General features: G+C 36.8%; 246 protein-coding genes, 8 pseudogenes, 1 riboswitch and 7 other annotated features (1 of these 262 cut by a window edge). Of the genes and pseudogenes, 79 read left to right on the plus strand and 175 right to left on the minus strand.

Annotation, left to right across the window (positions count from 1 at the left end):
- Positions 1–350 (minus strand): annotated as a pseudogene (locus DN393_RS15070) (collagen-like protein); the annotation flags it as partial.
- Positions 351–798: 448 nt separating this feature from the next.
- Between DN393_RS15070 and DN393_RS15075 the strand changes: the two are divergent.
- The 4 genes from DN393_RS15075 (at position 799) to DN393_RS15090 (ending at position 4,901) form a co-directional block, all read left to right on the plus strand.
- Complete coding sequence (locus DN393_RS15075) at positions 799–1,773, plus strand: ABC transporter substrate-binding protein (protein WP_149173661.1); 975 nt, start codon at positions 799–801, stop codon at positions 1,771–1,773.
- 7 nt (positions 1,774–1,780) lie between these two features.
- On the plus strand, positions 1,781–3,817 hold the full coding sequence (gene fhuB / locus DN393_RS15080; RefSeq protein WP_064474649.1) for a Fe(3+)-hydroxamate ABC transporter permease FhuB: 2,037 nt from the start codon (positions 1,781–1,783) through the stop codon (positions 3,815–3,817).
- A 113-nt stretch (positions 3,818–3,930) separates the two neighbouring features.
- Positions 3,931–4,434 carry a DinB family protein gene (locus tag DN393_RS15085; RefSeq protein ID WP_064474648.1) on the plus strand — a complete coding sequence of 168 codons (504 nt, stop codon included), beginning with the start codon at positions 3,931–3,933 and terminating at the stop codon, positions 4,432–4,434.
- A 134-nt stretch (positions 4,435–4,568) separates the two neighbouring features.
- On the plus strand, positions 4,569–4,901 hold the full coding sequence (locus DN393_RS15090; protein ID WP_088048042.1) for a YfjL-like protein: 333 nt from the start codon (positions 4,569–4,571) through the stop codon (positions 4,899–4,901).
- 62 nt (positions 4,902–4,963) lie between these two features.
- Here DN393_RS15090 and DN393_RS15095 read toward each other — a convergent pair whose 3' ends face one another.
- The 7 genes from DN393_RS15095 to DN393_RS15120 all read right to left on the minus strand — a co-directional run bounded on the left by DN393_RS15095 (position 4,964) and on the right by DN393_RS15120 (position 10,168).
- Positions 4,964–5,665, minus strand: coding sequence for an ABC transporter permease (locus DN393_RS15095; RefSeq protein WP_149173662.1), 702 nt, complete (start codon positions 5,663–5,665; stop codon positions 4,964–4,966).
- Positions 5,666–5,689: 24 nt separating this feature from the next.
- Positions 5,690–6,562 (minus strand): DUF4097 family beta strand repeat-containing protein, encoded by an 873-nt coding sequence (locus DN393_RS15100; protein ID WP_142289402.1) that lies wholly within the window; start codon positions 6,560–6,562, stop codon positions 5,690–5,692.
- Between the two features lie 34 nt (positions 6,563–6,596).
- Complete coding sequence (locus tag DN393_RS15105) at positions 6,597–7,301, minus strand: ABC transporter permease (RefSeq protein WP_000475540.1); 705 nt, start codon at positions 7,299–7,301, stop codon at positions 6,597–6,599.
- A gap of 34 nt (positions 7,302–7,335) precedes the next feature.
- Positions 7,336–7,497 carry a hypothetical protein gene (locus tag DN393_RS31580; protein ID WP_176713060.1) on the minus strand — a complete coding sequence of 54 codons (162 nt, stop codon included), beginning with the start codon at positions 7,495–7,497 and terminating at the stop codon, positions 7,336–7,338.
- Complete coding sequence (locus tag DN393_RS15110; protein WP_064474644.1) at positions 7,490–8,413, minus strand: ABC transporter ATP-binding protein; 924 nt, start codon at positions 8,411–8,413, stop codon at positions 7,490–7,492. The genes DN393_RS31580 and DN393_RS15110 overlap by 8 nt, the downstream gene beginning before the upstream one ends.
- Before the next feature lie 125 nt (positions 8,414–8,538).
- Positions 8,539–9,474, minus strand: coding sequence for a HAMP domain-containing histidine kinase (locus DN393_RS15115; RefSeq protein WP_064474643.1), 936 nt, complete (start codon positions 9,472–9,474; stop codon positions 8,539–8,541).
- A gap of 1 nt (position 9,475) precedes the next feature.
- Complete coding sequence (locus DN393_RS15120; RefSeq protein ID WP_064474642.1) at positions 9,476–10,168, minus strand: response regulator transcription factor; 693 nt, start codon at positions 10,166–10,168, stop codon at positions 9,476–9,478.
- 170 nt (positions 10,169–10,338) lie between these two features.
- On the opposite strand from DN393_RS15120, the gene DN393_RS31585 reads away from it, so the two are divergent.
- The gene (locus tag DN393_RS31585; RefSeq protein ID WP_001293584.1) at positions 10,339–10,512 is read left to right on the plus strand and encodes a hypothetical protein; all 174 of its coding nucleotides are present in this window, start codon (positions 10,339–10,341) and stop codon (positions 10,510–10,512) included.
- Positions 10,513–10,707 (plus strand): YwbE family protein, encoded by a 195-nt coding sequence (locus DN393_RS15125; RefSeq protein ID WP_001014310.1) that lies wholly within the window; start codon positions 10,513–10,515, stop codon positions 10,705–10,707.
- Between the two features lie 39 nt (positions 10,708–10,746).
- Here the strand turns inward: DN393_RS15125 and DN393_RS15130 are convergent, their stop codons facing one another.
- Positions 10,747–11,946, minus strand: coding sequence for a class I SAM-dependent rRNA methyltransferase (locus DN393_RS15130; protein WP_098102912.1), 1,200 nt, complete (start codon positions 11,944–11,946; stop codon positions 10,747–10,749).
- A 295-nt stretch (positions 11,947–12,241) separates the two neighbouring features.
- Here DN393_RS15130 and isdG point away from each other — a divergent pair, with 295 nt between their 5' ends.
- Positions 12,242–12,565 carry a heme oxygenase gene (gene isdG / locus DN393_RS15135; RefSeq protein WP_000587825.1) on the plus strand — a complete coding sequence of 108 codons (324 nt, stop codon included), beginning with the start codon at positions 12,242–12,244 and terminating at the stop codon, positions 12,563–12,565.
- A gap of 65 nt (positions 12,566–12,630) precedes the next feature.
- On the opposite strand, the gene srtB is transcribed toward isdG, so the two are convergent.
- The 13 genes from srtB to zapA all read right to left on the minus strand — a co-directional run bounded on the left by srtB (position 12,631) and on the right by zapA (position 28,524).
- The gene (gene srtB / locus DN393_RS15140; protein ID WP_087982261.1) at positions 12,631–13,395 is read right to left on the minus strand and encodes a class B sortase; all 765 of its coding nucleotides are present in this window, start codon (positions 13,393–13,395) and stop codon (positions 12,631–12,633) included.
- 31 nt (positions 13,396–13,426) lie between these two features.
- A complete protein-coding gene (locus tag DN393_RS15145; RefSeq protein WP_098102913.1) occupies positions 13,427–14,197 on the minus strand; it encodes an ABC transporter ATP-binding protein in 771 nt (256 codons plus the stop codon).
- The gene (locus tag DN393_RS15150) at positions 14,187–15,170 is read right to left on the minus strand and encodes a FecCD family ABC transporter permease (protein ID WP_064474638.1); all 984 of its coding nucleotides are present in this window, start codon (positions 15,168–15,170) and stop codon (positions 14,187–14,189) included. The genes DN393_RS15145 and DN393_RS15150 overlap by 11 nt, the downstream gene beginning before the upstream one ends.
- Positions 15,171–15,197: 27 nt before the next feature.
- Entirely contained in the window at positions 15,198–16,079 is an 882-nt protein-coding gene (gene isdE, locus DN393_RS15155) for a heme ABC transporter substrate-binding protein IsdE (RefSeq protein ID WP_149173663.1), read from the minus strand.
- 68 nt (positions 16,080–16,147) lie between these two features.
- The gene (locus DN393_RS15160; RefSeq protein ID WP_149173664.1) at positions 16,148–19,144 is read right to left on the minus strand and encodes an NEAT domain-containing protein; all 2,997 of its coding nucleotides are present in this window, start codon (positions 19,142–19,144) and stop codon (positions 16,148–16,150) included.
- Between the two features lie 32 nt (positions 19,145–19,176).
- Positions 19,177–19,635: an NEAT domain-containing protein gene (locus tag DN393_RS15165; RefSeq protein WP_064474635.1), complete on the minus strand. Its 459-nt coding sequence runs from the start codon at positions 19,633–19,635 to the stop codon at positions 19,177–19,179.
- A gap of 23 nt (positions 19,636–19,658) precedes the next feature.
- The gene (isdC, locus tag DN393_RS15170; RefSeq protein ID WP_149173665.1) at positions 19,659–20,369 is read right to left on the minus strand and encodes a heme uptake protein IsdC; all 711 of its coding nucleotides are present in this window, start codon (positions 20,367–20,369) and stop codon (positions 19,659–19,661) included.
- 507 nt (positions 20,370–20,876) lie between these two features.
- Positions 20,877–22,202 (minus strand): branched-chain amino acid transport system II carrier protein BrnQ6, encoded by a 1,326-nt coding sequence (gene brnQ6 / locus DN393_RS15175; protein WP_064474633.1) that lies wholly within the window; start codon positions 22,200–22,202, stop codon positions 20,877–20,879.
- Between the two features lie 114 nt (positions 22,203–22,316).
- Positions 22,317–22,567 (minus strand) — a binding site (T-box leader).
- A gap of 108 nt (positions 22,568–22,675) precedes the next feature.
- Positions 22,676–23,365, minus strand: a complete 690-nt coding sequence (locus tag DN393_RS15180; protein ID WP_149173666.1) for a 23S rRNA pseudouridine(2604) synthase RluF — start codon at positions 23,363–23,365, stop codon at positions 22,676–22,678.
- A 194-nt stretch (positions 23,366–23,559) separates the two neighbouring features.
- The gene (locus tag DN393_RS15185; RefSeq protein WP_149173667.1) at positions 23,560–25,920 is read right to left on the minus strand and encodes an endonuclease MutS2; all 2,361 of its coding nucleotides are present in this window, start codon (positions 25,918–25,920) and stop codon (positions 23,560–23,562) included.
- A gap of 19 nt (positions 25,921–25,939) precedes the next feature.
- A complete protein-coding gene (gene polX / locus DN393_RS15190) occupies positions 25,940–27,658 on the minus strand; it encodes a DNA polymerase/3'-5' exonuclease PolX (protein WP_064474630.1) in 1,719 nt (572 codons plus the stop codon).
- 55 nt (positions 27,659–27,713) lie between these two features.
- Positions 27,714–28,253: a CvpA family protein gene (locus tag DN393_RS15195; RefSeq protein ID WP_000565411.1), complete on the minus strand. Its 540-nt coding sequence runs from the start codon at positions 28,251–28,253 to the stop codon at positions 27,714–27,716.
- A gap of 1 nt (position 28,254) precedes the next feature.
- A complete protein-coding gene (gene zapA / locus DN393_RS15200) occupies positions 28,255–28,524 on the minus strand; it encodes a cell division protein ZapA (RefSeq protein WP_000082701.1) in 270 nt (89 codons plus the stop codon).
- A gap of 123 nt (positions 28,525–28,647) precedes the next feature.
- On the opposite strand from zapA, the gene rnhC reads away from it, so the two are divergent.
- The 3 genes from rnhC (at position 28,648) to DN393_RS15215 (ending at position 30,234) form a co-directional block, all read left to right on the plus strand.
- Entirely contained in the window at positions 28,648–29,583 is a 936-nt protein-coding gene (gene rnhC / locus DN393_RS15205; RefSeq protein WP_064474629.1) for a ribonuclease HIII, read from the plus strand.
- A gap of 116 nt (positions 29,584–29,699) precedes the next feature.
- Positions 29,700–29,969 (plus strand): hypothetical protein, encoded by a 270-nt coding sequence (locus tag DN393_RS15210; RefSeq protein ID WP_149173668.1) that lies wholly within the window; start codon positions 29,700–29,702, stop codon positions 29,967–29,969.
- Positions 29,970–29,982: 13 nt separating this feature from the next.
- On the plus strand, positions 29,983–30,234 hold the full coding sequence (locus DN393_RS15215) for a hypothetical protein (protein WP_088048034.1): 252 nt from the start codon (positions 29,983–29,985) through the stop codon (positions 30,232–30,234).
- A gap of 44 nt (positions 30,235–30,278) precedes the next feature.
- Here the strand turns inward: DN393_RS15215 and DN393_RS15220 are convergent, their stop codons facing one another.
- From DN393_RS15220 to DN393_RS15240, 5 genes are all read right to left on the minus strand, one after another.
- Positions 30,279–30,413 (minus strand): YuzL family protein, encoded by a 135-nt coding sequence (locus DN393_RS15220; RefSeq protein ID WP_000039594.1) that lies wholly within the window; start codon positions 30,411–30,413, stop codon positions 30,279–30,281.
- 91 nt (positions 30,414–30,504) lie between these two features.
- Complete coding sequence (asnS, locus tag DN393_RS15225; protein WP_149173669.1) at positions 30,505–31,896, minus strand: asparagine--tRNA ligase; 1,392 nt, start codon at positions 31,894–31,896, stop codon at positions 30,505–30,507.
- 52 nt (positions 31,897–31,948) lie between these two features.
- Positions 31,949–32,200, minus strand: a binding site (T-box leader).
- Positions 32,201–32,342: 142 nt separating this feature from the next.
- Positions 32,343–34,763 (minus strand): phenylalanine--tRNA ligase subunit beta, encoded by a 2,421-nt coding sequence (gene pheT / locus DN393_RS15230; RefSeq protein WP_088048033.1) that lies wholly within the window; start codon positions 34,761–34,763, stop codon positions 32,343–32,345.
- Positions 34,764–34,781: 18 nt separating this feature from the next.
- A complete protein-coding gene (pheS, locus tag DN393_RS15235; protein ID WP_000388220.1) occupies positions 34,782–35,816 on the minus strand; it encodes a phenylalanine--tRNA ligase subunit alpha in 1,035 nt (344 codons plus the stop codon).
- A 43-nt stretch (positions 35,817–35,859) separates the two neighbouring features.
- Positions 35,860–36,088, minus strand: a binding site (T-box leader).
- 48 nt (positions 36,089–36,136) lie between these two features.
- Complete coding sequence (locus DN393_RS15240; RefSeq protein WP_002096285.1) at positions 36,137–36,934, minus strand: TrmH family RNA methyltransferase; 798 nt, start codon at positions 36,932–36,934, stop codon at positions 36,137–36,139.
- Positions 36,935–37,016: 82 nt separating this feature from the next.
- Between DN393_RS15240 and sspI the strand changes: the two genes are divergently transcribed.
- From sspI to DN393_RS15260, 4 genes are all read left to right on the plus strand, one after another.
- A complete protein-coding gene (sspI, locus tag DN393_RS15245) occupies positions 37,017–37,226 on the plus strand; it encodes a small acid-soluble spore protein SspI (RefSeq protein WP_000009511.1) in 210 nt (69 codons plus the stop codon).
- Between the two features lie 179 nt (positions 37,227–37,405).
- A complete protein-coding gene (locus tag DN393_RS15250) occupies positions 37,406–37,963 on the plus strand; it encodes an HD domain-containing protein (protein ID WP_064474624.1) in 558 nt (185 codons plus the stop codon).
- Between the two features lie 139 nt (positions 37,964–38,102).
- Positions 38,103–38,816, plus strand: coding sequence for a CPBP family intramembrane glutamic endopeptidase (locus DN393_RS15255; RefSeq protein ID WP_064474623.1), 714 nt, complete (start codon positions 38,103–38,105; stop codon positions 38,814–38,816).
- Between the two features lie 247 nt (positions 38,817–39,063).
- A complete protein-coding gene (locus tag DN393_RS15260; RefSeq protein ID WP_064474622.1) occupies positions 39,064–39,738 on the plus strand; it encodes a CPBP family intramembrane glutamic endopeptidase in 675 nt (224 codons plus the stop codon).
- 27 nt (positions 39,739–39,765) lie between these two features.
- Here the strand turns inward: DN393_RS15260 and DN393_RS32415 are convergent.
- Positions 39,766–39,888: pseudogene (locus DN393_RS32415) on the minus strand (DUF4179 domain-containing protein); the annotation flags it as partial.
- Positions 39,868–40,285, minus strand: a pseudogene (locus tag DN393_RS15265) (sigma-70 family RNA polymerase sigma factor); the annotation flags it as partial. The pseudogenes DN393_RS32415 and DN393_RS15265, both read right to left, overlap by 21 nt.
- A gap of 132 nt (positions 40,286–40,417) precedes the next feature.
- Here DN393_RS15265 and DN393_RS15275 point away from each other — a divergent pair.
- Positions 40,418–40,789 carry a DNA-binding protein gene (locus DN393_RS15275; protein WP_098111473.1) on the plus strand — a complete coding sequence of 124 codons (372 nt, stop codon included), beginning with the start codon at positions 40,418–40,420 and terminating at the stop codon, positions 40,787–40,789.
- Positions 40,790–40,827: 38 nt separating this feature from the next.
- Complete coding sequence (locus DN393_RS15280) at positions 40,828–41,184, plus strand: hypothetical protein (protein ID WP_064474619.1); 357 nt, start codon at positions 40,828–40,830, stop codon at positions 41,182–41,184.
- 20 nt (positions 41,185–41,204) lie between these two features.
- On the opposite strand, the gene DN393_RS15285 is transcribed toward DN393_RS15280, so the two are convergent.
- Both DN393_RS15285 and DN393_RS15290 read right to left on the minus strand, forming a co-directional pair.
- Positions 41,205–43,004 (minus strand): DHA2 family efflux MFS transporter permease subunit, encoded by a 1,800-nt coding sequence (locus DN393_RS15285; RefSeq protein ID WP_000094767.1) that lies wholly within the window; start codon positions 43,002–43,004, stop codon positions 41,205–41,207.
- Positions 43,005–43,016: 12 nt separating this feature from the next.
- Positions 43,017–43,670: an HlyD family secretion protein gene (locus tag DN393_RS15290; RefSeq protein ID WP_001071413.1), complete on the minus strand. Its 654-nt coding sequence runs from the start codon at positions 43,668–43,670 to the stop codon at positions 43,017–43,019.
- Positions 43,671–43,967: 297 nt separating this feature from the next.
- On the opposite strand from DN393_RS15290, the gene DN393_RS15295 reads away from it, so the two are divergent.
- Complete coding sequence (locus DN393_RS15295; protein WP_000023655.1) at positions 43,968–44,585, plus strand: TetR/AcrR family transcriptional regulator; 618 nt, start codon at positions 43,968–43,970, stop codon at positions 44,583–44,585.
- A 40-nt stretch (positions 44,586–44,625) separates the two neighbouring features.
- Here DN393_RS15295 and DN393_RS15300 read toward each other — a convergent pair whose 3' ends face one another.
- From DN393_RS15300 to DN393_RS15395, 19 genes are all read right to left on the minus strand, one after another.
- Complete coding sequence (locus DN393_RS15300; RefSeq protein ID WP_064474618.1) at positions 44,626–45,711, minus strand: M42 family metallopeptidase; 1,086 nt, start codon at positions 45,709–45,711, stop codon at positions 44,626–44,628.
- Between the two features lie 69 nt (positions 45,712–45,780).
- Positions 45,781–46,272, minus strand: coding sequence for a dUTP diphosphatase (locus tag DN393_RS15305; RefSeq protein WP_000365057.1), 492 nt, complete (start codon positions 46,270–46,272; stop codon positions 45,781–45,783).
- 470 nt (positions 46,273–46,742) lie between these two features.
- On the minus strand, positions 46,743–47,099 hold the full coding sequence (gene rplT, locus DN393_RS15310; protein ID WP_001138364.1) for a 50S ribosomal protein L20: 357 nt from the start codon (positions 47,097–47,099) through the stop codon (positions 46,743–46,745).
- Between the two features lie 37 nt (positions 47,100–47,136).
- Complete coding sequence (rpmI, locus tag DN393_RS15315; RefSeq protein WP_001125946.1) at positions 47,137–47,337, minus strand: 50S ribosomal protein L35; 201 nt, start codon at positions 47,335–47,337, stop codon at positions 47,137–47,139.
- Between the two features lie 21 nt (positions 47,338–47,358).
- Positions 47,359–47,862, minus strand: coding sequence for a translation initiation factor IF-3 (infC, locus tag DN393_RS15320; RefSeq protein ID WP_000973214.1), 504 nt, complete (start codon positions 47,860–47,862; stop codon positions 47,359–47,361).
- Between the two features lie 62 nt (positions 47,863–47,924).
- Positions 47,925–48,045 (minus strand) — a sequence feature (ribosomal protein L20 leader region).
- 210 nt (positions 48,046–48,255) lie between these two features.
- Entirely contained in the window at positions 48,256–50,193 is a 1,938-nt protein-coding gene (thrS, locus tag DN393_RS15325) for a threonine--tRNA ligase (protein WP_000786074.1), read from the minus strand.
- A 47-nt stretch (positions 50,194–50,240) separates the two neighbouring features.
- Positions 50,241–50,470, minus strand: a binding site (T-box leader).
- Between the two features lie 31 nt (positions 50,471–50,501).
- Complete coding sequence (gene ytxC / locus DN393_RS15330; RefSeq protein WP_048562147.1) at positions 50,502–51,383, minus strand: putative sporulation protein YtxC; 882 nt, start codon at positions 51,381–51,383, stop codon at positions 50,502–50,504.
- 276 nt (positions 51,384–51,659) lie between these two features.
- Positions 51,660–52,598, minus strand: coding sequence for a primosomal protein DnaI (dnaI, locus tag DN393_RS15335; RefSeq protein ID WP_000400114.1), 939 nt, complete (start codon positions 52,596–52,598; stop codon positions 51,660–51,662).
- Positions 52,599–52,631: 33 nt separating this feature from the next.
- Positions 52,632–54,038, minus strand: coding sequence for a replication initiation and membrane attachment family protein (locus DN393_RS15340; protein WP_064474615.1), 1,407 nt, complete (start codon positions 54,036–54,038; stop codon positions 52,632–52,634).
- Positions 54,039–54,190: 152 nt separating this feature from the next.
- Positions 54,191–54,652 carry a transcriptional regulator NrdR gene (gene nrdR, locus DN393_RS15345; protein WP_001203687.1) on the minus strand — a complete coding sequence of 154 codons (462 nt, stop codon included), beginning with the start codon at positions 54,650–54,652 and terminating at the stop codon, positions 54,191–54,193.
- Between the two features lie 285 nt (positions 54,653–54,937).
- The gene (gene speD, locus DN393_RS15350; protein WP_002003660.1) at positions 54,938–55,321 is read right to left on the minus strand and encodes an adenosylmethionine decarboxylase; all 384 of its coding nucleotides are present in this window, start codon (positions 55,319–55,321) and stop codon (positions 54,938–54,940) included.
- A 387-nt stretch (positions 55,322–55,708) separates the two neighbouring features.
- Positions 55,709–56,737, minus strand: a complete 1,029-nt coding sequence (locus DN393_RS15360; RefSeq protein ID WP_000198978.1) for a glyceraldehyde-3-phosphate dehydrogenase — start codon at positions 56,735–56,737, stop codon at positions 55,709–55,711.
- A 109-nt stretch (positions 56,738–56,846) separates the two neighbouring features.
- Positions 56,847–57,449 (minus strand): dephospho-CoA kinase, encoded by a 603-nt coding sequence (gene coaE / locus DN393_RS15365; protein WP_064474613.1) that lies wholly within the window; start codon positions 57,447–57,449, stop codon positions 56,847–56,849.
- 53 nt (positions 57,450–57,502) lie between these two features.
- Complete coding sequence (gene ytaF / locus DN393_RS15370; protein ID WP_000281739.1) at positions 57,503–58,135, minus strand: sporulation membrane protein YtaF; 633 nt, start codon at positions 58,133–58,135, stop codon at positions 57,503–57,505.
- A 72-nt stretch (positions 58,136–58,207) separates the two neighbouring features.
- Positions 58,208–59,038 (minus strand): DNA-formamidopyrimidine glycosylase, encoded by an 831-nt coding sequence (gene mutM, locus DN393_RS15375; protein WP_149173671.1) that lies wholly within the window; start codon positions 59,036–59,038, stop codon positions 58,208–58,210.
- Between the two features lie 12 nt (positions 59,039–59,050).
- Positions 59,051–61,684 (minus strand): DNA polymerase I, encoded by a 2,634-nt coding sequence (polA, locus tag DN393_RS15380; protein WP_142289400.1) that lies wholly within the window; start codon positions 61,682–61,684, stop codon positions 59,051–59,053.
- 283 nt (positions 61,685–61,967) lie between these two features.
- Positions 61,968–63,731 carry a sensory box histidine kinase PhoR gene (phoR, locus tag DN393_RS15385; RefSeq protein WP_001032126.1) on the minus strand — a complete coding sequence of 588 codons (1,764 nt, stop codon included), beginning with the start codon at positions 63,729–63,731 and terminating at the stop codon, positions 61,968–61,970.
- The gene (gene phoP / locus DN393_RS15390; protein ID WP_001065222.1) at positions 63,724–64,443 is read right to left on the minus strand and encodes a two-component system response regulator PhoP; all 720 of its coding nucleotides are present in this window, start codon (positions 64,441–64,443) and stop codon (positions 63,724–63,726) included. Before phoP ends, phoR begins: the two co-directional genes overlap by 8 nt.
- A 159-nt stretch (positions 64,444–64,602) precedes the next feature.
- Positions 64,603–64,839: a hypothetical protein gene (locus DN393_RS15395; RefSeq protein WP_064474610.1), complete on the minus strand. Its 237-nt coding sequence runs from the start codon at positions 64,837–64,839 to the stop codon at positions 64,603–64,605.
- An 89-nt stretch (positions 64,840–64,928) separates the two neighbouring features.
- On the opposite strand from DN393_RS15395, the gene DN393_RS31995 reads away from it, so the two are divergent.
- Positions 64,929–65,060: a hypothetical protein gene (locus DN393_RS31995; RefSeq protein WP_001265022.1), complete on the plus strand. Its 132-nt coding sequence runs from the start codon at positions 64,929–64,931 to the stop codon at positions 65,058–65,060.
- A 56-nt stretch (positions 65,061–65,116) separates the two neighbouring features.
- Here DN393_RS31995 and DN393_RS15400 read toward each other — a convergent pair whose 3' ends face one another.
- From DN393_RS15400 to DN393_RS15425, 5 genes are all read right to left on the minus strand, one after another.
- Positions 65,117–65,590 (minus strand): MaoC family dehydratase, encoded by a 474-nt coding sequence (locus DN393_RS15400; RefSeq protein WP_000914190.1) that lies wholly within the window; start codon positions 65,588–65,590, stop codon positions 65,117–65,119.
- A 216-nt stretch (positions 65,591–65,806) separates the two neighbouring features.
- A complete protein-coding gene (gene mdh / locus DN393_RS15405) occupies positions 65,807–66,745 on the minus strand; it encodes a malate dehydrogenase (protein WP_064474609.1) in 939 nt (312 codons plus the stop codon).
- 19 nt (positions 66,746–66,764) lie between these two features.
- Positions 66,765–68,057, minus strand: coding sequence for an NADP-dependent isocitrate dehydrogenase (gene icd, locus DN393_RS15410; RefSeq protein ID WP_064474608.1), 1,293 nt, complete (start codon positions 68,055–68,057; stop codon positions 66,765–66,767).
- 160 nt (positions 68,058–68,217) lie between these two features.
- Complete coding sequence (gene citZ / locus DN393_RS15415; RefSeq protein ID WP_002073260.1) at positions 68,218–69,366, minus strand: citrate synthase; 1,149 nt, start codon at positions 69,364–69,366, stop codon at positions 68,218–68,220.
- Positions 69,367–69,752: 386 nt separating this feature from the next.
- Positions 69,753–70,214, minus strand: a complete 462-nt coding sequence (locus DN393_RS15425; RefSeq protein ID WP_000625511.1) for a DUF441 domain-containing protein — start codon at positions 70,212–70,214, stop codon at positions 69,753–69,755.
- A gap of 420 nt (positions 70,215–70,634) precedes the next feature.
- On the opposite strand from DN393_RS15425, the gene ytvI reads away from it, so the two are divergent.
- Positions 70,635–71,753: a sporulation integral membrane protein YtvI gene (gene ytvI, locus DN393_RS15430; RefSeq protein ID WP_088048028.1), complete on the plus strand. Its 1,119-nt coding sequence runs from the start codon at positions 70,635–70,637 to the stop codon at positions 71,751–71,753.
- Between the two features lie 524 nt (positions 71,754–72,277).
- Here ytvI and DN393_RS15435 read toward each other — a convergent pair.
- The 8 genes from DN393_RS15435 to dnaE all read right to left on the minus strand — a co-directional run bounded on the left by DN393_RS15435 (position 72,278) and on the right by dnaE (position 83,106).
- A complete protein-coding gene (locus DN393_RS15435) occupies positions 72,278–72,667 on the minus strand; it encodes an FxsA family protein (protein WP_064474606.1) in 390 nt (129 codons plus the stop codon).
- A 195-nt stretch (positions 72,668–72,862) separates the two neighbouring features.
- Positions 72,863–74,620 (minus strand): pyruvate kinase, encoded by a 1,758-nt coding sequence (gene pyk, locus DN393_RS15440; protein WP_001232679.1) that lies wholly within the window; start codon positions 74,618–74,620, stop codon positions 72,863–72,865.
- Between the two features lie 53 nt (positions 74,621–74,673).
- Positions 74,674–75,633 carry a 6-phosphofructokinase gene (gene pfkA / locus DN393_RS15445; protein WP_000821162.1) on the minus strand — a complete coding sequence of 320 codons (960 nt, stop codon included), beginning with the start codon at positions 75,631–75,633 and terminating at the stop codon, positions 74,674–74,676.
- Between the two features lie 128 nt (positions 75,634–75,761).
- Positions 75,762–76,736, minus strand: a complete 975-nt coding sequence (gene accA / locus DN393_RS15450; RefSeq protein WP_064474605.1) for an acetyl-CoA carboxylase carboxyl transferase subunit alpha — start codon at positions 76,734–76,736, stop codon at positions 75,762–75,764.
- A complete protein-coding gene (accD, locus tag DN393_RS15455) occupies positions 76,724–77,593 on the minus strand; it encodes an acetyl-CoA carboxylase, carboxyltransferase subunit beta (protein ID WP_000942866.1) in 870 nt (289 codons plus the stop codon). Before accD ends, accA begins: the two co-directional genes overlap by 13 nt.
- A 185-nt stretch (positions 77,594–77,778) precedes the next feature.
- The gene (locus DN393_RS15460; protein WP_000204434.1) at positions 77,779–78,423 is read right to left on the minus strand and encodes a FadR/GntR family transcriptional regulator; all 645 of its coding nucleotides are present in this window, start codon (positions 78,421–78,423) and stop codon (positions 77,779–77,781) included.
- A 14-nt stretch (positions 78,424–78,437) separates the two neighbouring features.
- Positions 78,438–79,646, minus strand: a complete 1,209-nt coding sequence (gene ystJ, locus DN393_RS15465; RefSeq protein WP_161796084.1) for an NADP-dependent malic enzyme — start codon at positions 79,644–79,646, stop codon at positions 78,438–78,440.
- A gap of 133 nt (positions 79,647–79,779) precedes the next feature.
- A complete protein-coding gene (dnaE, locus tag DN393_RS15470; protein ID WP_064474604.1) occupies positions 79,780–83,106 on the minus strand; it encodes a DNA polymerase III subunit alpha in 3,327 nt (1,108 codons plus the stop codon).
- Positions 83,107–83,148: 42 nt separating this feature from the next.
- Between dnaE and DN393_RS15475 the strand changes: the two genes are divergently transcribed.
- Positions 83,149–83,562, plus strand: a complete 414-nt coding sequence (locus DN393_RS15475; RefSeq protein ID WP_002008713.1) for a YtrH family sporulation protein — start codon at positions 83,149–83,151, stop codon at positions 83,560–83,562.
- Entirely contained in the window at positions 83,559–84,062 is a 504-nt protein-coding gene (ytrI, locus tag DN393_RS15480; protein ID WP_064474603.1) for a sporulation membrane protein YtrI, read from the plus strand. The genes DN393_RS15475 and ytrI overlap by 4 nt, the downstream gene beginning before the upstream one ends.
- 234 nt (positions 84,063–84,296) lie before the next feature.
- Here ytrI and DN393_RS15485 read toward each other — a convergent pair whose 3' ends face one another.
- Positions 84,297–85,229 (minus strand): DHH family phosphoesterase, encoded by a 933-nt coding sequence (locus tag DN393_RS15485; protein WP_048562137.1) that lies wholly within the window; start codon positions 85,227–85,229, stop codon positions 84,297–84,299.
- Between the two features lie 238 nt (positions 85,230–85,467).
- Here DN393_RS15485 and DN393_RS15495 point away from each other — a divergent pair, with 238 nt between their 5' ends.
- Positions 85,468–85,764 carry a YtpI family protein gene (locus tag DN393_RS15495; protein ID WP_001144772.1) on the plus strand — a complete coding sequence of 99 codons (297 nt, stop codon included), beginning with the start codon at positions 85,468–85,470 and terminating at the stop codon, positions 85,762–85,764.
- A 17-nt stretch (positions 85,765–85,781) separates the two neighbouring features.
- On the opposite strand, the gene DN393_RS15500 is transcribed toward DN393_RS15495, so the two are convergent.
- The 4 genes from DN393_RS15500 to DN393_RS15515 all read right to left on the minus strand — a co-directional run bounded on the left by DN393_RS15500 (position 85,782) and on the right by DN393_RS15515 (position 88,936).
- Complete coding sequence (locus DN393_RS15500; RefSeq protein WP_048544372.1) at positions 85,782–86,045, minus strand: DUF3949 domain-containing protein; 264 nt, start codon at positions 86,043–86,045, stop codon at positions 85,782–85,784.
- 87 nt (positions 86,046–86,132) lie between these two features.
- The gene (locus DN393_RS15505; protein WP_088048026.1) at positions 86,133–87,074 is read right to left on the minus strand and encodes a phosphotransferase enzyme family protein; all 942 of its coding nucleotides are present in this window, start codon (positions 87,072–87,074) and stop codon (positions 86,133–86,135) included.
- A 76-nt stretch (positions 87,075–87,150) separates the two neighbouring features.
- Positions 87,151–87,474 (minus strand): hypothetical protein, encoded by a 324-nt coding sequence (locus DN393_RS15510; RefSeq protein WP_064474600.1) that lies wholly within the window; start codon positions 87,472–87,474, stop codon positions 87,151–87,153.
- 148 nt (positions 87,475–87,622) lie between these two features.
- Positions 87,623–88,936, minus strand: coding sequence for a CBS domain-containing protein (locus tag DN393_RS15515; RefSeq protein WP_000201565.1), 1,314 nt, complete (start codon positions 88,934–88,936; stop codon positions 87,623–87,625).
- A 247-nt stretch (positions 88,937–89,183) separates the two neighbouring features.
- Between DN393_RS15515 and DN393_RS31590 the strand changes: the two genes are divergently transcribed.
- Entirely contained in the window at positions 89,184–89,342 is a 159-nt protein-coding gene (locus DN393_RS31590) for a hypothetical protein (RefSeq protein WP_176542836.1), read from the plus strand.
- A 40-nt stretch (positions 89,343–89,382) separates the two neighbouring features.
- Here DN393_RS31590 and DN393_RS15520 read toward each other — a convergent pair whose 3' ends face one another.
- Positions 89,383–90,066, minus strand: a complete 684-nt coding sequence (locus DN393_RS15520; RefSeq protein WP_088048024.1) for a metal-dependent hydrolase — start codon at positions 90,064–90,066, stop codon at positions 89,383–89,385.
- A gap of 149 nt (positions 90,067–90,215) precedes the next feature.
- Here DN393_RS15520 and pepQ point away from each other — a divergent pair, with 149 nt between their 5' ends.
- Positions 90,216–91,313, plus strand: coding sequence for a Xaa-Pro dipeptidase (pepQ, locus tag DN393_RS15525; protein ID WP_088048023.1), 1,098 nt, complete (start codon positions 90,216–90,218; stop codon positions 91,311–91,313).
- Between the two features lie 40 nt (positions 91,314–91,353).
- Here pepQ and DN393_RS15530 read toward each other — a convergent pair.
- Positions 91,354–91,728, minus strand: a pseudogene (locus DN393_RS15530) (hypothetical protein).
- Positions 91,729–91,822: 94 nt separating this feature from the next.
- Between DN393_RS15530 and DN393_RS15535 the strand changes: the two are divergent.
- The gene (locus DN393_RS15535) at positions 91,823–92,650 is read left to right on the plus strand and encodes a DUF2785 domain-containing protein (protein ID WP_088048022.1); all 828 of its coding nucleotides are present in this window, start codon (positions 91,823–91,825) and stop codon (positions 92,648–92,650) included.
- 13 nt (positions 92,651–92,663) lie between these two features.
- Here DN393_RS15535 and DN393_RS15540 read toward each other — a convergent pair whose 3' ends face one another.
- The 6 genes and pseudogenes from DN393_RS15540 to DN393_RS15565 form a co-directional block, all read right to left on the minus strand.
- Entirely contained in the window at positions 92,664–92,870 is a 207-nt protein-coding gene (locus tag DN393_RS15540) for a hypothetical protein (protein ID WP_001248905.1), read from the minus strand.
- A 63-nt stretch (positions 92,871–92,933) separates the two neighbouring features.
- A pseudogene (locus DN393_RS32420) lies at positions 92,934–93,115 on the minus strand (anti sigma factor C-terminal domain-containing protein); the annotation flags it as partial.
- A 92-nt stretch (positions 93,116–93,207) separates the two neighbouring features.
- Complete coding sequence (locus DN393_RS15550; protein WP_088048021.1) at positions 93,208–93,552, minus strand: DUF6176 family protein; 345 nt, start codon at positions 93,550–93,552, stop codon at positions 93,208–93,210.
- Positions 93,553–93,554: 2 nt separating this feature from the next.
- Positions 93,555–94,343 carry a GNAT family N-acetyltransferase gene (locus DN393_RS15555; protein ID WP_064474595.1) on the minus strand — a complete coding sequence of 263 codons (789 nt, stop codon included), beginning with the start codon at positions 94,341–94,343 and terminating at the stop codon, positions 93,555–93,557.
- Complete coding sequence (locus DN393_RS15560) at positions 94,340–94,672, minus strand: cupin domain-containing protein (RefSeq protein WP_064474594.1); 333 nt, start codon at positions 94,670–94,672, stop codon at positions 94,340–94,342. Before DN393_RS15560 ends, DN393_RS15555 begins: the two co-directional genes overlap by 4 nt.
- A gap of 43 nt (positions 94,673–94,715) precedes the next feature.
- Positions 94,716–95,144 carry a hypothetical protein gene (locus DN393_RS15565; RefSeq protein WP_064474593.1) on the minus strand — a complete coding sequence of 143 codons (429 nt, stop codon included), beginning with the start codon at positions 95,142–95,144 and terminating at the stop codon, positions 94,716–94,718.
- A 131-nt stretch (positions 95,145–95,275) separates the two neighbouring features.
- Between DN393_RS15565 and DN393_RS15570 the strand changes: the two genes are divergently transcribed.
- On the plus strand, positions 95,276–95,539 hold the full coding sequence (locus DN393_RS15570; RefSeq protein ID WP_141554606.1) for a helix-turn-helix transcriptional regulator: 264 nt from the start codon (positions 95,276–95,278) through the stop codon (positions 95,537–95,539).
- Positions 95,536–95,961 carry a hypothetical protein gene (locus DN393_RS15575; protein WP_098101972.1) on the plus strand — a complete coding sequence of 142 codons (426 nt, stop codon included), beginning with the start codon at positions 95,536–95,538 and terminating at the stop codon, positions 95,959–95,961. The genes DN393_RS15570 and DN393_RS15575 overlap by 4 nt, the downstream gene beginning before the upstream one ends.
- Positions 95,962–96,012: 51 nt before the next feature.
- Here the strand turns inward: DN393_RS15575 and ald are convergent, their stop codons facing one another.
- Together ald and DN393_RS15585 are read right to left on the minus strand one after the other, a co-directional pair.
- Positions 96,013–97,146, minus strand: coding sequence for an alanine dehydrogenase (gene ald / locus DN393_RS15580; RefSeq protein WP_001219390.1), 1,134 nt, complete (start codon positions 97,144–97,146; stop codon positions 96,013–96,015).
- Positions 97,147–97,359: 213 nt separating this feature from the next.
- Positions 97,360–98,151 carry an SDR family oxidoreductase gene (locus DN393_RS15585; protein ID WP_088048143.1) on the minus strand — a complete coding sequence of 264 codons (792 nt, stop codon included), beginning with the start codon at positions 98,149–98,151 and terminating at the stop codon, positions 97,360–97,362.
- 147 nt (positions 98,152–98,298) lie between these two features.
- Here DN393_RS15585 and DN393_RS15590 point away from each other — a divergent pair, with 147 nt between their 5' ends.
- Entirely contained in the window at positions 98,299–98,757 is a 459-nt protein-coding gene (locus tag DN393_RS15590) for a universal stress protein (RefSeq protein WP_001066680.1), read from the plus strand.
- Positions 98,758–99,023: 266 nt separating this feature from the next.
- Here DN393_RS15590 and DN393_RS15595 read toward each other — a convergent pair whose 3' ends face one another.
- A complete protein-coding gene (locus DN393_RS15595) occupies positions 99,024–99,446 on the minus strand; it encodes a VOC family protein (RefSeq protein ID WP_088048018.1) in 423 nt (140 codons plus the stop codon).
- Between the two features lie 83 nt (positions 99,447–99,529).
- Positions 99,530–100,225 (minus strand): hypothetical protein, encoded by a 696-nt coding sequence (locus DN393_RS15600; protein WP_088048017.1) that lies wholly within the window; start codon positions 100,223–100,225, stop codon positions 99,530–99,532.
- A gap of 94 nt (positions 100,226–100,319) precedes the next feature.
- On the opposite strand from DN393_RS15600, the gene DN393_RS15605 reads away from it, so the two are divergent.
- Positions 100,320–100,499: a hypothetical protein gene (locus DN393_RS15605; RefSeq protein WP_064474588.1), complete on the plus strand. Its 180-nt coding sequence runs from the start codon at positions 100,320–100,322 to the stop codon at positions 100,497–100,499.
- A gap of 76 nt (positions 100,500–100,575) precedes the next feature.
- Here the strand turns inward: DN393_RS15605 and argH are convergent, their stop codons facing one another.
- Complete coding sequence (gene argH / locus DN393_RS15610; protein ID WP_088048016.1) at positions 100,576–101,964, minus strand: argininosuccinate lyase; 1,389 nt, start codon at positions 101,962–101,964, stop codon at positions 100,576–100,578.
- Complete coding sequence (locus tag DN393_RS15615) at positions 101,961–103,166, minus strand: argininosuccinate synthase (RefSeq protein WP_088048015.1); 1,206 nt, start codon at positions 103,164–103,166, stop codon at positions 101,961–101,963. Before DN393_RS15615 ends, argH begins: the two co-directional genes overlap by 4 nt.
- A 166-nt stretch (positions 103,167–103,332) precedes the next feature.
- On the opposite strand from DN393_RS15615, the gene DN393_RS15620 reads away from it, so the two are divergent.
- Positions 103,333–103,650, plus strand: a complete 318-nt coding sequence (locus DN393_RS15620) for a hypothetical protein (protein ID WP_000417223.1) — start codon at positions 103,333–103,335, stop codon at positions 103,648–103,650.
- A gap of 29 nt (positions 103,651–103,679) precedes the next feature.
- On the opposite strand, the gene DN393_RS15625 is transcribed toward DN393_RS15620, so the two are convergent.
- Complete coding sequence (locus DN393_RS15625; protein WP_000910293.1) at positions 103,680–103,874, minus strand: hypothetical protein; 195 nt, start codon at positions 103,872–103,874, stop codon at positions 103,680–103,682.
- 855 nt (positions 103,875–104,729) lie between these two features.
- On the opposite strand from DN393_RS15625, the gene DN393_RS15635 reads away from it, so the two are divergent.
- Positions 104,730–105,392 (plus strand): YitT family protein, encoded by a 663-nt coding sequence (locus DN393_RS15635; protein ID WP_048544413.1) that lies wholly within the window; start codon positions 104,730–104,732, stop codon positions 105,390–105,392.
- Positions 105,393–105,424: 32 nt separating this feature from the next.
- On the opposite strand, the gene DN393_RS15640 is transcribed toward DN393_RS15635, so the two are convergent.
- Positions 105,425–106,258: an EcsC family protein gene (locus DN393_RS15640; RefSeq protein WP_001256871.1), complete on the minus strand. Its 834-nt coding sequence runs from the start codon at positions 106,256–106,258 to the stop codon at positions 105,425–105,427.
- A 137-nt stretch (positions 106,259–106,395) separates the two neighbouring features.
- Between DN393_RS15640 and DN393_RS15645 the strand changes: the two genes are divergently transcribed.
- Entirely contained in the window at positions 106,396–107,031 is a 636-nt protein-coding gene (locus DN393_RS15645) for a DUF1796 family putative cysteine peptidase (RefSeq protein ID WP_088048013.1), read from the plus strand.
- Between the two features lie 69 nt (positions 107,032–107,100).
- The gene (locus DN393_RS15650) at positions 107,101–107,535 is read left to right on the plus strand and encodes an NUDIX hydrolase (protein WP_088048012.1); all 435 of its coding nucleotides are present in this window, start codon (positions 107,101–107,103) and stop codon (positions 107,533–107,535) included.
- Between the two features lie 26 nt (positions 107,536–107,561).
- Here the strand turns inward: DN393_RS15650 and ackA are convergent, their stop codons facing one another.
- The 5 genes from ackA to DN393_RS15675 form a co-directional block, all read right to left on the minus strand.
- Entirely contained in the window at positions 107,562–108,755 is a 1,194-nt protein-coding gene (gene ackA / locus DN393_RS15655; protein WP_064474582.1) for an acetate kinase, read from the minus strand.
- Between the two features lie 299 nt (positions 108,756–109,054).
- Entirely contained in the window at positions 109,055–110,041 is a 987-nt protein-coding gene (locus DN393_RS15660) for a class I SAM-dependent methyltransferase (protein WP_149173672.1), read from the minus strand.
- Between the two features lie 199 nt (positions 110,042–110,240).
- Positions 110,241–110,741 (minus strand): thiol peroxidase, encoded by a 501-nt coding sequence (gene tpx, locus DN393_RS15665; protein ID WP_000024522.1) that lies wholly within the window; start codon positions 110,739–110,741, stop codon positions 110,241–110,243.
- A 133-nt stretch (positions 110,742–110,874) separates the two neighbouring features.
- The gene (gene ytfJ, locus DN393_RS15670; protein WP_000350003.1) at positions 110,875–111,270 is read right to left on the minus strand and encodes a GerW family sporulation protein; all 396 of its coding nucleotides are present in this window, start codon (positions 111,268–111,270) and stop codon (positions 110,875–110,877) included.
- A 12-nt stretch (positions 111,271–111,282) separates the two neighbouring features.
- Positions 111,283–111,921: a DUF2953 domain-containing protein gene (locus DN393_RS15675; protein ID WP_064474581.1), complete on the minus strand. Its 639-nt coding sequence runs from the start codon at positions 111,919–111,921 to the stop codon at positions 111,283–111,285.
- A 204-nt stretch (positions 111,922–112,125) separates the two neighbouring features.
- Here DN393_RS15675 and DN393_RS15680 point away from each other — a divergent pair, with 204 nt between their 5' ends.
- Entirely contained in the window at positions 112,126–112,929 is an 804-nt protein-coding gene (locus DN393_RS15680; RefSeq protein ID WP_064474580.1) for an NAD kinase, read from the plus strand.
- Between the two features lie 107 nt (positions 112,930–113,036).
- Here DN393_RS15680 and DN393_RS15685 read toward each other — a convergent pair whose 3' ends face one another.
- From DN393_RS15685 to DN393_RS15720, 8 genes are all read right to left on the minus strand, one after another.
- Entirely contained in the window at positions 113,037–114,605 is a 1,569-nt protein-coding gene (locus tag DN393_RS15685; RefSeq protein ID WP_064474579.1) for an amidohydrolase, read from the minus strand.
- A gap of 70 nt (positions 114,606–114,675) precedes the next feature.
- Positions 114,676–115,107: a VOC family protein gene (locus DN393_RS15690; RefSeq protein WP_088048009.1), complete on the minus strand. Its 432-nt coding sequence runs from the start codon at positions 115,105–115,107 to the stop codon at positions 114,676–114,678.
- A gap of 102 nt (positions 115,108–115,209) precedes the next feature.
- Entirely contained in the window at positions 115,210–116,796 is a 1,587-nt protein-coding gene (gene mbcS / locus DN393_RS15695) for an acyl-CoA synthetase MbcS (protein ID WP_149173673.1), read from the minus strand.
- Positions 116,797–116,972: 176 nt separating this feature from the next.
- Positions 116,973–117,167, minus strand: a complete 195-nt coding sequence (locus DN393_RS15700) for an alpha/beta-type small acid-soluble spore protein (RefSeq protein WP_000168890.1) — start codon at positions 117,165–117,167, stop codon at positions 116,973–116,975.
- A gap of 80 nt (positions 117,168–117,247) precedes the next feature.
- Positions 117,248–118,462, minus strand: coding sequence for a tRNA uracil 4-sulfurtransferase ThiI (thiI, locus tag DN393_RS15705; RefSeq protein ID WP_000989277.1), 1,215 nt, complete (start codon positions 118,460–118,462; stop codon positions 117,248–117,250).
- Between the two features lie 6 nt (positions 118,463–118,468).
- Complete coding sequence (locus DN393_RS15710) at positions 118,469–119,611, minus strand: cysteine desulfurase family protein (protein ID WP_098101983.1); 1,143 nt, start codon at positions 119,609–119,611, stop codon at positions 118,469–118,471.
- Positions 119,612–119,839: 228 nt separating this feature from the next.
- Entirely contained in the window at positions 119,840–121,552 is a 1,713-nt protein-coding gene (ezrA, locus tag DN393_RS15715) for a septation ring formation regulator EzrA (RefSeq protein ID WP_064474575.1), read from the minus strand.
- Positions 121,553–121,759: 207 nt separating this feature from the next.
- Positions 121,760–122,602, minus strand: a complete 843-nt coding sequence (locus tag DN393_RS15720; RefSeq protein WP_064474574.1) for a LysR family transcriptional regulator — start codon at positions 122,600–122,602, stop codon at positions 121,760–121,762.
- A gap of 124 nt (positions 122,603–122,726) precedes the next feature.
- On the opposite strand from DN393_RS15720, the gene DN393_RS15725 reads away from it, so the two are divergent.
- Complete coding sequence (locus tag DN393_RS15725; protein WP_149173674.1) at positions 122,727–123,671, plus strand: DMT family transporter; 945 nt, start codon at positions 122,727–122,729, stop codon at positions 123,669–123,671.
- An 11-nt stretch (positions 123,672–123,682) separates the two neighbouring features.
- Here DN393_RS15725 and refZ read toward each other — a convergent pair whose 3' ends face one another.
- Positions 123,683–124,321 carry a forespore capture DNA-binding protein RefZ gene (gene refZ, locus DN393_RS15730; protein ID WP_149173675.1) on the minus strand — a complete coding sequence of 213 codons (639 nt, stop codon included), beginning with the start codon at positions 124,319–124,321 and terminating at the stop codon, positions 123,683–123,685.
- 147 nt (positions 124,322–124,468) lie between these two features.
- Between refZ and DN393_RS15735 the strand changes: the two genes are divergently transcribed.
- On the plus strand, positions 124,469–124,948 hold the full coding sequence (locus tag DN393_RS15735) for a GAF domain-containing protein (RefSeq protein ID WP_098101984.1): 480 nt from the start codon (positions 124,469–124,471) through the stop codon (positions 124,946–124,948).
- 62 nt (positions 124,949–125,010) lie between these two features.
- Here DN393_RS15735 and megL read toward each other — a convergent pair whose 3' ends face one another.
- Complete coding sequence (gene megL / locus DN393_RS15740) at positions 125,011–126,189, minus strand: methionine gamma-lyase (protein WP_000726585.1); 1,179 nt, start codon at positions 126,187–126,189, stop codon at positions 125,011–125,013.
- Between the two features lie 400 nt (positions 126,190–126,589).
- Here megL and rpsD point away from each other — a divergent pair, with 400 nt between their 5' ends.
- Positions 126,590–127,192, plus strand: a complete 603-nt coding sequence (rpsD, locus tag DN393_RS15745; RefSeq protein ID WP_000135322.1) for a 30S ribosomal protein S4 — start codon at positions 126,590–126,592, stop codon at positions 127,190–127,192.
- Between the two features lie 54 nt (positions 127,193–127,246).
- Here rpsD and DN393_RS15750 read toward each other — a convergent pair whose 3' ends face one another.
- On the minus strand, positions 127,247–127,375 hold the full coding sequence (locus tag DN393_RS15750) for a hypothetical protein (protein WP_000050944.1): 129 nt from the start codon (positions 127,373–127,375) through the stop codon (positions 127,247–127,249).
- Positions 127,376–127,525: 150 nt separating this feature from the next.
- Here DN393_RS15750 and DN393_RS15755 point away from each other — a divergent pair, with 150 nt between their 5' ends.
- Positions 127,526–127,828 carry a YjdJ family protein gene (locus DN393_RS15755; protein WP_088048002.1) on the plus strand — a complete coding sequence of 101 codons (303 nt, stop codon included), beginning with the start codon at positions 127,526–127,528 and terminating at the stop codon, positions 127,826–127,828.
- Positions 127,829–127,907: 79 nt separating this feature from the next.
- Here the strand turns inward: DN393_RS15755 and tyrS are convergent, their stop codons facing one another.
- From tyrS to acsA, 6 genes are all read right to left on the minus strand, one after another.
- Complete coding sequence (gene tyrS / locus DN393_RS15760) at positions 127,908–129,164, minus strand: tyrosine--tRNA ligase (protein WP_000512075.1); 1,257 nt, start codon at positions 129,162–129,164, stop codon at positions 127,908–127,910.
- A 71-nt stretch (positions 129,165–129,235) separates the two neighbouring features.
- Positions 129,236–129,465: a binding site (T-box leader), on the minus strand.
- A 77-nt stretch (positions 129,466–129,542) separates the two neighbouring features.
- Positions 129,543–129,788 carry a hypothetical protein gene (locus DN393_RS15765; RefSeq protein ID WP_088048001.1) on the minus strand — a complete coding sequence of 82 codons (246 nt, stop codon included), beginning with the start codon at positions 129,786–129,788 and terminating at the stop codon, positions 129,543–129,545.
- Entirely contained in the window at positions 129,769–130,314 is a 546-nt protein-coding gene (locus tag DN393_RS15770) for an RNA polymerase sigma factor (RefSeq protein ID WP_098101986.1), read from the minus strand. The genes DN393_RS15765 and DN393_RS15770 overlap by 20 nt, the downstream gene beginning before the upstream one ends.
- The gene (locus tag DN393_RS15775; protein ID WP_064474569.1) at positions 130,295–130,750 is read right to left on the minus strand and encodes a hypothetical protein; all 456 of its coding nucleotides are present in this window, start codon (positions 130,748–130,750) and stop codon (positions 130,295–130,297) included. Before DN393_RS15775 ends, DN393_RS15770 begins: the two co-directional genes overlap by 20 nt.
- Before the next feature lie 66 nt (positions 130,751–130,816).
- Positions 130,817–131,374, minus strand: a complete 558-nt coding sequence (locus DN393_RS15780) for a maltose acetyltransferase domain-containing protein (protein WP_088047999.1) — start codon at positions 131,372–131,374, stop codon at positions 130,817–130,819.
- 85 nt (positions 131,375–131,459) lie between these two features.
- Positions 131,460–133,178, minus strand: a complete 1,719-nt coding sequence (acsA, locus tag DN393_RS15785) for an acetate--CoA ligase (protein WP_064474567.1) — start codon at positions 133,176–133,178, stop codon at positions 131,460–131,462.
- A gap of 176 nt (positions 133,179–133,354) precedes the next feature.
- Between acsA and acuA the strand changes: the two genes are divergently transcribed.
- From acuA to DN393_RS15805, 4 genes and pseudogenes are all read left to right on the plus strand, one after another.
- Positions 133,355–133,987: an acetoin utilization protein acetyltransferase AcuA gene (gene acuA / locus DN393_RS15790; protein WP_063222474.1), complete on the plus strand. Its 633-nt coding sequence runs from the start codon at positions 133,355–133,357 to the stop codon at positions 133,985–133,987.
- A 17-nt stretch (positions 133,988–134,004) separates the two neighbouring features.
- Complete coding sequence (locus tag DN393_RS15795) at positions 134,005–134,649, plus strand: acetoin utilization AcuB family protein (protein ID WP_000634568.1); 645 nt, start codon at positions 134,005–134,007, stop codon at positions 134,647–134,649.
- A complete protein-coding gene (gene acuC, locus DN393_RS15800; RefSeq protein ID WP_081257162.1) occupies positions 134,646–135,812 on the plus strand; it encodes an acetoin utilization protein AcuC in 1,167 nt (388 codons plus the stop codon). The genes DN393_RS15795 and acuC overlap by 4 nt, the downstream gene beginning before the upstream one ends.
- A 121-nt stretch (positions 135,813–135,933) precedes the next feature.
- Positions 135,934–136,742 (plus strand): annotated as a pseudogene (locus tag DN393_RS15805) (alpha/beta fold hydrolase).
- Positions 136,743–136,859: 117 nt separating this feature from the next.
- Here DN393_RS15805 and DN393_RS15810 read toward each other — a convergent pair.
- The 3 genes from DN393_RS15810 to DN393_RS15820 form a co-directional block, all read right to left on the minus strand.
- Positions 136,860–137,129: a hypothetical protein gene (locus tag DN393_RS15810; protein WP_088047995.1), complete on the minus strand. Its 270-nt coding sequence runs from the start codon at positions 137,127–137,129 to the stop codon at positions 136,860–136,862.
- 124 nt (positions 137,130–137,253) lie between these two features.
- Complete coding sequence (locus DN393_RS15815; RefSeq protein WP_064474563.1) at positions 137,254–137,943, minus strand: response regulator transcription factor; 690 nt, start codon at positions 137,941–137,943, stop codon at positions 137,254–137,256.
- A gap of 1 nt (position 137,944) precedes the next feature.
- A complete protein-coding gene (locus tag DN393_RS15820) occupies positions 137,945–139,399 on the minus strand; it encodes a sensor histidine kinase (RefSeq protein WP_064474562.1) in 1,455 nt (484 codons plus the stop codon).
- A gap of 315 nt (positions 139,400–139,714) precedes the next feature.
- Here DN393_RS15820 and DN393_RS15825 point away from each other — a divergent pair, with 315 nt between their 5' ends.
- The 3 genes from DN393_RS15825 (at position 139,715) to mscL (ending at position 141,889) form a co-directional block, all read left to right on the plus strand.
- Positions 139,715–140,296 carry an ankyrin repeat domain-containing protein gene (locus DN393_RS15825; RefSeq protein ID WP_149173676.1) on the plus strand — a complete coding sequence of 194 codons (582 nt, stop codon included), beginning with the start codon at positions 139,715–139,717 and terminating at the stop codon, positions 140,294–140,296.
- A gap of 136 nt (positions 140,297–140,432) precedes the next feature.
- Positions 140,433–141,359: a Gfo/Idh/MocA family protein gene (locus DN393_RS15830; RefSeq protein WP_088047992.1), complete on the plus strand. Its 927-nt coding sequence runs from the start codon at positions 140,433–140,435 to the stop codon at positions 141,357–141,359.
- Positions 141,360–141,487: 128 nt separating this feature from the next.
- Entirely contained in the window at positions 141,488–141,889 is a 402-nt protein-coding gene (mscL, locus tag DN393_RS15835; RefSeq protein WP_064474560.1) for a large-conductance mechanosensitive channel protein MscL, read from the plus strand.
- A 48-nt stretch (positions 141,890–141,937) separates the two neighbouring features.
- Here mscL and DN393_RS15840 read toward each other — a convergent pair whose 3' ends face one another.
- On the minus strand, positions 141,938–142,210 hold the full coding sequence (locus tag DN393_RS15840; protein WP_000636592.1) for a DUF3917 domain-containing protein: 273 nt from the start codon (positions 142,208–142,210) through the stop codon (positions 141,938–141,940).
- Positions 142,211–142,411: 201 nt separating this feature from the next.
- Positions 142,412–143,524: an RNA-guided endonuclease TnpB family protein gene (locus tag DN393_RS15845; RefSeq protein WP_149173677.1), complete on the minus strand. Its 1,113-nt coding sequence runs from the start codon at positions 143,522–143,524 to the stop codon at positions 142,412–142,414.
- A 340-nt stretch (positions 143,525–143,864) separates the two neighbouring features.
- Between DN393_RS15845 and dhp61 the strand changes: the two genes are divergently transcribed.
- From dhp61 to DN393_RS15860, 3 genes are all read left to right on the plus strand, one after another.
- Positions 143,865–144,161 carry a protein Dhp61 gene (gene dhp61, locus DN393_RS15850; RefSeq protein ID WP_088047647.1) on the plus strand — a complete coding sequence of 99 codons (297 nt, stop codon included), beginning with the start codon at positions 143,865–143,867 and terminating at the stop codon, positions 144,159–144,161.
- An 81-nt stretch (positions 144,162–144,242) separates the two neighbouring features.
- On the plus strand, positions 144,243–144,479 hold the full coding sequence (locus tag DN393_RS15855; RefSeq protein WP_088047648.1) for a DUF3949 domain-containing protein: 237 nt from the start codon (positions 144,243–144,245) through the stop codon (positions 144,477–144,479).
- 1 nt (position 144,480) lies between these two features.
- On the plus strand, positions 144,481–144,843 hold the full coding sequence (locus DN393_RS15860) for a DUF4288 domain-containing protein (RefSeq protein ID WP_116443042.1): 363 nt from the start codon (positions 144,481–144,483) through the stop codon (positions 144,841–144,843).
- 34 nt (positions 144,844–144,877) lie between these two features.
- Here the strand turns inward: DN393_RS15860 and ccpA are convergent, their stop codons facing one another.
- The 6 genes and pseudogenes from ccpA to DN393_RS15900 all read right to left on the minus strand — a co-directional run bounded on the left by ccpA (position 144,878) and on the right by DN393_RS15900 (position 149,186).
- Positions 144,878–145,876 carry a catabolite control protein A gene (ccpA, locus tag DN393_RS15865; RefSeq protein WP_001103309.1) on the minus strand — a complete coding sequence of 333 codons (999 nt, stop codon included), beginning with the start codon at positions 145,874–145,876 and terminating at the stop codon, positions 144,878–144,880.
- 382 nt (positions 145,877–146,258) lie between these two features.
- A pseudogene (locus DN393_RS32425) lies at positions 146,259–146,380 on the minus strand (bifunctional 3-deoxy-7-phosphoheptulonate synthase/chorismate mutase); the annotation flags it as partial.
- A gap of 256 nt (positions 146,381–146,636) precedes the next feature.
- Positions 146,637–147,119: a DUF2247 family protein gene (locus DN393_RS15885; protein ID WP_070169156.1), complete on the minus strand. Its 483-nt coding sequence runs from the start codon at positions 147,117–147,119 to the stop codon at positions 146,637–146,639.
- A gap of 94 nt (positions 147,120–147,213) precedes the next feature.
- Positions 147,214–148,230 carry a CamS family sex pheromone protein gene (locus tag DN393_RS15890; protein WP_064474557.1) on the minus strand — a complete coding sequence of 339 codons (1,017 nt, stop codon included), beginning with the start codon at positions 148,228–148,230 and terminating at the stop codon, positions 147,214–147,216.
- Between the two features lie 117 nt (positions 148,231–148,347).
- Positions 148,348–148,674, minus strand: coding sequence for a bacillithiol system redox-active protein YtxJ (gene ytxJ, locus DN393_RS15895; protein ID WP_046956174.1), 327 nt, complete (start codon positions 148,672–148,674; stop codon positions 148,348–148,350).
- The gene (locus tag DN393_RS15900; RefSeq protein ID WP_081257212.1) at positions 148,674–149,186 is read right to left on the minus strand and encodes a DUF948 domain-containing protein; all 513 of its coding nucleotides are present in this window, start codon (positions 149,184–149,186) and stop codon (positions 148,674–148,676) included. The genes ytxJ and DN393_RS15900 overlap by 1 nt, the downstream gene beginning before the upstream one ends.
- A gap of 187 nt (positions 149,187–149,373) precedes the next feature.
- Between DN393_RS15900 and DN393_RS15905 the strand changes: the two genes are divergently transcribed.
- Complete coding sequence (locus tag DN393_RS15905) at positions 149,374–150,489, plus strand: aminopeptidase (protein ID WP_000654739.1); 1,116 nt, start codon at positions 149,374–149,376, stop codon at positions 150,487–150,489.
- Between the two features lie 39 nt (positions 150,490–150,528).
- On the opposite strand, the gene DN393_RS15910 is transcribed toward DN393_RS15905, so the two are convergent.
- The 4 genes from DN393_RS15910 to DN393_RS15925 form a co-directional block, all read right to left on the minus strand.
- The gene (locus DN393_RS15910) at positions 150,529–150,963 is read right to left on the minus strand and encodes a hypothetical protein (protein ID WP_088047651.1); all 435 of its coding nucleotides are present in this window, start codon (positions 150,961–150,963) and stop codon (positions 150,529–150,531) included.
- 182 nt (positions 150,964–151,145) lie between these two features.
- Positions 151,146–151,550 carry a PH domain-containing protein gene (locus DN393_RS15915; protein ID WP_064474554.1) on the minus strand — a complete coding sequence of 135 codons (405 nt, stop codon included), beginning with the start codon at positions 151,548–151,550 and terminating at the stop codon, positions 151,146–151,148.
- Positions 151,551–151,626: 76 nt separating this feature from the next.
- Positions 151,627–152,118, minus strand: coding sequence for a GNAT family N-acetyltransferase (locus DN393_RS15920; protein ID WP_088047652.1), 492 nt, complete (start codon positions 152,116–152,118; stop codon positions 151,627–151,629).
- The gene (locus DN393_RS15925) at positions 152,115–152,663 is read right to left on the minus strand and encodes a GNAT family N-acetyltransferase (protein WP_064474552.1); all 549 of its coding nucleotides are present in this window, start codon (positions 152,661–152,663) and stop codon (positions 152,115–152,117) included. Before DN393_RS15925 ends, DN393_RS15920 begins: the two co-directional genes overlap by 4 nt.
- Positions 152,664–152,805: 142 nt before the next feature.
- Here DN393_RS15925 and DN393_RS15930 point away from each other — a divergent pair, with 142 nt between their 5' ends.
- Together DN393_RS15930 and DN393_RS15935 are read left to right on the plus strand one after the other, a co-directional pair.
- Complete coding sequence (locus DN393_RS15930) at positions 152,806–153,150, plus strand: PadR family transcriptional regulator (RefSeq protein WP_064474551.1); 345 nt, start codon at positions 152,806–152,808, stop codon at positions 153,148–153,150.
- Positions 153,147–153,809 (plus strand): hypothetical protein, encoded by a 663-nt coding sequence (locus DN393_RS15935; protein ID WP_088047653.1) that lies wholly within the window; start codon positions 153,147–153,149, stop codon positions 153,807–153,809. Before DN393_RS15930 ends, DN393_RS15935 begins: the two co-directional genes overlap by 4 nt.
- Positions 153,810–153,863: 54 nt before the next feature.
- Here the strand turns inward: DN393_RS15935 and murC are convergent, their stop codons facing one another.
- The 10 genes and pseudogenes from murC to DN393_RS15985 form a co-directional block, all read right to left on the minus strand.
- Positions 153,864–155,174, minus strand: coding sequence for a UDP-N-acetylmuramate--L-alanine ligase (murC, locus tag DN393_RS15940; RefSeq protein WP_000219461.1), 1,311 nt, complete (start codon positions 155,172–155,174; stop codon positions 153,864–153,866).
- 252 nt (positions 155,175–155,426) lie between these two features.
- Positions 155,427–156,545 (minus strand): nicotinate phosphoribosyltransferase, encoded by a 1,119-nt coding sequence (locus DN393_RS15945; RefSeq protein WP_064474549.1) that lies wholly within the window; start codon positions 156,543–156,545, stop codon positions 155,427–155,429.
- Positions 156,546–156,606: 61 nt separating this feature from the next.
- A pseudogene (locus DN393_RS32290) lies at positions 156,607–160,211 on the minus strand (DNA translocase FtsK).
- Positions 160,212–160,366: 155 nt separating this feature from the next.
- On the minus strand, positions 160,367–161,323 hold the full coding sequence (locus tag DN393_RS15955) for an N-acetylmuramoyl-L-alanine amidase (protein WP_149173678.1): 957 nt from the start codon (positions 161,321–161,323) through the stop codon (positions 160,367–160,369).
- 40 nt (positions 161,324–161,363) lie between these two features.
- Positions 161,364–161,708 (minus strand): hypothetical protein, encoded by a 345-nt coding sequence (locus DN393_RS15960; protein WP_064474546.1) that lies wholly within the window; start codon positions 161,706–161,708, stop codon positions 161,364–161,366.
- Between the two features lie 194 nt (positions 161,709–161,902).
- Positions 161,903–162,517: a YtpR family tRNA-binding protein gene (gene ytpR, locus DN393_RS15965; RefSeq protein WP_001006767.1), complete on the minus strand. Its 615-nt coding sequence runs from the start codon at positions 162,515–162,517 to the stop codon at positions 161,903–161,905.
- Positions 162,514–163,326, minus strand: a complete 813-nt coding sequence (locus DN393_RS15970; RefSeq protein WP_000784602.1) for a DUF1444 domain-containing protein — start codon at positions 163,324–163,326, stop codon at positions 162,514–162,516. Before DN393_RS15970 ends, ytpR begins: the two co-directional genes overlap by 4 nt.
- Before the next feature lie 78 nt (positions 163,327–163,404).
- Positions 163,405–163,719, minus strand: coding sequence for a thioredoxin family protein (locus DN393_RS15975; RefSeq protein WP_000838193.1), 315 nt, complete (start codon positions 163,717–163,719; stop codon positions 163,405–163,407).
- An 83-nt stretch (positions 163,720–163,802) separates the two neighbouring features.
- Positions 163,803–164,312, minus strand: a complete 510-nt coding sequence (locus tag DN393_RS15980) for a DUF84 family protein (RefSeq protein WP_088047656.1) — start codon at positions 164,310–164,312, stop codon at positions 163,803–163,805.
- Between the two features lie 115 nt (positions 164,313–164,427).
- Positions 164,428–165,501, minus strand: coding sequence for a M42 family metallopeptidase (locus tag DN393_RS15985; protein WP_064475080.1), 1,074 nt, complete (start codon positions 165,499–165,501; stop codon positions 164,428–164,430).
- A 148-nt stretch (positions 165,502–165,649) separates the two neighbouring features.
- Between DN393_RS15985 and DN393_RS15990 the strand changes: the two genes are divergently transcribed.
- Complete coding sequence (locus DN393_RS15990; RefSeq protein WP_000118541.1) at positions 165,650–165,961, plus strand: PepSY domain-containing protein; 312 nt, start codon at positions 165,650–165,652, stop codon at positions 165,959–165,961.
- 149 nt (positions 165,962–166,110) lie between these two features.
- On the opposite strand, the gene DN393_RS15995 is transcribed toward DN393_RS15990, so the two are convergent.
- Together DN393_RS15995 and trmB are read right to left on the minus strand one after the other, a co-directional pair.
- Positions 166,111–166,965, minus strand: coding sequence for a YtnP family quorum-quenching lactonase (locus DN393_RS15995; RefSeq protein WP_064474542.1), 855 nt, complete (start codon positions 166,963–166,965; stop codon positions 166,111–166,113).
- Between the two features lie 69 nt (positions 166,966–167,034).
- Positions 167,035–167,688 (minus strand): tRNA (guanosine(46)-N7)-methyltransferase TrmB, encoded by a 654-nt coding sequence (trmB, locus tag DN393_RS16000; RefSeq protein WP_063262108.1) that lies wholly within the window; start codon positions 167,686–167,688, stop codon positions 167,035–167,037.
- 228 nt (positions 167,689–167,916) lie between these two features.
- Here trmB and DN393_RS16005 point away from each other — a divergent pair, with 228 nt between their 5' ends.
- Positions 167,917–168,195, plus strand: a complete 279-nt coding sequence (locus DN393_RS16005; protein ID WP_001122236.1) for a YtzH-like family protein — start codon at positions 167,917–167,919, stop codon at positions 168,193–168,195.
- Positions 168,196–168,198: 3 nt separating this feature from the next.
- Here the strand turns inward: DN393_RS16005 and DN393_RS16010 are convergent, their stop codons facing one another.
- The 4 genes from DN393_RS16010 to pepV form a co-directional block, all read right to left on the minus strand.
- On the minus strand, positions 168,199–168,996 hold the full coding sequence (locus DN393_RS16010; protein WP_002008769.1) for a phosphotransferase family protein: 798 nt from the start codon (positions 168,994–168,996) through the stop codon (positions 168,199–168,201).
- A gap of 227 nt (positions 168,997–169,223) precedes the next feature.
- The gene (gene pulA, locus DN393_RS16015) at positions 169,224–171,365 is read right to left on the minus strand and encodes a type I pullulanase (protein WP_064474541.1); all 2,142 of its coding nucleotides are present in this window, start codon (positions 171,363–171,365) and stop codon (positions 169,224–169,226) included.
- Positions 171,366–171,502: 137 nt separating this feature from the next.
- Positions 171,503–172,048 carry an RNA 2',3'-cyclic phosphodiesterase gene (gene thpR / locus DN393_RS16020; RefSeq protein WP_064474540.1) on the minus strand — a complete coding sequence of 182 codons (546 nt, stop codon included), beginning with the start codon at positions 172,046–172,048 and terminating at the stop codon, positions 171,503–171,505.
- 219 nt (positions 172,049–172,267) lie between these two features.
- The gene (gene pepV, locus DN393_RS16025; protein WP_149173679.1) at positions 172,268–173,674 is read right to left on the minus strand and encodes a dipeptidase PepV; all 1,407 of its coding nucleotides are present in this window, start codon (positions 173,672–173,674) and stop codon (positions 172,268–172,270) included.
- Positions 173,675–174,031: 357 nt separating this feature from the next.
- Here pepV and DN393_RS16030 point away from each other — a divergent pair, with 357 nt between their 5' ends.
- Positions 174,032–174,253: a DeoR family transcriptional regulator gene (locus DN393_RS16030; protein ID WP_000805512.1), complete on the plus strand. Its 222-nt coding sequence runs from the start codon at positions 174,032–174,034 to the stop codon at positions 174,251–174,253.
- An 81-nt stretch (positions 174,254–174,334) separates the two neighbouring features.
- Here DN393_RS16030 and DN393_RS16035 read toward each other — a convergent pair whose 3' ends face one another.
- Both DN393_RS16035 and DN393_RS16040 read right to left on the minus strand, forming a co-directional pair.
- Complete coding sequence (locus DN393_RS16035; RefSeq protein WP_001234944.1) at positions 174,335–175,063, minus strand: pseudouridine synthase; 729 nt, start codon at positions 175,061–175,063, stop codon at positions 174,335–174,337.
- A 41-nt stretch (positions 175,064–175,104) separates the two neighbouring features.
- Positions 175,105–176,757, minus strand: a complete 1,653-nt coding sequence (locus tag DN393_RS16040; protein ID WP_088047658.1) for a putative polysaccharide biosynthesis protein — start codon at positions 176,755–176,757, stop codon at positions 175,105–175,107.
- A 265-nt stretch (positions 176,758–177,022) separates the two neighbouring features.
- Between DN393_RS16040 and DN393_RS16045 the strand changes: the two genes are divergently transcribed.
- Positions 177,023–178,294: a BaiN/RdsA family NAD(P)/FAD-dependent oxidoreductase gene (locus DN393_RS16045; RefSeq protein ID WP_000558876.1), complete on the plus strand. Its 1,272-nt coding sequence runs from the start codon at positions 177,023–177,025 to the stop codon at positions 178,292–178,294.
- A gap of 242 nt (positions 178,295–178,536) precedes the next feature.
- Complete coding sequence (locus tag DN393_RS16050) at positions 178,537–179,973, plus strand: MDR family MFS transporter (protein WP_149173680.1); 1,437 nt, start codon at positions 178,537–178,539, stop codon at positions 179,971–179,973.
- Positions 179,974–180,005: 32 nt separating this feature from the next.
- Here the strand turns inward: DN393_RS16050 and DN393_RS16055 are convergent, their stop codons facing one another.
- Both DN393_RS16055 and DN393_RS16060 read right to left on the minus strand, forming a co-directional pair.
- A complete protein-coding gene (locus tag DN393_RS16055) occupies positions 180,006–180,329 on the minus strand; it encodes an ArsR/SmtB family transcription factor (protein WP_000098837.1) in 324 nt (107 codons plus the stop codon).
- The gene (locus tag DN393_RS16060; protein WP_000437776.1) at positions 180,330–180,761 is read right to left on the minus strand and encodes an SRPBCC family protein; all 432 of its coding nucleotides are present in this window, start codon (positions 180,759–180,761) and stop codon (positions 180,330–180,332) included.
- A gap of 424 nt (positions 180,762–181,185) precedes the next feature.
- Here DN393_RS16060 and DN393_RS16070 point away from each other — a divergent pair, with 424 nt between their 5' ends.
- Positions 181,186–181,413 carry a DUF3973 domain-containing protein gene (locus DN393_RS16070; protein WP_033659785.1) on the plus strand — a complete coding sequence of 76 codons (228 nt, stop codon included), beginning with the start codon at positions 181,186–181,188 and terminating at the stop codon, positions 181,411–181,413.
- Between the two features lie 34 nt (positions 181,414–181,447).
- On the opposite strand, the gene DN393_RS16075 is transcribed toward DN393_RS16070, so the two are convergent.
- The gene (locus tag DN393_RS16075; RefSeq protein ID WP_149173681.1) at positions 181,448–181,630 is read right to left on the minus strand and encodes a sporulation protein Cse60; all 183 of its coding nucleotides are present in this window, start codon (positions 181,628–181,630) and stop codon (positions 181,448–181,450) included.
- Between the two features lies 1 nt (position 181,631).
- The gene (locus DN393_RS16080) at positions 181,632–181,868 is read right to left on the minus strand and encodes a DUF2553 family protein (protein WP_000533808.1); all 237 of its coding nucleotides are present in this window, start codon (positions 181,866–181,868) and stop codon (positions 181,632–181,634) included.
- A gap of 255 nt (positions 181,869–182,123) precedes the next feature.
- Here DN393_RS16080 and DN393_RS16085 point away from each other — a divergent pair, with 255 nt between their 5' ends.
- Complete coding sequence (locus DN393_RS16085; RefSeq protein WP_000451449.1) at positions 182,124–182,618, plus strand: CarD family transcriptional regulator; 495 nt, start codon at positions 182,124–182,126, stop codon at positions 182,616–182,618.
- A 198-nt stretch (positions 182,619–182,816) separates the two neighbouring features.
- Here DN393_RS16085 and DN393_RS16090 read toward each other — a convergent pair whose 3' ends face one another.
- From DN393_RS16090 to DN393_RS16120, 7 genes are all read right to left on the minus strand, one after another.
- A complete protein-coding gene (locus DN393_RS16090; protein ID WP_064474535.1) occupies positions 182,817–183,602 on the minus strand; it encodes a glucose 1-dehydrogenase in 786 nt (261 codons plus the stop codon).
- A 13-nt stretch (positions 183,603–183,615) separates the two neighbouring features.
- Complete coding sequence (gene glcU / locus DN393_RS16095; RefSeq protein WP_064474534.1) at positions 183,616–184,473, minus strand: glucose uptake protein GlcU; 858 nt, start codon at positions 184,471–184,473, stop codon at positions 183,616–183,618.
- Between the two features lie 36 nt (positions 184,474–184,509).
- Positions 184,510–184,929 carry a DUF3888 domain-containing protein gene (locus DN393_RS16100; protein WP_149173682.1) on the minus strand — a complete coding sequence of 140 codons (420 nt, stop codon included), beginning with the start codon at positions 184,927–184,929 and terminating at the stop codon, positions 184,510–184,512.
- 92 nt (positions 184,930–185,021) lie between these two features.
- Entirely contained in the window at positions 185,022–185,255 is a 234-nt protein-coding gene (moaD, locus tag DN393_RS16105; protein ID WP_064474532.1) for a molybdopterin converting factor subunit 1, read from the minus strand.
- Between the two features lie 2 nt (positions 185,256–185,257).
- On the minus strand, positions 185,258–185,722 hold the full coding sequence (moaE, locus tag DN393_RS16110) for a molybdopterin synthase catalytic subunit MoaE (RefSeq protein WP_000185929.1): 465 nt from the start codon (positions 185,720–185,722) through the stop codon (positions 185,258–185,260).
- On the minus strand, positions 185,719–186,234 hold the full coding sequence (gene mobB, locus DN393_RS16115; RefSeq protein WP_064474531.1) for a molybdopterin-guanine dinucleotide biosynthesis protein B: 516 nt from the start codon (positions 186,232–186,234) through the stop codon (positions 185,719–185,721). The genes moaE and mobB overlap by 4 nt, the downstream gene beginning before the upstream one ends.
- A complete protein-coding gene (locus DN393_RS16120) occupies positions 186,204–187,493 on the minus strand; it encodes a molybdopterin molybdotransferase MoeA (RefSeq protein WP_064474530.1) in 1,290 nt (429 codons plus the stop codon). The genes mobB and DN393_RS16120 overlap by 31 nt, the downstream gene beginning before the upstream one ends.
- A gap of 83 nt (positions 187,494–187,576) precedes the next feature.
- On the opposite strand from DN393_RS16120, the gene moaC reads away from it, so the two are divergent.
- Complete coding sequence (moaC, locus tag DN393_RS16125) at positions 187,577–188,062, plus strand: cyclic pyranopterin monophosphate synthase MoaC (protein ID WP_000094144.1); 486 nt, start codon at positions 187,577–187,579, stop codon at positions 188,060–188,062.
- 37 nt (positions 188,063–188,099) lie between these two features.
- On the opposite strand, the gene DN393_RS16130 is transcribed toward moaC, so the two are convergent.
- From DN393_RS16130 to DN393_RS16155, 6 genes are all read right to left on the minus strand, one after another.
- Positions 188,100–189,113 carry a molybdopterin-synthase adenylyltransferase MoeB gene (locus DN393_RS16130; RefSeq protein WP_064474529.1) on the minus strand — a complete coding sequence of 338 codons (1,014 nt, stop codon included), beginning with the start codon at positions 189,111–189,113 and terminating at the stop codon, positions 188,100–188,102.
- 16 nt (positions 189,114–189,129) lie between these two features.
- The gene (gene moaA / locus DN393_RS16135; RefSeq protein WP_064474528.1) at positions 189,130–190,143 is read right to left on the minus strand and encodes a GTP 3',8-cyclase MoaA; all 1,014 of its coding nucleotides are present in this window, start codon (positions 190,141–190,143) and stop codon (positions 189,130–189,132) included.
- 232 nt (positions 190,144–190,375) lie between these two features.
- Positions 190,376–193,258, minus strand: a complete 2,883-nt coding sequence (locus tag DN393_RS16140; RefSeq protein ID WP_149173683.1) for a BclA-related collagen-like exosporium protein — start codon at positions 193,256–193,258, stop codon at positions 190,376–190,378.
- A gap of 118 nt (positions 193,259–193,376) precedes the next feature.
- Positions 193,377–193,700 carry a hypothetical protein gene (locus tag DN393_RS16145; protein WP_064474526.1) on the minus strand — a complete coding sequence of 108 codons (324 nt, stop codon included), beginning with the start codon at positions 193,698–193,700 and terminating at the stop codon, positions 193,377–193,379.
- A gap of 20 nt (positions 193,701–193,720) precedes the next feature.
- On the minus strand, positions 193,721–193,945 hold the full coding sequence (locus DN393_RS16150) for a spore germination protein (protein WP_064474525.1): 225 nt from the start codon (positions 193,943–193,945) through the stop codon (positions 193,721–193,723).
- Positions 193,946–194,021: 76 nt separating this feature from the next.
- Positions 194,022–194,327 carry a rhodanese-like domain-containing protein gene (locus DN393_RS16155; protein WP_064474524.1) on the minus strand — a complete coding sequence of 102 codons (306 nt, stop codon included), beginning with the start codon at positions 194,325–194,327 and terminating at the stop codon, positions 194,022–194,024.
- A gap of 199 nt (positions 194,328–194,526) precedes the next feature.
- Here DN393_RS16155 and DN393_RS16160 point away from each other — a divergent pair, with 199 nt between their 5' ends.
- Positions 194,527–194,709, plus strand: coding sequence for a hypothetical protein (locus DN393_RS16160; RefSeq protein WP_000171896.1), 183 nt, complete (start codon positions 194,527–194,529; stop codon positions 194,707–194,709).
- 49 nt (positions 194,710–194,758) lie between these two features.
- On the opposite strand, the gene DN393_RS16165 is transcribed toward DN393_RS16160, so the two are convergent.
- On the minus strand, positions 194,759–195,883 hold the full coding sequence (locus DN393_RS16165; RefSeq protein WP_064474523.1) for a homoserine O-acetyltransferase family protein: 1,125 nt from the start codon (positions 195,881–195,883) through the stop codon (positions 194,759–194,761).
- Positions 195,884–196,035: 152 nt separating this feature from the next.
- On the opposite strand from DN393_RS16165, the gene DN393_RS16170 reads away from it, so the two are divergent.
- The 5 genes from DN393_RS16170 to DN393_RS16190 all read left to right on the plus strand — a co-directional run bounded on the left by DN393_RS16170 (position 196,036) and on the right by DN393_RS16190 (position 201,316).
- Positions 196,036–198,264, plus strand: coding sequence for a spore germination protein (locus DN393_RS16170; RefSeq protein WP_098101737.1), 2,229 nt, complete (start codon positions 196,036–196,038; stop codon positions 198,262–198,264).
- A 16-nt stretch (positions 198,265–198,280) separates the two neighbouring features.
- On the plus strand, positions 198,281–199,375 hold the full coding sequence (locus DN393_RS16175) for a spore germination protein (RefSeq protein ID WP_064474522.1): 1,095 nt from the start codon (positions 198,281–198,283) through the stop codon (positions 199,373–199,375).
- Positions 199,351–200,430: a Ger(x)C family spore germination protein gene (locus DN393_RS16180; RefSeq protein WP_088047661.1), complete on the plus strand. Its 1,080-nt coding sequence runs from the start codon at positions 199,351–199,353 to the stop codon at positions 200,428–200,430. The genes DN393_RS16175 and DN393_RS16180 overlap by 25 nt, the downstream gene beginning before the upstream one ends.
- 90 nt (positions 200,431–200,520) lie before the next feature.
- Entirely contained in the window at positions 200,521–200,706 is a 186-nt protein-coding gene (locus DN393_RS16185; protein ID WP_000038782.1) for a hypothetical protein, read from the plus strand.
- Between the two features lie 187 nt (positions 200,707–200,893).
- Complete coding sequence (locus DN393_RS16190; RefSeq protein ID WP_048562049.1) at positions 200,894–201,316, plus strand: pyrophosphohydrolase domain-containing protein; 423 nt, start codon at positions 200,894–200,896, stop codon at positions 201,314–201,316.
- A 44-nt stretch (positions 201,317–201,360) separates the two neighbouring features.
- Here DN393_RS16190 and DN393_RS16195 read toward each other — a convergent pair whose 3' ends face one another.
- Positions 201,361–202,272, minus strand: coding sequence for a hypothetical protein (locus DN393_RS16195; protein WP_149173684.1), 912 nt, complete (start codon positions 202,270–202,272; stop codon positions 201,361–201,363).
- Between the two features lie 149 nt (positions 202,273–202,421).
- On the opposite strand from DN393_RS16195, the gene DN393_RS16200 reads away from it, so the two are divergent.
- Positions 202,422–202,850: a GNAT family N-acetyltransferase gene (locus tag DN393_RS16200; protein ID WP_064474519.1), complete on the plus strand. Its 429-nt coding sequence runs from the start codon at positions 202,422–202,424 to the stop codon at positions 202,848–202,850.
- 26 nt (positions 202,851–202,876) lie between these two features.
- Here the strand turns inward: DN393_RS16200 and leuS are convergent, their stop codons facing one another.
- The 10 genes from leuS to DN393_RS16255 all read right to left on the minus strand — a co-directional run bounded on the left by leuS (position 202,877) and on the right by DN393_RS16255 (position 214,366).
- Positions 202,877–205,285 (minus strand): leucine--tRNA ligase, encoded by a 2,409-nt coding sequence (gene leuS / locus DN393_RS16205; RefSeq protein WP_064474518.1) that lies wholly within the window; start codon positions 205,283–205,285, stop codon positions 202,877–202,879.
- A gap of 65 nt (positions 205,286–205,350) precedes the next feature.
- Positions 205,351–205,570 (minus strand) — a binding site (T-box leader).
- Positions 205,571–205,758: 188 nt separating this feature from the next.
- Positions 205,759–206,952, minus strand: coding sequence for an MDR family MFS transporter (locus DN393_RS16210; RefSeq protein WP_064474517.1), 1,194 nt, complete (start codon positions 206,950–206,952; stop codon positions 205,759–205,761).
- A gap of 256 nt (positions 206,953–207,208) precedes the next feature.
- Positions 207,209–208,432: a cation:proton antiporter gene (locus DN393_RS16215; protein WP_048540797.1), complete on the minus strand. Its 1,224-nt coding sequence runs from the start codon at positions 208,430–208,432 to the stop codon at positions 207,209–207,211.
- A gap of 3 nt (positions 208,433–208,435) precedes the next feature.
- The gene (locus tag DN393_RS16220) at positions 208,436–208,933 is read right to left on the minus strand and encodes a cation:proton antiporter regulatory subunit (protein WP_048540799.1); all 498 of its coding nucleotides are present in this window, start codon (positions 208,931–208,933) and stop codon (positions 208,436–208,438) included.
- A 34-nt stretch (positions 208,934–208,967) separates the two neighbouring features.
- A complete protein-coding gene (locus DN393_RS16225) occupies positions 208,968–209,534 on the minus strand; it encodes a tyrosine-type recombinase/integrase (RefSeq protein WP_064474516.1) in 567 nt (188 codons plus the stop codon).
- Between the two features lie 343 nt (positions 209,535–209,877).
- The gene (locus DN393_RS16235; RefSeq protein ID WP_064474515.1) at positions 209,878–211,737 is read right to left on the minus strand and encodes an FtsX-like permease family protein; all 1,860 of its coding nucleotides are present in this window, start codon (positions 211,735–211,737) and stop codon (positions 209,878–209,880) included.
- A 16-nt stretch (positions 211,738–211,753) separates the two neighbouring features.
- On the minus strand, positions 211,754–212,515 hold the full coding sequence (locus DN393_RS16240) for an ABC transporter ATP-binding protein (protein WP_048540804.1): 762 nt from the start codon (positions 212,513–212,515) through the stop codon (positions 211,754–211,756).
- Between the two features lie 231 nt (positions 212,516–212,746).
- On the minus strand, positions 212,747–213,769 hold the full coding sequence (locus DN393_RS16245) for a DUF418 domain-containing protein (protein WP_064474513.1): 1,023 nt from the start codon (positions 213,767–213,769) through the stop codon (positions 212,747–212,749).
- 168 nt (positions 213,770–213,937) lie between these two features.
- Complete coding sequence (locus DN393_RS16250; protein WP_001129345.1) at positions 213,938–214,087, minus strand: hypothetical protein; 150 nt, start codon at positions 214,085–214,087, stop codon at positions 213,938–213,940.
- A 15-nt stretch (positions 214,088–214,102) separates the two neighbouring features.
- On the minus strand, positions 214,103–214,366 hold the full coding sequence (locus DN393_RS16255) for a YtzC family protein (protein ID WP_000840869.1): 264 nt from the start codon (positions 214,364–214,366) through the stop codon (positions 214,103–214,105).
- A 111-nt stretch (positions 214,367–214,477) separates the two neighbouring features.
- On the opposite strand from DN393_RS16255, the gene mnmL reads away from it, so the two are divergent.
- From mnmL to DN393_RS16295, 6 genes are all read left to right on the plus strand, one after another.
- Entirely contained in the window at positions 214,478–215,437 is a 960-nt protein-coding gene (gene mnmL, locus DN393_RS16260) for a tRNA modification radical SAM protein MnmL/YtqA (RefSeq protein ID WP_048540809.1), read from the plus strand.
- Positions 215,434–216,006 carry a tRNA 5-(aminomethyl)-2-thiouridylate-methyltransferase MnmM gene (gene mnmM / locus DN393_RS16265; RefSeq protein WP_048540811.1) on the plus strand — a complete coding sequence of 191 codons (573 nt, stop codon included), beginning with the start codon at positions 215,434–215,436 and terminating at the stop codon, positions 216,004–216,006. The genes mnmL and mnmM overlap by 4 nt, the downstream gene beginning before the upstream one ends.
- A gap of 136 nt (positions 216,007–216,142) precedes the next feature.
- The gene (locus DN393_RS16275) at positions 216,143–216,976 is read left to right on the plus strand and encodes an ABC transporter ATP-binding protein (RefSeq protein ID WP_064474512.1); all 834 of its coding nucleotides are present in this window, start codon (positions 216,143–216,145) and stop codon (positions 216,974–216,976) included.
- Between the two features lie 18 nt (positions 216,977–216,994).
- Entirely contained in the window at positions 216,995–217,675 is a 681-nt protein-coding gene (locus DN393_RS16280) for a hypothetical protein (RefSeq protein WP_064474511.1), read from the plus strand.
- Positions 217,676–217,699: 24 nt separating this feature from the next.
- Positions 217,700–218,374: an aspartate/glutamate racemase family protein gene (locus DN393_RS16285; protein WP_064474510.1), complete on the plus strand. Its 675-nt coding sequence runs from the start codon at positions 217,700–217,702 to the stop codon at positions 218,372–218,374.
- 155 nt (positions 218,375–218,529) lie between these two features.
- A complete protein-coding gene (locus DN393_RS16295) occupies positions 218,530–219,831 on the plus strand; it encodes a PepSY-associated TM helix domain-containing protein (RefSeq protein WP_064474509.1) in 1,302 nt (433 codons plus the stop codon).
- A gap of 37 nt (positions 219,832–219,868) precedes the next feature.
- On the opposite strand, the gene DN393_RS16300 is transcribed toward DN393_RS16295, so the two are convergent.
- From DN393_RS16300 to DN393_RS16310, 3 genes are all read right to left on the minus strand, one after another.
- Positions 219,869–220,081, minus strand: coding sequence for a hypothetical protein (locus tag DN393_RS16300; RefSeq protein WP_064475078.1), 213 nt, complete (start codon positions 220,079–220,081; stop codon positions 219,869–219,871).
- A gap of 62 nt (positions 220,082–220,143) precedes the next feature.
- Complete coding sequence (locus tag DN393_RS16305; RefSeq protein WP_001102481.1) at positions 220,144–221,208, minus strand: tetraprenyl-beta-curcumene synthase family protein; 1,065 nt, start codon at positions 221,206–221,208, stop codon at positions 220,144–220,146.
- 37 nt (positions 221,209–221,245) lie between these two features.
- Entirely contained in the window at positions 221,246–222,049 is an 804-nt protein-coding gene (locus DN393_RS16310) for an alpha/beta hydrolase (protein ID WP_064474508.1), read from the minus strand.
- Positions 222,050–222,123: 74 nt separating this feature from the next.
- Between DN393_RS16310 and DN393_RS16315 the strand changes: the two genes are divergently transcribed.
- The 3 genes from DN393_RS16315 to DN393_RS16325 all read left to right on the plus strand — a co-directional run bounded on the left by DN393_RS16315 (position 222,124) and on the right by DN393_RS16325 (position 224,468).
- Positions 222,124–222,636 carry a gamma carbonic anhydrase gene (locus DN393_RS16315; protein WP_000640203.1) on the plus strand — a complete coding sequence of 171 codons (513 nt, stop codon included), beginning with the start codon at positions 222,124–222,126 and terminating at the stop codon, positions 222,634–222,636.
- Positions 222,637–222,779: 143 nt separating this feature from the next.
- A complete protein-coding gene (locus tag DN393_RS16320) occupies positions 222,780–223,313 on the plus strand; it encodes a phosphatase PAP2 family protein (RefSeq protein WP_064474507.1) in 534 nt (177 codons plus the stop codon).
- 12 nt (positions 223,314–223,325) lie between these two features.
- Entirely contained in the window at positions 223,326–224,468 is a 1,143-nt protein-coding gene (locus tag DN393_RS16325) for a glycosyltransferase family 4 protein (RefSeq protein WP_064474506.1), read from the plus strand.
- A 282-nt stretch (positions 224,469–224,750) separates the two neighbouring features.
- On the opposite strand, the gene DN393_RS16330 is transcribed toward DN393_RS16325, so the two are convergent.
- Positions 224,751–225,353, minus strand: coding sequence for a molybdenum cofactor guanylyltransferase (locus DN393_RS16330; RefSeq protein WP_064474505.1), 603 nt, complete (start codon positions 225,351–225,353; stop codon positions 224,751–224,753).
- Positions 225,350–225,859, minus strand: a complete 510-nt coding sequence (locus DN393_RS16335) for a MogA/MoaB family molybdenum cofactor biosynthesis protein (RefSeq protein WP_064474504.1) — start codon at positions 225,857–225,859, stop codon at positions 225,350–225,352. Before DN393_RS16335 ends, DN393_RS16330 begins: the two co-directional genes overlap by 4 nt.
- 331 nt (positions 225,860–226,190) lie before the next feature.
- Here DN393_RS16335 and DN393_RS16345 point away from each other — a divergent pair, with 331 nt between their 5' ends.
- Together DN393_RS16345 and DN393_RS16350 are read left to right on the plus strand one after the other, a co-directional pair.
- Positions 226,191–226,370, plus strand: coding sequence for a hypothetical protein (locus tag DN393_RS16345; protein WP_000424805.1), 180 nt, complete (start codon positions 226,191–226,193; stop codon positions 226,368–226,370).
- A gap of 6 nt (positions 226,371–226,376) precedes the next feature.
- Positions 226,377–226,556 (plus strand): hypothetical protein, encoded by a 180-nt coding sequence (locus DN393_RS16350; protein ID WP_064474503.1) that lies wholly within the window; start codon positions 226,377–226,379, stop codon positions 226,554–226,556.
- Positions 226,557–226,596: 40 nt separating this feature from the next.
- Here DN393_RS16350 and metK read toward each other — a convergent pair whose 3' ends face one another.
- Positions 226,597–227,796: a methionine adenosyltransferase gene (gene metK, locus DN393_RS16355; protein ID WP_000163111.1), complete on the minus strand. Its 1,200-nt coding sequence runs from the start codon at positions 227,794–227,796 to the stop codon at positions 226,597–226,599.
- A gap of 169 nt (positions 227,797–227,965) precedes the next feature.
- Positions 227,966–228,087: riboswitch (SAM riboswitch) on the minus strand.
- A gap of 228 nt (positions 228,088–228,315) precedes the next feature.
- Here metK and pckA point away from each other — a divergent pair.
- Positions 228,316–229,902: a phosphoenolpyruvate carboxykinase (ATP) gene (gene pckA / locus DN393_RS16360; protein ID WP_048540837.1), complete on the plus strand. Its 1,587-nt coding sequence runs from the start codon at positions 228,316–228,318 to the stop codon at positions 229,900–229,902.
- 315 nt (positions 229,903–230,217) lie between these two features.
- Positions 230,218–230,415, plus strand: a complete 198-nt coding sequence (locus DN393_RS16365) for a hypothetical protein (protein WP_064474502.1) — start codon at positions 230,218–230,220, stop codon at positions 230,413–230,415.
- Between the two features lie 115 nt (positions 230,416–230,530).
- Here DN393_RS16365 and DN393_RS16370 read toward each other — a convergent pair whose 3' ends face one another.
- Positions 230,531–230,686, minus strand: partial view of an ATP synthase subunit I gene (locus tag DN393_RS16370; RefSeq protein WP_000624934.1) — the end only. The gene runs 228 nt beyond the window's last position; 156 of the gene's 384 nt are visible here — the last part of the coding sequence; its start codon lies beyond the right edge, outside the window; its stop codon occupies positions 230,531–230,533.

A 230,686-nucleotide genomic window follows, 5' to 3' on the forward strand; every position in this document is an offset into this window, starting at 1 on the left:
GTTGCCCCTGTTATTCCTGTTATTCCTGTTATTCCTGTTGCTCCCGTCGGACCCGTTGAACCTGTTATTCCCGTCGCTCCTGTTGGACCTGTTGCTCCCGTTATTCCTGTCGCTCCTGTTGGACCTGTTGCTCCCGTTATTCCCGTCGCTCCTGTTGGACCTGTGTCACCTGTTGGACCCGTTGCTCCCGTTGGGCCTGTGTCACCTGTTGGGCCCGTTGCTCCCGTCGGACCTGTTGGGCCAAGCTTAGGAACTGTTCCATCACAACTAAAACAGCATGAATCAACATGTACACCATTTTGATTATTACATCCACAATATCCATTTATATTATTGCCCCATGAAGACATGTTGATCACTTCCTTTACATTCGATCTTTTAAGTACAATCACCGAATTAGAAAACACCTATCTAAATAACAAAGAAATACTTTACCTAGTAGATACACACAGATTTATTCCATACATTCTAGTAAGTATTACATGCGATTCGCTCTCCTTTTGCTTGTACTTTCGCCCCATCTCCACAGATTATTAACCATACACATTACACTTTCGTACACAGCCAAGTCCCCATTTAAACTCCCCCATATTCACCAATTTTTTTAGTAAAGAGGCTTATTCTTCATAAATAGCGACTATAGTATATAAAAATCCGTATAATTTGTTGTTTTTCGTCAAAATTTTAAAAAAATATTGACACTTAAAATATCCTCATAGTATGATTTGGGTGTTGTAATTGATAACCATTTTCACTTATGGCGCTAATTACAAAAAACACTTAATTTGGGGGCAGAAGATGAAGAAAATTCTCAGTATTTTCATAGTAGTTCTTCTATTCGCTGTTGGATGCGGACAGCAAAAAGAGGAGAAAAAAGAAACAAAGACAGACGATAAAAAGCAAGCTATAACAATTAAGCACGCTGAAGGGGAAACAAAGTTAGATAAACCAGCGAAAAAAGTTGTTGTACTTGAGTGGGTATATTCAGAAGACTTATTAGCACTTGGTGTTCAGCCAGTAGGGATGGCAGACATTAAGAATTATAATAAATGGGTAAATACAGCAACAAAACCAGGTAAAGATGTTGTAGACGTAGGGACACGTCAACAACCAAACTTAGAAGAAATTAGCCGTCTAAAACCAGATTTAATTATCACAGCTTCATTCCGTAGTAAAGCTATTAAAAACGAATTAGAGCAAATTGCACCAACAGTTATGTTTGATCCATCAACAAGTAATAACGATCACTTTGCTGAAATGACAGAAACATTTAAACAAATCGCAAAAGCAGTTGGAAGAGAAGAAGAAGGTAAAAAAGTATTAGCTGATATGGATAAAGTATTCGCTGATGCAAAAGCAAAAATTGAAAAAGCAGACTTAAAAGATAAAAACATCGCAATGGTACAAGCATTTACAGCTAAAAACGTACCAACATTCCGTATATTGACTGACAATTCTACAGCTTTACAAGTTACAAAAAAATTAGGTTTAACAAACACTTTTGAAGCTGGGAAATCAGAGGCAGATGGTTTCAAACAAACAACTGTAGAATCATTACAAAGTGTACAAGATTCAAACTTCATTTACATTGTGGCGGATGATGATAACATTTTTGACACGCAACTAAAAGGGAATCCTGCTTGGGAAGGGTTAAATTTCAAAAAAGAAGACAAAATGTATAAATTAAAAGGCGACACTTGGATTTTCGGTGGTCCTGAATCTGCAAAATCTTTAGCAACACAAGTAGCAGATGTAATGACAGCGAAGAAGTGATTCAGCGATGAATAGCTTCCAACATACACTTCGAGCAAGTCTTGTATTCGGAGGAGGAGCAGCTCTCTTGCTCCTCCTTTTCTTTATTCATATCGGACAAGGTCAAGCAAACATTTCCTATAGTATGATTATTGATGCTCTTATCTCACCGAACCAATCACTAGAGCATCAAACTTTAATTATGCTTCGATTACCTAGGGCCGTAATTGCCATTTTAGCTGGAGGTGCTCTTGCTGCATCTGGGGTCATTTTACAAACATTAACGAAAAATCCACTTGCTGAATCCAGTACAATGGGTATTCACTCTGGCGCATATTTCTTTCTAGTAGCGGCTACAATTTTCTTACCAAAAGGTCTGCAAATTAATTCACTTCTTTTCACATTTATCGGCGGTGCTATTACTGCTTTATTTGTATACCGTATTTCTGGTGGAAAAAAGGGAACCCCACTTAGAATGGCACTAGCTGGTATGGTCGTTACATTAATGCTTTCTGCCTTTACCGGAACGATGCAGCTTTTCTATGAAAATGAAACAGCTGGTTTATTTTTATGGGGAGCTGGATCTCTTATTCAAAATAACTGGGATGGCGTTCAATTTGCTTTTCCATTTATCATTATTTCTTTCCTAGTTTTACTATTTATGTCTCGTAAACTCAACATTCTCTTACTTGGTGATGATGTCGCTGTTTCTCTTGGTGAAAAAACAGCAGTAACACGTCTTATCGCCTTCATTGCTGCGATCTTTTTAACAGCAGTAATTGTAACTGTTGTTGGACCAATTGGATTTGTCGGCTTAGTTGCACCACATTTAATGCGTCTTATTGGCTACCGTCAACACTTTACTCTCCTTCTCTCTTCTTTCTTATGGGGAGCTGTACTATTACTTGGAGCTGATGTCGTTGGTAGACTAATAGATCCAACTGGGGCTGAACTTCCTGTCGGAGCAGTCACGGCAATGATTGGATCACCTTGGCTTATTTATTTAGTGTATCGAATGATGAAATCGAAACAATATATGAATGATAACGGAGCGAATGCAGCTGGAGCTAGTTCTCGCTATTACTCTTATAAAAAGGTAATCATTATCTCTATCACACTTTGCATTGTGACAATTGCTCTTGGTGTTACAATCGGTAGTAACGCTTATATCGAAAGTATTACAAATGTTATATCAGGACAATTAACACAATTTGATAAAAATATGATGATGAACCTTCGTTTACCAAGAATGCTCGTTGCTGCTATTGCTGGCGCATGCCTTGCAATAAGTGGGCTTGTTTTCCAAGGTATATTACGAAACCCACTCGCCGATCCTTCTATTATTGGTATTTCATCGGGAGCTGGTGTTGGTGCTTTAACTATTATGTATGTCTTTCCCGCACTTCCTGGTTTCTTCCTACCAATTGGTGCATTTATCGGCGGACTACTTGCAGTTGGAATTGTCCTCTTCTTCTCGTGGAAATCAGGATTTAGCCCAACAGCCCTTGCTTTAATAGGAATTGGTATTTCAGCTCTCGGTTCAGCGATTATTCAAATCTTTATCGTTAGAGCAAATTTGAACGTTGCTGCTGCTTTAACATGGCTATCAGGTAGCACGTATGCAAGAGGATGGAATCACTTAGAAAATATCATTCTATATCCATCGCTAATTCTTGTATTCATTATCTTTTTCTTAATAAAACAACTTGATGTTCTCGTACTTGGAGACGATTTAGCAACGGGACTCGGGCAACCAGTAAATAAAACGCGCCTTGCCCTCATTGTGTTAGCAACACTACTTGCATCTGTAAATATCGCAGCTGTCGGTACGATTGCCTTTCTAGGTCTTGTTGCGCCACACTTAGCACGAATCGTCGTTGGTATGAATCATCAAAGATTATTCGTTTGCTCCGCACTATTTGGAGCAATCCTTCTTTCCATTGCTGATTTACTCGGACGAACAATTGCATACCCGAAAGAAATCCCTTCTGGTCTTGTCGTTGCTGTACTTGGAGCACCTTATTTCTTATGGTTGATGAGGAAAAATGGGAAGAAGGTTGGTTAAAAAAAGAGGCTTCTTAATATGAGAAGCCTCTTTTTTATTTGTTCTGATAGGTTAAAAGGAAACTATCTTTTTTTCACGAATGTAACCTATGAACATAACTAGGAGGGATAAATATGTACCAAACTATTGAAGGCTTTCTACAATCATGGACATACGAGGCTGAGTCTACTCAAAAGATGCTCGATGCATTAACAGATGAATCTTTGTCACAAGAAATTGCACCTGAGCACTGGACATTAGGCAGAGTTGCTTGGCATATCGTGACGGCAATTCCTGTTATACTATCTGGCACAGGGCTTAAGTTTGAAGGAGAAACGAAAGATTATCCTGTTCCACCTTCTGCAACAACAATTGCTGATCAATATCGTAAAGTGAATGCAGCTTTTGTTGAAACGCTTCAAAGTGAATGGACTGATAAAGACTTAGCTACTATTAATGACTTCTTTGGTCGCCCTATGCCGAATTCTATATTTTTAATGACACTCATTAATCATCAAAATCACCACCGCGGGCAGCTGACTGTTTTAATGCGTCAAGCTGGCTTAAAAGTCCCTGGCGTATATGGTCCTGCAAAAGAAGAATGGGCTGCTACTGGAATGGAAGCTCCCCAAATGTAACGACAGAAAAAGACAAGGTGTTTATGCACCTTGTCTTTTTCTGTAACTTGTTTCATGTGAAACTATTTTCTACTAAATGGTATTTTATGAGAAAATACGTTAAGATAAATTCATATTAATTGGAGGGAACTAAATTGAATACAAAAAACAAAAAAATAACAATAAGAACTCTCTTACTAACTTCGATCATTGGAGTTATCGGTGTATCTCTTTATTTCACAAGTTATGGTACCCCTTGGGGAAAACAAACAGCTATTACGGAATCAAAAGAATATATTACAAAATACTTTGATCTAGATGCGGAAGTCAAAAATACTTCTTACGATGCTAAAATGAATAGCTATGCAATCTCCTTTGAGACAAGTAGAGACGGAGAGTTTACTATCGAATATAAAAGCCCTAATAACTTTAACATTTCTTCAGGAGTTCAAGAATATTTGAGCAAACACTCCAAATTTACAGAGTAGTAACGAAGCATACATATACAAAAAAAAGTTGGTGTAACGCCAACTCTTTTTTCTTATTCTTGTCATACAGTTACATCTTCCCTCTCTATATTTTTAATTCCGTAATATGCAATCGCAACTCCAATTGCTGCCAACGCTAGCTGAAGGGGAAGAAAAGTTGCTGTAGAAAACATTGGGGTGTTATTAATTGCAATTGATACAACGATAAGAGATGAAACAATTGTAGTTGGCACTGAACGTTTACGCATTCCGAAATATAGAGGGATTAAACTTATTCCAGCAGTGGAAATGGCTAAAGGAACAAGGTTTATCCCTTCTTGCGTCAATTGATCTACTGTGAATGAATTAGGAAGAATTGAAAAATAGTTATCTATCCCAAAGAAAACTCCTACTACTAAAATGTTAGATAAAATAACTGTTATAAATGTTACTATCGCTGTAATAGCCAACTTACTAGCCATCATTTTCTTTCGGTTAATTGGATAAGAAAACATGAGTAGTATTGTTTTAGTTTTAGTTTTATATTCACTAATTATTAACCTTGCGATTAACACACTACCAAAAATAATAAATGTTGCCCTTACTACTGTACTGGCCATCAACAAAATTGTCTGTGGATCCCTCATTTCCAGATCACCTTCTACTTGAGCAACGATGCTCGTAAAGATCATTAATGCCAGTATAGCGATATTTGCAATAATCGCTCCCCTCACATACCATCCAAGCTTAAACTTTTTCAATTCTAGCTTCATAAGACGTAGCATAATAGTCCTCCTTTCATTTACATTTTAATCGATATAAATCGCTCCTGTTTTACTTAAAATCTTCACTTCGTTTTTTGCATCACCAATGGTTCCCGCTTTTATTTTTTCTGTATTTTTATCTTTCTTAAGTCCATTTACATTCACCATTACGTCAGACGAATTACTTTTAGCCGTAAGTTTCAAAGAAGTCGGAACACCTTTATACCGTACGCCGATATCTCCTGATTTTGTTTCTACAAATAATGATTTTCCTTCTTTCATATCTTTCAGTAATACTTCCCCAGATGTTGAAGTGATGTTTATATTTGAGTTACTTACACTTGTTATATAGTTATCACCAGTCGTAGACTTTATATTTAATTCTTGTACTGAACTATCTTTTACAGCTAACTCTCCACTTTGCGATATGAATTCACCTTTCTCGGCTGATAGTCCTACAACCATTTCATCTCCAGACTCACTTTCTGTCACGATATTTTTCACTTCTATATCGCTTATTTTCACATCACCCGATTTATTATTTAATACAATTTTATCTATTTCTTTCTTCGGAATAGCTATACATATACTATTTTTCTTCCGAAACGTAAAACCATTAAAGAATCTGGTCACCTTTTGTTTTTGCTTAACTATAACTTTATTCCCTGCTTGTTCTATTTCGATGGGGTCTATCTCTTTATCTACTCGTTTACCTTGGGCGGAAATTACTATTTTGTTAGCGTCTGTACTTTTAAATTCAATATCCCAGTTTTCATTGTCCACTTCTATTTCTTTTATATGATTTATCTCAAAAGACTTTTCTTTCTTAAAATCTTTCCTCTGAAATGTCTTAAAACCAAAAATCACACTAGCAATTGTCAGAAATAAAATTGCAATTACTATTATTTTTTTCAACATTCATACTCCAGTTCGTTGTTGTTTTAACCTTGCTTCACGCCACATCGATCTTGTCGATTTTACGATATGATAGATAACTGATGAAAATTCCTAATAAACAGAACACTATTGGGATAGCTATAAAATCAAACATACTTACTTGACCGTTTCCAGAACCAACGTTACTGTTCATCATCATCCCAATTATTACTGCAGAAGTAATTGTTGTCGGTGTTGATTTCTTTCTCATCCCAAAAAATAAAGGAATTAAACTTATACCAGATATCATAAATGCATTTATAAAGGTAGCTGGAACGGTAGCTATTATTTCCCCCATTGTAACAGGCGTTTCAAGTAGTCCCATTATTGGATTCATACAGAATATGAGCAAACTAATAATGAATGTTGCGATTATCGTGCTCACAAAGCAAAAACTAAAAACAATTGCTAATTTCGCTCTCATTAGCATTTTCCTTTGCAGTGGGTACATAAATAGTAGCTGTATTGTTTTGTTCTTGTATTCATCAATCACTAAACGTGATAAAATAACCGATGCAAAAATAATAAATGTAATTCTAATAAAAATATTTGCTAAAGACATGTATTCCATATAGCTAGAGAACATCAAACCATCCTCTACTTTAGTTCCCCATACCATAAGACTTACCGCAGCAAAAATTGCTATAATACAAATCGCTACTCCTTTAAAATAACTAGATAATTTATGTTTTTTCCATTCGAGCTTCATTAATTTAAACATATAAACCACGCCTCCATTCTTTATATAACTGTCTCTACACTGCTAACATTCTAATTCCAGCAGTAATTACGCTTAACATTCCTATCACTAGTAAAATTAACAACCATTTCCGCTCTGGTTTCCTATAATAGAAAATCCCACTTATGAACATTACGATCAATCCACTTACTAGATTCATTAACAATCCATTAAGCATGAATGCCTTCTCCATCCATTACATTTAAGAAATATTCTTCTAAGGAACTATGTTTCTTATTAATACTTTCAATTTCTACATCGTTCATAATAAGCGCTTTTGAAATAGCTTGCTGTGTCGCTGCCAATTCATACACACGAATCATATTTCCACTCATTATTTTGTAATTTTTTATACCGAGTTTATCTTCTAAAATATAAGCTGCACGCTTCACATCAGGAACAGTAATTTCGATGTACTCTGTTTGTTTTCCGTTAATACTCTTCATTGAAACTTCTTTTATTAGTTTTCCATTTTGAATTACACCAATTGTATCCGCCATTTGTTCCATCTCGCCTAAAATATGACTAGAAACTAATAACGTAATACCATATTCTTTGCAGAGCATTTTAAATAAGTCTCGTAATTCTTTAATACCAATTGGATCTAAACCGTTAATCGGTTCATCTAAAATGAGTAATTCTGGCTTTGTCATGATCGCCCTTGCAATACCCAGTCGTTGCTTCATACCTAATGAAAAATCTTTTACTTTTTTATCATCTATACCGTGCAGTTTCACTAAATGTAAAGCATGATCAATTGCGCTCTTGTCGTAATACCCCATATATTCACAATGTAATTCTAGGTTTTCCTTCGCCGTTAATTTATCATAAAAGATTGGATATTCGATAATTGTCCCCATGCGCTTTAACAATTCATAAGATGTATCCGTTAACTTCTCACCAAAAATTTCAATATCACCGCTCGTCGGTTTTATTAAATTTGTGATCATTTTCATAATCGTTGTTTTACCTGCACCATTCGGTCCTAAGAAACCGTATATCTCTCCTTTTTTCACATGCATGTTAACGCTAGAAATAACTTCTTTCCCTTTAAACACTTTCGTTAGCTGATTCGTTTTTAATATATATGTCATGTCATTTTCTCCTTTCGCACTACTTTATATTTCTATAATAGACAACGGAAATCTCTTTTTTCTTACCCGTTCCTTACAAATTCCTTACGCTGAAAAAAAGCTTGTAGAATTTACTTCTCTACAAGCTAAAACAGCATCTTTTTTAATACAACTGTAAAAATTGTTTTTTCATACGGCTTACTAGAAAGATGTATTTCTCCGTCCATCGCTTCCACAAGCCTTTTCGTAATCGTTAATCCTAGACCGCTTCCTTGATACAATCTATTTCTTGAATCTTCAAGTGTGTACATACGCTCAAACACTTTATCAATATGAGATTCATCAATTCCTTTTCCTGTATCCCATACATCTATATAAACACTCGTTTCATCATCTCTTAGTGTCATCCCAAGTGTCTTTCCATCGTCTCCATATGTAATTGCATTTGATATTAAATTATTTAATACTCTACCTAATACTTCTACATTTCCAAGTGCATATATATTTCTTTCTGGTATATCAATATGAACTTGAAATCCTTTCGTCGTCACCAAATCATAAAAAGATAAAATCTTCTCGCGACAAACTTCATTCATATTTATTTTTGTCATCTCAATTGCCTTGTCACCAGATTCTAATTTTGCTAAATCAAAAAACTTATGAATCAGTTCCATTACTTCTAGTGTTTTTACATGCACCTTTTCAAGTAATATTTGCTGCTCTTCTTTATTTATCGTTTTATCCTTATTTAACATTTCTGTATATCCAAGAATAACTGTTAATGGCGTCTTTAAATCATGTGAAATATTGGAAAGCATTTTTCTCATCGAAATTTCTACTTTCGCATGATCTGCATTCGTTTTCTGTTTTGCAGCTAATAATTGATTAATTGCCACTAATAATTTTTGCAATTCTAGATCATCTGTCATAACGAGTAACTTCTCGCCTGTTTGTTCATTTACAATACTTTCTAACTTTTTGTATGTGTATCGTAAATTTTTGCTACTGTTTTCCCTCATTTTATACTGTATGTAAATGACACATAACAATATAAAAATAATACCTATTAACAAATTGACCATATTACATCACTTCCAACTTATAGCCGATGCCCCATAACGTTTTAATATACTCTGGATTAGATGGATCACTTTCAATTTTCTCGCGCAATCTTCTCATATGAACATTTATAACATTATCATCACCGTAATACTCTTCGTTCCAAACTAACGTATATATTTGCGCTTTTGTAAATACACGATTTTGATTCTTTACGAATAGCTTTAAAATCTCAAATTCTTTTAAAGTCAGTTTGAGGGGCTTTCCGTTTTTTTCAACCGTAAAATTAATTGGATCAATTGCTAAATCACCAATTTGAATCATCTTTTCTGTTGTTTCTGTAGCCGAATATTTCGTAGACCTCCGAATACCCGCTTTTACACGTGCAGCCAATTCAATCATAGAAAATGGCTTACAAATGTAATCATCTGCTCCCAGTCCTAATCCAACAGCTTTATCAACATCTGTATCTTTTGCCGACATCATTAAAATCGGAACGGCACTCTTCTCACGAATAATACGTACAACCTCTAAGCCATCTAACTTTGGCATCATTATATCAAGGATAACTAAATCAAAGGATGATTTAAAAAATGCTTGCACCCCTTCTTCTCCGTCAGACGCAATTGTAACTTGAAAATCTTCTTTTATTAAATACTTTTCCACCATCTCTTGAATTGAAATATCATCTTCAACTAATAAAATATGATGTGACATATGTCTATCCCCTTTTTTTACAAACATTAGCATTTCAATTGTATCGTAACGAATGAATACTGGAAAGAATTATATGAATTTTCAAACCAACTTCCCTTCCTTCCTTAACAATGATATGATAAAATTCACTACTATTGTTCATAATTAACTTTATATAAAGGAGACTTATCATGTCAGAAAACAAAAAAGTAAGCTTAGCTGATTTAATGCGTGAACAACTTGCAAAGAAAAAGCAAGGAAATGGAAATGGTTCAAATAATACAAATCAAAGCCAAGCAACGAAAAAATTACAAAACCAACAAACGAAGAAAACAAACAACCAACGTAGACGTACAGGTGTATAAATGAACGGACAAAAACGTTCTAATATCGCACCCGGTCTTGAAGTTGATATTGTATTAAAACAAGATCAACGCACCGGTAAATTAACACGTGGAATTGTAAAAGATATTTTAACAAACTCCCCTTCTCATCCGCATGGCATTAAAGTACGATTGCAGGACGGGCAAGTCGGTAGAGTACAAAATATCGTTCAATAAGAAAAGGAGCTCAAGTAAACTCGAGCTCCTTTTTCTTTATTATCCTTTAATTTTCTCAATGAAAACTACTTTTAAATAGTCTCCCTCTTTAAATTGATCAATGGTACGAAAATCTTCTGGTAAAGAATGTTCTTCTAATATTTTGTATTTACCATTCATTTCTTTAAAGGCTGTATCAATAAATCCTTTAAATTTTTTCATATCGAATGCGCTACAATTTGTAGAGGCAACGATAATCCCGTTATTTTCTGTAATCGCAATTGTTTCTTTTAATAAGTTTTTATAATCTTTCGCTGCACTAAATGTATATTTTTTTGAGCGTGCAAAGCTTGGAGGATCAAGTACAACCATATCAAATTTCATCTTTTTCTTCGCTGCATATTTGAAGTAAAGAAAGACATCTTCTACAATAATATCTTGCGCTTCATAATCAACTTCATTTACACTAAACTGCTCAATCGTTTTACTTAAACTACGATTTGCAAGGTCGACACTCGTCGTTTTGCTCGCTCCGCCAAGCGCTGCAAATACAGAGAAAGCACCTGTATAAGAGAACATATTCAACACTGTTCTCCCTGTCGCATATTTATCACGAATTTGTTTTCGAACGTTACGCTGATCTAAAAATACACCAACCATCGCTCCGTCATTTAAATAAACAGCAAAGTTCACACCATTTTCTTTTACGATAAGCGGGAACTCGCCGCGCTCTCCTGCTACGAAATCATCGCCTTCAATGTATTTCCCTTTCGTATCAAAACGCTTTTTCTCATAAATACCTTTAAAGTTTGCTACTTTTTGAAGAGCTGCTATAATCTCATCTCTGAAAGTATAAATCCCTTCACTATACCAACTGACTACATAATAGCCGTCATAATAATCGATAATTAAGCCTCCAAGACCATCACCTTCACCATTTAGGGCACGGAATGCTGTCGTATCACCTGATTTGTAAAATTGCTTTCGTTTATGTAAGGCAGATTTTATTTTACTTTCAAAGAAAGATTGATTAATTTGTTCACTCTCTTTTCTCGTTAAAATCCAGCCGTATCCTTTATTTTGTTTTCCATAATAACCTTTTCCGACAAAATTGTTCTTCTCATCTACTACTTTAATGATTGTTCCTTCTTCCTGAACATCATTTAAATTTTGAATCGCATCTTTTAAAATAAGCGGATATCCGCTTTTAATTTCTTTTATAAATTTCGGTTTTATTTTTACAGTTACTTCTGATCGCATATAATAACTTCCTTTCCATTTGCATGCTTTCTCTATAGGAAGCATTTAAAAAACGAGCCTGAAAAAACAGCCTCGTTTCACTATACCATATTATTGCTTTGCTAGTACAACTCACTCATTCTCTCACTTAACCGCCACATATTTACTACATTTTGAAATGGAAATCTTACTGTCCAAAATAATAAAAAAACTTATTTATTTCACATTTACCATTGACAATGATAATGATTTTCATTATCATTTAATGTATATGAGTTCTCGAAAATAAAGGCTACATTTATAGGAGGAATAAAACATGATTATTGTTACAAATACAGCTAAAATTACAAAGGGAAATGGGCATAAATTAATTGAGCGTTTTAATAAAGTAGGTCAAGTCGAAACAATGCCAGGCTTTTTAGGATTAGAAGTTCTTTTAACGCAAAATACAGTTGATTATGATGAAGTAACAATTAGCACACGCTGGAATGCAAAAGAAGATTTCCAAGGTTGGACGAAGAGCTCAGCATTTAAAGATGCTCACTCACATCAAGGCGGGATGCCAGAATATATTCTTGATAATAAAATCACTTACTACAATGTTGAAGTTGTACGTATGCCAATGGCTGCAGCACAGTAAACATATTTCTTTTTTAAAGTATAGAATATGAGAAGCGTTACCACTTCTCATATTCTATACTTTTTTTACTGTCTCTTTACTAGTTTCGCATGCACGACTAACCTTCCTGCTTCCGGATCCAGTGCATAGTCACACGTCGAAAGTGTTACGATTTGATCACTTGCTGTCAATTTTGTATCCGTTTTGTACAGCGATTTTTCTTGAATTTTCTCCAAAAATGATGTGTATTCCGTATCATTGCTAAAATCCGTTTCAATGTAATAAAAATCAGTTGTTGTTGTATACACCGAGAACACTTCAAGATCATATCCTTCAAATAATGTATCGTAATATAATTTACGATGCGACATGAAGAACTCTTCATCTAACATTTTCTTTAAACTTCCAAACATAGAACCATCTTTCATACGGTGACCATATAAAATAGTATTTCGATTTTGAGATTTCACATCATTACGATAGTCCATAAAAATGCTGCCTGCTCTCATATCTTCACCTTTATAATTACGAAATAAATAGTAATCATTGTCTTTCGCCTGAACGATTGGATAATTAATTTGTGTATCGTCCATCGTAATCCATCCAACTATTTCTTGATTAATTTGCTGCAGAGCTTTGAACTGTTTACGTACTTCTCCGTCTTGTGATTGCTCTTCCATCGGACTCTTTTCATAAATGTTTTGTGCTTCGGCCATTACTTTACGATTTTCATAGTAATCCATGAAAATATCACCTAATTCATATACTGAATAGAAAAAGGTACCTAAAAAAACAACTGTAAGTATTCGTTGAAAAAAAGAATTCTTCTTCCGTTCTTTTTTACTACTCAAATCATCACCTCAAAACGGATTGTTCGCATATTTAAATACCCATTGGGACCATATACAACCCTGTATCTTCATCTTGCTTTACAACGACATCTACACCGTATATCGTCTTTATCATACTTTCTGTCACAACATCATTTGGCTTACCTTTCGTAACAATCTCGCCGTCTTTCATAACGATGATATGATCACTATAGCGAATCGCCTGATTGATATCATGTAATACCATAACGATTGTCAATCCATGTACTTCATTTAACTCTTTTACGAGCTCTAATATTTCAAGTTGATAATAAATATCTAAATATGTTGTCGGTTCATCTAAAAAGAGCATTGGTGTTTTCTGAGCTAGCGTCATGGCAATCCAAACCCGTTGTCTTTCTCCACCAGATAAAGCGTGAATCTCTTTATCACGTTTACTTAGCAAATTCGTACATGCTAAAGCCCTTTCGATTGCGTCTCTATCTTCATCAGTTTGCGAGGAAAAAATATTTTTATGAGGCATACGACCATAACTTGTTAATTTCTCTACCGTCATGTCTGCCGGTGCTTCATTTTGTTGATGGACAATGGCTAACTTTCTAGCAAACTCTTTCGGTTTATATTGACTAATCGCCTTCCCATCGAGTATTATCTCACCGCTACGAGGGTCGTGATTTCTTGACATCACACCAAGTAATGTCGATTTCCCGCAACCGTTTGGACCAATAATTGTTGTAATTTTACCAATTTCTATTTCACTACTAACCGACTTTAATCGATCCGTTACATTATCATACGAAAAGGTTACATTTTTAATTTCCATGAACTTTATCACTCTTTCTAAGCAAGAATATTAAGAATGGGCCACCAATCACTGCCATAATCGTCGCTGCTGGAATTTCGTTAGGTGGCACAATTAACCTTCCAATCGTATCCGCCGTCAAAATTAACAACGCTCCTGCAAGAGCAGAAAATGGAATTAATACTTTATGGTCCGAACCGACTAGTTGTCTTGAAATGTGCGGAACGAGTAATCCTACGAAAGCAATAACACCTGCAATCGCTGTTGATACTGCTGCTAAAAGTACTGCAATAGCAGAAATAATAAGACGAACTCTCGTCACGTGCAAACCTAAGTTTTTCGCAGTCTTATCTTGTAGCGATAATAAGTTACACCAAGCTCCTACAAACAGAGCAAGAATAAGACCTATTGTTCCATATGTAACCATTATTTCTACATCGCCCCACGTCTTCATCGTTATGTTAGAAGTCGTCGTTTGCTTAATACTCTTAATGAAGTATCCGCAAATTGTAATGAACGATTCATTTAATCCAGTGAACATTGCATTAATAGCTATACCAACTAAAATAATGCGAAGCGGACTTAACCCTGACTTCCATGAAAATGCATAAACGAGATAACATGCAAACGCACCACCTAAAAAGGCGAATACGGGTGTCCAGAAAAAAAATTGCGGAAATAACGTAATAATAACAAGTGTCATAAAACTTGCTCCAGAAGATATCCCGATTACCCCAGCATCAGCAAGTGGATTTTTCATAACAGCTTGAAAAAGCACACCTGAAACGGCCAGAGCTGCTCCAGTAAATAGTGCAATAATAATACGTGGGAAACGTAAATCTTTAATTACTTCCACATCTTCATTGGCCCCTGTAAATATCCCTTGTACAAGGTCCACTATCCCTATTTCTAAACTTCCTTTCGTCGCTGACAATGACGTCATAACAATAAGCAATGCAGTAACAATGAGGAAACTCCAAGTTTTTTTATTCATTCCACTCTTCCTTTATATTAAAATGCATCACGGATACATCATTTTTTTCAATTCATCTAACGCTTCAATTGCTGCTAAATTACCTGTCGTCCCAAATAAGCGCTCTTCTAAATCGTAAACACGGTTATTTTTAACTGCAGCGAAATGTTTCCAAATATCATTTGTTTTAAATTCTTTATCAAACATTTTCACAACTTCATCAGGCATACCATGAGCTGCTCGTAAAATAATATCTGGATCAGCTTTTTTTAAATACTCTGTATTAGAAGCTAAATACTCTACTTTCTCACCTTGTACAATGTTTTTACCACCTAATTGTTTCACTAAATCTCCAATATAAGAATGCTCTGTTGCTACTAAATAACTCCCCGGCACACCTAATAAAATAAGCACTGTCGGTTCTTTCTTTCCCTTTACTGCTTTTTGAATCGCTGTAACTTTGTTATCTAACTTCGTTACAACTGCTTCCGCCTGCTTTTCACGTCCATATTGCTTACCTAAATTACTAATGGTATTTTGCATGTTTTTTAAACTAGTTAAGTCTACAAAGTTTGCTTTCATGCCCACACCATCAAAAACTGGCTTTAATTCATATTCAAGTGTTGTCACGGATAATACTTCTGACGGCTTTAATGATTTTACCTTTTCCATATCAGGACTCATCGGATTCCCAACTTCAGGTAAACCTTTATATCTCTTTGGTAAATCTTTCGTACTTGTTGGAACACCAACTAAATCTACTTCTAACGCATCCATAATTTCAGTAACAGCGACTGTCGTGGAAACTACTCTCTCTTTACTCTCACTCTTTACCTGTTTTGCTGCTTCTTTTTTGGGCGTCGAGCATCCAGCTATACTCACTAATAGAATGATAGCCATTAGTACACTAGCAATTTTCTTCACTTTCAATCACCACTCCTTTCCAAACAATATGAAACAAGTCTTGATGCATGCGAACATGCATCAAGACTCCAAAATTACAATCTTCCTGCTCTATATTTACGAACTAATAAAGCAAGTGACCCAAGCAATAGCACCATGTATAAGCCTAGTTGTGCTGTATCTGCCGTTTTTGAGTTTTTCTCTTTTTTCGGATCATTTTTTTGGCCTTCTTTTTTCTTCTTATCATCTGCATTTCGGTTAAAATCAGGATTATCTACTTTTTTTATATTATCTACTTTCGGTGTAATCACTGGATTGTTCGGATCATTTTTCAGATCTTTTTTTGGATCCTCTTTAATCGTTCCTAACGCACCAATATTATTTGTATCAAATTGAATTTGGACATCGTAGAAATGATGGTAGTTCATTTCGTTGATATCAACTTTTACTTTTGCATTTAATTTTGCAAATAAATCACTTACTTCAAATTGCACTACTCTCGTATTTGCATTTTTATCTTCGCTTACTACTTTCGCATCAGCAAAAAGACTGTTATTTTCCGTTTGGAATTTTGTAATCCATGCACTATTTTTCAACGTCATCTCAATGTACTTTTTACCATCTTTAACGATTAATTTTGCCGGATGTACAGTATAGTCATGCATCTTTGAAAGCTCATTTGTTTTATCTTTTAACACTTTAAATGGAATATCATATTGACCATCTACTAAATTTTTCGGATCAACTATTACTTTTGGTTGATTATTTCCATCTTGGTTGTCACTTCCGCCTTGGTTGTCGTTTCCACTTTGGTTGTCGTTTCCACCTTGGTTACCTAAATCTTTAATACTATCTTGATCAAATACAAATTGAACATCGTAGAAATGGTGATAATTCATCGCATCAATATCTACTTTTACTTTTGCATTTAATTTTTTAAATAAATCATCTACTTCTAACTCTACTACTTTTGTATTTTGCTCTTTATTCTCACTTAACACTTTTGCATTAACAAAAGAACCATTCTTTTCAAACTCAAATTTTGTAATCCATGTACTGTTCGTTAATGTAAACGATACATACTTCTTACCGTCTTTCACTTTTAGTACAGCTGGACTCTTTGTATATGTGTTCATCATTGAAATTTCTTCTGTTTTATCTTTTAGAACTTTAAAGCCAATGCTGTATTCACCATCTTTTAGTGCTTTTGGATCAATGGTTGTGTTATTACCTTGGTTATTGTTTCCGCCTTGGTTATCGTTTCCGCCTTGGTTATCTAACGGTTTAATGCTACCTTTATCAAATGCAAATTGAATGTCGTAGAAATGATGATAATTCATTGAATCGATATCTACTTTTACTTTTGCATTTAACTTTTTAGATAAATCGTCTACTTCTACTTCCACTACGCGTGTATCGGCTTTTTTATCTTCACTTAATACACTCGCATTAACAAACGAACCATTTTTCTCAAATTCAAACTTTGTAATCCATGCACTATTCGTTAATGTGAATGATACATATTTTTTACCATCTTTCACTTTTAACACACCTGGACTCTTTGTATACGTGTTCATCATTGAAATTTCTTCTGTTTGATCTTTTAAAGCTTTGAAATTGATGCTGTATTCACCGTCTTTCATTGTTTCAGCATCTGGTTTTTCTACTTCCGGCTTTTTATCACCGTCTGGTTGCTTTTCTTCGTTCTTAATCGGCTCAAGTTTATCTTGATTAAATTGAAGTTGTAATTCATGCGTTTGTTTATAATTTTGTGATGCCACTTCAATAAATACTTTTGTATTCAACTTGTTAGATAAACTGTCTACTTCAAATTCTACTACTCTTGTATTTTTCTCTTTATCTTCACTTACTACTTTCGCATCAACAAATGAACCCTCTTTTTCTGTTTGGAAATTTTTAATTGATGCGTTATCTGTTAATGTTACAGTCGCTTTTTTCTTACCGTTTTCTACTTTTAATACTGCTGGACTTATTAGCTTGTCTTTCATTCTAGATTCTTCATCTGTCTTATCTTTTAATACTTTAAATGGAATACTGTACTCTCCATCTTTAATTGTTTCAATTTCTGGTTTTTCTACTTCCGGCTTTTTATCTCCATCCGGTTGTTTCTCTTCATTTTTAATTTGTTCAAGTTTATCTTGTTCAAATAAAAGTTGTACATTATGTGTTTGCTTGTAACCTTGTGATGCCACTTCAATAAATACTTTTGTATTTATTTTTTTAGATAAATCGTCTACTTCAAATTCTACTACTCTTGTATCTTTTTCTTTATCTTCACTCACTACTTTTGCATCAGCAAATGCGCCATCTTTTTCCGTTTGGAAATTTTTAATTAATGAACTACTTTTTAATGTTACAAACGCTTTTTTCTTACCGTTTTCTACTTTTAATACTCCTGGATTTACCATGTAAGTATTCATCTTAGATTCTTCGTCTGTTTGATCTTTTAACACTTTAAATGGAATACTGTACTCTCCATCTTTAATTGTGTTAGAATTTGGTTGTTGATCTGGGTCAGGCTTTTGGTCGGGCTTCTGACTTGGATCCGGATTTTCATTTGGATCTGGCTTATTAGCTGGGTCCTCTTTTTCATTTGGTTGTTCTACATGAATCGGTGTAATACTATTTTGATCAAATACAATGCGTACATCATAATCATGATGATAATTTAAAAAGTCTATGTCTACTTTTACTTTCGCATTTAATACTTTCTCTACATCGTCCACTTCAAATTCTACTACTCTTGTATCTTTTTCTTTATCTTCACTAATTACATTTGTCGCAACAAACTGGCCATTTTTTTCTGTTTCAAACTTTGTAATCCATGAACTATGTTCTAACGTAAAGGATACCTTCTTCTTCCCATCCTTCACTTTTAAAGTTCCTGGACTTACAGAGTATTGATTCATCATAGATTCTTCATCTGATGTGTCCTTAAGAACTTTGAAACCGATTGAATATTCACCATCAGTCAACTGGGTAGCTGCTTGAACTGCAAGTGGTTGTAATGTTGATACGAATGTAAATACCATTAAAAACATAGCAACAATAATTTTTACATACCTGTTCAATGGAACGACTCTCCCTTTTGAAAATTTTTTAATTATTTAATACTGTTCCCATCAAATACAAAACGAATATCATATGAAGCGTTATAATTAATAATTGGGATATTAATTTTCACCTTGCCATTTAGTTTTTTTGACAAGTCAGCAACTTCAAATTCTACAACTCTAGTATTCTCTTTTGTATTTTCACTTAACACAGTAGCTTCTACGAATTGACCATTTTTTTCTACTTGTAAACTTTTAATAGAAGTACTATCTTTCACTTTGAATGAAACATATTGTTTTCCATCTTTAACTGTTAATGTTGCCGGACTTTCAAAATAACTATTCATTCTAGACGATTCATCTTTATCGCCTTTCCATACAGTAAAAGCAATATTATATTTTCCATCAGCTACTTTTGTAGCAGCCTTTGTATCTTGTGAACCTAGTGTTGCTATAAACGTAAATAAAACAGCAAATACGGCAATAATCATTTTAAATTGTTTAAACATATATTCATCACCCTTCAAAAGATTTATTTACTTAACTTCACTTTACGAATTAAGAAAACACCTGAAATAAGAATTAACGCTGCAAATAATCCGATGCGTGCTTCATCGCCTGTTTTTGGGTTATCTGTTTTTTCAGCTTTACCGCTTTCATTTGTTCCTTTGTTCGCCTCTTTATTTGCTTCTTTACTCTCTTCTTTCTTCACTTCTTCTTTTACTTTTGTATCTGTTTTTGTTTGATCATTATTCTTTGTTGCAGTAATTACTTTATTTTCTCCGCCTACCGCTTTTACATCTGCATCAAATGCAAAGCGAATTGTGTAGTTATGGTCATAATTTACGTTAGGTACAACAACATGAATTTTTGCAGCTGCTGGCTTAGATAAATCGTCTATTTTAAACTCTACAGTTCTTTTATCTGCTGATTCATCTTTACTAACAACTTTTGCATCAACAAAATTCCCGTTCTCAGGTGCTTTAAATTCTGTAATCCAAGCACTATGATTCATCGGAATTTGCACTCTCATCTCACCATTTTTTACAACTAACTTAGCTGGTTTTTCAAAATAATCATTTGCCATTGAAGCTGAATCATTTTCCGCTTTTTGAATGACATAGTTAATATCATAAGTACCGTCAGCTAGTTGTGCTGAAGCTTTCCCATATGGCATGACAAGAAAAGCTAGCATACATACGAACGTTATAATAAAAGCGGGTAATACAGAAATCTTTCTCATTTGGCTTACTTCCTCCTTGTTTATCTTTCATCCACACTTTTTTTGAAAATGATAATTATTCTCAATTTATAAGAAAAAAATAATAATCCTCTACCATTATTTAATTGTACTTTCTTTATGTACTGTAGACATTATTGATTATCATTCTCACTTGATGTTAAAAATAATATCCCCCTCTATTCCGTATAAAGAGCGATTCATATTTTAACATAAGTCCCTATCCCATTTGTTGATTATCATTCTCAATGAAACTCAAAAAAATAAAACTATCCATTTTCCTACTCTATCACCTCTATCTACAAAAATGATATCGTTATAGAAAACCTTATACCTTATACCTTTCACTCCTCACTTTCCTTCCAATATTTCCACAACTAAGTCAATCTTAGCCTACTCGTAAATTTTTTGTCAACTATATTACGTATAAAATTTTTAATATCTAAATTTCTCTATATACGGCTTTTTCTACAAAAAAAGAGGCTTTCTTTGATAGAAAGCCTCTTTCCTCTATTTTTCTACAGCAATTTCCTGCTTTTGAAACTTAGAAACTATATAACCAAATCCTATACCGATTATGCCTGGAACTAACCAGCCAATGCCTACACTATATAATGGAATCTTATCTAAAATAGGGGCTAGCGCTGCAATTTGAAGATTTGCATTATGCAATCCATCAAAGAAGCTAATTGCAAATGCGCCTACAATACCGCCTACATACATAGCTAATGGAAGACGAATATAGTTTTCAACAAGTGATAATACAATCAGTACGATACCAATTGGGTAAATTGCAATTAAAATCGGTAATGCTAATGCGTTTAACTGAGTTAACCCAAGGTTTGCTACCATAAATGCTAATACACAGAAGATGAAAACAACCTTTTGATAAGAAAGCTTTGGTAATAAGGAAGAAAAATATTCCCCACAAGCTGCAACAATACCTACAGAAGTTGTTAAACATGCCGCTGTAATTGCGATCCCTAATAATAAAGTTCCGTAACTACCAAATAAATGATTTACAACGTTTGTTAAAATAATTCCTCCGTTTGCCCCCATTCCAAGAGACACACTAGAAGCTCCCAGATAAGCAAGTGCTAAATAAACAAGTAGTAAACCGAGCGCTGCAATAAATCCTGCAAAGATTGTTACTTTTGCAATGCTGTTCTTATTTGTAACGCCTTTTGCTTTTAAAGCATTAATAACAACATTTCCGAAAACAAGTGCTGCAAGTCCATCTAAAGTTAAATATCCATCAATAAAACCTTTAAAGAGCGGAGCATTATATGCTTCTGTCGGTGCACCAAATTCTCCAATTGGTGTAATAATTGCTTTACCTACGATAATTGCTATAACAGCTAACAAAATTGGAGTTAATACTTTACCGATGCGGCCCACTAATTTCGATGGGTTTAAAGCTAAATAGAAAGTTACTGCAAAGAAAATGAATGTAAAGATAACAAGTGGATACGATTGACCAGCTATCTCACTTGGTAAAAACGGTGCAACACTCATTTCATAAGCAACTGTTCCTGTACGCGGAACACTTACGAATACGCCTAAACATAAATAAATTGCAGTGATAAAAACAAGTGCGAATACAGGGTGTACACGTCCCGCTAGCTCATTAATATCTCCCTTTAGAGCTATAACAATTACCCCTAATAAAGGTAATCCAACACCTGTTACGATAAAGCCAAATAACGCGATCCATACGTCTGTTCCAGCACCTTGCCCTAAAGCCGGCGGGAAAATCATATTACCTGCACCGAAAAATAGTGCAAACAACATTAAACTTATTGCAAACATCTCAGAAAACTTTAAAGATGATTTCATTTCTACTAACCTCCTAAATGATTTATTGACAAAATATTCTGAATTAAAACCCGTCATATGTCCTCTTTCAAGCATACTTCCCCGTAAAAGAACGCAAAAAACACCCGTCCCTAACAAAGGGACGAGTGTTGAAATCGTGGTTCCACCCTTATTCTAATAAAATGAATTTATAACAAAATAAGCTCATTTTATAGCTCGTGTAAATTGATAACGGTTTTATCCGCCAAGAATTACAATGCATCATGCAGTTCACTCTTGAAGTTTAGAGGTGGTAAGTTTGTCTTTCCGTATTAGGAAGCTCACAGCCTAGGCTTCCCTCTCTGAGAATCGTCAAAAACAACTCATGTCCTCATCATTACTTTTATAAAATATCTTGTCGAAACTTGTTGTTTTTTATTATATGGGCTATTTTTTAAAAAATCAATAGTTTTATTTTTTCTGACAAAAAAATATAGGGAGAAAATTTTCCCTCCCTATAACTGCCCTATTAATATTTCTAATTCCTCAGCTGTAACGCTCCGCCATTTTCCGACTTCTAGATCATCTAGCTCTATATTCATAATACGAATTCGTTTTAGCTTAGTTACAGTAAACCCGAAAGCACGGCTCATTCTACGAATTTGTCTGTTCATTCCTTGCGTTAAAACGATGCGAAATGTAAATTGATCCACTCTCGTCACTTTACATGGCTTCGTCATTCCATCTTTAATCTTTACACCGCTAGACATCTCATCAATAAACCAATCTGTAAATTGCTTATCAACCGTAACAATATATTCTTTCTCGTGTTCATGATCTCCGTGTAAAATTTGATTGGTAATCCCACCGTTATTCGTTAATAAAATTAATCCTTCCGACGCTTTATCTAATCGCCCAACAGGAAAGATACGCTCTGGGTAATTGATATAATCAATAATATTATCTTCAATATGCTCGGCTGCTGTACAAGTAATGCCAACTGGTTTATGAAAGGCAATATACACCTTTTCCTTCTCTTCTTTTGCAATAACCTGTCCATCAATCGTTACCACATCACCATCGCTCACGAGTGCACCGTGCGTACATATTTCGCCGTTAATCGCCACGCGTCCTGCTTTAATGAGACGGTCTGTTTCGCGTCTTGAGCAAGATTTTGCTTCGCTTATGTATTGGTTGATTTTCATAGCTTATTCCTTTTCATATATATTAAAAGCGTCAATCTATGGCAATATCATTATGCCACGATTGACGCTCGTTTACTTCGCAAAAACAACTAAATAAATAACCCCAATCACCAAAAATATTCCGCAACAAGCTAACAATACTTTTGCAAGTTTGTCCATAAACATATAGTGGTTCCCCTTTGTTTCGTTGTTTGCTATTTTAATTCGACAACTGTTACGCCTAGGCCTCCCTCGCCCATGTCACCGTAGCGGTAGTTTTTCACACCGCGATGTTTCTTCAAGTAATCTTGTACACCTTGGCGAAGCGCTCCTGTTCCTTTACCGTGAATAATTGATACGCGCGGATAGCTTGCAAGCTGTGCATCATCTAAATATTTTTCAACGCGCATCATTGCATCTTCATAACGTTCACCGCGAAGATCAAGCTCTAACGAAACGTGATAATCTCTACCCTTCACACTTGCAACTGCTTTTTTCTCAGTTTGCTTCGGTGTATTAATGTATTCCATATTGGATTCTTTCACTTTCATCTTCAGAATACCAATTTGTACGCTCCACTCTGTATCACTTACTTTTTCAAGTAATTGACCTTTTTGACCAAACGTTAACACTTTTACTTCATCACCTGCGCGTAATTGTTGTTTTGGCGCTGTGTTTTTCACGTTTACTTTTTGTTTCTTCACAAGCTCTGGCGCCGCACCTTCTAGACGGCTCTTTGCTTCAATAAGCTCATGGTCTTTCACGTTTATAAGCTGTGCTTTACGCAATTGACGAAGTTCTTGAATAATGCCTTCTGCTTCTTTCTTTGCAGCTTCGACTTTTTCTTCCCCTTCTTTTTGCGCTTTTAATAATTTTTCATCGCGCTCATCATTAAATTCAATAATTTCACGCTGTAATTCGCGATGCAGTTTTTCAGATTGCTTACGAAGTGCTTCGGCTTCGTTCCAGTCACGTTCTGCATTCTTTTGACTTTCTTCTAACTTCGCAATCATATTTTCAATTTTGTTTGTATCTGTACTAATGTGGTTACGAGCTTGATCAATCACGCGATCAGATAATCCAAGGCGCTTCGAAATTTCAAAGGCATTACTACGTCCTGGTACACCGATTAATAATTTATACGTTGGGCTTAATGTGTTCACGTCGAACTCAACGCTCGCATTAATAACTTTCTCACGGTTATATCCGTATGCTTTTAATTCTGGGTAATGCGTCGTAGCAACAACGCGAGCACCACGATTACATACTTCATCTAAAATTGAAATTGCTAATGCAGCCCCTTCTTGCGGGTCTGTTCCAGCACCTAATTCATCGAATAAAACTAAGCTTTCAAAATCAGCTTTTTCTAAAATATCAACAATATTCACCATATGTGAGGAGAACGTACTTAAACTTTGTTCAATCGATTGCTCATCACCGATATCGGCAAAGATATTTTTAAATACACAAATCTCTGATTCATCCATTACTGGAATGTGAAGGCCAGATTGCGCCATTAATACACAAATACCAACTGTTTTCAGCGTAACTGTTTTACCACCTGTATTCGGTCCTGTAATAACAATTGTCGTGAAATCTTTCCCTAACATAATGTTATTTGGCACGATAATTTCTGAATCAATAAGTGGATGACGTGCTTGTCTTAAATCCATATAGCGCTCGTTATTTACGATTGGTTTCGTTGCTTTTATACGCTTCGCATAAAAAGCTTTCGCAAAAATAAAGTCAAGATTCGCAACTACTTCTACATTAGATAAAACGATATCCGCTTCTACTGCCACTTCTTCTGTTAACATGAATAAGATGCGTTCGATTTCTTGTTTTTCTTTCACTCGTGCTTCTTGAAGCGCGTTATTTAACTCTACAATGACTTGTGGTTCAATAAATAACGTTTGCCCAGAAGCTGATTGATCGTGGACAATACCACCATATACACCGCGGTATTCTTGTTTTACTGGGATTACGTAACGTTCGTTACGAATCGTTACAATCGCGTCAGACAGCATCTTTTGCGCGTTGGAAGAACGCGTCATGTTTTCTAACTTTTCACGAATACGGCTTTCCGCAGTACGAATTTGAGTACGAATACCACGCAGTTTATCACTTGCGCTATCGACTACTTCTCCGCCGTCACCGATACAATTTGTAATTTTCTTTTCTAAATCATATAAAGATATAATTTGAGCGACATGAGTTTCTAAAATTGGAAGCTCGACACCATTATCAACCATATCTTCAATGAAACGTTTCATATTGCGACTACCATACATCGTATTGGCAATATCAAGTAGTTCATTCGGGCTTAACATACTTCCAATCTTTGCACGCTTCACATTTGAGCGAATATCCGTAATACCACCTAATGGTGCACTACCTTTTAAACGAATGACTTTCGCTGCTTCATCCGTTGTATCTTGCATTTCTACAATTTCTTCAAAATCAGTGCTCGGCACTAAATGCTTCACTTTGTCACGGCCAAGTGAAGAGGCTGTATGTTCAAGTAATTGTTCTTTTACTTTATTGTATTCTAATACACGCAACGTTCTTTCTAACATGTTGCAGGTCCCCCTTGTGTTACTTATTACGTTTAATATAGTCTAATAAACGTTCAATATCCCACGTGTTAATTACGTTATCTTTTTGAATCCAACCTTTACGTGCTGCTGCTACACCTGTTTCCATATCTTCTAACATTTCAAGCGTATGAGCATCCGTATTAATCGCTACTTTTACACCAGCATCTTGTGCTTGTTTTAATAATTTCGCGCTTAAATCTAGACGGTTTGGATTCGCATTTAATTCTAAAACTGTATTTGTTTCTTTTGCGAGCTCGATTAATAAATCTGTATCCACATCATAGCCCTCGCGGCGTCCAAGAAGACGTCCTGTCGGATGAGCAATCATTGTGACATGCTTATTATCCAGCGCAGCACGAAGACGTTTCATAATCGTTTCACGGTCTTGTGAGAAGCTAGAGTGAATCGCTCCAATGACATAATCTAATTCTGCTAATACTTCATCATCAAAATCAAGTGTTGCATCCGGTAAAATATCCATTTCAATTCCGCGTAAAATTGTAATGTCTGGATACTTTTCGTTCATACGTTCAATTTCTTTTGCCTGTTCACGAAGGCGTTCTTTCGTTAAACCATTCGCTACTTTTAAGTATTGTGAATGGTCGGTAATTGCCATAAATTTATAACCACGAGCACGACATGCCTGTACCATTTCCTCAATCGAAAAGGCACCGTCACTCCACGTTGTATGCATATGTAAATCACCTTGTATATCAGAGAACTGAATTAAGTTCGGATACTCTTTAATTAATTCAATTTCTTTTCCATCTTCACGCACTTCTGGTGGGATGAATGGAAGACCGAAATGAGCGAAGAACTCCTCTTCTGTTTCAAATGTTCTCACTTCACCTGTTTCTAAGTTTTCTACACCGTACTCACTAATTTTCTCGCCTCTATCTTTCGCGATTTGGCGCATTTTTACGTTATGGTCTTTTGATCCTGTGAAATGGTGAAGGGTTGTAATAAATTCTTCTGGTTTTACTAGACGGAAATCGATTGAAATATCATATTCATATTGAAGACGAACAGAAACTTTCGTATCTCCACTTGCGATTACTTCAATCATATTATCAAATTGCAGTAAATGCTCACGTACTGCAGCTGGTTCTGTCGTTGCAATGATAAAGTCTAAATCTTTCACTGTTTCACGAACACGGCGCAAACTACCAGCACGAGAGAAACGAATTACTTCAGCAATATTCGACAATTTCTCCTCTATTTCCCCGGCAATAGGCAATACCATTGCGATTGGTAAACGCTCTGGACGAGATCCTACTTGATCGATTGCTTCTAATATTTTCTCTTCTGTCTTCTTACCGAAGCCTGCTAAAGCTTGTACTTTATTTTCCTCACAAACCGCTTTTAGCGATTCCATATCAACAACACCAAGTTCTTTATATAACTTAGCCAACTTTTTACCACCAAGTCCTGGCAATTTTAATAACGGTAATAAGCTACTTGGAACTTCTTTCTCAAGCTCTTGTAATACTTCAGATGCTCCCGATTCTATATATTCTTGAATAACTGCTGCTGTTCCTTTTCCAATGCCCGGAATCTTCGTAAAATCTTCAATCTCAGAAAGACTACGATCATCACTTTCTAGTGCTGCTGCCGCTTTACGAAATGCAGATATTTTAAATGGATTCGCGCCCTTTAGTTCCATAAACAGGCCGATTGTCTCTAGTAATTTAATAACTTGTTTTTTATTTACTTTCATCATTACCCCGCCTTTCCTTCATAGAAAAAAACTCCTCTTTCCGAAAAAAGAGAAGTTATACTCTGCTACCTGTCTGCCATAGTTCCTTCACCTTTTCAGAAAGAATCGGTGTATCGTCTACAATTATTTTGCTAATTGATGATTTTTGTAATGGTGTTTGTATTTGTTCAATTGGAAGAATGTTTCCAACGATAATTAAAACAAACAAAATAATATATACTTCTAAAAATCCGAGGATTGCCCCCGCAAACGCATTGACTTGCTTTAAAACCGGTATTTCTGCAAACATATTTAACAAATTACCAAGTAATGAAAGTGCAATTTTTGTAATAATAAACAATATGATAAACGCAAGTGCTTGATAAAATACTGTTTCAATATTATTTGCATCAATCCATTCTGGAACAGATACGTTTTTATCAAATGGATACGGAATAAATTTCGCAAGTGCTGGCGCTAAATCTTTACAGTACCAGTATGCAACAAGGTATGCGATAATAAAGCTTGTTAACTTTACAAGTTGCAGAATAAACCCTCTGCGTAAGCCGAGGAAAAATCCCATAACAAGCAGTAAAATGATAATAATATCAATCATGTTATTCCATTCCTTTTTTTGTCATACTTTCTTTCAATTTCTCATGTTCTTCTTTTAATTTTATGTAATCGTGTATGACGTTTACCGCCGTCAATACCGCTAGTCTACTCGTGTCAAGCGAAGGATTCTTGGCATTGAGTTCGCGCATTTTATCATCCACAATCGCTGCTACCATGCGGATATGACTTGTACTTTCATCGCCAACAACTGAATATTGTTGACCATAGATTTCTACATTAATTCGACTTTTCTTTCCCTTTTGTTGTGACAACTCACCGGCCTCCAATCACGTACAGAATCCTAAAGTTTATCATACCATGAACCATCATATTATGGAAACAGAAAGAACAATCCGATATGATAAAAATAACAATATAAAAAAGGAGCGACCATCTTGTCAAATTCTATCGTAATACAAACAAGTTCCACAGTAATTGAAGACATGAAACAACAATACAAACAAGCGCTTAGTCCAAAAACCCCACAAGGCGGGATCTTCATGGCAAAGGTGCCATCTTGCACGATTACAGCTTATAAATCTGGAAAAGTAATGTTCCAAGGTGGCCGTGCTGAAGCAGAAGCTTCTCGTTGGCAAACTGTCTCTCAAACACCGAAAACAGCTGTAAAAAAAGCTGTCGATTCACACCGTTATGCACCGCCTGCTTCCATCAGTACAATGTCTATCGTAGGGTCAGATGAAGTTGGTACTGGTGATTTCTTCGGACCGATGACAGTAGTTGCTGTATATGTGGATGCGAAGCAAATCCCATTGTTAAAAGAACTTGGTGTAAAAGACTCTAAAAACTTAAATGACGATCAAATTACTGCCATTGCAAAACAACTTCTACACGTTGTTCCTTACAGCTCTCTTGTCCTTCATAATGAAAAATATAACGAGCTATTTGATAAAGGAAACAACCAAGGTAAGTTAAAAGCTTTACTACATAATAAAGCTATTACAAACTTATTAGCTAAAATTGCACCTACAAAGCCTGAAGGCGTCTTAATCGATCAATTCACACAACCTGATACATACTATAAATATTTAGCTAAACAAAAACAGGTACAGCGTGAAAATGTTTACTTCGCGACGAAAGGCGAAAGCGTCCATTTAGCAGTAGCCGCTGCTTCTATTTTAGCTCGTTACTCATTCGTAAAACAGTTTGACGAATTAAGCAAAAAAGCTGGTATGCCACTTCCAAAAGGTGCCGGTAAACAAGTTGATATCGCCGCTGCTAAATTAATTCAAAAGCTTGGTAAAGAACGATTACCTGAGTTTGTGAAAATGCATTTCGCTAATAAGGAGAAGGCGTTTCGCTTATTAAAATAGTATCGACAAAAACAGGAGGCTACAAACTCCTGTTTTTTGTTTCACTATACTATTGTCCGTTTATTTTTGTTACAATTAAAATATACAGATTATTCTAACACAGGAGGAGATTCCCATTGCTACTTCTACAAATGATTCTAAATATTTTACTAGGCGATCCACACGAAAGACAGTTTGAAATTAGAGAAAACATTCAGCTACTAAGTGAACAACGAGAATTCAACGATTTAATAGAGCGCTATGGCCGATCTTTCTTATTAAACTTTCGGATTCGAAGATTTATCGGGAAACACGATGCCCGCTTGTTAAGACATAATCCAGCAAAACTACAACACTTCTGTGAGGAACTTGAATGTATGATTAGAAGAAAAAGATTGTTTACATAAGGAGGGAATTCATATGAACGCTTTAAAAGTTAAAAAGTTATTATATGTTTTCGTACACCTCGTAGGCCCACTTTCTTACCTCACTATTTCTACCATTTGGGGAGCTTTTTTCACTTCTAAATCCACATTCGAAAATATATCTGATAATCTTGGTGTGATGGCCATCTATTACGTGCTCATGAGCTTACTGTGGTTTTTCTATTTAGATCAATTAGACAAAGATGTAGATAAAATTACAAAAGAGATTAATGATAATAAGGTGTAATACATATAAAAAAAGGAGAGCCGCCAAGACTCTCCTTTTTTATGTTAGCTTCTTTTCTGCTTCTTATTTGATGAAGATACTTTATGAGAACCTGTTTCATGTGTCGTCGTTCCTTGTCCTTCTACTTCTGGAGAACCTAGGCTTGATCTTGAATGATCTTTTTTTACTTTTTTACTCATTTATATTCACCCCTTCGCGTTACTTTTTGCTACGAGGTAATAAACTATGCAAACAAAAAAGCGAGAGGAAATCCTCTCGCTTTTTTATATTTTAGAATTCAGAAGAGCCTGGAGTTCTTGGGAATGGAATTACGTCACGGATGTTAGCCATGCCAGTGATGTACATTAGGAAGCGCTCGAAACCTAGACCGAATCCAGCGTGTTTTGTACCGCCGTATTTTCTAAGCTCTAAGTACCACCAGTAATCCTCTTCGTTCATACCTAGTTCTTTAATTCTGTCTACTAAAACGTCTATTCTTTCTTCACGTTGGCTTCCGCCGATTAATTCGCCGATGCCAGGAACTAGAAGGTCAGTAGCAGCTACTGTTTTTCCATCTTCATTCATACGCATGTAGAACGCTTTAATGTCTTTCGGATAGTCAGTTACGAATACAGGGCGTTTGAAAATTTCTTCTGATAAGTATCTTTCGTGCTCTGTTTGTAAGTCAATACCCCATTCTACTGGATATTTGAAGTTAGCACCTGACTCTTGAAGCACTTTAATTGCTTCTGTATATGTGATACGACCGAAGTCAGAGTTGATTACGTTGTTCATGCGCTCAAGAACTGTTTTATCAACGAAGCTGTTGAAGAATTCCATTTCTTCTGGTGCATGCTCTAGTACGTATTTCATTGCATATTTCAGCATATCTTCTGTAAGATCCATTACGTCGCCTAATTCAGCGAATGCAATCTCCGGCTCAACCATCCAGAACTCAGCTGCGTGGCGAGTTGTGTTTGAGTTTTCTGCACGGAATGTAGGGCCGAATGTGTATACGTCACGGAATGCTAATGCATAAGCTTCAGCGTTCAGCTGTCCACTTACTGTTAAGTTTGTTTCTTTGCCGAAGAAGTCTTTTGATTCATCAACTTGTCCGTCTTCACCTTTTGGTACGTTGTTTAAATCTTGCGTTGTTACGCGGAACATTTCGCCTGCACCTTCTGTATCACTACCAGTGATGATTGGTGTGTGAACATGTACGAATCCACGCTCTTGGAAGAACTGGTGAATCGCAAATGCTGCGACAGAACGTACACGGAACGTTGCAGAGAATGCATTTGTTCTTGGACGTAAGTGAGCGATTGTACGTAAGTATTCAAACGTGTGACGTTTCTTTTGAAGTGGGTAATCAGAATCTGATAAGCCCTCGATATCAATTTTTTCTGCTTTAATTTCAAATGGTTGCTTCGCTCCAGGCGTTGCAATTACTGTACCTTCTACTTTAACTGAAGAGCTAAGTGGAAGTTTTGCAATTTCTTTGAAGTTTTCTAACTCTGTATCGAAAACGATTTGAACGCTTTTGAAAAAGCTACCGTCGTTTAATTCGATGAAACCAAATGCTTTTGAATCACGTAAGTTACGAATCCACCCTGATACTTGTACTGTTTGACCTGCGTATTTATCTGTATCTCTATACAGACTTTTTACTAATGTGTTTTCCATAGTGAAATTCTCCTTTGCACATATATTTAAATACAAAAAAACCTTTCATCCATAAAGGGACGAAAGGTTAAACTTCGCGGTACCACCCAATTTGTCATAAAGACCAACTTTAACTCGTATGTAATACATACTTCCCGGTTTGTAACAGGCCGGATTCCCGTCTAAGCCTACTCTTAAATACAAGTTTCAATTTCGGTTAGCAACTCCAAGGTGTTCTTCACATATACCGCCTCATCAGGCTCTCACCGTCCCTGACTCGCTTTGGATTATAGTATATACTACTTTTCCTTATCATCGTCTTTCATTTTGTTAAACTAAAATTAATGTACTACATTCGAGAGAAAGATGCAAGATACCAAAAAATATATCAGCGATTTTTGTAATATATCGACTTACCGACAATCGTGCCATAAAAAGATTGCCGGACTGAATCCGGCAATCTTTTATTACTTACGTAACTCCGCACCAAATTTCTCTTCTACCGTCGTTAATACACGGTTATGTGCTTCTGTTACTTCTTCGTCTGTTAACGTACGTTCTGCATCGAAGTAGGTCATAGAGAATGCAAGTGATTTCTTGCCTTCTTCCATTTTTTCACCTTCGTATAAGTCGAATAGCGCTACGTCTTTCAGAAGTTCTCCGCCAGCTTCAGCAATGACTTGCTTCATTTCGCCAGCTTTTGTTTCTTTTGTTACGACAACAGCCATATCACGTGTCATAGATGGGAAACGTGGAATTGCTGCGTAGTAAGTTTCTTCTGCGTCTGCACCGAACACTTTTACAAGAGATAGTTCGAATACGAATGTATTTTTCACATCTAATTGTTTTTCTGCTTCTGGGTGCAATTGACCGATGAAACCAATTACTTCGCCATCTAATACGATGTCAGCTGTACGACCTGGGTGCATACCTTCACGTTTTGCTGGTGCATATGTGATTTGGTTTGCAACGCCAAGTACGTCGAATAATCCTTCTAGTACACCCTTCACAACGAAGAAGTCTACTACTTTCTTCTCACCTTGCCATGCATGGTGAAGTGCAAGACCTATCATAACACCTGCAAGATGTTGTTCTTCTTTCGGAAGTTCTCCTGCTTCTGTCGGTAAGAAGACAGAACCTACTTCGTATAAAGCAACACTATCGTTTTTACGTGCCACATTGTATGAAACTGCTTCTAACAATTGTGGCACTAGGCTTAAACGAAGTTGGCTACGCTCTTCACTCATTGGAAGTGCAAGGTTTACAGGCGCCTTTTCGTTTGGCTCAACCATATATTGCTTCGCTTTATCAGCGCTCGTTAATGAATACGTGATTGCTTCATATAAACCAGCACCTTCTAAGAAGCGACGTACTTTACGACGTTTCGTTTGTGCTGATGTTAATTTACCACGAGTCATTGTTCCAGAAGGTAATGTAACTGGAATGTGGTCATAACCGTATAGACGACCCACTTCTTCTACTAAGTCTTCTGAAATTGTAATATCAGGACGACGTGCTGGTACATTCACATGGAATGTTCCTTCTACTTCTGTGAATGGGAATTTTAAGTTTGTGAACATTGTACCCATTTCACTTGCAGAAATATTTGTACCTAATACACGGTTTACTTTTTCAGCAGTAACAGATACTGTACGTTCTTGTACTTGTAAGTTGTCAGCTTCTACTACACCTTCAAATGCTTCTCCACCAGCGTATTTCGCCATTAAAGCAGCTGCGTGTTGAATTGCTTCAAATGTACGTGTTGGGTCAATTCCTTTTTCAAAACGTGCACTTGATTCACTGCGAAGACCTAAGTCTTTTGATGTACGGCGTACTGTTTGACCTGCAAAGTATGCAGATTCAATTAAAACGTTTACTGTCTCATTTGTAACTTCAGAATCCGCTCCGCCCATTACACCAGCAACAGCTAAAGCTTTTGTTCCGTTTGTAATTACAAGGTGGTGGCTTTGTAACGTACGCTCTTGATCATCTAACGTTTCAATTTTTTCACCTTCTTTTGCAAGACGAACAACGATTTCTTTTGAACCTAATTTATCGTAATCGAATGCATGTAACGGTTGACCGTATTCCATTAAAATGTAGTTTGTAATATCAACTACATTGCTAATTGGACGAATGCCAGCTGCCATAAGGCGCGTTTGCATCCACATTGGTGATGGACCAATCTTTACGTTCTTTACCATTTTTGCAATATATAATGGGTTTTCTTCTTTCGCTTCTACACTTACAGAAATGTAATCAGAAGTTTTTTCTGCTGTTTCTTGTAAGCTGATAGCTGGAAGTTTTACTTCACGGCCGTAAATAGCAGCGACTTCATATGCAACACCTAGCATGTTTAAGCAATCTGCACGGTTTGGTGTTAAACCAAGCTCAAGTACTTCATCATGTAAGTTTAAAATTTCAAGTGCGTCTGCACCAACTTCAGCGTCACTTGGGAAGATGAAGATACCGTCTGCATATTCTTTTGAAACTAACTTTCCATCAATGCCAAGCTCTTGAAGCGCACAAACCATACCATGAGAAGCTTCACCACGTAGTTTTGCCTTTTTAATTTTGAAGTTGCCAGGAAGTACAGCACCAACTTTTGCAACTGGTACTTTTAAACCTTTTGCAATGTTAGCAGCTCCACAAATAATTTGAACTGGCTCTTCTTCACCGATATCGATTAAACATTTGCTTAATTTATCAGCTTCTGGGTGTTTTTCACATTCTAATACGTGACCAACTACAACACCTTTTACACCTTTATTTAATACTTCAACACCTTCTACTTCAATACCACTTTTCGTGATTTTGTCTGCTAGTTCTTGTGCTGTTACATCTTTAATATCTACATACTCTTGTAACCAACGATATGATACGAACATACTTATCCTCTCCTTCCCTTACGCTCGTTTGAATTGTTGTAAGAAACGTACATCATTTGTATAGAAATGACGAATGTCATCTACGCCGTATTTCAACATTGCGATACGCTCTGCGCCCATACCGAATGCGAAACCTTGATATTCTTTTGAATCATAACCAGCCATTTCAAGTACGTTCGGATGAACCATACCTGCGCCTAAAATTTCGATCCAGCCAGTTCCTTTACAAGTGCCGCAACCTTTGCCGTGACACATCATACAAGAAATATCCATCTCTACAGATGGCTCTGTGAATGGGAAGAAACTTGGACGAAGACGGATTTCACGATCTTCACCGAACATCTTTTTCACGAATACTTGCAGTGTACCTTTTAAGTCACTCATGCGAATGTTTTTATCAATTACAAGACCTTCAATTTGCATGAACTGGTGTGAATGCGTCGCATCATCGTCATCGCGGCGATACACTTTACCAGGACAAATAATTTTAATTGGGCCTTTTTCTTTATTATTTTCCATCGTACGTGCTTGCACAGAAGATGTATGTGTACGTAGTAACGTTTCTTCTGTAATGTAGAATGTATCTTGCATATCACGCGCTGGGTGATCTTTCGGTAAGTTTAATGCTTCGAAGTTGTAGTAGTCTTTTTCTACTTCTGTTCCTTCAGCTACTTCATAACCCATACCGATGAATACATCTTCAATTTGTTCAACAACAGCTGTTAACGGATGGTGACAACCTGTTTCAACAGGACGACCTGGTAGTGTAACATCAATTGTTTCCGTAGCTAATTTCGCTTCAATTACTGCTTTTTCTAAGTTACCAATTTTGTCTTCTAAACGCGTTTGGATCGCTTCACGTACTTCATTTACTAATGCTCCCATACGTGGACGCTCTTCTGCTGATAATTTTCCCATGCCGCGTAATACTTCTGTAATTGGACCTTTTTTACCTAAATACGCTACGCGTACGTCGTTTAAGCCCTTTAGCTCTTTCGCTTCTTCAATAAGCTCTAACGCTTTTTGCTTTAGCTCTTTTAAACGTGCTTCCATTTGGAACCCTCCTAATTTTAAAAATAAAAAAACCTCGCTCCCAAAAAGGGACGAGGTAAATTCGCGGTACCACCCTAAATTGACAGACCAGGTCTGCCCACTCATTAGTTATAACGATCAATTCTGACCGGAACGCCTTTACATATATATGGTCCTGGCGTCAACTCCAGAGGTGAATTCACTTCCGTCTACCATAAGAATACTTTCAGTCTAAGGCATTCTCTCCCTTTATGGCGATTTTGTAAGTTACTCTTCTCTATCAACGTTTTTCGTTATTTAACTTTTAATATAATATACTTCAACTTATTATAAGAAGTTTTTTATTTGTTCGCAACTGGGCTTTGCAAATAATACGTTAAAATCCCTGCTGCAACCGCAACATTTAATGATTCTGCCCCGCCGTAAATCGGAATATACAAGTTTTGATCACTTTTTGCAAGAATTTCTTCGCTTACGCCACTTCCTTCATTTCCTACAATTAATGCAAAACTACCAGCTGGTGTTACTTCACCATATGGAACTCCATTTTCAAGAGCGGTTCCATATACAGGAACGTTATTTTCTTTTAACTTGTCTACCCACTCTTCTAAGTTCCCTTTTACAACTGGTAAATGGAAAATAGAACCTTGTGTAGAACGAAGCACTTTACTATTATATGCATCAACGCATCCTTCTCCAAGCACAACAGCATGAATACCAGCTGCATCAGCTGTACGAATAATTGTCCCTAAGTTGCCCGGGTCTTGAAGACCATCTAATAAAAGAAACTTTCCATCTGCAAGAGCTACTTCACTCTCGTGTTTCTCACAAACAGCAAATACCCCTTGCGTCGTTTCTGTTTCACGGAGTACTTTTACGATTGCTTCAGGTACGATATACATTTCCACATCATTAACTGTCCAATCTTTCGGAAGATCTGTCTGATCAGAAACGATAAGTTCTGTTACAACTCCTGCTTTTAAAGCTTCTTCCACTAAGTGGAATCCTTCTACAAAAAATAAACCCTTTTTATCGCGCTCTTTTTTCGTCTGCAGCTTTTTCCACTGCTTCACACGCGGATTTTGCACTGAATCAATGTTTTTCATAATATGTATTTCCCTCTCTTCTTGTCTTATCATTATAGCCTATTTTTCATACATATTTACATAAAAAAGAACAAAAACTAACGTCAGTTTCAATTCTGAAGAAGAGGTGAAGATAATGAGTTTTAATTTACGCGGCGCTGTATTAGCGAATGTATCTGGAAATTCACAAGATCAATTACAAGAAACGATTGTCGATGCAATTCAAAGCGGTGAAGAAAAAATGCTTCCAGGTCTTGGCGTTTTATTCGAAGTCATTTGGAAAAATGCTGATGAAAATGAAAAACACGAAATGTTAGGAACACTGGAGCAAGGATTAAAAAAATAAACAATAAAAGGTCACCTTAGAAAAAAAACTAAGGTGACCTTTTATGTCTATAAAATTTTTCTTCTCCTAAACATTTCTACTTTACTAACGCTACCCAGATGGAGTACAATGTTCAAAATACATTTAAACCGATCGATTTTTCTTCATATACATCATTAGATAAAAGGAGTGAATGTTTTATGCAACGTATTACGCTTGAACAAGTTTTTAAACATCACATTACACAAAAATATGTAAACCGTTCTGGAATGGTCCACGCGATCGCTGTCGCTTACCATGCGTTTCACTTAGCGAAAAAGCATCATGCCTCAGTCGATGCTGCAACAAAAGCTGGTTTCCTTCATGATATCGGACATCACACATGGTACAGTGAGGGAGCATGGGATTATGACTTGTATAAAAAGAATGATATACATGCGATTAAAGGTGCAGAAAGAGCTCATAAATTGCTTATTAGATTAGGAGAACATCCGAAACTAGCAAAAGAAATTTCTATCGCGATTCTTCTTCATACAGATTCTTTCTTAGTACAGCAAGAAATTGAAAGAACATCTCTTCAAAACATTATTAAATGGGCAGACGAAGCAGATGAAGAACCGGGCGGAGCGCACCATTATAGAACAATTTCTTATGAAAAAGCACTTAAAGCAATTCAGCAGTTAGATCGATTGGTAGAGCGTGAATTACAAATAGAGCAATCGAAATCGAACAATAAAGCAGAACATAGTTATCAATGAGAAAGAGGAATCACTATAGGGTGATACCTCTTTTATTATTTTACGAAAAATACACCTTTATATGTAATATTTGGATATTACACTCAAAAACAAAATACTTTATAATTAAATATACAAATATAAAGAGGTGATTTTATAAATGCAACCCGCTACACAACTTTCTAATGAACAGAAATATTCTATGTCATGGGGACAATTTATTAGCTCCGTTTTATTCGCTTTTTTCGGAACCGGACTTATTACTGTGTTCCTAGCAATGCCCTTAACAATTTATACAGCAGGTCTTACAGATAAAAAACAAATTGCCCTGTATGAATCTATCGTAAACACTGCAAGTATCGTATTACAACTAGCCGTGTTGTTATTCTTCATTTTCAAATTCGAACCCGCAAAAAAATTACTACTACAATCTTTTAACTTTAAAGTACTTAAAGAATGGCGTACATACGTATACTTACTTCTTTTCTTCGCTATAAACATTTTAATCAATTACATCTTGTTAAATTATATGTTCCAAGACGCAACAAAGCAGCAATCTTCCGCACTTAACTTAGACGTTTTTAAGCAGTATCAAATATTATTACTTCTCGGCTTCGCAATACTCACACCAATTTTTGAAGAACTTATTTTCCGTGGCTTTATGCTTCGCTTCTTCTCTGAGCGATTTCCATTTTGGATTGCAGCCATCATAACAAGTTTCTTCTTCGGTATCGCTCATACATACTCACTTGGAGTCATGGTAATTACTTTCTTCATGGGATTATTAATGGCTATTTTATGTAAAAAAACAAAATCCATTATTCCAGCTATGTTATTTCATATTATGAATAATATGTTGGCATTTTTGAGCTAAAAAGAGGTATCATCACGATACCTCTTTTTACTCTTTTATCACAACTTCAAACTCTTCCGTGTGCACAGAACATCAATGTAAAATCATTACTGTCTGTAAATATTAGCTTCAAAATATCATTTTTACTACACTGATGACTTTTTTGTATAAATATTCTATAATCTTTATATATAACTATGAAATAAGCAAGGATAGGTGATTCACTATTATACAAGCCACGCAACTAACTTACCCACAAAAACACCCTATGTCACTCTCACAATTTCTATTTTCACTCGTTTTTGCGATTTGGGGAACAGGATTTCTAGCCGATCTCTTTATAGGCCTTCCTACCGTTATTTATACAGAAGGTTTAACCGATCCAAAACAAATTGCTTTAACAAAATCACTTACTACTTTTGGGAGGCATTTATTTGTATTGTGCATTTTATTAATTTTAATTTATGCATATAAGCCATTAAGAAATTTAATTGTCCCGACACTAAACTTTACAGCATTAAAAAAAGTAAGCACATACATCTATATCATTCTTTTTTATGGACTACATATCGTTAATGATATATTTATAATTAATAATATTTTTCCTAATGCGGTAAAAGAGCAGTCATCCGCTTTAGACCTAGAAATGTTAAAACAATACAAACTATTATTGCTAATAGGTGGCGCTATACTTGTACCTATTTTTGAAGAACTTATAGTCCGCGGTATTATTCTTCACTTCCTACAACAGCGCTTCCCATTTTGGATTGCAGCGTTTGGGTCTAGCTTCCTCTTCGCAATAGGTCATATATACTCAGCTGGTGTGATGTTTAGTATGTTCATCATGGGTCTATTTATGGCCATTTTATGTAAAAAAACAAAATCCATTATTCCAGCTATATTACTTCATATTATGAATAATATGTTAGCCTTTTTAGGATAAAAAGAGGTATCATCGCGATACCTCTTTTCACTCTTTTATCACAACTTCAAACTCTTCTTCCGTTAACACTTTTCGATAATTCGTTTTCTTTTCTCCCTCTTCACCAGAAGTTAGGACAGGCGTCAGAACAATTTTCTTTACACTATCTTCTTCCACGTAATGCTTCATAAAGATTTCTTTATCATTCTTCTTTAAATGATCTAATATATGTTGCATATCATTACTAATTTCATTTTTAGTCGTATCGGTATGCATCGCTATTTCAACTATTTTGATCTAACCCTTTTTCATTTACTGTTTTCGCATATTTCCTCGCATAATCGATAGATTTATATTTTGTAATAGCTGCAATCCAGTTTTTTAAAGTATTTTTCTCCTCATCATACTTTTCAATATGATTCCAAATTGCCAATAACACATCATCCATACATTCCTCTTGTACATCTTGAAACGAAGCTAAATGCTTCTGAATAATACTTTTTATAAGTCCACCGTACTGGTCGATAATAAAGTATAATGCTTTTTCATTCCTTTTCCTTAGCTGCATTGCAACGTTCTCTATATCTATTAATTCGTATCATCACTTCTCATTTCTATCAATTTATACATATTCATTAATAATATCCAAAATAAACCTCATGTAGTAAAATATAACTGATTACATAGAAGGAGACTATATATGTTGAGCTTACTTTGGGTTGTTTATATGCCACTTCTTGTTTTATGCGGATTTTTTGGTGGTATTTTTTTAATTGTTACTAGCATGAAACATCGTAAATTATTTGTTGGTTTAATGGGGCTACTTAGCTTCTCCTTTGTCACACTACCTTTTGTTTTTTTTGGCATGGGAGTGGATAGCAATGCAATCCTCCCTATTTCAACTACTTTATATTGGATACTATTTTCTTTAACTGGATTATTAGCAGGGGGAAGTGGAGTCCAAGCCAAAATTAAAAGTATACGTAATATGGGATTCATTATTTTTACCGCTGGAATATTAGGGGTTATTTTCTGGGTACTCGTGTCTGTAGGTGATTCATTCTATATATAATATTTTTTAGAAACCCATAAATCGGAGGTAATACAGGAGTGTTCGGAATATTAACTTGGATGATTTTAGCTCTTACTTTGATGTTATGCGAGCTCATCGTCGGCATTTTTTTAATTATTGCTGGCATGAAACACCGTAAATTACTTACTCTTATCGCAGGTTTAATTAGCATATTACTTATCGTTGTTCCTATCATTTGTATAGGTTCTGGAATAGATTTAGAGGGGATGGTTCCAATTTCGGGAACTTTATATTGGTGTTTCTTCTCTTTAGCTGGACTATTAGCTATTATAAGTGGAAGACAAATATCAAGTATTCGTGCTATGGGGACAATTTTGTTTATAACAGGGCTGTGCTCCGTAACTGGTTATCATTTTTTATATCTCACTCTTTAACAAGACAAAAAGCAGGGAAATTAATTCCCTGCTTTTCTATTTGGTTTATTGCCTGACGGTAAGAAGAACGATAACACCCAAGCAATACCAGCTAATATTGTCGCAATTAAGAAGGCATCGTTAATACCGTTAATTGCAGATAGCTTTGAAATTTGTCCAAATAATAGTTGCGTGCTCATCGCATCTCCTGCTTGCGCTGATCCGGCAATCGCTGCTAAACTTTGGCCCATACCGTGTACTTTATCAACTAAAATTGGGTTTGACGTTGTTAACATGTTGCCGTAATCTGCTACGTGAGCAGTCGTTTGCTGCGTCATAAGTGTAATTAATATCGCTGTTCCAATTGAACCAGCTACTTGTCTTGACGTATTTTGCGTTGCTGTACCGTGAGAAATTAATTTCATCGGCAGTGCGTTCATACCTGCTGTCATAATTGGCATCATAATGAATGACATACCAATTGAACGTATAATATAATCCGTCATAATAACGCTATACGGTGTATCCATCGATAACGTTGTGAATTCATATGTCGCAAACGTTGTAATGGCTAAACCGACAATTGCTAACGGACGAATACCATACTTATCAAATAGTTTACCTGCAATAGGTCCCATGATCCCCATAATTAATGATCCTGGAAGTAGTAATAAACCTGATTCTATCGGTGTGAAACCGCGAATGTTTTGCAGATATACTGGAAGCAATAACATACCTCCGAATAATGCCATCGTAACAATTGCATTAATTACTAAAGTAAAAGTAAATACTGGGTATTTAAACACTTGTAAATCAAGCATTTTATTGTCCGTTGTTAGCTCTCTCCAAATAAATACCGCAATACCTACTACACCAATGATAAGTGAAATAACAACCTCTGCACTAGTCCAGCTATTATTTCCTGCTTCACTAAATCCATACAATAAGCTACCTAGTCCAATACTTGAACTAACAACACCGAATACATCTAACTTCGTTTTAGATACCGGCTGAGCTAGTGTAAAGAATTTTAAAGATAGGAACGTAATAATTAAACCAATTACAAACATTCCGTAGAACATTAAGTTCCAGCTATAGTTTTCAATCACCCAACCTGTTACAGTTGGTCCAATAGCTGGTGCTAAAATCATCGCTACACCTAGTAATCCCATCGCTGCTCCGCGCTTATGAGGCGGGAATAATGTCATGAAAATATTCATACCAACCGGCATTAAAATACCTGCACCCACCGCCTGAATAACGCGGCCCGTCATCATCATTGTAAAGTTTCCTGAAATAGCACAAATGATAGATCCTACCGTGAAGAATAACATTGCCGCTACGAATAATTTACGATACGTAAATCGTGAAACTAAAAAGGCACTAATCGGTACTAAAATACCATTTACAAGCATGAAACCTGTAATTAACCATTGTGCTGTTGAAGTTGATACGTTAAATTCATTCATTAATGGAGGCAATGCAACATTAATAATTGTTTGGTTTAAAATAGAAACGAACATGCCGAGAATTAATACAGCTACAACTGCTTTTACGTTCACATTTTCTACAGGCGTAGACATTTGTTTTTTTGGCACTTCTTTTTCTTGTTTTACTTCTTCTTGCTTTCCTGTTTCTAACTCAACTACATTAGAAATTTCTGCTTCTTGCTTTCGTTCAATTTCTTTCTCTTCTGTTTCTACCTTACTTACTTCTATTTTATTTACGGCTGGGACTTGTTCTTCTCCCACATTCGTTTTTTTCTTTCGTAAAAGACGATTTACAAGGAAGAAGACGATTATACAAAATAGTGCATATCCTGCAATTGCAATTGAGGACATCTCATCTCCCCCTTACTTATGAATACGAACTGACACATTCATTCCAGGAACAATATTTACTGATTTACTATGATCTAAAGAAATTTTAACTGGTACTACTTGTGTTACTTTCGTATAGTTCGCTGTTGCGTTGCTTGATGGTAACATAGAGAATGTATTCGCTGTTGTTAATCCAACTTGCTCTACTTTTCCTGATAACGTTGTATCTGGGTATGCATCTACATACACATCTACATCTTGACCTTTTTGTACATCGTCAACATCTGTTTCTTCAATGTTTGCTGTTACCCATAAATTGTTCATATCAAATGCGTAAGCAATTGGGCTACCTGCTCCAACGAAAGCATTTGTCGTCGCGTTTGATTGTACAACTGTTGCATTTTGCGGAATTGTTACGTCTACTGTTTGTTCTCCATTTGCTGCCGCTACAGTAACAGCACCTAATTTGTCATTCTCGTTGTAGTTCTTTCCTACTTCAGCTTTCCAGTCAGTTAATTTACCTGCTACTGGTGATGCAATTGGAATTACTTTTCCATCAATTTTTGCATTTTCTGTTTTTAAATAATTTTCCGCTTGATTGTAATAGTAATAACCGCCAATACCGCCGCCAACTAGTACAATTAATGTGATAATGTTAATAATCACCATTCTTCGAAACTGATTCATTGCATTCCTCTCCTTATATCGCATATAATTTTTTTCTAAACTATTTACGTCCTTATTGTTTAGACTGTTTAATTGTTAATTATATTAACTTTTAAACAAAAAAATCACACCATCTGCGGTGTAAATCGAAATTTATCTACCTGCGAGCGGTGCTGATTTCTGAAGGACTATCGTTTATAATTATAAATAATTATTTTGAATCTACAACCGACAATTTACGTATGAAATGTCGCTTAAACAACAATATAATACCTATATGTTGTTTAAGTATAAAAAATTAAACGAGGGGAAGTAAAAATGTCTATTAAAAATACAAATGATCCACGTGTAAAGCGGACGAGACAACTCATACAGGATGCTTTTGTCGCTTTAGTAGGCGAAAAAGGATTTGATGATGTAACTGTTCAACATATTGCAGAACGTGCTCCCGTAAATCGTGCTACGTTTTATAGCCATTACCATGATAAATATGACCTATTAGACAAAAGCATCGAAGAAATGTTAGAGAAATTAACAGAAGTTATTAAGCCGAAAAATAGAAATAAAGAAGAGTTTCAACTTACATTTGATTCACCACATCCGACATTTTTGGCTTTGTTCGAACATATCGCAGAAAATGTGAACTTCTATAACGTTATGCTTGGTGATAAAGCCGCTGGAAACTACTCTTATAAAATGATGAAAACAATACAAACACATTTAACATTAAGCTTGTCTATTTCACAGCCAGATGATAAAGATCTTATGGTTCCTCGTGATATTTTAATTAGTTATGTGACAGGAGCTCATATCGGGATGATTATGTCATGGTTAAAAAGAGGGATGATTTATACCCCGCATTTTATGGCCATGCAATTAACTCGTTTAATTATTTTAGGAGCTCATACTGCTGCAGGATTAGAACGACCTTTTTAAAACATAAAAAAGCGAAGGAGAACCTCCTTCGCTTTTTCTATTAATTAAATGTAATGTTATGTACAGCCTCTTTATCAAGACGTTTAATAACTTCTACAATTAACTTCACTGCATTTTCATAGTCATCACGGTGTAACATTGCCGCATGAGAATGAATGTAGCGCGTTGCAATCGTAATTGCCATAGACGGAATACCATTTACAGCAATATGAATTGCACCTGCATCCGTTCCACCGCCCGCTACTGAATCATATTGATACGGGATTTGTAATTCGTCAGCAACATCAACTACAAAGTCACGTAAACCTGTATGTCCAATAACAGAAGCATCATATAAAATGATCTGTGGTCCATCACCCATTTTACTTTGCGCTTCTTTTGCCGTTACACCTGGTGTGTCACCAGCGATACCAACATCTACTGCGAATGCGATATCTGGTTTAATATAGTTCGCAGATGTTTTCGCACCACGAAGACCAACTTCTTCTTGTACAGTCCCTACGCCGTATACAACGTTTGGATGCTTTTCATCTTTTAATTGTTTTAATACGTCAATTGCAATTGCACAACCAATTCGGTTATCCCATGCTTTTGCAAGTAACATTTTTTCATTTTTCATCACTTGGAATTCAAAGTAAGGTACAACTTGATCTCCTGGTCGTACGCCCCACTCCATTGCCTCCTCTTGGCTAGAAGCACCAATATCGATGAACATGTCTTTAATTTCAACTGGTTTTTTACGCGCTTCTGGAGATAAGATGTGCGGTGGTTTTGAACCAATTACACCTGTTACATCTCCTTTACGTGTTACAATTGTCACGCGCTGCGCAAGCATAACTTGTGACCACCAGCCACCAACTGTTTGGAAACGAAGGAAACCTTTGTCATCAATTTGCGTAATCATAAAGCCGACTTCATCTAAATGACCTGCAACCATAATTTTCGGGCCGTTTTCTTCCCCTACTTTTTTCGCAACTAAGCTTCCTAAATTATCAGTAGAAAGTTCGTCCGCAAACGGCTCAATATATTTCTTCATTACTTCGCGTGGTTCACGCTCGTTACCCGCAATACCACGAGCATCTGTTAATTCTTTTAGCATTGTCAATGTCGCGTCTAATTTTGTCATTGCCAACACCCTCCTTTTTCTTCAGTCACTTCATTATACAAAAGGAAATTGAAATATTCAAAAATTAAATCAGTATCCTTGTGTTTGACGCTGATGATTTACTTCATTTTTATCTAAATATGCCTTTTCAATCTCTTCTTGCTCAAACTCTAGCGCTTGTCCAAGTCGAAGATAGCTTGTAAATAATTCAATATAGTTCGTAATAGATGGTTGATCTGTAAAACGAATTACTTTCGCATATGTGTCTAAGAAAATTTCTACTTGTGTTTTATTCGTTTGTGCACATTTATAGAATAGGAAGTTTTTATCAATACCTAAATCAATTCCGATTGATAAGATAAAATGCAATCCATCTACGTATTCTTCTAATATTACTTCACGTTCTGATGCTGGTTTGTTGCTCCAATATTTAAAACAACGTGTTTCATTTGCAAGTTCTCCAATTTCTACAAGAAGAGCTAACATTTTTTCTTTTAACAACTTTTTCGGTTGTAAATCATGCTCTTTCACAATACGGTCATCTAATTCTTTTTGTAATTTAAATAGTTGTAGTAAGTCCATTCTATTGTCCTCCTCCAACATCGCATTTTACGCAACAATGTTGTTTCATCTCAAAGTTCATTATTATTTTTCGTTTCTTATTAATAAGTCAGCCATTTACCTCTTTACAAAATAGCTTGTCCTTAATTTACAAATACGTTTCAATCATCACTATTAGATTGTTCACTCCGATTGGTGATAGTTAATCATTATCCGGGGATTGTCTACTGATAAAAAATTTATTTTATCTGATGAAAGTTCCATATCATCTTTCCATTATAGCAGTGTCGTTTCAGGTAGGAAAGATACTCTTCTTTCCAAAGGGGGATAATTGAAAAAAGCCAGGAGAATTCTCCTGGCTTCATATATATATTCTTCTATATCGCTATAGCTTTTATATTGATTTTGTCATATCGATAACGACATACTTCTCTTTGCATACAAATAAAAAAACCTTAGAAGAAAAATCTTCTAAGGTTTCAACTAATTAATTAGTTAATGTTGTTTTTTGCAACTGTTGCTAATTCAGCGAAAGCTTTTTCGTCATGAACAGCTAAGTCAGCAAGCATCTTGCGGTTAACTTCGATGCCAGCATTTTTAAGACCGTGCATTAAGCGGCTGTAAGAAAGACCATTCATACGAGCTGCTGCGTTGATACGTGTAATCCATAATTTACGGAAGTCACGTTTCTTTTGACGACGGTCACGGAATGCATACATTAGAGATTTCATAACCTGTTGGTTAGCAACCTTGAATAATGTACTCTTAGAACCGTAGTAACCTTTTGCTAATTTTATAACTTTTTTACGACGTTGACGAGTAACTGTACCACCTTTTACTCTTGGCATAATATTACCTCCTAATTGTTCTATATATCAGCCGAACTTATTTTAAGTTGTCAAGCATTTGACGAATGCGTTTGAAGTCACCAGCGCTTACTACACCAGCTTTACGTAGTTTACGTTTAGCTTTTGTAGATTTGTTAGCGAATAAATGGCTTGTGTAAGCGTGAGAACGTTTCAGTTTACCTGATCCAGTCTTTTTGAAACGCTTTGCAGAGCCGCGATGAGTTTTTTGTTTAGGCATAGGTATTTCCTCCTCTATCTATTACTTATCGTTTTTCGGTGCTAAAACTAAGAACATACTACGTCCTTCCATTTTAGGCTTAGATTCAATTGTACTAACTTCAGCACAAGCTTCTGAGAAGCGATCTAAAACACGTTGACCGATTTCTTTATGAGTAATGGCACGTCCTTTAAAGCGAATTGACGCTTTAACCTTGTCGCCTTTCTCTAAAAACTTGATAGCATTACGAAGTTTTGTGTTAAAGTCATGTTCATCAATTGTTGGACTTAAACGAACTTCTTTCATGCTAATTACTTTTTGATTTTTGCGCTGTTCTTTTTCTTTCTTCTGTTGCTCAAAGCGGAATTTACCGTAGTCCATAATGCGGCATACTGGCGGTTTCGCATTTGGAGCAACTAATACTAAATCAAGATTAAGATTTGCAGCTAAGTCTAAAGCGTCATTACGAGACTTGATTCCAAGTTGATCGCCATTTGCACCAACTAAACGTACTTCACGTGCACGAATTTGCTCGTTAATCATCATATCCTTGCTAATAGTAAGCCACCTCCAAGGTTTTTTCAGAACATCTTTTGTAGTCATAGAACCCGACAAAAAAAGTGCGGGCATACGACACCCACACTTGTAAATTCTTAAGTAAGAAATACATTTACCTGTAAACTGCGAATGCGTCCATCAGGTGAGAAGCGGGTGCTTCTACTTGTTCCACAAAACAATATTCTATTATCCTTGATGAGTTTATCATAGGACATGACGTCTGTCAAGAAGACGCAATGTTTTTTACTAACAACAAGAAATATTGTAACAAACAACTAACATACTTGCAATACTTTTTTATGATAAGTATAGTTTGGTTATTTTTTCTAGTTTTTCTTTTTTATAATACATACGAAAGCCGCGGTATACCGCGGCTCTGTCTTATCGTTTTCCTTCTACTTTAATCATATCAACAAAAGCATCTAATGCAATTGTTTCTGATTTTTGTTCACCATATTTACGTACGTTTACGCCGTTTTCAGTTACTTCATTGTCACCTACTACAAGCATGTACGGGATTTTTTGCATTTGTGCTTCACGGATTTTGTAACCAATTTTCTCTTCACGAGTATCTAATTCAACACGGATACCAGCACGACGTAATTCATCTTGTACTTTCTTCGCATAGTCTAAATGTACTTGCGGAGAAACTGGAATTACTTGCGCTTGAACTGGAGCTAACCAAGTTGGGAATGCACCTTTGTATTCTTCAATTAAGAAGGCTACGAAACGTTCCATAGTTGATACAACACCACGGTGAATTACAACTGGACGATGTTGTTTACCGTCTTCACCAACGTAAGATAATTCAAAGCGTTCTGGAAGTAAGAAGTCTAATTGTACAGTTGAAAGTGTTTCGTCTTTTCCAAGAGCAGTACGAACTTGAACGTCAAGTTTTGGACCGTAGAATGCCGCTTCACCTTCAGCTTCATAGTAATCAAGACCCATTTCATCCATAGCTTCTTTTAACATACCTTGTGCTTTTTCCCACATCTCATCATCAGCATAGTACTTTTTAGTATCAGCTGGGTCACGATAAGATAGACGGAATGAATAGTTCTCTAAACCGAAATCTTTGTACACTTCTAGAGTTAAGTTTACAACACGTTTTAACTCTTCTTTAATTTGATCTGGGCGAACGAAAATGTGCGCATCATTTAAAGTCATTCCACGTACACGTTGTAATCCAGATAATGCTCCAGACATTTCATAGCGGTGCATTGTTCCAAGTTCCGCAATACGGATTGGTAATTCACGGTAGCTGTGAATATCATTTTTATAAACCATCATGTGGTGAGGGCAGTTCATCGGACGAAGTACTAACTCTTCATTATCCATTTCCATTGATGGGAACATACCATCACGGTAGTGATTCCAGTGACCAGAAGTTTCATAAAGCTCTCTGCTTCCTAGTACTGGAGTGTATACGTGATCATAGCCTAAGCTTGCTTCTTTATCAACGATGTAACGCTCGATAATGCGGCGGATAGTTGCACCTTTTGGTAACCAAAGTGGTAAACCTTGTCCTACTTTTTGGCTATTAGTAAATAGTTTTAATTCTTTACCTAATTTACGGTGATCGCGCTCTTTCGCTTCTTCAAGCATACGTAAGTGCTCATCTAATTCTGCTTTCTTAACGAATGCAGTACCGTAAATACGTTGTAGCATTTTATTATTGCTATCGCCGCGCCAGTAAGCACCCGCAACGCTTAATAATTTAAATACTTTAATTTTCCCTGTAGATGGAAGGTGAACACCACGGCAAAGGTCGAAGAATTCGCCTTGTTCATAGATTGAAATAACTGCATCTTCTGGAAGATCGTTAATTAAATCTAATTTTAACTCATCGCCGATTTCTTCAAAGCGACGAAGTGCTTCTGCACGTGGTACTTCATGACGAACGATTTCTAAGTTTTCGTTCACGATTTTTTGCATTTCTTTTTCGATTTTCTTGAAGTCTTCAACTGTAATTGCTTCTTCCATATCAATATCGTAGTAGAAGCCATTTTCAATTACTGGACCAATACCAAGCTCAAGCTTAGCATCTTTATATAAACGTTTTAACGCTTGTGCTAATAGGTGGGCTGTTGAATGGCGTAAAATATATAAGCCATCTTCAGAATCTAATGTAATAATAGAAACTGCACCATCTTCTTCGATTGGTGTAACAAGATCGATCATCTCATCGTTTAATTTTCCAGCCACAGCTTTTTTCTTTAAGCCTGGGCTAATAGAAGCTGCGATTTCTTCAGTTGTTACGCCTTTTGGAAACTCCTTCACAGCTCCATCAGGGAAAGTAATTTTAACTACATCTGCCATCACTGGTCACTCCTCTTTTTTTCAAAATAAAAAACACTCATCCCGTAAAAAGGGACGAGTGTTGAATTCGTGGTTCCACCCTTGTTCCAATTAACATTATTGTTAATTGCTCAAGTTCAACATAACGGTGTTGTCCGTTAGCAATTACTAGAAAAAAACGTTCACTGCTAAAGTTTAGAGGTGGTAAGTAATAATCCCGTACTAGGAAGCTCACACCCTAAGGCTTCCCTCTCTGAAAATCGTAGAAAACTACTCATGTCCTCATCATGACATTTCAATATATTTCATTTATGTAGGTAATTATATGCTCAAAAACTTAGAAAATCAAGGGCGTTACCTTTATTTTTTAAATTTTTCACATTGCGCTCAAACTCATGTAATCCATGTAATTGGACCCGTTCTTGAAATACATTTCGCAAAGTAATAATCATATTATGGTCTTGTTCTTTCGTATATAAATAAATTTTTTTCGGCGAAATAGAAAGAAGTGGTGCAATTACTTTCGTATCAATATATACATCCTTTTGCTTTAATAATTCCTCATCTATATATTGGACCAATTTCTCCTGTTTTAAACGTCTACCTTTATCGTCATAGAAAATAAAGCTTTCATCAAAAATAAGATGCACACAGGACAAACGTGATTTTCGGCTACGTACTTGTTGCCTTAGCGTCTCAATAAACATTTGATATTCTTGTTCCAACTTATACTCATCAATCGACACTTCAGCAAGCTTAGCTACCATTTCCCTATATGTACGAAGGCGAAAACGAACATATGATGAAAACGAGAACGAAAGCGGATCACAAAGCCAGTTATTTAAAGAAGATTTAATATATGATTCAAATGTGTGACGTGTTAATTCTCGAGCAATCTCTTTTCTTCTTCCCTTTAAAATCTCTTGTGCCATATGCAATATTTGATGACACTCTTCCTCTTCTTCATAAAAAAACTTCTCTTTTAAGATTGTATAAATCCACTCATTTTGCTTTACATTCACAATGAAATATACCATTACTGGCAATAAAATCTTTTCAATATAATTCGATTCACATACTGGTATGTGAATCACCACTTTTTGTTCCTGTAAATACACACTCGTTTCCTTATATAACAGTTCCGCTCTTTTCAATAGTTGTCTATATACATGCATAGCATCATTTTTTTCTTCGAAGCAAATTTCAATCACTTTTGTCCCCCCTTTTATCCCTGCTCTAAAGGATTGTATCTATACGTTACAAATCCTATAAGAGTCCGTCCCGTGGAAGTTCACTCTTAGTAGAATTACATTTCCTATCGTTAGAAAATCCACTCAATACGGCTTGCTAATTTTATATATATTAAGGGAGGGAGAAAAAAATGATACAAGCTACAATGAATTTTCTATAAGAAGTTTTTCGTTTTGCAATTCACCTAGTCTGAAAAGTGTTCAAAACAAAAAAGAGCAAGCTTTTCAGCTTACTCTTTACTTATGACGTCGGTTTTTTCCGCCAATCGGAATTGGCTTCGCTAAATATTTAATTCGTTCCATAATACGTGCTGCTTTCATTTGTTCTGCTTCACCACGCTGTGTATACGTTAAATGATGTTCCAATTCCTTGAAATCAAAGTTAGACGTAAAGAACGTCGGTAAGTTTTCTAACATACGGAATTGCAAAATTGCACCAAGCACATCGTCACGCACAAAGCTTGACATCGCTTCTGCTCCGATATCATCTAGCATTAAAACTTGTACGCGTTTCACCGCATCAATCTTTTCCCCAATCGAATTATCTTGAATCGAACTTTTAATTTCACGTAAAAATTCAGGGAAGTATACGAGCATCGAACTTATTTTCTTTTGAGCAAGCTCATTCGCCATTGCTCCTAACAAATACGTTTTCCCTACACCAAATTTACCGTACAAATATAAACCTTGTACTTTTTTACCAGGTTCATATGTACTTAAAAATTCATTGGCTGCACCAATTGCATCAATACGCGCATCTAAATCTGAAGGATCTAAGTTTTCCATCGTTGCCTGTAAAATGTCAGTTGGCATATATACACTTTGAACGAGTTTTTCATATTTCTTTCTCTCGTCATATGCTACTTTTCTAACGCAACGATCGTATTGAATATCAATCATCTTCCCTTGGATAACGAGCTTTGGCTCATATCCTTGCAGCATGTTTTTACACGAACCTAGATCCGGACAATCTGCGCAACCTACACTTTGTCCAATATATTCGTATAACTTCACAAGGCTGCGCTCAATCATAGAAGTTGTTACTTCACCTTGATGTTCGTCTATAAATTCTTTCACACGCGGATGTGCCATTACTTCCGCCTTTAATACTTCATATCTATTTTTAAAATTTTTATTTTCCATTAACTTTGCAAATGAATTTTGAATATGCTCCATTTTCTCACCTCAAAGAGCGTTCATTCTCTTCTATTAATCACGCTTATATTTTTTTAACACTTCTTCTAGTCGTTTTCGTTCATCATCTAACGTACTTGCATCTTTTTTCTTACTTACATCTTTCTTCACTGTTTCTTTCTCTTGTTCTTTCGGCTCTTCTTTCAGCCAATCTGGTACCATTTCTTTTCTTATCGTTTTCTTCGACGTACGGCCTTTTTTCTTCGTCTCAGCCCATTCTTGATATTGACGATTCTCTTCTTTCGCTAACGCCATTGCTTCAGCTACTGTACCGACCTTTTTACGTGCCCAATGCCCAGCAATTTTCTCCACATACGTTTTCGCAAGCTTCATATCTGAGCGTAGCATAACGTAATAAATAAGTACATTCACAACACCTGGCGTTAATTTTTGATTGATCATTACATCTTCAACGATCTGCAAGTCAGCCTTTGTCGCCTCTGCACCACCAGAGATTTCTTTTAATAGTTGTTTTGGTGAGATTTCCTCTAGCTGTTTGATTAACATCTCTTCTTGCGTAGAAGGCTCTTTTCCTTCCATCATACGTGCAGCGTGAGGTTGTACTCTTTCACTTAATACAGGTAACGCTTGACCGTTTTCGAACTGATACCAATCACGTGCTCCTTTTCTAAGCCTTTCGATATCAATTGTCTGCATCTCTGTCACCGTACCAAGAACGATATTTTGCATCGATAACACATCTACATCGTACACGTAAGCAAGTGTAATGACACATTCTCGCACTTGATCTGTAATCGCCTTTTTAGGGACAAGAGCGGACAAGCCATCTACAAATAAGGAGAAATCAAAGAAATCATTCCAAACTTTTGGAGAGTCTCCCTTCTCGTTACTTGGCATAGCTGTCGTTTTTGGAATACGAAGATCTTCTTGCGCATGCTCAAGCTGTCCTGGATTAAACGAACCAAACACATCATTGAAAGAACGCGTAACATTTTCATAAGAAGCAAAATCAAATTCTTCTTCTAAGAAATATTGCTTTACTTGATTATATTTTGTCCGACTCAATCGATTGTATAAAAAGATGCTTAACACAATATCATCAAAAAACTGCTTCGGAGATAAAGGTGGTTGCAATTCGTATATAAACATTCGAATATCTTTTTCTTTCTTAATATATACCTTCAAAAGCCCAATTGCTTCTAACTTTACTCGTTCCTCATATATTTCGGGAAGCTGCATTTGCATGGTCACCATAAGGGAATGGTGTGTATTCTCTTTTCCAAACACACGATCTTGCTCTAACTCTCCCCATAGTGTCATGTACAAGCTAAAAGCTCTACTACCTATTAACGGCTGATACAACATCGTTAACACTTTTCGGTCGTAATTATGCAGTAACCCTTTCGCACTTACTTTATAACGATCAATTGGCAATAGCTCCATCCATGACTGTTTTTCCATTCTTGCTTTTCCTTTCTCTCATCCAATCTATCCTCTACTTCATTCGTTCTATCTTCATTATATAATTTCTTAGCGAAAAAGAGCTATTAGCTTTCGCTTCTAGCTCTCTTATCTCATTACTTACGGTATGTAAAGAGAATAAAATACAACTTCTACTCTCTTTCTTTTTGCAGTATATCTTTTAATTCTTCAATAAATACATTTAAATCTTTAAATTGGCGATATACAGAAGCAAAACGCACGTAAGCAACATCATCAATATCACGCAGTTCTTCCATAACAATTTCACCAATCATATCACTTTTCACTTCTGATATACCTAAATTACGAAGTTCACGTTCCACACTTTGAGTTACTTCTTCTAATTGTCTTAAAGATACTGGTCTTTTTTCGCACGCTTTAATTAAGCCGCGCAAAATCTTTTCTTTATTAAACTCTTCTCGTGTGCCTTCTTTTTTTACAACGATAAGAGGTGACTCTTCTACTCTTTCAAATGTCGTAAAGCGACTTAAACAACTTTCACACTCTCTCCTTCTTCGAATAGAGCGCCCCTCGTCTACCGGACGCGAATCTAACACTCTTGTACCATTATGCGAACAGGATGGACAACGCAATATATTCACTCCTTTACACTATACTCTTTATTTTTTCTCTACTTACTTCATCTGACAATATATATACAATATTATATAACTCATTCTAACTCTCTTACCACTTTAAGTTTAAGCACATTATTTTATCATCTCGTTTTCAAAAATAAGATGGTAGATGGGGTGCTAACTTATTCGTAAGAGCTCAATTTATCTCACTAACGAGTACGTTATATTTTTCCTTTTTTATAAACTAAAAAAGAGGTGCATTATACACCTCTTTACATTTTAAATCAATTATGTTCTTTTTTAAAGAGCTTTTGTTTCTCTCTGCTTAATTTCGAAGCTACCAGTGCCTCGAGGAAGCTCGATGCTCTCACGCGTTTTCGCGTTTAAACCTTCTGCAATATATTCTGCAGCAACATTTGGATCAATACGATCCCCACAAGTATAAACATCAATACTTGCGTAACCGTGCTCCGGAAAGCTATGAATTGTTAAATGTGATTCCGAGATAATTACTACTCCACTTACACCTTGTGGTGCAAATTTATGGAAAGCAACCTCACGCACTTCAGCACCAGCTCTCAGTGCTGCATCCACAAATAATTGTTCAATATACGGCATGTCATTAAGCTTGTCGAAATCGCAATCCCAAAGTTCAGCGATTACGTGACGACCCATCGTATCCATAGTATCCATTCTACAGTTCCCCCTTGTAAATTTATTCTAACTGTTCGAATTGAAAACTAATTTGCAATTTGGCTTGCTCCACTACCACGGGGGAAAGTTAGTCCAGAGAGGTCCTAACCCTTTAAGTAGTGACTACGTACCTCAGCTCTTAAGTTTACGAGTGTTAGTATACTTTGTTTATTTTCATTTTGCAACAACAGTTTTTTCGATTTTCTGTCATATTTTCCTCTTTACTTTTCCCTAAAAAAAATAAACGATTCACAAATACAGTAATTACAACGTTTCGTGGTATGTCCACTTTCGAAAATATACTTATATAATTTTTTTCCTTTTCAGAAAAAAATAAAAAAAGAGGGCAAATATTCACTTGCCCTCTCCCTTATTTACTTAAATATGTTGCACATTTTTTTGTTTCGCTAATTCGTCAACAACTAACGTTACAAGATCTACAACACGACGAGAGTAGCCCCACTCGTTATCATACCAAGCAAGTACTTTCACTTTACGATCACCCATTACCATTGTAGATAAACCATCAATAATAGCTGAGTGTGTATTTGTATTAAAGTCAATAGATACTAAAGGCTCTTCGCTGAATTCTACAATGCCTTTTAACGCACCGTTTGCAACAGTTTTGAATGCTTCATTAATAGCTTCAACTGTCACATCACGCTTTACATCTACTACTAAGTCAACAAGAGACACGTTTGGCGTTGGTACACGAAGTGCCATACCATGAAGTTTTCCGTTTAAGTGCGGAAGAACTTTTGCAAGCGCTTTCGCAGCACCTGTCGTTGTCGGAATGATCGATTGTCCGCAAGCACGTGCTCTTCTTAAATCTTTATGTGGGTTATCAATATTTTTTTGGTCATTTGTATAAGCATGAACAGTTGTCATTAAACCGTTTTCAATTCCAAACTGCTCATCTAACACCTTAACAACAGGCGCTAAACAGTTTGTTGTGCAAGATGCATTTGAAATAACAGTATGTTTTGTAATATCTAGTTGGTCTTCGTTCACACCAACTACAATTGTTACATCTTCATTCTTACCAGGCGCTGTTAAAATAACTTTTTTCGCTCCAGCTTCAACATGAAGAATTGCTTTTTCTTTTGAATTAAATTTACCAGTTGCTTCAATTACAACTTCAACACCTAAATCTGTCCAAGGCAATTCCTTTGGATCGCGGTTGTTTAAAAGGCGAATCATTTTTCCATCAACTAATAAGTGATCTTCAAATGCTTCTACTGTTCCGTCAAACTTGCCGTGAACTGTATCATATTTAATTAAATGTGCTAACGTTTCAGATGGATAGCTTGCATTGATTGCTACAATTTCGAATGCGCTTTCTTTTATTGCCTGACGAAATACCATTCTCCCAATACGTCCAAATCCATTAATTGCCACACGAGTCATAATATGTTATCCCCCTTGAATGCGTTATACTATTTATCTCCAATCCCAATAATAGTATAACACAAAAAGGGGATATGTCACTAAGCATTTTCATTAATTTCACAATTTTTTAGTCAATAATGTTCCAATTCTTTAAAATCACCTGTAATTGTGTTTTCGTTCCCATAATTGTGCCATCATTATTTATCACTTCATCTGCATTTTTCACTTTTTCTTCTAACGGCATTTGAGATTGAATACGAGCTGTTGCTTCTTCTTCTGAAAAATTATTTCGTTTCATTAAACGTTTTAATTGTGTATGTGGCTTAACCGCTACAACTAAAACGCGGTCCACGAGACTTGTTAATTTACTTTCAAATAAGAGAGGTATATCTAACACAACCGCTTGCATACCTTCCTTTATGTACTTTTCCTTTTGTGTATTCATTTCCTCACGCACTGCAGGATGAACAATTTTATTTAACTGCAATCGTTTTTCTTCATTATAGAAAACGACACTTCCTAATTTCGCCCGATCCAATTCTCCATCTTCTTGTAATACTTCCGTTCCAAACACTTCTACTATTTTGTTATATGCTGGTTTTCCTCGCTCTACAACTTCTCTTGCAATAATATCCGCATCAATAACTGGTATACTCAGTTCACGAAACATTTGAGACACTGTACTTTTTCCACTTGCAATGCCTCCCGTTAATCCAATTACTACTGTCATCATAATCCTCCTCACAATATAAAAGGCGCGAAACTAATGTTCCACGCCCATACTTACATTTTCCAAATTCCAATAATAATGAGTAATACCCCAGGCAGGAATGTAAATTTTTGTAACCATTTCATATTCGATAAAACCGTTCCAAGTTTCATTCCAATAAATAAAAACAAAGAACTCATAACCGCAACCAATATTGCCATCATAGCGGGCGCATACCCTAATAAAGATGCACCAATTCCAGCACCGAACGAATCTATAGAAAGAGCGATACCAAGAAGTAACGCTTCTCCTGCAGAAATGGTGCCTGATTTATCAAAATCTGCAACAGTCGGTTTCCGTAAAATTTGAATCACTAGCCCGAGCGAAGCAATTTCTAATTTCCAAACCTTCTCCTCTTGCTTTGGTTCTTCTTTTTTCTCACTTCGAAAAAATTGGTATAATACCCAAATTCCTATTCCAATAAGAACAAGCCCACCGATACGCGTTGCGATAACAGGTGAAAATATTTTCGCGATCATATGTCCAATTCCCATTGAAACAAGCATAACAGCCGCTGAACACATTCCGATAATTATAATTGATCTTAGTGGAATTCTTACGCTTCTTAAACCATATGTTAGCCCTACACTACAGCTATCTAAGCTTAATGTAAAAGCTAATAAAATAAGAGATAAATAAAGGTACATCGGTAAGCTCCTCCCTTATACATAGCCCTGCTGTATGTATATGACAAATGCCTATCCGATGTTATCTCTTTTCTATATTCTCGGCTGACAAATCGGGCAGTAATGCGTTCCTCTTCCGCCAACAACTGTTTTTTCTAATATCGTACCGCAAGTCACACATGGTTCTCCTTTTTTTCCGTATACATTTAGAAGTTCTTGGAATGAGCCAATTTGCCCTTGCGAATTCATATACGTTCGAATTGTACTTCCGCCTCGCTTCACTGCTTCACCTAACGTTGTAACAGTCGCCTCGTAAATTCGTTCAATTTCTTCTGCTGTTAAAGACGAAGCTTCTCGTTCCGGATGAATTTGAGAACGGAATAAAACTTCATCTACATATATATTTCCAAGCCCTACTAAAAGACGCTGGTCTAATAATACGACTTTTATTTTACGATTGGTCTTTTGCAATCTTTCTTGTAAATACTGCGGTGTCAATTCACCATCAAACGGCTCCGGACCTAAATCAGCAAGAGGCATTTGATTCAATTCTTCACCTTTCTTAAAGAGATGCATCGTACCAAACTTCCTCACATCTTTATAATGTAGTTCAGTTCCGTCTGTAAATAAGAAACGGACGTGTGTATGCTTATCAATTGGCTCGTCCTCTTGATGCAGTAAAAACTTACCTTCCATACGCAAATGTGAAACAATAACATAATTCGTTACATATAAAAGCAAAAACTTTCCTCTTCGCTTTATATTTTCAATCTTTTCGCCTCTTAGCATTTCTTTAAAGATTTCTGCATCATCCGGACGTTTTACTATTTTTGGATAGGTAACAATAACATCTTCAATTGTTTTTCCTGTCACAAGATTTTCAAGTGTCCGTCTGACGTTTTCAACCTCTGGTAATTCAGGCATTTCATCACTTCCTTATTTTGCGTCGTACCAAGTTGGACCGTAAGAATAATCAACTTTCAGCGGAACTGCGAGTTCAATTGCATGCTCCATTACTTCTGGTACAAGCTTCTCTAATTTTTCAATTTCTTCTTTTGGCGCTTCAAATATCAATTCATCGTGTACTTGCAGAAGTAGACGCGCCTGTAATCCTTCTTCTTCTAGACGGTCTGCCATAATAATCATCGCTTTTTTAATAATATCTGCTGCAGTCCCTTGAATTGGTGTATTCATAGCCGTACGCTCAGCAAAGCTACGTAAATTGAAATTACGACTCGTAATTTCCGGAATATAACGGCGGCGATTTAATAATGTAGCCACATATCCTTTTTGTTTCGCATCTTTTACGATGTCACTCATGTATTCTTGTACACCAGGGAAACTTTCTAAATACTTTTCAATAAATTCCGCTGCTGCTTTTCTTGTAATTCCTAAGTTTTGTGAAAGACCATAATCACTAATACCATACACAATTCCGAAATTAACAGCTTTCGCTTGTCGTCTCATATTCGAAGTTACTTCATCTTTTTCAACGCCAAATACATCCATCGCTGTTTTCGTATGAATATCCATATCATGTTGGAACGCTTCAACTAGCCCTTTATCATTTGCAATATGAGCTAATACGCGAAGTTCAATTTGTGAATAATCTGCCGCGTACATAATCCATCCTTCTTCTGATGGAACAAATGCCTGACGAATCTTTCTTCCTTCTTCTAATCGAATCGGGATATTTTGCAAGTTCGGATCCGTTGAACTTAATCGACCTGTTTGCGTTAATACTTGATTGAAACGAGTATGGATTTTAGATGAATCTTCATGTACAACTTTTAATAAACCTTCAATATAAGTTGAATTTAGTTTCCCTAATTGACGATAATGTAAAATGTTTGGAATGATTTCATGGCGATCCATAAGCTTTTCTAGTACATCAGCTGATGTAGAATAGCCTGTTTTCGTCTTTTTAATAACTGGTAAGTTTAAGTTCTCAAACAGAATAACACCAAGCTGCTTCGGTGAATTAATATTAAATTCTGTTCCCGCAAGCTTATAAATTTCCTGTTCCATTTCCTTTAATCTACCTGCAAGTTCTTCTCCCATATTACGAAGACGCTCCGTATCAACTTTTACACCTTTTACTTCCATATCAGCTAATACACGCGCAAGTGGTAATTCTAACTCTGTAAACAGTTCATATTGCTCATTCTTTTGTAACTCTTCTACGAATGTTTGCTTTACATCATATAATACGTGCACTTTACGTGCTACATGCTCCGCTACTACTTCTAGCTCTGGAACAGCACGCTTCGCACCTTTTCCGTAAACTTCTTCATCAGATTTCACAGCATGTGTTTCTTTCATTTTTGCTACAGTACGGAAATCTTTATCCGTATCAGCCGGGTCAAGTAAATAAGCAGCGATTAATAGATCAAAGTCAATCCCTTGCATATCTATCCCGTTCCATTTAAGTGCAACGATTGCGCGCTTCGCATCAAAGGTATACTTTCTCATTTCTCCATCTGCAAGCCACTCTTTAAAAGCGTCTGACTTAAGAGCAATGTCTGTTTGAATAAAGTAACAGCCATTTTCATTTTGAATACCAAAACCTTGAATGTCCGCTCTATGATAGTTATCTTCTTGTACTTCAACGATAAGCGCACTATCTTGCTGAAGCATTTCTTCTGTAACTTCTTCCACAATATCAAATGTAATATCATCTAATTCAGCTGGAGTCGTTTCTTCTGGCGTAACACCTAATTTATTTAAAAGGGATGTAAATCCTAAATTCTCGAACATTGGAATGACATCACTTGCTTCATACCCTTTATACTCCATATCATCCACATGCACTGTAATCGGTGCATCTGTAATAATAGTTGCAAGATCTTTACTCATAAGAGCTTGATCTTTATTTGCTTCTAGCTTTTCTTTTAATTTCTTCCCGCTTACTTGATCTATATTTTCATACACTGCCTCGACCGTTTCAAACTGTGTTAACAATTTAATCGCAGTTTTTTCGCCAACTCCTGGTACACCTGGAATATTATCTGACTGGTCTCCCATTAAACCTTTCATATCGATAATTTGCTTTGGTGATAAGCTGTATTTCTCAAATAAAGCTTCTTTCGTATATTCATCCACTTCTGTAATCCCTTTGCGAGGAATACATACGAGTGTATTATCTGAAACAAGTTGCAGTAAGTCTTTATCTCCTGAAATAACTTTTACATGAAACCCTTGTTCACTCGCTTCTTTCGCTAACGTTCCCATAATGTCATCCGCTTCATAATTTTCTAATTCATAACGCGGTACGTTGAATGCATCAAGCATCTCACGAATAAACGGGAATTGCTCTGATAATTCAGGTGGAGTCTTTTGACGTCCTCCTTTATACTCACTATACGTTTTATGACGGAATGTCGTTTTACCCGCATCAAACGCTACTAACATATGCGTTGGTTTTTCTTCCTCTAATATTCTCATTAACATCATTGTAAAACCGTAAATTGCGTTCGTATGTATACCTTTGTCGTTATTTAAAAGCGGTAGTGCAAAGAAAGCACGATACGCGATATTATTACCATCTACTAATACGACCTTTTTTTCCAAACCAGAAACCTCCCCATACAAATTTGAAATGATTTTTTTCACAGAAAAAAACCGTTCCTTTCCTCTCTCTATATTAACATGACTAATAGAGAGAAGAAAAATAACGGCTATTTTCTATTATATATACAAACGTTTACTAACATAAAAGGGAAGTGACGAGAACAGCATAACTATTCTCGTCCAAAATTACTCCTTGGATGAAGGGGTTTTCATGTATTATATTAACAGACCTTTATTAATATTTAATTAAGCCATTGTTAATATATTGTAAATATCCTTCATCCTATTTTTCAGTTGCTGATTTTGGTAAAACAACTGTAAATGTTGTCCCTTCCCCAACTTCACTATCCACTGTAATCGTACCGTGATGTGCCTCAACTAAATGCTTTACAATCGATAATCCAAGGCCTGTACCACCAGTATTTCTACTTCTCGCTTTATCCACTCGGTAAAAGCGTTCAAAAATACGCGGAATTTCATCTTTACTAATACCAATTCCGGTATCCGATACTTTTATATAAGCATTATATTTATCTTCTGCTAATTCTACAGAAACAACGCCTCCAGCCGGCGTATATACGATTGCGTTATTCATTAAATTAATAAAGATTTGCTTCAAACGACTTGGATCTCCAATGACCGAGACTCCTTTTAGCGCATTTACTTGTAAAGAAATTTCCTTTTCTCCTGCTTTGTTATCAAGCACCATATGAATGTCTTCAAGAAGTCCCTTCATATCAACGGTCCCCATACTCAATTTAAATCCTTGTTGCTCAATCTTTGATAAATCTAATAAATCTTCAATTAACCCTTGCATGCGTTCACTTTCTTTTAAAATAATGTGCAAGAAATGTTCGCAGAATTTTTTATTATCCATAGCACCGTCCAAGAGCGTTTCTGAAAAACCTTTAATAGAAGTAATCGGTGTCTTTAGTTCATGAGAAACATTCGCTAAAAAGTCTTTTCTCATTTGTTCTAATTTCTTTAGCTCAGTAATGTCATGGAATACAAGGACAATCCCTTTCCATTCATGGTTCGTCCCGATAATCGGTGCTCCATATACTTCGAAATGCTTTCGCTCAATTCCAAGCGGCAATAACATTTGTTTACGCACTTTCACTTCTGTCATAAAGATTTCTTCCACGAGCTCTATAATTTCTGTATGATGAAACGACTCATAATATAAACGATCTAAATATTCTTCATCTGTTACGTGGAAAGTCTCCTTATACGAACGGTTTACAAGGTTTATATAACCGCGACTATCAATTAAAATCATTCCGCTTCCCATATTTTCAATTAACGTATGCAGACGATCTTGTTGCATTTCTTGCTCAAGTGTCATCTCTTGTAAATTACGGGCTAAAATATTAATCGCTTTACTCAGCATTCCCGTTTCATCCGAATGACTCTCATAAGCGCGTGCTTTATAATTTCCCTTCGCTAATTCGATAGCAACTTTCGTAACGGATTCAATCGGCCTAATATATTGCCCTGTAATTTTCATACCTAAAAATACGACTACGAGACAAGCGATAACAAATCCGATAATTAATAATCCCCACGTTTTTTGATGAACAGATTTCAAAGGCTCAATTGTACTTTTTACCAAAATGTACCCTTGTTTTCCTGCTACATCTTGAACGAACACCGCATGGTAAAATTCATTATTCTGCTCTGTTTCTTTCGTAATGACTTTATTTCTTTGTTTCGTTGTTTCAGAAGTAAGTTCTTTAATTATCCCTTGGCTAAAAGCAGACTGTTCTCCTCCGCTATATTGAACTTTCTTTTTTTCATCTACAAATGCAATAGAAGCCTGTATTTTTTCTTCTAACTTTTCAAATACATATGGATTTTTTAAAACATCATCAAAACCCTGTTCTTCTGCTAATACCGCAACATACTCTGTCTCTTTTACCATTCTCTCTTTGGCATGATCTATATAGTAGTTTTCAAACACGGTTTCCAGTAATAAACCTAGTCCAACTAAAATAAAAACAATAAGAGAAACAAATGTAAAAAGAAGCCTGGAACGAAATTTATTCATCCCCTTTTGGCTCCTCTAATTTATATCCTAAACCACGTATCGTTTTAATGTACGTCGGTTTTTTCGTATTTTGTTCAATTTTATCGCGCAAATGGCTAATATGAACGTCAACAATTCGTGTATCACCAGCAAAATCATAGTTCCATACAGCACTTAATAATTGATCACGTGTCAACACGCGACTTTTATTTTTCGCAAGATAAACAAGTAGTTCAAATTCTTTTGGTGTTAATTCAAGCTTTCTTCCTTGGAAATAAGCCTCATAAAATTCCGGCAAAATTTTAAGTTCAGCAATTGTGATGCTCTCTTCATCTGACGCTTCTTTCACTTGTTCTTCTTGTTGTAATTTCGTGCGGCGCAAAATTGCCTTCACACGCGCAACAACTTCCCTTGGGCTAAATGGCTTCGTCATATAATCATCTGCCCCAAGTTCAAGACCTAGCACCTTATCAAATTCATCATCTTTTGCTGTTAACATTAAAATCGGCGTCATAACGCGCTGCAATCGTAATTCTTTACACACTTCCATACCATCCATTTTTGGAAGCATTAAATCTAATATAATTAAATCTGGGCGTTCTGTTGTCGCTTTTTGAAGCGCCATTTCTCCATCCATCGCTGTTATCACTTCAAACCCAGCTTGTTGTAGATTAAATTCAATTAAAGTTAAGATAAACTCCTCATCATCAACTACTAAAATACGATTGTTCATTCTTTTCCTCCAAGTTATAGACTTGAAACCTTCTTCATCCTAGCATTTTCCCCGTTATTCTCATCATACTAGAAAATAAGGTCCCTCTCAATATAATTGTCTATTCATGGAGCTCGTTTGTACTATCATTATTCCTAAAAACAACTCCACTCGGCTTAATTAACTTGTTGTTATCCATACTTTATACACTTCTATATCGTTATTAAACTCCACATTCGTATAAATATTAAATTCTCGATTTTGCGCTAACAAAAACGCAAGAGCATACGCTATTTTATAGTCTAGCGTTTCATATCCATCAAATACTCTTCCATACATTTCATTCGCGACCCCGTCTGCCCACACTTCAGCTTCTCTTATCGTTTCAAAGATAACATCTTCTCTTTTCCACTTCATCTTAAAAATCACCCCTTTCATTGACTTCAATTACCAATAAATATATTATTAATTTAAATATATAAATAAACACAATTCAGGGGGCTATTATGCGAGTATTACTACCTATTTTAACTTTAGTAGTAACATGTTTCCTTACTTTTAACGTACCAAGCTGGGATACGATTAAAACAGGTTGTTCAGAATTTGCCGAAGGGTTTAAAGAAGGGTTTTTCAACTAAAAATAGCGCTAGTCCCTTATAGTAAGGTATGCTAGCGCTATTCATATTTTCATGTTTTAAAAATTATCTAATGCTTTTTCCATAATAGAAACTGATTTAAAAGGCGGTGTTACTGTTAAGGAACCTTTTACAACCGTTTCTCCTTTTTCATCATGAGCAGATACAAGCATATCAATTGTATGTTCCTCCTCAGAAACAGCCACAACTTCAAAGTGGATTTGTAACGTTTCATAATGGTGAACATGCTTCACGAACGTAAGGTCCTTCCTAGTAATATGACTACCTGGACCTGGTAAATATTTCGTAACTGCCGTTGTAATCATTCCAGTTAGCATAATGCTTGGTACAATCGGCTTTTCATACGGAGTTTGGGATGCGTAATCATGCTGAATATATAATGGATTGGCATCATTCGTTAACCCTAAGTACAATAACAAATCTTTATCCTCAATTTTTTCAGTGATAGATAATTTCTCTCCTACTGTAATTTCATCCATTCTACGACCAATTTGAACTTTTTTCTTTAACATGTTACAACCCCCTCCGATTTTTTCACCTTATTATCCTACTAAAATCGATACCTTATCCGAATTTTACTATGATGAGGGCAATGTATAGTATAAATCTATAGTTTCATTATAGGATACACCAAATGATAGCGTTTTCATATTATTTCAAAAAAACATTTGAATAAATAGTAGAAAAAGATTCGGGGCCCCGAATCTTTTTCCGCTTATATTTAATTATTAAACAAGAACCTTCATTACATTACGTACAGATTCTACAGAGCGATCTAACGCTTCTTTTTCATCTGCAAGAAGTTCTAACTCAATAATTTTTTCAATTCCGTTACCACCTAGAATTACTGGTACCCCTAAGTAAAGGTCGCTATAACCATATTCACCTTCAAGGTACGCAATAGCTGGTAATACACGGCGTTGATCTTTTAAGATTGCTTCTGTCATTTCAACTAAAGAAGCAGCTGGTGCGTAATATGCACTACCGTTTCCTAATAAGCCTACAATCTCGCCGCCACCTTTACGGGTACGTTCTACGATTGCTTCTAAACGCTCTTTCGGAATTAACGTTTCTAACGGAATGCCACCTGCATAAGAATAACGTACAAGAGGTACCATATCGTCACCGTGTCCACCAAGAACAAATCCTGTAATATCTTTCACAGAAAGATTTAATTCTTGTGCAATAAATGTACGGAAACGAGCTGTATCTAATACGCCCGATTGACCGATAACACGCTCTTTCGGGAATCCTGCTTCTTTAAATACAGAATATGTCATTGCATCAACTGGATTTGTTAATACAACAATAATCGCATTTGGTGAATGTTTTGCAATGTCGCGCGTAATACTTTTCATAATTTTAGAGTTTGTTGCTACTAAGTCATCACGGCTCATACCAGGCTTACGCGCAATACCTGCTGTAATAACGACAACGTCAGAATCAGCAGTATCTTCGTAATTAGATGTTCCAATAATGTTAGCATCAAAACCTTGTACTGGGCTCGCTTCTAACATATCTAACGCTTTCCCTTTTGTTGGATTTTCCAGTTGTGGAATGTCCACTAATACAACATCTGCAAGTTCTTTTTGTGCTAATAAGAATGCTGTTGTTGCTCCTGTAAATCCTGCACCGATGACTGAAACTTTCTTGCGTTTGATTGTCATAATTTACCCCCCGCTTTAATTATGCGTTTTTGATTATCGCTACATCCATATTTTTAATAAGTTCATTAGCGAACTCAGAACATTTCACTTCTGTTGCACCTTCCATTAAGCGTGCGAAATCATAAGTTACTACTTTTGAAGCAATTGTTTTCTCAACTGAATCAGTTACTAAATTCGCAGCTTCGTTCCATCCTAAGTGCTCTAATAATAATACACCAGAAAGAAGAACTGAAGATGGGTTTACTTTATCTAAACCTGCATATTTTGGAGCTGTACCATGTGTAGCTTCAAAGATAGCATGTCCAGTCACATAGTTAATGTTTGCACCAGGTGCAATACCAATTCCACCTACTTGTGCAGCAAGTGCATCAGAGATGTAGTCTCCGTTTAAGTTCATTGTTGCAACAACATCGAACTCACGTGGACGAGTTAAAATTTGTTGTAAGAAGATGTCTGCAATAGAATCTTTTACGATGATTTTTCCAGCCACTTCAGCGTCTGCCATCGCTTTATTCGCTGCATCTTTACCATCTTTCTCAACGATACGATCATATTCAGCCCAAGTAAATACTTTATCGCCGAATTCTTGTTCCGCTACTTCGTAACCCCAGTTTTTGAAAGCACCTTCTGTAAATTTCATAATGTTTCCTTTATGAACTAATGTAACAGAAGAACGCTTTTCGTTAATTGCATATTGAATTGCAGCACGAACAAGACGCTTTGTCCCTTCTTCTGAGATTGGTTTAATACCAATACCAGATGTTTCTGGGAAGCGGATTTTATTAACACCCATTGCTTCTTTTAAGAAAGCAAGGACTTTTTCTGCTTCCGGAGATCCTTGTGCATATTCAATTCCAGCATAAATGTCTTCTGTATTCTCACGGAAAATAACCATATCAGTATCTTCCGGACGTTTTACAGGTGAAGGAACACCATCAAAATAACGAACTGGACGTAGACATACATATAAATCTAATTCTTGACGAAGTGCTACGTTTAGAGAACGAATACCACCGCCAACTGGAGTTGTAAGTGGACCTTTAATCGCGATTAAATATTCACGGATTAAATTTAAAGTTTCTTCTGGTAACCACTCGCCTGTTTGGTTGAATGCTTTTTCCCCTGCAAGCACTTCTTTCCAAACGATTTTCTTCTCACCATCATAAGCTTTTTCAACTGCTGCTTCTAGTACACGAGATGCAGCTGCCCAAATATCAGGACCAATTCCATCTCCTTCGATAAATGGAATAATCGGATTGTTTGGTACATTCATAACACCATTAGTTACAGTAATTTTTTCACCTGTCGTCAATGTGATAACCCCCATGTTTGAAATTTCATATGTATGAAACTGAGGGAATAACCCCTCAGTTCAAACCGTTATTTAAATTAAAATATTCTAATCATTACGTCTTTCCGAAAAAATCAGACTTTTGAAAGCGTATTTTCACTATCAAAATAGTATTTTTTGCTTATCGTTGTGCAATTGGAACGTACACTTGATGTGTTGGTCCATTATAATCAGCACGTGGACGGATTAAACGGTTGTTTTCATATTGTTCTAGAATATGAGCTAACCAGCCTGACATACGGCTAATTGCAAAAATAGGTGTAAATAAGTCATGGTCAATTCCTAAACAATGGTATACAGAAGCTGAATAGAAATCAACATTTGGCGGAAGACCTTTTTCTTTTGTTACAATGTCTTCAATTTTGATAGACATATTATACCATTTGTTTTCTCCTAAAAGCACGCATAATCTCTTAGACATTTCGCGTAAATGTTTTGCACGCGGATCACCCTGCTCATATACACGGTGGCCAAAGCCCATGATTTTCACTTTATTTTGAAGAGCATTATGAATATATGATTCTACATTTTCTTCTTCGCCAATTTCAGTTAGCATCTTCATTACATTTTCATTTGCCCCGCCGTGAAGAGGACCTTTTAACGCACCGATTGCTGCTGTAATACCAGAATATACATCTGAAAGTGTAGCTACACAAACGCGTGCAGTAAATGTAGAAGCGTTTAACTCATGATCTGCGTGAAGTACAAGCGCCTTATCAAAAGCTTCAATTTCAACTTCATTTGGCTCGCGATCATTTAACATGTACAAGAAGTTTGCAGCTAATGATAAATCGTTTCTAGGCTCAACAACATCTAAACCTTTACGAATTCTTGCATAAGCAGCAACTAAAGTTCCCACTTGAGCCTGTAATTTAACCGCTTTCAAATAATTGGAGTTTTCATCCATAATTTCAGCGCTCTCATCGTATAATGATAGCATGGAAATTGCAGTTCGTAAAACAGACATCGGATGTGCGATTTTTAAATCTACTTGTTTCAAATATGTTAAAATCTCACCTGGAACTTTATAGTATTCCGATACAGTCTCTTTAAATTTCGCTAGTTCTTGTTCATTAGGAAGCTTGCGATGCCATAATAAGTACACTACTTCTTCAAATGTAGCATTCTCAGCTAAATCATCAATATTATACCCAACATAAGTTAATGTATCATCAATAATAGAGCTCACAGATGATGTTGTTGCTACTACCCCTTCTAAACCTCGAATAACAGTCATGACATTCTCTCCTTTTCCTGAAAATTCTCCCAACCTTGCTCCTTATATCTATTTGCTCCCCTTTTGAATTATGAACGCCCGTTCACTCTTTAGGCAAGCAAAATGCACGATCATGCAAATTTATTGCGATGTTCCCCTCTTATGTCCATTGTCTACATGGAAAGCATGAGCGTGAATGTCTCCCCGAATCCTCACGCTCAAAACAACAAGTTAGTGAGGAAAATTAATTCCGAAGAGTTTTATGATAAAAACAACATAAAACAATATCATTATAAAATTGTTTTATGTTGTTTTTATTTTATCTGGTGTAAAGTCTCTGCTGTTATGTAACTTTTCAAAGTTTCTAATCCTATTATAAACAATTATCTGACTTTTGTGAACAGAAAGAATTCAAAATTTTTATATTACTATAAAATTCCTCATTTAAACATCTGTATAATACTCATAACTGCATAGGCAATTCCAGCCCCAATTAATGGACCTACAGCAACTCCATTAAATAAAGCAACCGCTATAATTGTCCCGAAAACGAGCGCAGTTGTAATATGAGGATCCGTCGTCAATAATTGTACGCCGCCTTTCGCTAACAAAGCAACCGCTACCCCTGAAGCTAAAGCAATCCATGCATAATACGATTTCGCCGCTTCTCCAAGTTGTTTAAAACCTATTTCCCCCGTTGCAATCGGTACGAGTACTGCTATTGTAATAACCGTTACACCGAGGTTAATCCCTTTCGTTTGTAGATAAGGAAAGACTTTATCTCCTAGAAACGTAAATTTCAATAAAAATAACACACCAATAGCTACAGTAAGCGATTGGTTTTTAGCAACAAGTCCTATAATAAGTAGTATGAATAAAAATAACGTTGACTGACTAATCATGTTTGCACTTCCTTTCTGAAAATAATGAACTCATTTCCAAACAAAAATACCTTTAAACCTATCGTTATACATGCTATATCGATGTATATTCAACAATAACCACTTCATTTTTTATGTATTTTAAACTGACAAACTGAGACTTTCATCATCAAAAATTTAAGCATGTATACATTTTTGAAAACGATTGTCTCTCCTTTCTTTTCTAATAAGAAACAGGTAAAATAAAAAGAAGAGAAAATGAAGTTTTTACCATATAGTAGAAGCATCAACACCAAGCTTTTACAGTCACTCATGTACTGAAAAAGCAGGAAAAATCCATCATTCCACTATAACATAAAGTGAAACTTTAATCAGTGCAGCACACTCGTTATAAGTTGAACGAATTAGGATAATCCAAATTGGAATGGGAGGTATACATCTTTGAACCGAAACTTACTATATATGATATTGCGACTCATATTTGTCATTGTAGCAACGGTAGCCGGGTTCTATGCATTACTATATATGTCAGGACTTATCTACCCTTTTATTATCGCTTTCGCATTTGCTTATTTGATTAATCCTGTCGTCAATTTCCTTAATCAAAAACTACAATTTCCTCGCGCACTAGCAGTACTCGTTAGCTTAATTCTCGTATTTGGAGCTATCGTTGGACTCGTTACATATCTTGTAACAGAAGCAATATCTGCCACAACATACTTACTACAACTTGTTACAGTAAAGTTTCCGGATATCGTTAAATTCGCAGAGCAATTTGCACTTAATCATATTATGCCTCTCTATGATGATTTAATTTCTAAATTTAATCATCTTGGGGAACCACAGCGCTATACGATTACACAAAACATTCAAAACTTAGGAACCGAAGCAACGACGCAAATGAAAGAACTTTTAACTGCTATTATAAGCGGGTTAACAAATTTCATTAGTGCATTACCAACAACTTTAACTGTCCTTGTATTCGTTTTATTAGCCACTTTCTTCATTAGTTACGATTGGCACCGTCTTGCTCAGAAAGTAAGAAAATTTTTGCCGAATCGTGTTCATGGCTATGGAAAAACTATTTTTGTCGATTTAAGAAAAGCTTTATTTGGTTTTGTTAAAGCGCAACTTACACTCGTATCTATGACAACTGTTATTGTACTAATCGGACTTTTAATATTACGCGTACCATACGCCATTACTATCGCGATTATTACAGGGGTTGTAGATTTACTCCCATATTTAGGAACCGGCGCCGTCTTCGTTCCTTGGGTTATATACGTATTTTTCACTGGCGACACTGCTTTCGCCATCGGTCTTCTCATCTTATACATCGTCGTGATTGTCCAAAGACAAATTATGGAGCCTAAAGTACTCTCATCTAATATCGGCCTCGATCCATTAGCAACACTGATCGCTCTATTTGTCGGCTTTAAGCTTTTTGGCTTTTTAGGATTAATCATCGGTCCAGTCACCTTAGTACTACTTAATACATTGCACAAAGCTCGTGTATTCCATGATTTGTGGAAATATATTAAAGGCACACCTTCAAAATAATAGTTTCTAATTCATATACAACAAAAAACTTACATGTAATCAGTGGGAAATTCCCACTGATTATTCCTTGTACTTATTTTTTACACTCATTACATACAACGAGAGAATTGCCCCAGAAAAAGGATAATACTCTTGTTTTTTTGCATGAAAAACGCATATTTCGAGGTATTTTTACATATTTATTCTATTATCCCTATAATTATTACTTACATTTATTACTTTTTATGTAAATGAATAAATATACAAAAACCAGCTTGAGTTCATATGAATTTCCCTACAGTATACTCAGTAAGAACTACCTACATATCCAACCGAAAAATACACAGCAAATATAATAAAGCAAAACTACGATTATTAACTTTCACCAACCGGATTAGTATGAGCAGTCCGATTTCCACTTAACTCCTTCGCATTCACCAAATTTTAAGGCATGATACAGCAAAACTTTAATTAACAGAACTTCATCCATCCGCCATCCTTTTGCGGGCAAAAAAAATAGTGCTTAGATCGCTATAATCTAAGCACTATTTCTGCACAATAATAGTAGAACTCTTTCTAAACTTCCATTCCATCCACTTCATAACAAATGGCTTCAACAAAGCCCTCGTCATAGGGATAACGAAGATCAAACCCATTATATCCGTTACGTATCCAGGAAGTACCAAAAGAATACCTCCTACAAAGATAAAAATACCATCCAGTACCGCTCCTCCTGGCATTTCTCCTCTATTCAACTTAGATTGAATCTCTCCAAGTACTTTAAATCCTTGTCTTTTCGCCAAATAGACACCTACAACACCCGTAAATACAATCATAGCGAACGTAGACCATAAACCTATTACATGACTCGATCCAATTAAGACTGTAATCTCAATCGCCGGTATTAAAATAAACAAGAATAGTAACCACTTCATAGTTCTACACTCCTCTCACGCATCACTTTAAACGAACCCATAACGCCCGTATACGCTACACAAAAACTAAACACCTTTCCCTATTGAACCTCGTAACAAACGGCTTCTAAACCCAATTCCAGGCGTTTCAAGCTGATTCCACCTCGTTTTTGTGTAAAAAAAAGAGAAGGACTCCGATCCTTCTCTTCATATTACTTATAGCACTTCCGCATGTCCATTATAAACAATTCCGCGTGCTGCATCAACTGTTACTTCTTGGCCATTTTTTAAAGTTGCTGTTACGCCGTTTACACCAACGATAACAGGAATACCGATTGATACACCTACAACAGCCGCATGGCTTGTTAGACCGCCTTCTTCTACAACTAGAGCAGCAGCTTTTTCGATTGCAGGAATCATATCTTTATCAGTGCTTGTTGTAACAAGGATATCACCTTTGTTTACGTTCGCTACAGCTTCAGCAGCTGTTTTCGCTACAACTACTTTACCTTTTGCAGCTTTACGACCGATTCCTTGTCCTTTCGCAACTTCTTCACCAACAACATGGATTTTCATTAAGTTTGTTGTACCAGTTTCAGCAACTGGAACACCAGCAGTGATTACTACAGTGTCTCCAAGTCCAATTAGACCTGCATCCATACCTGTTTGAATTGCAGTATCTAACATTTCGTCAGTAGACGCTGCACGTTTTCCAGCCATAAATGCTTGTACACCCCAAACAAGTGCAAGACGACGTCCTACTTGCTCGTCAGATGTTACAGCTACGATTGGAGATTTCGGACGGTATTTAGAGATCATTTTCGCAGTATGTCCACTTTCTGTTGGAGCTACGATTGCAGCTACATCAAGAGCAAGTGCTGTATGCGCAACAGATTGGCTAATTGCATCTGTGATTGTTGGAGTGAACTCTTTAATACGTTTTTTGAACATATCTTCATATTGTAATGATTTTTCAACACGTACTGCAATGTTAGCCATCATTGTTACTGCTTCTACTGGGTATTGACCAGCAGCTGTTTCACCTGAAAGCATGATTGCATCTGTACCATCGAAGATCGCGTTAGCTACGTCACTTGCTTCTGCACGAGTTGGACGTGGGTTACGTTGCATAGAATCTAACATTTGTGTCGCAGTAATAACCGGTTTACCTAACACGTTACATTTTTTGATTAGACGTTTTTGTACTAATGGTACTTCTTCTGGCGGAATTTCTACACCCATATCACCACGAGCTACCATTAAACCGTCAGAAACTTCTAAGATTGAATCGATGTTATCGATACCCTCTTGGTTTTCGATTTTCGGTACGATTTGGATGTATTGAGCGTTATGCCCTTCTAATAATTCACGGATTTCTAATACGTCAGATGCTTTACGTACGAATGAAGCTGCGATGAAATCAACTTTTTGCTCGATACCGAAAACGATATCTTTTACGTCTTTTTCAGTGATACCAGGAAGCTTAATGCTTACGTTTGGTACGTTAACACCTTTTTTATTTTTTACAGTTCCGCTGTTTAAAACTTTTGTACGGATGTTTCCGTCAGCTTTTTCGATTACTTCTAGTTCGATAAGACCGTCATCGATTAGAATACGAGAACCTGGGTCTACATCGTCATAAAGACCAGCATAAGATACAGAGAACTTCTCTGCAGTACCTAATACTTGCTCAGTAGAAAGAACTACTTCCGCACCTGTTACAAGCTCAGCTTGTCCGTCTACGAAGTCGTGAGTACGGATTTCTGGACCTTTTGTATCAAGTAAAATACCAACTGTTTTACCAGTTTTCTTTGAAGCTTCACGAATGTTTTTAATACGAGCGCCGTGCTCTTCATGGCTACCATGAGAGAAGTTTAAACGAGCAACGTTCATACCTGCTTCGATTAATTGTTCTAATTTCTCAATACTTTCACTAGCAGGACCTATAGTACATACAATTTTAGTTTTACGCATATTGCACCTCCGAAAATTATGAAACCGTTCCCAAATATCCGACATTAAGCCGATTAGATGGATAATTCTTTAGATAATTGATACATATCTTTATCGATTGTATGCTTTTGAGCTAACGCTTCGATAATATCATGATCAACAAGTTTATTATCTTGAATACCTACACAACGTCCACCTCTACCAGCAATTAATAATTCAACTGCTCTTGCGCCAAGACGACTTGCTAATACACGGTCTTGTGCACTTGGTGATCCACCACGTTGTACGTGACCTAATACAGTTACACGAGTATCAAAGTTTGTTGCTTCTTCAATGTGCTTACCGATGTCAATTGCACTTCCAACACCTTCAGCCACAATGATAATACTGTGTTTTTTGCCACGTTCACTACCGCGCTTCAGACGAGCAATAACATCTTCCATGTCATACTCTTCTTCTGGAATTAAGATTGTTTCGGCACCATCAGCTAAACCAGCCCATAATGCGATATCTCCAGCATGACGTCCCATTACTTCGATAACATATGTACGTTCATGAGATGTAGCTGTGTCACGAATTTTATCAATTGCATCAATAACAGTATTTAAAGCTGTATCGAAACCAATTGTGAAGTCTGTTCCAGGAATATCATTGTCAATTGTACCTGGTACACCAACACATGGGAATCCTTGTTCAGTTAATTTTTTAGCACCTTGGTAAGAGCCATCTCCACCAATAACAACAAGTCCTTCGATACCGTGTTTCTTTAATTGCTCGATACCTTTTAGTCGTACTTCTGGATCTTTAAACTCAGGACATCTTGCTGTATATAATTTCGTACCACCACGGTGGATAATATCGCCAACAGAACCAAGTTCTAATTTTTCAATATGACCAGAAATTAAACCAGCGTATCCATGGTAAATACCATATACTTCAATATCATGGAAAATCGCTTTACGAACAACTGCACGAATGGCAGCATTCATACCAGGTGAATCTCCACCACTTGTTAATACACCAATACGTTTCATTTGTACTCACCTCATAAAGATTATTTGCCTTATAATAAAATAACACGAAAAAATATAAAAACACAATGGAGAAGATGTGTCTTTTCATAATAAAAACGTGCATTCGCGAAGAGGAACGCACGCTTTTATTATTTTATCCCAATGGAAGCGTTTGAAAACGAAACTTGCCCAATTTTCATATATTTTTCATAACGTTTTTCGATTAATTCATCTTTCGAAATTCCGCTTAATTGTTCAAAAGTTTTCTTAAGCATTAAATCTATATTTTCTGATTGTTTTAAAATATTACGATGCGCTCCGCCTTTTGCCTCTGGAATAATTTCGTCAATTACACCTAATTCTTTCAAATCTAATGCTGTAATTTTCATCGCTTCTGCAGCTTCTTTTGCTTTACTAGCGTCTTTCCAAAGAATTGCCGCCGCACCCTCTGGTGTAATAACAGAATACGTGGAATTTTCCAGCATATGAATGTAATCGCCTACTCCAAGACCTAACGCACCACCACTACCACCTTCACCGATAACAATACAAATAACAGGGACAGTTAAACCCGCCATTTCAAATAAATTACGGGCAATCGCCTCACTTTGTCCACGTTCTTCAGCTGCTTTACCAGGGTAAGCTCCCTTCGTATCGATGAAACAAATAATAGGACGATTAAACTTTTCCGCTTGTTTCATTAGACGCAGTGCTTTTCGATATCCTTCTGGATGAGGCATCCCAAAATTACGACGAATATTTTCTTTCGTATCTTTTCCGCGTTGGTGCCCAATTACAGTTACAGGCATCCCCTTATATTTCGCAATGCCGCCGACAATCGCTGCATCGTCGCCAAATAGGCGATCTCCATGACATTCAAAAAAATTAGTAAATAAGTGCTCAATATAATCGAGCGTTGTCGGTCGTTCTGCATGACGAGCAATTTGAACACGGTCCCATACTTTCATATTGCCGTATATATCTTCCTCTAATTTTTCTAGCTTGTCTTCCAAAATACGAATCTCCTCACTGAAGTCCATCTGGCTGTTTTTCGTATAGTCTTTCAGTTCACGAATCTTATTTCTTAGCTCAACAACTGGTTTCTCAAATTCTAGCTCTGCCATACAGCCATTTCCCCTCCTTGATGAACTTCTAAAATCTTACGGAGCGATTCTCTCATATCATCACGATGCACAACCGCATCTAATTGACCGTGCTCTAATAAAAATTCTGCCGTTTGGAAATCTTCCGGTAGTTTTTCACGCACTGTTTGTTCAATTACACGTCTACCAGCAAATCCGATAAGTGCACCTGGCTCTGCAAGATTGTAATCACCAAGTGAAGCGAAACTCGCTGAAACCCCGCCCGTCGTTGGGTGAGTCATAACAGAAATAAATAACCCTCCTGCATTACTATGCTTTTTCAAAGCTACGCTTGTTTTTGCCATTTGCATTAAACTTAATATCCCTTCTTGCATACGGGCACCACCCGACGCAGTAAAGATAATAAATGGAACTTGTAAGTCGTATGCTTTTTCAACTGCACGGGCAATTTTCTCTCCTACAACAGAGCCCATGCTGCCCATTCGAAAACGAGAATCCATTACTGCAACAACAACAAGCATGTCATCAATTGTTCCTTCACCAGTTACAACCGCTTCGTTCAATTTAGTCTTCTTACGATCGCTCTCTAGTTTCTCTTCGTATCCTGGAAACTCGAGTGGATTTAATGAAACCATTTCTTTGTCATACTCACGGAATGACCCTTCATCCAATATACTATCAAGACGTTCCCATGCATTCATAGGATGATGATATCCACAATTCACACATACTTTTAAATTTTTTAGAAGCTCTTTCGTATACATGATTTTTTTACATTTCGGACATTTTGTCATAACGCCATCTGGTACATCTTTTCGTACTTGTTCTGAAGGTATTGCAGCGTACTTTTTCTTTTTCACGAATAAATCTCTTAGCACAATTTGACCCCCTTCGTTGAGAGCTAAGGTTAGCGCAAGAAGAAAATTGGGCTAACACCAAAGTTTGATGTTAGCCTTATCTTCTCAATCTGTCTAATAACCTCACTCTTTACGTTTAACTTTAACCGCTACGCGATAGAATGTTTGTCATAACGTGTCATGGTCATTTCGACAAATTTTATACATTACGAGTGAAACTGTATATTCTCTACTAATTCATCGTAAATTTTTAGTGCATCATTTTCTTGTTTTTCTTCCAAAGTAGCATAAAGCTTTCTATACATATCGATAGAATCTCCTGAAACTTCACAAGAAAGAGTTGATACGTAATCATTTACGATCATCCAAATGCGATATAGTAAATAATTATCGACTTGTTCAATGAGTGTTTTAAAGAACGTTTGATGAAGCATCGGAATTGAATTTTCATTTTCTTCAAGCACTTGATTTAATTTTCTTAGCACTTTAGAAAACGTTTCTTTCGGCAAATTACATACAATTCGAATCATATCTTTCTCAAGCAATCGTTTTGTTTGTAATAAATCACGAATTGTTTTCTCATCTTGCAGTAAGAACGGCGCAATCAATTGTACAAGACCGTTATCGTAAAAGTTTCGAATAAACGTCCCTTCACCACGTCTCGTTTCAATCAATCCTACCAGTTCTAAAGCACGCAATGCTTCTCTTACAGAGGAACGCCCTACGTTTAAACGTGAACTTAACTCACGCTCAGACGGCAAACGATCCCCTGCCACCAATCCATCTTCTTCCATAATGGAACGGATTTTTTTTACAATTTCGAGATATACTTTTGTATTTGATGATGTCAATGGAAATTCCTCGCTTATTCTTTACCAATCAGCGCTAATTGTTTTGTTTTCTCAGCAATCTCATTTGGATCTACTTGACGGCGAGCTACTCCTGTCTCCATTGCAGCTTTCGCAACGTAAGCTGCCACTTGAGGCGCTACACGCGCGTCAAACGGTGCCGGAATGATATAGTCTGCATTCAACTCATCTTCTGCTACAAGCTCAGCAATAGCCTGTACAGCTGCCATCTTCATTTCTTCGTTAATTTGTGTCGCATGTACGTCAAGTGCACCACGGAAAATACCAGGGAACGCTAGTACATTATTTACTTGGTTCGCGAAGTCAGAACGACCCGTTCCAACAACAGCTGCGCCCGCTGCTTTTGCCAATTCTGGCATAATTTCTGGAACTGGATTCGCCATTGCAAAAATAATTGCATCGTCATTCATTGTACGAACCATCTCTTCTGTTAATGCACCTTCTGCAGATACACCAATGAATACGTCCGCACCTTGTACAACGTCAGCTAAAGAACCTTCGATACGATTCTTATTTGTATATTTTGCAACTTCATCCTTCACCGGATTCATACCTGTAGGACGACCATCATAGATTGCGCCTTTACGGTCACACATAATAATGTCGCGTACACCATAGCGATATAAAAGTTTAATAATTGCAATACCTGCTGCACCTGCGCCATTTGCGACAACTTTAATGTCAGACATTTTCTTTCCAACTAATTTTAGCGCGTTCACAAGACCTGCTACTGTTACGATAGCTGTTCCGTGTTGATCATCATGGAAGATAGGAATATTTGTTTCTTTTTTCAAACGTTCTTCAATAATGAAGCAGTTTGGTGCTGCGATATCCTCTAAGTTAACGCCGCCAAAAGTTGGCTCCATTAATTTTACAGTTTCAACAATTTTATCTACATCGTTTGTATTTAAGGCAATTGGGAATGCATCTACACCAGCAAAGCTCTTGAATAATACAGCTTTACCTTCCATTACTGGAAGAGATGCTTCAGGTCCAATGTTACCAAGACCAAGTACAGCCGTGCCATCTGTCACAACTGCTACCATATTTCCCTTCATCGTATATTCATATACCTTACTTTTATCGTCATAAATTTCTTTACAAGGTTCTGCAACCCCTGGAGAATATGCAAGACTTAAATCTTTTGCATTTTCTACTTTTACTTTTGATACAGTTTCTAATTTTCCTTGATGCACTTTATGCATGTGAAGTGCTTCTTCACGAAGTGTTGACAAACTATCCACTCTCCTCAAATTATTCTAGCTGATATCAATTTCTCCAAGTGGTCTGACCACGAACACTACTACTATAATAATCGAAGTGTAGGGAAATTGTCCATTATATTTTCACAACCACATTTTCTTCCCCGACAATTTCACGAAGTGCTCCTAAACATTCTTCACTTGGATGAATCGATAAACTTCGAGATAATTGTACCATTTTATGTTCCTTTTCATAATAAATTAGTACTTTCGCAAAACCTGAATAGTCAAACAATATTTTAGTAACCTGATTTAAAAGCTTTTTCTCATACTGAGACGGCAATTTCACGTAAACAGATGCGTCTTTCTTTTCTTCATACACATCCATTTCTTCTAATGGATATAGTCCATTTACAATCCATTGTAACTTATGATTTCTTAGCTCAATCATGCCGTCAACTAAAACAATTGCTCCTTCTTGTAACTTATCTGAGAAATGTATATACGTTTCAGGGAAAAGAACTGCTTCCATTTCATCATTTTGATCACAAAATGTAATAAACGCCATCTTTTGCAACTTTTTCGTACGAATCACTCTCACGCTTGTTATATACACGATAGCCCTTTGTACTTTTTTCTTATGTCGCATCGCCTGAGCAAGAGATGGAATTTCTAATTCTTTCGCTAACTTCACATACTGCGCTGTCGGATAGCTTGATAAATAAAAACCTAGTGCTTCCTTCTCCTTATTTAACTGTTCAATAAAAGAGAGCTCTTCTCCTTGTACGTATTTTGATTTTGGAACAGCATCTCCTAAATCACGTGCAAGATTTGCGTACTCTAACGCTCCTTTAAGGCTTTTCCATAAATTTGTTCTCGAAACACCAAAATCATCAAAACATCCAGACCAGACGAACGCCTCTAAATTTCGCTCTGTTACAAACTTTGATGGCATGCGAAGACAAAATTCAAATAAATCTTCAAACATTTTTTTCTCTCGTTCTTCGAGTAATGCTGTCACTGTAGCCATTCCGATGTTTCGAATGGAAAGTAAGCTGTAACGTATCGCATTGCCTTCTATTTGGAAATCGTAACCACTTCTCTGAAGAGACGGCGGCAAAACATGAAAACCTTTTCGCTTCGTTTCGCGTATATACTGCACAATCTTATCTTCATTTCCAATTGCACTTGATAATAGTGCCGTCATGAATTCCAACGTATAATTCGCTTTTAAGTAGGCAAGCTGATATCCAATCATACTGTAGGCTACGGCGTGACTTCGGTTAAAACCGTAATTCGCAAATCTTACAATCAAATCGTAAATTTTCTCCGCGGATGTCTCGTCATAACCGTTTTTTAAACAACCTTGCACAAAATGCTTACGTTCCTGATCTAAAATATCACGATTTTTTTTACTCACTGCACGGCGTAATAAATCTGCTTCTCCGAGCGAGAATCCCGCCAACTTCGACGCAATTTGCATAATTTGTTCTTGGTATACAATTACACCGTATGTTCTTTCTAAAATCGGCTTTAAATCCGGATGTAAATATTCAATTTTTCTTTTTCCGTGCTTTGATTCAATAAAGGTTGGAATTTGTTCCATTGGTCCTGGTCTATATAACGAGTTAACAGCGACAATATCTTCAAATTCATTCGGTTTTAACCCGCGAAGTACATTTCGCATACCACCTGATTCAAGCTGGAATACACCTGTTGTATCCCCTCTACCTAACAATTGGAACGTCTTTTCATCTTGAAGCGGTAAATTTCTTAAATCAATTTGTGTTCCCGTCTTTTTCACGATAAACTTTATAATATTTTCAAGTAACGTTAAATTACGTAATCCTAAAAAATCCATCTTTAACAAACCAAGTTCTTCTAATGCATCAGCTGGATATTGCGTAACATACACATCGTTATGCCCTTCTTGAATTGCAACACTTCCTGTTAACGGCTCTTGACTCATAATAACGCCAGCTGCATGAATAGACGTATGACGTGGTAAACCTTCTACACGTTTTGCAATTTCAAACACACGCTCATGCAACAGATTCCCTTGTATGAACTCACGGAGTGATTGCGATTCCTCATATGCATCTTTTAACGTTATACCGAGCTTTGATGGGATAAGTTTTGAGAATATGTCAATATCTCGCGGCGGAAGCCCCATTACACGCGCAATATCTCTAATTGCCGCTTTCGCTGCAAGCGTCCCGAACGTTACGATTTGTGCAACACGAAGCTGACCATATTTATCTTTCACATATCGAATCATCTCATCACGTCTTATATCTGGAAAATCGATATCAATATCTGGAAGTGTCACACGTTCGGGGTTTAAAAATCTTTCAAATAATAGATCATATTCAATCGGATCAATATCTGTAATTTCTAATACGTAAGAAACGAGTGAGCCAGCTGCCGATCCACGTCCTGGTCCTGTTAAAATATGATTTTCATGCGCATACTTCATAAAATCCCACACGATGAGGAAATAATCACTAAACCCCATACTAGAAATAACGGTTAATTCATGATTCAAACGCCTTATATGTACTTCTTTCGGCGTACCATATCGTTTCTGCAAACCTTCTTCACAAACGCGGCGTAAATACATATCATTCGTCTCGTTAGCTGGAACAGGAAATTTCGGTAATTGATTTATATGAAACGGTATTTCTACTCTGCAACGTTCTGCAATTTCTACTGTGTTATAAATCGCTTCTTCTACGTGAGAAAATAGTGCTTCCATTTCATCTGATGATTTTAAATAATATTGATCCGTTTTCAACCTTGGTCTATCTGGATCAGTCATTTTCGTTCCACTTTCAACAGATAATAAGCACTCATGAACAAGTGCGTCACTTTGATTGATGTAGCGTACATCATTTGTCGCAACGACTGGAACATTTATCCTACTCATAAATACAGGTAATTTCTCTTGCAGGAGCAGTTCATCTTGAATCGCATGATGCTGCAAACTCATATAAAAATTACCGAACATACTTTGATACATGCGAGCTACTTCTTCAGCTTGACTCTCTTTGTCTTCTAATAATAATTGTTCAATTTCCCCATCTTTACCTGGTGAAATAGCAATTAATCCTTTCGCATAATGGGCAAGCCACTTTTTCGGAATACCTTCTTTTGACTTCGTCATAATGCTACTAGAAATCTTTAATAAATTTTGATAGCCCATTTCATTTTCAGCAAGTAAAACAAGCGGATAAGATTTTTCCTCTTCTTCACTAAAAATAGAAGCTGTTAAGCCGATAATAGGCTGTATACCATGTTTCTTACATGCTTTATAAAACGGAATAACGCCATACATAACATTTTCGTCCGTAATAGCGAGTGACGAAAAACCAAGTTCTTTCGCCCTGACTACAAGCTCATCAATTTTACAAGCACTTTTTAATAAACTAAAAACGGTTTGACATTGTAAATGCACAAACTTCACTGTTGTACCCTCTCTTTACCAATCTGACTACTTTTATTATAGGTGATGAGGAAAGCGGAAATCAAAACATACTTCTTATACTTTGTCCATATATATGAAGAAGAAAGGGGAATGACGATGGATGTAAGAGAACATACTTTTTTCTCTCTGCTTATTATTAGTTATTTTATTGCCTTTGGGGTTATACTTGGTGGTTCATTAATTGGTGGATTTGGTGCATTTCTTATCGGAAAACCAACTCTAACTTACATTAATCAATTCGCCCAAAATTTAAGAATTTGGGCACTCGTTGCAGCAATTGGCGGAACATTTGATACTTTTTATAGCTTTGAAAGAAGTTTCTTTGGCGGAGATATGAAAGATATCGTAAAACAAATTCTCCTTATTTTTTTCGCAACGGGTGGTATGCAAACCGGTCTTATTATTATTAAATGGCTAACGCAGGAACATGTATGAGAGTACCAAGTGCCAATACAGCAAAAAGATGGTATTTAGTTTTAGCTGGTGCTGCTGTTGGAGGCGTGTTGAGCTGGTTTATTTTTTTGTACATATACGGTGTTTTTCAAGAAGAACAAGCTATTAAAATAGCAGAACAAAAAGAAATTATAGAAAAACAAGAAGCAAAGCTCCACGTCCTTCTCGAAGATCAAGAAAAATTGAATACAGAAAATAAACGACTCTTAACTATTCAAGAGATTAAAATAAAAATAATCAATCGAGAAAAATACGATTTAGACAATCTTACACTCGAAAATATGACCACTTCTATTCATAATGACCTCCAGCATCTTTTAACGAAAAACATACAAAGTATCGCAAAAAATAAAGACCTACTCAAAAAAGCAATCGAAAATAAAACGTATAAACATTACGATCGTCTATACCGCTTTAAAGTCGATACAATATCTTTTGATACCGTGCTTGAAATTAGCATTGCTATAGAAAAAGAAAAATAAAATCCCTCCACTTTATCGACATATATAACTCGATAGATGGAGGGGCTTTTTATTTTATTATCGTCATGAGGGTTCTCTTAAAACATAAAAAAAGACGTTTTTGGGAGTTTTTCATTATTCCATCAAATCAATCTCATAAATAACAAAAAACCCCTATTTATTGATGTTTCATTTAAAAAACAAAAAAGAAGGGCTTAAGCGCCCTCCTTCTTTTTTCGTTCAACATACAATTTTTTATCTACACAGCTCACGTAAATCAGCAAAAAGACGATCCGCTTCTTCCCAAGAAGATGCTTTTGCACCAGAAGCCATCGGATGCCCTCCGCCATTATATTGCATTGCTAATTTATTTATCACTGGTCCTTTTGAGCGAAGACGAACACGAATCACATCGTCTTCCTCTAAAAATAGAACCCATGACTTTAATCCATCAATATTACCAAGTGCTCCAACAACGCCAGATGCCTCAGAAGGAAGTACATCAAACTTTTCTAATACTTCTTTCGTTAATTTAATGTAAGCTGCTCCTTCTTCTACCATCGTAAAGTTTTGTAAAATATAGCCGTTTAAACGAGCAATCTTTTCTTTCGTCTTATACATTTCATTGTATAAATCTGTGAACTTCACATCCATATCAACAAGTTCACTCACGTAACGAAGTGTTTTCGCTGTTGTATTCGGGAATAAGAAACGACCTGTATCCCCAACAATACCCGCTAAAATAAGACGAGCTGCTTCTTTCGTTATCTGTAATCCTTTATCTTTTCCATAACTGTAAAACTCATAAATCATTTCACTTGTAGAACTTGCTGTCGTATCTACCCATGTAATATCTCCGTACGGATCTTCATTCGGATGATGATCAATTTTAATTAACATCTTCCCTTTTGCATAGCGTTGATCGTCAACACGTTCTTGGTTCGCAGTATCACATACGATAACAAGTGCATTTTCATATACACTATCTTCAATATCATCCATTACTCGTAAATATTCTAGTGACGGTTCATTGTACCCAACCGTATAAATATTTTTCTCTGGAAACGATTCTTGTAGAATTGTACCCAGACCGCCCTGTGAACCTAATGCATCTGGATCTGGACGCACATGACGATGAATAATAATTGTATCAAACTCTTTAATTGCTCCTAAAATTTGCTCATGCATATGTATAATCTCCTTTTCACTCAACTTCTTCACTTTAACGTGCAGTAAAAGCCCAATTGGTGCGGGCAAATCATTAGCGCAGAAACATCCTCACACTAATTAAAGCTTCACTTTATCCTCCATTATAACGGAAAGTATTTCATACATGCGAACAATTGCTTTATAATAAAAGTTAGAAAGTTTAGATATTTCTTTTTTCTCCACTATTATTTTTCACAAAGCGATGGGAGTGTGCATTATGCCAGTATTAGTCTTCTGTATTATCGTCTCATTTATGTTGTACCTCTTCTACAAAACAAAATACTTTCGTACAAACCGCCCAATGGAGAAAGGTTGGCTCTCTGGAAAATCCGCAATGGCACTTGGTTCATTCGTCTTATTCTTTGGGATAAACCAATTCTTTTTAGAACTTTCAACCGCTCGAATTATCGTTGGTGTTTTATTTGTTCTATTTGGTAGTGCAAGTGTATTTAATGGATTTCGCCAATACAAACATTTCTTACCATTAGCAGTTGAAGAAGCTGAATCTGTCTGAAGCAACATAAAAAAGCATCAATATTGTGATGCTTTTTTACGTCCCTTAACTTTTAAAATCATATATGCAACAAAAGCAGAAGGTATATTAAAGGGGTTGCCTTGTACGTGAAAATGTAATTGTTCTTCTTCAAAAGACATTTTTTCATATAGTTCTCGCTGAGATAATCCTGTTCGTTTCTTTTTTTCATGTAAACCTTGTAAGTATAAATATTGAAACGGTATCATCACAAGAAAGTAAAAGAGTGCGATTCCACCAAAAAAGAGCACTTCTGATGACATAATGCATACCACCTTCCTGAAATCCATTTTCTTACAATTGAATTATAACATAATATACAACCTAATTGAATTACTATTCTGTCTTCTTTATGTAACCGTCTCTCCACATAACTCTTTTTCAGCATACTGAACATATCGCCGAATAAAAGCACCAGGATTTTTTCTAATAGGTTCGATATCAATCCTTAACGGAATCTTTCCCGCCATATAAAAAATTCTCGAAGCAGTCCCAAGTCGAATAGCTGCTTCCGAAATATTTTCCCCATATCCCATCATGAAATTCCCCCATGCGTCTTCTAACTGTCCCGAAGCAATTAAATGCAATCTCGGAACACCAATATCAAACTCTTTATACCCAAATCCACATTCATCAAAATCGAGTAAATACCAATCCTCTTTGTCTACAAGAATATTGCCAAAATGCATATCACCATGAACAAATTGTTTTTCTCCTAATTGAGTTAAATTTGCAAGTTCTTGTATTCTTTCTGCAATTCTTATGCACTTATGCTTATCCGCATTCGATAGAAATGAAGCATTTAGTAATCGTTGTAAAGGCTCGTGGATTATCTTTTTCTCACTATATATAGGCCTTTCATAACCTCTCCAAGTTTGCGGCACTCTTTTGAGCACTTCATTTGTTTTTTCATGAAACTTTCGCATTAATGATCCGAGTTTTTCATAGTCCCTATCCCTTAGTTCTAAAATTTCACTTCCGTTTATAAACCTAAAGACAACAAAATACTGGATATTCCCTTCATCTTTCATAACAGATGTAATCCAATCACCATTTTTATTTACCACTACTTCTGGTACTAACATTTGTTTTTGCATCGCTATTAACCAATGTATTTCAGCCTCTATTTGCTCGCATGTATAACGTCCTTCTCTGTACTGCCTAACTACAAATTTATTTTTGTCCGATTCGAATATATATGTTTGATTTTCTCCCCCATGTAACAATGAAACTTTCGTAAAACTATTTAAATTATATTGCTTACATAACTGCTCTTTAGTGTGAAAATCCATCCTTCTCCCCCTAGTTCCTCTAGTGAAGCGTAATCGACTAACAACCAATTTTCTATCCACATTGATACATATCCTTCTATTTTTTCACTTCTCTATCCGAACTCTTACGTAACTTAAACAATAGCTTCAAAATCCAATAAAACAAAATAAAGTTAAAGAAAAAAACTAATGGATTAAACCAACATTCCCACCCACCATAATAAACAAACGTTTCAGCCGGTACACCAAAGTAAAGAAAATCCGGCTCATTTTCTCCTGATATAGGAATCAAGGCACCTATACTAGCAAGAGTCAAACTTACAAAATAAAGCCTCTTTTTAATAGCGTCCATTCTTCTATGCGTTAACACATGAATAATGATGAAACATATGACAACTAAAAAGAAAAGAATTCCGCCCATTCGCTTCCTCCTTATCACTATTCCATTTCCACATCTTCAAATTGTTTAGTATTTTTATTATAAATATGAAATGATACGTTATTTATTTTTTGTTTCTATCCTTTTAACAAAAAAGATGGAACAAACCAAAGCGGTCTGCTCCATCTTTTTATTTATCGATCAACTGCACCATAAGTAATGCTTTCCCGACAACATTGCCTTCATGATGCACTTCTACATCAACCTTACCAAATTTACGCCCAATTTCTAATACTTTCGGATGTACGGATACAACATTATCAATTTGAACTGGTTTTACGAAATAAATTGTTAAGTTCTCAACAATTAAATCGCTCTTCTTTTGGGCACGAATAACGCGATTCGTTGCTTCCGTCACAATCGTTGCGAATACACCGTAAGATAACGTTCCGATTGAATTCGTCATTTGCGGCGTCACTGAAAATTGATATAAATGTTCATTTTTCGCTTCTTTCGGCGTCATAAATTGATTCGTTACAATATCATCGATTGTTTCACCGACTTGTGGTTGACGCTGAATCATTTGCAACGCCTGAAGTACATCTTGACGGCTAATAATACCTTGCAGTTTATTTCCTTCATCAACAACAGGAAGTAACTCAATTCCTTCCCACACCATCATACGTGCTGCAGCTGCGACAGACATTTTTCCATTTACCGTAATTGGATGCTTTGTCATTACTTTATCAATTGGTGTTTCTTTCGCTACACCAATCATATCTTTTGAAGTTACGATACCTAACACCTTTTTATTTTCATCAACAATTGGATAACGCCCATGCATCGTTTCTTCATTGTACGCATGCCATTGTTGCACTGTATCATTCGGCTTTAAATATAACGTCTCTTCAATTGGCGTTAAAATATCTTCAACGAGGACAATTTCTTTCTTAATAAGCTGATCGTAAATTGCACGGTTAATTAACGTCGCAACTGTAAATGTATCGTAACTACTTGAAATAATCGGCAATTTTAATTCATCTGCTAATTTCTTCACATGATCTTCCGTATCAAATCCGCCCGTAATCAATACCGCAGCTCCGGCTTCTAACGCTAATTGATGTGCGTTCGTACGGTTACCGATAATAAGTAAGTTTCCAGCTTCTGTATAGCGCATCATCGCTTCTAATTTCATTGCCCCGATTACGAATTTATTTAACGTTTTATGTAGTCCCTCTCTGCCCCCAAGTACTTGACCATCGACAATGTTAACGACTTCTGCATATGTCAGCTTTTCAATATTCTCTTTCTTCTTTTGTTCAATTCGAATTGTTCCGACACGTTCAATCGTACTAACATATCCTTTATTTTCTGCATCTTTAATTGCACGGTAAGCTGTCCCTTCACTTACACTCAAATCTTTTGCAATTTGCCTTACAGAAATTTTATGCCCTACTGGCAGGCCATTAATATGTTCTAAAATTTGGTTATGCTTGGTAGCCAAATGGTTTCACCATACTTTCTTTTCCCTAAATTCTTCATGTGTTGTATTTTTAGTATACTATATTTTCAAAACTGTTACACTCTCTCTTTATATATCTGTACTATTTTTTTTATAACAAAATACGGCTTACATGACACTACTTCTTCTATTACAACAATGGAATGGTTTTGTCATCTCGTTCGATAGTTTGTCCAGCCGCTTCAATATACAATTAAGACAAGAAATGAAACAAAGGAGCGGATATATGATGAAAAAATTATTAGAAGTTGTAAGTGCTGTATTTTTAGCTTTCGTAGACGGAAAAAAAGTTGCAATGGAATTGAATGAAACACCTGAACAGCCACTTCCAAAAAGAAAAAAATCATCAAAACAAGTACAACCTTTAAAAGCTGTCCTACACACGTAAAAAAACCTTCACTTGTCTTTTCAAATGAAGGGTTTCTTTTCTATAGTGTAATACTTTCTCCAGCTTCTAATACTTTTCCTGTACAATTTTGTAGCTTTTCTACAAATTGATATGGGTCTTGTTCAATTACTGGGAACGTATTGTAATGCATCGGTACAACAGTTTTCGCCTGAGTCCATTTCGCTGCTAAAACAGCATCTTCTGGTCCCATTGTGAAATTATCACCAATTGGTAAAAACGCTATATCAATGTTATTCAGTTCCCCTATTAATTTCATATCAGAGAATAGAGCGGTATCTCCTGCATGGTATACAGTTTTCTCTTCTGCTGTAAATAAAATACCTGCTGGCATACCTGTATATGTAATCGTCTTATTTTCTTCATCAATATAACTAGAACCGTGGAATGCTTGTGTAAACTTCACTTTTCCGAAGTCAAATTCATGCGAACCACCAATATGCATCGGATGTGTATTTACACCTTGCCAACTTAAAAATGTCGCTAGTTCAAATGGTGCCACAACAACTGCATTATTTTTCTTCGCAAGCTCTACTGTATCTCCAACATGATCACCATGTCCATGTGATAAAAGAATCGCATCTACTTTTACATCTTCGGCCTTTAAATCTGTCTTCGGATTTCCAGTTAAAAATGGATCAATTAAAATCACTTTTCCATTCGTTTCAATTTTTACAACTGAATGTCCATGATAAGATACTTTCATTATTACATTCCTCCCCTATTCACATTCTCACTTTTTATTCTACATGATTTTTCAATTCCCTGTCTTTTCTAACATCGATTTACTTGTCATAACGCTTTCCTCCGATGTAAAGTTATATTTGTAATTAAATATTTCGGGGGTGCCAATCGATGAATGCTAGATTAGAAAATTTAATGCAATGGCTAAAAGAAAAAAACGTAGAAGCTGCGTTCTTAACTTCTACACCAAACGTTTTCTACATGACAAACTTCCACTGTGAACCACACGAAAGACTTCTTGGCATGTTTGTATTCCAAGAAAAAGAACCTATTTTAATTTGCCCTAAAATGGAAGAAGGTCAAGCGCGTAACGCTGGCTGGGCACATGAAATTATCGGATTTACTGATACTGACAGACCATGGGATATGATTGCAAAAGCAATTAAAGACCGCGGCATCAATGCAAATGCAGTTGCAATTGAAAAAGAACATTTAAACGTAGAGCGCTACGAAGAATTAACAAAGTTATTCCCAAATGCAGCTTTCAAATCAGCTGAGGAGAAAGTTCGTGAACTTCGCTTAATTAAAGATGAAAAAGAACTTTCTATTTTACGCGAAGCAGCTAAAATGGCGGACTACGCTGTTGAAGTTGGTGTAAATGCAATTAAAGAAAATCGTAGCGAGCTAGAAGTATTAGCAATTATTGAACACGAATTAAAAACAAAAGGCATACATAAAATGTCATTTGATACGATGGTATTAGCAGGTGCAAACTCTGCTCTTCCACACGGTATTCCAGGTGCAAACAAAATGAAACGCGGCGATTTCGTACTATTTGATTTAGGCGTAATCATTGAAGGTTATTGCTCTGACATTACACGTACAGTGGCATTCGGTGAAATTTCTGAAGAACAAACTCGCATTTATAACACTGTACTTGCTGGACAACTACAAGCAGTTGAAGCATGTAAACCAGGTGTTACACTTGGCGCAATCGACAACGCTGCTCGTTCTGTTATCGCAGATGCAGGTTACGGCGACTTCTTCCCACACCGCCTTGGTCACGGACTTGGAATTAGCGTACACGAATATCCAGATGTAAAAGCTGGTAACGAGTCTCCATTAAAAGAAGGTATGGTCTTCACAATCGAGCCAGGTATTTACGTACCAAACGTAGGTGGCGTTCGTATTGAAGATGATATTTACATCACACAAGACGGGTCAGAAATTTTAACGAAATTCCCGAAAGAATTACAATTTGTGAAATAATAAAAAGGCAGCGTAAGTGCTGCCTTTTTTTATTTCTCTACTATTTCAAATTTAACACCATCTTCTCCTCATACTTATCATCCCATTTAATTACAACTTCTATCGGTTCATCTTTAGATAGAGGTGCACAACTTACACAAGAAGATTTCATTTCAATCCTTGCTCCTTTATGAACTTCTGACGTTTCTGTCATTGCACTAAAGGCTCCATTAATAGCAATCTCTAAATTTTAAAATTCTGTCTTTCCATCTCCGCCCTTATATTGAAACGTAAACATTCCATCTTCACTGTCATCCTTAATATACCCTTTATATTGCCCCGTCCAACTTTTGCTCTCGCTAGAAAAAGTAACATACGAAATCGAACAACTTCCTAAAAAGAAAATACTAATGAAAAAGAATAACGCTCTCTTCATAATGCCCCCTCCATTCAAAAGCACTTATTTATTGTCTATTTCTCCCTCTTATCATATTATAAAAATACAGAATTTTCTAAAATAGGAGGTTTATATGTTACAACAACAGTTAGAAGAAATTCGTAATAATAATTACATATTGGATAACACACTTAACATTGATTCTTTAAGTTCCAATATGTTTGAGCATATCGGTGTTACCGATAGCTATTTAAGAGACAAACTTATTTACTCTACTTTTTACCATCTCATCAAAAAGGACTACATTTCACACACACAATTACAGAAACTATTATTAGAAAGCATTAGTGAAAAATATTTATTGTATAAAATTCATTCGGATGACGAAGATGCTGTATTTACTCGTGCATTTACGACATTATTACTTGCGCTCATTATTGATGCTGATACAAAATATAATTTCTTATCACAGAATGATATTTTAACTGTAAAAGATCAATTGATTCTATATATGAACAATGAACATGATTTCCGTGGATATGTTCAAGACCACGGCTGGGCACACAGTATCGCTCATGCTTCTGATACATTTGAAGCGCTTGTTCGTAGTCCTAAACTGGAAACTTTATATTACGAAGAAATATTACAAACTTTATTAAACAAAGTTTGTGTCCATTCTATTTACTATAAACATGAAGAAGACGAACGACTCGTTTATCCGATTGTCTCAATGCTACAAAATGGTCTAAAGGAAGAAGTACTCATAGCAGCTCTTCATGACTTAGTAGACCAATTACCAGTCCAAAAACAAACACTACATATTGAATCGTACGAGTTTCTATACGGAAATATAAAATCTTTCTTACGTAGCTTATTTTTCAGATTACGTACAATGTCTATATGTAAAGAAACTGAATACGAAATTGAAAAATTACTACAAGGACTTCGCCAACATTACTAAAAAAGAAGGCCCTTTAAAAAGTGCCTTCTTCTATTTCACTAATATTTAATTGAAATTTCACGATCCAAACTGAGAAAAGGTGGACAAGAAGCGCAAACGCCATACATGCTCCGCTCAAAAAAGTTAGTATAGGATGCGAATACACGTGCCCTAATCCATAGGATATCGCCACGAAAAACATTGTTATGTAAATATAAATTGCTCCATGTATTTGCCTCATATGAACCTCCTTTTCCCATATTATAACATAAATTTTCTGATTATTCACATTTATCGCTTGTAATCAATATTTCTCAACTGTTACACCTCTAACAGCAGCCTTAATATATGGTGCTCCTTGTAAACTTTGTAAATCCTCTGTTTTGCCTGTTGCAACTACACCGTATATTGGTAGGTCTTTTGATTCGAAGTTTTCATCTCATTATAGTTTGTCCTAAATTTCTTTTGACACCCTCCTTTATTTTCAAAGATATCTAAATAACACTTTTCTTTTTAAAATTTTTTCAAAATAAAAAGCACACCTATTTTGATGCACTTCTCTCCAACATACTATTCTATTATTTCATCGCTTCCTTCACAACATCTTGAATCATAACGACTTCTGTTTTCATATCAACAGACCGTGCTTCTTCATCAATACATTCATACCAAAACGCTAAGTGCTTTTTATCAATTTCATGATGAGAATTTTCGACAAGAGCCCCGCCTTCTCCTTGCACAGAATACCAATATAAGTACTCTTCTCCATCTCTTATTTCCCGGAAAATTGTCTCAACGTACATCTTTTCGTCGTTTAGTGTCAAAAGCACTTCTTTCATATTGCCATTAAGAAGCTGCATCCATTCATCTACACGATGACTTTTACCTTGTTTCACCTTAAATCTCGTTAACTCCACATTCATTTTTATTCCCCCGTTTTCTTACGTACAAACAATCTATATTCTATTGGATTATAAAAACTTAATTTACTAGCTAATTTTTGCGAAGGAATATTGTCTACATAACAATCCCAGCACGGTGTAATATCATTTTGTGTGCAATGTTCAATGAACCGTTGTGCAACAGCTTGGGCTAATCCTTTCCCTTGATATGCTTCCTGCGTCACAATATCAATTTCAGCAAATCCATTCCCACTAAATATCGAAACACATTCAGCTACAATTATCCCATCTTGTTCTATACAAAATCCGAAACCACCGTTCAAAAATAGCTCTTTTGATCCCCAATATTCTTTATAATACTCCTCTGTAAATTCACTACTTCGTTCTATATCACTTTTATCAATACGCTTCACTTCATATGTATTTTTGTTTGCATCTCGTTTTCTCTCTTCAGAAATTTCTCGTTGGAATTTCATTCGAGGCATGTCCCGAAGTGCATTACTAAAACGCCCTTCAATCATCATTTCCCACTCGTCACTCGAAGTGAAGAGTGTAAATCTCTTCTCTGTTGTTTCAATAGCCATTTTTAAATAGGAAAATAAATCTTCGTTATAATTTTGATCATAAGTATCACCAAATAAATAATAGATACCATTAGCTGTACGAATTAATCCTGCTGTTAACTTCTCGTTGGCAAAAATCTCACCATCTATCATTTGGTCACATACCGCATAAGCAAACGTCGTCGTTCCTGTATTACTTTCTAAAATCGGAAGGATTTTTCTATACTCGGCTACAGATAATTTTTTCATAACTGCTCCACTTTAATCGTATCAGCTTCTATATTTTCAAAACAAAGATTTACTGTTCTCTTTAATGCTCTCGTTCTATGGATCTTGCACGCTGGAATTAAGATAGAATCATTTGGCTTTAAAACCGCCGTCTCTCCATCTTCAAAATCGATAAGTAGTTCTCCCTCTAACACAATAAACAATTCATCCGAATTAGAATGATAGTGCCAATCATATTCACCAGTAAATACGGCGATTCGTAAGCAATGATTATTTACATTTGAAACGACGAAATTTTTGTGTTGATCTTGAATGTCCTTTGTTAATTCTAATAAATTCACAGTTTCCATATTTCATCTCACCCTTTCACTAGTCGTTCTTCTGAAAACTAACTTAGTCTCCGCCACCTCCGCAATCTCCTCCACCATCACTTGAGCTGCTACAATCGTTGCTACTATAATCACCAAATCCGCTTGATGAGCTTGAATCGGATGAAGATTTTTTGCTCTTTTTGCTTTTCCTATCCCTCTTACTTTCATGACTAGGCCATACTTTATTAAATAATATAAAGAATAAGACTAACTCTATTGCGACAAGGATATATCCAAAAACATTCTCAATAATATTGGGTGTTATCCCAAAACTGTAAAACACCCTAGCTGAATAAAGACACAAAATTACATACAGGACCATACAAATATACCGAAATGTTTTTTCTATCATAATGACTACTTTTTTTGAAAGAGGTATGTTCTGTTCCTGTTTTTTCTTTATATACTTTTGTCTTTTGGCTTGCTTTTTCTTCCTATTTTTACTCCCCATTGAATCCCCTCTATCGACTTTCACTTTTCATTTAATTCCAAATTATCACAAAAAACAACATCATAACAAGCTATATTTTACGTAAAGTTTTGTTTACTTTTTGTAAAGTTTTATTTACTTATTACCTAAAAATGGATATGATAAATGTAACAAATTTACAAAAAGGAGACTTTGTATATTTGATTAAAAATAAGGTGAAACAATTCCGCGTCGTTAGAGACATCACCCAAGAACAATTAGCTTCCTCTGTTCAAATCACTAGACAATCCCTCATCGCTATCGAGAAGAATAAATACAACCCGAGTTTAGAATTAGCATTGAAATTATGTGAGTTTTTCAACTGTAAAGTAGAAGATTTATTTCAATTAGATAAAACTGGGGAGGAAAAAGAATGAAAAATACTTTTAATCAAGAGTTCATTTCGCATCTTACCATTTTATTGTTAGGTTCAACTTTTCTTTATTTCAATAATAATGATGAAGAAAAGATTAGTTCTGTCCTTCTATTCGCTGGCGTATACATACTCTTAGCCTTAATACTATTCATAGTGAAACGAATATTCTTTAAGAAAAAAAAGAACGATTCCGAGAAATATCCATTACCTGAGATGGATGAAAGAATCGAGAAGATGAGTTTAAAACTTATGGCGCAAATTTTCGGCCTCTCTCATTTAATCGGTTCTGCGATACTATTTATTTTATATATCACTGACAAAAATTCGATGATACTAGTTGAGTATGCCTTGTATTACTTGTTCGGCATTCTTTTCTTTACAATGATGTTCGGATTGAGAATTGTAAAGAAACTAGACAATTAACCCAAGTAAAAAGCCCCTCCTTACAAAAGGAGGGGCTTACATGTATTTCTATTATGATAAAGCAGGAGCTTTTTCAAGAAGCTCTTTCGCATCAGCGTATTGTAAGCCATGAGCTTCTGCAACTGCTTCGAATGTTACGTATCCATCTAATGTGTTAATACCTTTTAGTAATGCAGTGTTTCCTAAGCAAGCATCTTTGTAGCCTTTGTTCGCAATTTGTACTGCATATGGTACTGTTACGTTTGTTAATGCAAGAGTTGATGTACGTGGAACTGCTCCTGGCATATTAGCAACTGCATAATGAACAACGCCATGTTTTTCGTAAGTCGGGTTGTCGTGAGTTGTAATACGGTCAGTTGTTTCAAAAATACCACCTTGGTCAATCGCGATATCTACAACGACAGAACCTGGTTCCATTGATTGAATCATTTCTTCTGTTACAAGTTTTGGCGCTTTTGCACCTGGAATTAATACCGCACCAATAACAAGATCAGACTCTTTTACAGCTTCTGCAATGTTGTATGGATTAGACATTAACGTTTTTACTTGGTTACCGAAAATGTCGTCTAATTGACGAAGACGTTCTGCACTTAAGTCGATGATTGTTACATCTGCACCTAAACCTACTGCAATCTTCGCTGCGTTTGTACCAGCTTGACCACCGCCGATAATTGTTACTTTGCCGCGTTTTACCCCTGGAACGCCTGCGAGTAAAATACCTTTACCACCTTTGTTTTTCTCAAGGAATTGTGCACCGATTTGTGCAGACATACGACCAGCTACTTCACTCATAGGTGCAAGTAATGGTAAAGAACGATTGTCTAATTGCACTGTTTCGTATGCAATTGATACCACTTTGTTATCAATTAATGCTTTCGTTAATTCTGGTTCTGGAGCTAAGTGTAAGTATGTGAATAAAATTAAACCTTCGCGGAAATAGCCGTATTCACTTGCAACTGGCTCTTTTACCTTCATAACCATATCTTGATTCCATGCTTCTTCAGCAGTTTCAACAAGTTTCGCACCAGCTTGTACGTATTCTTCATCTGTAAAGCCTGATCCTATACCTGCTCCTTTTTGAACAAAAACTTCATGACCATTTTGTACTAAATGTACAGCTCCCGCTGGCGTCATCGCCACGCGGTTTTCATTGTTTTTAATTTCTGTTGGAATACCGATACGCATTATTAGTTCCCCCTTGAGTTATGAAATGACCCCTGAATCATTTTTTAAAGCGCTTTCTATGCTCTTATATTTTAACATAATATCTCAATATTTGACAAAAATTAATACAAGCTTTCCGATAGATTTAACCTTACATTAAAGGACAGTATTATCCGCACCTCTCAGCATACAGGATAAACTGTCCAATTATTCGAGACTTCACTTTATTTTATTCTATCGATGTCTATGAATAACATCTACTGCACCAGTTACTTCAATAATTGTACCGGTAATCATATCGGAATCGTCCTCACATAAAAACGAAATCGTTCTTGCGATATCTTCACCTGTTCCAGATCTACCAATTGGTGTGTTACGTTCTTTCAACTGACGTGCTTCTTGAATTGTCGCTTCTTTCATTTCACCAATAATATCACCAGGACATACCATATTTGCAGTAATACCATATTCTGCTTCTTCGTAAGCAACTGTTTTTGTTAATGAAACAAGTCCTACTTTCGCTGCTGCAAAAGCTGAACGATAAATCCATCCTGGTGCACTATCTGCCCCTTGGAATCCGTAATTAATAATACGACCAAAGTTCTGTTTTCTCATAACTGGAACGACAAGTTTCAACAAATGAAACACCGCTGTTAAATTACCCTGAATCATTTCATTCCATTCGTCTTCTTCATAATCAACTAACTTTTTTCGTTCAAATACATATGGACCAGCATTATTAATTAAAAAGTCAATTTTGCCAAAATGGCTTATCGCTTCTTCTACTATTTTATGTAAATCTTCCTTTTTCGTGACATCCGCTTGCACGAATTGTAGACGCTCTTCCATATTTTTATATGTTTCTTTCATCGTTTCCATAGCCGCCATATCGCTATGGTATGTTACTGTTACTGAATATCCTTTAGCCAATAACTTTTCTGTTACTTGCTTTCCTAAACCTTTCGTACCGGCTGTAATGAGCGCGTGTCTCACAAACATGCCTCCTTTTAAATTGCTATACTTCATATGTAACAAGTTCTCGCCCCAATTACAACTAAAATGAATTAAAGCAAAGTTTTCAAAATTCTGTAACGTTTCCGACAAGCACATTACCAAAATTTGTTTTATAATAAAGTTGTAAACGGTAATAAAAATGATTGGGAGGAATTTACTATGAATAATACATATACAAATATTTTAATCGCGGTGGACGGTTCTAAAGAAGCAGAAAGAGCTTTTAAAAAAGCAATTCAAGTCGCAAAACGTAACAATGCAACATTAACAATTGCTCATATCGTTGATGTAAAAGCATACTCAGCAGTAGAAGCTTATAGCCGCGCAATCGCTGAACGTGCAAATCTATTTGCAGAAGACTTATTAGAAGACTACAAAAAAACTGCGCTTGAAGCTGGCCTTGAAAAAATTGAAACTGTATTAGAATTTGGTAATCCTAAATCTAAAATTTCAAAAGAAATTGCTCCAAACCATAAAGTAGATTTAATTATGTGTGGTGCAACTGGTTTAAATGCTGTTGAGCGTTTCCTAATTGGTAGCGTCTCTGAACATATTATTCGCTATGCGAAATGCGATGTCCTTGTTGTTCGTGGTGATGAGGAGCAAGGCGATCTTTAATTTATAAATAAAACACCAAGTCCACATGTTTTACTGGTGGATAAGGGAAATGAAGCTTTAGGCTTGAATGAACAATAAATACATGTTGTTAAATAATGATAAAAAAGGAGTGGGTAATCCACTCCTTTTTTCACGACTGTGTAAGAAGAATAAAGATGTTTAATGTTACTCATAAAAATAAATCTTCTCTGTTTTTTCTCTACTCTTGCATGGATTTTAAAATCCTCATTTTTCAATTGATTGTTTAATCAAGTTTAAACTGTATTCTACTTAATTCTTTGAGCAATTGGATGGTCATCTTTTAGTTGTAACAAATCCCATAAATTCCCGTACAAATCCTTGAATACTGCAACTATTCCATATTCTTGCTCTTTCGGCTCTCTCACAAATTCTATTCCTCTTGAAATCATTTCATTATAATCTCTCCAAAAATCGTCAGTATTTAAGAAAAGAAAAACTCTGCCGACTGATTGGTTACCGATAAAGGAATCTTGCTCAGGTTTAGATGCTCTAGCCAGTAATATTGTGGTGCCGACTGAACCAGGAGGAGATACCACTACCCATCTTTTGTTTTGCTCTGGCTGATATATATCTTGGACTAGTGTGAAATTTAGTTTCTTTGTATAGAACTCTATTGCCTCATCGTAGTCTTTTACTACTAATGCGATATGAACTATTGATTGAACTATTATTACTAAATAAGCAAATTGTAGTATAACATTTCTTGCTTTAATCTATCTATTAGCTTAATAACACAGGTTCTTGTTTTTCTTCATTTCACATACTTCACTATAAATACAAGACAAACAACCACTACAACAGCTACTGCCAACACATATGGCGGTAAGAACTTCAAAGACCATAATGCCATCATGATCGTCGCAATCGTTAAGTACGTTTGCTTTGCATCTTCTGTCATTTTTTTACGAAGCAAGAACACATACAAATAACCGATTGGCGGCGTAATGAAGCAAAGAACATATATGATTTTAGATTTTAAATACCATTTTTGTTCTCCGAGCTTCTTTATATCTTCTTCTATTCTCTTATGCTCTTGCTCTCTCGCTTCTTCTACAAGCGGATCTTCCTCTTCTCCTCGCTTTTCTTTCATATAAGGAAGAAAGTGCACGAAAAAATAGTATGCGAATACGAACGCTCCAAATCCAATACCGAATCTTTCCAATGGAATATTCTCACTAAAAAAAGCAGCAGCAATCGCTAAAGAAAAACAATACGTCATCATCCAAAATGAACGTTTTCTCTTTTTCCGTTCCATTTCTTTTTTATCTTGTACATGTTTTCTTTTCGAAAGCCATATTGAAATACAGCAATCTACTACAAATAGAATAAAGATAAATATCCCAACGTGTACTGTTTCTACATCCTTAAATGAAAAGATGTTTGGGAATGCAACATGTAATACAATTAGCGTGTACAAAATTATCCCTATAAAATAAATACGTCTCATTGTCCATTCCTTTCTGATTTCCTAACTTTAGGTTAACATACATTTTTTAGAAATAGACGGAAAAAATATATATGTTAAAAAAGGAGGATGCTACATGAATGATTCTGAACGTATTATTTTAGATGTGAACGGGAAAGAGCTCGAAATGTTACATACAATCCGTACACATTTTAAAGAAAAACATGGTGTGGAACTAAGTAATGGTGCATTACTACGTGATTTGATGGATATTGAGTATATTCGAATTACAGAAGATCGGCATAAGTATGATTAACTTTAAGCTATAAAAATCACAAAAAAGGTACGCTTCTCTCTACTAAGATTCGCGTACCTTCTGCCCTATAAACCAATCAACTTCCAACGAACTCTCTAACTAATCCTTTCGCCTTCTCCAAAGCTTTCTCAATTTGCTCAAATCCTGTCCCGCCAGCACTGTTACGACGCTTTACAGCTGCATATGGTGAAAGAACTTCATACAAATCTTCTTCAAATAATGAGCTCATTTCTTTATATGTTGCTAGTGGTACATCTAGTAAATAAATTCCTTTTTGTGTGCAGTGTAGCACTAGCTTCCCAACAATTTCATGAGCTTGACGGAATGGTAGTCCTTTACTTGCTAAGTAGTCAGCAATTTCTGTTGCGTTTGAGAAATCTTGCGTTACAGCTTGCCCCATCTTTTCTTTGTTGACAGTCATCTTCTCTAACATGCCTGCCATAATATGAAGGCATCCTTCTACTGTTTTTACTGTATCAAACATTCCTTCTTTATCTTCTTGCAAGTCTTTATTGTAAGCGAGCGGTAATCCTTTCATGACTGTAAGTAAACTAAATAAATTACCGTACACTCTGCCCGTTTTACCGCGGATTAGTTCCGCCATATCTGGATTTTTCTTTTGCGGCATAATGCTGCTTCCCGTTGCGTATTGATCGCTCATTTCAATAAATTGAAACTCTTGGCTACTCCATAAAATAAGTTCTTCGCAGAAGCGTGATAAGTGCATCATGAGCATAGATGAGTTACTTAGGAACTCCAGTATGAAATCACGATCGCTTACTGCATCTAAACTATTTTCATAGATTCCATTAAATCCAAGAAGCTCCGCACTATATTCTCGGTCAATCGGGAATGTTGTCCCAGCTAATGCTCCTGCTCCTAATGGTGAAATGTTAATGCGCTTTAATGAATCTTCATAACGATTCACATCACGCTCTAACATCCAAAAGTAAGCGAGAATATGATGCGCAAATGAAATTGGCTGCGCACGCTGCAAATGCGTATAGCCAGGCATAATGGTTTCAATATTATTTTCCGCTTGATGAACAAGAACCGTTTGCAATTGTTTTGTAGCTTTAATAATATGCTCTACTTTTTCTTTTAAATATAAATGCATATCAGTCGCTACTTGATCGTTACGGCTTCGCCCAGTATGAAGTTTCCCTCCTACTTCGCCAATTTGTTCAATTAACATTTTTTCAATGTTTAAGTGAATATCTTCTGCTTCTACTGAGAATTGAAGCTTATTCTCTTTTGCTTCTTTTAATAAATACTGAAGCCCTACCTTTATTTTCTCAGCTTCTTCTTTCGTAACGATGCCTTGCTTTGCTAGCATCGTTACGTGTGCAATACTTCCGTTTATATCTTGATTTACTAATTGTTGATCGAAGGAGATGGATGCTCCAAACTCTTCAACCCACGCTTCCGCTTCTTCTGTAAAACGTCCGCCCCAAAGTTTGCTCACGCTTCCACCTTCTTTTGATTCACTTGGCTGTATACTTTCGTCGGTAAACCGAATAATGAAATGAATCCAACTGCTGCATCATGATTAAATTCGTCCTGAGCAGTATATGTTGCTAATTTTTCGTCATATAAAGAGTACTCAGATTTACGTCCTTCTACAATCGCATGGCCTTTAAATAGTTTCACACGCACTGTACCTGTTACATTCTTTTGCGTTTCTTGTAAGAAAGCGTTAAGCGCTTGTTTTAAAGGAGAGAACCATAAACCGTTATAAATAAGTTCTGTTATTTTTTGCTCAATCATCGGTTTAAAATGCGCTACTTCTTTTACGAGTGTTAAATCTTCTAGCTCTTTATGCGCCGTGATTAATGTCATTGCTGCTGGACATTCGTATACTTCACGCGATTTAATACCAACAAGGCGATTTTCTACGTGATCGATACGTCCAACGCCATGTTTTCCAGCAAGTGCATTTAACTTTTTAATTAATTCTGAAAGTGAATATACAGTACCATTTAAAGTAGTCGGTACTCCTGCTTCAAAGCCAATTTCTACAAACTCTGGTTTATTCGGTGTATCTTCTAATGCCAATGTCATCTCATATGCATCTTCTGGCGGTGCTGCCCATGGATCTTCTAAAATGCCACATTCGTTACTGCGTCCCCATAAGTTTTGATCGATTGAAAATGGGCTATCTAAATTAATAGGAATTGGAACATCGTTTTCTTTTGCATATGCAATTTCTTCTTCACGTGACCATTTCCATTCACGTACAGGCGCAATCACTTCTAAGTAAGGATTTAACGCTTGAATAGAAACTTCAAAACGAACTTGATCATTCCCTTTCCCTGTACATCCATGTGCAACTGCAGTCGCCCCCTCTTGTTCTGCAATTTCTACTAATTTCTTAGCGATAAGTGGACGAGATAATGCAGAAACGAGAGGGTATTTCCCTTCGTATAACGTGTGTGCTTGCATAGCCATCAATGCATATTCATTTGCAAATTCCTCTTGAACATCAATCATATATGATTTAATTGCACCTACTGAAAGTGCCTTTTCTTTTACGAATGCTAAGTCTTTACCTTCCCCTAAGTCTAAACAAAGCGCGATAATATCATAATTCTTCTCTTGTAACCATTTAATTGCAACGGAAGTATCAAGACCTCCGGAATATGCTAATACCACTTTTTTCTTCTCCATTTTGCATCCCCCTAAAGAATAAATATTCATTTTCTTTTATAATAATACACACTTTAACACCTTTTACAAAATGTATCAAGAGTCATTTTCAAATTTTTTCAAACAATTTCGTCGAACTTCTTTCTGTTTTTATGTACAATATAAGCAGGAAAACGGGGGTGAACTGATGGAAAAGTATTTCTTATACAATGAACATCTAGGAATTGAAATTCCGCATTTACAAGAAGACTGGGAAAGTATCCCCGAAAAAATGCAGCATGCTATTTTATTAAAATGGGAACAAGTTCGCGGAAAGATTCCTGATCGTATAAAAGAGCTTGAACACTATATTAATGCAAAACAGCATCATTTAAATAACGAAGAAAACTTCGAAATTTCCTGCAAACTTAATTCAGAAATTGCCGATCTCGCTTCCATCATTAATGACCTTTGGCTTTGGTATCGACTCACTCAAAATGTATCTGAGGGGAAAGCACACCAATGAAAAAAAGCATGCCCCTCAATCACTTTGGGTCATGCTTTTTTGTCGTAACACGATTTACAATATATTTCTTGTGCTGTTTTCGCCAAACATACATCAAACGGTCCAACTAATATACTTCTTTCCTTTGGCAACTTTACAAAAGCAACGAGCTCTTCTTCATATTGAATCTTTTTCTGACATGAAACGCATACTAATTCTTTTCTTTTGAACATGTCTTTTAGCATATCTTCTCTCTCCCTTTCATCTATCTATACTGATATAATCTCATAATAATTAAGACTTGTAAAAAAATGACACATTCTGAAACAAATTATTCATATACTATGTACAAAAGGAGGTCTCAATTTTATGCGAGCTTTCATTATTATCGCTTTAACTTTTTTAAGTGTGATTAGCTGGGATGCGTTTTTTAAAGATAAAGGTGACCAGAAAGATACAACTGAATAAACGCCATCTTTTTCTTACTTATTGGACAAACTTTTAAACACTGTCCGATTTCACGAAATAACTTAGGCTTTTCTACAAAAATATTTAAACATAACAATTTTTGTAGATTCCCTCCGTTTATTGTCGGTTTCCATCCGCATACATTTTTTGAAAGTATGATATAATAATATAAATCTTGAAGGAAGGGATTTTGATATCATGATCGCTCGAAGGAGCATGTGGCATCGTATTGACGAATCATACACGTAGCGTATTTTTCAGCTCAGATACTTTAGTCTAGCGAAAAAAATACGAGAGTGGGGAAATTATGATTGCCCGAAGGATAATTTGGCAAAAAAAAGACTCTTCTTACACATAGCGTTTTGTTTAGGACTTAATTGTTACTAGCTAAACAAAACAAAGAAGAGCAGGATTGCTAAATGAAGAATCCTACTCTACGTTTTGTTTAGTCGTTTTAAGACTTAAACTAAAACGAAGGTAGGGAGAATTGATGGACGAGAGGATTATTCGTTATTTCTTCAGCGACATATAGCGTAGTTAGTTTTTTTCGTAAACTAACTGAAGCTACATGTGAGCTCGTAGTTAGTTTACAACACAAAAAGGACTACTAACTACGGAAAGAAGGAATAACGATGAGGAACATCCAAAGTCGACAAATTATTAAAGAAATTTTTATGGTTTTAATCGGTTCATTTATTTTAGCAGCAGCGCTATATCACATTCACTTCCAAAACCACTTAACAGAAGGTGGCTTTGTAGGAATTGCACTATTCATCCAAAATTTTTATGATATTTCACCATCCATTTCAACTGTAATTATGGATATCCCAATTATTTTACTATGTGCTTCATTTTTAGGTAAAAAAATGGTTGGCTATTCATTCCTAGGTTCGATTTCATTCGGAGTATTTTATTCTCTTATGGAAAATTATTCTCCATTTACGGTCGATTTATCAAATAATTTATTTATAGCTGCAGTAGTTGGCGGTGCGTTAGCTGGTATTGGACTCGGTTTTATATTGCGATTTGGCGGTGCAACCGGCGGAGACGATATTTTAACAATTGTATTGAGTAAACGAACTCGTTTTACAATTGGGCAAATTTTCTTCGTCTTTGACGCGATTGTTCTTGCGCTTTCATTATATTATTTAAATTGGACAGAAATTGCTTTTACTATTCTTTCGATTGCCGTACAGGCAAAAACATTGGATTTAATTTATTATCCAAAAGCAGAGAAGAAAGCAGAAAAGCAACCAGTATCTATTCCAATGTCCAAAAAGCATGCAACAAATTAAAAAAGCGAAAGGCTTCGGCCTCTCGCTTTTTTTTACGCTCTTTTTTCCTTCTCGACTATGTGGCGCACTTGATAAAATCTATTTGCAAATTCAGTAACGTTTCTCGTTAAACGATAGTTCACTGTAGACCCGATTGCCATTCCAATTACCGGAATACCTTGGAATAATTTACGACGTAAAGCATAAATCGAAAATGTTTTCAAAATTTGTTTTAACACAACTTCAGTAGAAGCTGGCTGTAACACCGCTTCGTCTCCTTCATAAAAGAACGAATCTTCTTGCTCTAGCTCTTGCAGTAAATTGTACCATGCGTATTGCTGAAGCCTTCCTGGTAGTAATGACGCATGAAACACCTTTAACGCAAGCATCATTTCATAAGGCTTGTTCACATCATGTCCAAATGATGTTGCAATAAGTTGAACAGCTTTCACATTTAACGCGATCATAACCGGAAAATCAGCTGTTAATAATAATAAACCCCCAGCACCCGTTGCTCCGCCTTGTACGAATGAATATAGGCGATGTCGTGCTGTTTGTTGCTCTGCTATGTATGTTAATTGATCAATAGATAATGCTTTCAAATCTTCTAGTTGCTCAATCGATTCATCAAATAATCTCGACGTTCCTAAAATACGATTACGCGCATCTAATTGTGATTGTGAACTTTGAATCAATGCATGCAAATGAAAGAGCCATCCATCTGCTTTCGTAAAGAAATCTTTTCGTTTTTTCTCCGGCAATTTCGCAATTGTAGTATGTACCCATTTATCAAACATTTTTTGAAAATCAGTCGCTTCTTGCTCAACTAATTGCGATTCCCATTCTTTTATATTGTCTAAAATGGCTTGTTCTCGCTTCGATCGCATCGTAACAACCACCTCGTTCGATTTTTTTCTATTGTAACATATTTCTGCTTATTCTTTGCAAATATGCTTGTCTATCTTTATTCACATACCATTTTTTAGTGACATAAAATATTAGCAAAAAGGATGAGATAAATCACATGAATCTATCCAATATAAAAAAAGAATATAATGCAGTATTCAGCTTAGGACAAAACTGCTGGCCTGCTTGGGCTTTATATCAATTCTATTTATCACCCTTTTTTGGCGTTATCGATTTTATGCTAAGCCCTTCATTAGAAAAAGTGAATGTATTATTACAAAATCGATTTGACCGTTTTTTACAGTTCGAAAACTTATCCTTCATCTCATTTTGGGATGATGGTGCGAAATTAAGACTCCGTGACAACCTATATGAAATCGACTCCTGCCACGACTTTAAAACAGATGTAAACACACCAACATCTTGGCCTTCTTATACAGAAATTAAGTTAAACTATGAGCATCGAATTCATCGTTTTCTAACTACAATGGAAACGGCAGAATCCATATCGTTTATTCGAACTGGAGGAACATACGAAGAAGCACGTTCCTTGGAACAAATTTTATCTCAAATAGTTAAACATACATTCTCTGTCCTATTACTCATTCCTGAAGATGTACCAACTATCGCCCAAGAAGATTGGGGATTACAAAACATTTGTGTTATAAAATGCCCTATTATGGATGTATACCAGTACAATGAAGCATTTTGGAATGATTTATTTGATGGGATCACGATTAGACCGCAAGCTTAAACACGATACTTTTTATTACACACTGCCTTATAATCATCCTTATACAAAAGAAATAAGGAGTGATTATATATGTATCCACGTGCAAAAGCTTTTGGCATTGCTATACATCACGATCGCCTTCTCGTACAAGAATATCATACAGGCGATGAAACATATTACCGACCTCTTGGCGGTTCAATTGAACTTGGTGAAAAATCAGCACATACCGTTATTCGTGAATTTAAAGAAGAGCTTCATACAGAAGTGGAAATCACCAATTATTTAGGCTGCTTAGAAAACATCTTGCATCTTGATGGAGAAGTTGGTCATGAAATCATTCAACTATATTCTTTACGCTTATTAGACACATCACTATATGAAATGGAAATACTGAATATACAAGATGAGCAAACAGCATCATATGCGAAATGGATTCCCATGACAGCATTCATTCAAAAAGAGAAAGCACTATATCCAGATGGAATCTTGAAATATATCCAACAAAAAAAAGACGAAACCCTATAGGATCTCGTCTTTTTTCATATAGTATATTAACCAATATCTCCAAGACGTAGTACGTCACGAGCGATCATAACTTCTTCGTCAGTTGGAATTACGATAATTTTTACTGGAGAGTGTGGGAAGCTGATGAATGCTTCTTCACCAAATACGTTATTACGTTTTACGTCGAAGTATACACCCATGTACTCAAGGCCTTCTAATACGCGCTCACGAATAACTGCACTGTTTTCACCGATACCAGCTGTGAAGATGATTGCGTCTACACCTTTCATACGAGCTGTGTAAGAACCGATGTATTTGTGGATACGGCTTACGAATACATCAAGTGCTACTTTCGCACGGTGGTCGCCTTCTTCTTCTTTCGTGATGATGTCACGTAGGTCACTAGAGTAACCAGTAAGACCTAACATACCACTCTTCTTGTTTAATACGTTAACTACTTCTTCTACTGTTTGGCCTGTTTTTTCCATGATGTATGGAATTAACGCAGGGTCAATGTTACCAGAACGTGTACCCATTGTTACACCAGCAAGTGGAGTGAAGCCCATAGAAGTATCGATAGATTTACCGCCTTCTACTGCTGCGATACTTGCACCGTTACCTAAGTGACAAGAAAGTAAGCTTAAGCTTTCAAGTGGACGACCTAATAATTCAGCCGCACGCTCAGTTACGTATTTATGAGAAGTTCCGTGGAAACCGTATTTACGGATGCCAAATTTCTCATAGTACTCATATGGTAAGCTGTATAGGAAAGCAGATTCCGGCATTGTTTGGTGGAATGCTGTATCGAATACTGCTACTGCTGGTACGTTTGGTAATACTTCTTGGAATGATTTAATACCAACAAGGTTTGCTGGGTTATGAAGTGGTGCTAAATCGCTTAATTCTTCGATATCAGCTAATACTTCATCAGTAATTAAAACAGAATCAGCAAATTTTTCGCCGCCGTGTACAACACGGTGACCGATACCGCCAATCTCATCAAGAGATTTTACGATTCCGTTTTCAGTTAATTTCTTAAGAAGCATGTTAACTGCTACTGCATGATCTGGGATGTTTGTAATTTCTTTTTGTTTTTCGCCATTTACAGTAATTGAGAAGACACTATCTTCTAAACCGATACGTTCTACTAAACCTTTTGTTAATACTGTTTCACTTGGCATTTCAAATAATTGGAACTTTAAGGAAGAGCTTCCTGCGTTAATCGCGATGATTTTTGACATCTAGTCTTTCGCCCCTTTTTCTCTTGGTAGTTGTGTGGATATGTCCACAAACCGCTCGATTTTATCTAATTAAATTCACTCATTATGAAAACGTTTCATCATTAGTAAATTTTATACTCACGATTTTAATTTAAACATCGTCCGACATATATTTCAAGTGAAAAAATTGTAACACCAAGAAAAAATATATATTACAGATTTCAAAAAAATTCAGTTTAATCTAGTATATATTTAAAAATATGACATATCATATAAAACTGTACTACATGAATTACTAACCCTGTTACATATACCTTGCCTTATTTGTGGGTTGCAAACCAAGTATTTAATTGATCCATAATGTTCTCCATCGCCTTCATGTTGGAGAATTTAGGTAACTCCACTAATAACGCCTGTTTTGGCATTGTTACACTAGGACCTTTCTTTTGGAGAACAAATATACTTTTTGCATTTTTCTCGTTTTTAAACATGGAAACAGGTAGCTGTAATAGCCCTTGAATAAAACATGTTTCTTTAATAAATGCATGTAATTTTGGTGCTTGATGACTTTCAAAAATGAAGTTTGGTACTAGGAAGAATAAGTACCCGCCTTCTTTCGTATGTTTCACACTTTGTTCAATAAATAGGTGATGGGCATACGACATTCCTTCATCTGCTTTTAACTTATATTCACTTGCACCGATTTCATTTGGATAGTAACCAATCGGTAAGTCTGAAACGACTGCATCAACCGGATCGATATAAAGTGGCGCTAGTCCATCTTGATGGAAGAATTCGATTGCATGCTTTTGTAAATTCGCATTTACTAAAGCAAGTTTAATTAGCACTTCATCCACTTCTACACCAAATCCACTCATTGCTATTCCTTCTTTGGCGCTATTAAATACTGTAGTCATTAAGTTACCTGTTCCAATTGCAGGATCTAAAACAGTAATTTCGTTTTGCCCTTGCATAAATTTATGGAATAAGTAGCTCATGAACATTCCAACTGCATCAGGCGTCATTTCGTGATTCGCTTGTACGCCTTCTTTCATTCCTTTTAAAATGGCTAACTGAAATGCTTTACGAATTTCTTCACCTTTATATGTTTCTTCATTAAACGTACTATATTCACGATTCAGCCTTTCAATTGCTGATTCGGATAATTCCTCTTGTAAAATTGCTCCTTCAAACAAGTTATTACCTGTTTCTACAAGCGCCTCTAAATATGTTACATCTAATTCTTTACGTAAAACTACCGCAGAAGAATCAAAAATAGAAAATAATGTTTCTACTGTCTGACTCACGTACATTCCTCCTTCTCTCTTTTACACATAACTTATATCATACCACAAAGTGTTTTTTTCCAAAAAGAAAAAGCGACCTCCTGCAAAGAGCTCCCCTTTAAGTTATATATGATATAACGTTTTTTCTCATATATTGGTACCATTACGCAGCAATACATGAGAAAAAACGACCTCTTTATAAGAGGTCATTTCTTTCACATTATTTTGCCGCTTTAGCTGCTTCTAATGCTGCTTCATAGTTTGGATGGCTTGTACCTTCGCTTACGTACTCTGCGTAAACTACTTTGTCGTTGCTATCTACTACGAATACTGCACGAGCAAGTAAACGAAGCTCTTTCATTACTAAGCCGTAAGCTTCACCGAATGAAAGGTCACGGTGGTCAGAAAGTGTTACAACATTTTCTAAACCGTTTGCTGCACACCAGCGTTTTTGAGCGAATGGTAAGTCAGCGCTAATTGTTAATACTTTTGCGTTTTCAATACCTGCTGCATCTTGGTTAAAACGACGTGTTTGTGCATCACACACACCTGTGTCGATTGAAGGTACAACACTAATTAATTTTACTTCGCCTTTGTATGTTTCTAAACTTACTGGAGATAAGTCATTTGCTAATACTTGGAATTTTGGCGCTTGATCGCCAACTTTAACTTCTGTTCCAACTAAAGTCATTGGGTTACCTTTAAAAGTTACGTTTGCCACTTGAAAATCCTCCCTTATTTAAACAAAATATGTACAATGTAAATGATAGTTTGTCCCTATCGATAATGCAAATAAAATCGCTTTATTTACAAAAAAATTAAAGAAGCTAATCCATTGATTAGCTTCTTATTTGTTAAATTTGAAATTCAGGATCGTCTTCTTTTCGTTTATCCATCATTTCCTTCACTTTATCAACAGCTTGTGGCGCTAATTCAATTATTTTATCGATGACGTGTGTTTGCTTATCTAAATGCAACACTTTTACACCGTCTCCATTTATAACAAGAAAAGCAACAGGATTAATAGAAACTCCTCCACCACTTCCCCCGCCAAATGGATGACGGCCTGAATGTTCTACTTTTCCAAATTCACTTCCACCAGCAGCGAATCCGAAACTAACTTTCGAAACGGTAAGAATTACACTTCCATCTGCCGCTTTAATCGGATCACCAACAATTGTATTTACATCAGTCATTTGTTTTAAATGCTGCATTGCGGTTGTCATTAAACCTTGAATTGGATGGTCCATTCTATATCCCCCCTATGCTTGAACAGATTTTTCTGTCATACCAGATCTTTGCTTCCTCATAAACACAAGTAATTTTACCGCTGTTTTTACAGTACGGAATATACGAAAAGATGCTGTTAACTCACATCTTGATGCAAATCCTTTCCCTTGAAAAACAGGGGTAATTTCAAATTCTGGTACGTCGACAATATGCATATATTGTCCTACAACTCCAGCAGCCATTCCTTTTGTCCCCCATGCATATCCAGTGACAATTCCAGTGCTAGCTGCGTCGCCTGCTCCAATTTGCGTGTGCCATTTCCACCCATTGATTTTCACTCGTTTGAGAAAATCTTTAACAATAGTATGAACTTCTTGTAGCTTTTTTATCAGCTCCCCCATACTATCAAGTTGCGCCATAATTTTATTATCTAATCCACCGTCTTTTTCAGCTTTTTCGATTTTCTGCCCTGTCTTTTTCTGTTGTTTTTCAATTCTTTCCAATACATCAAACGTATATCGAATCATCCATATTTTCACTTGAAACAAACATTGCTTTTCCATTTCTGAATATAAAAATGTCACTTTAAGTTTTATTTTCGACAATAGTATAAGCAAAATAAAAAGGAGAAGAATTATTATTCCAATCACGAGCCACTTCATACGTATCATCCTTTCACTCCGTACCCATTATCGACAAGTTTATTCATCATTAAACAGAATCCTTTAAGATTGAATATAAAAATTTTTCTAAAAATAAAAAAGGATTTTGACATTTTATATCGAAATATATTATTTGAACATATCTTCAAGAACGTATTTGGATGATATGTAGCACGAAAAACAGAAAATTTAACTGCAGTGGAGGGATACATAATGGCAGATCGTCGCAATTTATTTTTCTTTTATGGTGATGACAAAGCAACGCTCGTTGAAAAAATGAAACCAATCTATCGTATTTTAGAAGAGAATGGATTCACCATATTAGATAATCCAAAAAATGCAAACGCTATCGTCAGTGTTGGAGATGATGCAACTTTCTTACAAGCCGTTCGTAAAACTGGTTTTAGAGAAGATTGCTTATACGCAGGGATTTCTACGAAAGATGAAATTTCGTTCTACTGCGATTTCCATATTGATCACGTTGATACAGCCCTTCAAGAAATTACAAAAAATGAAATTGAAGTGCGAAAATACCCAACAATTCAGGTAGATGTAGATCACGGTACATCTTTCCATTGTTTAAATGAGTTCTCATTACGTTCTAGCATTATTAAAACATTCGTAGTAGATGTTCACGTTGATGATCTATATTTCGAAACATTTAGAGGGGACGGTTTAGTTGTTTCTACCCCAACAGGAAGTACAGCTTACAATAAATCGTTACATGGTGCGGTTGTTGATCCGCTCATCCCATGCTTCCAAGTAAGCGAACTCGCATCATTAAATAACAACACATACCGTACGCTCGGTTCACCGTTCATTTTAAATCACAAGCGTACATTAACTTTAAAACTAAAACCAAACGGTAACGATTATCCTGTTATCGGTATGGATAATGAAGCGCTTAGCATTAAACAAGTGGAAAAAGTTGTTGTACGCTTAAGCGATAAACAAATTAAAACAGTTAAATTAAAAAACAATTCCTTCTGGGAAAAAGTACAGAGAACGTTTTTATAGTATTAAAATAACCGCCGAATTACGGGATTCCATAATTCGGCGGTTATTTATTTCTCTCGCTACCGGCCACTATTCTTGTCATTTTTTGTCGGTAAGTCGATATATTTTCACGCGTCTTTCCTATACACAATCTTCCCATCAATTACGGTCATTTCTGCTTGTACTTCTTTTATTTCTTCTGCCTCTATTTCAAATATGTTTCGATCTACTATGGTAAAGTCTGCCTCATATCCTTTTGCGATTTTTCCTCGCTTCGCTTCTTTTCCGATTGCATAGGCACTTCCTGTTGTAAATAAAGAGATAGCTTCATATACCGTTAATCTTTCCTCTGGCATATAGCATACACCGTCAATAAAACTTCTACGTGTAACAGCGCTATATATGCCTAAAAACGGATTCACTTGTTCAATTGGTGCGTCAGATCCACCATTGCAGTGTAATCCTGCTTCTAGTAACGTCTTCCACGCGTATGCATAACGAAGACGATTCTTGCCTAGTTTTTCAATGACTGATGGGAAGTCCGATGACACAAAGACGGGCTGAATATCAATAATAGCCGGTAAATGTTTCATTCTCTCAATCAACTCTTCACGAGCGAGCTGACAATGAATAATGCGGTCGCGTAATCCTTCTACTGGTGGATATAATTCAAGTGCATCAATAACATACTGGAGCGATAAATCACCGATTGTATGAATCGCTACTGACATATGTAAATCTCGTGCCTTTTTCACTAACTCCGCAAGCTCTTCACGTGAGAAAATTGCAACTCCATTTGTTTCCTCCGCATCTTCATACGGTTCACTTAATAAAGCTGTTCTTCCGCCAAAAGAGCCATCAGAAAAAATTTTCATCGCCCCAAATTCAATATAATGCTCATTTTCATATTCTTTTCGTTCACCTGCTACTTCATGGTGAACGAGTAAATGTGCTTTAAATGACATTTCCTTTATAACATGAGAAAAAGCATTGTGCGTTTTTCTAAAACCACCGTAATAATTTAAATCTTCCGTATGCCCGCCAACGAGTCCATATTGCCAACAATTTTTAATTGCTGTTTGCAGGGCTCTTTGTAAATAAGCTTCATCAATTTCCGGCTGCACATGTTTAATTAATTCTTGCCCTTGTTCATATAAAAGGCCTGTTAACATATTTAATGAATCCCGGCCGATTTTCCCGCCTTTCGGGTCTTGCGTCATTTCTGTTATGTTCGCCTCTTGCAATATGTATGAATTCACCCATGTAACGTGGCGACAAACGCGCTTTAATAAAATGGGGTGTTCTTTAGAGATTTCATCTAGATCACGTACGTGAACTTTTTTTGTATCTGTAAAATTATTTTCATTCCAGCCTTCTCCAATAATCCAAGAACCTTTTGGCGCTTCTTCTACTCGGTTCTGAACAAGAGTCAACACTTCGCTATAAGATGTACAATTTGATAGATCTAATCGAAGTAATCTCTCCCCATGACCAATCAGATGCATATGACTATCAACGAGACCTGGAATCATCGTTTTGCCTTCTAAATCGTGAAATTTAACCGTAGCATATCGGTCTTCTAACTCTTCTTTACTCCCGACATCAACGATCATGCCCTTTTCAACATAAACAGCGTCTACTTTTTCATTCTCTTCTCGCATCGTGTAAATGGTGCCGCCATACCAAATTTCTCCCATATATCCCATCTCCTTTGTATTTATTGTATAAAAAAAAGCACCATTTCAAAACATGGTGCTTTTCTAAAAATTACTTTTGCTCAGTAGGATTCGTTGTGATTTGCCATTCAATGCTAAATTTATCTTTTAGTTGTCCGTATGCTGGGCTCCAGAACGTTTCTTGAAGTGGCATAATAACTTCTCCACCCTCTTGTAACTTTTCGAATACTTCTTTCGCTTTTTCTGCATTACTAATTTGAATTGCGATTGTTACTTGAGATCCGATTGCATGCCCTTGACCTGGGAATGTATCAGAAATCATAAGGTCCGTATTACCAACTTTTAAAGTAGCATGTAAAACGCGCTCTTTTGCTTCAGCTGGAATCGGGTATTCTGGATTTTCAGGCATATCTCCAAAAGTTTGCATGACTTCTACTTTTGCGTCTAACGCCTCTTTATAAAACTGTACAGCCTCTTGCCCACTACCATCTAAAACTAAGTACGGATTAATCCCTAAAATCATACGGACACCTCTTTTTTAAATTTATAAAATCGAACTTACGTTCGTTTTTATCTTATCATTGTTTGCCATTTCATTCAACTATTTCCTTCACTGTTTTCAAAATTATTTTGACGGAATCTCCATCTCTTGTTTTCTAAGTTCAATACGGCGAATTTTTCCGGAAATCGTTTTTGGTAGTTCATCTACAAATTCAATTTTGCGAGGGTATTTATATGGTGCAGTGAGTTCTTTGACGTGTTGTTGGAGTACTGGGATTAATGTTTCTTCGTTCTTGTCTATATTCTCTCTTAATACGATAAATGCCTTCACGACACTTCCGCGAATTTCATCAGGGCTTGCGACAACCGCACACTCTCTTACGTAAGGATGTTTTACGAGCGCATCTTCTACTTCAAACGGTCCAATTGTATAACCAGAGCTAATAATAATATCATCACCGCGCCCTTCAAACCAGAAATAGCCTTCTTCATCTTTCTTCGCTTTATCGCCGGTAATATAATAATCACCGCGGAATTGCATCGCTGTGCGCTCATCGTCTTTATAATATTGTTTAAAGAGGGCTGGCGTTTCAATGTGAACTGCAATATCACCAACTTCTCCTACCTGTACTGGAATACCTTCCTCATCTACAATATCAACGTGGTTGCCTGGCGTTGGTTTTCCCATTGATCCTGGTCTAATATCCATCCCTTTCATTACACCAACAAGCAATGTATTTTCCGTTTGTCCATAGCCATCTCTCACTGTAATATTAAAGTGCTTTTGGAACGTTTCAATGACTTCCCTATTTAACGGCTCACCTGCGGATACAGCGCTATGTAACGCTTCTAAATTGTACTCACTTAAGTCCTCTACTTTTGCCATTAATCTATACTCAGTCGGCGTGCAACACAGCACGTTCACCTTATTATCGTCTAACAAATTTAAATATGTTTTCGGTTCAAATTTACCGTTGTATACAAATCCTGTTGCACCTGATCCGAGAGTTGCTAAAAACGGGCTCCAAATCCACTTTTGCCAGCCTGGACTAGCCGTCGCCCATACAACATCATTCACTTCAATCCCGAGCCAGTTTGGAGCGCTCGTACGTAAATGAGCGTATGCCCATGCATGCGTATGAACAACACCTTTTGGATTTCCTGTCGTCCCTGACGTGTAAGATAAAAAGACCATATCTTCTTTATCTGTCGTTGTCATTTCTAACAGGTCACTTTCTGTTTCTAACGCTGTTTTTAAATTAATCCATCCATCTACTGACTGCTCGCTCAGAACGAATTTTTGAAGAGATTTCATCGCTTCTATATCATCAAACTGCCCAATGTACGGCTCATAACTTACGATTGCTTTTACTTCCCCGTGCCCAATACGATATTCAATATCCTTCTTGCGCAACATTTCCGAACTCGGAATTACGACAAATCCCGCTTTAATCGCAGCGATATACGTCATGTATGCTTCAATTAAACGTGGCATCATAATGAGGAGCTTGTCCCCTTTTTGGAGACCACTCTTTATAAAAGCGTTTCCAATTTTATTCGCACCTTTCATTAACTCAGCGTATGTAACTTCTCGTCTATTCCCTTTATCATCTTGCCAAATTAAAGCAAGCTTCTCTTTATCACTTGTATATTTCTCTATTTCAGAAACTAAATTATAAGACGGCGGCGCCAACAATTCTTCTCTCTTCATACAATATCCTCCTCCATTTCTATGCCTCCCTTATATAATAAAGAATTTTCAGTTAATTTTGAACCCTCTTCTTTTGACAAATTTTTTATGTCTATGTCGAAATAAATGTATAACGGTGCAAACAACAAAAAGAAAGAGCGGGAGAACCCGCTCTTTCTAAGCCATCATATATGGGATTATTTTTGGAAACCGCCTAATTGTTGCTCAGCTAGTGAAACTAGACGTTTAGTGATTTCGCCACCAACAGAACCGTTAGCGCGAGATGTTGCATCAGCTCCAAGTTGAACACCAAACTCTTGAGCGATTTCGTATTTCATTTGATCTAATGCTGCTTGAGCACCAGATACTGCTAATTTATTTGTGCTTGCCATGTTGTATCACCTCCTTGTGAGTATAGAGTGTGATAAACAACATGACTTCATACATATTTTAGATATGGTAATTTATGGTTTTAGAAAAGTTCTTCGAATTTTTCTTCTTCCGCCACTACTTCTACCGTTTGTAATACCATTGTTTCTTTGTTCGCTACAGCTTCATCGATTAATGGTGTGAAATCGTATTTCGCTTCAAAACGATTCGCTTTTTCACGCTTCGGCTTCGTCGCTGGGCTTGCTGGTGTGAATACTGTACAGCAATCTTCGTACGGACGAATTGAAATATCATATGTGCCGATTTCTTCAGCAATTTTAATAATTTCTAATTTATCCATCGTAATAAGTGGACGAATAACCGGATAGTTTGTTACTTCGTTAATTGTATGCATACTATCTAACGTTTGGCTTGCTACTTGCCCAAGACTTTCACCAGTCGTGATTGCAAGTGCATTACGCTCCTCTGCGATACGCTCTGTAATACGCATCATCATACGGCGCATAACTGTCATTGAATAGCTAGATGGAATTTCTTTATTAATCGTTTTTTGCACTTCTGTAAATGGAACAAGGTGAAGCGTTACACGTTTACAGTACTTCGTTAACTCTTGTGCTAAATCGATTACTTTTTGTTTTGCACGCTCGCTTGTGAAAGGTGGGCTATGGAAATGAACTGCTTCCACAGACACGCCGCGTTTCATCGTTAAGTACGTTGCTACTGGGCTATCGATACCACCAGAAAGAAGTACCATTACTTTTCCGCCAACGCCAACTGGTAAACCACCAGCTCCCATATGCTCACCACACATAATATAGCTGTAACCACTGCGAATTTCTATACGTACATTCACATCTGGATTATGAACATCTACTGTGATATCCTCTGTATTTTCTAAAATGTGTCCACCGATTTCTGGAAGTAACTCCATCGTCTTCATTGGGAAGCGCTTATCAGAACGGTGCACTGTAATTTTAAATGTTTTTACATCACCTTTTACTTGTAAGAAAGCTGCTAATGCACCTTTTTTAATATCTTCTAATTCTGATGGTACTTTCATCGCTAAGTTAAACTTATGAATACCAAATACATCTTTCAATCTTTCAGAAATTGCTTCATGGTCTTCGCCATTTAATTGGATGTACATACGATCATGCGTTGCATCGATTTTAATATTTGGGAACTTTTTCAGTTTAAACTTTACGTTATCTTTTAATGTGCTTACAAATTTAGAGCGGTTCTTACCTTTAGTCGTCATCTCTCCATAACGAACTAAAATATATTCATATGTCATCATATTCCTTTACCTCATCACTTCATGTAATTTTGGCATCGTCTCTTTCACAATACCTTCAAATTGTTTTACTTCTTCCATCGTGTTTTCTGGTGCCAAACTAATGCGAATAGCACTTGCAGCAGCGGCATGGGGTACTCCCATTGACACTAACACTCTGCTCACTTCATTTGCTTTTGAAGAACAAGCAGACTTCGTCGATACATATACACCGTGCTCTTCTAAAGCATGAACGACCACTTCTGGTTTTAAACCAACAAATGATACATTTAAAATGTGCGGTGCTGCATATGCAAGCGACGTATTGATCGTTACATCTTCCATCTCTTTAAAGAAACGGACAAGCTCTGTTTGTAAATTGTGCAAATGAGCTATCTTTTCTTTCACTTGTTCCATTGTCATGCGAAGTGCTTTCACCATCGCTACAATGCCAGGTAAGTTTTCTGTACCAGAGCGATATTTAAACTCTTGTTGACCACCTGATAAAATTGGATCTAACCTTACGCCATCACGTACATAAAGAAGACCCGTTCCCTTTACACTGTGGAATTTATGTCCAGATATTGAGCAAAGATCAATATGAGAAGCATATAAATCAAGCGGTACTTTTCCTATCCCTTGTACATGGTCCACATGGAATCTTATTTTCGGATAGTTCGATAATAACGTTCCAATTTCAGCAACAGGCTGAATTGCTCCAGTCTCGTTGTTCACATGAATAATTGACACAAGAATCGTATCTTCACGAAGTGCTCGTTTTACATCCTCTACCGATACAACACCATGCTCATTAACCGGTAAATATGTTACATCAAAACCGAGATCTTCTAATTGTTTATATGCTTCAAACACAGACGCGTGTTCAATATTTGTTGTAATGATATGTTTACCGCGCGAACGATTCCTCATCGCTATTCCTTTAATCGCAAGGTTATTCCCTTCCGTTCCACCTGATGTGAAAATAACCTCAGAAGGTTTAACATGAAGAAGCTGCGCTGCAATCGTTCTTGATTGTGTTAATAGACGCTCTGCCTCTCCCCCAAGCGAATGAATAGAAGAAGGGTTTCCAAAATATTTTCCAGCAACCGTTACGTACGATTGAAGGGCTTCTGGATATGGCTTCGTCGTCGCACTATTATCAAAATAGATCATCGTTCTTCCCCTTTCAGCGCTATCACATCATATAATCATATCACAAATACGTGTAATTACGCTAAGACTACTCAAAGGTTCCATTTTATCCCGATTGTGAAGGCCGATAATTAGCGAGGATGACCCTACTGACTACAGTTTCACTATATTTTAAAACGAATAACCTTACTGTATTCCGCTATTCATTATAGCAACATCGTCCCCAAAATTACACAAAAAAACAAACCCTTATGAAAGGGTTTGTTCATTGTCTACATATTCAGCTATTTTTTGAACAACGCCAGGTTCAAGTTGCTCTAGTATAGAAGCCGCTTGTTCTAAAGCTGCATCGTATTGATATTCACGGAATAATTTCTCCGCATAATTTAAGCTCTCTGCAAGGTTCTCATCATGACTGCGGTAACGATTACCGTATTGAATTAATTTTTCAACTAAATACGCTTGTCCAATTAACTCTTCTGTCATTTCAGCTACACCATTAACAGTTGTGTACGCTTCTTCTAAACTGCTATTTACAGCGTTCATATTTAACGGTTTCACTTCTAACTGTTCATATACAGCTTGCATTGCCATTTGTCCTCTTTTTAAATCTTCCATAATGCTTTCTGGAAGACCTGGCAAATTCGACTTTTTCATAAAACGTTTCGTTTCAAAAATGATATTTCGCATTTCTTGTAACTTCTCACGCGCTTCAAATTCTTCTTTACGCATCGTTTGCAACATTTCTTTATATTCTGCATGAAGTACTTTTAACGTTTCACATTGCTCATAAACCTCTTCTAGTTCCTCACGAATAATAGAGAAGGCAATATCTTGTTCCGCAACGCGTAATTGCAGCATTTCAAAACGTTTCATCAAAATGTGCATTTGCTTTTCAATTACTTTTTGAGACTCAATGTCCTTATCTTGTAACTGATAACTTTGTTTCACTAGTTGTGTTTCTGCTTTTGTTTCAATCGTTTCAATGCGAATTTCTTCTAAGTCTTCATAAACAGAAAGTGTTTTTTGCTCCACATAATGTCTCGCATGTACTTCTTGTTCCAGTTGATCATAGAAGCCATCTAAACGCGTTTTTAAGTTTTCTACTTTTTCAGCTGCTTCCGTTATATGAAGCTCCTGTATATCCATTAAACATGTTTGTAGTTGTGTCGTCATATCACGAACTTCTTTAGGGACTTCCAAATACTCTAATACATAACCTTGTCTTACCATATCATTATGTCCGTGTAATAAATCTTCCAGCTGAACTGGTAACGTCGCTTGACACTCTACCAATAAATCTGGAATTTGGTGAATAATGATTTCTAAGTTTGCCAAACCTTCTTCCAAACTAATAACAATTTCTCTCGCTTTTAAATAGTCGCCATTATCTGTTGCCTCTTCAAAGCTTTTAAACTTATTAGATTCAGCGTCTAGCATTTCTTCGATTTTCTGCTCTGCTGCTCCATACATATGTCTATGAGCAAGAACACTCTTCTTCATACTACGATATGTATCACGTAACCCTTCAATTTCCGAGCTATTTTTTTCATGGCTTTCTAACAATTGCTGTAATTCATTTAAAATGTCTGTAATACGATTATCAGCGTCATCTAAACCACTTATGGATTCATTCATCGCATGCTTTGCTTTTCGGAAGGAGAATTGCGAGGCGAATTTTCGCGCTTGCGCTAAATCTTTGTCTGCTTTCGGAAGGGTTGTTGATACAATCTCATCCCATTCTTCACGCCATTTACCAAACAGTTCTTCTGTTTGACCTGTCATATTTAAGTCTTTCACCCGTTTTAGTTCATCTGCCACAGGCTTATCTTTTATCTCTTGTTTCCACTGCTCCAGTGCTTCAATATCTTTATATGAACGATTTCTTATCACAAGCTCTATCATGAGCAGCACTAGAATAGAGCTTACTACAATGATAACGATCGTCAGGATAGAATCCATGCAAAAAAGCCTCCTAGTTATATCTCTTTTTTTGTCCGTTCCGTTTATGAAATGGAAGGCATTATGTATAAAAAGGGAATCCCCCTATATTTAACAACTAACAATGTACTAATCATACCATGTAATGGCTTGTTTTTGACCTAGTTTTTTTTAAAATTTCATGTTTCTTTCAATGCAATTGTAATCTTTCTCAATCTTCTGTTTGGATTATCTCCCATCATCAAATGATTGTAATAACAGGTTCTCTTTCATATGAGATACGAAATAAATTTTGCGCACAAGTGGTGGCTCAATTAAAATCGCATGCACATTTCCTTGCTTTACCGCTTGCTCTACTGCCATTTCTGGAAGTAACGTAATACCAAGTCCAGCTCCGACCATTGCAAGCATCGGTTCTGCATAAGAAGTTTCAAATGCAATGATTGGTTTCGCACCTATCCCTTGAAACATATTCGTAATCATTTTCCTTACATCACAAATTTCTGGATATACGATTAACTTTTCATTTTGCAAATCTTCCATTCGGATTACTATTTTCTCTTTATAAAGATGATCACTTGAAACTACACAAACAATTTTTTCTTCTCGCATTTCTTTTATACACGTAGCGTCTTCTACTACTGAATCGACGAACATCGCTTCAATCTTCCGCTCTTTAAAGAGTCCCATTAGTACTTTCGTATGCTCAATTTTCCATTCTACTTCGAATTCTTCACCTAATACATCTTTACATTTTGATATATAATGCGCTGCTAAACTTGGCAATATGCCTATAGAAATTTTCCGCTTCTCTTGAAAATTCTTCATTTCGGCTTTCACTTCATGGATGTGTTCCAAAATCGGTAACATTCTTGTTATAAATAACTCTCCAGCTTCTGTTAATTCCACTCCTTGCGCGGAACGCTTCAGTAAAGTAACCTCTAAATCCGCTTCTAACCTTTGAATTTGCTTACTAAGCGCCGGTTGAGAAATATGTAAAAGCTTACTCGCCTTTGATAAACTTCGCGTATTCTTCACTTCAATAAACGATCGTACTGCTTCCAAATCCATCGTACACACCTCTAACAAAAAGTTATAACTGTCATAAAAAATCGATATTTCCCTCTATAAACAATTACTCTTTATACTTATTTCATCAACTTACTATAACGAAATGAAAAGGGGAAAGATACTCTTGGACAAAAAACAAATGCTACTCGGATCCCTCCTATGCTTACTTGCCGTAACGGCTTGGGGATTTATGTTTCCTGTCATGGCAAATGCTCTGCAGTTTATCGATCCGTTCTTCTTCACAACTATCCGATACGGATCAGCAGCTATTATTTTTCTTATTTTGCTATTCATTACTGAAGGAAAAACTTCACTCCACTTAGAAAAAAGAACACTTTCGTTATTCTTTTACGGAACAGTCGGTTTCGCTGGATATGGTTTTCTCATTTTTTACGGCCAACAACTTGCCGGGCCTTCTGGGGCCATTCATGCTGCAATGATTCAATCTCTTATGCCGCTCATCGCTTTATTATTGCAGTGGATAACAAAAAACAAACGCCCACAAAACTACACATTCCTTTGTATGTTCGTTGCATTGCTCGGTGTTATGCTTGTCATTTCAAAAGGAAATATTCACTTTTTATTTGGAGCTGCCAGTCACCTCTCAACAAATATACTTATGCTATGCGGCGTTACTTGCTGGGTCATTTATACGAACGGTGGTGCTCGTTTTCAATCTTGGTCACCACTTCGATATACGACGTTAACTTGTTTATTCGGCTCGGTTTCACTCATCGTTATCGTCACTTTCTTCACTTACACAAACATCGTTACTATGCCGTCACTTCGTACCATTATGAGCGTTCGTTTTGAACTCTTGTATATGTCGATTGTTGCAGGTGTTATCGCTGTATTTTGCTGGAACACAGGAAATCGCTATATTTCATCTATTAACGGCATATTATTTATGAATTTAGTTCCTGTACTTGCACTTATCGGTTCCATCTTTCGAGGTTATACAGTCGACAAAATTGAAATTGCCGGAGCTTCCATAACAATTATCGCGCTCTTATGCAACAATGTATGGCAAAGGAAAGAAAGCACAAGAATCCCCACCTCAGTTCGTTAGGTGGGGATTTTTCACATATGAACAGCTCTTGGCAATTCATAGTACATATTCGTTATACATAATGTTTGCTCCATCCATTGCTCAATTTCTTTCGTGTACATTTCTATGAAAAATGTCTCAGACGGAAAAGAATGCAGCACTTCTGATATATATTGCGGATATAAAAACGGCATATTCATCATGCCTTTTAATTGCGTCATAAACATTGTAAAAGATACCTTTTTAAACTCTTGCTTTATTTGTCCCTGTCTAATCATTTGCTCTATATAATATCTTTCTTTAGAAAAGTAAATGGTCATCACTTCGCGAATTAATGTCGTATCAAGTGAAAGCTCCCGGTAGAAGAAACGTGTCAGTTCCCTATTTTCAAATTGATATTGTAAAATCCCGCGCACCATTTGCACCATCACATCTTTAGCTGACAAATATTCTCTCTGTTCGAACGACATTTCAATCACATGAATATATCCTTCTAAAAAGTCAGTAATAAGCTGTTCTAATAAACCTTGCTTTCCAGCAAAATAATATGAAATATTCGCTACATTCACATCCGCTCGCTTTGCAATTTCTCGCACCGACGTTCCATCATAACCTTTCGTGTTAAACAACGCTATTGCCGCATCAATTACTTTTTGTTTCGTCTGTTTCATGCGCTCACTTCCTCTCACTGAACAGCTATAGTTTAAATTTCTTGACTTTTAAGACAAATTCCTTTAATTTTCTATCGACAAAGTCATGTGAAATACATCGTATTTTGCTAATATTTTACACATCTCGATAAAAAGGGAGTTGTTTCCATGTTTACAAAAGAAAGTTATGCAGGTTCTCGTGAAGAACAATACGAGACAGTAATTAAACAACTGGATGCATTATTAACTGGCGAACCGAACGTAGTCGCAAACTTATCAAATGCGTCCGCATTATTAAATCAATTTTTAGATCGTGTGAATTGGGTTGGCTTTTATGTAACAGAAGGAAATCAGCTTGTTCTTGGACCTTTCCAAGGAATGCCTGCTTGCGTGCGCATTCCATTTGGACGAGGCGTTTGCGGCGCAGCAGCTGAAACAAAAACGACGCAGCTTGTAGCAGACGTTCACCAATTCCCAGGACATATCGCTTGCGATAGTGCTTCTAATTCAGAAATCGTTGTACCGATCGTGAAAGAAGGAACTGTCATTGGTGTACTTGATATTGATAGCCCTGAAAAAAATCGTTTTGATGAAGTAGATCAGCGCTATTTAGAAAAGTTTGTGGAAACACTCCTAAAACATATTTAAAAAAGAAAAGAGTGAGTTATCGATTGCGTACATCACGTACGAAACCGATAGCTCACTCTTTTTTATTGATTACTAACAGTAGATATTTTCTTTAATGCCTGCTCTAAATCAGAAACGATATCCTCCCATGATTCTAAACCGACAGATAAACGTATTAAATTATCGTAAATGCCCATTTCTTGTCTTAGCTCAGCCGGAATCGCAGCGTGCGTCATCGTTGCCGGATGCTGAATTAACGTTTCTGTATCCCCTAAACTTACGGCAATTGTAATAAAGTGAAGGTCATTGATAAACGCTTGTGTCTCTTCTTTTCCGCCTTTTACTGAAAAAGAAATCACACCGCCGCCCCGTTTCATTTGGCGAGATGCTAACTCACCTTCTGGATACCAAACACCTTCTACCGCATCATGATTTTTCAGGAACGATACAATTTTTTCTGCATTATCACAATGGCGGTCCATTCTTACCGCCAACGTCTTTAATCCGCGTAACAATAACCATGCATCAAACGGCGCCATAATACCGCCGATATCTTTTCGCATCGGGCGAATTTTTTCAGCTAACGCTTTCGTTTTACAAATCGTTACACCCGCCACAACATCGCCGTGACCGCCAATATATTTTGTCGCACTATGCACAACTGCATCACAACCAAGCTCAAGTGGTCTTTGTAAATAAGGTGAACAAAACGTATTATCAACAATGACAAGTAAACCATTTCGCTTCGCAACCCGAATTACTTGTTTTAAATCAATTAATTTCATCGTTGGATTAATCGGCGTTTCAACGAAAATAAGCTTCGTATTTGGACGGATTTTATTTTCAATATCAGCCTCTGTCTCCATATCACAAAACGAATGCGTAATCATAAATTTCTCTTCTAACACTTCTAAAAATCCGTACGTGCACCCATATAATCCATTTGAACAAATAATATGATCTCCAGCTTTTAGAAAACCAATTAACGTTGCGGAAATAGCTGCCATACCGGATCCGAAAGCAAGTGCTTCTTCTCCTCCTTCTAACACCGCCATACGTTCTTCAAATAATTTTACAGTTGGATTTCCAAGTCTTGAGTAAATATAAGATGGATCCACTCCCGCAAAACTCGCCTCTCCTTGCTGCGCAGTCTCAAATGTAAATGTAGACGTTTGAAATAGCGGTGGTGTTAAACTTCCTTTATGTTCCTCAGATGTATAACCGTGATGAATTAACGCTGTCTCCATATGCTTCTTTTTCATAAAAACATCCCCTTTTATGTTTTTATACCGCATATTCATCAACAAAAAATTAATGAACATTTTTTACTACATTTTATGTAAGCGCTTTATTTGTGTTTCTATCACTTCTTGTATATCGTTTTAAATTCCTTCTTATTTAATTTCCAAAATTTATATGCATAAAACAAAAACGTACCCGCTTGACGAAACTCTAGGTAAAAGATATAATAGCGTTTGTGTAAAATAAAAAGGCAGCCTTGTAATGTGAGTTTATCGTTTGTATTTTGTTCCTCTACGGAGGTGTATCTCGTAACTCCCTGCTGCTGGAGCGAAGGTACATGAAAACAAAATGCCCGTAAATATCGATTACGTCTGTTTTTATTTTACGTAAATAAAAACATTTTTAAAGGAGGAGTCAACTATGGCTCGTTATACAGGTCCAGCTTGGAAACTGTCTCGTCGTCTTGGAATCTCTCTAAGCGGCACAGGAAAAGAATTAGAAAAACGCCCTTACGCACCAGGTCCTCACGGTCCTAACCAACGTAAGAAACTTTCAGAATACGGTTTACAATTACAAGAGAAACAAAAACTTCGTCACATGTACGGCATGACTGAGCGTCAATTCCGTCGCACATTTGACCAAGCAGGTAAAATGCCTGGTAAGCACGGCGAAAACTTCATGATCCTTCTTGAAGCTCGTCTTGACAACCTAGTTTACCGTATGGGCTTAGCTCGCACTCGTCGTGCAGCTCGCCAATTAGTAAACCACGGCCACATCACAGTTGATGGATCTCGCGTAGATATCCCATCTTACCGTGTAAAACCTGGTCAAACAATCAGCGTTCGCGAAAAATCTAACAGCCTTGTTGTTGTTAAAGAAGCGATCGAAGTTAACAACTTCGTACCAGAATACTTAACTTTCGATGCTGATAAATTAGAAGCTACTTACACTCGTCACGCTGAGCGTTCTGAGTTAGCAGCTGAAATCAACGAAGCATTAATCGTAGAGTTCTACTCTCGTTAATGACAAAAAGCCAATCCTCTGGATTGGCTTTTTTCGTTTATATATAAAATAAAATTATTTATTTTCCTCTTTCTGCACATATACATAAGCATCTTTCTGCTCTTTATGTACATCAACCTTCGAATTCTCTGCAAGCTGACCCGCATTTAGCAAAGAAAAAATAATGAGCGCTTCTAGTGACATTTTGTTTTACCACTCCTTTCTATTTGTTATACATTTATCATACCGCTTACATGTGATCTCCGTATGAATTCGAAAAGGAGATTACAACAAAAAGGTTACAGGAATATGAATGCACGCTATAATAACCATAAAATAGGAGGTTGATTCATTTTGAAAATAAACCAAATGGTTCAATTAGGTAGTGCATGTATGCTTTTTATTACTTCCGCGCTTATTAATTGGTATCAGGGAAGTAATTTAATAGACTATCCCGATGAATGGAAATATAGCGCTAAGTTTACGAATTACTTTAAAGGCACCGTTTCAAATTACCAAGATATTTATCAAATCGATTTCTTTATATATGCGGCAAAATTTTATCCAACAGCATTTATTGTTATGCTCATTAGCTTACTTTATATGATCGTATTAATTCTTCATATTCTATTTACAAGAACTGGTGAGACAATCTAAATTCATACATAAAAAAACCCGAATTATAGACTTTTCATCCTACAATTCGGGGTACTATTTGTTTTATATTCGTTTCTGATTAGTAACGAATTAAGAAATATTTCTTTTTACCGCGGCGAATGATTGTGAATTTACCTTCGATGCGGTCGTTTTCTGTTACAACGTAGTCTAATGCTTGTGTACGCTCACCGTTTACGTAGATTGCACCATTCGTTACATCTTCACGTGCTTGACGTTTTGATGGAGAGATTTTGCTTTCTACAAGTAAGTCGATTAATACTGTATCTTCTGCAGTACGTTCTACAGATGGTACGTCTTTGAATCCTTGCTCGATTTCGCTTGCAGTCAGTTCTGCTACAGAGCCGCTGAATAATGCAGCTGAAATTTTAATCGCTTGCTCTAATGCTTCTTCGCCGTGAACAAGTTTTGTCATTTCAGAACCTAATGCTTTTTGTGCTGCACGTTTTTCCGGAGCTTCAGCTACTTGCTTTTCAAGCTCAAGAATTTCTTCATGAGATAAGAATGTGAAGTATTTTAAGTATTTAACAACGTCGCGGTCATCTGTGTTAATCCAGAATTGGTAGAACTCGTAAGGAGTTGTTTTCTCTGGGTCTAACCAAATTGCGCCGCCTTCTGTTTTACCAAACTTCGTACCATCAGATTTTGTAACTAGTGGAATTGTTAAACCGAATGCTTTCGCATCTTCTTCTGATTTACGAATTAATTCAAGGCCAGCTGTAATGTTACCCCATTGGTCACTACCACCGATTTGTAGACGGCAATTATGGTTTTGGTATAAGTTTAAGAAGTCGTATGATTGTAAAATCATATAACTAAACTCAGTGAATGAAATACCAGTATCTAAACGAGATGCTACTGTATCTTTTGCTAACATATAGTTTAAACCGAAGTTTTTACCGATATCGCGTAAGAATGAAATGACATCTAAGTTACCAAGCCAATCATAGTTGTTAGCCATTGTTGCTGGGTTGTCCACGTTTTCAAACTCTAAGAAGTTTGAAAGTTGGTTTTTAATGCTTTCTGTGTAGTAAGCAACTGTATCTTTCGTATTTAATGTACGTTCTGCTTTTTTACCACTTGGGTCACCGATCATACCAGTACCACCGCCAACAAGTGCGATTGGTTGGTGACCAGCTAATTGGAAGCGACGTAACATTAATACTGGTAACATATGACCGATGTGTAAGCTATCTGCTGTCGGATCGAAACCACAGTATAATTTAACGCTTTCTTTTTCTAATAATTGCTCAAGTCCCTCAGCATCTGTTTGCTGATTAATTAGACCGCGAAATTCAAGATCTTGTAAAATACCCATATCCTACATACTCTCCTTTAAGTTCATTACTGGCGTGAAGGTTGAAAACATAAAAAAATCGCCCCCTTTAAATAAGGGACGATTTTGATTATCGCGTTACCACCCTAGTTGCAGGCCAAAAAAAGCCTACCACCTTATTTACATAACGGCTTAGCACCGTCTTTTCCCTTTTGAATACAATTCAATCGAAAAAAGATGCTCTAGGGGCGTAATTCGCGATCATCTATGTGCTGATTTTCACCGACCATCAGCTCTCTAAAACAGGGAAATGATCACTACTTCTCCCTTTCCACGCTCAATTATTCATATACTTTTCTTTATACCATCATTTATATAGGCGTGTCAAATAGAGGGAGGTGTTCTCTTCTTACCAATCCTTTACAACGTCGCAAAGAGTATCGTAATAAGAGAAAGAATTGGAACCCCAACTAATAACGACACATGAAACACAACCGATAAATCATTCCCAATCGTCGCCTCCACAGGATCTTTCGCTGGAGAACCAAGAAATCCGATTAATCGATCGAAGCGACTTACCGTTTTTGGAAAATCTGGTATTTCTACATGGTCACTATCTAAATGTTGCTGTAATTTATATTCATTCTTAAAGGGATTTTCGCTCAATTTCATCCACCTCCAGTAATTGTTTCAATTTCTTTATCCCGTTATGAAGTCTCGACTTCACCGTTCCAATTGGAATGTTTAATATCTCTGCAATTTCTTTTTGCTGCATATCATGATAATAAGAAAGAATGAGGACAGCTCGCTGTTCTTCAGGAACTTTCAAAATCGCTTCTCTTACTGTGAGCCGATCTTCGTGAGAAAATTCTTTTTCCTGAATCGGCACTAAAAATGGCAAAAGCGTACGCCACTTTTTTCTTCTATTTAATTTATTAATCATAAGACGATAACCAATTTGAAATAAATACGTTTTTATTTTGCCTTTTTCAAGTTCATACATATGTTTCTTTCGTTCTAACATCAAAAACGTATCTTGCACAAGATCGATACTTAATTGTTCATCTCGGTTAAATCGATACAAAAATGTATATAGCGCTGGTTTGATTAAAACATATAGTTTTTCTCCCGCCTGTTTATCTCCACTTTGATACGCAAGCATGAGTTCCTCCTCAATCCCAATCTGCGCCATGATTTTTGATCTCCTTTATTCCTTTTAACGTTAACGAAATGCGGGAAATTAAATAGCAACTAGCAACAATAATCCATACTTGTGATTGATTCGTAAAAAATTGAACATACGGGTTTTGAATTGTCTGTCCGGTTGAAACTAAAATATTTAATGCTTGCACACATATGCATGCATACACTGCAAGACAAGCCGAAATCGTATCAAATACATTCCAGCGAAAATAAACTTTTGTTTTTGTAAAATCAATTTTATATCCATTTTTCCGTACTATATGTTTTCTATCAAATGGGATAATGATTGAAAACATAACAATCATCATGACCCCAGCTGTAATCATTGATACTTTAAATCCGATTGGCATCGGTAATAGCAAACCACAAGAAAATACAACTATAATTCCAATTACAGCAAAAGTAAGAAGTAATTTATTAGACATAAAAAAGCCTCCCTCATCTATTCTTTCATAAATGTATACAGACGAGGAAGGCACTTCGTTCAAATATTATTTTATTTTTTTAATAATCTTTGCAGGATTTCCGCCAACTACTACATTGTCCGGCACATCTTTCGTTACAACAGCACCAGATGCGATAACCGCATTATCTCCAATCGTTACACCTGGATTAATAATCGCTCTTCCACCAATCCATACGTTATCGCCAATTGTAACTGGTTTTCCGTATTCTGATCCGCTTATGCGCTCTACTGAATCAAGCGGATGTGTTGCTGTATAAATGTGAACACCTGGAGCTAACATACAGTTCACTCCGATTGTCACCGGGCATACATCTAAAATTGTACAATCAAAGTTCGCGTAAAAATTTTCACCAACTTGAATGTTATAACCGTAATCACATCTAAAAGAAGATTCAAGATGAATGTTATCTCCAGTCGTTCCGAATAGTTCTTTTACGATTTCGCTACGCTCTTTTAATTGTACTTCTGGCGTATCATTTAATTTTCTCGTCAAAATACGAGCCTGCTCCCTCTCTTGTACTAAAACTGGATCAGCCGGGATGTACATTTCCCCATGTATCATCTTTTCTTTTTCTGTTTTCATTTTACTGCCCCTTCAACTTATATATATAAGTTTATAATAACATAAAAAAAAGGTCTGAACGTTATTTCGTTCAGACCTTCCTCTCTTAATCTTCCATCGTTGATAAGTCACCTGTTGGTAAGTTTAACTCCCACGCTTTTAATACGCGGCGCATAATTTTACCACTTCTCGTTTTCGGTAATTTATCTCTAAATTCAATTTGTCTTGGCGCTGCATGAGCTGCTAGGCCTTTCTTTACAAATTGACGAATCTCTTCTTTTAATTCATCAGATGGTTCGTATCCTGCTCGAAGCGCGATAAATGCTTTAATAATTTCGCCACGAACCGGATCTGGAATACCAATTACACCAGCCTCTGCAACAGCCGCATGCTCGATTAATTTGCTTTCTACTTCAAACGGACCAACGCGCTCACCTGACGTCATAATTACATCATCAATACGCCCTTGGAACCAGAAGTATCCATCTTCATCCATATAAGCAGAGTCACCTGATACGTACCAATCTCCCGGCATAAAGTAAGATTCATACTTTTGCTGGTTATTCCAGATTCCACGCATCATCGCTGGCCAACCTTTACCAATTGCTAAGTTACCCATTGTGTACGGAGGCACTTCATTTCCTTCATTATCAACAATCGCTGCTTTCACACCTGGAATTGGTTTACCCATTGAACCTGGACGAATTTCCATACAAGGGTAGTTACAAATAACTTGTCCACCTGTTTCTGTCATCCACCACGTATCATGAATACGAAGTCCAAATGCGTTCATACCCCAGCGAATTACTTCTGGATTTAACGGTTCACCAACGCTTAATACGTGGCGCACTTGTGATAAATCGTATTTTTTAATTGCGTCTTGTCCAGCACCCATTAACATACGGAACGCTGTTGGTGCGCTGTACCAAACTGTTACACCGTAATCTTGTAGCGTTTCATACCACGCTTCTGGACTAAATCGCCCACCTAAAATAACATTGGATGCTCCGACTAACCACGGTGCAAAAATACCGTAAGCCGTTCCAGTTACCCAGCCCGGATCAGCTGTGCACCAATATACATCATCTTCTTTTAAATCTAGCACCCATTTTGCCGTTTGATGGTGCTGCACCATTGCATTTTGCGCATGAAGCACACCTTTTGGCTTACCAGTAGAACCAGACGTGTAATGTAGAATCAAACCGTCTTCACGGCCTAACCATTCAATATGTAATTCTTTTGAAGCTTGTTCAAATAAAGGATTGAACGCTACTGTTTTACCGCCTTCTTCTACATTATCTCCAACAAGGAAGACTGTTTTTAAAGCAGGTAAATCATTTAATGGTACGCGCTCTAACAATTCAGGTGTTGTAATTAATACCTTTGCTTCACTATCTTCTAAACGATCGCGAACTGCGCCTTCCATAAATGCTTCAAATAACGGACCAACGATTGCCCCTAATTTCACTGCACCAAGAAGGGCAAAATATAATTCTGGAGAACGCGGCATAAAAATAAAAACGCGATCGCCTTTTTCTACATCGCCATAATTTTTCAGGACGTTTCCTGCTTTATTAGAAAAATCCTTCATTTCCTTAAATGTATACTTCTCTTTTCGCGATCCATCTTGATAATAAAGGGCTACTTTATTTTTACGATCGGATTTCGCATGCTTATCAATTGCCTCATACGCCATATTTACTCGGCCTGTTTCATTCCAAGTAAAGTTTTTATTAACCTCTTCCCAGTTAAAATTCGCGTATGCCTCATCATAATTCGGCAAATTATTTTCTCCTTTAATGACAGGAAGCGTTTCTACTTTCATACTTTACATCCCCCTCCTATATATTCTATTATCTATTATAATGACATTATTTAAAATTTTCAGTATTTTTGTTGATTTTTAGACAAATTTTTAATGACAAATTTCGATTCACATCGCATATATTATAAAGTACGATATTAATAGATTCACAAACCCTCAAGGTGGTGAGTAATACATTGATTCATAAAAAAATATATAATGCTAGAAACTTAAAAACAGCGAAAGGCACTTTAATTATTGAAGGTCCTGTCTCTACACATAACTTAGAAATGTATGAATTTCATCCCGATTTAGTTGCGTTTCGTCCTGCCGAGCAGCAATATAAAGCAATTGTCGAAATTTCTAAATTACCAGAAGCTCGTCTCATTATCGCTAGACATGACCAAACGATTGTTGGATATGTTACATACTTATATCCCGATCCACTTGAACGATGGTCAGAAGGAAAGATTGAAAACTTAATTGAACTCGGGGCGATTGAAGTTGTCCCAGCCTTCCGCGGTTGCGCTGTCGGAAAGAACTTATTAGAAGTTTCAATGATGGACGATTATATGGAAGATTACATTATATTGACGACTGAATATTATTGGCACTGGGATTTAAAACAAACAGGCTTGAATGTTTGGGAATACCGAAAAGTAATGGAAAAGATGATGAATGCCGGTGGCTTACAATGGATGGCTACAGATGATCCTGAAATTTGTTCGCATCCCGCTAACTGTTTAATGGTCCGCATCGGTAAACGCGTTGATACAGATTCTATTCAAGCATTTGATCGTCTACGTTTTCACAATCGTTTTATGTATTAATAAAGGGGGCAACTGGAATGATTGTAGAAGAAATTATGAATCAAGATGTAGTGACACTACATCCAAACGATACAATCGAAACAGCAATCCGAACGATACGCACGAAAGGCATTCGGCACATTCCAATTGTCGATCAAAATAATCATGTCGTAGGCATTATTTCTGATCGGGATGTAAGAGATGCAAGTCCGTCTATTTTAGATGAACAAGTTTCACTCGATATGCTGAAGCAACCACTTGAACTTATTATGAAACATCCTGTTATGACTTGCCATCCTCTCGATTTCGTTGAAGAAATTGCTACTTTATTTTTTGAAAATAAAATTGGCTGTCTCCCTGTTACAAAGGCTGGCAAGCTAGTTGGAATCATTTCTGAATCTACTGTACTGCACACGTTAGTGAAATTAACAGGAGCACATCAACCGAGTTCACAAATTGAAATTCAAGTAAAAAATGAACCTGGTATTCTCGGAAAAGTCGTTGCCATTTTTAGTGAGTTACAAATCAATATCGTGAGCGTTCTCGTCTACCCAGCAAAAGATGAGAATGATAAAGTACTCGTTTTCCGCATTCAAACGATGAATCCGCTAAAAGTGATTGATGCACTTGAAGCAGAAGGCTACCGCGTATTATGGCCGAATATTATGGGGATGCAAGCATGAGTAGCGCGTTTATTTATTCGGATGACTTTCGGGGCTATTCGTTTAGCCCTGATCATCCTTTTAACCAACTGCGCGTCACACTCACGTATGATTTATTACAAAAGGGCGGTTTTATCTCTCCCTCCCAAATCATCTCACCACGAATGGCTACAGATGAAGAAATCGCCTACGTTCATACAGAGGAGTACATAAATGCGGTAAAACGTGCTGGAGAAGGTAAGTTAGAAAAATCAATTGCGATGACATATGGACTTGGAACAGAAGATACACCGATGTTTCCAAATATGCACGAAGCAAGTGCATTACTCGTTGGCGGTACGTTAACTGCTGTCGATGCTGTCCTTTCCGGAAAAGTAAAACACGCGCTTAATTTAGGCGGCGGCTTACATCACGGCTTCCGCGGCAAGGCATCTGGATTTTGTATTTATAACGATAGTTCCATCGCAATGAAATATATACAGAAAAAATACGGTTTACGTGTTTTATATATTGATACAGATGCTCATCACGGTGATGGTGTACAGTGGTCTTTTTACGATGATCCTAACGTATGCACCATTTCATTACATGAAACTGGGCGCTATTTATTCCCTGGAACTGGCGCTGTAAATGAACGCGGACAAGGTAATGGCTATAGTTATTCTTTTAACGTCCCACTCGATGCCTTTACAGAAGACGAATCGTTTTTAGATTCATATCGAACTGTCGTAAAAGAAGTTGCCGCATACTTTAAACCGGATATTATTTTAACGCAAAATGGTGCTGACGCACATTATTACGACCCACTTACACACCTTTGCGCAACGATGAATATTTACCGTGAAATACCGAAGCTCGCTCGCGAAATCGCTAATGAATATTGCGAAGGTCGCTGGATCGCTGTCGGCGGTGGTGGCTATGACCATTGGCGCGTCGTCCCAAGAGCTTGGGCACTCATTTGGCTCGAAATGAACAACATCCAAAACATCTCAGGTTATCTCCCTCCAGAATGGATTGACGCTTGGAAAGGACAAGCTGAAACAGAACTTCCCCTCACATGGGAAGATCCAAACAACATGTATAAACCGATCCCCCGTAAACCAGAAATTGAAGAAAAGAACGCATTAACTGTAACGAAATCCCTTGAAATTATTCGGAATAATATGACAAAATCTTTGTACTAAACGAAAAGGAGGCTCGTTTTTGAATAGCCTCCTTTTATTTATTGTCTGATTTTGTCAGTAAGTCGCTATATTTCGAGTTGCGCTGATATATTTTATTTCATAATTAACTGGTCCAACTTTTATGAGAAAAGGTAGTGATATTATGTGGAAACTACAAATAATTAGCACGAAACGTGGCACATTTGAACTCTTTACAAAAGGAAATGGCGAACCACTTTGCATTACACATCACTATTCACAATTTAATGAAACTGGCGATTACTTTGCGGATGTTTTCACTGCTACGCATCGTGTATTGCTCATTAATTTACGAAACGCTGGTAACTCAGCAAAAGCCAATTCAGAAAAAGAATTAAGTATGATTGAAACCGTTCACGACTTAGAAGCAATACGAGAAGCTTTACAACTCCCAACATGGCATTTCGCTGGCCATTCAACAGGTGGTATGCTTGGACTTTTATATGCGATTGCATATCCAAATTCCTTACAATCATTAGTCGTCGTTGGAGCCGCAGCAAGTAACTATACCGAAACACCCTTTTGCATTTATCACCCAGCACATCCTCAGTTTCATTATATGCAACAACTCATCGAAAACTTAAAAAGCCCTCTCCTTACAAGTGAAGAACGGAAAGAGCTATCTACTAAGAGAACAAAATTATCATTGTATAAACCAGAAAACTACAACTCTTATTTTTGTAAACCAATCCAAAAAACTATGTCCGCTAGCCGGATGAACGCTTTTTCAAATGAATATCCTTCATTTGATTTAAGAGAGCATTTACCTTCCATCCAAACAAAGACACTTATTATATGCGGAAGACATGATGTACAGTGCCCAATTCAGTATTCTATTGAGATGCATGATGGCATACGTAATTCTATCTTTGTGATATTTGAGGAGAGTAACCATTATCTTTTTTAGAATAATGTGCTCAGTTTACTTCTACTACTCAAACATTTTATAAATCGTTACACTAGTACCGTTATTACTAAGGAAAGCTCACAGCCTCTATAAGAATATGAGCTTTTTTCAAAAGAAGTATTTCACACTAGAAACAACAAGAAGAACAAAAAAATCATTAAGCCTACATCAAGTAATACTGCCTTTTTATCTCCTTCTTTTATACTCATCATAAAACTAGAAATTATTTTAATTCCAAAAAAGACCATCATAAATAACCCACCGAAATGATCATTCGTAGAATCTCCATCATAAAACATTTGTATTGCACCGATAATTAATAAGATAAGTACGATATTCGTTCCAATCTTTAAAGTCTTGTTTAATTTATTATCTTTTAATGTATCTCCCAAAATGTAGCACGCCCTCTCATGCTCTCCTATGTTTTATCTCTCTTTATATCTTAACATAAATTACCTATTATTCCCTTTTAGTCCAGATAACAATAAAAAACCTGCCAATTACTCGGCAGGTACATTACACGTTAAAGCGATAACCAGCTCCCCACACTGTTTCAATATATTGCGGGTGAGCAGGATCTCTTTCAATTTTTTCACGTAGCTTTCGAATGTGAACAACGACAGTGGCTAAATCGCCAGCTGAGTCTAGTCCCCAAATACGTTCAAATAACTGTTCTTTATTTAATACTTGGTTTGGATGCGTTACAAAGAATGTTAGTAAATCAAATTCCTTCGTTGTAAACGCAATTTCTTCATTGTTTATAAACACTTTTCTCGCTCGCTGATCGATAGAAATCCCATGAATATATAACGTATCGCGTTGCTTACTCACATTTCCTGATAATCTTTCATAACGAGAAATATGCGCCTTTACTCTTGCTACTAATTCACTCGGGCTAAACGGTTTCGTTATATAATCATCCGCCCCTAAACCGAGTCCGCGAATTTTATCTATATCTTCTTTCTTTGCTGAAACAAGTAAAATCGGAATGTCTTTTATAGCACGTATTTGTTTACAAATTTCAAAACCATTCATTTTCGGAAGCATAATATCTAAAATAATTAGATTATAATCTTCCTGAAGAGCCATTTGTAGACCTACTTCTCCTGTATGTTCTACATCGACTTGAAAATCACTAATTTCTAAATAATCTCGCTGTAATTCTGCAATACTTATTTCATCTTCTACTAATAAAATTCTCTTCATTCTACTCACCACATTCCTGTACTTTTTTCAATGAGAAGAAAATACTTGTACCTTCCCCAAGCTTACTTTCCGCCCAAATTTCTCCGCCATGTTCTTCAACAATTTGCTTCGCTATCGCTAAGCCAAGTCCACTACCACCTGTGCTAGAATTTCGCGATTGCTCTGCACGATAAAACCGCTCAAATATATACGGCAGCGTATCAGCTTCTATACCTGATCCATTGTCCACCACTTTTACAATGACTGTATTGTTATCACTTAATACTGTTACAGTAATTTTCTTCGCTTCTTTATCCATGTATTTCACACTATTATGAATTAAATTTGATATCACTCTATTTATCTTTTCACAATCGGCCGTTACATATAGTGGTGATGAATGCAATTGTAAATAAACTTCTATACCTTCCTCACTTAAATCCATCTGCATCTCTTCTAATAATTCTTGCATAAACACGTTTAACTCTATCGTTTCAAACTGAAAAGGAACTCGATTCAAATCAAGCTTTGAAAACAAAAAGAGCTCATCAATGAGTGTATCCATATGCTTTGCCTTCGTATGAATGGTCGTTAAATACTTATCCATTTTTTCTGGCGTATTTGCGACTCCATCTTTTATGCCTTCTACATATCCAATAATAGATGTAATCGGTGTTTTTAAATCATGAGATATGTTTGAAATGAGCTCTTTTCGATTTTCTTCATACTGCGTTTGCATCTCTATCGACTCTTTTAATCTCTTCCTCATTTCCTCAAATCCTTGATTTAATTGCCCAATCTCATCATGGGATGTAACTGGAATTTGGAAATCTAAATCCCCTTCTTTAATTCTCCCAGTCGCATCTTTCAGTACAAAAATTGGTTTTATCACACTTCTTGAGACGAAATAACTTAATAGCCCTATGAGTAAAATGGCTAACAGTAAAAGCGCTCCGAACAAAATCGGAAATAACTTTTGTGTAAGATCGACAAATGAACTTTGCCTTTTTAGTACAAATATACTCCCTTCTTCATCCCCAGGAAAATAAAAATCAAATTTTACATATCGATAAAATGTATCGCCTAGTTCCGTTGTACCACGACTATTAATATTTGCTGATTCAAATTTCGGAAGGGCTTCTTTTAAAGATACACTTTCAAATACTTTTGTAGCATAAGAAATGGTTTCTCCCTTTCTTACAACTATTTTCACACCTTCTTTTTCAAGTGTTGAAACGAACGATTCATCTAATAGTTGAGATTGATTTTTCTTTGCCGCTAATTTCAATTCAATATACGTATTCTCTTCTTCTGGCGTAAGCGGCTTTTGAATATAGGAACTTTTATAGAAATTTTTCACTGATTCCAAGTCTCCTGTTATGGAAAAAACAATTAAAAATCCCGCGACTAATATGAGCGTAATGGAAACGAAAATAACAGCAATATAAGAGAATAAAAATCTTGTTTTAATAGACATATGTTACATCCTCACTTTACCCCGCATTAACGGGCAGTAAGACCCCCACCTCAAAATCCAGAGAAAGCAAAGAAGTTAGGTAGGAATCAACTGCCCATAAAAGCCCGATTGGTTCAACTAATAATCAGTGGGGGCCCCCCCCACTGATTAAAGTTTCACTTTACCAAACCTTATTACTCATAAGCATAAAAATATATGTTCAAATACTCAAGCGATTTTATAGTAATTTTAGCGTCAGTTTATAAAAATTTAATGTTCCTATTTTACAGTTTAAATTAGGATACCGAATTGCTTGCAAAAGGAGGTTGAAATTCCATGTTCAAAAAAACAGTAAGCATGATATGTTGCGTAATTTTTTTACAAGGATGCTCACAAGAACAAGAAGTTAAAAAGGAGATGACAAACATGGAGACAGCACTACTAACAGCTACTGAGAAACAAGAAACGAATACTGTTATATCATTACTCAAAAAAGGGGCTGACGTAAATATCCAAGACGATATGAAAAACAATCCCTTTCTATACGCCGGTGCAGAAGGTTACTTTGATATTTTAAAACTAACGATTGATGCCGGTGCAGATCCATCGCTTACAAATCGTTACGGCGGAACAGCTCTTATCCCCGCCTCAGAACATGGCTATATTGATGTTATTAAAGAACTCCTTACGCGAACAACTATTGATGTTAACCATGTAAATAATCTCGGGTGGACCGCTTTAATGGAAGCCATCGTACTAAGTAATGGAAACGAAACACAGCAACAAGTCATTCAGCTTCTTATTGAGCACGGTGCAGATGTAAATATTCCCGACAACGATGGTGTTACCCCGCTAGAGCATGCCCGTGTTCATAACTTTGAAGAGATAGAGAAGATTTTGTTAGCGACAAATAAATAAAAGCTCATTTCCTATAAAAAACGTATCATTTTCAAATCTATTTTTTGCCATTCTCCCCAGTCTATGCTACAGTTATTTCGTCACATAGCTATACAGCTAGACAACTTATATATTTATAATAGGGTGGGAAAAAAACATGAGCAAACCTCGTATTGGAATGATTGGATTAGGTAGTATTGCACAAAAGGCTTACCTTCCAACACTGACAAAGGAAACTGATTGGACTTTTGTGGGAGCGTTTACACCTAATGTTAATAAAAGAAAACAAATTTGCGAGCAATATCGTATTCAAGATTTCGCTAACCTTCAGGCACTCGCTTCAGAATGTGATGCGGCTTTCGTTCATAGTTCAACTGCTACACATTATGAAATCGTTTCTGAACTTCTGAAAAAAGGAATCGATGTTTATGTTGATAAGCCGCTAGCTGCTACTACTGAGCAAGCAGAGAAGCTAGTTGAAATGAGTGAAAAGTATAACCGAAAGTTAATGGTCGGATTTAATCGCAGATTCGTTCCTATGTATGTTGCTGCAAAAGAGCAAGCTCATAATATTTCATGGGTTCGAATTGAAAAGCACCGCACAAATAAAGTGGGGCCATATACGTATGACTTTACTATGTTAGATGATTACTTACATATTGTAGATACTGCTCGCTGGTTAGCTAACGATGACCTTAACATCGTTCATAATATGATGCAAATCAATGAAAAGAACGAACTTCTTTACGGACATCATACATATACAACTGCAAATGGACTTTTACTTTCTACGGCGATGCACCGCCATGCAGGTACAAATTTAGAACAAATTGAACTTGTAACGGCAGGTAAAATCATTCGCGTAAAAAATATGAACACATTTGAAATTGAGCAAGAAAACTCCGTTTCACAAAGTGGTTCACCATCATGGGAGACAACGTTAAAGCAGCGCGGATTTGAAGATGCTGTTCATCATTTTATCCAATGTGTACAAGGTGATACACAGCCTATTGTAGATGGATTAGAAGGATTAAAATCTCAACAAATGCTCCAATCTCTACTGCAAGCTGTAAGCAAAAATTAAAACGGATACATTTTTCAGAATTTACTTTCATTCCCATTTCCTCTTTATTTCTATCACAAATTTCTATAGAATATGTTGATAGGAATTATAAATTTCATATTGAATCGTGGAAAGGATGGGATTAACACATGTGGAACGAGTTTAAAAAATTCGCATTCAAAGGGAATGTAATCGATTTAGCTGTCGGGGTTGTAATCGGTGCTGCATTCGGTAAAATCGTTAGTTCTTTAGTAAAAGATATCATCACACCATTACTTGGTATGGTACTGGGCGGCGTTAACTTTACAGATTTAAAACTTACATTCGGTAAATCATCTATTATGTATGGTAACTTCATCCAAACTATTTTTGATTTCTTAATTATTGCAGCTTCTATCTTTATGTTCGTTAAAGTGTTCAACAAACTAACATCTAAAAGAGAAGAAGAAGAAAAGACAGAAGAAATTCCAGAGCCAACGAAAGAAGAAGTTCTTCTTAGCGAAATTCGTGACTTATTAAAACAACAAAATTCTTCTAAAGATAGAGCATAATTGAACGGATAAAAAGGCATGCCCCTCGGGACATGCCTTTTCTATATGCTATAACGTTTCCGAATTCATATGAATAAATAAAATAATACCTGCAACCATAAGTACCATAATACTACCTGCAAATAGTGTAATACCCATGAACATTAAACTTGTGCTCATGTCCACTGATACACTTTCAATAAAAATAGAAATTACATACGTGATAAGGGCAATTCCTGCAAGAATACTTCCTGGAACAAATCGCTTTAAGCCATTTTGTTTTAACGTCATATATGCAAAAATAGCAGTCATACAAAGCGTAATTATCCAAAGAACGATCATCTTTTCTCCCCCCTCACAAGCCTTTTCTTTCTATTATACATGACATTGCCCTATAATAGGTGAACTACCCACCACTTAGTACCTCTTACGAGCTTACTTGAAGTAGGGGCTTCTCGGTTCATCGCTACTTTTGATAGCTAACGAATTTGTCCTAGGACAGCCGAGCTAACTCCCTTGTTCCAAAGGTTATTTTGTTATTATTTATGCCAACACTAATAAGCGGATGGCTTCCTTTTTGATATTAATCGCTGCATTATAATCACGGCCAATTGTAAGTCCACACAAACACGTATACGTGCGTTCACATAACGGCATTTCTTTTTTATTTCCACAATTACTACACATCTTTGTAGAAGGAAACCATTTATCTATTTTTACAAGCTGTTTTCCTTTTTCTTGTAGCTTATATGCTAAAAATGTCGTGAACATCCTCCAACCGTTGTCCGCTACACTCTTACCAAATCTAAATGCTCGTGACATTCCTTTCATATGTAAGTCTTCGATTGCTACAACGTCAAAATTCGTAGCTAACTCTTTAGACTTATGATGAAGAAAATTTTTACGTTGATTGGCGACCTTTTCATGCAATTTCGCTACACGAATGCGTTGTTTATTCCAGCGTTCTGAACCTTTCACACGTCTTGCTAATACTCGTTGTGCCTTCGCTAATTTCTTTAACATCTGACGATAAAAGCGAGGATAATTGGCTTTCTCATCTTCGCTACTCACGTACAATTCAGCCATTGCAAAGTCTAATCCAACTACACTTTGTACTTCTTTTTGTACAATCTCTTTTTCATATTCAGTCAAGATGGACACATAGTATTTACCAGTAGGTGTCATCGAAATCGTACACGATTTGATGATATGTTTTGGCGGGATTTCTCTATGTTGCTTCAGTTTCACCATTTTCAACTTTGGTAATTTAATATAACCATGAAATAACATAATATTTCCGTTTACTCGATTCGTTGTATAGGATTTTCTACTCTTTTTACTTTTGAATGTAGGAAAATCACTTTGACCACTAAAAAAATTCTTATACGCAGTTTGCAAGTTTAATTGCGCGTTGGCCAATGCCAATGAATCAACTTCTTTCAACCATTCATACTCTGTCTTATATTTTGCAGGAGTAGGGAATTTTTCTTTCTTTAGTTCTTCCTTGTTCTCTTTATATTTTTCATATACTTCTATTCGTTCAGCCAGCATTTTGTTATACACAAAACGTACACACCCGAATGTTTTTCGTATGAGATGTGCTTGTTCTTCTGTTGGATACAGACGAAATTTATACGCCTTATTCTGCTTTGGCATATCCATTCACCTCATTTTCCGCTTCATTTTCCATAAGCTATGACGGTGATCACACAACCTGAACACTACAAGATTATTATCTACTTTCATTGTTATACTAAAATTCCCCTCTTATAAGACTGATTATATCAGAGGCGAAATAAATAGGAAAACCAAATGTTCGGCTACGCCAAACCGAAATTCATCTCCACCTGCCGCTAGACTATCGTCTTTCACACGCCTGAGGAAGGAAACTTCTTTCGGATAATATGTTAAATTTGCACTTATGTGACATATAACAAGGATTAATACTATTTTGTAGCGAAGTCACCGATAAGCTATATACTAGGGAGGATTTCAATTGGAAGATGATATTGTAGGATATTTTAAACAAGTAGAGCGATTCGATTATATTACAATCGACTTAGACAAAAAGTTTTTTTATATTGAAGTTGTGCAATTAGAAACAAATATAACTTTGCTAAAAATATCAATTAACTTAGAAGAAGATGAAACTATTATTGCTGGCAATGTAAAACAATATGATCCTTCTCGGTTAGAACCGCTAATACAAAGTTTTAAGCACACTGCACAAACATGCCTTAAACATAATTTACGAAGTCCTGAAGAACTTTTTGCATTTTGGAAAGGAAATTGAACGTTAGAAATAAATGGATATTTTTTTATGTAAATCAATATAATTAATATATATAAATATCCTTTATAAGGGAGTGTTCATATGATTTGGATTTCACTAATTGTATTAGCCTATTTCATCATTTTCGTCCCAATACAGTATAACTATATTAAGATGCTCAAAGAAAAGCAGAAAAAAATGAATGTTTCACAAAACGAACTATATGACAACATGTCTTATGAAGAATCCCAAATACACTATCATTATCAAAGCAACGTATTTACAATACCTGCTTCGCTTGTCGCAAGTATTATTTATAAGGTGAAACATGCAGCATAATATGTACGCTGTAAAATTATTGTTTGAATCTGTTCATTCTGGTGAGCCTCATCCTACGAAAATGGATGAGCATTATGAAGAAAATCGCGATAAACTTTTTGAAGAAAGTATTATCCTCGTTAAAGCAAACGACCTAGAGGAAGCTCACGAATTAGGCAAAAAAATAGCTATACACTCTGAAGAATCGTACGATAATGTGTATGGTGAACAAGTCACATGGAAGTTTCGAAAAGTGCTACATGTATTTGAATTAAATGATACTTCATTTGAAACAGGAACAGAGTTGTACGCAAGATTTTTACACGTTAAAAAAAATGAAACGGTAGATACAATAGTTAAAACATACTACCCTGAATACGAATAAAAGCTCACAGCAATTGCTGTGAGCTTTTTTATACTTATTTCGTTGAATCTCTAAATTGGATGCGGTGAGGTAAGATAACAGTGTGATCTTCCACTTTTTCTTTGTTCATATACTTTGTTAATAGACGCATTGCTACTGCACCGATATCATACATTGGTTGTACAACTGTTGAAAGTTGCGGACGAACCATTAATGCAAGGCGTGTATTATCGAAACCAAGTACTTCTACATCAGTTGGTACGTTTAATCCAGCGTCTTGTGCTGCATGGATTACACCTAGTGCCATTTCGTCAGAAGATACGAAGATTGCTGTTGGCTTTTCATCACTGCTCCAAAGCTTTTCGAATGCTTCGATACCTGAATCATATGTGTAATCTCCATCGATTATAAGATTTTCATCATATGAAATACCTGCTTCTTCTAAAGCTTTTTTATAACCTTGTAACTTCTTCGCGCTTCCCGCTTTATTAATGAAAGGACCAGAGACGAAACCGATACGCGTATGCCCTTGCTCAATAAAGTGCTTCATTGCGTCGTAAGCTGCTTGCGTATAATCAATATTTACTGATGGCGTTTCATTTTGCTCATCAAATGACGCTGCTAATACGATCGGTACTGGAGACTTTTTGAATTCTTCAATGTGAATGTCTGTAATATCTTCACCCATGAAAACAATTCCGTCCACTTGTTTTCCAAGCATCGTATTTAATAAATGGAACTCTTTCTCTTTGTTTTGGTCAGAGTTACTTAAAATGATGTTATATTTGTACATTGTTGCGATATCTTCAATTCCACGAGCAAGTTCTGCATAAAACGTATTTGAGATATCAGGAATAATAACACCTACTGTAGTTGTCTTCTTACTTGCTAGTCCACGTGCTACCGCATTTGGGCGGTACCCTAAACGATCAATTGCTTCTAATACTTTCTTTCTTGTTGTAGGCTTTACATTTGGATTACCGTTCACTACACGAGATACGGTAGCCATTGAAACGTTTGCTTCACGCGCTACATCATAAATTGTTACGTTCATCTCATCGCACACTCCTTCTATTTTTGTTATCTATTTTTATGTATCGGTTACTTGAATGAAAAAAAGACATCAACTCTATTTGCAGATGCCACCAATCGTCCCGAGTTCTTCCTTTTACTAATGATACGATAAAAACGCAGGCTCATACAATATTTTCCCGCAAAAGTTTCGAAAAAATTCGCTTCTTTTCTCGTATTTTCGTATTTTTTATGAAAAAAAGGACATTTTTTGTAAAAATATAGATATTCAATACGTAGAAACCTTATTTTAAGCAATACGATAGTAGATAGTAAATGAAATTTATATCGGTGATTTTTCAAATATATCGACTTACCGACAGAAACCGAAAATGATATTCATTTGATGCGCGCTGGATCTGGGCTGGCAATAGGAGGTCACATCGCCCTGTAGAATGCGTTATATCGACAACGACAGGTAAATATGTGTTTCTTTCTTTAAAATCGGCACAGCGGAAACATGAAGCGTATTACGCATCGATCTTTCATTGCTTCAGAAAATTGACGTACTTGTTCATAACTTTCTACTGTGCATGGTCCCATAATAAAAAGCTGATTTCCATCACCATTAATTTCAACAATCGTATCTTCTTGTAACTCTAAACGAGCTTGGAAAGTATGTTATAACATCTAGGTTTCAAATGGCTCATTATTATTCTCTGCGATTACATATAGCATAACTTACCTTCCCGTTTCAGAAACTAATTGTAAGTCACGACCTATTTATTGATAGTTTGTATATATTAGCATTTAAATCTCGATTCCTCTAATTTCAAAAATTCCCCAAACCTATTTACCAAATCTTTTTTCGTAGTGGGAACTTCTTGAGGCATATAATTAACAAAACTCACCATATCTTCTGGATAGTGATGATTTCCATAAAACTTTGCAATTTCATTTAATAACTCATTATCTTCTTTACATCTTTCTTTTATTTCAGATAAACAAACAAATCTTAGTTTTCTTTTCTCTTCTACTAACACTGTGCTTTCTTCATCTAATTGAGAAAAATAATTAGTTTTTATTTCTAACATCACCTTACCTAAATTTTCATTAGAGACTCTCCATGAAAGTTCACTAACAAACTCACTTTCATCACCAATCCCCATCAATTCTACTGCATAATCAGAAATAACGTCTTTACTAAAATAATTCCCTTGGACGCCTACAAAAATAGTTTTCCAATCATACTTAATATGTTTATTTTTTAAGTCTCTTAAGTTCATATGACTTCCCCCTTACTTTTTGGAATTTGATTTGGCTTATCCGCCATAACACCATTTTCAATAAAAAAAAGACAGTTTAAACACTGTCTTTTTTTTATAAGAAGGAAACAAACGGTTTTTCGCTGTTTTTCTCTTTTATAATAATTGCCTCGATTTTACTCTCGGACTTTATCTGCAATTGTACTTTCGCATCTTTAGGTAATTTTTCTAACATACTTTGAGCAGCCATTTGGGTAAGAGCCATTAATTCTGTTTTACCGTTATATTTAATAACGATATTCATATTTAATGTATCCATCTGGTTTTTCTTGTAAGAAACTTTAGCATTTACTGGGATAAAATCTGCCGGAGAAAAACCTTTCATTGCATCAGCAAATTCAGTTATTTTGGTATTATCTTCTCCATGTGCTTTTGTAAATTCATCAGAAGGATATGAAAATGCTTGTTCATCGATCGTGCTCCAATTTCCAAGGTTCGTATCATTCTTTTGAACGGTAGCACTAGCAATATACGTACCATTTTTTAAAGAACTTGTATTTTCTTGCTTAAAGATAGCGAACGTAATTGGAGACTTATTATACTTGTCATTTTTATTAATCGCTTCAATAAGTTGCTTGGCAACTTCAGTACCTTTAGACATAGCTTCTTCATTCGATACACTTGAAGACATAGCTAAACCAATCATAACACCAGATAAACTTAGTTCGTTTGAATTCTGTTTTCCGAAATAGTCTTGTTCTATAATATTCGTCAAAACTGGTGCTTCTACTTTTGCGACTAGTTCATCAACTAACTTCTCCGGAATATACTGATTTAATTGTAGTACATGATTCTCTGTATCAAATTGCTCTTTTGCAATATTCATTAAACCATTTTCATACTCTGCTAAATCTAATTTAGAATTTGTTTTTATATTAGCTGTATTTATAACCTTTTGTTCTTTTAAAGGAATTACAGTTCTATAATAATCTTTAGAAACAGCAGTTCTCGGAATCATGCTTTTTTCTTTCGTATCCTTCTGTATAACTTCATCCTTCTTACTAATCGTATCATTACTACAAGCTCCTAGTAATAAACTTACGACCGCGAAGGATAATGCCATTTTCTTCATTACTTAAAACCTACTTTCAACAATCTAATTATTTAATTTGAACTAATAACAGTGTACCATTAAATATATTTCAACAAAAACAAAAAAAAGAAGCAAGCACCTTTAGCTTGCTTCTTTTTACTTAATATTCTCTTCTAAAGCGTCTTTTTTAATGTTCCAATGAGACGTATTCCATACTACCATCCCATCTTTTATGTATAACACTTGCGGAGATTCATGTTTAATGCTGTACTGTTCTGCAACACGATTCGAAACATCTCTCGCATCTTGTACGTATAAGTAATACGCTGGTACTGCTCGTTCTTCACTACAATACGCTTGAAATTCTGTATATGCACCATGACTAATCGGGCATGTCGTACTATGTTTAAAAAGAACATAAGGCTCGTTTTTTTCTACTAATACTTCAAGCTCTTCAATTGCTTCAATTTTTGTCATATTCATCACGATTCACCTCTCATGCGAAGTCTAGAGCGCTTCTCTTTCTTTTCAGCTTTTTTCTCAAGTCTTTCTAATTTACGCTCTTCTTTTTCAACCTTTTTCTCTTGTCTTGTCGCACGATAATGATTGTATACTTCAATTGCAGCGCTACTCCACTGTACAACTTGCGCTACTTTATCTGCATTGTTTTCAATTTCGTCCGTAACAGAATCTGATGCATTACGAAGTTTCGTATTTAAAGAATGGATTGTTGTTCCAATTCCATCTACACCCGATACTACTTTATTTAATGATTGTGACTTCTGTTGAATGTCATCAGCTAACGCATTTGTTTTATGTAATAATTGCTCCGTCTCTACGCTAATCCCTTGCATTTGCTTTTCTAAACCTTCTAACGTGCTTGCAACGTTTTCTAACGTCTTTTGTACCGATAACAACGTTCTGCATACATACACTACTAATACAGCGAAAGCAACCGCGATAATAGCTGCACTTACATATAAAAGAACTTGCATTTCATCACTTCCTTTATCTTTTTCATACTTTCCCCTATTATACAATCATTTTCCGTTTCGTTCTAATCCCTATCTTTTCATTAGAATTTTCATACTTATTCGTTAACTTTAACATAAATGATTCAACAAATTCCACTAAGTAGGTTACAATAGGAGAGGATACATAATTAGTAGGGAGGCTTTACATATGAAAGATCCACGCATTGAAAAGTTAGCATACAATTTAATTAACTACTCTATCCGCTTACAAAAAGGCGAAAAAGTATTAATTGAAAACTTTGGCTTACAAAAAGAACTTGTAACTGCACTTGTAAAAGAAGCATATGCCGCTGGTGGTTTCCCATTCGTTTCTCTAAAAGATCATCAAGTAGATCGCTCTTTATTAATGGGTGCTACTGAAGAACATTTCGAACAAATCGCTGCATATGAAGCAAGCGTAATGAAAGATATGGACGCTTATATCGGTCTTCGCTCTGGCGATAACATTAACGAACAAGCTGACGTGCCAAGTGAAAGAATGCAAATTCACGGTCAAACAGTTGGTAAGAAAGTTCATAGAGACATCCGCGTTCCGAAAACGCGATGGGTTGTTCTTCGCTACCCAAATGCTTCTATGGCGCAGCTTGCTAAAATGAGCACAGAAGCTTTCGAAGACTTCTACTTCGAAGTTTGTAACTTAGACTACGGTAAAATGGATAAGGCGATGGATAGCCTTGTTACATTAATGAATAAAACAGATAAAGTTCGCCTAACTGGTCCTGGAACTGACTTAACATTCTCTATTAAAGACATTCCAGCTATTAAATGCTCTGGTCATTTAAACATTCCAGACGGTGAAGTATACTCTGCACCAGTTCGCGATTCTGTTAACGGTACAGTTTCTTACAACACACCATCTCCTTACAACGGTTATACATTTGAAAATGTACAACTTAAGTTTGAGAACGGTCAAATCGTTGAAGCAACTGCAAACGATACAGAGCGCATTAACAAAATCTTCGATACAGACGAAGGCGCACGCTACGTTGGTGAGTTCGCAATCGGCGTAAATCCATACATCTTACATCCTATGGGAGACATCCTATTCGATGAAAAAATCGATGGCAGCTTCCACTTCACTCCTGGACAAGCTTACGACGATGCATGGAACGGCAACAACTCGAACATTCACTGGGATTTAGTATGCATCCAGCGCCCTGAATACGGCGGCGGCGAAATTTACTTCGACGACGTACTAATCCGTAAAGATGGACGCTTCGTTGTACCTGAATTAGAAGCTTTAAACCCAGAGAACTTAAAATAATAATAAAAACGCTCGGAATGTTCTCCGAGCGTTTTTTTATTAATAATTTAATAAATCTTTCGCCACATCTTCTGGCACTTTAAAACTCATCTTCTTATTTTTCATTTCAACTTCAACATACGGAACATCTTTATATACTGTCATAGTACCAATTTCATGTAACGCTTTTTTATCATTACTCGACTCCGATATTTTTTTTGTATCCTCTTGGTACATTTTAAATGTTTTCCCTTGCGGAGTATCTAAAGGAGCCGACTGCATTTCCCACTTATCCATTTTCATGACTTCAAACAGCTTTTCAATTTCTTTCTTATCAGTAATTACTTTTTTATCACTTGAATCCGTAAGTGATTCAATCTCAACCTTTTGTGCCTTTTCTAAGTTCATATCTGCCTTTTCCTTCTTCGCACTACACCCTATTATAAGAAATGATGCTGTTAGCAAAAATAGAGACAACATACAGATTTTTTTCATCTCTAATCCTCCTGCACTATATAGAACTACTTTTCTCACTTTTTGTTTGCTCAAAATGAAAATAATATAAAAGCGCCACTGCAATAGTACCTATTAATATTGGTACATATAAGGGCAGATCCCATTTCATATATACTCTAGTGCAACCAACAAGCACAAACAAAACAACGGTTTTACATATTTCATTTCTTACCTACCATTTCTATTTTCACATTTGGATTCTCTTTCTCGATAAGCGCCAAAAATTCATTCATATCTTGCGGTATCGCAACCATATGTACTTTGTATGCATTCGTCGTAATTTCAAGGTATTTCCCAACTTGACGAATGATTCTTATCTCTTTCAATACGATATCGTCATTTAAAATGCCGTACTTTAATACACCATTTTCTACTTTATGCTTTTTAATAAATACTTCCCAAACGAGTGGCACATTTACAAGGAAGCATAAACCCATTCCAATTAACGCTGACATCCACTGCTCTTTATTTGAGATAATCATGACAAGTGGATATACGAACATAAAAACTAACGTGAGACAAACGAAAATTACTACTGACTTACTTCTTTGAATCGGAAAGTCCATACCTACACCCCCTAACCTAAATTATACCACTTTTTCCATTTTAGTCATGAAAAAAGGCCATTTCTGAATGACCTTCTTAAACGATATACCTATAGAATTTCTTATCTACCTGTAACACTGGAAAACTTTTTGGCAACTCGTCTATACTCACACTTTGGAAATTATTCTTTTCATAAAAGCGATGGGCCGCTAAAAATTTCACTGTCGTTCCTAAGTAAATGTCTTTCAGCTTTTTATTCTCAGCCCACGAAATTGCTGTTTGGAGCAACTTATGTGATGTGCCCCACCCTTTTCCGCAAAATTCTTTTTTTACGAACATTTTTCTTAGCGCTACTTGCCGATTCTCAATATCTAATAAAGCTACTGTTCCAACTACTTTATCATCATAAGTTGCTATCCAAAAGTTTCCATAATCCCTTTGATAGAACGTTTCTATTTCAAGTAAGTCTGGCTGCTCTTCTTTCGTAATGGGAACATTGTACTCTTTTTGCTGAATATGAACGATAAGATCTACTACTTCATCTTGAAACGTACTTTCATACGGAATAATGCGTATCTTCTCGTTCATCGGATCTCCTTCCACTCTGAAGCTAGTAAACTATATACAGCGATATCGTGAAAATGATCATATAACCATTCTTCATCCCTTAAAATACCATCTAACTTAAAACCTAAACGCTCTGGAATAGCGCGGCTTTTCACATTTTCAACACCGCATCTAATTTCCACTTTATTTAATTTTAAATTCTCAAATGCATAGTGAAGTACAGCCTTTACGCTACGCGTCATAATACCTGTCCCACCAGCGTCTTCTGCCAGATAATATCCGAGACTCGCCGCTTTCTTTCCCCAGCTTACCGGATGAATACCTACCATCCCAACGAGCTTTCCTTTGTAACGTATACCACTTTCAAAACCGTCTCCCTCTGCAAACTTCTTTAACCACATCGGACAAATTTCATCATACGCACCAGCAGATTTCATCCCATCTACCCAAGGAAGCCATCTTCTTAAATGGTTACGGTTTTGATCTAATAATTCATATAATTCCTCTTTATAATGCTTCTCTAATAACTGTAATTCGATTTCGTCATCTACTCGAAGTGTGAACATGCTTTTTAGCCCCTTTTATTTTTCTTATTATTCTAACACTTACAGATGCAAAATGTTAAATATTAACACTTTTTTCGGTTTAATATAAGAATAACAACTATATATGATTGATAGCTAGATATGAATCATATATAGTTAAAGTATGGAAAAAAATGATAATTTTATAATTCAATTACGTAAAGGTGTTTTTGATCTCGCTATTTTGTCTTTAATAAGTAAACAACCTATGTACGGATACGAAATTACAAGTGCCTTACAAAATATCCCTGTGTTTCATATCCCGAACGGTTCGATTTACCCTATATTAAATCGAATCACGAAGAACAATTGGGCTATTTCCTATTGGGAAGAGTCCGGTGATGGTCCAAAAAGAAAATACTATCAAATTACAGATGAAGGGAGAGAAATTTTACATAGTCGCTTACATGATTATGATGCAGTGTATCAAGCTCTAATGTTACTAGCTAAAGGGGAGGATAAAGAATGAACAAGGAACAATTCTTTTCAAATGAACTCATTGCTTCTTTCTTACAGGATTTCGACAAAGGTTTAATGAACTTACCTATCTCCGCAAGAGAACAACATGTGCTAGAAATCAAATCTGATTTATATGAAAATGCATTAAGTAAAGAACGTGAAGGGATACCATTAGCAAGCATCCCTTCACAAGTGATTGAAGAATTTCTTCCTCCAAAAGAATTAGCACAGGAAATTGCCAGAGAATATACAGACGTTATTCAAGATGCACAGCAATCTACAAATACATTTATTAAATACTTTACAGGACTATCTGTTGCTCCACTCGTTGCTTTATCAGTACCTATCGCACTGGGCTTTATAAATATTTCAGCTAATTTACCATTTTTATTAGCCTTTATCACAAGCAACATTTGGTTCATCTATAGAGAAAACCATTGGAATACAAAGCAATTAAAATTTTTAAAAACAGTGATTTCATTTAGTACTAGCGTTTTAATCGCTCTTCCATTTGCATTTTTCGCGATTCGAATTATGATAACAAAACAATTCGATATGTTTTCATTCTATTATTTAATTGGATATGTACTTTTTAGTTTAATTTATATCGTTTTATTAAAACAACTCTACAAAAAGAATAAACAATATCAACATATCAACGCTTTTTAAAATATATCGAACACAACAAAAAAGACGCACAGCCACAGCTATGCGTCTTTTTTCTTACTTCTCTGCAACTTGAACTTCTTTTACGTAAGCTGCTTCGAATTTTTGGATGTCGCCTGCGCCCATGAAAATTAGAACGCCGTTTTTATGTTTCTTTAATACATCCGTTGTTGTATCTGTAATTAGTTCTGCACCGTCAATACGCTTTTGCAGATCTTCAATTGTTAATTCACCTTTGTTTTCGCGTGCTGATCCGAAAATATCACATAAGTATACTTGGTCAGCTTTGCTTAGACTTTCAGCGAACTCATCTAAGAATTTTTCTGTACGTGAGAATGTATGTGGCTGGAATACAGCGACAACTTCACGCTCTGGGTGTTTTTGACGAGCTGCTTCAATCGTTGCATTAATTTCTGTCGGATGGTGTGCGTAGTCATCGATAATAACTTGCTCTCCCATTGGCTTTTCATTAAAGCGACGTTTTACGCCTTCAAAAGTTGTTAGCTGATGCTTAACTGCTTCTACATCAACGTTTTCATAATGGCAAAGCGCGATTACTGCTAATGCATTTAATACGCTGTGATTGCCGTATCCTGTAATTTTGAACGTGTCATAGTACGTATTACGAACGAATACATCGAAAATAGTACCATCTGTTCTCTTTTGAATGTTACGTGCTTGGAAATCATTATCTTCTCCAAATCCATAGAAAATAACAGGTACTTTCGCTTGAATTTTTTGAAGTTCTTCATCATCTCCACATGCAATAATGCCTTTTTTCACTTGCAATGCCATCTCTTGGAATGCATTGAATACATCATTGATATCTGAGAAATAATCTGGATGATCAAAATCAATGTTTGTCATAATTGCATAGTCTGGATTGTAAGACAAGAAATGACGACGATACTCACAAGCTTCAAATACAAAATACTTACTATTTTCTACCCCATGCCCTGTTCCATCTCCAATAAGGTAAGATGTTGGGTGTGCACCTTGCATTACATGGGCTAACAAACCAGTTGTTGATGTTTTTCCATGTGCACCAGTTACAGCAACACTTGTGTATTGGTTCATAAGATCACCTAAGAAGTGATGGTAACGATGTACTGGGATGTTTAATTCTTTTGCTGCTACGATTTCTTCATGCGTATCAGGAAATGCATTTCCTGCAATAATCACTTGTCCTTCTTTTACATTATTTTTATCAAAAGGAAGGATCGAGATATTACGCTTTTCCAACGCTGTTTGTGTAAAGAAACGCTTTTCATAATCAGACCCTTGAACAGTATGCTTCATGTCATGAAGAATTTGAGCTAATGAACTCATTCCTGTTCCTTTAATTCCTACAAAATGGTAAACTGTCATCTTAAAGAACCTCCAACATTTCGAACTAATACAACGGCCTATCTATAAGACAGTATATGAATCTTTTCTTATTTTGGTAATCATCATACATTTTTGATGTAGTGAAGTTATTCTTCCCTTCACCTATCAGGATAAACTCGTACGTACTTCTTTTTTATGTCCATAACAAATCCATTATAGCAAAAAAGAAGCCGCTATACTATGATAACAGAAAAACTGATAGGGTCAATCACCTATCAGTTTTTCTCTCTTTTACATATCTTCTCTTTTTTCTAATTGAACACTCTCTAAACGTGGGTTTGGACGATATTTACGACCAGCTTTCGCTTCTGGTTTTCCATTTAATTCTACGTTATCACCAGTAAAGCCAATATTCATTTTTAATAAGCTACTTCCTACTCCGTATATATCAACAGGTACGTTTTGGGCTTCAAATTCACGAATACGCTTCTCATCAAATCCACCAGTTACAACGATGTCTACATGCTGGAATCCTTCTTCATCAAGTGCTTTACGAAGTGCGAATACAAGCGATGGGTTTACACCACGTGGATCGAATGTTCCAAGTACTTCTGGGTGGCGAATGAAGTATTGATCAATCATCGTGCGCGACGTATCTACACGTACACCTTTTAATGTTAATCCAAATTCACGCGCTACGCGAAGTGCATCTGTAATGACATCATTGTTGTAATCAATTAATACAACTAATTCATCTTCTGGGAATTTCTTATGATATGCTTTTGCCGCTTCCACAACATCACCATTAAACATTTGAATTAATGCGTGAGGCATTGTCCCCATACCACTTCTGCCCCACCATTCATTCATCGCATGCGTCGCTTGTGCGCTCATACCTCCGATGTATGCTGCATAACCGTCACCAGCTTGTTGCGTATAATGATCGTCACGATCTCCCATGAAAATAACTGGTTTTTCTTTATCTACACTACGTGCAGCTTGGACAACGTTATATACGTTTGTCGCAACTGATGTACGACGGGCTAAAATCCCATCAATGACACCTTCTAAAAATCCGAAATTTTCATAAGGACCATGAATTGTTAACACTGTTTCAAACGGACTAATATTATCGCCATCTTTTAAAGAGTTAATTTCAAGTTCCTCAGGATTTTTTGCGAATGTTTGTAGCAATGCAATCACTTCATCTGTTCCGCAAAGAACTGCATTTTCCTTTTGGAAAAATTGCATCGTCACAACACTTTTCGGGCGAAATTCTTCAATGATTTCTCTAGTCTTTAAAAAGTAAACGGCAGAAAACCAACCTTCTCCAACACGTTCGTCAAATTTAAATGTTCTATTTGTTAGTCTATTTATTTCACCTTTTAATTTTAATTCAATTTCTTTCATGTCGCTTTACTCCCTACTTTACTATCCAACATTTTCTATTAGTATACAGCAAAACCGTTTACTATACATTTGTTTCCTGCATAGCAGCGAATTCATCCTCAGAAATAAGGACATCTCTCGGTTTCGTTCCTCTTCCTTCAGAAATAATCCCTTGCGATTCCATCTCTTCAATGAGACGTGCCGCGCGATTATAACCGATGCGGAATTTTCGCTGTACAGAAGATGTGGACGCTCCCCCTTGTTCTACAACAAATTGACATGCATCAAAGAACAATTCGTCTTCCGACTCAGCTTGTTCTGTTTTCGCTAATAAATCCTCTTGCTTAAATAAGTAGTTCGGCTTCATTTGCTTTCTCACATGATCAACTGTTTTCTCAATCTCATCATCCGATACATATACACCTTGTACACGAACTGGTTTAGACGTACCGTTGCCTAAAAATAGCATATCACCACGACCAAGTAATTTCTCCGCGCCCCCAATATCAATAATTGTACGCGAATCAACTTGAGATGATACAGTAAACGCAATACGCGTTGGAATGTTTGACTTAATTAAACCTGTAATAACGTCTACAGATGGTCTCTGCGTCGCAACTAATAAATGAATACCACAAGCACGTGCTTTTTGTGCAATACGACAAATCGCTTCCTCAACATCACCAGGTGCTACCATCATTAAATCGGCTAACTCGTCAATGACAATAACGATATAAGGTAATGTCTCTCCTGGAATTTCTCGCCCACTTACAATGGTATTGTAACGAGTTAAATCACGAGCACCCGCGTGCGCAAACAATTCATAACGACGCTCCATTTCTTCAACTGCCCACTTTAAAGCCGCTGTCGCTGCTTTTACATCCGTAATAACAGGTGCTACAAGATGTGGAACAGAATTGTATGGTGCAAGCTCAACCATCTTCGGATCGATTAACATTAACTTCACTTCATGCGGTTTTGCTTTATATAAAATACTCGTTAAAATTGCGTTAATGCACACACTTTTACCAGAACCCGTTGCACCCGCAATAAGTCCATGTGGCATTTTTCGAATATCCGTTACAATTGGATCGCCTGAAATATCAAGTCCTAGCGCAACTGTAAGCGGTGATTCACTCTTTGTAAACACAGGACTTCGTAAAATTTCACGAAGGAATACTGGCTTACTTTCTTTATTTGGAACTTCGATTCCAATCGCACTCTTCCCTGGAATCGGTGCTTCAATACGAATATCTTTCGCTGCTAAACTCAGTTTAATATCATCACTTAAATTTGTAATTTTATTTACTTTCACACCTGGGTCTGGCTGTACTTCAAAACGAGTTACCGCTGGACCTTGCGATACGTTAATAACATGTGCACCAACGTGGAAATTATTAAATGTTGTATCTAATAATTCTTTCTGTTCATCCAACCATTCCGTATTATCTAACGCTGCCTGCTGCGGAATTGACAACAATGTTAATGGCGGAATTGCATATGTCGGTGGTGTTTGCAATACATTTCGCATATCGTTCTCTCTTTGATTTACAACATATGCTTTCTCTTGTACTTCCGTACTCGAAGTTGGCTTTTGTACTTGCTCTGCCACTACTTGCTGCATTGGTTTCTCTTCCACTTGTGGGTCCACTGCCACTTGTTGCATTGGTATTTCTTCCATTTGCGGTTCCACCACTACTTGCTGCATTGGTTTCTCTTCCACTTGTGGTTCCACTGCTACTTGCTGCATTGGTTTCTCTTCCACTTGTGGGTCCACTGCTACTTGTTGCACTGGTGTTTCTTCTACTTGTTGTACAGGCTTATTCTCTACTCGTTCGCTCATAGAAGATTGCATTGCATTCGCTCTAGCCGCATGTCTTTCCATTAATCGCGTTCTGTCTTGTTTCAACATAACAACATTAAATGGTACATGACGCTTTTTCTCACGTTTTGGTTCTTCTTTTTGTACAATTGGTTGTTCTTCCGCAATCGGTGCTTCTTCTACAACTGACTGCTCTTCCGCAATCGATGCTTCTTCTACAACTGGCTGCTCTTCCGCAATCGGTGCTTCTTCTACAACTGGCTGCTCTTCCGCAATCGGTGCTTCTTCTACAACTCGTTGTTCTTCTGCAATTAAAACATTTGCAAAGCTTTGAACATCTTTTTTCGTTTGTTCATCAGCCTCAGCAACATGTATGAATTCATTCGTTTGTTCAATCGCTTCATTTAAAACCATTTCTTGCTGTGTTTCCTCAAGCGCTACAGGTTCTGCTTCTTCTGGCGCTTCTGCAATTACTTCCACTTCTTCTGGCTCTTCCGTTTCCGTAATTACTTCTACTTCTTCTAGCTCTTCTGCTTTACTTCCACTTCTTCTAGTTCTTCTGCTTCTTCTATTTCTTCTGCTTCTGCAATTACTTCTACTTCTTCTAGCTCTTCTGCTTCCGCAATTACTTCTACTTCTTCTAGCTCTTCTGCTTCCGCAATTACTTCCACTTCTTCTAGCTCTTCTGCTTCCGCAATTACTTCCACTTCTTCTAGCTCTTCCGTTTCCGCAATTACTTCCACTTCTTCTAGCTCTTCTGCTTCCGCAATTACTTCCACTTCTTCTAGCTCTTCTGCTTCCGCAATTACTTCCACTTCTTCTGGTATTTCCACGATGATTGTTTCTTCAAGTTTTTCTTCTGCTTTGACAATCACTGATTCTTCTGGAGCTTGCTTTTCTACTTCAATAGTAGGTTGTTCTATTTCTGTATTACGTTTAGTTTCTTCTGATAATATTGTATCCTCGTGCTCTACTTTAGAATCTACTAATTCCGTTTGTAGAATGTTTTTGGCCTCTACATCACTTTCTTGCTTAGCATCTTCCATACGCCCAGCAATTGTTTGATAAGGTACTTCACCCGCTGGAACTTCCTGCTGTGCACTAATTTCTTGAACCACTTCTTTTTCTTCTACTATAGGCTCTTGGCGTTCAATTTCATAACCGTTTTTCTCTAGCCATTGATCGACAACTGACTTTTCTTCCTTTTTACTTTGTTGATCTCGCTGATCAACGCCTTCATGACTGGAAGAATTTGTTACTTGTCCTTCTGAGAAATCAGATAATGTATATCCTTTTTTCTCTAACCATGCATCAACGACTGATTTGCCCTCTACAGATATTTCAAGATCTTCTCTTTCCTTTTCTTCCTCCTGCTTTTCTACCTTTTTTTCTACAGAAGGACGATTATATCCGTAAATTGGCGAGATCATTTCTGTTGGACGAAATGGTCTACGGTTACTTTCTTGCGAAGGTGCAGATGCTTTCTTTACGACAGGCTCTCTCTCCGGTTCATATTGTACTTCCGGCTCTTCATATGTAGAAACTACCTTTTCCACATACTGTCGTCTACTTCTTTCCACTTTGACCCCTCTTTGAGTAGGCTGATTTTCATATGTTACAACTTGAACAGGTTGTTCTTCAAAATGCCCTGTTGCTATAACATCCTCTTCATCGAACCCATTATCCGGTACTAATGGAAAACGGCATTTACCTGCATTCCGACTTGCCATTTGTGCTTCTCTTGCTTCAGTGTAGTGGTTTACACGAGGGATCTTCGGCTGACTTTCGATTTGCTTTGGTACTTCTTTATTTATCGCTGTTTGTTCTTCCTCTTTGTTAAACAGCTTTTTCATCCAATCTAACATGCTTACCACTCTTTCTACTAAATAGTAACATCCTTTATTGTATCAGCATTCGGCAAAAAGTGCAGGTAAAATTAAGCATGTCATATTTATCCATAATATTCTAATTTACGAGTGTTTTCATATAGAAAAACGCAGCCTTACATGTAAGACTGCGTTTAAGCTTTGCTCTTCCGATATTCCTCTACACTATCCGTTACACTTTGCAATAAAGAATTTACATACTGTGGGTCAGATAATTTTTTATCTTCTTCAGGGTTTGACATAAACCCAAGTTCTAACAATACGCCAGGAACTTTTGCCCAATTAAATCCAGAAAGATCCTCCCTGAATTTAATTCCATTTACTTTCACCTGCTGATTCTCTCTCATTTTATTTACAATCGTTTGAGAGATTTGAAGACTTTCAGCATAAATCTCTTTCGTGTACGGACTTCCTTCTGCCGGCGTTAATACAGAAAATCCACTTTGATTCGGATTTTCAGAACCATCTGCATGAAGACGCAAAAACAAATTCGCCTTATGGTCATTCGCAAATGTCGCGCGTTCTTTATTACTTATATCCACATCTTGTGACGTTCTCGTCATTAATACTTGGATTCCCTTTGCTTCTAACTGTTCTTTTAATACGAAAGCCATTTCTAATACGAGAACAGCCTCTCTTTTTTTCGTCACAACACCAGTTGTACCATCTGTCACTTTATATTTTTGCGTCGTTGCTCCTGGCCCAATCGGCTCCAAATTTAAATTTGCTTTTTGTTGATGCCCTGGATCAATAACAACAAGAAACTTTCCTTGTTTTTCATTACTCTGTACTTTTTGTTCATTATTTTGCAGCGGTTGCTCAGTTGGCTGTACTGGCGTAGATTCCTGTTTCTTTTCCTCGGCCGGCACTTCCTCCTGCTTATGCTCCACTTGCTGATTTTTTTGAACTGCTTGCGGTTCTTTTTTCTTTTCTTGTTCTTCCTGCTGCTTTTCTACCGGTGCGTCTTCCTTGTTATCTTTGTTTGTTTCCTTCATAGAAGATGTTACTTCTTTTTTCGGCTCTTCTTGCGAACAGCCTCCCATATATATTCCAATGAATGCAATCATGCTCATTATTTTTATATACTTCATGTTTTTCTCCCGTCACTTTGCACCGGTCTCAAAGTTTTTCTTATAATTGTTTTATAATCTCATCCATATTTCCAATATGAACGGGTTGCCACGTTTCTGTACCACGCTCTGCAGTATAAACTAGATAAGCATCATCAGCTACATTTACAAAAACAGGATCCCCCATATCTGTTTCATATCCAATAACAATCCATTCTTCTTGCCATTTACCGTTTTCTTCACTTATTAATGAATGTTTATGTTTATCATATCGGTAACCGATTTGTCCTTTTTCTAATTCATTTTCGCTAAACACATATATTTCATAAGAACCTAGTTCGATATCTTGCTGTTTTGAAGTTTCAATTCGTTTCAGAAGTTCTGCAATTTTTAGTTGTTGCTTCATACGTCTATCCCCTTCTATTTTTCTAAATTTTAACTAGTTTGTCTATAAAATACAATATAGTTTTTGAGAAAAAAGGTGACATCCTTATAATATGAACGATTTTTTGAATATATCTGTCACAACTCGCAATATATCAACGATTCAACAGAAAAGAGAGGCTGTCTAAAAGGACAACCTCTCTTTTCTTACATCAATTAAAATTTGAACTCTTGTCCAACTTCAAAGCTATCTTCTAATACTAGAATACCTTTTTCTTGTGGAGCATCTGGAAGCTCTAATTCACGTGCTGAGCAAATCATTCCAGAAGAAGGAACACCGCGAAGTTCAGCTGGTTTAATTAGCATACCACTTGGCATTACAGCGCCAATTTTTGCAACGACAACTTTTTGTCCTGCATCAACGTTCGGTGCGCCACATACGATTTGTAATGTTTCTGTACCGATTTCTACTTTACAAATGTTTAACTTATCAGCATTTGGATGCTTCTCTTTTTCAGCTACATAGCCTACAACAAATTTTGGAGAAAGATCTGCTTCTACTGTTTCTTCAAAGCCGTTCTTCGCTAAAATTCCATTGATTTTTTCTACAAATTCTTTCGTTAATGTTAGGTTACCTGTTTCTTTTACTTCTAAGTAAGAAGACGCATTAAAGATGTTGAACCCTGCTGTTACATTGCTTTCACGATCGTATACGCGTGCAACATCTCCTTTGCGATCAAAAGTACGGTTCTCTAAAGTAATATCTTGTAAGGCAACAATTAGAGTGTCACCAATTCCTTCAAGGTTGTAAAAAACGTTCACTTCGTTCATCCTTTCTCTTTTCCATCTGTCTTCTTCCGATTTTTCGCTAAAATAAAGATTGGTTCAAAGTCCCCATCTTCATATACGAATGAAAGTGATGTAATCGGAACATGCCCTTCGGCAAAAAATTTCATTGTCATTTGTGCAATAATATCATAACCGATTTCGTTGACGATATCAGCAATAATTAATACATCTTGGTGAGGAACAGCAACAACCATGTCACCAGAAATCTTTTCACGCATCGATTGTAGTAACGATTCGTTTAAAATACGCGTCGCATCATACCCATCATTTGTGTTTAAAAAGTAGAATGTATTCCCTGCTACTGTTTCTTGTTTAAATTCATAACCTAATGAGCGAGCGTTGAATAATGCCATTTCACGCACTTGTTGCTCTGTAAGTTCTAATTTTTGTAATAGACGCTCATCAATGAGTCGATACGTTTTATTCGAATCTAATGCGTAGTAAATACGTGTTTCCGCCGTATGATCCGTCATAATAAACGGATTTCCTTCTTCTGCTTGTTTCGGGAAAGAAGTAGAGCGAATAACAGGTAAAATTTTCGCTGCGCTATTTTCTTCTTTATGCATCGCAATTAACGCTTCTTGTACGTAATAGGCAACCTCTTCAATTGCTTTTTCTTTATTCACTTCCCATTTTGCCACAACTCCTGGAAGCGATACGTTAATACCCTTTTTCGAGTCTTTCTGTTCTATACGTAGAACTTCTTTCTCGCTATCATACTGAAAGTCCCATTCTGGGCGAGATAATTTCTTCATTAACTCATCTTTCATCTTTTTACTTGTCATCTTCATCTCTTTTTCCTCCCTTCCAAAAAAATAACCTCCCCCGCGAAGGTAGAGGTTGTTTTACAATTCAATTGGCAAATTGCCTTATTTTAAACCTTCAATAAACTCTTCGATTTGTTCTTGTGTTTTACGATCTTTGTTTACATAGCGACCTGTTTCTTCACCCTTATTGTACGCTACAAAGCTCGGAATGCCAAATACGTCTAATTTTACACATAGATCAATAAACTCATCACGATCTACATAGTAAAATGAGAAATCACTATATTTTTCTTCTACTTCTGGCATAAATGGATCTACAAAACGGCAGTCTGGGCACCATTCTGCTGAGAACATAAAGACTACATTCTCTTCATTTTTCAATTGTTGGAATTGCTCCATGCTTTCTAATGATTTCATCTATATTTCCTCCTCTAACGAGTGCTTTTTTTCATGTTATAATCTTTCTTTTATACTACCATACATCGCGTATGGTGCAAGGTTTATGCTTGCTTTTCATCATACTTATATTGCCCAACAAGTAACTTAACAACGTGTACAAATAATTCCGTGCGGTCGACATAATCATCTGTAAAAATACCGATCGCACCTTCGTGACTACGAATATCTTTTCTCTGTACAAACTCTTCCATCACTTCACTTAACTCCTTGCCCTCTTCAAGAGGTGCTAAAAAATCATCTGGTAACGTAATACGTGCACCGCCTGCAACGAATATTTTACCGGCACTTGTTGCTAGCGCGCCCCAGTTACACATAAATAAACCATGCTCCGTTTTCATTACGCCGCCTTCTAATCCAATACCAATTTGAGCTTCTCCTTCTTGTAGCGCTCGCTTCGCTCTATTAACCGCTCCTTGCATCGTCTCTTCATCTGTAAACGGCTGGTTTGCTACCCCTGAAGGAACAGAAAGAGATGTAATTGTAGCATCTTTCCAAACCTTCTCCACAGCACCAACTTTCGTTTTATTCTTCGATCCAACTACTACTTTCATTTCGTTCACCTCTATATACATTCATCATCTTACCTTAATCAAATTACTCTTTATACATGGGAGCACGGCCACCACTCATCGATAAAAAAAAGAAAGGCTCTTCAGCCCTTCTTCTCTACGCGTTATTCTTAATTGTCTCTAACGTCGTTTTATCCGTTGCTCTTACAAGCTTCGTAATAAGTTCTTTTGCTGCCGCATAATCATCAACATGTAAAATAGAAGCATGTGTATGAATGTAACGTGCGCAAACACCAATTACTGCTGATGGGATACCTGAGTTACTTGTATGTACACGGCCCGCATCTGTACCACCTTGTGAAATAAAGTATTGGTACGGAATGTTGTGTGTTTCTGCTGTATCTAAAATGAATTCGCGCATTCCTCTATGCGTTACCATCGTACGATCATAAATACGAAGAAGAGCACCTTTTCCTAATTGACCGAACTGTGTTTTATCACCAGATGCATCGTTTGCTGGACTTGCATCAAGCGCATAGAAAATGTCTGGTTGAATCATATTTGCAGCAGTTTGTGCACCGCGAAGACCAACTTCTTCTTGTACAGTCGCACCAGAGTATAATGTGTTTGGTAATGTTTCGTCTTTTAATTCTTTTAATAATTCGATTGCAAGGCCACATCCGTAACGGTTGTCCCAAGCTTTCGCCATAATTTTCTTTTCATTTGCCATCGGCGTAAACGGACAGATTGGCACGATTTGTTGTCCTGGTTTTACACCAATCTCAATCGCATCTTCGTAGCTATCTGCACCTATATCAATTAACATATTTTTTATATCCATCGGTTTTGCACGTTGCGCGTCACTTAATAAATGAGGAGGAATAGAACCAACAACCCCAATAACAGGACCATTCTTCGTCATAACTTGTACACGTTGCGCTAATAACACTTGACTCCACCAGCCGCCTAACGTTTGAAAACGAAGCATCCCGTTTTTCGTAATTTGCGTAACCATGAAACCTACTTCATCCATATGACCAGCTACAAGAACACGTGGGCCAGTTTCGTCCCCTTTTTTCAGACCAAATACGCTACCTAAACCGTCTTGCACAATTTCATCCGCATATTTGCTTAATTCTTGCTTCATAAAACGGCGTACATCATGTTCGAATCCTGATGCACCTTGTAATTCTGTTAACGTACGAAATAAATGTAATGTCTCTTTATTCACGAAGTCCCCTTCTTTCAAACCTTAGTAGAATACCTCTTTTATTGTAACGAAATTTTCGAAATGTTTCTAGTTTCTTCTTTTTTAGCTGTATTTGATTTATAATTATTATTGGTACACTATTTTTATTTTATAGAATTGAGGTGAATATATGAGCTGGAAAGGTTTAGTTGCAGGTCTTGGCGTTGGTTTCGCAGCTGGTTATCTTGTTGCAAACAAAGTACAAGAACAATCCCATATTTCTTCAGAAAAAGCATTGAAAATGGTGAAACAAGCATTAAGTCATAAAGGTGAAATTACTGGCTCTTGGGTACATATGGTTCCAGAGACATTTGAAAAATATGATGTCGCATACGAAGTTTATCGTGGCGGTCTTACAACGATGTTAGATGATATACAAGAACGATTTGAATTTTTAGTTGATGCTAAAACAGGTACTGTTTTAGAGGTTATAGCAGCATAAAAAGGAGGGTTCCCATTAGGTGAACCTCTTATTTTTTAATTGTGGATAGTAATTGAAATTATATCGGCGATTTTCCGAATATATCGACTTACCGACAAAAAACGAAAAGGAGACTGCTCCAACAGACTGCTGGAACAACCTCCCCTTTTTTATGCTTCTACACTCGTTTTCCGCTCTATTTTTTCTACAATATGCCCTTCCTCATTCCATTTTACTGCACGGTAATATGCGTCATGATAAAACGTAAACCAAGCATCGTTTTCAGCGCCGTACTTCATCCACTTTTGCTTATTTTCAATCGATGTCATCGGATAATCGTCGTAGGCCATCACCCATAGTACATTTTGATGTGCGTGCGTCGGCAATAGGTCTGCTAAATGAAGCATCGTTTCACCTTTGCTTTCTAAAGCAATAACTGCATGTCCATCACTATGACCACCTGTATGCGCCATTTTTATTTCATCCGTAATTTCTATTTCTTGCTGGAATGTAACAACTTGATCTACAATCGGCTCCCAATTTTCCTTCCAATATGTATTGCGCGACCTGATATTTGGGTTCCTCATTTCATTCCATTCTGTTTCGCTTACATACACTTTTGCATTCGGAAACGATGGTACAAGGTGATCACCTTCCCATTTCGTTAAACCAGATGCATGATCAAAATGCAGGTGTGTCATTAAGACGTACTGAATATCTTCAGGTTTTAAATCTAGTTTTTCTAATGATTTATAAACCGATGACTCTTCTGTTACACCTTGATTTCGCTTCATCTTCTCATTCAATTTACCATTCCCTATTCCGGAATCAATGAGCATATTACCGTCTTTCGTTTGCAAAAGTAACGGATCTGTTCGTAAATAAATATGATTTGTATCATTATGTTTATATTTACGTGACCAAAGTACTTTCGGTACAACACCAAACATTGCTCCTCCATCTAAATGTGTGTTCCCGCCTTTTAACCACGTCACTTTTATATCTCCAATTTGTAACTGTTCCATTTTTCATCCCCCTTTCCTTTCAATATTAACATAAAATTCCGATTATTTTAGTTACAAAAAACCTATGCATTACTGCATAGGCTCTGTGCGATATTTTGCTTCAACTCGGTAAATACGATGACCTTTACTTGAGAATTTCTCTTCGTATTCTGTCATAATGTTTCCTTCATAATCACTATTATGAAGATCTAGGCTCAGGTAAGTTAATAACATACCATACTCAGCCATACTCATTAGAGAGTATTCAAATAAACCTTGATTATCTGTTTTGAAATGAATTTCTCCGCCTTCTACTAACACTTCTTCATAATTGCGTAAAAACGTTTTATACGTTAAACGACGCTTCGTATGGCGTTTCTTTGGCCATGGATCTGAGAAGTTTAAATAAACGCGATCAATCTCACCTTTTGCAAAGAAAACTGTTAAATCTTCAGCATCTTTATTAATTAACTTTAAGTTCGGTACTTCTTCTTCAATTAATTTATCAAGTGCATCTACAACAACACTTGTGAATTTTTCAATTCCAATATAATTAATATGTGGGTTTGCTTTTGCCATATCATACATAAAGCGGCCACGACCTGTACCTACTTCAATATGAATTGGTTGTTCATTTCCAAATACTTCTTTCCAGTTACCAGCGCGCTCCTCTGGGTTTCCGATTACGATATGTGAATACTCATTAATTCGATCCATTGCATATGGTTTATGTCTTAAACGCATAGATGTCTCCCTCTCTTTACATAGCTATTTTAAAGGAATAATTCCTTCTCTCTGTTTTAATCAATCTCCCAAACAAAAAACCAAGTACGTACGAGCACTCGGTCCGTTTCTTTCAAGTATAAGATGTACCATTTTGATAAAAACTACATACAGCATTAAACATTCCATGACGAAACAGCTTTTTCTCGTACATTTGAAGAGAAAAACAATCGAAAGGATGATCCGTTCATGCCAATTAATCAACAACATCAATTAGAAGTGCTGAAAGATATTTTAGTCAATCACCAAAGTGATTGTTGCGGGACAGTTTCTGAATGCGAGCAATTAGAGCGTCTCATTCAATCGTTACTCGCAAACGATAGTATAAGTAGTGACGCTAAAGCAATGCTAAACGATGTATATTCTTATAGTCAATCGGGTAAATCTTCCTCTAATTTGGACAACCACATTTCCAATAATCAAGAACAACTTACTCAGTGGATTGCTGGAATGGACAATTTTTCTTAAGTATTACTCTGAAGCAAGTAGTTGCTGTAAATATTGATGCCAATATTCAGCTTCTGCTTGCTGTTTTTTTGTTGTGTGCCATTGCATAGACAAAATCGTTTGTGCTATTACGTACCATCTCATACGCCTAAGCAGCGATTCATCCATTTCAATATCATAATATTCGAGCCACTCGCTCCATTCATGGCGCGGAATGTACCAATATAATAACATACCGAGGTCTAGAGCTGGGTCAGCAATTACGGCTCCATCCCAATCAATTAAAAACAACTCATCTTCATCCGACAATATCCAGTTGTTATGGTTCACATCACAATGGCATACAACGAATTCATTGTATTCAATATCTTTTAATGAATCCATTAAATATTGAAGGCCTTGCTGAATTGTTTCATCATCCCTTATATCTCCTCTTAAAACAAGTTGCAGTTGTTGTAATAACTCTTGTGCGTGAAGCGGCTGCTTCCCAAGTCTTTGAATCATCTGTACAAGTGCTTTAGAGGAGTGTATTTTCTTCAAAAGTTTCGCAACACGTTCTAGTTTCATATCCTCTGGCTCTAGCTTCTGTCCCGGAAGCCATTTTTGAGCAGAAATTACATCACCGTTCGTTACCCTTCTTGTCCAAAGTAATTTTGGAACAATTCCTTCTGCTGACAATACCGCTAGAAAGGGCGATGTATTCCGCTTTAAAAATAACTTCTGTTGTCCGTTTTGCGCAATATACGCATCGCCCGTTACTCCACCAGCCGGTACAAGACTCCACTCTTTTCCTAATAATTGTTCCAACCATTCCATATTCATTACCCGTTAACAAATCCTTATCTTTTATAGTTATGAAAAGAAAAACCGCAACATTTCTACACATGTTGTGGATTCATATATTTTACTGTAAATGAAAAGAAAACTTGGCATAAGCCAAAAATTCTCTATTTTATTTTACAAAACCAGTCATAGAATGACAACTTATCAAAATCGTCACCTTTGTCAATTCTACATTTATTACATTCTCATCGTCAAGTAGCGATTTGTCACATTATCGTCAATATATACGTGCTAATCGGAGCGAGCCTAAGTTCCTTTCCTCTAAATGAAGAAATTGGCTCTATTTTCGCTTGCTTTTCGTTTACTAACACATGCCACGTTTCTTCTTTCGGAAGTTGCACCGTTTTAGCTTCTAAACCGCTATTAAATAAAACTATAATCTCTTTCCACGGTCCAAATGATTCTGCATGCTCTAGGTGATATGCAAGTACTTCTGGAGATGTTTGCAAAAAAGTCATGTGTTTTTTTATAAGGTCTGCGTTTTGTAATCGGAATGCTCTGTGCTCTTTGCGAATCGCAATTAAACCTTTTATATAGTTAACGGTCTCTATCTCTTCCTCTTTTTGATCCCAATCTAATTGATTAATTTCATCATTTGCATTATAACTATTTTCATTTCCTTGCTTCGTACGATAAAACTCTTGCCCAGCATGTAAAAAAGGAATGCCTTGCGAAAGAATCACCATTGCGCTCGCTAGAAGGTGACGTTTTTTCAAAATCTCTTCTGGCTCTTCATTACTCCGCATTAGTTTATCCCACATCGTCATATTGTCATGACATTCTACATAGTTAATGCTTTGCACAGGCTCTAGAAACAGACCTGTTTCTTTCATACTCAAAAGACTTCCCGATGCTATATACTGCAAATGATTACAGTCTACATGCCCACCAAATGCAAAACCACGCTTATTTATATGAAAGGTACTCCCTTTTATCCCATCACGAAATTGATCATTAAATTGCGCAATATGCGGCATTTTCTTTGCATTATTTAACGTTGCTTTTTCTTCGGCAGGAAGTGGTGTTTGTAGCTCCCACCCTTCTCCTAATAACAATGCATCTCGCTTTATGTTTCGCACTTCTTTTTCTATTATATTCATTGTATCAACATCTAAAATTCCCATTAAGTCAAATCGGAATCCATCAACATTGTATTCAGTAAGCCAATATAAAATAGACTCTACAATAAATTTCCTCATCATTTTCCGTTCAGATGCTATATCATTTCCGACTCCAGTCCCATTAGAAGGCATACCATCTTCACCATGACGAAAATAATATCCTGGGACAAGCTTTTCAAATGATGATAGCTCTCTTTCATACACATGATTATATACAACATCTATAATTACCCTAATGCCGTGCTCATGAAATGTTTCAATCAACTCTTTACACTCTACTATCCTGTTATACGGATCAGAGAGGTCTGTAGCATAATATCCCGTTGGCGCATTGTAATATAACGGATTGTAACCCCAATTATATGCAGAGGAAGGATTCGCCTCATCTACACCACCGAAACAATATAAAGGCAATAATTCAACATGTGTAACACCCAAATCTTTTATATAGGACAAGCCTGTTAACGTCCCATTTCGCCCTGTTGTTCCTTCTTCCATTAGCCCCTTATACGTTCCTTTTTTACTCACTCCACTGCCCTGATGAATCGTAGCATCACGAATATGCAGTTCATACAGTATGGCATCTGTCATTGCCTGTAATGGTGGTAATTGCTCTCGTTTTGTTACATTTATCTTTTCCAAATCAATAATAACGCCGTACTTCCCATTTACAGTCACTGACTTTGCGTAAGGATCCACCGCTTCATTCCATATTAAATTAATACAAACAAGAAATGTATACTTTGCTCCGGCTAAATCGCCTTGTAATGTATGAGTCCAAACCCCATTTTCTCCTCTATGCATTTCATGATCGGTATATTCTTTATCACTTTTATAAATCCTTACTTTCGCAAGCCTCGCAGTTGGAGCCCATACTTTAAATGTCGTTGCTTCTTTTTGATACACGGCTCCTAAATCTGTACCTTCGTAATAATACTTTTCATCGAAAATCACTGTTCTTATGACAGCACCTATTTGTAAATCTGTTTCTTCATTCCGTTCATCTCGTACTGTATAATACTTCCCCACATCTAGCGGCTCTTCTATAAAGCACTCATACTTCGTTGCATCCGGAAGCGCAATTGTATGAGAAATCGGTAAATCTTTCACGTTACTTCCTTCTTGCAAACGAAATGTCCGGCTTGTTCCATACGCATGTGGGAGCAAAATTGTAATTTTATTCATTTCATCTAAATAGGCATCAAATGGACGTTTTACTTTCAACATAAAAAAATCACCATCATTCTTAAAGTTAAATGAAACGAGCTGCAAATGATAAGGCTTTTCTTATCAGCAAGGCTCTATACAGTAACACATTATTCTCTATAGTATATTCACCTGTATAAAAAACGTTTTCATACATTCTATTTTTGTAATTTTATTTCAGCAATCGCTTTATACTTCGGTGTCTCCTTTACGTGAGATTCGTATAAAGTAATCGTATCCGCTTGAAATGATATTTCAGGCACTTCCTTTATATGTTCTAAATCAAACTTCTCTTCTCCTACCCATTTGCGAGCAACAGTAATATGCGGATGATACGGGCGCGTTTCTAAAGAAAATCCATTCTCTTCACAAATAGCATGTACTTGTTTTTGTAACTGGAACAAATCGGGATTCTCGCTTACCTTCGACCAAAAAATACGTGGCCTATCTTCCATACCGAACGTTGAAAATCCTTGTAATGTGAACGATAGTTCTTTCGTTTCTGTAAGTGTTTGTAATCCATTCTTTATTCCTTCTAATTGTTCCTCTGTCGCACTACCTAAAAATGAAAGGGTAATATGATAGTCTTCTTTATGTACCCATGAACGAAATGGTAATTCCTCCTGCATTTCTTCTTTATAGTTAGACAGCACTTCTTTTATATGATTTGGTAACTTAATCGCGACAAAATAATGCAGCTCCATGTACATCTTCTCCTTCTTTCTATTGTTGCTTTTCTTTCTTATCTCATTCAATTAAAAAGAATCAAACTTCTCTAAAAGTCTAACCAAGTTAAGGTCGCGTTAATAAATGAAATTATATCGACATTTCGACAAGGAATATCGACTTAACAACAAACGATGCGTAACAGAAAACCGTCCCAAAACATGTATTGGGACGGCCTCTTCTTATTTATATATCCATTACTTCGCTAATTCATGAATTGCTTGCGCGTAAATTGCTGTCGCTTTTAATAAGTCTTCAATTTCAATGTACTCGTCTTTTTGATGTGCAAGTTCTTCTTTTCCAGGGAACAACGGACCAAATGCAACGCCAGCTTTCAATGAACGAGCGTAAGTACCGCCGCCAATCGCTAATAGCTCTGCTTTTTCACCTGTTTGTTCTTCGTATACGCGCTGTAACGTACGAATTAATACGTGGTCTTTATCAACGTGATGCGGGCGAGAGTTCGAATAGTCTGCTACTGCAAATCCATGAGTACCAACATATCCTTTTAACTTCGTGATCATTTCTTCAAAGTTAGTCGTAACTGGATAACGTACATTTAATCCTAAATTACCACCCTTTTCTTTCGTATAAGAAAGTCGACCAACATTCACTGTTAATGGTCCGCTAATATCGTCTTTATAAGAAATACCAGCGTTCTCTCCTAAAATATCTCCTGTAAATGTTTCTGTTACAAACGATGCAAACGAAGCCCCTTTTCCATCAAGAGCGACTTTCGTTAAGAAGTTTGCCAGTAATAAACCTGCATTCTCGCCCTTCTCCGGAGTAGATCCGTGAGCTGAAACCCCTTTAATTTGCAACGTCACCGTATTACCTTCTACAATTGCTTCACCTATTTTTTTAGCAGTTTGTAAATACTCTTCATATGCTACTGTAAGAGCATTTACATCTTCTCCTGTAATAATCGCTTCTGCAAAATCAGGAACCATATTTAAACGGCGACCTGATTCAAATGAAACAAGTTCATATGTACCTTTCTTCTCTTCACTACCACTTTGCACAACTTGTATATCAGAAATTCCTTTTTCTGCATTAATAATTGGAAAGTCTGCGTCTGGCGCAAAACCGATTGTTGGCATTTCTTCGTTTTTAAAGTAGTGATCTACACATTTCCAATTGCTTTCCTCATCTGTTCCTAAAATCATACGAACGCGTTTTGAAAGAGGTAAACCTAATTCTTTCACAATCTTCATCGCATAATAAGCTGCCATCGTTGGGCCTTTATCGTCAATTGCACCACGTGCAAAAATCTTTCCATCGCGAATATCTGCACTGTATGCAGGAGTCGTCCAGCCATCTCCTTCTGGTACAACGTCAACGTGACAAAGAATACCTAGTAAATCTTCTCCTTGTCCCATTTCAAGATGACCTGCATATCCTTCTAAATTTTTAGAAGTAAAACCTTCAGTTTCCCCTTTATGTAACATGAAAGATAAAGCTTTTTCTACACCTTCACCGAATGGTGCGGCCTCTTTCGCCGATTCTTCTTCCCATACACTTTTAATTTGTAAAAATTGTTGCGTATCACGAATTAAATCATCTTTTCGTTTTGCAACTTCTTCTGTCCAATTAATCGCTGACATCACGCATCCATCCTTCACTATATTGTTTCTTTCATCATAACAAACCGAAATCTCTTATGCCATACACGAAAACTAAATACCGAACAATTGTAATATTTCAGATATTTCTCATTAGTTTTTCTTTTATTTTTTCAAAAAAATTTGCAGGAATTTGGCGTTTTACGTAGAATTTTATGATTTAGTTGACTGACCATATATACAATGTCAACTACCAATATTTTTCTATATGAATATTTGTTAAACTTTTGTAAAATTTAAGTAGATTAAAGCATGAATTTTATCATGTAGAGTACAATGGTAGTAACGACCTTCTTTCCTGAATGGGGTCAAAAAAACTAGTAGAGGAGTGGTTTTCTCTTGAAACCTACAACTACTCGTATGCTAACACGCATTAAATCAATTTATATGTACATCAATGAAAACGGAACGGTAACGACGAAAGACCTTGTAGATGAGTTCGGGATCACACCGCGAACGATACAACGTGATCTAAATGTGTTGCAGTTTAATGAACTCGTGTATAGCCCTTGCCGCGGTAAGTGGACAACAACAGGAAAGAAAGTGAGAATGACCTCATAATGAAAAAATAATTGTATGTAAATAAATACATACCCCTTTCTAACTCATTAGAAAGGGGTCTTTTCTGCGCCAAAAACAGCACTATTTCTCAGTATCTACTTGATATGTTTTTAACATTTCTACTTCTTCATCTGATAGCTCTCGGTATTGTCCAAGTTCTAGCTCTTCATCTAATACTAATGGTCCCATCTCTGTTCTCTTTAGGTAGACTACTTTTTTCCCTACCGCTTCAAACATACGCTTCACTTGATGGAACTTTCCTTCTGTAATCACAAGCTCGATTTCAGAAATCTCATCGCTTTTTAATATTGTAAGTGCACCTGGCTTTGTTTCATAGCCATCATCTAAAATAACACCTTTAGCAAACTCTTTTACATCCTCTTCTGTTACTACTCCTGCAACGTGTGCATAATATTTTTTCGGCACATGCTTTTTCGGAGATAACAATTGATGTGATAACTTCCCGTCATTTGTTATTAATAAGAAACCTTCCGTATCAATATCAAGTCGTCCAACTGGGAACGGATCAAAGATTGCATCTTCTAACTCTAATAAATCTATTACCGTTTCATGATTATCATCTTCCGTCGCTGAAATAACGCCTTGTGGTTTATGCAACATTAAATAAACAAACTCTTTATATTCCACAACTTCTCCGTGAATCATAACTTCTTGCTCTTCTACATTTACATGAACCTTCGCATCTTTCACTGGCGTTCCGTCAATTTTTACAACGCCGTCTTTCAATAATTTCTTTACTTCTTTTCTACTTCCATATCCCATATTTGCTAATAATTTATCTAATCTCACGTTTTTCACCTTCTTTATTTATCATAGAAAAGGGGACGTAATTACGCCCCTTTTGATTTCAACTTTATTTTGAATCTATTGCCAAGTTTACGTTGGATTTTCTCTAACGCTTCTCCGCCAAACACTCGTTCAAGTACTCCTGTGCGAATTGCTAACAATCCGTACACAAGACCACCAATACCTGCACAAACCACAACTGTAATAAGAGCACCCATTCGGCCATCAGACGAGATCATGAAGGACAGAATCCATTGTGATAACTTTACAGCAATGACCATTACAAGTGTTAATACTGCAATTTGGAAAGTTCTCTTATATACAACACCAAACGAATAGTGTACATGTTTTTTGATTTGTCGATTCGTATACCATACGGAAGCTAAGAATCCGACCGCTGTTGCTAAAATCGCTCCAACCGTACCGAAATAACGAATAAAGATTACGTTACATACGAATTTCAAAATAACACCCATAATAAGCGCGACAATCGCATGTTTTTGTTGATTGATTCCTTGCAGAATTGCTGCTGTTACTGTAAATAAAGCGAATAACAACGCAACCGGTGCATACCACATTAATACTTGTCCACCTAGTGGATCTGAGTCATAGAACGCAGTATAGATTGGATATGCAAGTGTTGAAATACCGACAACTGCTGGCAATGTTAAGAACATATTTGCCTGGAATGTTTGTGTAATTTGTAACTTTAAATAACGGTATTGTTTTTCAGTAAATGATTTTGTAATCGCTGGTACAAGCGTTAAACTAAACGCTGTTGCAAGCGATACAGGAATCATAATTAATTTATGCGTCCACATTGTGAAAATACCAAGCGCTCGCTCTGCGATATCACCTTGGCCAATCGCTTGCATAATTGAGTTAAATGTCAATGTATCAATTTGTTGATATAAAGGAATTGTTAACCCAATTACAACGTAAGGAATCGCATATGCAAATAATTCTTTAAATAACTGAACCGTACTCACTGTCGATTCTGGTACAGTTTGTTCAATTAAATATTGATCCAAATGTTTTTTACGTTTTAACCAGTACCAAATGAGTACACCGAGCGCTCCAACTGCTGAAACGAACGCAGCAAATGTCGCTACCCCAACTGCTGTTGCAACTGTACCGCCAAGTACTTTAATAACGATAAAACTACCCGCTAATAAAAAGACAATACGAATAATTTGTTCAATAATTTGCGAAACAGTAGTCGGTCCCATCGATTGGTGACCTTGGAAATAACCACGAATTAAACTCGCTGCTGGTACAACAATAAGTGCAAAACTTACAAGACGAATAATCGTCGTAACTTCTTCTACATTACTGTGTATACTTTGTTTACCAAGCATTGCTTCTGCAAACAGTGGCGCTGTCATGTATAGAACTAGGAACGAAAGAATTCCTGTTACTATCATCATAACCATTCCCGAGCGGAACATTCTCCGGCTCGTTTTATAATCGCCAAGCGCATTATATTTGGAAACAAATTTGGAAACAGCAAGCGGCACCCCTGCCGTTGCAATACTTAAAAAGATCGTATATGGAATGTATCCATATGTATAGAGCGTTCCGCCTTCTGTACCTACTAATGCATGAAACGGAAAGACGTAAATCATGCCTAAGAACTTTACTAAAAATGTCCCTAACGTAACAATAAGCGTTCCGCGCAGAAATTTCGAATCGGACATACAAAAATCCTCCTACATCTACATAAAGTGAAACTATAATTAGTTGAACTATTCGAGTATTTACAGGCTACCAAATACCCTTTTTATTTCTCTTATATCTTAAGGTTTTAGTCTTATTGCCCACAAATAGCAGGATAGTGCTGAACTCTAACTTTTGTATTGTACCACAATTCTCTCCTTAAGCAGTACTTCACTCTATTTTTCTTTTAAGGGAAAACATGCTATTCTTTTAGGCAGGAAATGTAGAAAATGGGGTCGATATATTATGCATTATGATGTTATTGTCATCGGCGGCGGGCCTTCTGGGCTAATGGCTGCAATCGGTGCTGCAGAAGAAGGCGCAAGTGTCTTACTTCTTGATAAAGGAAATAAACTAGGACGTAAACTTGCGATTTCTGGTGGTGGTCGTTGTAACGTAACGAACCGTCTACCACTTGATGAAATCGTTAAACATATACCAGGAAACGGTCGCTTCTTATACAGCGCTTTTTCTATTTTCAATAATGAAGATATTATTACATTCTTCGAAAAGCTTGGCGTGCAACTAAAAGAAGAAGATCATGGTCGCATGTTCCCTGTATCAAATAAAGCACAATCAGTAGTAGACGCACTTTTAACACGATTAAAAGACTTAGGTGTAAAAATCCGTACAAATACACCTGTTGAAACGATTGAATATGAGAACGGTCAAACGAAAGCAGTCGTACTACAAACTGGTGAAGTGTTAGAAACGAATCACGTCGTTATCGCTGTTGGCGGAAAATCTGTTCCTCAAACTGGTTCTACTGGAGATGGATATGCTTGGGCTGAAAAAGCTGGTCACACAATTACAGAACTATTCCCAACAGAAGTACCAATCCTTTCAAACGAACCATTTATTCGTGACCGCTCCTTACAAGGTCTTGCTTTACGCGATGTAAACTTAAGCGTATTAAACCCGAAAGGAAAAGCTATCATTTCTCACAAAATGGACATGCTCTTCACTCATTTCGGCCTATCCGGTCCTGCCGCTCTTCGTTGTAGCCAATTCGTCGTGAAAGCACTGAAAAAGTTTAAAACGAACACGATTCAAATGAGCATCGATGCATTGCCTGAAGAAAATAGTGAACAACTATTCCAGCGCATGCTGAAACAAATGAAAGAAGATCCGAAAAAAGGAATTAAAAATGTTTTAAAAGGTTATGTACCTGAACGTTACTTCCTATTCTTATTAGAAAAAAATGAAATTGACGGTAGTGAACAAGCTGGACAAGTTTCTCACGAGAAGATTCGTGCACTTGTGAAAGACTTTAAAGAGTTTACTGTGAATGTAAATGGTACGCAGTCAATTGAAAAAGCATTCGTTACTGGCGGCGGTGTATCCGTTAAAGAAATTAACCCGAAAGAAATGTCTTCTAAATTCACGAACGGCGTATATTTCTGCGGAGAAGTTCTTGATATTCACGGTTATACTGGCGGCTATAATATTACATCTGCTCTCGTTACTGGTCGAATTGCCGGAACAACAGCTGGAGAAAACGCGAAAATGCAATACTAGAAAAGAAACAGGGATTCCTGTTTCTTTTTTTATAGGTACATGAAATTATATCGGCGATTCCCCGAATTTATCAACGATTCTTCAACTTATATCGGCAATTTCCCGAATTTATCGACTTACCGACAAGAAGCGACAAATATCCGCTCCACGTAACTTCCCATTGCTTTTTTGTTGCTTTATATACCTTAGTACCTTTATATTTTATATTGTTGAATATTTGAAAAAGGGTAAGGGGAAAAAATATGAGAAAAAAAGTCATGATGTCTTTAATGCTAATGACGTTTCTTTCTGCGGTAGAAGGAACGATTGTTAGTACAGCGATCCCTCGTATAACGAGTGATTTGTCAGGCGTCGAACTTGTTAGTTGGGTATATGCAATTTATATGCTTGCAACAGCTGTTTCGACTCCAATATACGGAAAGCTAGCTGATTTATTCGGCCGTAAAAAAGTTTTACTCATCGGAGCTACAATCTTCTTAATCGGTTCTGCGCTTTGCGGAATCGTTACGTCAATGGAACAATTAATTTTCTTCCGTGCTCTTCAAGGTATAGGTGCTGGTGCTGTTATGCCGATCACAATGACGATTATTGGAGACTTATATAACGAAGCGAGAGACCGCGCGAAAGCACAAGGTTGGATGAGTGCCGTTTGGGGTGTATCGGGTGTTATCGGACCGTTAGTAGGTGGATTCTTAGTGGATTCCCTATCTTGGCGTTATATTTTCTTCTTAAACGTTCCATTCGGAATTATCGCTTGTTTAATGATTGTAATTTACTACAAAGAATCTATTAAGCCAGCTAAACACCATATCGACTATCTTGGTGCAACAGTCTTCTCATTAAGTACGATCGCTCTACTATATGCATTATTAACAGGTAGCAGCAAGCAAAACTGGGGAGACATAACAATTATCGGCCTACTAATCTTCGCCGTCGTTTCATTCATTATTTTCTTATTTATCGAGAAAAAATCTCCGGAACCATTAATTCCGCTAGCACTTTTTTCTAACCGTACATTATCTACGATAAACATATTAACGCTCATTGCTGGCGCGATGATCATTAGTATTACAATGTACCTTCCAATTTGGAGCCAAGGTGTATTAGGAAAAAATGCGACAGAAGCCGGACTTATTTTAATGCCAATCCCTGTTATGTGGACATTTGGCGCTATTTTCTCTGGTAACTTAGTAGGAAAATTAAAAACGAAACAAATCATTTTACTTGGAGCTAGCATTTTATCAGTCGCTACGTTCTTATTATTTACATTATCAACAAATTCACCATCGTTCCTTATTTATGTAGCAGTCGGATTATTTGGCTTAGGAATGGGGCTTGTGACACCAATTTATATGGTAACAATTCAAGCAGCCGTACCAGCTCATACACGCGGAACAGCCGTCGGTTTAAACACATTTATTAATACATTTAGTCAAACGTTAGGTGCTGCAATCTTTGGAACAATCTTCAATACGATGATTCACGCACGCGGCATTAAAAATCTTGACCTTGTATCTGGTGGACACGGCGGAACTACAGCAAATGTAGCAACCGAATCGCAAGAGGCATTAGCATCAAGTGTACACGTCATTTATATGAGTACTTTCATATTAGCAGTATTTACACTAATTATCGCTTGGATTTTATTAAAACCAGCTACACAAACAAGTGAGCAATAATAAAGAGGATGACCATTTCGGTCATCCTCTTTTTACTCTTCATTCTCCACAATATGTTTCAGCATGGACAATTTATTATCCCAAAAACGTTCATAATATGAGAGCCACTGTTGTAATTCCTCTAATGGTTCTGGATGCAAACGATATATCTTCTCTCTTCCGCTTTTTCTTCCGCTTACTAAATTCGCTTCTGAAAGAATATGAAGATGCTTTACAACCGCAGTACGGCTCATCGGAAAATGATCCGTTATTTTGGAAATCGGTAACTCTTTATCACTTAATAACCGTATTACTTCTCGGCGGGTTGGGTCAGCAATTGCTTGAAATACATCATATTTCGCTGCTGATGAGGACACTTAGCCTTCAACAACCTTTTTCAGTTTTTCATTTACAATCGCTACCCAACCTCCGCTCATTCTATCGCGAATAATAGAGCTCTTCGCATTCGCTTTCGGAAGAATTTCATCAGGATGTTTCCAGCCGCCGTGAATTAACGTAAATTCTGTTTTATTATCTCCTAGGTCTTTCAGATTAAATGAAACGACCCAGCCATCTGTATCCCATGAGAAAGATAGATGGTTTGGTTCATCAATTTCTAACACTTTACATGGTGATGGGCCAAATGGTGATTGCACATGAAATTCATGTCCTACCTCTAATACAAAATCATTCGGCATAAACCATGATGCAATCCCTTCTGCAGTTGATACTACATTCCATACTTTTTGAATAGACGCGTTAAAAACGATCGTTTGTTTAATATCAGTTAATGTATTTTGTTGTTCCATTTTCATTCTCCTTTATTCGCCAATTAAATATAACACCTTTTGGTTACACTTCGATAATATAACACCTTTTAGTTTCATGTCAACGCTAGTTATTTTTTAATGTTGAGAAATTCTCAACATTTTTTCAACAGGACAAACACCCTCTGAGCATTTCCTCATAATATACTCACAAAGGCAACAAAAAATAAAAACTTCTCTCAACATGAAACTCCATCATTCATCTTGAAAGAAGCGCCTTACGTATATCATGCGTATTTCGTCTCTCCTCCTTCCCTCAGAGACACTACGCGAGATATGAAAAATCAGAAGGAATATGCCCACCATTTGAGTAGGTAGTTATTTCTCTTCTCCTCAACATTTCCTTAGGAGCGAAATGACTACCGACTCACTTTTTTCAAACAAACATAAAAAGGGGATGAAAGCTATGTTCTATTGCATTAACTGCTCTGACATTCATCATGAAAAACATCCGAATGATAAAGTATTCAAAAACGGTTTTTATATTGATCCATTTTTAGGTGATCGTTATCACCTTGGTATGTGTACAGATGCCCAAAATCATGAAACTGGGGAACCTCTCTTAACGACAAAGAAATTAGGCACACCCCAATCTATTATGAACGTATTACCGACACATGTCGTCCCAACATAAAACATAAAAAAGAGCTGGCTCACCCAGCTCTTTTTTATGCTTTATAAACAATCATCGCTGAAAAACAATAAATTTGGTTTTCGTCATCATTAATGGAAACACCGACTTGGTACTTAATATCTACAAAATTACTATCATCAATCTTTTTCAAAAAAACATTTACAACGTCTTCTAAGTCTTTTTCGTGACTTTCATCAAACACTTTCACACGAATCATGTTAACACCATCCTAGATCGCAGCCCTCCGCCGCTTGATTATTGCCACGGTGCGTATCTATGATGCGATAAAATTTTCCATCTTCATATATATATCCGTCTTCTAACACATATTGTTTACCTTCAGTATAGACATAAAACTTACCTATCATAAATTTACTCGTATATAATTCCAAATAATCCGGTCTAAATTTAGCTACAACTTTATTTGTAATATCAATTCTTATTGTGCGCCCCACCTTCTCTCCCTCCTCTACAAAGAACGGATTTAGGTATATTGTATTAGCGATTTTACATTTTATGCTTAAAAATAAGTGGATATGCCTTCTTTCTTCGCCTGTACTATTTTTCAAAAAAAATCATCAATAAATAAGAGCAAAAAAATATATAAAAAAAAGAGTTTTTACTTATTGACTATAATATAAACATTATGGTATTATATAAAATTTGACATTTTTACTCATATGTGCTATCATTAAAATTGGTTACCACATATGGAGGTGGATGATTTGTTTCAAATTGGCGATAAAATCGTTTATCCAATGAACGGCGCAGGAGTCATCGAAGCCATTGAAGAGAAAGAAATATTAGGAACAACACGTCAATATTGTGTGATACGTATCATTAGTAAAGACATGCAAATAATGCTTCCTATGGATCAATTACAAAAATCAGGTATTCGTTATATCGTAGATAAAGGTACGTTAGATGGTATACTTCTTGAATTTCAAAACGGGGAATCAGACACATCACTTTCCTGGAAACAGAGATATACAATGAATATGGAAAAAATGAAAAACGGCAATCTGCAAGATAGCGCAGAAGTTGTTCGCGATTTACTTCGCCGTAATAAAGAGAGAGCATTAAATGCGAGCGAAAAACAAATGCTAGATAATGCACGCAAAATGATGATTAGCGAAGTTGCACTTGTGCAAAATGTTTCTGAACATCAAGCAACAGAATTTCTTCAAGATACAATTAATCATTAAATTTAAAATAGCCGACCGCTATTTTTTTTTTTTGCAGAAAAAAGGACAAAGAGATAGAGTAAAACTTTAATCAGTGGGGGTTTTGTTCATCCCCCACTAATTATCAGCTCCCACCTAACTTCTTTGCTTCCGCTGAATTTTGAGGTGGTGGTCTTACTGCCCAGCAAATAGCGGGATAAACCTCTTTGCCCTTTTATATTACCCGCGCCCTGCTTGAAACGACGGGTATAAAGTCATTCCACCATCTGCAAATAACGTAATTCCAGTTACGTAACTCGCTTCTGAGGAAGCAAGCCAAGTTGCGACTGCTGCAATTTCTTCCGGTTTTCCAATGTAGCCCATCGGTATCATACTTTCTACGTCAGCACGTTTTTTAGGATCAGCAAACTTTTCTGCATTAATTGGCGTATTTATTGCACCTGGCCCAATATTATTTACTCGAATACCTTTTGGTGCATACTCTAACGCTAACGTTTCTGTCATTAGTTTAATACCGCCCTTACTCGCCGCATAGTGCACGAATAGTGGCCACGGAATTTTCTCGTGAACACTCGACATATTAATAACAGAACCTTTAATATCATGTTCTACAAAATATTTAATCGCTTCACGGCTTCCTAAAAAAGCACCTGTTAAATTTGTATTGATTACTTTATTCCAATCCTCTAACGGCATTTCATGCGACGGGACCGCGTTTTCTATCCCTGCATTATTAATCATAACGTCAAGCGTACCAAACTCTTTCACAGCAGATTGAATGAGATTCACAACATCAGATTCAACTGTCACATCCCCTTTTACAGCAATCGCTTCTCCGCCTATTTTTTTAATTTCTTCTAATACATCATGCGCTTCTGACTCTCGTGAGCGATAGTTAATTACTACTTTTGCTTTCTCCTTAGCAAACCTTACTCCCATCGCTCTTCCAAGACCAGTTGCTGACCCTGTAATAACGACAACTTTTCCAGCTAAATCACTATACATTTCAATACCTCCTTTAACTTTTTGCAACACCTAACATAATTCCCGCCGCGATAATAAAAACGATACCGACGACAATCCCCGTTAATTGACGTTTCGTTTTCTTTTCACCTAATATAAGAATCCCGCCAAGCGTTGAAATAATAATTCCCATTTGCGATAGTGAAAAACTTGTTGCCACTCCAACACGCGGCTGCGAAATGAATAAAAACATATTACCAGCTGCCCAAATTAATCCTGGAATAATATTTCGTATTGCATATTTATTAAATGGATGATGTTTAAACGTAAGCAAAATGCCCCCTAACACCATACCAACTGCTTGTGGCAATAAAGCTGACCAACCATCTACGTTAAATAGTCTAATCACTACCACGTAAACTAAATAACCGACTGTTGAAATCAATAAAATGATAATGCCCCTTTTGAAATTCCCCGCCTGTTCTGCACTCTTTTCTTCTTCACTTTGAAGTGATGTTAAAATAACACCGATAATAATACAAATAAGAGCCAAGACGCCAAGGATGACTGATATAGTCGTGGACCACTCATGAAATACGATGACTCCAAATAAAGTCGTCGCAACTAATTGCAGTCCTGTTGAAATGGGCATCGTTCTCGAAACGCCCATTAAATCAATACTTTTTAATTGATTCGCCTGACCAAGTGCCCAAAATAAACCTGACACAATTCCAACTCCAATAACAGTAGGAGTTAATACTGGCTTCACAAAAATATAAACAGCAATTGAGAAAATAAGTGCTCCAAACGTTGTACCAAGCGTTTGACTATACGGCCCCCCGCCCAGTTTCACGTTAAATAGCACAATACTTCCCCAAAATATAGCCGGTAAAATCGCTAAAAGTATGTCCATCGCTCATTACCTTTCTTTACTAAATGTCATAAGTTATCACTCTGAATCATTAGAGTGCGCTTTTATTTTTTCTTTTTCCCGTTCACAAACCTTTTCTTCAATAGCACCAGAAACATTCTTTTCTCGCTCCACCTTCTTTATTTTCACGTGATCTAAATGATCTTCCAAAGTAAGTGTAACTTTATCATTCGGCGGATTATGTGCACCTTGGAACGTAAGAAATTGTAGCGTGACTTCAAATCTAGGAACGAACTCATCTTTCTTACCGAGACGCTTTATATTTATAACTGAAGCACACTCATATTGATCTTCTGTCACTTGCCTAATAACTGAATAGTACCTATTCGATAATGCACTCTCTAACAGCTGTTCCCTAGATTCTTTCGCAAAAGAATCACTTGGAGAAGAAAAAAAGATTGCACATAGCGTTGTAATAACTACACATATTTTTTTCATAACACCCTCCTTGTTCTATAAGTTAGTGTTCGCAAAACTTCCATAAAAAAACGACTTCCCTATGTAGGAAAGTCGTTTTAATGAATCCAATATTAACCACCGCTCACTGGTGGGATTAGTGCAACAACATCACCATCTCGGATCGTGTCATCTTCATTTGCATATTCTTCATTAATCGCAACCATAATTGATGCTGCCATTGGTACATTATATTCTTTAGCAACAACATCTTTTAACTCTGCAACCGTAATATTTTCTTTCTCTATTTGTAACTCACTTGTTCCTGCTTCCTCTTGCAAGTACGCAAATAACAATACTCGAATCATACTTATAGCTCCTTCCCAGGCTCTCCCGCCGGATATGGTGTTTTCTCTAATTGATCACCAATCCATGAGTCTCCATCTTCCCAAAACTCCTTTTTCCAAATCGGAACAATTTGTTTTATGCGTTCCATAATGTATTCATTCGCCTCATAAGCCGCTTTACGATGCGGTGTTGAAACAGCAACAACAACCGCGATATCAGAAATTTGCAGTGTACCGATGCGATGTGTAATCGCAACGTGTGTACCTGGCCACTTCTCTTTCACTTCTGAGCCAATTTTCTCTAGCATCTTTTCTGCCATCGTTTTATAAGCGACATATTCTAAGTATAATGTACGACGCCCTTTCGTAAACTCCCTAACCGTTCCAATAAATGTTGTAACAGCACCACATTCGCGGCGAATAACCTTCTTCGCTACCTCTTCAATCGAGATTTCTGTATCAATTACTTCATAATACGTATTTGTCATTTCGTACTCCTTACCGTTTGTATAAACCAGTCTATATACAACTCTTCTTCTGTTATATGAAATACTTTATATTCTTCTCGTAAGTTTGCGGGAGCATCATGCCACGTAATAATCGCTACTATATTTTCTACTTTATGTAAAAGTTCAACGTCTTCCGCAGAACGAAGTAACACTACTTTCGGATAGCTCTCTTTTTTATAGCCCTCTATTAAAATTGTATCCACTTCAAAAAACTCATATAAGCGAATAATTTCTTGCAAGGACCATTCCTCTCTTAATGACGACAGTGAAAGTAATCCAGCGCCTTCTACACTACTGACAACAGCACCAGCCTTTCGGTGCCTTTCACTATCTTTTTGCGCTACTTCTGGAAAACCTCCGTGCCCGTGATGTTTAATGGCAGCAACTTTCATTTTCTGTTCAGCTAACGCATGCACTATTTTCTCAACAAGCGTTGTTTTCCCGCTATTTTGATACCCTACTATTTGTAAGATTGAAGGGGTTTTTCCCATGGCCAATCACATCCCTCGGCGTGCTCTAACAACAATACAGTTACTTTCATCCCTGCCTCAAATCCTCTCGTTCCTCCAGGCAACACAATAAAAGCATTCGCATCGGCAAGTGAAGAAACCGCACTCGATTTATCTAAACCGACCGGCATCGCTTGTAATACCCCTTCCGCGATTGTTACCTTTGCTCTTACAAAACGAGTAAATGGATTTGGCTTTGGAAAATCTTTTTGCAAAATAGCATCAGCTCTATATACGTGAGGCTCTTTCACATACAAATATGTTTTTATAACCGGATGCACAAATAACTCAAAGCCTACGTAGCAAGCTGATGGATTCCCTGATAAACCGAAAAGTAACTTCCCATCAACTTCAGCTACTGTCGTTACACTTCCTGGTCTCATTGCTATTTTATTAAAGAGTACATTCGCTTGTAATCTTTCATAAATGGCCGGCAAGTAGTCATAATCTCCTACCGACACACCGCCTGTCGTAATTAAAATATCAACCTCATCCATCGCCGATTGAACAGCTGCAAAGCATGCATCTAACTCGTCAGCAAGTTGGCCATAATAACGAACTTTCCCTCCGGCTTTCATAATTTGAGCTGCAATCATATAAGAGTTACTGTTTCTAATTTTCCCCGGCTGTAACGACTCATGTACTTCTAACAATTCACTTCCTGTCGTCACGATACCAACAACAGGCTGTTTTACAACTTTCACAGTACTATATCCAAACGTCGCTAATAAGGCCGCAACACCTGGATTAATTGCAACACCTTTCTTAACGAGAACTTGATTTTGCTTTATATCTTCCCCTTTAAATGACACATTGTCACCACTATGAAAAGGACGCTTTACCTTCATATATGTTTTTCCGTTCTTCTCAAACCCCTCCGTCAGCTCTAGCATTACGACTGCATTACATCCCTCTGGAATAGCTGCTCCCGTCATAATACGAACCGCTTTAAAAGGCGCTACTTCATCTAAAAAAACAGATCCTGCTCCGATTTCTCCTATTACTTCAAACTCAATCGCATTCTCTTGATTTGCTTCTTTCGTATCTTCTGCTCGAATTGCGAAACCATCGTAAGGAGACCGATCAAAATGAGGAACGTCATGATCAGAGACAACATCCTCTCCAAGAATTCTCCCGTAACTTTCCGCAATAGAAACTTCTTCTACTTCACCATTCTTCGTATATTCCATTACTCTCTTTACTGCCTCAGCAACTTGAATCGGAATTCGTTTTTCTACCATCGTTTCTCACCCCATATTTGCAATTTTTTTTATCTCGATTAAACTTTATATATTAAATAGAAATTACTTCAAGGAGGAATTCCATGTCTTCATTCACACACTTTAATGACCAAGGACGCGCGAAGATGGTTGATATAAGTGACAAAAAAGCAACCGTTCGAACAGCAATTGCGTGCTCTAGCATTGTCGTTACAAAAGAAATTTACGATAAAATCTCTCACAATGAAATTGGGAAAGGTGACGTACTAGCAGTTGCACAAATCGCAGGTATTATGGCTGCGAAACGCACTTCTGATATTATCCCAATGTGCCATCCTTTATTATTAAAAGGTGTTGACGTTTCTTTCGATTGGAAACAATCCGAAGAACAATATCGATTACTTATTGAAGTAAAAGTTAAAACAGAAGGTAGCACCGGTGTTGAAATGGAAGCTTTAACAGCTGCTTCCGCTACAGCTCTTACTGTGTACGATATGTGCAAAGCTGTTGATAAAGGTATGATTATTGGCGAAACGTACTTATTTGAAAAAACAGGTGGAAAAAGTGGAGATTATACGAGAAAGTCTTAATCTTCTCTCCGTTGAACCTAAAGGGCTCCCTTTAGGTTCAACCTATATATCTTGCATATAAGCGTTTTGCTACATTTATATCATTCGTCCCATGAATAAACGCCCTGCCATCTGTAAATAAAACAAAACGAAATTCCTCCACCGGAAAGGATAATAAATACGGAGTAGCTTTTACATTCACACTTCTTTGTAAGCGCTTTTTAATTTCTTCTAAATTAAATTCATTCCGCACACCTGGACGGATTTGTACTGTATTTCGGCCACATAACACTTCTGTTTTCGTTTGTGCTTCAAATGTTAAACTCGGATATGTACGTAATCTTCCGCAAGATAAACATGTGTCTTTTTTCTGCCTATTCACTTTAAATGCCATCTGTTGATTATTCCAAAGATCAAACGATAACATCGTTTCGCGAAGCGCCCCATAGTCTTCTACTAATATTTTCAGCGCTTCCGTTATTTGATGTGCAACTACTAATTGCACGGCCGGCTGTATAATACCCGCCGTATCACATGTTGCCCCGCTCGCTGGATGTTCCATTAAACAGCGGAAACACGGTGTTTTTCCTGGTAAAATTGTATATGTTACTCCGTAGCTTCCGACACAACCACCATATATCCACGGAATATTATACTTTTGTGAAATATCATTAATAAGAAGACGTGTTTCAAAATTATCTGTCGCATCTAATATTAAATCTACATCATTCACTAACGCTTCCATTTCTTGCACTGTTACATCCGTCACAACCGGGTTTATTTCCACCTCAGAATTAATCGCTTTTAAATGCTCCGCCGCTGCTACCGCCTTTGGTTTATATTGCTTTGCATCTTCTTCTGTATATAATTGTTGTCTTTGTAAATTACTCCATTCTACATAATCACGATCCGCAATTGTTATTTTGCCAACACCTGCTCTAACAATTGCTTCTGCATTCGCTGCACCGAGAGCACCAGCGCCGATAATAAGCACATGCTTCTCTCTAATTTTTCTCTGTCCTTCTTCTCCAACACCAGAAAATAATATTTGTCTTGAATATCGCTCCTGCATACGATAGCCCCCTTTCTTATCCTCCTATATAAGACATTTCAATTTTCGGACGATTCTTTGCACTTTCTTCTGTCCGTTCATCCGAATACCTGTCTTTTCTATTCATCCATACATTTTGTATAACGCTTACTAACTCATCATCTGAAAGATTTCCTCTAAGAAGCTCCCTTACATCCAATCCTTCTGTCGCAAATAAGCAAGTATAAAACTTTCCATCTGCCGAAATTCTTGCTCTCGTACAAGAGGAACAAAATGACTCTGAAACAGAAGTAATAAAACCGACTTCGACATTTGTTCCAACGTAACGATATCGCTTCGCAACTTCACCGAAATAATGCGCTTCAGCTGGCTCAAGTGGATACACACTATGAATCATTTCAATTAATTCTTGCTTTGTAACGACTTGGTCAAAGTTCCATCCATTTGTACTACCAACATCCATAAACTCAATAAACCTAAGTGTGATTCCTTGCTCTTTAAAATAAGCAGCCATCGGAAGTACTTGATGGTCGTTCATTCCTTTTTTCACAACCATATTTACCTTTACATCAAGCCCAGCTTCTTTTGCAGCCATAATTCCCTTTATAACAGGTTTCGTATTGATATTCCGGCCATTAATATCCTTAAATACATCGTCATCTATTGCATCTAAACTAACATTTACTCTATGTAATCCAGCTTTTTTTAATGCTTTTGCTTGTTTCGTTAAATGAATTGCATTTGTCGTTAACCCTATATCTACTAACCCTTCAATTTTCACGAGACGTGCAATAAGTTTTGTTAAATCTTTACGCAGCAGTGGCTCGCCACCAGTAAGTCTAATTTTTCGTACACCGATGCTAACAAATAGTTTTGCCAAACGTTCAATTTCATCAAACGTCAGTAAAAACTCATCTTTCAAAAAAGCATAATCTGGCCCAAAAACTTCCGCTGGCATACAATATGTACATCTAAAATTGCAACGATCAATGACAGATATGCGCAAATCTTGAAGTGGGCGTCCAAAAAAATCTGTAACCATCTCCTGCATCGCCACCCTCCCTTTCTGCCAAATTTCTCTCTTTTCATTCTATTATAATATATTTTCGAACTGCGATGTTTTTGCTCAAGTGAATAAAGTGAAACTTTCCTAACCAATTAGACTACCTACAAATAACTAGATAAAGTGAAACTTTAATCAGCCCTCACCAATCGGGCTTTTACGGGCAATTAATGCGAGATAAAAAACCTTGAAGCATAAAAGCCCCAAGGTTTTCTCCCTATTAACTTAACCTAATAATAGTTAGCGTAGCTCCTGGTGTTGTCGTAGATAATGTAGCTATTGCAAGTAATCCAAATAACTGCAGACTAATAGCGGCTCCAGCAGGCAAATTAGCAATGATTGTCGCATTAAACGAACCTGTAGCTACTGCTGGTGAATTAACGGTTCCTGCAAGTTGAACCCCGTTTACAGTTATACGTGAACTTACGAGTAAAGCTGCCGTTATATTAATTGTATAAGCTATATAATAATTCCCTGCATTCGCAACTGTGAATACAGTATTCGTACCGTTAACAGTGATCCCTGGTCCAATATTTTGATTGTTCGGTAACGGTACATTCGTACCACCTAACAGAACAGAAATAGCACTTCCTGATGTATTATTTGCAAATGAGTACGTTGCAGTTGTACTAACTCCGGTCACACCCGTTGCTCCCGTGGCCCCGGTTGCTCCCGCTCCAGTTGGGCCTGTTGGACCTTGAATTCCTTGCGAACCGGTTGGACCAGTGGACCCTGTTGGGCCTTGGGAGCCTGTTACTCCCGTTGGACCTTGGATTCCTTGGGGGCCTTGAATCCCTTGAGGACCTGTCGCTCCGGTTTCTCCAGTGGATCCCGTTGGGCCTTGTGGACCTTGAATTCCTTGAATTCCTTGCGGGCCTTGTGCTCCGGTTGCCCCAGTATCCCCTGTTGGGCCTTGTGGACCTTGCAATCCTTGCACGCCTTGCGGACCGGTTGGCCCTATTTCTCCTTGAACACCTTGAATTCCGGTTGGGCCTTGTGGACCAGTCGGACCTTGCACCCCTTGTATCCCCTGAATTCCCTGCGGACCTTGTGCTCCGGTTGCCCCTGTCACACCTTGGATTCCTTGGGGGCCTTGATCTCCTTGAATTCCTTGTGGACCGGTTGGACCTTGAATTCCTTGCGGACCCTGGATTCCCTGTGGACCTTGATCTCCTGTTGCTCCCGTTACTCCTTGTATCCCTTGAGGCCCTTGCACTCCTTGCGCGCCTGTTGGACCTTGGATTCCTTGCACACCTTGAATTCCTTGGGGTCCCTGTAAGCCCGTCACCCCAGTTGCTCCTGTTTCTCCTGTCGCTCCTGTCACTCCAGTTGAGCCTGTCGCCCCGGTATCTCCAGTTGCTCCTGTCTCCCCGGTTGCTCCTGTCGGTCCAGGTGGTCCACCGGATGGACCTGTCACTCCCGTCGGACCTGATGGCCCCGTTGGACCACTCGGTCCTGCTGGTCCTCCAGAAGGACCAGTTACCCCTGTTGGACCGGTTACTCCAGTTGGGCCTGTAGTTCCTTCCCCTGTCGCACCAGTTACGCCCGTATCTCCTGTTGCTCCCGTCGGACCTTGGCCCCCTTGAATTCCCTGTGGCCCCTGCACTCCTTGCGCACCCGTTGGACCTTGAATTCCTTGAATACCTTGCACGCCCTGTGCTCCCATTGGACCTGTTGGGCCTATTTCCCCTTGAGTACCTTGCACTCCTTGCGGGCCCTCTGGACCTGTTGCACCTATATTCCCTTGTACACCTTGAATTCCAGTTGCTCCTTGTGCTCCTGTTGCTCCTGTTACACCTTGAACCCCTTGAATTCCTTGAATTCCTTGTTGACCTTCTGGACCGGTTGCTCCTATTGGCCCTTGAATTCCCTGTATACCTTGCGGACCCTCTGGACCGGTTGCTCCAGCTGGTCCTGGCACCCCTTGTATTCCTTGCGGACCTTGAAGTCCTTCTGGTCCTTCTGGTCCTGTTGGTCCGATCTCACCCATCGGGCCTTGAATCCCTTGAACTCCTTGTGGTCCCGTTTCTCCTGTTGGACCTGGTACCCCTTGAATTCCTTGTGGACCTTGATCACCAGTTGCTCCGGTCACACCTTGTGGTCCAATAGCCCCCTGTATACCTTGCGGACCTTGATCTCCAGTTGCCCCTGTTATCCCTTGAATTCCCTGAACTCCTTGTATTCCTTGTTCACCAGTTATGCCCGTCGGACCCGGAATACCTTGAATACCTTGCGGACCTTCTGGACCTGTTGGTCCAATTTGCCCTTGAACCCCTTGTATTCCTTGCAATCCCTGTACTCCTGTTTCTCCTGTACTTCCAGTCGGTCCTGTATTTCCCGTTACTCCAGTTACACCTGTACTTCCTGTTACCCCTGTATTTCCCGTTGCTCCCGTCGCACCTGTACTTCCACTCGGTCCACCTCCTGGACCTGTCGCACCAGTTGCCCCTGTCGGACCTGGTGGTCCTCCAGATGGACCCGTTATCCCTGTTGGACCTGTTATTCCAGTTGGGCCTGTTATTCCAGTTGGGCCTGTAACCCCTTGACCAGTTGCTCCTGTTGTCCCCGCACTTCCACTCGGTCCTTGTGGGCCTTGTATCCCTTGCGCTCCTTGTATTCCTTGTGGACCTGTTGCTCCCGGTAACCCTTGCACTCCTTGAATTCCTTGAGGTCCCTCTGGCCCGGTAGCTCCAATCGGCCCCTGTAACCCCTGTATCCCCTGTATACCTTGTGCCCCAGTCGCTCCGGTCGGACCAATCGGACCTTGTAACCCTTGCACTCCTTCTGGTCCTGTCGCTCCCGTTTCTCCTTTTGGTCCCCTCAATCCTTGTGGCCCCTGCTGTCCTTCTGGTCCTGTTGCCCCCATTGGTCCAACTGGCCCTTGAATCCCTTGCACTCCTTGAGGTCCTGTCGGGCCCCTCTCTCCCATCGGACCTTGAAATCCCCTTGGTCCTTGTGGTCCAGTCGGACCTTGCGGGCCGGTTGGACCAGTAATCCCAATACCAGTAAATCCCGTTGGAACGGGAGGAAAGGTAGGCCCAATAAGATTTGGTGAAATTCTGAAATTAGAGTTTAATGAATTTTGTTTATCGCGCTCTCTCACACTTTCACCACCTACACACTATCTTTTTTACATTAAACAAACCTCTTCTTAATGTGTATTTACAAAAACAATCTCCAAGACTATTTTTATTTGAAATAATAAAAACTCCCTTAATTCTTTAAGGGAGTCCAGCAGTTGAATCCAAATTATCTGTATTTGGGACGGCTTGTGCTATACCCGATACATTTGTACCTTGCCCCATATTTGTTCCTGTTACAGTACCAGCCGGAGTACCTCGTGTATATGTTGTCGTCACCGAATCTCCAGGCTGTAAACAAAGCTTTGTCTCCGTTCCTATTACTGTAACAACATCAATCCAAGTACACCCCATTGAACCACTATACGATTTCGTAGCAGTAAAGGACGTATCACTCAAATTATCACCGGTAAATATATTCCCAGTGTTATTCACAATAATAAACTCTTTTATACGAGCAGGCATAATTACACTCTACCTTTCCTCTATGAACCTAATGTACGTGTACTCGTTGCTAATGGCGGAAGAAACACTGATGTTCTAATCACTGCTTCTGACTGTCTTTTCCCATTTAAAAAAATAGCTGCACTCGATCCTCCAGCACCTGCATATATTTTCGCTACAGCTAAAGGTGAGATATCATAACAGTCACCAACATTAACAGCCCCTGTATTATTAATAATTTTTACTTTCCGCAAGTTAATCCCCATTTACCTATCCCCCTTTTGTACACTGTATGCAAAAGAAAAAAACTTGAAACAAACACGTTTCAAGTTTTTTAGCTACTTATTTCGTTTCACCTTCATATTGAAGCATACCGCCAACCATGTTCATTGTTTTAAATCCTTGCTCATTTAAATAATGGCATACATTTTCACTGCGCATTCCCGAGCGACAAATAAAGATATATTCATTCTCTTTATCAAAGAAATCTACTTTATTTGGGATATCACCCATTTTAATATGTACAGCTTCTGGAATTTTCCCTGCTGCTACTTCTTCATCTTCCCTTACGTCTACTAAAAATAACGTTTCTCCACTTTCTAAACGCTCTTGCACTTCTTCTGTAGTAATTATTTTAACTTCTGTCATATGTCGTTCCTCCTTATATACAATAAAACCTTTAATCTCTTCTTTAAACAACCATTTCTCATCAATTTTAGCATGCGAAAGAAAGAACGCAAAGATTGGAAATTTTATTTCTCAATTTTCCTGCAAAACTTATTCTTTACAAACATAACTCGTGCATTGTATCCTCAATATACTTGTTTTATGAAAGGAGCCAATGAAAATGACACTTTTTCTTTTCATTACGGGCATCATTTTCTTAATCGCCGCAATTATTGCACTTAGTATGAAGAATAATAAAAAGATAAAATCACCACAAGAAATGTCATTCTTATTTCTATTGCTTAGTATCGCATTCTTCGGTATAGCAATTGCCACTTATATTTTCCGTCTACAAATCATGTAAAAAAAGGTGCCTACTACATACATCGCACCTTTTTCACACCATTTATTCTCTACACCAAACTAGATACTTTCCGATTTAAAAATTCATAAACTTTCTTTTCAAATAAATGAATATCAAATGCTCCCGCCATATGCCCATTTATACTTTCTATCTCATACACTTCCGCATACTTCCCTTGTTTTTGCAAAATGTCTACCATTTTATAATTATAACGTGACGGCTGAAGCAAATCTTGTTTGCACGGAATCATAAGTACATTTGCTTCTATGTTAGACAGTGCCTCTTCTAAAGACGAAAATCCATGCGCAATATCATGTAATAAAACTGCTTTCGCAGTGTATATCCACGAATTTGCATCTACTAACTCTATACTTCTATATGTCACTTTATTTATTTCTTTCTCAAATGATGTTAATATCGAAAACTTTTCATAAGGTTCTACTTCTATACTATTACGAGGGAATGTTGTTTCATAAAAATGCTCATCAAATGCGTTCATAAACATCATTCTATTTGCTAAATGAAGTCCCTTCATTGGCTGCTCTTCTCCATATTTTCCGCCCTTCCAACTTGGATCCAGTTGAATAGCCTCAATTGCATTTTGTGCTACATTTACCGACGTAATAATTGGATTTTGCGGGTTCGTAATAACACCAATCATCCGCTCTACCATATGAGGATAATGAACAGCCCATTGCTGCGCAATCATCCCACCAGCTGACGGTCCCATTACAGCATGTAACCTTGAGATTCCCATATCTTTTATTAACTCATATTGCATACGAGCTACATCAAGAAATGTAAAAACCGGAAAATCCATCGCATATTCATCTCCAGTTTTCGGATGAATCGATTTCGGTCCCGTTGTAAACACATAAGGGTTCTTCACCTGCACATTACAAAGATTATCAGTGCATATAACAAAATATTTATTTGTATCAATTGCTTTTCCCGGCCCAATTAAACCATCCCACCAACCAGACTCCCCATCATGCGCTGTATATTTTCCTGCCGCGTGACTCGTTGCACTAAAATAATGGCATACCAAAATTGCATTTGACCTTTCTCTATTTAAAGTACCATACGTCTCATACCCCATTTGAACAGGAATTCCCCTACCATTTTCAAACGTAAACTCTCTTAAAACAAATTTTTCTTTTTTTACAAATTGCACAGACTCGCCCTCTTCCCGTCATAGTATGAACTGCTTACTAAAGGATTTTTTCTATGCAAACCATTCTCCTCCTTCTTTTCATAAATAAATGAATAATATACAAAATTAGCCACAAAATAGCACTATATTACACAATCAAAGAGGGCATACATATGATCTGGAATTGGCTACGTAAGAAAAAAAAATCAAATACGACAGAGAAAAACGAAACAGATAACTCGGAGCAACAGCCTAACAATCAAGAGGATGATAACAAAGAACAGACTAGAAGTATGAAACATAATAAAGATAGCAATAGCGAACAAAAAAAAGAGGAACACAAAGAGCCTTCTCAGGATCCGCAGCAACAACAAAATTCTAAACAAGACGACTCGAATCAGAATCAACAACACTCTAAACAAAACGACTCCGATCAGAATCAGCAACACTCTAAACAAAACGACTCCGATCAGAATCAGCAACAACACTCTAAGCAAAACGACCCGGATCAGAATCAACAACAATACTCTAAGCAAAACGGCTCGGATCAGAATCAACAACACTCTAAACAAAACGACTCCGATCAGAATCAGCAACACTCTAAACAAAACGACCCGGATCAGAATCAACAACAACACTCTAAGCAAAACGGCTCGGATCAGAATCAACAACAAAATTCTAAACAAGACGACTCGAATCAGAATCAACAACACTCTAAACAAAACGACTCGGATCAGAATCAGCAACACTCTAAACAAAACGACTCCGATCAGAATCAGCAACAACACTCTAAGCAAAACGACTCGGATCAGAATCAGCAACAAAATTCTAAACAAGACAACTCGGCCCAAGATCAACAGCAAAGCTCTAAGCAAGATAACTCATCTCAAGATAAACAGCAAAACTCTGGAAATAATAGTATTTATGATTTTACGAAACCAGAAAAAGACCGTATTCATTCTCTACAAGATTTAATAGCAAAGCTTAAACAGTCTAGTGATTTTGTTAATTATCACACATCTGATGATGAAACGATGCCTTATTGGATTTCTTACTATCGTCCTTCACTTGATGGAGAGAAATTACAGAAATATTTAATGCCTATTCTGTTAGAACGACCTTGTACTTCATTAGAAGAGCTAAAAGAACATATTCCGATGAGTGGTATTACAATTACGAACGACTTACAAAAAATTGAGGACATGGTTTTAAAGGGACATGCGATTATTCAATTGAATCAGCAAGATCAAAAGTGTATGCTTGCAAACATTGCAATTGATACTTACCGGGCACCAAGCCCTCCATTAAATGAATCAACAGTTATCGGTCCACAAGAAGGCTTTGTAGAAGCTATTGATACGAATATTAATTTAGTACGAAAACGCCTTCCTGTTTTAGATTTACAAACAAAAGAAATGATTGTCGGCGAATTTTCCAAAACGAAAGTTGTCATGATGTATTTAGACAACCTCGCCGAAAAAGATAATGTAGATTTTCTCGAGGAGTCATTACGTGCTCTTGAATATGATCAAATTAATGATAGTGCTTATATACAAGAACTAATGGGTGAAAAGTCGATTTTCCCTCTCTATATCAATACAGAACGTACTGATAGAGTGACAAAAGCACTCATTGATGGGAAAATTGCTATTTTTGTGGATGGTTCTCCAAGCGTTTTACTAACACCTGTATCCTATTTCGATTTTTTCATTTCACCAGAAGACTATAACGTCTCTTGGTTATACGCTACATTTTCACGCATTTTACGCCTTATCGCTGTTCTATTTTCAATCTGTGCTACACCTTTATATGTTGCAGTTTTAAATTATCATTATGAACTCATTCCGAGTGATTTACTTGAAACTTTGATTTTATCAAGGGCGCAAGTACCGTTCCCACCTTTAATTGAAGCACTCTTTTTAGAACTCGCAATCGATTTATTAAGAGAGGCTGGCGCGAGGTTACCGATGAAAGTTGGTCAAACACTCGGTATTGTAGGCGGTATCGTAATCGGACAAGCATCTGTACAAGCTGGTTTAACGAGTAACATTTTATTAATTATCGTTGCCTTATCAGCACTTGCTTCCTTTATTACACCTATTTATAAAATGGGTAATGCAGTTCGATTACTACGTTTTCCGTTTCTAGCATTCGCAGAAATAGGAGGGCTCTTCGGGATTTCTCTTGGATTTATCTTTTTATTTACTCATCTATTCAGGCTTACTTCCTTACGTAAACCGTACGCTTTGTTTTATCCGACAAGACAACAATCCGTTAAGGATTCTTGGATTCGTTTTCCTTTAACAATGATTGATACAAGAGATGTACAAGCAAGACCACAACATGTAAAAAAAGCAGCAAAAGGAATTTCAACAAAACATAGATCAGACTTCGATGAGTAAGAAATGAGGTGCATTGATGAGTAAAGTTCAAGAAAAATATCAAATATCTCCTATCTTTGTTTTCTTCTTAATTCACAGTGCACAGTTTGGTGCTGGTGTTCTCGGGTTCGCTCGAATTATTGCAAAAGCTGCTGGATACGACGGCTGGATGGGGGTTCTCCTCACAGGAATCATTATTCATATTCTCATCTGGATGATGTATTATTCATTAAAAAATGTAGAGGGAAACTTAATTGATTTACACAAACAACTTTTTGGAAAATGGATTGGAAATGGTATTAGTATCCTTTTTATGATTTATTTTTTTATTGTAAGCATTTCTGTTGTTAGAACTTATGTCGAAATCATTCAAGTGTGGATGTTTCCTAGTGCATCCACCTGGATGCTCACATTCTTTTTATGTTTAATAAGTTATTACATTATTTCATCAGGTTTTCGCGTTATTGCAGGAATTTGTGTTATTTCTGTTGGTGGGACATTAGGTTATCTTTTTCTAAGCCTTTTCATTTTAAAATTCTCACATTGGGATAACTTACTTCCAATATTTTCACATTCTTTTACCGATATTTTGAAAGCAGCTCAACTATCTATTTATAGCATGACAGGATTTGAAATTTTCCTGATGATTTATCCATTTGTTAAAGAGCCAGAGAAATCCCATAAATTCGCACAATACGGGGCATTATTTTCCAATATTCTATATTTGTTTAGTACCATTCTCGCTTTTACATTCTTTAGCGAAAAACAACTACTCAAAACAATCTGGTCTCAACTGTCCATGACACAAGTTATTAAGCTTCCTTTTATTGAGCGACTTGAGTATATTGCTATTTCTGGTTATGCTCTCGTTATTATTACCAGCTTTATCCTACCTTTATGGGCCGCAACTAGAGGAACGCATGAAATCTTTCGTGTGAAGCAACGAGGTATTTTAATCGCATTTATGCTTATCACCTTAGTTGTTTCACAACTTCTAACGAACAGGCATGATATTAATGATTTTATTAGCAATGTATCTAAAGTTAGTTTTTGGCTTATCTATGTATACATCCCAATTCTATTTATTATTGTGTGGGTGAAAAAACAATGGAAAAAATCAAAAGAAAATTAATACTTCTTATTTGCATCAGTGTCTTCAGTCTAACTGGTTGTTTACAAAAAAATATTATTGATGATGTTCAGCTCATTCAAGGAACTGCCTTCGATACAGCAAAAGATAATAAAGTAAAAGTTACATTCGTTTGCCCCGTACAAAAAAAGGGAAATAAAGTTCAAGTCTATGAAGGAACAGGAAACGCAGTAAAACAAGTAAAGGCAGATACATCTTTAGAATCTTCGCAACCGTTCGCAAGCGGTCAAATGCGTGTTGCCTTATTCACAACAAAGATTGCTAAAAAAGGATTATCAACTTCCTTTGATACATTGATTCGAGATGTGAATATTGGTAACTCACTGTATGTTGGACTATTAGAAGGCAGTGGTACTGAACTATTTAAAGGAAAATATAGTACCTCTTACAATGTTGCGATTTATATAAAAAAAATGTTAGAACATAATATGGACACTGGGCCTTTGCCAACTGACAATTTGTATTTAGGCGCCTTCAGGTACTACCGTGAAGGACAGGATTCCTATATGCCTATCCTAAAAAAACATGGAGATAAAATAAAGATTACTGGTATCGGTCTCTTGAAAAAGGATAAGTTAGTCGGCACAATTAAGTACCACGATATGTTTGTTTTCAAAGGACTGCTAGAAAAGCACCGCCTAGATTCACATGAATTTAAAACCAATCCTGGCTATGCAATGATTAATAACATCCGTTCCGTTCCTACCTACGAAGTAACTATAAAAAATGGAAAACCGTCTTTCTATATTCATGTGAAAATGGAAGCTCGTATTCAAGAATTATCTCGAAAATTCAACTTAGAAAATAAAAAGAACACGCAAAAAATAGCGAAAGCGGTTGAGAAACAGTTAGATGCAAAAGCTACAAAACTAATTAAACAGTTTAAATCCTTAAATGTTGACCCTCTTGGACTTGGAGCAAAATATAGACAACATTATCGTCCATTTAAATTAGAAGAGTGGCGAAAAATGTACAAAGATGTGCCAATTAAAGTAAAATACACCGTTAATATTACAAATTCTGGTGTAATCGAATGAGAAATGATTGAACTCCTCTCTCCAGCATGATACAACGGATAGAGGAGTTTTTATTTTAGATAGAGAGAGAAGATATTTATGGGGGAGCTTATGTCTAAAAAATTAGTAAAGCCTATTTTAAATGGTATTTTATTTCTCGGCGTCTTTTTATTTGCTCATACATACTTAAAAAATGTTTCCTTCACACGTTATTTACTTGTCGTTATACCAATGTTGCTCGTTGGTATGTTTGGCATCGATCTTATTTTATCCATTTTAATAAAAGAAGAAAAATAACGAGCAGGGCTGTCCCAAGAGTATTGCGGGATGGCTTTCTTTTTAACGGGTTTTGTCATTAAGTCGATATAATCTTTCACTATCGCTATCTTAACTAAAAGATGAAACTTTTGAACAGTCCCTTTTCATTTCATAATCACCCTATGTTACAATGAGATTCGGACAAAGCGAGAAAGGATGAAACAACATGACAAACGAAAAAGGTTTAGATAAAGGGTACGAACTTGTTGCAAAAATGCATGAAGAGTTCGGACATCCTGTGACAAATACTCCAACAAAACTAACAGAAGAGCGTGCAAAAATCCGTGCAAGTTTTATGCAAGAAGAGCTAGAAGAATTTCTAGAAGCGACGACTGTTGAAGATCAATATGATGCACTAATTGACCTTATTTACTTTGCATTCGGAACGTTTGCCGAAATGGGCGTACGTCCTGATAAAGGATTCGAAATTGTAAATAACGCAAACATGGCAAAACTATTCCCTGATGGAAAACCTCGATTCCGTGAAGGTGACGGCAAAATTCTAAAACCAGAAGGCTGGCAAGCACCAGAACCACAACTTCGTGCTGAAATCGAACGTCAGCGCAAAGAAGCTGAAAAAAACTGCTAGGATTTCCTAGCAGTTTTTTATTATGTCTTTTTTCCTGCGATTCATTAATGACCCACGTGTCCCGCGTGTCCTGCTGCTCCACTAATGCTAGCTGCTCCTGCCGCTGCTCCTGCTGCTCCCGTTCCAATTCCACCTGCCCAAGGAGAAGATTGTTGCTGTTGTTGATATTGCTGATATTGTGGGTGTTGTTGACCCTGCTGGCCATGTTGACCGTGTTGGCCTTGGTGACCGTGTTGACCTTGATGACCGTGCTGACCGTGGTGATGTACTTGTTGTTGATGACCATGGTGACCGTGCTGACCGTGCTGACCTTGATGACCTTGATGACCTTGATGACCGTGCTGACCTTGATGACCGTGCTGGCCTTGGTGCGTTTGATAAAGAACAGCTTGCGGATGAATGTGGTGGTGACCGTGGTGATGTACTTGTTGTTGATGACCATGGTGACCGTGTTGGCCTTGTTGATGATGGTGATGATGGTGTCCATGATGGCCATGTTGGCCTTGGTGATGATGGTGTCCATGATGACCGTGTTGACCTTGATGGTGGTGATGTCCATGATGACCGTGAATAACTTGCGGATACCCACCTATTCCTCCAGCTACAACACCTACTCCCGGTACCGGAAATCCGGTCTGCACTCCTCCAACGAAAGAAGGAAATGTAGTTGGTGCTCCTACTGGAAATCCTGTCTGTACGCCAGCTACTGATGTCGGAAATCCTCCTGTTACTGTAGGCATTCCAGCCCCTGATGTCGAAAATCCCCCCATTGATGTAGGCATTCCAGTTTGCATGCCAGCTACCGATGTTGGGAATCCTCCTGCTGCTCCACCCATCCAGCTCGGAATTCCACCGTACCCTTGTTGGCCAGCTCCTCCCATTAATATCATTTGTGTATAACTGTCCGATTCGCCTCCGAAGAAACCATGTGGTGCATTATTGTCCATCCCTTTCATTCCTTTCACCTCTTCTACTCAATTTAGCCTACCTTTTTTATCATATTTCCTATAGAAAAATAGGTGTTTGTCTGTATGGGAATTCCGCTCCTTTTTCTTCTTTCATGCTAAAATTAATTAACTGAATATTTTTTTAGGAGGTATTTCCATTGAAAAACGTAACAAAGGCTTCTATCAATGACTTAGATGCAATCTTACATATAGATATTGATGTAATCGGAGATGATAGTAGACGAGATTATATTAAACATACTATCAATGAGGGCAGATGCATCATTGTAAAAGAGAACAATTCTATCTCTGGTTTTCTAACATACGATACAAATTTCTTTGATTGTACTTTCCTCTCATTAATCATCGTTTCGCCAGCGAAAAGAAGGCACGGCTATGCAAGCTCGTTAATCTCATATATGTTAAGTCATTCTCCTACTCAAAAAATCTTTTCTTCGACAAACGAATCAAACGATAGTATGCAGAAAGTTTTTAGTACGAATGGATTTGTACGTAGTGGAATAGTTGAAAATTTAGATGAAGGAGATCCTGAAATTATTTTCTACACAAAAAAGCTCAGAGCATAGATGCTCTGAGCTTTTTTAAAAATACATTAGTTTGCAACAACGTTAACAAGTTTTCCAGGAACAACAATTACTTTACGAACTGTTTTCCCTTCAATTTGGTCTTGAATTGCTTCAAGTGCAAGTTGTTCCATTTCTTCTTTTGATGCGTCTTTACTCATTGTTAGTTTTGCGCGAACTTTACCCATAATTTGAACAACGATTTCAACTTCATCTTCTACAAGTTTAGACTCATCAAATGTTGGCCAGCTTGCATATGTGATTGTTTCATTGTATCCAAGTTTGCTCCATAGTTCTTCCCCGATGTGAGGTGCAACTGGTGCAATCATTTTTACGAAACCTTCTACATATTCTTTCGGAAGTGTTTCAGCTTTATATGCATCGTTAATGAATACCATCATTTGAGAAATCGCTGTGTTGAAGCGAAGCTCTGCATAGTCTTCTGTTACTTTCTTCACTGTTTGGTGGTAAGCTTTTTCAAGCTCTTTATTTGGTGCATCAGTAATTTTCTCACTTAATTCACCATTATCTTGAACGAATAGACGCCATACGCGGTCTAGGAAACGACGAGCTCCGTCAAGACCATTTTCAGACCAAGCAATCGAAGCATCTAACGGTCCCATGAACATTTCGTATAGACGAAGTGTATCTGCACCATGGCTTGCTACGATATCATCAGGGTTTACAACGTTACCTTTTGATTTACTCATTTTCTCGTTGTTTTCACCTAGAATCATACCTTGGTTGAATAATTGTTGGAACGGCTCTTTCGTTGGAACTACACCGATATCATATAATACTTTATGCCAGAAACGAGCATATAGTAAGTGAAGTACAGCGTGCTCTGCTCCGCCGATATAAATATCAACTGGAAGCCATTGTTTTACTTTTTCAGGATCTACAAGTGCTTCGCTATTGTTTGGATCGATGTAACGTAGGTAATACCAGCAGCTACCAGCCCATTGTGGCATTGTATTCGTTTCACGACGACCTTTTTTACCAGTTTCAGGATCAACAACGTTTACCCACTCTTCAATGTTAGCAAGTGGTGATTCACCTGTACCTGAAGGACGGATGTTTTCTGTTTTCGGAAGAACTAATGGTAATTCTTCTTCTTTCACAGCTGTCATTGTGCCATCTTCCCAGTGGATTACTGGAATTGGCTCACCCCAGTAACGTTGACGGCTGAATAACCAGTCACGTAGACGGTACGTTACTTTTTGATTTCCTGCGCTCGTTACTTCAAGCCATTCAATCATTTTTACGATTGCTTCTTCTTTATTTAAACCATCAAGGAATGCTGAGTTTACGTGTGCACCATCACCTGTGTATGCTTCTTTCGTAATGTCTCCGCCTTTTACAACTTCCTTCATTGGAAGATTGAATACTGATGCGAATTCATAATCACGCTCATCGTGAGCTGGAACTGCCATTACAGCACCTGTTCCGTAAGTTGCAAGAACGTAATCAGCGATCCAGATTGGTAATTTCTCACCGTTTACTGGGTTAACTGCGTAAGCACCAGTGAATACACCAGTTTTCTCTTTCGCAAGTTCTGTACGCTCTAAATCGCTCTTCATTTTAACAGAGTTAATGTAAGCTTCTACAGCTTCTTTTTGCTCTGCTGTTGTAATGTCTGCAACAAGCGCATGCTCTGGAGCAAGTACACAGTAGCTCGCACCAAATAGTGTATCAGGACGCGTTGTGAAAACTGTGAATTTCTCGTCTGTACCATCGATGTTGAAGTGTACTTCTGCACCTTCAGAACGACCGATCCAGTTACGTTGCATATCTTTTAAGCTTTCTGGCCAATCAAGCTCATCTAGATCCTCTAATAGACGATCTCCGTAAGCTGTAATTTTTAACATCCACTGTCTCATCGGACGACGCTCAACTGGATGTCCACCGCGCTCACTCTTACCGTCAATGATTTCTTCATTTGCAAGTACTGTACCAAGTGCTGGGCACCAGTTTACAGGTACTTCATCAACGTAAGCTAAGCCTTTTTCAAATAGTTTTAGGAAGATCCATTGTGTCCACTTGTAGTAGTTTGGATCTGTTGTATTTACTTCACGATCCCAATCGTAAGAGAAACCTAATGCTTTAATTTGATTACGGAACGTATTAATATTAAGCTCTGTAAATTCTGCCGGGCTGTTTCCAGTATCAAGTGCATATTGCTCTGCTGGAAGACCGAATGCATCCCATCCCATTGGATGAAGAACGTTATATCCTTGCATACGCTTCATACGAGATAAAATATCTGTCGCTGTATAACCTTCTGGATGTCCTACGTGTAGGCCTGCACCTGATGGATATGGGAACATATCTAGTGCATAAAATTTTGGTTTTTCTGTCTCATCTGGCGTACGGAATGTTTTATTCTCTTCCCAGTACCCTTGCCACTTCTTCTCAATATTTTGATGATTAAAGCTCATGAGATACCCTCCTTGAAATTCTATTTATTTTCACCGCCCAAAATACAAAAAACCTCTCATCCCTAGAAAGGGACGAGAGGTTATAGATTCCCGCGGTACCACCCTAAATTAATGTACAAATATACATTCGCTTAGATCCGTAACGTGGATTAACGGCAATTGCTACTATTAGTTTCACAACTGCAACTCAAAGGCGAGTTCATAACGAAACGTGGATTGACTTGCACCGACCGTCAACTCTCTAAACCAGCTTCTATTACTACTACTCCTTCTCACTGTTATTACAAATATAAGTTAATGTGAACTACCCATCACTTCGTATCTCTAAAGAGCTTACTTGAAGCTAAGGCTTCTCGGTTAATCGTTACTCTTCATAACTAACGAATTAGTCTTAGGACAGCCGAGCTATCTCCCTTGTTCCAAAGGTTGTTTTATTTAAATATATTCTAAAACATGTTACATGTTCCGTCAAACTAAACTGCAATTTTTTCTTCAACTGTTTCTTCTACTTTTACTCGTTTATCATACATACTCGTTGCAATAATCGCTACTACAAGCATTACCATGATTGCTATAAACAATACTTCCATATTGTATAAATCAACAATTGCTCCGCCAACGACCGGTCCGAACATTTTCCCTACAGTCGCTGCGCTATTTACAACGCCTTGATAAAATCCTAACTTATCTTTTGGCGCAAGTATATTTGCAATGGTCGGAACTGCTGGCCATACAAATAACTCACCAATTGTTAATGTTACCATCGCAACGAGGAACATCGTAAATTGCTGCGCTTGACTTAATACAATGAATGACGCCGCAAAAATGACGATTCCAATCATAATTTGTTGTTTTAAAGAACGCTTCATCCAGCGAATTAGCATACTAACTAGTGGCTGCGCACAAACAATCATCGCTCCGTTTATCGTCCATAATAAACTATAATGGCGGAGGCTAATATTTAATTCCTGCATATGTGTTGCAATTGCCCCTTGCCACTGTACATATGTAACCCAGCATAAAGCATATGCTACACATACGATAAGAAGTGCTTTGAATCCAGGTGTAAGTGTCCAGCCTTTTTTCGTTTCGACTTCTTTTTGCACTCCTGGCTCTTTCTTGTCTTCCATACCACGGAATCCAATAAAAGCAATTAAGAAGAAAACAAAGTATAAAATAAAATTAGCTAAGAAAATATAATCAAAACGGTAAGATGCAACTAAACCACCGCACGCTGTTCCGATCGCAATACCAACGTTTTGTCCAACATACATCGCATTAAATGCTCGTCTTCCGCCCTCTGGCCAAACCGTACCGACCATCGCATACATCGATGGGAAGACCATTCCAGAACCAAAGCCGATTAATGCTAGCCACACAACATATAACGGCCAACCGTGGAAGAACACAAGACCTAAAATCGATACGAGTGTAATAATAATCCCTAATAAAATTGATTTATAACCGCCCCATTTATCAAATAAAACACCGCCGAGCAAGTTTCCGATTACACCAGTAAGCGAGTTGATCATTAATACCATTCCGGCCACAGATAAAGATTTCCCTAGGTGATCATGCAAATAAATTGTATTAAAAGGCCATAAAAAAGAAGCACCCGTGACATTAATAATCATCCCAGCTACTAATAGCCATACTTTCCTTGGCATAGTCTCCCCTCCTATTCTATTTTTTCGTTCATCTATAACAGTAAAATTGTAGTCGTTTTTAAATAGGAAGGCAACTGATTAATAGTTGATGAAATTCAGATAATGGTTTTTCGGTAAATGAAATTATATAAATTGTCACTTAAAAATATATCAGTGATTTTGGGAATCTATCGACTTACCGAAAAAAAACGACATCAACAACAATATATAAAAAAGGGAGACTGCATGACGTTCATGCAGTCTCCCTTTTTGTATACTATCCAACTTCTTTTTCTCGCTTCGCACGTTCTTTCGCACTCCATTTAAAGATTTTATCTAGTAAGGAATATATTCTCCAAGACTCTTTCGTTAATAACGGTCCTAACGATGCTAATATTAAAACGTACAGTGCAGAGAACGGTTTAATCGTTGCCATTAAACCACCCGCAATGCCGATATTGGCTACAATAATGGAGAACTCTCCGCGTGATACGAGTGTTAAACCAATATTCGTAGAAGCCTTATGCGATAACCCGGCTTTACGTCCCGCCATCATTCCAGCTGTAAAATTACCGATGAGCGTAATGAAAACTGCTCCTAATGCCAACCACACTGCTCCTCCAAGTGAAAACGGATCTATACTTAAACCGAAACTGAAAAAGAATATGGCTCCAAAGAAGTCACGAAACGGAACGACGAGATGCTCAATCCGATCACTATGCTCTGTTTCAGAAAAGACGAGTCCTAACAATAATGCTCCAATTGCCTCAGCAACATGAATCGTTTCCGAAAATCCTGCTACAAAGAATAAAATAGCGAATATTACGATAATAAAAATTTCATTTGACGAAATATCTAATACTTTATTTAGAAACGGCGTAGCTTTTCTAGCGATTACAAAGAATAGTAGCATATACCCTACCGCGATTAACACCGATGTAAGAGCACCTACAAATGATGTTGCACCACCGAGTACTAACCCTGAAACGACTGATAAATATACAGCTAAAAAGATATCATCAAACATAATGATTCCTAATATTAATTCAGTCTCTTTATTACCAGATCTTCTTAAATCAACAATTACTTTCGCAACAATTGCACTCGATGAAATTGTAATGATTCCAGCAATAATTAACGTTTCTAATAAAGGGAAGCCCATAACATATCCATAAAGTAAACCTAATATGAAATTAAGCGATATATGAACACTACCCCCAAAAGCAATCGACTTTCCTGATTTAATTAATTTTTTTATTGAGAATTCTAAACCTAAATAGAATAAGAGGAATATGACGCCAACACGGCCTAGGAAGGAAATAACTTCTCCGCTTTCAATAAACCTTAAATCGATAAGTCCTAAATCTGGGGCATGAGGCCCCACTAACATACCGAGTATAATGAGAAACGGAATAATCGAGAACTTTAACTTCGCAGCGAGGATAGCTGCAAAAGCTACTAATACTAACGCAGTTCCAACTTCAAAGATTAAAGTATCCATCGATTAGGAATCACCTCCTGCTGAAAGCAATTCATTAATAATTCTTTTCACTTCATGTCTTTCACCCGATAATACGAGCATATCGCCAGCTTCAATAATAGAGTCTGGACCTGGATTAAAGAATTTCTTCATATTCTTTTTCAAAATAGCAATAATCGTTACGTTATATGTTTTTCTGACATGTAAGCTACCAATTGTTTGTTGTACTACTGGTGCATGATTCTCCACCTTAAACCATTCAATTGATAATCCTTCAAAAGCCATCTCAATTGTGTCTAGCGCTTGCGGCCTATATACCATTCCGCCTAATATAGCCGCAATTTGTCTCGCTTCAGAATCACGAAGAGAAATGCTTGAAATACTCTCATCGTGATCCGCATCAAAATGATACATTTCTCTTCGGCCATCATCATGAATAACGATAACCATTTTTTCATTACCTTTTGTGATTACTTCAAACTTACAACCAATACCCGGTAGTTCACTCTCTCTAATATTCATATTTTCCGCCTCCTAAATTTTTTAGTTACGGCTTTTACAAATCTACATCAATCTCTGTTTTAAACTTCTCATCTTTTGAGATTCCTAAATACTTGAGCGTCTCTGATGGAGTCGCGTGATGAAAATGCTTTTGCAATAGCGCAATCGCTATTCCTCTTTTGTACGCATGAAATCCAAATGTTTTTCTCATTGAGTTCGTTCCAATCTTTCCAACAATCCCAACCGCTTCAGCTGCGCTATGGATAACACGATACGCTTGTTGGCGTGAGATTGAATTTGTCGTTTTATTAGATTGAAATACGTAGTTTTCTCTTCGAGCATCAATAGATTGTGCGTACTCTAAAAGGGCTTCTTTTACTTTTGTATTTAAATAAATATCTTGTTTAAATTTTTCATCTTTTACAGGAAGAGAATAAAACTCTTTAACAGTTCCATCTTCATTTAATACCTCTTCAAATTTCATACTAAGTAGCTCAGTAATCTTTAATCCAGTGTTGATCCCAATAACAAATAAAAGATAATCTCGCTGCGAGTGCTCTTTTAAATACTTTTTCATATCCTCAATTTGGCTTATATCTTTTAATGCCTCTACAACTTCCATACATGTATCTCCTCATCTTATGAACGGTAATTTTCTCATTATCCTGTCCATTTTACCTTATCATGCTATGAGATTTCCATGTATTATCCATTATTTTCACAATATACTCTTACGACAATTTTTCATTTGGAAATTTATGATTGTACAAATACGGTGTGGGTAGAAAAAATAGGGGGTACAAATTCAGCTTCTTCCTATAGATCGGATTCCTCCTTTCACTTTTCGGTTGCTGATACTCATATATTACGTTACTTATTTACATTATATTATATATTTCAGTAACATTAAAGTATTTTTTCTGAAAATACAAAAAGCCGAGTGCTTTCACTCGGCTTTTTACGTATTAATCTTCTTTCGGAAGAACAATACCTTTATACAATTGAACTGTAATGAAGTAATAAATCGCATAAATAACTACGAAAATTACGATTGGCACCCAAATACGGAAGTACGGATCAACTAAAATAAATCCGAAAATATTCATACCAACTAATACGTGAGTGATACCCACAATTGCCGGGAATAAGAATACTAAAAATAACTCTTTATAAATCGATTTCGTTAATAACTCACGGCGCACACCGATTTTACGAAGCATTTGATAACGCGTAATATCTTTTGATGCACCAGAAAGAATTTTAAACATTAAACAACTTGCCATCATTGCTAAGAATGCAATTCCAAGGAAGAACCCCATAAATACTGTTCCACTCGCAATCCCATAGAACATATCGTAAGTTTGATATTTACTGCTCATTCTTTCAGCTGTTACATTTTTATATTTATCTAGCTGCAACTCGTCAAGTTTTTTCCATTCTTTTTTATATGTTAAAAAGTCTTCTGTTTTTCCGATAAATGCTATACCTTCTTTACCATTTATCCCATCGTACATTTTTTGATCTACAATTTTAATTGCATGATTCTCATATACATAAAACGGCTGGATTGTTCTGAAAGCCTCGTTCCATTCTTCTGGAAGTTCTTTATCGTTCGCACCTTTTTCATTCATTTCTCTAGAAACTGCACCTACTGGTAGTTCCTCTGAAACGTTCTTCGTATTCACTAAATCTTTCATTGACTTCATATTCGCCATATCTTTTATTAAAGGACGATTTTTCTCTAAATCTTCTTTTACATAGTAAACGTATTTATCATCTACTTTGTAACGATATTCGCTTTTCTCTTTAAATGTAATACCGTCTAAAATTTTCTTTTCTTCAGCTGTTGGATTATGAACAACTGAATCATATATTACTAAACCATCAACCATTTTTATAACGTTATTTTCAAATGCCATACCACCTGAAATCGCACCAGCTCCAAGCGCTACTAACATCGCTACTGTCGCAAGTACTTTCGTTAAACTATTAATACGGAAGTTTAATTGTGCAAAAGTAAAAGCGTTAATTCCTTTTTCACTACGCTTTTTATTACTTTTTAACTTTTTAATAATAACTGGAAGAAGTGATCCAAATAGCATGTAAGTACCAGCTGTTGTTGTAATTAATGCAATAAGGATTCCCATTTCTCTTAGTTTTTCCATGTAAATCATTGATGCATAGCCAATTCCTAATAAAATAACTGCAAGGATTGCAACGACACCTGTCATTTTTCCTTTTACCGCAACACGCTCTGTTTGTGCATCCGCATGTACAAGTTGCAGTACAGAAATACGTGATAATTTAATACTGTTCATAATTGCTGATAATACAAATAGTGCAAAGAAGAAGATGCAAGTAACAGTCATAGATGGAAGGTAAAATGCTTTATATCCTTCACCAGCAAATTCAAGCTGTTTCATTAATAACTGTCCGATACCTTCTGCAAGTCCTACACCAACTGTAATACCAATCGCAAGAGACGCAGCGCCTAATACGATCGTTTCAATAAACATAAGTAATGTAACTTTATGCTTTTTTGCTCCTAACATCATATACATACCGAACTCTTTTTGACGAAGAGATAATAAGAAAGAGTTCGCATATAAAATATAGAAGAACGTTATAATAGCTAGTAAAAATGAACCTGCTTGGAATACGAATCCAATTGATTGAATAACTGAGTTAGATTCGATAAACGCTTTATTCAGCGCTAACGTTTGGAACATGTAAAAAATTGAAATGGACATGACAAGACCGACAAGTAAGACGATATAATCTTTCAGCTTACTTTTCAGCCCCGACATGGAAAGTTTAAATAACATACTGGAACCTCCTTTCTTACGCTTTTTGTGTACCTAAATCTGCAAGTACATCTAAAATCTCTTTGTAGAACTCTTCACGCGTACCACCACGATGAATTTCTTTATATAGCTCACCATCTTGAATGAATAAAATTCGCTGACAATAACTTGCACTATACGGATCATGTGTAACCATCATAATAGATACGCCTTGTTCTTCATTTAAGTTTGTCATCGCATCAAGTAAACTCGCTGCATTTTTAGAATCAAGAGCTCCTGTTGGCTCGTCCCCTAAAATAATTGCCGGCTCATGCACAAGCGCGCGCGCTGCTGCTGAACGTTGTTTCTGTCCACCAGATACTTCAGATGGATACTTTTGAAGAATTTCTGTAATCCCTAACATATCCGCTACTTTTTCTACTTTCGGTCCAATATTACGTGATGGAACACCTTGAAGAGAAAGCGGAAGTGCAATGTTTTCATAAATAGATAAGTTCTCTAATAAGTTAAAGTCTTGGAAAATGAATCCTAACTTTTGTGAACGGAAATCAGAAAGCTCACCTTGCTTCATTTTCGTAATATCCGTACCCGCAATTTCAACAACGCCGCCCGTTGCTTTATCAAGCGTTGAAATTACATTTAACAATGTCGTTTTACCAGAACCAGATGGTCCCATAATCCCAACAAACTCACCCTCTTGAATTGAGAATGAAACACCTTTTAACGCTTGTGATTGATTCTCACCCTTTTTACCGTACACTTTTTGAACGTTTTTCACGTCTACAACTGGTTTCGTCATATATATCCTCCTACGCTTGTTTTTCCATTACCTATTTTGCGCCTTTTGGAAAGGAACTGCTATTTGTTAACATTACAATTACCTTACACTTTTGTAATATAAAAAAGATGCACGTGTAAGGTTCGTTCGTAAATGAAATTTTATCAGCGATTCTCAAAATATATCGACTTACCGACAAAAGATAACAATAAAAATGAGCTGTTCCACAAAAGGAACAGCCCACTTCTCTCTTTATTTCTTTAAAGGTGTTACCGTCCAATACGTAATAACACGCCAAATCCATTCTAGTGGACCCATTTTAAAGATTTTCATCCAAATCACACTAAACACAATTTGAATAGCGTAAATTGCAATACATACATATAATGTCTGTATGTACGTTAAGTTTCCTGCAAAGTTAAATACGCTACCAGCAATTAAAATCATTGCAGTTTGTCCGATATAATTTGTTAAAGCCATACGACCGTAGTATTTCAGTGGTGCTAACAATGTTTGAACTGGTTTTAACTGAAGTAATAAAATTAATGCTCCTACATAGAAAGCTGAAATAATTGGTCCAACTGTAACGCCAATTTTTAAGAATTGACCTGCAGCGTCCATTGTTCCATCCTCATTCATGAGCATCATATTTAGGAATGGCTCAGCAGGAACGTGCCCATATTGATACCATAACGCTACAACACTTAAAACAAACATGACACCTGTAAAAATAGCGACTTGTTTGATTTTTGCTGAAAGATTTTCAAACACTTTATACTGCCCCGCAGCAAGACCTAATAAAATTAAACCTAATGGTAATAATTCCTTAGTTGCCATAATACTAAAAGCTATCGTAAGAATAAGACCGATTACTACATTCACTTCTTTTTTCGCTTTATAAAACGGTAAAACGACTAATCCACAAATTGCGTATAACGCTAGTGCTTCTCCAGGCTGAAACATTTGATGAATTAAACCAAAAATAAATAGTGCAACTACGCGGCGTAGAAATAGAACGTATCCATTCTTCCCTTTCGCAATTGCTCTTGTAATGAAGATGTAGAATCCTACTCCAAATAAGAATGAGAAAATCGAGAAAAAACGACCTTCTACAAATAAGTATAGAAACCTTTGATAGCTAGCATCTACTGTATTAGGATCTGGAATTTTAATATTAAGTAGTGCAAGAATATTCACTAAAATAATCCCCAGTAATGCGAAGCCACGAATGTAATCTAACTCATTGATTCGTTTGTTTGTAATATTGTTCCCCATAATGCAACTCCTTGTCCAAAATTTAATCCTCCCTTACTCTACTGGACATGTTATCTTACAACTATCGACAAACCTTACAGGAATCATACATTATTGTCATATAGTAAAATGAAGCTTTAATCAGACTTTTGCGATACAAAATAAAACCAGGTCATATTGCGACCTGGTTTACTCTGATTGCTTCGATCTTTGAGGCTGTCCTTTTTTACTGTTGCGCTGTTTCACTTGAACAACTGGATCAAGTTCATTCGAAAACTCAGCGTTATGTCCATTTTGTGTTTTTTGCTCTGGATTATTTTGATCTGAACGTTTCGCCATTACATTCACTCCTTATTAGTGCGGTGTAATAATCATTTGATGTTGCAGTTGGCGAATTGCCATACGTGCTCTATTTAATTGCTCACGTTGCTCATCATTCGCATGTTGTTGCATCGTTTGTAAATCGTTATATGCTTGTTCTAATTGTAACTGCGCATCTGAATACTCCATCGTATTGTAATGCTCTTGTCTCATGCCTTGGTCTAATTGTTCTTTCGCGTATTCCACCGCTTGTTCTGCTTGTGTAATATACGATTCAAGTGATTGACGCTCTGCCATAATTGTCCCTCCTTGCTTCAATTCCCCTTTAGTGTGTCCCTTCCATCTCTACCTTATGAGTATGTTATAATGGATTTTGTTTCATTTTGACTCGGCTTAGGAGGGAAAGTAATGAAGGTTCAAAACCCTTTTCCATATACAAACGACAATAAACGTTATCATACATGGAATTACCATTTACGAAATGAATTTGGTGAAAAAATCTTTAAAGTTTCATTAGATGCTGGCTTCGATTGCCCGAACCGTGACGGTACAGTTGCTTACGGCGGTTGTACATTTTGCAGTGCTGCCGGATCTGGTGACTTCGCTGGTGATCGCCGCGATGATGTTATAACGCAATATCATGAAATGAAAGAAAAAATGCGCTCGAAGTGGAAAGACGGAAAATGTATCGCTTATTTCCAAGCGTACACAAATACACATGCACCACTTGAAATTTTAAAAGAAAAATTCGAACCGCTTCTAGCAGAAAAAGACGTTGTCGGTCTTTCTATCGCCACTCGTCCAGATTGCTTACCAGACGATGTCGTTGAATATTTAGCGGACTTAAATAAACGCACATACCTTTGGGTTGAACTCGGTTTACAAACTGTTCACGAACGAACTGCAAACCTTATTAATCGCGCTCATGATTACCCATCTTACGTGGAAGGTGTAAATAAATTACGTAAGCATGGTATTAGAGTGTGCTCTCATATTATTAATGGTCTTCCGCTTGAAGATTACGACATGATGATGGAAACAGCTCGTGAAGTAGCAAAGCTTGACGTACAAGGAATTAAAATTCATTTACTTCACTTATTAAAAGGAACGCCAATGGTGAAGCAATATGAAAAAGGACAATTAGAATTCCTTTCTCTTGAAGATTACGTAAGTCTCGTTGTTGACCAACTTGAAATGATTCCAGAAGACGTAATTGTACACCGCATCACAGGTGACGGTCCGCCTGATTTAATGATTGGCCCAATGTGGAGCTTAAATAAATGGGAAGTATTAAATTCCATCGATGCAGAATTTGTACGCCGCGGAAGCTGGCAAGGAAAATATGCAAATGAGGAGAAACAAAAATGAAATTAGAACGTGTATTACCGTTTGCTCGCACACTCTTGCAAACGGCTGTTAAAGAAGGCGATTACGCTGTAGATGCAACTTTAGGAAATGGACATGACACTTGCTTCCTAGCTGAAATCGTTGGAGATAACGGAAAAGTATTTGGATTTGATATTCAAAAAGAAGCAATTGAAAGCTCTACTATCCGCCTAAAAGAAAAAAAGCTTTTTGAACGTACTGTTTTAGTTCACGACAGTCACGACACACTTTTATCTGTACTACCAGAAGACGCAAAAGGAAAAGTAACAGGTGCTATCTTCAACTTAGGCTACCTTCCTGGTGGTGACAAGCATATCGTTACAAAACCGAACTCAACACTCTCGGCAATTGAACAATTACTAGAAGTAATGGCACCTGAAGGAATCATCGTCCTTGTCATTTACCACGGACACCCAGAAGGACAAGTAGAACGCGACGCTGTTCTCAAATTTACAGAAGAACTAGACCAAAAACAAGCTCACGTACTGCGATACGGCTTCATTAACCAGCAAAATAACCCGCCATTTATTGTGGCGATTGAGAAGCGATAATTATATCAACGATTGTTTCGATATATCGACGATTCGACAAAACATAACAAAAAAAGACGTGCACTCATTGCACGTCTTTTTCTTATTCTCCTATATAATGGATGTATACACTATTTGAAGAAAGAAGGATAGAACTTTGCTAGTAGAACTAAGGGGAATTCAAAAGAAGTACGGCAAATCACTTATACTAGACAACATTAATTTATCCGTTCCAGAAGGAGAGGCACTCGCTATTATTGGCGGGAACGGGACTGGAAAAAGTACTTTACTCAAAATAATTGCAGGATTTATTTCACCTACGGCAGGGACACTTCAAAGAAAAGAACATATACAAATTGGCTATGCACCTGAACATTTTCCTGAAGGGATTCGTTTTACATTAGAGGATTATTTATATCATCTCGGCCACATTCACGGTTTATCAACAAAATATTTAAAAGATAAAATTCCGATGCTTCTTGAATCTTTTCATTTACATCATGCAAGGCATTCCGTTGTACGAAACTTTTCAAAAGGTATGAAACAAAAAACTGGTATTATGCAAGCATTACTTACAGACGTCCATTTATTAATTTTAGACGAACCGCTTTCTGGGCTCGATCCTAACTCTCAGCAAGAATTAGAACATATTTTACTCTCATTAAAACAACAAGGCATATCTATACTCTTCACATGTCACGAAAAGCAACTACTAGAAAACTTCGCCGATAGAATTGTGACGTTAGCAAATCATACAATCGCAGAAGATACCGCTGTGCAAAAAAGGGCAGAACAAGTCTATATTGAAGCAATCGTTCATGAAACATTTTCAGCGATAGAACTACGGAAACAATTAGGATTTATACACGTTGTACACAATTCAAATCAAAACCTTATTCAACTACAAATCGAAAAAGAATATACAAACGAAATGCTTCAGTTTTTATTACATAAAAAAGCATCTATCACACTGCTACAACCTAACTTTTAAATCGAAAGAAGGTTCATTATGTTTGCGCTTATTCGTTACCATTTTCTCGACTATACAAAGTCGTATAAATACGTCCCTCCTATTGCGATGTACTTTATGAGCTTACTTTTTGTATATACATATAAACCGACTCCTATTGTACCGACATACTTAGAAACAGCTCTCGCGCTTTATTTATTATCTGCCTGGATTACGGTCACAATTTTTCATACTGAAGATCCTGTACAAGAACAAATTACTATTTCTCACACAAATAATATTTCTGCACTATATGTTGGTAAATATATTACGGCCTTTCTCATTTGTACTATGTTATCTTTTATATCCGTAATCTACCCAATTATTTTGCAAATGTTTAATGAAGAAATGACAGTTTCTTTATTTTTAGTCGGATTTCTCGCTCACATGTCTTTTTCTATACTAGGAATTTCAATTGCAACTTTATTTACTAGAAATATTATTCCAAAAGCAAGCACAGCTTGGCTTAGCCTGACATTTATATTACTTATAACGATCGCCTCCATCCGGTTTAAAAAAGAGTTACTATGGTTTTTACCACCTGTCGAAAGCTTTCTAATGCTTGGACAATACAAATTTAATATACTTACTCACACGCTATGGCTCACAGCTTGGGCTATCGTATATTCATTTTTATTACTTACTTTATTTCTTTTTGTCGTTCGCAAAAAACGTTTTTAATTACATATTAAAGGAGACAAACCAATGATCGGAATACTAGCAGGAATGGGGCCAAAATCAACTGGGCCATTCGTTGATACAGTTGTAGCAACGTGCCAAACAATATATGGAGCAAAGCATGATATGGACTTTCCTCATATGATGATTTATTCGTGCCCAACACCATTTTACATGGATCGCCTTATTGATCACGAAGCGATGAAAAAAGCGATTATTGAAGGGGCACAAAAACTTGAAAGTACTGGCGTAGAATTTATCGCTATGCCGTGCAATACGGCGCATCTTTATTTTGAAGAATTACAGCATTCTCTGTCCATTCCGATTTTAAATATCGTCGATGAGACGTTACAAGCAATTCCTGAAAATACAAAAAGAGTCGCTCTTCTCGCAACAGAAGCGACAATTCAAGCTGGTATTTACCAAGATGGGATCACAAAGCGTAATATAGAGTACATTCATCATGAAAAATGGCAGACAATGATTAATCAAATTATTACTTGTATTAAAAGCGGAGAAGTTGAAGAAGCCCGCAAATTATGGAGCGCGCTCGTTTTACAATTAAAAGATGAAATAGATACTGCTATCATCGCATGTACTGATTTGAATGTTGTGGCGAGTGAGGATTTTGTGGATTCTGCTCAATGTCTTGCTGAGGCGGTTGTTAGGATGTATCTATCAAATACTAAGAGATCTTCATAAACATAGAAAACAGCCCTTTTAAAATGTGTTTTTTGTTTGCTAGAAATCCCCAAAACTTTTAAATTTCTTCACAATTCTTTCAAAGTATCCACACTTAATCTCGCTATATTAAATAAGTAGTTATTCATATAGGGAAGGTTAGGGGAACTGAAAGTATGAAAGTAAATCGTTCGCTTCATTACATTTTTTGGCGTTGGCATTTTTATGCTGGGCTTTTTATTACGCCGCTTCTTATTACTTTGTCACTGAGCGGAATTGGGTATTTATTTCGAGAAGAGGTTGAAGATTTCATCTATAAAGATTTGTATTTTGGGAAGAGCGCCCAAACAGAGTCTATTTCGATGGCTGATTCGCTTTTCTTAACAGAGAAAAAATATCCACATTATAGTGTGGCGAAAATTAGTGAGTTTAACAGGGATTATAATACGAGGCTTACTATTGCAAATGAATATACTGGGCAACAAAAATATGTGTATTTAGATAGCAACAATCAAATTGTTGGAGATCAAAACGCAAGTGAAACGTTTGCGAATATAATGAGGGAATTACATAGTTCTCTTTTAGTTGGTGGCACTGTCGTTAACTACATCGTAGAGCTTGCGGCATGCTGGACAATCTTTTTAATTTTTACTGGTTTGTATATGAGTATACGCCAGTTCAAAAACACACCAGCATCCAATAAGCGAGAAAAAGCAAAACGACGTCATTCTATTATCGGTATTATATTTACAATTCCACTCGTTCTGCTAGTCGCATCTGGATTGCCTTGGTCAGGATTTATGGGTAACCAAATTTATAAAATCGCATCGTCGAATGAATCGATTGGATATCCAAAGTTGTATATGGCACCGCCTGAATCAAAGGTAAAGGAATTGCCGTGGGCAACAAGAAAAGAAGCTCCTCCTGAATCGAATTCAAATGAGCCAAAAGCCATTCCAATTGATGAGTTACAAAAAGGAATTGAAATAAAGAAGCCATACGTTATCTCATTACCGGCTGATCCGAAAGGTGTATTCACCGTTTCGAAATCGAGCGGTTCTGGTATTACGGGTATGCATGTCGCACCAAATGAAGAAATAACAGCTTATTTTGATCAATATAGCGGAGAACTTATTTCCAAAACGGACTATCGTGATTATGGATTATTTGCACAATGGTTCACTTACGGTATCCCGCTTCACGAAGGACATTTATTCGGATGGCCAAATAAAATATTATGCTTACTAACGACATTATCTTTATTGCTTCTCATTTATTACGGAATAAAAATGTGGTTAGCAAGAAGGCCGAAAGGAAAATTAGCAGCACCGCCAAAACAAAGAGATAAGAAAAGCATAATCGTTTTCTTTATCATGATGGTTATACTAGGCGCTGTCATGCCTTTATTCGGACTATCTGTGTTAGTTATTTTCGCGATTGAACTTCTTATATATGTATTTTCAAAAATACGACCATAATGAAAAAGCATTTGTACTCTCGTGTACAAATGCTTTTTTATTTACTGTTTGCTTTTTTTCTACCACTTATTAAAAAGACAATATCTACTATAATAATCAATGCAATAATAACTTGGGCTACATAATCCATCGTTGTAGGACCACCGGCTTTATTCATCATCATATACGTTCCTGTTACAAATGAAATGGAAAGTAGCACGAGTAATGTAACCTCAATATGGTCATATAGCTTTTGAAACAATCTCTTCATTTCCGCCATCACTTTTACCAGATTATAACAATAAAACCACTCTACAAGAGTGGTTTTATTCATCACTGCGCCATTTTCTTTCGGTACATCTTCCCGTTCCAATAGAAGAATCGTGAAGTAAGCCCTCCGTATTTTACAATGCGCCGTGCCATTTTGTGCATATTCTTTTGTGCTGATACTTTTTGATCTGATAAATAAATACCAAGTAACCCTCGGCTTATGAGACGATGAAACTTCGCATGAGGTAAATCACCAATGCTCTTCTCTGCTTCTTCTACAAAGTGTTTCATACGATCCAATATCGCTTGCTCGTTTTCATAATAACTACAGAAATTCAAATCCCCGCCTATACGGTCTTCTTCTTGATCGATGAAATAATCAAGTAAAATGTGAAGTCCTTGTACGTAAGGGAAATACCCTTGTCTAATTTTCGCAATATCTTCATCATGTAATTCATCATGAAATGCATATGCGACAAGACAGAAGATTCCAAGTGTAGAACCGGCACATGCTGAAAATTCAAACCAACTCATCTCTGGTAAGTTTTCTTTATGTGCTTCAAACCATGTTTTTAAGCGTGGTTCTCTTTCTTCTAACTTCACGTGTTTATGAATTTGCAAATCACAATAATAACAAGCAAGTTCATGAAGAACAGGAGCAATTTTGTCATAGTGCTTCGTTTTCTTTAAAACATCTTGGCATGTTTCAACAAGTTCATCTAAATAACCACCATCGTCTTGATCATCACGATAGCGATAATAATTACCGCCACCTTCTACTTCAGGTGATAATGCCATTAACATAGATTCATGCAGTGCGGCAAAATCATTTGGGTCAAGTGATGTACTGCGGTCACATAAATTATCTAAATAATCGCTGATTGTTTGATACGCTACGATAAAACGAATGCATTCCTCTCGGTGCTCATTTGCTAACAGTGCTAAAATACCACCGCCTTCGCAATGAAACGTTTTATTCTCAATACTTGCGATTGCCTGACTATGAAGCTCATCATTCGGAATATGGTAGGCACGCTCTTTCCACACCGCTAGCTCATGGTGTACTACCGGAAACACATCACGGTATACTTTCGCCATGAGCGTTATGGGATTACTCGGTACGTTCACTTCTTCCTTCATCTCCTCTATTCAATGTACAAATAATTTACTTATTTGTTTCTATTATGTTATTGATGCGTATTTCAGTAAATGACTGAATATAATTCAAAATTTCATCACGCTCATACTCATTTAATAACTCGTGATAACAATTCGGCCATTCTTTAAAAGCCTTATCACTTATTTTAACATTATCAAACCACATGCGGACACGTGTTTTATCTACAAGTTTATCCTCACACGCCTGCATTAGCAAGAGCGGAACATCTGGAAAATCATCTATTTTTTTATGAGCAATTTCGATAGACTTAATCAATTCACTATACCAACGTACTGATACTTTGCGCAAGAACAATGAATCATTCTCCATCGCGTCCCGAACTTCATGATTACGAGTTGACATTTCCACTGTAAGATTCGTTGCAAATTGCAATTTTGGAGCGATAACATTTAATATTTTTGAAGCAACTCGAAACGGAGCAGAAGGTCCAGTCACTACCCCTAAGCAAGGCGAACTTAAAATAATACCGTCTACATCTTCTCTCTTCGTTTCTTGCATCATACGAATGACAATAAGACCACCCATACTATGACCAAATATAAAAATAGGTAACCTATACTTTCGTGCCTCTTTCACCCATAATTTAACTTCCTCTATGTATTCATCAAATGAATCAATATGTCCTCTATTTCTTGAAGTCGTTCCATGTGACGGAAGGTCCCCCATTACGACGTGGTAGCCGATATGATTCCACATTTCCGCAACGGCTTCGTAACGTCCGTGATATTCCATTGCGCCGTGCACGATAACGATTACAGCCTTTGCTTCCTCTGCTTCATAATTCCACATACGACTCTCCTCCATTTCACTCTTTCTCATAATTTGATACACTAAAACTAGTCTCTAGGAAAGGAAGGCTTTACATGATATACCCTTACAAAGAAAAAAATCCGAAAATTGCGAGTAGTGCTTTTATCGCTGACTATGTTACGATTACAGGCGATGTTTCCATTGGTGAGGAATCAAGTATTTGGTTTAATACAGTCATACGCGGCGATGTGTCACCAACAATCATTGGAGACCGAGTAAATGTACAAGACCAATGTACACTTCATCAAAGCCCCCAGTACCCTCTTATTTTAGAAAACGATGTTACAGTTGGGCATCAAGTTATTTTACATAGCTGTCATATTAAAAAAGATGCTTTAATTGGAATGGGATCTATTATATTAGATGGTGCTGAAATTGGTGAAGGAGCCTTTATCGGTGCAGGAAGCCTCGTTTCTCAAGGAAAGAAAATCCCGCCAAACACGTTAGCTTTTGGTCGCCCAGCGAAAGTCGTTCGTGAGTTAACAGAGGAAGACCGTAAAGACATGGAGCGAATTCGCACACAATATGTTGAAAAAGGTCAGTACTATAAATCATTACAGAAGTAACTTTTCCAGCTGCCATTAAAGTGGCAGCTTTTTATATAAAAACTAACTTTTTCTTTACAAAACATTATTACTTCCTCAATAAAATCTTATTAAAATAAAAGCTAATATCTCCATATATATGTAAACGAGGGAGGAGAATTTTCATGAAGGTCAGTGGACTGTATAAAATAGAATGTTACATTTTCAAAGGAATTAACCGATACTTTGATCAAAAAACATTAAATATCTTTTTCAGCAATATTACTCATATCGGTGGTGCTACTTTCTCAATCGCACTCACACTTTTCTTTTTAATTTTTGCAAAAGGGACTTTGCATCAAGCTGCAATCGCAACTGCTATTTCTTTGGCAATTAGCCATATTCCTGTGCAAATATTAAAAAGATGGTATCCGCGAAAACGCCCTTATTTAACAATTCAGGAGGCGAAATATCCAGTCCATCCATTAAAAGACCACTCTTTCCCGTCTGGTCATACAACAGCCGTTTTCTCTGTCCTTATTCCATTTATTTGCTATAATCCAAGCTTATTTGCTTTTCTATTACCGTTAGCATTATGCGTTGGTATTTCTCGTATTTATTTAGGGCTTCACTATCCGTCTGATGTATTCGTCGGTATGTGCCTCGGCACTTGCTCTGGCATCATCTCTTTTTATCAATTCATCCCACTTTTCACATAAAGGAGTGATATGATGAGAGTCGCCATTTTTACCGATACTTTTACGCCACAAGTCAACGGGGTTGCGAAAACACTAGAACGATTAACACGTTACTTTCAGAAAGAAAAGATCGCCTATTCTGTTTTCGCCCCTCAGCATACAGCTGAAGATAATTTCGTAGCTAATGTGAACAAGATGAGAAGTATCCCGTTAACAATATTATATCCAGAATGCCGATTTTCTTTTCCTACTCCGCGCATTAAACGAGAACTTCTTTCCTTTAAACCTGACATTATTCACATTGCCACACCTTTCAACATGGGACTTTGTGGATTGTATTATGCAAAAAAGTTAAACATCCCAGTTGTCGGTTCTTATCATACTGATTTCGATGCTTATTTACGCTATTATAAAATTGAATTTCTCTCTAATATGCTTTGGAACTATTTAAAATGGTTTCATAGTCACATGCAAAAAAATTTCGTTCCTTCTTTTGAAACGTTACACCAACTAAAAAATAAAGGCTTTCAAGCCCTCTCCATATGGGGACGGGGTGTAGATTGCACACTCTTTCATCCATCTTACAATACAGAGCTATTCCGAAAAAAATATAATATTACAGCAAAGTATGTCCTTTCCTATGTTGGACGGATTGCCCCTGAAAAAGATATTGATACGTTGCAACACCTTATCGTACAAACAGCACATACTCGAAACGACATTCATTGGCTCATCGCAGGAGACGGTCCTCTAGCAACAAATTTGCGTGAAGCTGTTCCGAAAACAAATGTCACTTTTACTGGATATTTACAAGGTAAGGATTTAGCTGAAGCATATGCTTGTTCTAACATCATGGTATTTCCATCCGCTACTGAAACGTTCGGAAATGTCGTACTCGAATCACTTGCATGCGGAACACCTGTCATTGGTGCAAATAGTGGCGGGGTTAAAAATATTATTACAGATGGAAAAACGGGAGTTCTTTGCCCCTCCAAACATGCGGATGCATTTCTATCATCCATTTATTCTTTATTGCAAAATGAAGAGCAACTTACGCAAATGGGCATAGCAGCTTCATCTTATGCGAAATCAAAAAGCTGGGATGAAATCTTTCGTGGCTTACTTGACCAATATGAAGAAGTCCTTCAGAGCACTGCATCAGAATTACTCGCTTAAACAGAAAAACCCTCTTCATAACATGAAGAGGGTTTATTACATAACTGGAAATTTTAGTTTAATAAATGATACATAAGGTGAAGTATCACATTATTCTTATATTCATTATAACAAAAAGATACATAACTAAACAGACTTGTAATAAAAACCCATAAAAATAAATATATGGTTATACAGTATTTTTTACTGTATAATGATTTTAAGAAATTCCCCTTAAAATCAACTTACTCACATACCTTTATACAGTAATTGTTCCCCAATTTCTGTATATCAAAAAACCTTTCATTCATTTGAAAGGTTTTTTTGAGCCTGCACATATTCTTCTTTCGTATTTACATTTATAAACCAATCCGCATTCGCTTGTATATCTTCACCAGCAATATATTTCACATTACATTGCGATAAAAGCTGGCCCATACTTCTTTTTTCTTCCTGAAGTAAAGTATACATTTTTTCTTTCACACGGTTATGGTACGCTGCAAGTAACGGTTGTTTTCTTCCATTAATAATAGGTACAACCGCATCATATTCATTACTCGTTTGCTCTAGCAAAATGGTAAACCATTCATGCGAAACATTCGGCGCATCGCAAGGCATAATAGCGTACCAATCTGCTTCTATATATTCCATTCCTGATACAATTCCAGCAAGTGGTCCATTTCCTTTATAATGAGGAATATCTTCTATAACAGGAACTTGTACGCGTTGCTCTACTCGCTCTTTTATATCGGAGTTACTAATGACCACAACTTCTTGTAACGCAGTTGTCATCACTTTCAAAATATGCTCAATAAAAGTACTACCTTGCCAGCTCGCTAACGCTTTCGGCTCACCGAATCGACTCGACATACCGCCTGCCAATACAATTCCAGCATACTTACTCATTGGCGTTGCAACTCAAATGTAATATGACCTAATTCCGGTAAAATTAATTTATTCATCGCAAGGCGAACTGCTCCGCTAGACCCTGGCATTGAAAAGACAACTTTGCGCCCAATTGTACCGCCGATTGCTCTACTTAACATCGCGCTGCTTCCGATATCTTCTAAATAGCTAATCATGCGGAACAACTCACCAAACCCGACAATTTCTTTATCTAATAACGCTGACACTGCTTCAATCGTCACATCACGTTTCGTAATACCAGTACCGCCATTTGTTAATACGACATCAACATCTTCCCGATGATAACCAGCTAACACCGCTTGCTGAATACTTTCTTTATCATCTTTTACAATTTCATAAGAGGTCACTGTATGACCTGCTTCTTTTAACAATTCATGTAATAGTTGTCCGCTCTTATCTGTCTCTTCCGTACGTGTATCGGAAATCGTCACGATCTTACAACGCACTTCTTTTGGTGCTTGTTTTTTATGTTCATTGACACTCATTTTTCATCTTCCCTTTCATTTTCTTGTGAAATTATGTATGAAGCAAAGAATTCAACATGATACAATATAAGTATATTTATCCATATACAGGAGTTTTTTTATGTTTTATAACATAAAACGATACGTACCCATTATACCATTCCTAATCATATTATCCCTTTTTCAATGCATCGCTTACGGGTTCGATATTAACTTTTTAAAATTGTATGTACTTTTGCCTGATGGTGGTATTCTTTACTATTTGACTAGCACATTAATTCCTCTCGTACTTGCCTATATAATAGATTTTATTTTTAAACGTTCTATCTCTAAATAAGGAGGTCTACATATTATGGAACTTTATAAAAAATTAACAACAACATTCATCCTCTTATTCGTCGCTTCCATTACTGTTGGCTTTTCTCTAAAAGGCGCAATTCCATACGCTACATTAGTAAGCATTATATTCGCAACCCTATTTTTACTAAGCAGTGCCTTTTGCGCGGGTAAAGCACGTCAAATGAAAGGTTGATTACATATGTTCAAGAAGAAACCAATCCTTTGTAAATCATGTAAAAAGGAAATACAAACATATGAAAAAGCATGGATTCATATGCCATTTCCGGCAAGTGGTATGACAAATGTGAGAAAGTATATTGAGCTAGATGGAGAAGTTTATTGTGGTTCTTGCATCCAAGTAGTAAATAAAACAAAATAAAAAAGCTTTGCGCTCACCGCGCAAAGCTTTTTTTCATATATTATAGACCAGCTTGCTCTTTTAAAGCTGCAGCTTTGTCTGTACGTTCCCATGATAGATCTACATCAGTACGTCCGAAGTGGCCGTAAGCTGCTGTTTGTTTGTAAATTGGGCGACGTAAGTCTAGCATTTTAATAATACCAGCTGGGCGAAGATCGAAGTTGTTACGAACTAGTTCTACTAGTACGTCTTCAGATACTTTACCAGTGCCAAATGTATCAACTGAAATTGATACTGGTTGTGCTACACCGATTGCGTATGCAAGTTGTACTTCTGCTTTGTCAGCAAGACCAGCTGCTACGATGTTTTTCGCAACATAACGAGCTGCATATGCTGCAGAACGGTCAACTTTCGTTGCATCTTTACCAGAGAATGCACCGCCACCGTGGCGAGCGTATCCACCGTAAGTATCAACGATGATTTTACGTCCTGTTAAACCAGCATCACCTTGTGGTCCACCAATTACGAAGCGGCCAGTTGGATTAATGAAGAATTTCGTTTCTCCATCCATTAATTCTGCTGGAACTACAGCTTTAATTACATGCTCTTTTAAATCGCGATCGATTTCTTCCCATGTAACATCTGGATGATGCTGTGTAGAAATTACGATTGTATCTACACGTACAGGTTTACCATTTTCATCATACTCAACTGTAACTTGCGTTTTTCCATCCGGACGTAAGTATGATAATGTGTCATCTTTACGTACTTCAGTTAAACGGCGAGCTAATTTGTGAGCAAGTGAGATTGGAAGTGGCATTAATTCTTGTGTTTCATTACATGCGAAGCCAAACATTAAACCTTGGTCTCCCGCACCAATTGCCTCAATCTCAGCGTCAGTCATTAGACCTTCGCGTGCTTCTAGCGCTTGGTCAACACCCATAGCGATGTCAGCAGATTGCTCATCGATAGATGTTAAAACTGCACAAGTTTCTGCATCGAATCCGTATTTTGCGCGTGTGTAACCAATGCCTTGAATTGTTTCACGAACGATTTTTGGAATATCTACGTAAGTAGAAGTCGTAATTTCCCCCGCTACCAATACTAAACCAGTTGTTACAGTTGTTTCACAAGCTACACGTGCATTTGCGTCCTTTGATAAGATCGCATCTAAAATTGAATCAGAAATTTGGTCACAAATTTTATCTGGATGTCCTTCAGTTACAGACTCAGATGTGAACAGATGACGTTTTTTTGTCATGTGGTAAACCTCCCTACAGTAATTGTATATATTGTACGGAACTCATCCTTAATTTGCCACAAACTGCGACATACATTTATTCTCCCACACAAGCATACAGAAAAACCTTTCCTACTTTACATAGAGGAAAGGTTTAATTTGCTACTTGCATACTGCTTTTTGCCCTTTGCTCTTATCGTTCGAGACCGTTAGCCTCGCACAGGTTTTAGCACCTATTCACCTGTATTTACCACTACAAATGAGGTTGCTGGGCTTCATCGGGCCTGTCCCTCCGCCAGCTCGGGATAAGAGAGTATCCGTCCCAACCTATACTAAAGAAATGATATTCATTTGTCAATTAATATTCACATTTTCCTGAAAGTTTTTCTCAATACGCCTGGAATGAAATATTAATAAGGAAATAATACATTCACACAAACAAAAAGAAATAAATAGTATACATTATTTATATAATTGTGTTATACTCTTGTTGGGGATTACGAGAAATATTTCATTAAATGAAAAGGATGGTATATAAATATGAGTACTGTGAATGTCCAAATTGGTTTACACGAATTATTGAACGGAAGCAATGCACAGATTCAACTAAGTGTTCCGCAATTAGTGGAAAAAGTATTAATGCGAAATGAAGGGAAATTAACTTCTACTGGTGCCGTTTCTGCTTCAACAGGAAAATATACAGGACGTTCTCCTAAAGATAAATTTATTGTGAAAGAAGCATCGGTTGCTGACAAAATTGCTTGGGGAGCAGTGAATCAACCGATTTCTGAAGAACATTTTAATAAATTATATACTAAAGTTTTAGAATACTTAAAAGAAAAAGAAGAGTTATTCATCTTCAATGGATTTGCAGGCGCTGACCGCAATTACCGCCTACCAATTCAAGTTATTAACGAATATGCATGGCACAATTTATTTGTACATCAATTATTCATTCGTCCAACTGAAGAAGAATTAACAACTCATGAATCAGAGTTCACAATTGTTTCTGCACCGAATTTCAAAGCTGATCCAGCTGTTGACGGTACAAACTCTGAAGCATTCATTATGGTTTCATTCGAAAAACGTATCGTACTAATTGGTGGTACAGAATACGCTGGAGAAATGAAAAAATCAATCTTCTCTATTATGAACTTCTTACTACCTGAACAAGATATTCTTTCTATGCATTGCTCTGCAAACGTAGGTGAAGAAGGCGACGTAGCACTATTCTTCGGTTTATCTGGAACAGGTAAAACAACATTATCTGCTGATCCACACCGTAAATTAATCGGTGATGATGAGCATGGCTGGTCTGATAACGGTGTATTCAATATTGAAGGCGGTTGCTACGCAAAATGTGTAAACCTTTCTCACGAGAAAGAACCACAAATTTTCGATGCAATCAAATTTGGATCTGTTTTAGAAAACGTTATCATTAATAACCAAACGCGTATCGCAGACTATAACGATACTACTTTAACAGAAAATACTCGTGCTGCATACCCTATGCATGCGATCGACAATATCGTACTGCCAAGTGTTGCTGGACACCCAAATACAATCATTTTCTTAACTGCTGATGCATCTGGCGTATTGCCTCCAATCAGTAAGTTATCAAAAGAACAAGCTATGTATCATTTCTTAAGTGGTTACACTAGTAAACTAGCAGGAACAGAGCGCGGCGTTACATCTCCGCAAGCAACATTCTCAACTTGCTTCGGTTCACCATTCTTACCACTTGATGCATCTCGCTATGCTGAAATGCTTGGTGAAAAAATCGAGAAACACGATGCGAAAGTATTCTTAGTAAACACTGGCTGGACTGGTGGCGAATACGGCATTGGTAAACGTATGAACTTAGGTTACACTCGTGCAATGATTCAAGCAGCATTAAGCGGCGAACTTGCGAAAACTGAAACAGCTAAACATGACATCTTCGGCCTTGAAGTTCCACTTCACGTACCAGGTGTACCTGATGAAGTATTAATGCCTGAACAAACTTGGGCTGATAAAGCTGCTTATAAAGAGAAAGCAATCGAACTTGCAAGCGAATTCAAAGAGAACTTCAAAAAGTTCGACAGCGTTTCTGAAGATATTATTAACTTAGGCGGTCCAATCGCTTAAGTACAAACTTTCTGTTGGAATAACCCTTTTACTCATATGAATAAGTGTCGTGTAACCGTAAAGTTTCGCGTACTCACCGACAAAACCCAATGCGGCTTAACGGTTATACACACTTACATAAAAAAGAAGCTTACGTTTTTGACGTAAGCTTCTTTCTATATATTATATAAAGTACAACTTTAATCTCTTCATCTGTGACTTAGCTCATAAAATTGCATACTAATAACCCAAAAATTTACAAAAAAATCATTTTATAATCATTCGTTTTATAGTTTTTTACGATAAAATTTACATATACAGGAAAGGAAGAGGGCTATGAATAATTTTTCTCGTACAGGAAAAATATTATTCAGTTATGGAGTCATTCAAATGTTTTGGGGACTTGTGATGCTTAACGTTAATTTATTTGAGCATACAAGTGAAACGATAAAATACATTATTCTAATTACCGGAATAGTTTGTTGTATTGTATCTAACTTTTTTAAAGAACCTGAGAGTTATACTACTAAGTGATTTCATGTTAACTTATTGGAAGCGGAAACCTATATTTTATGCAAAGTTACGCTTCCAATTGTACTATCCCCCCACCGGATCCTCTATTTCATCTAAAAAGAGGCTTTTTATCTTTTTAGCTCTTCGTTAATTCTTCCTCATCTTTCATACTATAGTAGCCTAAATTCACAACAATTAAGAAATAGCCACCCAGAATCCCTACTGCAAATGCCCACATAACCATATGATGTTCAATTTCGTACATAATAACAGCACCCAAAATAGCAGCTGC

The organism is Bacillus sp. BPN334, from assembly GCF_008368885.1.
In the GTDB taxonomy this organism is placed as follows: Bacteria; Bacillota; Bacilli; order Bacillales; family Bacillaceae_G; genus Bacillus_A; species Bacillus_A wiedmannii.

Excerpts from the sequence above, each read along its gene's own strand:
- DN393_RS16220 (WP_048540799.1), bottom strand. The coding sequence starts at position 208,933 with ATGAATATTAGAGAGAGTGAACTACCGGGTATTGGTTGTAAGTTTGAA.
- DN393_RS16010 (WP_002008769.1), bottom strand. The coding sequence starts at position 168,996 with ATGAATATGGAATGGTTGGAACAATTATTAGGAAAAGAGTGGAGTCTT.
- moaC (WP_000094144.1), top strand. The coding sequence starts at position 187,577 with ATGTCTTCATTCACACACTTTAATGACCAAGGACGCGCGAAGATGGTT.
- DN393_RS15510 (WP_064474600.1), bottom strand. The coding sequence starts at position 87,474 with ATGGGCGGAATTCTTTTCTTTTTAGTTGTCATATGTTTCATCATTATT.
- DN393_RS16325 (WP_064474506.1), top strand. The coding sequence starts at position 223,326 with ATGAGAGTCGCCATTTTTACCGATACTTTTACGCCACAAGTCAACGGG.
- DN393_RS15565 (WP_064474593.1), bottom strand. The coding sequence starts at position 95,144 with ATGGGGAGTAAAAATAGGAAGAAAAAGCAAGCCAAAAGACAAAAGTAT.
- DN393_RS16315 (WP_000640203.1), top strand. The coding sequence starts at position 222,124 with ATGATATACCCTTACAAAGAAAAAAATCCGAAAATTGCGAGTAGTGCT.
- moaD (WP_064474532.1), bottom strand. The coding sequence starts at position 185,255 with ATGATTCGAGTATTGTTATTTGCGTACTTGCAAGAGGAAGCAGGAACA.
- DN393_RS15115 (WP_064474643.1), bottom strand. The coding sequence starts at position 9,474 with ATGGTCAATTTGTTAATAGGTATTATTTTTATATTGTTATGTGTCATT.
- DN393_RS16295 (WP_064474509.1), top strand. The coding sequence starts at position 218,530 with ATGAAAGTAAATCGTTCGCTTCATTACATTTTTTGGCGTTGGCATTTT.
- DN393_RS15130 (WP_098102912.1), bottom strand. The coding sequence starts at position 11,946 with ATGCGATCAGAAGTAACTGTAAAAATAAAACCGAAATTTATAAAAGAA.
- DN393_RS15900 (WP_081257212.1), bottom strand. The coding sequence starts at position 149,186 with ATGCAAGTTCTTTTATATGTAAGTGCAGCTATTATCGCGGTTGCTTTC.
- DN393_RS15995 (WP_064474542.1), bottom strand. The coding sequence starts at position 166,965 with ATGGAACAGTTACAAATTGGAGATATAAAAGTGACGTGGTTAAAAGGC.
- DN393_RS15560 (WP_064474594.1), bottom strand. The coding sequence starts at position 94,672 with ATGGAAACTGTGAATTTATTAGAATTAACAAAGGACATTCAAGATCAA.
- isdC (WP_149173665.1), bottom strand. The coding sequence starts at position 20,369 with ATGAGAAAGATTTCTGTATTACCCGCTTTTATTATAACGTTCGTATGT.
- pepQ (WP_088048023.1), top strand. The coding sequence starts at position 90,216 with ATGAATGCTAGATTAGAAAATTTAATGCAATGGCTAAAAGAAAAAAAC.
- thiI (WP_000989277.1), bottom strand. The coding sequence starts at position 118,462 with ATGATGACATATGAATATATTTTAGTTCGTTATGGAGAGATGACGACT.
- murC (WP_000219461.1), bottom strand. The coding sequence starts at position 155,174 with ATGACAGTTTACCATTTTGTAGGAATTAAAGGAACAGGAATGAGTTCA.
- acuC (WP_081257162.1), top strand. The coding sequence starts at position 134,646 with ATGAGTAGCGCGTTTATTTATTCGGATGACTTTCGGGGCTATTCGTTT.
- accA (WP_064474605.1), bottom strand. The coding sequence starts at position 76,736 with ATGGCAGAGCTAGAATTTGAGAAACCAGTTGTTGAGCTAAGAAATAAG.
- polX (WP_064474630.1), bottom strand. The coding sequence starts at position 27,658 with ATGAAAGTAAATAAAAAACAAGTTATTAAATTACTAGAGACAATCGGC.
- rpsD (WP_000135322.1), top strand. The coding sequence starts at position 126,590 with ATGGCTCGTTATACAGGTCCAGCTTGGAAACTGTCTCGTCGTCTTGGA.
- ytrI (WP_064474603.1), top strand. The coding sequence starts at position 83,559 with ATGAGAGTACCAAGTGCCAATACAGCAAAAAGATGGTATTTAGTTTTA.
- tyrS (WP_000512075.1), bottom strand. The coding sequence starts at position 129,164 with ATGGGTATTTTACAAGATCTTGAATTTCGCGGTCTAATTAATCAGCAA.
- DN393_RS15955 (WP_149173678.1), bottom strand. The coding sequence starts at position 161,323 with ATGAAGTATATAAAAATAATGAGCATGATTGCATTCATTGGAATATAT.
- DN393_RS15255 (WP_064474623.1), top strand. The coding sequence starts at position 38,103 with ATGCAACCCGCTACACAACTTTCTAATGAACAGAAATATTCTATGTCA.
- isdG (WP_000587825.1), top strand. The coding sequence starts at position 12,242 with ATGATTATTGTTACAAATACAGCTAAAATTACAAAGGGAAATGGGCAT.
- DN393_RS15535 (WP_088048022.1), top strand. The coding sequence starts at position 91,823 with ATGTTACAACAACAGTTAGAAGAAATTCGTAATAATAATTACATATTG.
- leuS (WP_064474518.1), bottom strand. The coding sequence starts at position 205,285 with ATGAGCTTTAATCATCAAAATATTGAGAAGAAGTGGCAAGGGTACTGG.
- moaE (WP_000185929.1), bottom strand. The coding sequence starts at position 185,722 with ATGACAAATACGTATTATGAAGTAATTGATACAGAAATCTCGATTGAA.
- DN393_RS15555 (WP_064474595.1), bottom strand. The coding sequence starts at position 94,343 with ATGAAAAAATTATCTGTAGCCGAGTATAGAAAAATCCTTCCGATTTTA.
- DN393_RS16245 (WP_064474513.1), bottom strand. The coding sequence starts at position 213,769 with ATGGGGAACAATATTACAAACAAACGAATCAATGAGTTAGATTACATT.
- DN393_RS16145 (WP_064474526.1), bottom strand. The coding sequence starts at position 193,700 with ATGCCTGCTCGTATAAAAGAGTTTATTATTGTGAATAACACTGGGAAT.
- DN393_RS16155 (WP_064474524.1), bottom strand. The coding sequence starts at position 194,327 with ATGACAGAAGTTAAAATAATTACTACAGAAGAAGTGCAAGAGCGTTTA.
- ald (WP_001219390.1), bottom strand. The coding sequence starts at position 97,146 with ATGCGTATCGGTATTCCAACAGAAATTAAAAACAATGAAAACCGCGTG.
- trmB (WP_063262108.1), bottom strand. The coding sequence starts at position 167,688 with ATGCGTTTAAGACATAAACCATATGCAATGGATCGAATTAATGAGTAT.
- DN393_RS15505 (WP_088048026.1), bottom strand. The coding sequence starts at position 87,074 with ATGGATTTTCACACTAAAGAGCAGTTATGTAAGCAATATAATTTAAAT.
- pheS (WP_000388220.1), bottom strand. The coding sequence starts at position 35,816 with ATGGAAGCACGTTTAAAAGAGCTAAAGCAAAAAGCGTTAGAGCTTATT.
- DN393_RS15290 (WP_001071413.1), bottom strand. The coding sequence starts at position 43,670 with ATGAATCAGTTTCGAAGAATGGTGATTATTAACATTATCACATTAATT.
- DN393_RS15735 (WP_098101984.1), top strand. The coding sequence starts at position 124,469 with ATGTTTACAAAAGAAAGTTATGCAGGTTCTCGTGAAGAACAATACGAG.
- DN393_RS15540 (WP_001248905.1), bottom strand. The coding sequence starts at position 92,870 with ATGAGGCAAATACATGGAGCAATTTATATTTACATAACAATGTTTTTC.
- DN393_RS16130 (WP_064474529.1), bottom strand. The coding sequence starts at position 189,113 with ATGCAGGAGCGATATTCAAGACAAATATTATTTTCTGGTGTTGGAGAA.
- thpR (WP_064474540.1), bottom strand. The coding sequence starts at position 172,048 with ATGGAGCTGCATTATTTTGTCGCGATTAAGTTACCAAATCATATAAAA.
- DN393_RS15975 (WP_000838193.1), bottom strand. The coding sequence starts at position 163,719 with ATGAAATCATTAGAAAGCATGGAGCAATTCCAACAATTGAAAAATGAA.
- DN393_RS15600 (WP_088048017.1), bottom strand. The coding sequence starts at position 100,225 with ATGAGACGTATTTATTTTATAGGGATAATTTTGTACACGCTAATTGTA.
- DN393_RS15905 (WP_000654739.1), top strand. The coding sequence starts at position 149,374 with ATGAAAGATCCACGCATTGAAAAGTTAGCATACAATTTAATTAACTAC.
- DN393_RS15935 (WP_088047653.1), top strand. The coding sequence starts at position 153,147 with ATGAACAAGGAACAATTCTTTTCAAATGAACTCATTGCTTCTTTCTTA.
- mnmM (WP_048540811.1), top strand. The coding sequence starts at position 215,434 with ATGAAATTAGAACGTGTATTACCGTTTGCTCGCACACTCTTGCAAACG.
- DN393_RS15605 (WP_064474588.1), top strand. The coding sequence starts at position 100,320 with ATGAATGATTCTGAACGTATTATTTTAGATGTGAACGGGAAAGAGCTC.
- DN393_RS31995 (WP_001265022.1), top strand. The coding sequence starts at position 64,929 with ATGCGAGTATTACTACCTATTTTAACTTTAGTAGTAACATGTTTCCTT.
- DN393_RS15675 (WP_064474581.1), bottom strand. The coding sequence starts at position 111,921 with ATGATACGTATGAAGTGGCTCGTGATTGGAATAATAATTCTTCTCCTT.
- DN393_RS15640 (WP_001256871.1), bottom strand. The coding sequence starts at position 106,258 with ATGCGATCGAAGCGAGAACAAGCCATTTTAGACAATATAAAAGAATGG.
- DN393_RS15485 (WP_048562137.1), bottom strand. The coding sequence starts at position 85,229 with ATGCATGAGCAAATTTTAGGAGCAATTAAAGAGTTTGATACAATTATT.
- DN393_RS15550 (WP_088048021.1), bottom strand. The coding sequence starts at position 93,552 with ATGAATGTGGAGTTAACGAGATTTAAGGTGAAACAAGGTAAAAGTCAT.
- DN393_RS16350 (WP_064474503.1), top strand. The coding sequence starts at position 226,377 with ATGTTCAAGAAGAAACCAATCCTTTGTAAATCATGTAAAAAGGAAATA.
- moaA (WP_064474528.1), bottom strand. The coding sequence starts at position 190,143 with ATGCAGGAGATGGTTACAGATTTTTTTGGACGCCCACTTCAAGATTTG.
- DN393_RS15085 (WP_064474648.1), top strand. The coding sequence starts at position 3,931 with ATGTACCAAACTATTGAAGGCTTTCTACAATCATGGACATACGAGGCT.
- DN393_RS15435 (WP_064474606.1), bottom strand. The coding sequence starts at position 72,667 with ATGAAGTGGTTACTATTCTTGTTTATTTTAATACCGGCGATTGAGATT.
- DN393_RS15770 (WP_098101986.1), bottom strand. The coding sequence starts at position 130,314 with ATGGCGCAGATTGGGATTGAGGAGGAACTCATGCTTGCGTATCAAAGT.
- DN393_RS15165 (WP_064474635.1), bottom strand. The coding sequence starts at position 19,635 with ATGTTTAAACAATTTAAAATGATTATTGCCGTATTTGCTGTTTTATTT.
- DN393_RS15680 (WP_064474580.1), top strand. The coding sequence starts at position 112,126 with ATGGCAGATCGTCGCAATTTATTTTTCTTTTATGGTGATGACAAAGCA.
- DN393_RS15650 (WP_088048012.1), top strand. The coding sequence starts at position 107,101 with ATGTATCCACGTGCAAAAGCTTTTGGCATTGCTATACATCACGATCGC.
- ystJ (WP_161796084.1), bottom strand. The coding sequence starts at position 79,646 with ATGCATAAAGTGCATCAAGGAAAATTAGAAACTGTATCAAAAGTAAAA.
- DN393_RS15500 (WP_048544372.1), bottom strand. The coding sequence starts at position 86,045 with ATGTCATCAGAAGTGCTCTTTTTTGGTGGAATCGCACTCTTTTACTTT.
- DN393_RS15720 (WP_064474574.1), bottom strand. The coding sequence starts at position 122,602 with ATGGATTTGGAAGCAGTACGATCGTTTATTGAAGTGAAGAATACGCGA.
- DN393_RS15945 (WP_064474549.1), bottom strand. The coding sequence starts at position 156,545 with ATGAAAGAAATTGAATTAAAATTAAAAGGTGAAATAAATAGACTAACA.
- DN393_RS15300 (WP_064474618.1), bottom strand. The coding sequence starts at position 45,711 with ATGACAAAATTAGACGCGACATTGACAATGCTAAAAGAATTAACAGAT.
- DN393_RS16330 (WP_064474505.1), bottom strand. The coding sequence starts at position 225,353 with ATGAGTAAGTATGCTGGAATTGTATTGGCAGGCGGTATGTCGAGTCGA.
- DN393_RS15275 (WP_098111473.1), top strand. The coding sequence starts at position 40,418 with ATGTTGAGCTTACTTTGGGTTGTTTATATGCCACTTCTTGTTTTATGC.
- DN393_RS15360 (WP_000198978.1), bottom strand. The coding sequence starts at position 56,737 with ATGACTCGTGTGGCAATTAATGGATTTGGACGTATTGGGAGAATGGTA.
- pheT (WP_088048033.1), bottom strand. The coding sequence starts at position 34,763 with ATGTTCGTATCATATCGTTGGTTACAAGAGTATGTAGATATTAAAGAT.
- DN393_RS15575 (WP_098101972.1), top strand. The coding sequence starts at position 95,536 with ATGAAAAATACTTTTAATCAAGAGTTCATTTCGCATCTTACCATTTTA.
- DN393_RS15215 (WP_088048034.1), top strand. The coding sequence starts at position 29,983 with ATGAACGCTTTAAAAGTTAAAAAGTTATTATATGTTTTCGTACACCTC.
- mscL (WP_064474560.1), top strand. The coding sequence starts at position 141,488 with ATGTGGAACGAGTTTAAAAAATTCGCATTCAAAGGGAATGTAATCGAT.
- DN393_RS16075 (WP_149173681.1), bottom strand. The coding sequence starts at position 181,630 with ATGATTCGTGTGAAAGTGTTTGATGAAAGTCACGAAAAAGACTTAGAA.
- sspI (WP_000009511.1), top strand. The coding sequence starts at position 37,017 with ATGAGTTTTAATTTACGCGGCGCTGTATTAGCGAATGTATCTGGAAAT.
- mobB (WP_064474531.1), bottom strand. The coding sequence starts at position 186,234 with ATGGGAAAAACCCCTTCAATCTTACAAATAGTAGGGTATCAAAATAGC.
- DN393_RS15260 (WP_064474622.1), top strand. The coding sequence starts at position 39,064 with ATGTCACTCTCACAATTTCTATTTTCACTCGTTTTTGCGATTTGGGGA.
- rplT (WP_001138364.1), bottom strand. The coding sequence starts at position 47,099 with ATGCCAAGAGTAAAAGGTGGTACAGTTACTCGTCAACGTCGTAAAAAA.
- DN393_RS15685 (WP_064474579.1), bottom strand. The coding sequence starts at position 114,605 with ATGGGAGAAATTTGGTATGGCGGCACCATTTACACGATGCGAGAAGAG.
- mbcS (WP_149173673.1), bottom strand. The coding sequence starts at position 116,796 with ATGAAGAGAGAAGAATTGTTGGCGCCGCCGTCTTATAATTTAGTTTCT.
- DN393_RS15285 (WP_000094767.1), bottom strand. The coding sequence starts at position 43,004 with ATGTCCTCAATTGCAATTGCAGGATATGCACTATTTTGTATAATCGTC.
- DN393_RS16195 (WP_149173684.1), bottom strand. The coding sequence starts at position 202,272 with ATGAAAGGGATGGACAATAATGCACCACATGGTTTCTTCGGAGGCGAA.
- megL (WP_000726585.1), bottom strand. The coding sequence starts at position 126,189 with ATGAAAAAGAAGCATATGGAGACAGCGTTAATTCATCACGGTTATACA.
- DN393_RS16045 (WP_000558876.1), top strand. The coding sequence starts at position 177,023 with ATGCATTATGATGTTATTGTCATCGGCGGCGGGCCTTCTGGGCTAATG.
- DN393_RS15195 (WP_000565411.1), bottom strand. The coding sequence starts at position 28,253 with ATGATTGATATTATTATCATTTTACTGCTTGTTATGGGATTTTTCCTC.
- DN393_RS16160 (WP_000171896.1), top strand. The coding sequence starts at position 194,527 with ATGACACTTTTTCTTTTCATTACGGGCATCATTTTCTTAATCGCCGCA.
- phoP (WP_001065222.1), bottom strand. The coding sequence starts at position 64,443 with ATGAACAATCGTATTTTAGTAGTTGATGATGAGGAGTTTATCTTAACT.
- asnS (WP_149173669.1), bottom strand. The coding sequence starts at position 31,896 with ATGGAAAACACATTAGTAAAAAGTCTGTATAGAGATACAGATAAATAC.
- DN393_RS15185 (WP_149173667.1), bottom strand. The coding sequence starts at position 25,920 with ATGTTAGAAAGAACGTTGCGTGTATTAGAATACAATAAAGTAAAAGAA.
- thrS (WP_000786074.1), bottom strand. The coding sequence starts at position 50,193 with ATGGCAGATGTAGTTAAAATTACTTTCCCTGATGGAGCTGTGAAGGAG.
- DN393_RS16085 (WP_000451449.1), top strand. The coding sequence starts at position 182,124 with ATGGAGGTGGATGATTTGTTTCAAATTGGCGATAAAATCGTTTATCCA.
- ytaF (WP_000281739.1), bottom strand. The coding sequence starts at position 58,135 with ATGTACCTTTATTTATCTCTTATTTTATTAGCTTTTACATTAAGCTTA.
- DN393_RS16280 (WP_064474511.1), top strand. The coding sequence starts at position 216,995 with ATGTTTGCGCTTATTCGTTACCATTTTCTCGACTATACAAAGTCGTAT.
- DN393_RS15145 (WP_098102913.1), bottom strand. The coding sequence starts at position 14,197 with ATGGAAATTAAAAATGTAACCTTTTCGTATGATAATGTAACGGATCGA.
- DN393_RS15645 (WP_088048013.1), top strand. The coding sequence starts at position 106,396 with ATGAATCTATCCAATATAAAAAAAGAATATAATGCAGTATTCAGCTTA.
- DN393_RS16040 (WP_088047658.1), bottom strand. The coding sequence starts at position 176,757 with ATGTCCGATTCGAAATTTCTGCGCGGAACGCTTATTGTTACGTTAGGG.
- dnaI (WP_000400114.1), bottom strand. The coding sequence starts at position 52,598 with ATGGAGCATATTCAAAATTCATTTGCAAAGTTAATGGAAAATAAAAAT.
- DN393_RS15780 (WP_088047999.1), bottom strand. The coding sequence starts at position 131,374 with ATGAAAACAGAAAAAGAAAAGATGATACATGGGGAAATGTACATCCCG.
- pfkA (WP_000821162.1), bottom strand. The coding sequence starts at position 75,633 with ATGAAACGTATTGGTGTATTAACAAGTGGTGGAGATTCACCTGGTATG.
- DN393_RS15920 (WP_088047652.1), bottom strand. The coding sequence starts at position 152,118 with ATGAACGAGAAGATACGCATTATTCCGTATGAAAGTACGTTTCAAGAT.
- refZ (WP_149173675.1), bottom strand. The coding sequence starts at position 124,321 with ATGAAACAGACGAAACAAAAAGTAATTGATGCGGCAATAGCGTTGTTT.
- DN393_RS15180 (WP_149173666.1), bottom strand. The coding sequence starts at position 23,365 with ATGAAAATCAACCAATACATAAGCGAAGCAAAATCTTGCTCAAGACGC.
- DN393_RS16185 (WP_000038782.1), top strand. The coding sequence starts at position 200,521 with ATGTCTAAAAAATTAGTAAAGCCTATTTTAAATGGTATTTTATTTCTC.
- DN393_RS16235 (WP_064474515.1), bottom strand. The coding sequence starts at position 211,737 with ATGTTATTTAAACTTTCCATGTCGGGGCTGAAAAGTAAGCTGAAAGAT.
- DN393_RS31585 (WP_001293584.1), top strand. The coding sequence starts at position 10,339 with ATGTCAGAAAACAAAAAAGTAAGCTTAGCTGATTTAATGCGTGAACAA.
- DN393_RS15690 (WP_088048009.1), bottom strand. The coding sequence starts at position 115,107 with ATGATTTTAGGGATTAATCCGTACTTAGTTTTAGATGGTAGTGGGCAA.
- DN393_RS16215 (WP_048540797.1), bottom strand. The coding sequence starts at position 208,432 with ATGGATACTTTAATCTTTGAAGTTGGAACTGCGTTAGTATTAGTAGCT.
- rpmI (WP_001125946.1), bottom strand. The coding sequence starts at position 47,337 with ATGCCTAAACAAAAAACTCATCGCGGCTCTGCAAAGCGTTTCAAAAAG.
- mnmL (WP_048540809.1), top strand. The coding sequence starts at position 214,478 with ATGAAGGTTCAAAACCCTTTTCCATATACAAACGACAATAAACGTTAT.
- ezrA (WP_064474575.1), bottom strand. The coding sequence starts at position 121,552 with ATGGATTCTATCCTGACGATCGTTATCATTGTAGTAAGCTCTATTCTA.
- ytxJ (WP_046956174.1), bottom strand. The coding sequence starts at position 148,674 with ATGAATATGACAAAAATTGAAGCAATTGAAGAGCTTGAAGTATTAGTA.
- DN393_RS15775 (WP_064474569.1), bottom strand. The coding sequence starts at position 130,750 with ATGTCTAATAAATTACTTCTTACTTTTGCTGTAATTGGAATTATAGTT.
- DN393_RS16300 (WP_064475078.1), bottom strand. The coding sequence starts at position 220,081 with ATGAAGAGATTGTTTCAAAAGCTATATGACCATATTGAGGTTACATTA.
- DN393_RS15820 (WP_064474562.1), bottom strand. The coding sequence starts at position 139,399 with ATGTCTATTAAAACAAGATTTTTATTCTCTTATATTGCTGTTATTTTC.
- DN393_RS16005 (WP_001122236.1), top strand. The coding sequence starts at position 167,917 with ATGCCAATTAATCAACAACATCAATTAGAAGTGCTGAAAGATATTTTA.
- ytpR (WP_001006767.1), bottom strand. The coding sequence starts at position 162,517 with ATGAACGAAGTGAACGTTTTTTACAACCTTGAAGGAATTGGTGACACT.
- coaE (WP_064474613.1), bottom strand. The coding sequence starts at position 57,449 with ATGACAGTAGTAATTGGATTAACGGGAGGCATTGCAAGTGGAAAAAGT.
- glcU (WP_064474534.1), bottom strand. The coding sequence starts at position 184,473 with ATGGACATACTTTTAGCGATTTTACCGGCTATATTTTGGGGAAGTATT.
- DN393_RS15845 (WP_149173677.1), bottom strand. The coding sequence starts at position 143,524 with ATGCCAAAGCAGAATAAGGCGTATAAATTTCGTCTGTATCCAACAGAA.
- phoR (WP_001032126.1), bottom strand. The coding sequence starts at position 63,731 with ATGAATAAATTTCGTTCCAGGCTTCTTTTTACATTTGTTTCTCTTATT.
- speD (WP_002003660.1), bottom strand. The coding sequence starts at position 55,321 with ATGGATACGATGGGTCGTCACGTAATCGCTGAACTTTGGGATTGCGAT.
- DN393_RS15075 (WP_149173661.1), top strand. The coding sequence starts at position 799 with ATGAAGAAAATTCTCAGTATTTTCATAGTAGTTCTTCTATTCGCTGTT.
- DN393_RS16100 (WP_149173682.1), bottom strand. The coding sequence starts at position 184,929 with ATGAAAAAAATATGTGTAGTTATTACAACGCTATGTGCAATCTTTTTT.
- DN393_RS15750 (WP_000050944.1), bottom strand. The coding sequence starts at position 127,375 with ATGTCACTAGAAGCGCTCATTATTTTTTCTTTGCTAAATGCGGGTCAG.
- DN393_RS15970 (WP_000784602.1), bottom strand. The coding sequence starts at position 163,326 with ATGAAGATGACAAGTAAAAAGATGAAAGATGAGTTAATGAAGAAATTA.
- DN393_RS31590 (WP_176542836.1), top strand. The coding sequence starts at position 89,184 with ATGAAAAAATTATTAGAAGTTGTAAGTGCTGTATTTTTAGCTTTCGTA.
- DN393_RS15120 (WP_064474642.1), bottom strand. The coding sequence starts at position 10,168 with ATGTCACATCATATTTTATTAGTTGAAGATGATATTTCAATTCAAGAG.
- DN393_RS15915 (WP_064474554.1), bottom strand. The coding sequence starts at position 151,550 with ATGGACTTTCCGATTCAAAGAAGTAAGTCAGTAGTAATTTTCGTTTGT.
- DN393_RS16335 (WP_064474504.1), bottom strand. The coding sequence starts at position 225,859 with ATGAGTGTCAATGAACATAAAAAACAAGCACCAAAAGAAGTGCGTTGT.
- DN393_RS16090 (WP_064474535.1), bottom strand. The coding sequence starts at position 183,602 with ATGTATAGTGATTTAGCTGGAAAAGTTGTCGTTATTACAGGGTCAGCA.
- DN393_RS15295 (WP_000023655.1), top strand. The coding sequence starts at position 43,968 with ATGTCTATTAAAAATACAAATGATCCACGTGTAAAGCGGACGAGACAA.
- ccpA (WP_001103309.1), bottom strand. The coding sequence starts at position 145,876 with ATGAACGTAACAATTTATGATGTAGCGCGTGAAGCAAACGTTTCAATG.
- DN393_RS15095 (WP_149173662.1), bottom strand. The coding sequence starts at position 5,665 with ATGCTACGTCTTATGAAGCTAGAATTGAAAAAGTTTAAGCTTGGATGG.
- DN393_RS16120 (WP_064474530.1), bottom strand. The coding sequence starts at position 187,493 with ATGGTAGAAAAACGAATTCCGATTCAAGTTGCTGAGGCAGTAAAGAGA.
- DN393_RS15855 (WP_088047648.1), top strand. The coding sequence starts at position 144,243 with ATGATTTGGATTTCACTAATTGTATTAGCCTATTTCATCATTTTCGTC.
- DN393_RS16170 (WP_098101737.1), top strand. The coding sequence starts at position 196,036 with ATGATCTGGAATTGGCTACGTAAGAAAAAAAAATCAAATACGACAGAG.
- DN393_RS16250 (WP_001129345.1), bottom strand. The coding sequence starts at position 214,087 with ATGGCGAAACGTTCAGATCAAAATAATCCAGAGCAAAAAACACAAAAT.
- DN393_RS16310 (WP_064474508.1), bottom strand. The coding sequence starts at position 222,049 with ATGTGGAATTATGAAGCAGAGGAAGCAAAGGCTGTAATCGTTATCGTG.
- DN393_RS15585 (WP_088048143.1), bottom strand. The coding sequence starts at position 98,151 with ATGAAGTATAGCAATTTAAAAGGAGGCATGTTTGTGAGACACGCGCTC.
- DN393_RS15220 (WP_000039594.1), bottom strand. The coding sequence starts at position 30,413 with ATGAGTAAAAAAGTAAAAAAAGATCATTCAAGATCAAGCCTAGGTTCT.
- DN393_RS16070 (WP_033659785.1), top strand. The coding sequence starts at position 181,186 with ATGTTCTATTGCATTAACTGCTCTGACATTCATCATGAAAAACATCCG.
- DN393_RS15925 (WP_064474552.1), bottom strand. The coding sequence starts at position 152,663 with ATGTTCACACTTCGAGTAGATGACGAAATCGAATTACAGTTATTAGAG.
- DN393_RS15495 (WP_001144772.1), top strand. The coding sequence starts at position 85,468 with ATGCCAGTATTAGTCTTCTGTATTATCGTCTCATTTATGTTGTACCTC.
- DN393_RS15250 (WP_064474624.1), top strand. The coding sequence starts at position 37,406 with ATGCAACGTATTACGCTTGAACAAGTTTTTAAACATCACATTACACAA.
- DN393_RS15840 (WP_000636592.1), bottom strand. The coding sequence starts at position 142,210 with ATGATCGTTCTTTGGATAATTACGCTTTGTATGACTGCTATTTTTGCA.
- DN393_RS16345 (WP_000424805.1), top strand. The coding sequence starts at position 226,191 with ATGGAACTTTATAAAAAATTAACAACAACATTCATCCTCTTATTCGTC.
- DN393_RS15980 (WP_088047656.1), bottom strand. The coding sequence starts at position 164,312 with ATGAAAGTAGTAGTTGGATCGAAGAATAAAACGAAAGTTGGTGCTGTG.
- DN393_RS16210 (WP_064474517.1), bottom strand. The coding sequence starts at position 206,952 with ATGCCAAGGAAAGTATGGCTATTAGTAGCTGGGATGATTATTAATGTC.
- DN393_RS16060 (WP_000437776.1), bottom strand. The coding sequence starts at position 180,761 with ATGGAACAACAAAATACATTAACTGATATTAAACAAACGATCGTTTTT.
- infC (WP_000973214.1), bottom strand. The coding sequence starts at position 47,862 with ATGATGATTAACGAGCAAATTCGTGCACGTGAAGTACGTTTAGTTGGT.
- pepV (WP_149173679.1), bottom strand. The coding sequence starts at position 173,674 with ATGTCAGCGATTAATTGGACAGAAGAAGTTGCAAAACGAAAAGATGAT.
- DN393_RS15105 (WP_000475540.1), bottom strand. The coding sequence starts at position 7,301 with ATGTTTAAATTAATGAAGCTCGAATGGAAAAAACATAAATTATCTAGT.
- acsA (WP_064474567.1), bottom strand. The coding sequence starts at position 133,178 with ATGAAAGTAGAAACGCTTCCTGTCATTAAAGGAGAAAATAATTTGCCG.
- DN393_RS15590 (WP_001066680.1), top strand. The coding sequence starts at position 98,299 with ATGAATAATACATATACAAATATTTTAATCGCGGTGGACGGTTCTAAA.
- DN393_RS15795 (WP_000634568.1), top strand. The coding sequence starts at position 134,005 with ATGATTGTAGAAGAAATTATGAATCAAGATGTAGTGACACTACATCCA.
- DN393_RS31580 (WP_176713060.1), bottom strand. The coding sequence starts at position 7,497 with ATGCTTAATGGATTGTTAATGAATCTAGTAAGTGGATTGATCGTAATG.
- DN393_RS15910 (WP_088047651.1), bottom strand. The coding sequence starts at position 150,963 with ATGAAAAAAATCTGTATGTTGTCTCTATTTTTGCTAACAGCATCATTT.
- DN393_RS16190 (WP_048562049.1), top strand. The coding sequence starts at position 200,894 with ATGACAAACGAAAAAGGTTTAGATAAAGGGTACGAACTTGTTGCAAAA.
- metK (WP_000163111.1), bottom strand. The coding sequence starts at position 227,796 with ATGACAAAAAAACGTCATCTGTTCACATCTGAGTCTGTAACTGAAGGA.
- DN393_RS16365 (WP_064474502.1), top strand. The coding sequence starts at position 230,218 with ATGAATAATTTTTCTCGTACAGGAAAAATATTATTCAGTTATGGAGTC.
- DN393_RS15110 (WP_064474644.1), bottom strand. The coding sequence starts at position 8,413 with ATGACATATATATTAAAAACGAATCAGCTAACGAAAGTGTTTAAAGGG.
- DN393_RS15825 (WP_149173676.1), top strand. The coding sequence starts at position 139,715 with ATGTTCAAAAAAACAGTAAGCATGATATGTTGCGTAATTTTTTTACAA.
- DN393_RS16320 (WP_064474507.1), top strand. The coding sequence starts at position 222,780 with ATGAAGGTCAGTGGACTGTATAAAATAGAATGTTACATTTTCAAAGGA.
- DN393_RS15815 (WP_064474563.1), bottom strand. The coding sequence starts at position 137,943 with ATGAAGAGAATTTTATTAGTAGAAGATGAAATAAGTATTGCAGAATTA.
- DN393_RS15890 (WP_064474557.1), bottom strand. The coding sequence starts at position 148,230 with ATGAAGAAAATGGCATTATCCTTCGCGGTCGTAAGTTTATTACTAGGA.
- DN393_RS15960 (WP_064474546.1), bottom strand. The coding sequence starts at position 161,708 with ATGAAGCAACAACTAAAAATTGCAGAACTTCTGAAACGAATTGAAACT.
- DN393_RS15700 (WP_000168890.1), bottom strand. The coding sequence starts at position 117,167 with ATGGCAAGCACAAATAAATTAGCAGTATCTGGTGCTCAAGCAGCATTA.
- DN393_RS15990 (WP_000118541.1), top strand. The coding sequence starts at position 165,650 with ATGAGCTGGAAAGGTTTAGTTGCAGGTCTTGGCGTTGGTTTCGCAGCT.
- DN393_RS16225 (WP_064474516.1), bottom strand. The coding sequence starts at position 209,534 with ATGGAAGTTGTAGAGGCATTAAAAGATATAAGCCAAATTGAGGATATG.
- DN393_RS15100 (WP_142289402.1), bottom strand. The coding sequence starts at position 6,562 with ATGTTGAAAAAAATAATAGTAATTGCAATTTTATTTCTGACAATTGCT.
- DN393_RS16240 (WP_048540804.1), bottom strand. The coding sequence starts at position 212,515 with ATGACGAAACCAGTTGTAGACGTGAAAAACGTTCAAAAAGTGTACGGT.
- DN393_RS15570 (WP_141554606.1), top strand. The coding sequence starts at position 95,276 with ATGGATATGATAAATGTAACAAATTTACAAAAAGGAGACTTTGTATAT.
- DN393_RS16050 (WP_149173680.1), top strand. The coding sequence starts at position 178,537 with ATGAGAAAAAAAGTCATGATGTCTTTAATGCTAATGACGTTTCTTTCT.
- DN393_RS16150 (WP_064474525.1), bottom strand. The coding sequence starts at position 193,945 with ATGGGGATTAACTTGCGGAAAGTAAAAATTATTAATAATACAGGGGCT.
- DN393_RS16285 (WP_064474510.1), top strand. The coding sequence starts at position 217,700 with ATGATCGGAATACTAGCAGGAATGGGGCCAAAATCAACTGGGCCATTC.
- DN393_RS15885 (WP_070169156.1), bottom strand. The coding sequence starts at position 147,119 with ATGAACTTAAGAGACTTAAAAAATAAACATATTAAGTATGATTGGAAA.
- DN393_RS15425 (WP_000625511.1), bottom strand. The coding sequence starts at position 70,214 with ATGATTAGTCAGTCAACGTTATTTTTATTCATACTACTTATTATAGGA.
- pckA (WP_048540837.1), top strand. The coding sequence starts at position 228,316 with ATGAGTACTGTGAATGTCCAAATTGGTTTACACGAATTATTGAACGGA.
- DN393_RS15240 (WP_002096285.1), bottom strand. The coding sequence starts at position 36,934 with ATGATAAGACAAGAAGAGAGGGAAATACATATTATGAAAAACATTGAT.
- DN393_RS15930 (WP_064474551.1), top strand. The coding sequence starts at position 152,806 with ATGGAAAAAAATGATAATTTTATAATTCAATTACGTAAAGGTGTTTTT.
- DN393_RS15860 (WP_116443042.1), top strand. The coding sequence starts at position 144,481 with ATGTACGCTGTAAAATTATTGTTTGAATCTGTTCATTCTGGTGAGCCT.
- DN393_RS15150 (WP_064474638.1), bottom strand. The coding sequence starts at position 15,170 with ATGAATAAAAAAACTTGGAGTTTCCTCATTGTTACTGCATTGCTTATT.
- DN393_RS16180 (WP_088047661.1), top strand. The coding sequence starts at position 199,351 with ATGGAAAAAATCAAAAGAAAATTAATACTTCTTATTTGCATCAGTGTC.
- DN393_RS15305 (WP_000365057.1), bottom strand. The coding sequence starts at position 46,272 with ATGGACTTACTACAACTATTTAAATTACAAAAAGAATTAGATGACCGT.
- DN393_RS16255 (WP_000840869.1), bottom strand. The coding sequence starts at position 214,366 with ATGGCAGAGCGTCAATCACTTGAATCGTATATTACACAAGCAGAACAA.
- DN393_RS15395 (WP_064474610.1), bottom strand. The coding sequence starts at position 64,839 with ATGAAGTGGAAAAGAGAAGATGTTATCTTTGAAACGATAAGAGAAGCT.
- mutM (WP_149173671.1), bottom strand. The coding sequence starts at position 59,038 with ATGCCTGAATTACCAGAGGTTGAAAACGTCAGACGGACACTTGAAAAT.
- DN393_RS15400 (WP_000914190.1), bottom strand. The coding sequence starts at position 65,590 with ATGTTAAAGAAAAAAGTTCAAATTGGTCGTAGAATGGATGAAATTACA.
- DN393_RS15125 (WP_001014310.1), top strand. The coding sequence starts at position 10,513 with ATGAACGGACAAAAACGTTCTAATATCGCACCCGGTCTTGAAGTTGAT.
- pyk (WP_001232679.1), bottom strand. The coding sequence starts at position 74,620 with ATGCGTAAAACTAAAATTGTATGTACTATAGGTCCTGCTAGTGAAAGT.
- DN393_RS15710 (WP_098101983.1), bottom strand. The coding sequence starts at position 119,611 with ATGATCTATTTTGATAATAGTGCGACGACGAAGCCATATCCAGAAGCC.
- DN393_RS15340 (WP_064474615.1), bottom strand. The coding sequence starts at position 54,038 with ATGGAAAAACAGTCATGGATGGAGCTATTGCCAATTGATCGTTATAAA.
- DN393_RS16175 (WP_064474522.1), top strand. The coding sequence starts at position 198,281 with ATGAGTAAAGTTCAAGAAAAATATCAAATATCTCCTATCTTTGTTTTC.
- pulA (WP_064474541.1), bottom strand. The coding sequence starts at position 171,365 with ATGTTGAAAGTAAAACGTCCATTTGATGCCTATTTAGATGAAATGAAT.
- DN393_RS15620 (WP_000417223.1), top strand. The coding sequence starts at position 103,333 with ATGGAAAAGTATTTCTTATACAATGAACATCTAGGAATTGAAATTCCG.
- brnQ6 (WP_064474633.1), bottom strand. The coding sequence starts at position 22,202 with ATGAAATCATCTTTAAAGTTTTCTGAGATGTTTGCAATAAGTTTAATG.
- mdh (WP_064474609.1), bottom strand. The coding sequence starts at position 66,745 with ATGACAATCAAACGCAAGAAAGTTTCAGTCATCGGTGCAGGATTTACA.
- DN393_RS15830 (WP_088047992.1), top strand. The coding sequence starts at position 140,433 with ATGAGCAAACCTCGTATTGGAATGATTGGATTAGGTAGTATTGCACAA.
- ytfJ (WP_000350003.1), bottom strand. The coding sequence starts at position 111,270 with ATGGACCATCCAATTCAAGGTTTAATGACAACCGCAATGCAGCATTTA.
- fhuB (WP_064474649.1), top strand. The coding sequence starts at position 1,781 with ATGAATAGCTTCCAACATACACTTCGAGCAAGTCTTGTATTCGGAGGA.
- DN393_RS15625 (WP_000910293.1), bottom strand. The coding sequence starts at position 103,874 with ATGCTAAAAGACATGTTCAAAAGAAAAGAATTAGTATGCGTTTCATGT.
- ackA (WP_064474582.1), bottom strand. The coding sequence starts at position 108,755 with ATGTCAAAAATCATCGCGATTAACGCAGGAAGCTCTTCCTTAAAGTTC.
- DN393_RS15615 (WP_088048015.1), bottom strand. The coding sequence starts at position 103,166 with ATGGAGAAGAAAAAAGTGGTATTAGCATATTCCGGAGGTCTTGATACT.
- DN393_RS15520 (WP_088048024.1), bottom strand. The coding sequence starts at position 90,066 with ATGAAAGTATCTTATCATGGACATTCAGTTGTAAAAATTGAAACGAAT.
- DN393_RS15635 (WP_048544413.1), top strand. The coding sequence starts at position 104,730 with ATGAGGAACATCCAAAGTCGACAAATTATTAAAGAAATTTTTATGGTT.